Here is a 205276-nt window from a genome sequence, read left to right as displayed (position 1 = left end):
TTTCGGCGTGAACGGTTCGATTTTAAAATTTGTGGAACATGACTTATCGCCAAAATTCTATGTCATTAGCGATGAAGACTTCGTCTATACCCGTCCTCATTTGTTGAAGATCATCCTTAAAGACAGAACCTGCCACTGTTTTTTTACCCCTCAAGCCATTAGCGCAATCTGTGACATCAACCCACAATTACTTGTGGATCATCCTAAAATCACATTGTTTCATAATCATTTCAAAGTTTATGGCGAAGCTGCGCTTGAATTTGCAGATATCGTCAAAATGGCGCATAACGATCCGGAAATTATCACCGAAGACGGGCGAATCGGTTTTTCCCTAAATCCTAAAAAAGGGTTATTTACCGCCCATACGGTACCCTATTTTGCATTACAGATTGCCTATGGCCTGGGTTTTAGAGAAATCAATCTCATTGGCATGGATCTGAGTAGCCCCAATGGCGAAACGCGATTTTACGAACGAGGCGAAAAAGCCATGCCTTCGCATCTTGATCGGGATTACGTCAATACTATACTGCCTTCATTTAAAATTGTCGGCAAGCTTTGTAAACAAAATAAGCTTCACGTCTTTAATTTGTCACCGATTAGCCGTTTACCTGATAGCGTCATCCCTAAAAAAGACTTTAGCGACACAATTAAGGATCTTTAGCTCATCTATTCATCCATTGTTGTTCGTTTTTTTGCAGCTGCTTGATCATATTACCGCAAGCCACTCCGGCTGATGCAATTAGCCCTCTACGCCCATCTTTGAAACCGCCTTTAAGGATATATTGCTTAACAAAAGCCAACAAAGGATTAAGCAAAATCATATAAGACCGGCTGGGTTTCGGATCGTATTGCGCTGCTCGACGCCCTAGCCTTATGTAACTTTGCAGCATATCATCGAGATCCTGCCAGGAATCATGTTTGCAGGTTCCGTCCAAATGCTCGACCCGCCCCTCGACCATCACTTGGTCATGCCCTCCCAGCCCTTCAGGACCGACGCCCTTTACGGTTGCGACACCACCACGCACAACTCTTAATCGATGTTCGGGCTGAAACACATGATGCAACCATCCATCCAAAAACCACACTTTTCGATTGAATGTGAAACCATTTATTTGTGGATCGACGCTTTTCTCGAGCAACAATTTAATCGATTTCTGCAACTCGTCATCTAACGATTCATCGGAATCCAACACTAAAATCCAATCATAGTCTCGCCCTTGGTCTAAGCAGAACTGTCGCTGCTTTACCATTCCAGGCCAAGGCCTATGCATGACTTTAGCGCCAAAATTCTGACAAAATTCGACCGTACCGTCCGTAGACCCCGAATCGACAATAATGATATCTTCAGTAACCGGCGCAAGACTTTCCAAACACTCCTGAATCGTCCGCATATTGTCTTTAGTAGGAACCACGGCACACAGACGCGACGCCGCTGTTTGCTCATTCATATTTTTTCTCTTCAAATACCCGATTGATGACTTCTAGATGCGCATTTTTTTCCTGATCGGATGTCAAATGAGAGACGCTAGATGCAATTTGCTCAGCCTGGAACGTCTGTTGCAAAATATAATCCGCACATAGCTCAATAGCGTCTTCTTCAGCGACATCGTTCACGACCAGACCCGAATAGGGTTTCATTACCTCAATCGCACCATTGTTTCGTGTTGTAATCACCGGACACCCGCAAGCGAGTGCCTCCAGGCACGAATTGGAAAATGGATCATAACGGGTCAACAAAACCATCAGATCGGCCGCCTGATAATATTGGGCGACATCATCGACCAGCCCTTTAAACAATATATAGTCCTTCAGACCGCCAGCTTCGATCGCTTTATTGACATATCGACTGTCACCCTTGCCAACCACAACCAAATAAGCCCGACAACCTTGCCGATGCAACTTAGTTACGATGTCAACAGCATGATGCAAACCTTTGCGCTCAAAACCGGAGCCGGATAACAATAAAATTTTATCCGCCGTTATAGGCAAACCCAGCCACCTTCTTAGTTCAGCTTTATCGATTGACGATAACTTAAACACGGTTTCGTCGAAGCCATTATAAATAGTTACGATTTTATCTTGTACATGCGGATAAGTCTGGACGATGTGGGAACGTACTAAATTGGAATTAGCAATGATATAACGAGCGGACTCGAAGCTGTTTCTCTCAAGTTTAGGCGCCAACCAATGCCAAGGGTTGACCATCCAAGTTATGTTCGAACCGTAACGGCGTAATACATTCAGGCGATGAACGCCATCACCGGCACGGTAAATATCGCAATTAGGGCCATATTCGAGACTGTAAACGACGCTGTTCTGATGATATATCGGCAGTTGGTTGATATGCTGAGTGTACCACCATGAGCGCCACCAAGGCGGCCCGCTGCGCCCGGGTATCACTCGTCCATTGAATCGATTGCCGGCCCATAATCGATGTACCTCGAATTGGTCGCTGAAATTTTGCGCCAATCGCTCTGCAACTCTCTCCGCGCCGCCAAAACCGCTATTGCGTCTTACTATATAAAGCTGTTGCGACAATTGCTCACTGTTCGCCACCATCTCACGTCCGCAAGCCTGATTCTTGTTGTAGCTTGTAATACAAGCCCCGTTTCTCCATCAATTCCGCATGAGTTCCCTGCTCGATAATTCGGCCCTGATCCACCACAATGATCCGGTCCGCATTGACGATAGTTGATAACCGATGAGCGATCACCAATGTCGTTCTATCTTTCATGACATTTTCCAGCGCCGCCTGAATCCACTTCTCCGATTTAACATCCAACGCCGATGTCGCTTCGTCCAGAATCAAAATTGGCGCATTTTTGACCAAGGCTCTTGCCAGTGCCAAGCGTTGCTTTTGTCCTCCCGACAAGGTGATACCCTGTTCGCCGATATTAGTATCAAACCCTTCCGGCAATTTGTCTATGAACTCCAACGCATAGGCATCCTTAGCAGCTTGGATAATCTGTTCACGTGTCGCCGTCGCCAACTCTCCATAAGCAATGTTATTCGCGACGGTATCGTTGAACAACGTAATGCTCTGCGTCACCAAGGCGATCTGACTGCGTAGACTAGATAGCTCATACTCTCTGATGTCGACTCCATCCAGCAATATTTGTCCCTGTTCGTACTCGTAAAACCGAGTAAGCAGGTTTACGATAGAACTCTTACCGCCTCCAGACGGCCCAACCAAAGCCACCGTCTGTCCTGGTTCTACTTTAAAGCTAATATGATTTAACGCATTGCCTGCTTCCGAAGAATAGGCAAAACACAGGTCTTTAAATTCCAACGTCCCTCTAATTTTTTGGCACTGCTTTGTTCCCTCATTTTTTTCGGCGCGTTCATCCAAGATAATAAAAATACTCTCGGCGGCAACAATGCCCTTTTGTATGGCGCCATTAGCGTTACTTAATTGGCGTATCGGTCTTGGCAATAAAAATGCCGCAGTCAGGTATCCTACAAAACTGCCCGCACTGACATCATGCATAAAAAACAAGGCCAAATACATTAAACCCGCTAACGCAATCGACACTATAAATTGCATTAACGGACTATGAATCGCCATCGTTGTAGCCAACTTTAAGGATTGATTGCGATTGTTCTGACTGCTTGAATGAAAACGACCACGTTCATATTGCTGCCCGCCATAACTTCTGACGATGCGATGACCGTTCACCAATTCAGAAGTGACATGGGTCATGTCACCAATTGAATTTTGTATATTCTTGCCCAGGCGACGAAGTCGCCTGCTAACATAACCGACCATGACAGCAATAACAGGAGCAATCGCCAAAAAAACCAACGACAACATCCATTGCATATAAAAAAGGTAGGCGAGCAGACCGACAACCGTCAGGCCTTCACGCACAAACGTCCTGATTGCATCGGTGCATGCTTTAGTGACTTCACCGACATTATGCGTAATCCTTGAGATCATATAACCGCTGTTATTGTGATCGAAATATGCGGTCGGTAATTGCGTATATTGATTAAAGACTTCGCACCTAAGTGCATGAACAACGTTATTTGATACCTTTGCTAAAAAATAATTTCCGATATACGCTCCGATGCCCCTGACAAATACCAAACCGGTAAACAATAACGGCAAATACAGCATCTTCTTTCTATCGCCAGACTGCAATGTATCGATAATATGTTCGATTAACGCAGCAAATAAAGGTTGGGTGCTGGAATAGAATAAGAAACCAATAACACTGATAACGAACAACCTACGGTAAGGCTTAACATAACCGAGCAGCCGGCTATAAACAGCAATATGGGATTGTTTGTTATGATTATATTTTTTCATTTAAGTTAATTCAGTTATTAGAACCATTCATAATTTTAGCCTGCAGCTCTTTAACTTCCCTAGAGGCATTACCTTATGGTTGTGCTACCTAAGTAGTGACTACAACATTTTATTTTAATAGAAAGTAACAATGCAGATTTCACAAGGATCAAAATTTGTAGCCGCCATGGAAGTTGAAAATACCGATTCTGCAGAAGCTAAAACAAACTGTCGCAAACAAACTAATAAATCGATGCCCCTCTCATAAACTATTATGTTTGATGGTTACACTTGAATATTTAAATCGCCTGATGAATCACTTCGCCTCACTTTTAATTCATCTATGGAATTAAACCTGTTCGCCGCCACCAAAAAAGCCAATGGTAACCACAATGTCAAAACGATGTCGGGTGAAACATAAACAGGATACTTCCCATTAAAAAAAGCCGTTGACAACCCTAATATCAGCCAACTGGCCGATAATCGAGCCATTGATGAGTTAAACTGGGCTTTTAAAGCGGAACTGAATGCTTCAAAAACATAAATTAAGAACAAGGAAATACCTATTAAACCAGTTCCTCGTAAAATACTGACGATAAAATTATGTGCATGGACGTAGCTACCTACCTCCTGAACCACAACCGTCTGATCAGTACTATACCCCTTTCCTAAAATAAGTTTTTCTGGATAAATTTCATTGAGGGCACTTAACCAGATAGGAATTCTCACCGTATCACTGATACCTTTTGGGTTGAAATACAAATTAAATAGCATTCCAGTAACCAACAAAAGCAAAAATAATAATAGGCCAATCAACAGTTTCTTATAACCTTTTACCGGAACACTATGAAACAGATACAGCGCAGTGAATCCGACACAAAATGACAAAATAGCTCCTCTACTATGTAGTAACAAAATAGTGTAGAGGAGCGGACAAATGGACACTCCCCCCACGATTCTCAACCACCCTTGCTTATAAAACACTGCCCATAATGCGATCAACAAAGCAACCGCTAAAATCGACGCGGATCTGATAGTCTGAATCACGGGCCCATAATGCACTTCCATTTTGCTGAAAGTCCAATCGATTCCGAAATCAGATAAATGGAAACCTATTAAAAGAACTGTCCAACCAATTGCAAAAAGCATCACGGCCCCCATAATCGCGTCAAATCTAGCGATAAAAACTTCGGTAAACCGCAGTAAAAAAAACATTAAAAAAATCAACACTAACGATGACTTCAAAGCATAGAAAAAACTCCGCTCATCGCCCCATAAACAACTAAGAACGGTAATTACGAAAAACGCAACTAACTCTTTTTCCCTTCTAAAAATTTTGTAACATAACTTTTTAGCTTTAAAAATCGAAATCGCTGAAATAATCGCAACCGCATAAATCACGTCATTGCAAAAGCTTTTAGATGGTCCCAAATAAATGGATGCAAACAAAATACATGTTAGTAAAAACACCCAATTATTCTGTCGACTCAGGTCACTTAACCTGCTTCCAATCATGATTTTTCACCATCTTTATACTTTATTCAAAATACACCAATAATTTTTCAACATTGCGCTTAAAGTTACTATTATGTCCGACTATTCTCAACCTCCCTCGCTAACGCACCGGATACTATTTAAATGCACTTACACACCGATTCTGGACAATTTGGACTGCGCAAAATCTTAGCGCATCACTGGAAAAGTATTTCTATTTCAAGTGCTCACCTTGAGCCAAGGAATGCAATTTTTTCGCATCAACTTTCCTTTCAAACTAAGCCAAAAAGCATTGCATCAGTCGGTTTACAATGGTAAATGGTGGAGATAATGTATGCCACAGATCGATTGATGCCCTTAGGCCAGGAATGACCGAAATCGGACTGCGAAGTGGTTTTGATCGAGAAGATTGGCATGTAGCTAGATTGGTTGCTCGCAATCCTTGCCGCCGCCCTCCCGTTTTAACTCATTGAAATGATTAGATCGATTGCGAGTTTTGAAGGATACTTCGGAAGCAAAATCGCTGCTGAGCCGAACACCACATTGCTCTGGCAGGATACAAATTTCGCTAATCACTTAGCCCAACATTTGTTCATAAAGCTTGATAATTTTACCAGCATTTCTTTCCGTACTATAATTTTCTCTTACTATTTGTAGCATCTCCTTTCGATCATCCCCTATATTTTGCCAATTTGACAAAACGTATTCTAAGCTCGCAACTAACCCGCTAACTTCACAAGGCTCAAAGAGCAAATTAGGGTTCAATATTAATTTTTCCGCAACACCTGTTCTCGAAGAGACTACACACTTCCCTGCACAACAAGCTTCTAAAAGAGCCATACCAAAACTTTCACTTCGGCTTGGTTGAATTATCAAATCAAAATCTTGACAAGCTTCCCCTAAGTTATCAAAGAAAGGTACAAATTCTAAGTTAATTTTATCTTTAAAGCTCCGACATCGATTTTGATATTCAATTAGCTGATTACCCGAAGGCATTCCTGTAAAAACTATTTGTTTTACATCATTAAGACGATTTGATTCTTGCAAAAAATTGAGCGCCGACAAAAAATCAGACCAGCCTTTTCTCTTACTAGGATTGCCTAAAACTAACCAACGGCTTGGATAAACACTGCTTTTATTTGAAAATGGATAAATTTCATTTTCAAATACCCCATTATTAAAAACTTTTGCTTCTCTATCCCATACTAAAGAGTCATGCATAAATTGACTCACTGCGATACGTATATCGCACTCGCCACTTCTATACTTAATATAATCCTGCTCATTTACGTCAGGATCCCTGATAAACGCAACAGTTTTTGCCTTAGTAAAATGCTCCTTAAGCAAATGCAAAAATGGAGCCTCAAAATGATTATTACCCTGCAATATGTCCGGAACAAAATCAATTTTTTTTAATTCACGAATAACCTTAGAAAACCAGATTCTATTTCCAATCATTTTCCCATATAGAGATCTATAAGCTGGATAGCGAATCGAAATATAGCGTATTCCCAAAGATTTTACTTGATCCAAAAACCAACCTTGAGTTCCAGTGACAACTAAAACATTTTGCTTTCTAAAGACCTCAGAAGACAATAATCGTCTTAATGAATTTTGAGCGCCGGCTTTTCCGGCGTTTTTTTGCAAGATCAATATATTCATAAATAGTTACTTGATTACCCATAAGCTTCAGTCAATATCAGCAGATGACCAGGATACGAGGCGTTCGAACGGTTGCGATAATCAAACATGTCAGCAATTTTCCACTTGGATACGTCTATTAACGTACAGGTGTTTACCTTAGAAAATTACTTGGCTAGTCAACCATTTGTATGATTACTTGACGGTAGTAGCTCACCGTAAACATCAAGCATATATTGCATCATCGCGTCCATCGTACTATTAGTCATCGCATGCTCATAGGCATTATCGGCTAAGTTTTTTCTCAGCAATTCATTGTCCAGCAATTCACTTACCTTATCGGCCAAGTCTTGTGGATTTTCCGGCTCACATAATAGCCCTGTTGCGTTGTGACTTATCATCTCCGGCAATCCACCGACAGTCGTGGCAACTACATTCTTTTTCATTAGAAAACATTGTGAAACCAAGCGAGTTTGCGCTTCTGTCTTTATCGAAGCGATAACGACGACATCGGCAATTGCTAGATAATTTTCGATATCGGATTTATAGCCCAGAAATTTTATTTTATCCCTATGAACATAGTTGTTATCGCAGTACTCCAAAACAACCTTCTTGTATTGTTCCGTATCCCTTGTCGAATCACCTATTTGTAACAAAGTAACGTTGTCATGTTTTTCTAACAACTTACAGCCCATTTTGGCGAAATAGAGTTGACCTTTATCAGGTCTAATCATCCCTACATTAGCGATAATCCAATCATTTTCCGGAATATTCAGCTCTGATCTCACTCGGGCATTTTCTAGGGCATGTCTAAACCGTTTTTCATCCACCCCCGCAGGCGCAACAAATATCTTATTTTCTGCAGCAAACCCCAGCTGCATTATATCGTGCTTTATTTTGTTTGCCGTAGCCACTATCGCATCATTACCGTATTTCCATACCAATGATCTAAGAAAATCGTTTTTGATTCGAGTTGTCACATGCCGCGAACGAACAACCTTTATTCCCGTAAAAAGTCTGACGAACAGAGCATAAGTCGCATCGCGGTTACTATGCGCATCCAAAATATCGACTTCATTTTCTTTTAAAAATTTAATTAACTTTCTTATTTGCTTGAGATTAACTGAACCTCTGATTTCAAATTCATAACATGGCAATCCTCTTTTTTTCGCTTCAAGCAATATGGCTGACTGCTTCCTAGCGATAACGACGCTCTTATGACCGTTGTTGAGTAACCATTCCATTTGTTCAATTACTCTTAATTCTTGTCCGCCCCAATTAAGGCTACTCTCTATATGCGCGATAAACATCTACTTTCGATCTTGGTTTAGCATCGATACAACTGATTCGATCACAGTTTCAGGTTTGATCAGTTGCAAACATTCACTAATCATGCCGTCTCCGCAGCCTTTTAATTGACAAGGCCGGCAATGCACTTGTTCGGTAATAATGTTATGCCTAACCATCCAAGGTCCCCATACTTTATCAATCGTGGGTCCAAACAAGGCGACACACGGCGTATTTACCGCTGAGGCAATATGCATCGCTACCGAATCAAGTCCTAAGAAACAATCAGCCAATTCGATTAGCGCTCCGCATTCATTTAGCGATAACTGCCCGGATAAGTCGATAGCTGGAGAAGATACTTCTTTCATAATCATCCGTACATACTCAATTTCCAATTTTGCCGGGCCAGATATCAGGATGGGGCAATGACCTAAGTCATATAAATGATCGATTACCTTGGCAAAACCATGAGCATTCCAAGCTTTAAACATCCATCTCGATGTCGGATGGACTACAATAATTTTTTTCTCTTCAATTTGATATTCGCCGAGTATATGACGAGCCTTTTCTGTCGATAGAGTATTGGGAATAAACGTCAATCTTTTATTAGATGATAGAGTTTGAACGCCTAAGCGCCTAATTGCATCAAGATTTTTCTCAGCGGTATGACGATACCTTGGTGGAACACGATATATATGCGTAAAACTTTTTCGCCAAAACTTGCCTCTTCTATGAGGATAAGGCTGAGATACCGAATAAGCAGACCTCAGAAAACGCGTCAACCAAGCTCCGCGCCAACGATCTGTCAAATTTATGATTAAATCGTATTGTCGGGATCGTAATTGCCTCGCTAAGTTAATTTCGTGACGTAATTGGTATAATACACCCTGATTTTTCCATGTTCTATCAATCGTATGCATTTCCTGGAGGTACGGATTACCCTCTAAAACCACCTTAGTTTCTTGATAGATCAATACATCTATTTCTAAATGTGGAAATTGCTCTTTAAGTATACTGAACAACGGCGTGGTCAGAAGAACATCTCCTAAATGCTGCAATTTGATTACCAAGATTCGCTTTACAGTGGAAAATTCCACAGCATCCTTTATCGTATTTATTTCTATCACGGTTAATTATAAGTCCGTCGAGATATACTGTTCTCACATCAAAACTCGTTTCTTTGATGCCCCGTCCAACTTCTCCCGGAGAGCGAAGGTATTGAAATGCCAGATTTTAAAGCGCGATGATCAAATATAATATTTCATTGCTTGTTTGTCAGCGGGGCTAGCGCTAACTGATCAATCATTGATGTTAACTTTGATGTTTTTTTTAAAGCTTTGCCTTTTCAAATACTCCAGTCCTTTAAAAAACAAGGCCGCTCCATTTAATGCCACCGCATCGACCAAACAATACCAAGCCGCAACCCCACTAGGCGGATTACCCTGGGCTAGCCCGGAGGCTGGATCGACCTCGGCCCAGGCCCAGGTTCCGGCCGTGGTGCCAACCAATTCCAACCAACTGGTGATAAAAAAAGCCGCCAGATACACCATTGGTGAACGCCCCTTAAATAAGTACAGCAAAAACACACCATACAAAACGACACCGATCTCGTCTTTCCGTTCAGCCCCGGTGATGCCCCATAACGCCCAAGCTCCGCACAATAAAACGACAAATAACGCAATCACTCTCGCGTATTGTTGAAATAATCCAGAGCGCCCCAGCGCGACCGCTGTCAAATAAACCAATCCATGGCCGGCCGGAACATAAAATGGCAGGTTTTCGAAACGGTAAATATACCCCCGCATAAAGAGCGAAGCAAAATTTTCACCTAGCGTCGCAAATACCACGGCGACCAGAACTTGCACCCTGACGTATTTACATTCTCCCCACAAAAAAGCAAGCAAAAACGTCCAACCGCAAACCCCTAACACATATTGCATCTCAAGTGGTGCAAACGAATCGGTTATCAAGCAAATGGCCGTTGTAATAAAGGTGAACAGCGCAATAAAGTAATCTCTTTTGCGGTGTTCCGCCTGCACCCCAACTTCCGGAAAATGCGGCAATGAAAACATTTTCACCTCTTTCTTGTATGGCGTTGGTTAATTAAAAACTCCGCGTGTTAAATCAAACTAGCCGAGGCGTAAGCAACTACAGTATACCTCACGGCTTTCCCCAGCAATATTGCCACCACGGAAGTGGCTAATGACAATCTGAGCCAGCCTCCGGCAAAACACAGACCATCGCCAACGACCGGCAACCAGGAAAAAAGCAACGCCCATCCGCCCCATTTTTTGACCGTGTTTATTGATTTCCTTTTGTCATCGGACAACACTTTTTCCAACGGGTATTTTGTCGCCGCCCAACTACCTAACCACCAAGTAGTCAAAGCCCCCAACGTATTGCCGATCGTTGCCACAAGAATCAGCAATTGAAGCGGCTTATCGCCAATCGAAACCATGTAGGCTAAAACCGCTTCGGAACCGCCGGGCGCTATGGTCGACGATATGAATGCGCTGCCAAATAAACCCAATAGAGACAAAGACTCTTCATGCATGACTTTTTCCAATAAAAAAGCCCCCTGAAACCAGTCGTCTCAGAGGGCTTTTCTCGGCTCAACGTATTTATTTATCAGGTAGTTGTATGCTTTTTTTGGATAGGAACTTATTGATCACGCCACTTAACAGCTTAATAATCATGCCTATAGCTTGAGACAATAGCTCGAAAACGTAAGCCACTCCCTCGCCAAAGGTCATCCCTTTAAATTTTTTAGCTAATAAAGGAGCCAATACAAAACCTACCGCCAATCCGATAACCATGATACCGGAAACAAATGAACCATTCGTAGCACTACCATCTGTTCCCGGAACGATATCACTTCCAGCTGGCGTTGTCGCACCTGCCGGCGCCGTCGGAGTCAAGTCAGGGATACTCTGACTGTAGTCATCTTGAATGACATTGGCGGTAATACCTGGAATACTCGGTAAATCGCCGCTACCCTCGCCGATTTTTATCTGTGCTTTCATACCTTTTTCCATGTGCTGCGAAATATCGCAGTGCACGAGATAGGTTTTATCGCCAGGAGGGAAAATCAAGGTACCGGACACTTGGCCAGGCCCGGTGACTTCAAGATGGAACATACCCTTAGGATACATATATTTCGGCAATCCGTGCATCATCCATTGGTGCCTGATTTCATCATCATTAATAAAATGCACGGTCAATTTAGTACACGGTTCGAATTGCCACTCCTGAGTATCGAAGGCGAACATACGTCCAGGGAATTTTTCGGCATATTTATGACCGGCATGCACGGTAATCTCTTCGGTTGCGGCGATTTTATCGCAGCCTCCAGGTAGCTTATCGGTATTCTGCCCCATTACCATGGCACCGTCCATATCCATCAAATGGCCGTCACCGTGATCCATCATATTGGAGTGGTCCTGGAATTCCTTAGCATGAACGCCAGGAGCGACCAGCGTCATAACTAATGCAGCGATTGACAATATTTTAACCATTATCAATTCCCTCCTTTATTTGACGACATCATCGCCATGAGCTTTTCACGGTTAACCACCAACAAATAGGCTGCGATACCGAGAATCAAGCCGAATATAAAATTGCCGAAAGTATTACTGCCTCCCTTAGCAGCCTTTTCTTGGTAAAGCTGGCTTAAGGATTTCGGAGGTTCCTCGACGGCTATCGGCACGCCGGCAGGAGGAGCGACATATCCGGTTGCATCGGCTTCACCTAAGCTATTCCATGGATCGATATCTTGCCAAACCGGCAGTTTACGTTGTTGAAAAGCCTTGGTGAACAAATTTTCCGGACTTTCGCCTATACCCATCGGCATGCCTTCTTCGTTCAGGTATTTTTTATAGACGATCGCGCTGACATTACCGCCCGGATTCATGCCGTCGGTGGTAATCCCTTTTTCTCGATGATCGTGGAAAATCCAAATACCTTGGCCATAGCTATGTAAACCGTCGTCCTTGGTGCTAATTAATAAATCGTTACGTTGGGCCGGCGCTAGATTATAGACATCACGCATTATCTGTGCGCTAGGATTATGTTCGACACCATCATAATGCGTGATCGTACCTTTGTGGCCATGAGTATGCATAGCCAGCGTCTCGCCAGTACTGTTGAACATCCTTACTTTAATATTCTGGTTCGGTTCGGTCACAATCAACGATTCCCGCAAGGTATACGGGAAAGAGCGGCCATTCAGCGTGTGATAATCCTCGGTTGAATCGGTCATGTCATATTCACGATTCATTTTTTTCGCGATTAAACGAGGGTCGTTGTATTGCTGAATTATATTATGTAATTCCTTATCCATCGCATGATAGTGAAGGTCGTATTCACTGTCATACTTTTCCAAAATTGCTTTGGAAGGATGCCTAACCTCTCCACCGCCAACATTGAACGTTTGCACCCAGTTGTTCGGACGATTTTCTTCGACAATGAACATGCCGACCAAGCCCATCGCCAAATGCACGTGCGTCTGTACATGGCAGTGATAAACAAAAGTACCGGGCACTCTCGGTCTGATTTCGTAAGTTTTACTTTGTCCAGGTAGAACAAATTTGTCACTGGTTTGGGGCACGCCGTCGTTGCCTTCACCAGAGCTATCTACCCAAGGGTGATCGACCCCATGCAAATGGATCGTATGCGGGAAATAGTGGCTATTTTCCAGCTGAATCCAGACGATATCGCCCTGCTCGACCCTAATTGGCGGAGAAGGCGCACGCAACAACGGATTGGCATCGGTGCCTACAAAACTGTTAGTAGCCATACCGCGGGATTTAGGGGCAAACACCCACATGCCCGGCTGTATTCCTGGCGCAATATCGAAAGTCGGAACCAATCCGGCAAAATCCGGCGAATGGCCATTCAATTCGGTTACTTCCAACTTGATAATAATCAGATCAGGGTCACCATCCCCATCCATATCATTTTTTTTGGTAATTGCATCAGCGGCATAATAAGTCTTCATCAATGTTTCCATTGAGATGTTATTAGTGCCTTTTACCTCCGCGGCAATATCAGCAGGGTTATCGGGGCTACAGCGTAACGACTCCTGAATTTTCACACCCTCGATCGTGTGCGCTTCGCGCCACTCAGGATTATTCACATTACAGGGTGCTTCAACTTCTCCACGATCAATTTTTGCTGTTTTTGGCAAGCCAACCGCTGCCGATGCCATAACCGGCATCAGCAGCGCAGCCGCTCCCAAAAGAATACTTAGGGGATGTTTCTGCATTTTATTGTTACCTTGGTTGAATAAGGTGGTTAAGCGTCTTTAGCTTTTCCGATTAATTCATCGACTTTACGTTTGAAGCCTTCATTAGACAGATAGAAGACATACAGGGCAGCGAGAGCTATCAAGGCATACAATCCCATGCTACCGGAACTTACCGGTTGACCGGAACCCGCTTTGAATCCCATGTGAGCATCGAGTCTTTCGCCGTTATCCTGTAGTAACGTAATGTGGATCAGATATTTGCCCGCTTCAGTTATACCATTTGGCAGAGACAGAACGACCGTGCCTGAAGGATGTTTTGCCGCTTCTTGAAAAAATACGCGCTTGCCTTCGGGCTCTTTGGTGACTTCGAATTCTATCCTTCTATCGCGGTAACGAATATCTTGATAGTCGAATACCAATTGAGTCAGTGTATTCAAGTCTGGCAAATTGCCGCAGAATTCTTCGGCCGGATAAGCTTTAGGTTGATATGCAGTGTAATGCAACCAATGGCCTGGCTCTAATTCGAATTTACATTGGTCTGTATCGGTACCCGCAGCACCGCCGTGAGCCCACAGGGCTGATGAAAAAATCAATCCCAGAAGACCCAGGAAACCATTTCTTAAGATGTGTTTTTTGCTCATAATACCTTCCTGTGTTGATAGTAAATAAGTATATCTAGTTTTTCTTATTAGGCTCTGCCTTTTTAACACAGCCGCTGTTTTAAAGCAATTATCGTCCAAAAAAACCGCTATTCCGGCTAAACGACAATTAAAAAACAGCTACTTACTCTAGCACATCGCCCCAAGCAAAGAAAGGCAATCCTTGTTTTTCGAAGGGTTGAAAAGCCTCCCGATTATTTTTTTGTCATGAACAGATAACAATCATTATAATGATGCGGTGTTTCTTGAGCTTTCATCCTGTAGACTCCCTCAATTTCTTTTCATTTTGAATAATAAGAACATGTCTAAATTAACAAACTCTGTTGAATGGAATGCGATTGCGCAACATCAGCGTGATATCGCAGCCAGCTTCTCCATAAAAGAGGCTTTCAAAACTGACACGGACCGCTTCAGTAAATTTTCACAGGTTTTTAACGACATACTATTCGATTATTCCAAAAATCTAATCGACGAACACACACTCCCCCTCCTGCTTAAATTAACGGAGTTAGCCGGCCTCAAACAAAAAACGGAAGACATGTTCAATGGTGTCATGATCAACACCACCGAGAGACGCTCGGTATTACACACGGCCTTGCGCAACAGAGGAAGCAACCCAGTGCACGTCGATGGAAAAGACGTCATGCCGCAGATCAAACGGGAGCTGGAGAAGATGCGGATATTCTCCGAACAAGTGAGGTCCGGGGCATGGAAAGGCTATACCGGCAAAGCGATCACCGATATCGTAAATATCGGTATCGGCGGCTCTGACTTAGGCCCCAAGATGGTCTGTCACGCCTTGTCTCCGTATGCCCGGGATGACTTGAAAATCCATTTCGTTTCCAATGTCGACCAAGCCGATATAGTCGCTGCATTGAAAAAAATCGATCCCGAGACCACGCTTTTTTTAGTGGCGTCCAAGGTTTTCAATACCCAGGAAACCATGACCAACGCCAATTCGGCGCGGCGCTGGTTTTTGGAGAAAGTCAAAGACGAATCCGCCATCAAAAAACACTTTGCCGCCATTTCGACCCACCGCGAAAACGTCATTAAATTCGGCATCGACCCAAACAACATGTTTGAATTCTGGAACTGGGTCGGGGGCCGGTTTTCATTATGGTCCGCAGTCGGTTTATCTATCGCCCTTTATATAGGGATGGATAACTTCGAAGAACTGCTGCAAGGGGCCTTCGAAGCCGACATGCACTTTCGCCAGACTCCTTATGAAAACAATATCCCGGTCATCATGGCCTTGCTGGGAATCTGGTATAACAATTTTTTCTCGGCGGAATCCCATGCAATCCTGCCGTACGATCAATCGTTATTTTACTTTCCCGTTTATATGCAGCAAGGCGACATGGAAAGCAATGGCAAATCGATCGATTTTAATGGCGCCAAGGTCGATTACAGCACCGGTCCGATCATTTGGGGCCAACCCGGCACAAACGGACAACACGCTTTCTATCAATTGATGCACCAAGGCACAAAACTGGTCCCATGCGATTTTCTGGCGCCCGCGCAAAGCCAACATCCCCTGCCCGAACATCACGACATCCTCATTTCCAATTTCCTGGCACAACCGGAAGCGTTGATGAAGGGCAAAACCGAGGAGGAAGTCCGCCAAGATTTAAGCGCTGAAGACAACCAAGACCAAATACTGGTCGCTTCTAAAATCTTCCCCGGCAACAAACCCTCCAACTCCTTCCTTTTTAAAAAACTGACTCCAAAAACACTCGGAACCCTAATCGCCTTCTATGAACATAAAATTTTTGTTCAAGGCGTGATTTGGAACATAAATTCGTTCGATCAGATGGGGGTAGAATTGGGCAAGGTCTTGGCCAAGAAGATTCTGCCTGAACTAAAAGAAGATAAAGAGATCAATAGCCATGACAGCTCAACCAATGCCCTGATTAATTATTACAAGAAATTACGGTGACACATTGCCAGCAATTGTTAAAGCTCTCATAGGAAGTTTGTGCTTCATACTGTTAACCTCTTGCGACAATACAAAAACTCACCTAGGCTTTTCCAGACTGGAACAAATCAAACATGAAGGCGCCTTACACGTTTTAACCCGTCAGGCCCCGACAACTTATTACGAGGGCCCGGAAGGCTATACCGGCTTAGAATACGATCTAATCACGCTATTCGCCAACTATTTGGGCGTGGAAGCCCATTTCATCGTGCCAAACACCTTCGAGGGAATTCTGAAGCAAATTTCCTCAGGCCAAGCGGATATCGCCGCGGCCGGCCTGACCATCACCAAGGAACGCAAACATCGAATGCGTTTTGCCCCGGCTTACCAAACCATCACCGAGCAAATCATTTACCGATCGGGCAAAAAACGTCCGAAACGGATCCGCGACTTAAGCCATGGCATTATCGAAGTCGTTAAAGGGACCAGTCATGAAGCCACGCTAAAATCTCTGAAGAAAAAGCATCCGCAACTGGAGTGGAACGTTAACAGCGAACTCGACACCGACGGCCTGTTGTATTTGGTCAACGAAGGGCTGATCGATTACACGATCGCAGATTCGCAACAAGCCGCCGTAATCCGCAGTTTCTATCCCCGGCTGAATATCGCTTTCGACCTGACCGAGCCGCGCCAATTGGCTTGGGCTCTTCCCCCATCCAGAGACAATTCTCTGTATGATGAAGTGGTCAAGTTTTTCGACAAAATCAAAAAAGACAATACCTTACAAAACCTGCTGGAAAAACATTACGGCCATACCAACAATTTGAACTATGTCGGCAATTGTAAATTCCGCCAACATATCAAGGACCGTTTACCCGCTTATATTGAATTCTTCAGATCGGCGGCCGAAAAACATAATCTCGATTGGCGCCTGCTGGCAGCCATCGGCTATCAGGAATCCCATTGGAACGAAGAAGCCACGTCGCCAACCGGCGTCAAGGGAGTGATGATGCTCACTCACGGCACCGCCAAGCAATTGAAAATTAAAGACCGCACCGACCCACTGCAGAGCATTAACGGCGGCGCACTCTATTTCAAACAGCGCTTGAAAAAAATTCCCGCCCGTATCGCGGAACCTGACCGCACCTGGTTCGCCTTGGCCTCTTACAACGTGGGTTACGGCCATTTGGAGGACGCTAGAATCTTGACCCAACAACGCGGCGGAAATCCGGACAAATGGATGGATGTCAAGCATAGCCTGCCGTTATTGAGCAAGAAAAAATGGTATCAAAAGACCAAGCACGGCTACGCCAGAGGGCGCGAACCGGTACGCTATGTCGAAAACATCCGCAGCTATTACGACTTGCTGGTCTGGCTCAGCGAGGACGACCCGATCGAGAAAAACACCATGCATGCCAAAAGCAAGGAAGAAAACGGCGCGAATGCCGCTTTGAATATTGAAAGTCCGGCGCTATAGAGCAACCTTCATTTATTCTTATCGCATTTCAATTTCCGGCAAAGGCTTTGCCAGCATGGCAGATTTTTGCTCTGACCGCCAAGGAAGGCGGGAATGTAGAAAATGCAGAAGCGATTTTCTCACTTGCAAAATCTGCATTTCCACCATCCCTGGTGGTCAGATGCTGGCATAGAGCCTAAATGACTAATCCACGGCGTCCTTTGACGGGCATCTCGGCGCCGAATTTTGGTCTACGATAGGTATACTTCTTTTTTTACGGCGCGCTCGAAAAAAACTTGTCAGCAACTCCGAACACTCCTCTTCCAGAACGCCGCCCAACCATTCCACCCGATGGTTTAGAAACTCGGCATCGGCTAAACTCAGCGCATGACACACCGCACCGCGCTTTGGATCGAACGCCCCGAACACCAATCTCTGGATTCGCGCATGAACGATAGCCCCCATGCACATCACGCAGGGTTCCAGCGTTACATACAAAGTGCTATCGATCAAGCGGTAGTTCTCTCGCTTCCGTCCGGCTTCACGCAAGGCCATGATCTCGGCATGCGCGGAAGGGTCGTGGCTTTTTATCGGTAAATTCCAACCTTCCCCGATGCATTGATCATCCGCGACCAGAACCGCGCCGATCGGCACTTCACCTTGTTCCTCAGCCCGCTGCGCCAAACGAATCGCATGGCGCATCCAGGCTTCGTCGCCCAAGGTCATTCCCATTCAATAGTCGCCGGCGGCTTACCGGAAATATCGTAAGTCACCCGGGAAATACCATTGACCTCATTGATAATTCGGCGCGACACCAAGTCCAGGAAATCATACGGCAAATGTGCCCAGCGCGCCGTCATGAAATCGATGGTCTCGACCGCGCGCAAGGCAATTACATAATCATAGCGCCGCCCGTCGCCCATGACGCCGACCGATTTGACCGGCAAGAATACCGCGAAAGCCTGGCTCACCTTGTCATACAAATCATGCCGGTAAAGCTCTTCGATAAAAATCGCATCGGCCTGCCGCAACAAATCGGCATATTTCTTGTTCACCTCACCGAGAATGCGGACCCCCAAACCCGGCCCCGGGAAAGGATGACGGAAAATCATATCGGCGGGGAGCCCCAATTCCAGTCCCAGCTTTCTGACTTCATCCTTAAACAATTCCCGTAACGGCTCGACCAGTTTCAACGCCATATCTTCCGGCAGACCGCCGACATTATGATGCGACTTAATCAAATGCGCCTTACCGCTTTTCGAACCGGCCGACTCGATCACATCGGGATAAATCGTACCTTGCGCCAACCATTTGGCATCGATCAACTTGCCTGCTTCCTCGTCGAAAATTTCGACGAACAGATTACCGATGATTTTACGCTTGGCTTCCGGATCGGAAACACCTTTTAACGCTTCCAGGTAACGCTGTTCGGCATCCACCCGAATCACCTTGACCCCCATATGCTCGGCGAAAGTGGCCATTACCTGGTCGCCCTCGTGTAAACGCAACAAACCGGTGTCGACGAATACACAGGTCAACTGTTCGCCTATCGCCTTGTGCAGCAGCGCCGCCACCACGGATGAATCGACGCCGCCGGACAAACCCAGCACAACGTGGTCGTTGCCGACCTGTTCCCGCACCCCTTGAATGCTATCCTCGATAATATTATTGGCCGTCCACAGGGTCTCGCAGCCGCAAATATCGACGACAAAGCGCCGCAAAATACGTCCGCCTTGTTTGGTATGAGTCACTTCGGGATGGAACTGCAAACCATAAAAAGCCTTATCCTCGTTGGCGATACCGGCAATCGGCGCACCATCCGAGCTGGCGATCAGAATGAAACCTTGCGGCAATTCAACCACCCTGTCGCCATGGCTCATCCAAACATCCAACAACCCATAACCCTCTGGTGAAGTATGGTCTTCGATGTCATTCAACAACCGGGAATGCCCTCTGGCCCGAATTTGCGCATAGCCAAATTCACGATGAACGGAAGACTCCACCTTGCCGCCCATTTGTTCGGTCATGGTTTGCATGCCATAACAAATCCCCAGCACCGGCACACCAAAATCGAACACAACCTGGGGTGCCCGCGGCGTGCCGCCGCTGGTTACCGTTTCCGGCCCGCCGGACAAAATGATTCCTTTGGGATTAAACTGCTTGATTTCTTCGTCACTGCACTCGCAGGAATAAATCTCGCAATAAACGCCGATTTCCCGGATTCGCCGAGCAATAAGCTGCGTGTATTGCGAACCGAAATCCAAAATAAGAATTTTATGCGAATGAATATTGGTTGATTGCTGCTGATTCACGCTGGAACCTTTCAAATAAATCCGAAAATAAAATGGGGCTCCAAAGAGCCCCACCAACTTAACGCGTTTAGCCCCGTTACCTCAGGACAAACGATAATTAGGCGCTTCCTTGGTAATCGCGACGTCATGCACATGGCTCTCCCGCATGCCGGCGCCAGTGACTCGGACAAACTGCGCCTTTTCGTGCATTTTCACGATACTTTCACAACCGGTATAACCCATGCTGGCGCGAATGCCGCCCAGTAATTGATGAATGATAGCCAGTAGCGTGCCTTTATAAGGCACCCGGCCTTCGATGCCTTCCGGCACCAGCTTCTCAACGCTGTCGGCGTCTTCCTGGAAATAGCGGTCGCTGGAGCCCTGCTGCTGCGACATTGCGCCCAGAGATCCCATGCCGCGATAGGATTTATAGGAACGCCCTTGATAGAGTTCGACCTCACCCGGTGCTTCTTCCGTGCCGGCAAACAAGCCACCCATCATCACGCAGTGCGCCCCGGCAGCCAAGGCCTTCGCAACATCACCGGAGTAGCGGATACCGCCGTCCGCTATTAGCGGCACGCCCGATCCTTTCAATGCGTCCGCCACATTACTGACAGCCGTGATTTGCGGAACGCCGACGCCGGCAATGATACGCGTGGTGCAAATCGAGCCAGGCCCGATGCCGACCTTAACGCCGTCCGCGCCCGCTTCGACCAACGCTCTAGCCGCCTCTGCCGTCGCAATATTACCACCGATCACCTGGACGTCGGGATAATTTTGTTTCACCCAACGCACCCGATCCAAAACGCCTTGGGAGTGTCCATGTGCGGTATCGACGACGATCACATCGACGCCGGCCTTCACCAATTCATCGACTCGTTCCTCAGTACCGGGACCGGTTCCGACGGCTGCGCCCACTCTTAATCGTTCTTGATCATCCTTGCAAGCTTGCGGGTAATCTTTTGCTTTTTGAATGTCCTTGACGGTAATCATACCTCGCAAGTGGAAGTCGTCGTTGACAACCAAAATTTTCTCAATGCGGTGCTTATGCAATAACTCGATTGCTTGTTTCCGGTCATCCGATTCGTTAACGGTAATCAACCTCTCTTTAGGCGTCATAACCGACGTCACTTTTTCATCCAAGCGCGTCTCGAAACGTAAGTCGCGGCTGGTGACGATGCCGACCAATTCTTCGCCATCGACTACCGGCACCCCGGAAATGCTCTTGGCGCGAGTCAGCTCCATTACTTCCCTGACAGTCACGCCAGGAGAAACCGTGATCGGTTCTTTAATAACCCCGCTTTCGTATTTTTTAACCTTACGGACTTCCCGAGCCTGCTGCTTGGCCGTCATATTCTTATGAATAATGCCTATGCCGCCCTCCTGAGCCATCGCGATCGCCAAACGCGCTTCCGTTACTGTATCCATCGCGGCTGAAACAAGCGGAATATTCAATCGAATATTCCGGGTAAGTTGAGTTGTCAGTTCAACCTCACGCGGCAATACGGTCGAATGCGCAGGCACCAATAAAACATCGTCGAACGTGAGTGCTTCTTGTAATACTTGCATGACCACACCTAAATCAAGATTTAAAATAACCGAGCATTATAATACGAAAACAGAACTTATTTAAAATAATTCGAGCGTTATCATGGTGACGCTTCCAATTTATCAACTAAATTCCTAGCCAATTCCCGAATCATGCTATCCGGGTGGAACTCCGCTATTTCTTCGAGTTTACCAATCGCTCGAGGATCATCCGCCGCTTCCAAAACATCAATAGCCTCGACTACCACATTATTATCCGGGTCGTCCAAAACATCCATTAAAGACAAAACGACTTCAGGGTTTTCGACATATTCCTGCAGTCCGAGAACTGCTTCCAATCTAACTTCGGACATATCGCTGTGCAACGCGTCCAACAACGCAACCACCCCACCTTCTCGTCCGTCAATGCGAATTGCTTCTAACTCGTCAACTTGTCGTTCTGTGAACGACAAATCGGAGTTACTGAATTGCATTAAATCATCCGCATTATTCTCTTCCAAACCGGTTGACGTTGACATTTTAGGAACTACTACCGTATTTTTTTCTGCGGGCACCGGTTTATTTTCATTATTTTTATTTGTCGACTCGTCATTACCACTCTCACACGCGTTCAGCAACACTAAAAAAATTAGACAAATTCTTTTATTCAACATGATCTTATTCCGAAATCCCCATTTTGCTTGCATAATCCAATGCAATTTCACGAATCATTTGATCTGGATGTGATGCCCCGATATCGTTAAATTTATCTACGATTCGCTTATCCTTTACATCGGAAAGTGCTTCAATGACCTCTATCAGGACATCAGCATCTCGATCATCCAATGAACGAATCAGCGCTTCTCGAACTTCAGTGTTTACCACCATCTGCTTCAACTGAATGGCGGCCTCCCGCCTGATTTCTGGCTCGGGGTCGCTTAACGCCTCGATAAAAAACCCTACAGTATTTATTCGATCTAACTCCGCAATTGCAATAAGAAGGTCTGTTTTTGCATCTATATCCTCTGATTCGAAATAATCTTGCTGATATTCTTTGACCAACTGCTGAACATCAATAATGGATTCGGAGTTCGCTTTTTTGAAAGCGGAAACCAAATCTACATTAACTCTCTTAGCCGAAGTATGCCCTGCCTGAATCTTCTCTATCTCACTACCCTCTATTCGTGGTTCGTGAGGTCTTAAAGAGGAACAAGCCAGAACAAATATAAGACATAAATACAAATATGGTTTCTTCATAATATCCTGAAAAACAACGCACATTAAGAATCTTTAAATTATCTATTCAATAATATAAATATCGAGTGAATCTAAAAATTGTACTAAAGGACAATATACCGGGATGTAATTTTTGCAATAGAATATAATCGCAGTCTGGCAAAGGCAGACGAATTAGCTACATCCAATTTTTTTATTTAGTAGGAGTTTAGCAACATGGCAATAAATAAAATAACCTTGTCTCTTGTATCCATAGCCGTACTTGGATCAGGCGCAGCTTTCGCTAAGTCAAGATCTCATTGTCCTGTAACTTGGAAAGAGTTAGACAATGCACTCAAACAAGCCGTTGATACGTCCGGAGTTGCAACCAATACGAACGGCGGCTTTGGATTAAACATGTGGGCCACAGTCGTTAATACTGAAGGAAAAGTCTGCGCCGTCACTAAATCAGGCACAGAAATTAACGATCAATGGTTGGGTAGCCGTGTAATTTCTGCACAAAAAGCCAATACAGCCAATGCCTTTAGCTTGCAAAGCGGCGCAAATAATGCTCTCGACGGCTTAGCCTTATCCACTGCTAACTTATGGGCTGCAACCCAGCCAGGAGGTAGTTTATTCGGCTTGCAATTCAGCAACCCAGTAGACACTAAATGGGCATACCATGGTAATGCGAAGCGATTCGGCACTTTTAGAGACCCAATGAAGGGCAGAAGAGTGGGTGGTGTTAATGTTTTTGGCGGCGGTCTTGCGTTATATAACGATGAAGGAAAATTAGTTGGCGCAGTAGGCGTCAGTGGAGACTCATCTTGCGCCGATCACAACATCTCATGGCGAGTCAGAGACGCTTTAGGGCTTGACTATGTTCCCGCAGGCGTTGGCACTCCATCTGATAACATAATCTACGACGTGACTGTTGATCCCGCGACAGGACTAGGGGTAAGCGCAGGTGGTTTCGGTCATGTTGATTGCGGACATGGAGAAGCTGCGGCAAATGCGAAGATCGTTGCACAATGCCCAACCAATGATGGTGCTAATTCCGATACTTGCAACACTGACGCCCTAAGCCAACCTTAATAATCATCAAATTAGCACCCATCATGTTGTTGGGTGCTAATCCTTTAATTTCCTTTCTTCAATAAAAATAAAAATGCCGTTATATTCCTCAAACTTCGGCCGGTGCAAAAAAATCCCCAACGCCGCCATCGAGCTGAATATATATAAGGTGTTGTAATCGTCCCCGAGCACAAACATCACCAAGCCAAAAGCAGCAACTGTTCCGATCATCGCCTGAGTCACAATAATGGTTACTAAATAACGGCTTTTGGCCGACTTATCTCCGGGCATTGTTTGATTGAGCCTAAGCAGGATGTAACGGAGCAAACTGGTCACAGGAAATATCACAATTGCCAGAGCATACAGAATGGTTCTTATTAAAACGCGTTGCGAATCCGCAATATTAATCTGAATTTCCGAACCAAAATAATGGCACGCAAACAAATAACCACATAGAAATAAAACGAAGGCGATCACAACCATCCAATGCGGATTCAAATCCTTTTTAGAATATTCCCTCCTCCCGCTCATTGCTTGTCCTCACTCAAACTCGCCTTGTAGGCACGCATGATGACCAAAAACGCGAGAAAATCGTATGCCGCATGAATAATGACCGGCGTCAGCAAATTCCTCTCGGCACCGTAATCCAAGCTCAAGCCCAGATAAATGCCGACCAGTGTCGCCAGTATCGCGTATAAAGGCGTAACGGCATGCACCAAGCCAAAAATGATATTGCTGAACACTAGCCCGGCACTCCTCCCCCATCCTGCCTCGATCCAAGGCTGAACAACACCACGAAACAAGACTTCTTCAGACAAACCGGCGATCGCAGCCAAAATGAACAAATCGGCCCAGCCGTAACGGTGCATCGACGGCCCTAATGTCTCCAACAACAACTTTCTGACTTGTTGAACCGCCTCGATTTGCAAATTTTGCATTGCCACAAAAATCACGAACAACGGTAGTGTTCCAGCCACGCCATAAAACATCGCTTTTTCCGAGAAATGCAGATTCTCAAACGGATCGATATCTGCAATCCATCCCAGAACGACGGCTACAACAAGTAAAGATCCCTCGAAGTAACAAGCGGTCTTAAAGAAATTTTCCGAATCTAATGGTTTTTCGGCCATGGCGTTTTCAATCTGAATAATGGAGGTAAAACATTTTATGCAAAAAGCTTAAAATAAGCGGTCTGTGACAACATTAGGATCATCAATATGCAATGTTTTATCTATAAAAGCTTGAAGAAAGACGAACTTTATTTATATCTGAACAAAAAAGACGATTTTTCCGACATCCCGGAGCCCCTATTCAAAAGCCTAGGGCAACTGCAATTTGTCATGGAGCTGGAACTCACTCCCGACCGCAAACTTGCTCGGGAAGATGTTAACAAAGTAATCGCCAGCCTAAGCAACAAAGGCTTTTTCATACAATTGCCGCCAACCTTGGTACCGGAATCAATAACCCTCCAAAACAGCAAATTGCATTAAACGGGCGTTCCCCCCCCTCTTCACCGGCTGATGCATAAGGGCGTCCCGGGGACGAATGTTAATAAGCCAAATCTTAAGCCTTAGGCAATGTCACGCCTTTTTGCCCCTGATACTTTCCACCGCGATCTTTATAAGACGTTTCGCACACCTCGTCGCCGCCGAAAAACAACATCTGCGCTACGCCTTCATTAGCATAGATTTTCGCCGGCAGCGGCGTCGTATTGGAAAACTCCAACGTTACATGGCCTTCCCATTCAGGCTCCAACGGCGTGACATTGACGATAATTCCGCAACGCGCATAAGTCGACTTGCCGAGGCACACCGTCAACACATCGCGCGGAATACGGAAATATTCCACCGTACGCGCCAACGCGAAGGAATTGGGCGGTATAATACAAACATCGGACTTCACGTCGACAAAACTGTCTTCGGAGAAATCCTTGGGATCGACGATCGCGGAATTGATATTGGTAAAAATCTTGAATTCATCCGAACAGCGAACATCGTATCCGTAACTGGACGTCCCATACGAAATTACCCTTCCCTGCTCCGATTCCCGCACCTGTCCGGCGGCGAATGGTTCGATCATTCCATACTCTTCCGCCATCCGGCGTATCCATTTATCAGATTTAATGCTCATAGTCTGTTATCAAGAAAACGATAGATTGAAATACTTAGACGGGACCTGCCCGAACGCTAAAACGAATAAGATACCATAACGGTGATTTTATCTGCAGAAATTGATTTATAAAGAGAAATAGTACGACAGTGAATTGTCGTTGCGATTAAAAAAACTTGCTTTTTAAGACGACCGGTCACATAATTTAGCCATGCAACAACTTACGAACAAAGAGCAAAAACGCGAAAAGCTACTCGACCAAGGCGTGCAGATGCTGATGTCGCAGGGCTATCACGGCACCGGCCTGAAAGAAATCCTTGATACGGTCAAAATCCCCAAAGGATCATTTTATAACTATTTCGGCAGCAAGGAAGAATTTGCCGCCGAATCGGTCAGGCACTACATCGAACCTTTTATCCAGCGCCTGAACGCCCACTTGCTGAATTCGCAAGAAGATGGACTTGCTGCGCTAAGAAGTTACTATGCCGAATTAATCGACGAGGTAAAGCGAAGCGATTACAAAGGGGGCTGCCTGCTTGGCAATTTAATGGGGGAAATCGGCGATACCAGCGACATCTGCCGCAAAGCGTTAATACAAGCTATCGAGCGTTATAGCCATTTGCAGGAGAAAGCGTTGACTTGCGCGCAACAACAAGGCACCGTCCGCACCGATTACAGCGCCAAGAACATGGCAAATCTACTGTTTAACAATTGGCAGGGAGCACTGTTACGCATGAAAATCGAACGCTCGGTTGCCCCTTTACAGGAATGCGTGCAAATTCTATTGGACGATTTTTTTCTAACCAAATAGGACATGCTCCATGGTTCAAACTGAATCGTGGGGTTGCTGTATAGTTATATTATTCATTCTGTTTGGTTTGTTTTTAACGGCCGGAGCAAGACGACCGGTCACTTATTTCGGAGAACCGATATGCCCAAATACATCATCGAAAGACAAATACCCGGCGCAGGCCAATTGAGTAGCGAAGAGCTCCGGCAAATTTCGCAAAAATCCTGCTGCATCCTCAACGACATGGGACCTCAAATACAATGGCTGGAAAGCTTCGTCACCGACGACAAGGTTTACTGCATTTACATTGCTCCGAACGAACAAAGTATCCTGGAACATGCGCAACGCGGGGAATTTCCAGCCAATTCTATCGCTCAAATAAAAACCATTATCGATCCGACAACAGGAGAATAACACCATCCGACACTCATACACCTAAAAACCAACTAGAGGAAGGAACATGAATAAATCGAGTATAACTAAAATAAAGTTGCCACAGTTTTTCAAAGCCAGTTGCGTAAGCTTTGCCCTGTTGCTGACCGCGAACCAAGCGGCGGCCGACGAAACCTGCCAATCGCCTTATATGGCCAAAATAGTCGGCCAGGAAGACTTCGTCTATATCTGGACCCTTGGCATGGAAGGCATCGGCGACGAACAGGACAAGCTGGTCACCGTCGACGTCAATCCTAAGTCGCCCAGTTATGGCAAAGTCGTCAATACCTTGTCGGTCGGCGGGCGCAACGAAGCTCATCATTCCGGCTTCACCGACGACCGAAAATATTTGTGGGCGGGCGGACTGGACACCAACAAGATTTTTATCTTCGATGTGCATAGCGATCCCGGCAAACCTAAACTAACGAAAGTCATTACCGATTTCGTCAGTAAAAGCGGCGGCGTGGTTGGGCCGCATACCACCTACGCCCTACCCGGACGCATGATGATCACCGGCCTGTCCAATAACAAGGACCATGGCGGCCGCACCGGCTTGGTCGAATACAGCAACAGCGGCGACTATATCGCCACCCACTGGACTCCGACCGACAGCGATTTGCGCAGCGCGATCAAAACCGGCAACTATGCCGATGGCTACGGCTACGATGTCCGCGTATTGCCTCGCCGCAATGCGATGTTCACATCCTCCTTCACCGGTTGGACCAATTACATGATGGATTTCGGAAAGATGCTGAGTGATGCGGAAGCGATGAAACGTTTCGGCAATACCGTCGTGCAATGGGATCTACATGCGCGCAAACCGAAAAAAGTATTCGACGTCCCGGGAGCACCGCTGGAAATCCGTTGCGCCTGGGGAGCGAACCATAATTACTGCTTCACGACCACGGCATTGACTTCGAAGATCTGGCTGCTGTACGAAGACGAACAAGGCCAATGGCAAGCCAAAGACGTCGCCGATATCGGCGATCCCAGCAAGATTCCGTTACCGGTCGACATTTCCATCCAAAGCGACGACCAGATGCTCTGGGTCAATACCTTCATGGACGGCAAAACACGAGCCTTCGACATCTCCGATCCGTTCCATCCAAAGCAAGTGTTCGAACAAAAAATTGGCGCTCAGGTCAACATGGTATCCTCCAGCTGGGACGGTAAGCGCCTGTACTACACATCCTCGCTATTGGCCAACTGGGACAAAAAAGGCAAGGATAACGAGCAATATTTCAAATCGTTTGCTTGGGACGGCAAAAAGCTGACTCAGCAGTTCGCCATCGATTTCATCGAGGAAAAATTGGGCCGCCCTCATCAAATGCGGTTCGGCGCTTATTCCTTATATGCAGGGCAACAAAACGCCAAACCGTTGGATTTGTTAGCTGCGAGTCGATAAACAATCGAGTTGGGTTGCGAATGACTGTCTCGCCGAAGCAATCGTAACCCAACCGGGTTTGAGATCATCATGAAAAATTTATTCTCTCTTCTCCTGCCTGTTCTGCTCATTGGCCAGACTCTGTACGCAGACACACAGACTCTCGCTCCCGGATACGCCCCCCTGCAGTTCGAAGCGCCAACACCGGGAAGTTATACCTTGCCTGTTATAGGCCGGGCTGCAGACGGCACGGTGTTATCTAGCGACAATCAAAGCCAACAACTGCACGAACTCATGGGCGATAAAATCGTGCTGCTCAGCTTTATTTATTCAACCTGTAGCGATGTCAACGGCTGTCCTTTGGCAACTGCGGTGTTTCATAAAATAAAGCGCAGATTGCTGAAAGAACCGCAACTGGCAAAACAATTGCGACTATTGACGCTGAGCTTCAACCCCGAGCACGATACGCCGGAAGCCATGCGCCATTATGGTTCCGGACTTACCGATAAAACAGTAGATTGGCGTTTTTTGACCACGGCATCGGAACGGCAATTGCAACCGATCTTAGATAATTATCAACAGAGCATCCAAAAAATATATGACGAAAAAGGCAACTTTACCGGCACGTTTTCCCATATCCTGCGCGTCTATCTAATCGATAAAGACAAACAACTGCGCAATATTTACAGCGTATCTTTTCTACATGCCGACACGCTGATTAACGACGTAAAAACATTGTTGGCGGAAAACGGTAAAACATCCGTTGCGGCCCAACCAGAAAATATCGATCAGTTTCAAGCCGGCGACGACAAGCAACGCTACGACCAATCCGACTATCAAACCCACTCAATAGCGCTGACTCATCGCCGAGGCCAAGCTACCGATTTAATGAATTACTTCAATAATCCGCCGTTAGGATTGCCGGCACCCTTCTCCCCGGACGACAACCCAGTCACAGAGGAAAAAGTCGCGCTGGGCAGAAAACTGTTTTATGACCGCCGTTTATCGCTGAACAATACGTTTTCCTGCGCAATGTGCCATGTCCCGGAACAAGGCTTTAGCAGCAATGAAATCGCCACTGCGGTCGGCATCGAAGGCCGCAGCGTCAGGCGCAACAGCCCGACGCTTTACAACGTCGCCTACGCGCCGCTGCTATTCCACGATGGTCGTGAAAACACCCTGGAGCAACAGGTTTGGGGGCCATTGTTGGCGCATAACGAAATGGGTAATCCATCGATCGGCTATGTCATCGACAAAATCAAGGGATTACCGGACTACGCCGGTTTATTCGAAAACGTGTTCAACAAGGCGCCGACCATGGAAACGATCGGCCAGGCCATCGCCAGTTACGAACGCACGCTGAATTCGGCCGACTCGCCCTTCGACCGCTGGTTTTTCGGCAAACGGGAAAATGCCGTGAATGAATCGGCCAAACGCGGCTTCAAGCTGTTTTCAGGCAAAGCCGGTTGCAGCAGTTGTCATCGTATCGAGCGATCCCATGTCTTATTCAGCGACTATCAATTGCACAATACCGGCATCGGCTATCGCGAAGCGATGCTGAAACCGTCCGCCAAACAGAAGGTCCAATTAGCGCCGGGCGTTTTCATCGAGGTCGACAGCGATACGCTCGCAGCGGTGTCAGGCCCCAAACCAAACGACCTGGGACGTTACGAAATCACGCAAAACCCCAAGGATCGTTGGAAATACAAGACACCTACGCTGCGCAATATTGCGTTGACCGCGCCTTACATGCATAACGGCTCGCTGTCGACTCTGGAAGAGGTCGTCCGATTTTACAACCAAGGCGGCATCGCCAATGAAAACCTGGACCCATCAATCAAACCGTTGCATTTGACGGAAAACGACATCGGCGACCTAGTCGCATTCCTGCAATCCCTTACCGGGAGCAATGTCGATGAACTTGTTGCCGATGCTTATGCCGCACCGATCGGAGATCTTTGAGTATGAAAGTCAGGATTATGCTAAAAATAAATTCCCGCAGAGCGTTTCAATCTTTATTCCCACGCAAAGCGCGGAAATGGTAGAGCTGCTCCTGGAAGTTATTTACAGCCATACCCTTAAGTGCCATTATTCAATCATTCATCTATTATTAAGCTAAACTTTTTAGACTTTCATTATTTGCAAATACTGGAGATTTTATTATGAAAAAAATTGCAGGAATTTTGTTGGCTTCGTCGCTATTGGCCGGCTGTTCCATCGACCCGTATACCGGTGAGCAGAAAGTCGCCAATACCGGCTGGGGCGCGGGAACCGGCGCGGCGGTCGGCGCGGCCAGCGGCGCCCTGATCGGCGGCGATGCCAAAGGCGCCCTGATCGGCGCGGCGGCCGGCGCGGCCTTGGGTAGCGGCATCGGCTATTACATGGACCGTCAGGAAGCTCAGCTGCGCGCTCGTTTGGAAGGAACTGGCGTGCGGGTACAACGGCAAGGCGATAACCTCAAGCTGATCATGCCGGGCAATATCACCTTTGCCACCGACTCTTCGGATGTCAGCCCCAATTTTTATCCGGTCCTTGATTCGGTCGCGATGGTTCTCAACGAATTCGACAAAACCAGCATTGACGTTGCCGGTTTCACCGACTCCACAGGTAGCGACATGTACAATCAGGAGCTGTCCGAGCGACGCGCCAACAGCGTTGCGAGTTACTTGGTCCGTTCCGGGGTACGACACGGCCGCATTCAGGCCCGTGGCTTCGGCGAACGTTACCCGGTCGCATCGAATGACGACCCGATGGGACGCGCGCAAAACCGCCGCGTCGAAATCAGCATCCGTCCCAATTAATGTCCTAACGTAACTATCGCACAGGCGCTTACAATAAGCGCCTGTCACCAATTTTTTAAAACATCATCTTCAACGCCATAATAAACAGGATGGCGGAAAAATAACGCTTCAATTTTTGTGCGGGCAGTTTATGCGCAAGTTTTACCCCATATGGGGCCGTTAGCATGCTTAGCGCGGTGATGCCGATGAACGACGGCAAATAAACATAGCCGACACTCCCCATCGGCAGGGAAGTGTCTCCCCAGCCCAGCAAGGCATAACTGAAGGTTCCAGCGACGGCAATGGGCAAGCCGCAGGCGCTGGAAACAGCTACCGCATTTTTCATTTCCAACCGTTGTCCCAGCAAATAAGGAACGGTAATAGTCCCGCCACCGATGCCTAATAAACTCGACAACAGACCTATTACCCCCCCGGCGAAATAATCCAACCAGAATCCTTGTCGTTCCAAATTCAACACCGGTTTTCGCTGCAATGCCATATTAGTGCCGATAAACAGCAAATAGAGAATGAACAACCCGCGCAAGACGCCGCTACTGAGCAAATCGGCAAATAACGCCCCCATTACCGCGCCTACGATGATCCCCGGCACCAGGCGGAACACCCGTTGCCAGATCACGGCATGCTTACGTTGATGGGAAACAACCGTCACCGTGGCGGTTGGAATAATGGTCGCTAAGGAAGTCGCCACAGCCATGATCATGATCAAGTCGGGATCAAATCGATAGCCTTCAAATATCCAAGCCAATACCGGAACGATCAACAGACCGCCTCCCAGTCCGAACACCCCCGCCACGACTCCGGCGAACGCGCCCAAAACCAGGCTGAACAAAAAAATTTCCCACATGTCTTTTCTCTTCTGTCATATTATTCCTGCAACATCATGACTACTTTATACTACGCTGTTAGACAGTTGCAAAAACAAGCATTTCGGAGGCTATGAAAACATATTTAGTGGGCGGAGCGGTTCGCGATTATCTGTTAAACAGACCGGTCAAGGAAAAGGACTGGGTGGTCGTCGGCGAAACGCCCGAGTCGATGATCGCTCAGGGCTTCAAACCGGTCGGCAAGGATTTCCCGGTATTCCTGCATCCGCAATCCCATGACGAATACGCGCTGGCCCGCACCGAACGTAAAACGGCTCCCGGTTACAAGGGGTTCGCCGTTCACGCTTCTCCCGATGTCACCTTGGAAGAAGATTTGATCCGCCGCGATCTGACCATCAATGCCATGGCCATGGACGAGGATGGCGTCATCATCGACCCCTATCACGGCAGGCGCGATCTCGAGCAACGCATCTTCCGCCACATCTCTCCCGCCTTCAGCGAGGACCCGGTCAGGATTCTGCGCGTTGCCCGCTTCGCCGCTCGCTATGCCCATCTAGGCTTCACCTTAGCGCCGGAAACCCGCGACTTGATGGAGCTCATGGTGCGTAACGGCGAGGCCGAACACCTGGTCGCCGAGCGGGTCTGGGCCGAACTGCACAGAGCCCTGCTGGAGCCAACCCCTACCGCATTTTTTCGTACACTCAAGGAATGTATGGCGCTGGACTCGATCTTCCCCGAAATTGCGCGCCTGTTCGGCGTGCCGCAACCGGCGCAATACCACCCTGAAATCGATACCGGACTCCATACGATGATGGTCCTGGAGCAAGCCGCCCTGCTTTCCGACAAGGCCGAAGTGCGGCTAGCGGCCTTACTGCATGATTTGGGCAAAGGATTGACGCCAACCGAAGACTGGCCTTTCCACCATGCCCATGAAAAAAACGGTTTGCCGGTATTAGAACAGTTCTGCGAGCGGCTAAGAGTGCCCAAGCATTTCAAAACCTTAAGCCAACAGGTCATGCGTTACCACACGCACTGCCACCGCGTCACCGAACTACGCGCCAATACCTTGGTCGATGTGCTGCAGGCATTGAATGCATTCAAGCCCAAACATAATCTGGAGGATTTTTTACTGGCTTGCAAGGCCGATATGAGAGGTCGCAAGGGATTCGAGCATAAAGCCTATCCTCAGGCCAAGTATATGGCCGAGGCAGCTGCCGCAGCCGCCGCCGTTGATACGTCCGAGGCCGTAAAAAGCGGCTTGAAAGGAGCGCAAATTGGCGCGGCAATTAGAAACCTGCGCATTGCCGCGATCAAACGCTTTATTGCGCAACGGAAAACTAAATTGGAATAAAGGCGGTCGCCACCGCCTGAATCACATTCTTGATTTGTCTATGCGTTCTATCGGCCATGATTTGCGCCAGCATATCCTGGGCATTGATCATCTTGCCGAACAAACGTTCGAAGCTCAGATTGATATGTTCGCTATCGCCGGAACTCAACAAATACAGCTCTCCGCGACTATTTCGCTTGGTCCGTAACAACCATGACGCCAATTCGATATTGCGGGCGCTGTCGTAGAGCTTCTGGGCTTCCAGCATATTGTGCAAATAAAACGATCGATGGCCGTCATAGGAATCCAATACCATCGTCTCCAAACCGCCGACAAATGCCCTGACCCTGTCTCCCCGGTATGCTTCCTCGAATGCCAGACGGATACAATCGACACTTCGCTTACCCTCGATCTCCGGAAACGGATCTCCTGACAAAGCATCGACCGCGGCTTGCAAGGACTCGTAACCGCCTTTCTTCCATTCGGACGGATTACGCTTGTACAGCTTGACCGATAATTCCTTCAACGAATCGAGCACCTTCCGCTGATGGGTTTCCGATACCAGGTCGATGTCGTTTTTAACCACCGATGACATCTCAAAATCCCGTCCTTTGACATTTTTACTGGTTGAGCAAGCGCTGACTGAAACCATGACCAGGACGACCGCTATCGTCGGCAATGCGTTAAGGAACCGAATTTTCATTGGTATTTACTCTACAATGCATTGAAAAAAAACTACAACAAAATTATAGTTAAACTCCTTTATTTTAGTTAATGATTCAAGAAGAATGCCATCATTTGATATCGTATCCGAATTCGACTGTCATGAAGTCACCAACGCTGTCGATCAAGCCAACAGGGAAGTATCCACCCGTTTCGACTTTAAAGGGTCGAACGCGACCTTCGAGCAACAGGAAGACAGTATCGTCATGAAGGCAGAATCGGGCTTTCAGCTCCAGCAAATGCTGCCGATTCTGTATTCCAAAATGACCAAGCGCGGCATCGACATCGGCTGTTTGGAGAGCGGCGATCCGCAAACCAGCGGCAAAACCGCCCAGCAGAGCATTACGCTCAAGCAAGGACTGGACAGCACCCTCTCGAAAAAAATCGTCAAGTTGATTAAAGACAAGAAGATGAAAGTCCAGGCGGCCATTCAAGGCGATAAGGTGCGCGTCACCGGCAAAAAAAGAGACGATCTACAGCAAGTCATCCAAATGCTACGGGAAGAAGACCTCGGCCAGCCTTTGCAATTCAATAACTTTCGCGATTGAACGGCATGGGGCCGCTTAGGCCCCACTACTCCACTTGCCGGTATTTTTCCACAGATAATAGGCTGCGATCGCCATGGACAGCCAGACAGTCACCAACGGCCCCACCACGCCATCGTAGCTACTCACCAGATACAGATAATCCGACTGCTGGTTCGTGTCGAAAAAATCCTTGCTGACCTTGATTTGCCAAACCCAACCGGCATGGCAGCCAACGCAGATACCGAGGCTGTTTTCGAATTCCGTTCTGATGACGGCCAAAAACACGCCGACCACCCATAATGCCAGCAACGCGGACAGAATTTCCGGATTTACCCAATTGACGAATGCTTCACCCAGCAAACGAAAACCGCTGGTTATAGTCAATTCATCATAAGGAACATCGGTTTTGCTTTTCAGGAAATGCAGCGCGGCATAATAGAACGAACTGAGCAAAATGGCCGCCAGCAAATACATTTTGCGCCGAAAAGCCGCCAACAAGATGCCACGAAACAAAGGCTCTTCGACGAAAGAAATCAGCAACGCCAGCAACAAGGCGACCGTGATTTTTTTTATCCCTTTCATCACGGTCCACTCCCTGCCGACATCGAACACATGGATATCGAGACCGTACAAAACCAACAATACGGGCAACAAGGTCACGATACCGAGCAGCACTCCCAGCCCCATTTGCCGGATAAATTGCCTACGCGGCGCGAAACCCAAGTCCGACCAGGATAACTGCAACCATTTTCTTAGCGGAAAAATACTCAACACCAACAGTACTTGCGTTCCCTTGCTTATCACTTTGCGTAATTCAACCACGTCGCCCGTAAGCAGCAAGACAAAATATCCCAACACACAGGCCAGCGAAGCCAGTGCAACCAGCAGCAGCAAAGGCAGCAAGGAATAAGCCAGCTGTCTCATCGGATAAAATCTCCCCATAAAGTTTGTACCGCGGTCACGGCCGCCAGCACGGCCGTTTCGGTCCGCATGATGCGCGGCCCCATCCTTACCGGCTTAAACCCAGCGGCCTTGGCATCCTCTCGCTCTTGTTCTGTGAACCCGCCTTCCGGGCCGGACAACAGCGTCACGCAACCATTGCTGCCGGGTTGTAAATTCGCCAGTGACTGTTCTGCGTAAGGATCCAGGAATAATTTGAGGCCTTGTTGCGCCGGCGCCCAGGAAGCCAACGCCTCGATCCCGGGCATCTCCGCCAGAACGGTCCGTCCCGATTGTTCCGCCGCATGCCGGACGATATGCCGCCAATGCTGTAACCGCAGCCGTTTTTTTTCTTCATCCCTGAATTTGATCACGCACCGTTCAGTCAACAACGGCGTGATTCGCGCTACGCCCAATTCAACGGCTTTTTGCACGGCCCAATCCATGCGATCGCCGCGAGAAATACTCAAACCCAGCGAGACACTCAGACTGGACTCCACACTGCGATCGTTGTATTGCTCTACTTCGACGACCACCTCTTTTTTACTGACCAGCGCTAAACGGCCATAAAATTCACCGCCATGGCCGTTGAACAAAACGATTTGCTGTCCTTTTTTCAGGCGCAACACCGTGCGCACATAATGCGCTTCGTCATCGCTTAGATCGATCGATACACCTGGCGTCAATGCCTGGCTGACATGTAATCTGGAAACTCGCATAGGATAAAACTTAATGGATGCCTTCGACTCTTCTGCAATAAAAAAGGAGCACGAAGCTCCTTTTTTACAAGCCGAATGGCAATAATTGCATCAATAACGGTAATGATCCGGCTTATAAGGTCCTTCAACCGGGACGTTTAGATAATCAGACTGTTCCTGGGTCAGTTCTGTCAATTTCACACCCAGTTGCATCAAGTGGGAACGAGCCACCTTTTCATCCAGTATTTTCGGCAGTACATAGACCTTGTTTTCGTATTTATCGGCGTTATTCCACAGCTCGATCTGCGCCAACACCTGGTTACAGAAGGAGTTGGACATGACGAAGCTGGGATGGCCAGTAGCGCAGCCCAAATTGACCAAACGGCCTTCCGCCAGCACGATCAATCTCTTGCCGTCCGGGAAAATGACGTGATCGACCTGAGGCTTGATGTTTTCCCAAGCGTATTGGCGCAGTGCGGCGATCTCGATTTCGGAATCGAAGTGACCGATATTACAGACGATAGCCTGATCCTTCATCGCCTTCATGTGCTCGTGGGTGATGACCTTGCAGTTACCGGTCGCGGTCACGAAGATATTGGCGACAGGAGCCGCTTCATCCATCGTCACGACGCGGTAGCCCTCCATCGCCGCCTGCAAGGCGCAGATCGGATCGATTTCGGTAATCCAAACCGTCGCTCCCAGGCCACGCAAGGATTGCGCACAGCCTTTACCGACATCGCCATAACCGCAAACCACGGCGATCTTTCCGGCCACCATGACATCGGTGGCCCGCTTGATGCCGTCGACCAACGATTCACGACAACCATACAAATTGTCGAACTTGGATTTGGTCACGGAATCGTTGACATTGAACGCCGGCACTTTCAACGTACCTTTCTTGACCATATCGTACAAACGCAACACGCCGGTCGTCGTTTCTTCCGACAAACCTATGACGTCGCCCATCAATTCCGGAAATTTTTCGTGCATCATCAGCGTCAAGTCGCCGCCGTCGTCCAGAATCATATTCGGACGCCAACCATCGGGACCGAGGATGGTTTGTTCGATACACCATTCCGCTTCCGCTTCGGTTTCGCCTTTCCAGGCGAACACCGGAATACCGGCGGCCGCCATCGCCGCCGCGGCGTGATCCTGGGTGGAGAAAATATTGCAGGACGACCATCTGACTTCCGCGCCCAACGCCGTCAACGTTTCGATCAACACCGCCGTTTGAATGGTCATGTGCAAACAACCGGCAATGCGGGCGCCTTTCAGCGGTTGTTGCGCGCCGTATTCTTCACGCAACGCCATCAAACCCGGCATTTCCGTTTCGGCGATACTGATTTCCTTACGGCCCCATTCCGCCAGACTGATGTCGGCGACTTTATAATCTTCTACACTCATCTTTCTATCCTATCTTGTTACAGGCCGACCCAATCTTTGATGGCTTCGACTTTATCGGTTTTTTCCCAGCTAAAGGAAGCTTCGGTGCGGCCGAAATGACCGTAAGCCGCGGTCGGCCGATAAATCGGCTTCAACAGACCCAGCTGGGCGATCAAGCCTTTCGGTCTCAGATCGAAATGCTCTTTGATGATTTCCACCAGCTTGTCCTCGCCGACTTTGCCGGTACCGAACGTTTCGACACTGATCGAAGTCGGCTCGGCCACGCCGATCGCATAGGAAACCTGAATTTCGCAACGCTCCGCCAAACCGGCGGCGACGATATTTTTCGCCACATATCTAGCCATATATGCCGCCGAACGGTCCACTTTGGAAGGGTCCTTACCGGAGAACGCGCCCCCTCCGTGTCTGGCCATACCGCCGTAAGTATCGACGATGATTTTACGACCGGTCAAACCGCAGTCGCCGACCGGACCGCCGATAATAAATTGACCGGTGGGATTTATGAAGAATTTGGTATCGGCATGCAGCCATTCTTTCGGCAGAGTCGGCAAAATGATTTCATCCATCACCGCCTCTTCCAGCAATTTGCCGCCGATTTCCGGCGAATGCTGTGTCGACAGAACCACCGCGTCGATGGCGACCGGTTTGTTGTCTTCGTAACGGAACGTGATTTGGCTCTTGGCGTCGGGACGCAACCACGGCAACGTGCCGTTTTTACGAATTTGCGCCTGACGTTCGACCAATCTGTGCGAGTAAGTAATTGGAGCCGGCATGAACACATCGGTTTCGTTGGAGGCATAACCGAACATCAAGCCTTGGTCTCCAGCGCCCTGCTCATGATCTTCGCTGTCATCGACACCCATCGCGATATCGGGAGACTGCTTGCCAATTGCGTTCAATACCGCGCATGTTTTGCCGTCGAAACCGATCTCGCCATGATCGTAACCAATCTCGCAGACGACCTTGCGCACCAATTCCTCGGTATCGACCCAGGCTTCGGTAGTAATTTCGCCGGCCAAAATAACCATACCTGTCTTGACCATCGTCTCACAGGCCACGCGCGATTTCGGGTCTTGCGCCAACAATGCATCTACCACCGCATCGGAAACCTGGTCCGCGACTTTGTCCGGGTGTCCCTCGGAGACCGATTCCGATGTAAATATAAAATTATTACTCACTGTGATTTCCTCATGACTAAATCTAACAGATATGTAAAAGGCCGCATTCGCGGCCTTTTAAAAGTGGTGGGCCCTCCCAGGCTCGAACTGGGGACCTGCCGATTATGAGTCGGATGCTCTAACCAACTGAGCTAAAGGCCCTTATACTGACGAAATGACCTCGGCTGCGTCAATCATTATCAAGGAAACATCGCAATTGCTCGGATCGCGACGGATGCCTTAATTTTCTCAACGCCTTGGCCTCGATCTGACGGATCCGTTCCCGGGTCACATCAAATTGTTTGCCTACTTCTTCCAAGGTATGGTCGGTGTTCATGTTGATCCCGAAGCGCATACGCAATACCTTGGCTTCGCGCGCGGTCAATCCGGCCAAAACATTTTGCGTGGACTCGCGCAAGCCTGCGATTGTAGCAGATTCTACCGGAGATAACACCTTCGCATCCTCAATAAAATCGCCCAGATGGGAATCTTCGTCATCACCGATCGGCGTTTCCATCGAAATCGGCTCTTTGGCGATCTTCAATACCTTACGCACCTTATCTTCCGGCATATCCATACGTTCCGCCAATTCCTCGGGCGTCGCCTCCCGTCCCATTTCCTGGAGGATTTGGCGAGACACACGATTCAACTTATTAATGGTTTCGATCATGTGCACCGGAATGCGGATCGTTCTGGCTTGGTCTGCGATCGAACGGGTGATGGCCTGCCTGATCCACCAGGTGGCATAGGTGGAAAATTTATAGCCGCGGCGGTATTCGAATTTATCGACCGCCTTCATCAAGCCGATATTGCCCTCCTGAATCAAATCCAGAAACTGCAAACCGCGATTAGTGTATTTCTTAGCAATCGAAATCACCAGCCTCAGATTCGCCTCGATCATCTCTTTTTTCGCGCGACGCGCCTTGGCTTCGCCGATCGAAATGCGCCGGTTGATATCTTTCAGAGCGGCAATAGTCAAACCATATTTATCCTCAATCTCGGCCAGTTCGCTTTGCGCATTTCTGATGCCTTCTTCATGCTCCCGCAACACTTGCGCGTACTTATGCCCATCTCCAAGATATTGATCCAACCATTTGGAACTCGCTTCATTTTGCGTAAAGGAATTAATAAATTCCTTCTTCGACATTTTCGCCTTTTTGACGCAGATATCGAGAATAAATTTCTCTCTTTCTCTGATCATCGCAGTCACTATGGCCGCCGCATTGACCATTTTCTTCAGGTACTGCGGGGTCCATTTGAACTCGGCGAAACATTGCGCCATTTCGTCAAAAAGTTGCTCGGTCTTCTTATGGTCATAACCGTTCTTCCGGATCGATTCTTGGACTTGCTCGTAGACAGTCCTTAGCTTATCGACCTTCTCCTTAACCTCGTCATAATCCAACACCTTGCTATCGTCATCGTCGTCGCCCGAATCCGCGTCGTTATTAACATCCTCGGGTTCGGACAAGTCTGCGAAACCTGTCAGCATGTCATTCAATCTGACGCTGGAATCCTCTTCCAGAACTTCGTCAAAGGAACTTAAAAACGAGTCGATGATAAAACCCGAACGCGACAAACCCTCGATAATTTGCTGCTGTCCGTTCTCGATACGCTTGGCTATCTTTAGTTCCTCATCCCTCGTCAAAAGCTCCACCGAACCCATTTCCCGCATGTACATGCGCACCGGATCGGTGGTTCGGCCGAATTCGCTATCCACCGATGCCAAGGCGGCAACTTCCTCTACATCTTCATCGTCATCAGTACTGACTGCAGCATCCGAGCTAATCAAAGAATCGTCATCATCAGGCGCGACTTCATAAACCTGAATCCCCATATCATTAATCATGCCGATAATATCTTCGATCTGATCGGGATCGACGATATCGCTAGGCAAATGATCGTTTACCTCCGCATAAGTCAGGTACCCTTGATGTTTACCCTTAGCGATCAATTGTTTAAGTTGGGATTGCTGTTGTTCTTGATTCATTCTACACTCACAAAATACCTTCGGCAGCTAACGCTACCGAACAGGAAATTATAGCACCAAATCACAAATTTATTTAAGCGCTCTTATTGCTTAATAGTTTTAGCAACACTTCATTTTCCCCCGCCGTCAATCCTTCTTTAGTCTTTTTATCCCACAAATAGTCTATATAGTGTTCGCGCCCTTGTTTTTCAACCCGAGCAAACGCTCCTTCAAACTCCGCATTCTCGTCGAATTGAACGACGCCCTCGGGCTTGACTACCAAGTTCGCCAACACTCGCACTTCCTTTTCCCATTGCCTCCCTCTATAAAATTCGAGCAAAATAGCTGTATTGCCTGGCTGTTCGACCTCAATCGTGCGCAAAATATCCAATAACAGCTCTTTACCTGAAAACCGCAACAAATCCCAATCAGGTTGCAAATCCCCCAACACCTCGGCCAAACGGGGATTTTGCAACAGCAATGCAATAACCACCCTTAGCGGTGTCAATTTGAAACTTTCCCCCCGCTTTACCTTAGCCGCATTCGGGGTAAGTTTAGACTGATTCTGCAATTCATCCAGTCCACTTCCGCCCGACAATTCCCGTAAGCGAACAAACATCAAATCTTTGAAAAAGCCTTCTGGCATTTGCTCCAGGTAAGGCTTTGCTTCTTTTAACAAGCGCGCCTTAGCTTCTACGCTGTTCAACATCCGACCTTCCGTCAGATGCGCAAAGAAGTAATCCGACAAAGGCAGAGCCGCATCGATTCTCGCCGCAACACCGTCAACACCTTCCTCTCGAACTAGCGAATCCGGGTCCTGTCCTTGCGGCAACAACATGACCTTGACCTGTCGCCCATCGCGCAAGCTTGGAAAGGCCGCCTCCACCGCCCTCCAAGCAGCCTGTCTCCCGGCATTGTCGCCATCGAAACAAAGCACCACTTCGGAACTGAAACGAAATAACAGATCCAGATGACTTCTGGAGGTTGCGGTCCCCAAGGTCGCGACAGCGTAATCGATACCAAACTGCGCCAGAGCAATCACGTCCATATAGCCTTCGACCACCAGTATGCGCCGAGGCCGGCTGTTTTTTTCCAATAACTCATAAAGCCCGTAGACCTCGCGGCCCTTGGAAAATACCGCGGTTTCCGGTGAGTTGATATACTTGGGCAGCGAGTCATCCAAAACCCTGCCGCCGAAACCAATCACTCGCTTTCGTTTATCGCGAATCGGAAACATTAAACGGCCGCGAAACCGGTCATAGACCCTACCGGCATCATTACTGGCAAGCAGCCCGGCCTCCATCAACAGCTTCCGGTCAAACCGGCCCACCAAGGCATCCCAGCCTTCCGGTGCATACCCCAGAGCGTAATGCTTGGCGATTTCGCCACTTACCCCGCGTCCTTTCAAATAAGCCACCGCGATCTTGCAACCGCTCGCACGCAATTGTTCTTGATAAAAAGCGGCCACTCGAGCCAACAAGTCATAAATGGCTGATGCATTTTTACCGACAGCCTCGGCAGTATAAGCCCTGGTCTCTCGAGGCACCTCGATACCGACGAACGAAGCCAAATCCTCGACTGCCTCGACGAAATCAAGATGGTTGTAATCCATCAGAAAATTGATGGCATCACCACCCGCGCCACAACCAAAACAATGATAAAGTTGCTTTTTACGACTGACGGAAAAACTAGGCGTTTTTTCGTTGTGGAAAGGACAGCGGGCAACAAAATTGCTGCCGGACTTTTTTAAAGGAACATGCGAATCGATCAGGTCTACTATATCGACCCGCACCAGGAGATCTTTTATGAATTCACGAGGAATGCTGCCGGACATTACACCGGACAATCAAAGATTTAAGCGGATAACGCGGCCTTGATCTTGCCACTCACCACCGACATATCGGCACGGCCTTGCATTTGCGGCTTCAGCAATCCCATTACCTTGCCCATTTCTTTGATCGATTCGGCGCCGGATTCCGCTATGGCCTGCGCGACCATTGCATCGATTTCTTCATCGCTCAACGCTTGCGGCAGAAAATCTTCGATAACCGAAATTTCCTTCTCCTCCACACTCGCCAAATCATCACGACCGGCTTCGCGATATTGCCTGATCGACTCGCGGCGTTGTTTGCGCATCTTATCCATCACAGCAATCACGCCGTCGTTATCAAGCTCGACCCGCTCATCAATCTCGATCTGCTTGATCGCCGCCATGATCATGCGAATCACGCCCAATCTGCCTTTATCGCCCCCCTTCATGGAGGCCTTCATATCATCCTTGATACGGTCTTTTAATGATTCCATAGCGCGCAAACCAACAATTATACTTGGGGACGACCACGACGCAGATTCTTCAACGCATAACGCTCACGCGCCAATTTTTTCAGATGACGCTTGACCGCTGCGGCACCTTTGCGTTTACGTTCCGCCGTTGGTTTTTCATAAAATTCACGGCGACGAACTTCCGACAATACACCCGCTTTTTCGCACGCGCGCTTGAAACGACGAATTGCGATATCAAATGGTTCGTTTTCTTTTACTTTTACTGCTGGCATTATTAATAATCCGATTTATGTTAATATTTTTAAGTTCGTTGAGAGACAAACCCAACAGAGAACTCGCAATTATACCCGTCAAAATTATTTTATTCAAACTCAATGTACATTTTAGGTATCGAAACCTCCTGCGACGAAACCGGCGTCGCCGTCTATCATTCCGAGCGCGGCCTGATTGCTCATTCCTTATATAGCCAAGTGTTGATGCACAGCGAATACGGCGGCGTCGTGCCAGAACTGGCATCGCGCGACCATATCCGCAAACTGGTTCCGCTAATCAAGCAATGCTTGAGCGACGGCCAAGTCAAAACGACCGACATCGCCGGCATCGCCTACACCGCGGGCCCCGGCCTAATGGGCGCCCTGCTGGTCGGCGCCGCCACCGCCCGCAGTCTGGCCTGGACCTGGAGGGTTCCGGCGATTGCCGTACACCACATGGAAGGCCATCTTTTGGCGCCGATGCTGGAACCCAATCCGCCACGCTACCCGTTTGTCGCCCTGTTGATATCCGGCGGCCATACTATGCTGGTCCAAGTCGAAAACATCGGCCGCTATACCTTGCTCGGCGAATCACTAGACGATGCCGCCGGCGAAGCGTTCGATAAAACGGCAAAAATGCTGGAATTGGGCTATCCCGGCGGCCCGAAACTGGCCGAACTTGCCAAGCGCGGCAAGGAACGTTTCGATTTTCCGCGCCCCATGACCGACCGGCCAGGCTTGGATTTCAGTTTTAGCGGCTTGAAAACATTCACCCTTAATACCTTGAACAATACCGACAAAACCGATCAAGACAAGGCCGATATCGCTTATGCCTTCCAGAAGGCAACGGCCGAAACCCTGACCATCAAATGCAAACGCGCCATCCGGCAAACCGGCCTGAAAACGCTGGTTATCGCCGGCGGCGTCAGCGCCAACCAAGCGATCCGCGCCCATCTGCAAGAAATGGCGCGGCAACAAAAGGTGCAATTGTATTTTCCGAGACTGGATTTCTGCACCGACAACGGCGCGATGATTGCCTATGCCGGCTGCCAACGCCTGCTGGCCGGACAACAAGAAGACCTACAAATTTTCGCCCGGCCACGCTGGCCCATAGAAGAGTTGCTGAGCGTTTAACCCTGCTAAAACCAGTTAACGCTCTTCTCCCGCCAGCAAGCGTTGAATATTGGCGCGATGCCGCCACAACAAAATCGTCGAAATCAACACGAAGGTAATGACCAGGTTGGCATCGCCGACAATCAACCAAACATATACCGGCGTCAAGGTAGCGGCAATCAAAGCCGCCAACGAGGAAATACCGCCGATTTTATAGACGATGAACCAGGTGCCCGACACGACAATCCCCAACAGCCAGGTAACACCCAGCGTGACCCCGAACGACGTCGCCACCCCTTTGCCACCTTTAAAGCCAAAAAACAGCGGATACAAATGGCCTAAAAAAGCGGCGAACACGACACAGGACAATACCAAACTATCCGCCCCCATCGCCTTTGCCACCAATACGGGAACCAGCCCCTTCAAGGCATCGCCCAACAATGTGATCGCGGCCGCCTTTTTTCCGCCGATGCGCATAACATTGGTGGCGCCAGGATTTCCCGACCCTTGATTTCTCGGATCTTCCAGCCCCATCAACCGACAAACGATAATCGCGCTAGACACCGAACCAAACAAATAGGCCGCCGGCACAAGCAACCACTCAATCATATTCAATACCCTCCAAAAACTTGTCTCCCAGCGGCGTTTCCCCGATACTGGTAATTCTTTAACGCAATATAATAACCGGAAAACACCAATGGACATCATCTTTTTGGGCGGCCTCGAAATCGACACCGTCATCGGCATCTATGACTGGGAAAGAGAGATCAAACAAACCATTGTGCTGGACATCGAAATGGCCTACGATATCAGTAAAGCTGCGGAAACCGATGACATTGCCCACACCCTGGACTATAAAGCCGTGACCGAAAGAGTGGTCGAATTTGTCGAACAAAGCGAATTTTTTCTGGTCGAAAAATTGATTGAGGAAATTGCCGCCATGCTGCGGCAAGAATTCAACATCCCCTGGATCAGGATCGTGTTGAACAAAAAAGGGGCGATCACCCGAGCCAAGGATGTCGGCATCATTATCGAGCGAGGTGAAAAAAAGCCATGACGACGGGCTATATCAGTATCGGCAGCAATATCGATAAGGAACACAACATTCCCTCCAGCCTCGATGCACTGAACAAACATTTCGGCAAACTGGTCATATCCAGTATTTACGAAACTGAACCGGTCGGCTTCAGCGGCGAAAACTTTCATAACTTGGTGGTCAAGTTTGAATCGGCATTGGAAGCCAAACAAGTCGGCAAGATATTGCGCCAAATTGAACTGGACCATGGCCGCACCCGCGATTCACAAAAATTTTCCGCCCGCACCCTCGATCTTGACCTGATCCTTTACGGAGACCAGATTATCAACGAAGGCCGTCTGCGGGTACCGCGCGACGAAATCGAACGCTACGCCTTTGTCCTGGAACCCTTGGCCGAGATCGCCGGCGATCAATTGCACCCAATCACCGGAAAAAGTTATCGGCAAATGTGGGACGAATACGACAAAACCGGCTTGCACCAGAAAAAAATCGCTCCCGCCCGACAATCAGCAGAATAAGCTTCTGCCGCCGTCCACCGCCAGAATCTGCCCGGTCACGTAATCCGCTTCGTTGATCAAAAAACGCAACGCCCGGGCAATATCCATCGGCTCTCCGCAACGCCGCAGAGTCACCCGCTGCAAAATCTCGTCCTTCATTTCCTGGCCCATATCGTCTTCCGGCCACAATATCGCGCCCGGCGCGATGCCGTTGACTCTGACTTCCGGCCCCAACTCCTTGGCCAACGAACGGGTCATCGCCGCCAGGCCGGCCTTTGCAATACTGTAGACCGGGTAACTTTTGAGCCCTCTTTCGGCATGAATATCGATGATATTGACGACACAGCCCTGCCTTTGCCGCAGCGACGGCACTAATGCCTGCGCCAGGAAAAAAGGCGCTTTCAGGTTACTGCCCAGCAGCACCTCCCAATCCCGCTCGGCCACCTCCTCGATCTCGGTCGGATAAAAGGTCGACGCATTATTGACCAACACGTCGATACCACCCCATGCCGCCTTCGCCTGCTCGGCCAGCCCCCATAATTCATCCATGTTTATTAAATCGGCCTGGACGGCGATAGCCGAACCGGCCCGCCGTTGATTTAATTCGTCGCGAAGCGACTCCGCCTCAGCGATGGAGGATCTATAATGTAAACAAATATTAAAACCCTCGGCATGCAGCAGGCGCGCACAAGCCGCCCCTATTCTTCTGGCGGCGCCGGTAATCAGCACATTTTTAACCATGGGAGCCTCATGAAATCACTCGTTATCGTTGCCATTATCATGCTATTGGGCGGCTGCGAACAACAGCCCCGCTTGAACAAACTGCCGGATGACGCCGTCATCCTGGCATTCGGCGACAGCTTAACCTACGGCACCGGCGTCAATAAGGAACAAAGCTATCCGACAATCCTAAGCCAACTCACAGACCGGCAGGTGATTAACGCCGGCATCCCCGGAGAAATCAGCGGAGACGGCCTGACCCGACTACCCGAATTATTGGACGAATACCAACCCGAATTGTTAATCCTGATTCATGGCGGCAATGATTTCATCAGGCGCCTGCCGACCCAACAAACCGCCGACAATATCCGGCAAATGATCGCCGCAGCCCGGCAACGCAATATCGACGTGATATTGCTGGGCGTGCCGCAGCCGGGATTGCTGTTGATGAGCAGCGCGGAATTGTATGGGCGGATCAGCGATTCGCTACAAATCGCCAACGACCTGGAAACTCTGCCGGAAATTTTGGCCACTCCGTCGCTGAAATCGGACCTGGTCCACCCCAATGCCCAGGGTTACCGACTGTTGGCGGAGAATATTTCTTCGCTATTGCAGGAGCGCGGCGCGATTTAACCCACCGCCTCTTCGTCTTCGGACTTACGAACAAAAAAACGCGAGAACAGCAGACCGGATTCGAACAATAGCCAAATGGGCACCGCTAAGAGGGTTTGAGAAATCGCATCCGGGGGCGTCAGGAACATACCGACGATGAAGGCCCCGACGATTACATAGGGCCGTTTTTCGGCCAGGTTTTTGGGCGTCGTCAAACCGGTCCAAACCAGCAGAATCGTAAAAATGGGCACTTCGAACGCCAAGCCGAAGGCAAAAAACAACGTCAGGACAAAATCCAGATACTTGGCGATATCTGTCATCACCGCGACGCCGCTAGGCGCGGCCGCCGTCAAGAAACCGAACACCAACGGAAAAACGACAAAATAGGCGAAGGCGATGCCCAAATAAAACAAAAGCGTGCTGCCGACCAATAGCGGCAAAATCAAACGCTTTTCATGCCGATACAGGCCGGGCGCGACGAAAGCCCATAACTGGTAGAGTATCACCGGCATCGACGCAAAAACCGAGGCCACCAACGCCAACTTAAACGGCGTAAAAAAAGGCGAGGCAACATCGATCGCGATCATCGTGCTGTTTTCCGGCAGGAACCTGAGCAACGGTTCAGACAGGTAAGCGTAAATTTCATTAGCGAACGGCGCCGCCGCCAGAAAGACGACCAAAACGAACAACACGACGCGCAACAAACGGTTCCGCAATTCAACCAAATGACTGATAAAGGGCTGCTCCTCGCCCGGCTCTGCTTCGAATTGACTCATACCTAGCCAAGCCTTATCATCGAAATCTGTAAGATATTGATATATAATAAATAAATCATTTTATGGCACTACAAGCAAAGGAAAGCGGCATGATTTTTAATGTATATTAATCAATGGGTGAAGACTTATGGCACTACATTGAAAAGCTAGGCTAGTCTATTTTATTGTTTTCCCGCGTAATCGCGGAGGTCGAATGCTTCACGTCCTTGATCGCTTCCTCCCCCTCCTCAATTACCTTGTGAATTTCTTCCAGCGCAGACTGCTCCTTGAGGATCTGCCGCATTTCCTCGGCTTGCAGCTCTTCCTTGATCTCGGCTTTAACCGCCGCCACCATATTACGGGTCTTGCCTACCCAATACCCGGCGATGCGGGCCGCCTTGGGCAATCGCTCCGGCCCTATCACCAACAAACTGATCAAGCCGACCAGACAAAGCTCCCAAAAGCCGATATCGAACATAGCCGTTTACGCTTTATCCTTTTCCTTGGAAGTCACCTCGCCTTCCAAGGTTTCGCCTTCTTTGTCGGCAATGGTTTTATTGTCTTCGGAGCCTTCCTTGACCGCCGCTTTGAATCCTTTGATCGCGCCGCCCAAATCGGCACCGAGGTTTTTTAATCGCTTGGTGCCGAACAAGACGATGACAATCAACAATATGATTAATAACTGAGTTACACTAACGCCCATTTGAATCTCCCGGTTGTTATTTGTTACGTTGGGCCTTTTCCTCCAAACCCGACAAACCGAAGCGACGTTGCAATTCCCGCAATACGTCATCCGGACCCAAACCCTGATTCGCCAACATCACCATGCTGTGAAACCAGAGATCGGCCGTTTCGTAAATGATCTGGTCCTTATCGCCGCCTTTCGCCGCGATCACCGTTTCGGTGGCTTCCTCGCCCACTTTTTTCAAGATATGGTCCAACCCTTTCGCATAAAGGCTGGCGACATAGGATTTATCCGCCGATTCCTGTTTACGCTGCTCCAAGACTTGGGCCAGTTGCTGTAATATTTCGCTCATCTATCATCCTAATTTCATCGAACAGGTCGCACCCTTTTTACGATCGGTGCTACCGCCCATTGCCTGACACTATTATTTTAGCGTCGATCAGTCTAGGCATTATACATGACTTGCATTGAGACAGGATGAAGAGAAAATACCGGTCCGCTGCTATCGATGAAGACAACGAATCGACGATTTTGTTCATCGTTTGGCGGGCGGGAGCATCAAACGGTTAGAGAAGCAAGGACAGGGAGAAAATAGACGCTTGCGAGGCAATTCGACAGCAACGTCAAATCGCCTCGGTCTTGTATTTTGATCAAGTAATCACGTCAGGAGCGGTTCTGCCCGTGCGTTTTTTGACTTCGCTCAATTGTTCGGCGATATCGATCAAATCACTAAGCGCATCCTGAGCATCCTGATCGTGTTTACTGGCATCGGGTTCGTATTTTTCCAGATAGATTCTCAACGTGGCGCCGACCGTGCCGGTACCGGAGAGGCGGAAGACGATGCGCGAACCGTTGGTAAATCCGATGCGTAACCCCTGATTATGGCTGACGCTGTGGTCGACCGGATCGGTATAGCTGAATTCATCGGCATATTGCACGGTATAATCGCCGAACGACTGCTTGGCCAAACCGGCGAGTTGGCCGCGCAAATGATCGAAGATGCCATTGGCGATATCCGTTTCCACCGCTTCGTAATCATGGCGGCAATAAATGTCGCGACCGTATTTTTGCCAGTGCTCCTCAACGATGTCGGCAACCGATTGGCGTCTGCGGGCAATCATATTCAGCCAAAACAATACCGCCCATAAGCCGTCTTTTTCGCGCACGTGGTCGGAACCGGTGCCGAAGCTTTCTTCGCCGCACAAGGTAATCTGGCCGTCATCCAACAGATTACCGAAATATTTCCAACCGGTCGGCGTTTCGAAACAAGGCAACCCTTCGGCCTTGGCTACGCGGTCCACCGCCTGGCTAGTCGGCATGGAACGGGCGACGCCGCTGATGCCCTTGCGGTAAGCCGGGATCAGCCGGGCATTGGCCGCCATGATGGCCAAACTATCACTGGGCGTCACGAACACGTTTGCGCCCATGATCATATTGCGGTCGCCATCGCCATCGGACGCCGCGCCGAACGTCGGCGCCTGATCGGAAAACATGATTTCGGTCAGTTCCTTGGCATGCGCCATGTTAGGATCGGGGTGGCCGCCGCCGAAATCCTCCAACGGGGTAGCGTTAAACACCGAACCCGACGGCGCGCCTAAAACGTCTTCCAGAATATGTTTGGCGTAAGGGCCGGTAATGGCATGCATGGCATCGAAGCGCAACGTCAGATAACCCGAGCCGATGCTTTGCTTGAGCAAATCGAAATCGAAGATTTTCGCCATCAGTTCGGCGTAATCGGCCACCGGATCGATAATGGTGATTTTCAGACCGTCGACCTGCCGTTCACCGATCGTGTCGAGATCGATATCGTCGACTCGCGCAATCCGGTATTCGCCGATTGTCTTGGTATTTTCGAATAATGCGTTGGTGAATTTTTCCGGCGCCGGCCCGCCATTGCTGACATTGTATTTGATACCGAAGTCCTCGTTCGGCCCGCCCGGATTATGGCTGGCCGACAACACGATGCCGCCGAATGCCTCATATTTGCGGATGATATTGGAAGCCGCTGGGGTCGATAATAAGCCGCCTTGACCGATGATCAACTCGCCGAAACCGTTCGCGGCAACGATCTTGATAATGGTCTGAATCGCTTGGCGGTTGAAATAACGGCCATCGCCGCCCAGCACCAACGTCTTGCCTTGAATGTCGTCGAGTGAATTGAATATCGATTGAACGAAATTTTCCAGATAATTTTTTTGTTGAAAGACGGTGACTTTTTTTCTGAGACCGGAAGTGCCGGGTTTCTGGTCCTCATAGGGAGTGGTTTTTATTGTTTCTACTTGCATGCTCCATCCTAAATGCGACAATTAACGGTAGCTGTAAAGTACACCAAATTTTTAACGATTTGTAGAGTTTTATGTTGGGAAAAGGGTTGTTGGCGGGGATTTTATTAGGTGTTTTATTTTCATCGAACTCTTGGGCGGAGGACATTTGGATACTGGTGGACACGCAAAAATTACAGCTACAGGTCAAACAAGGAAATAAAACGCTAAAAGTTTTCGATAATATCGCCATCGGTCGCAATGGCTCCGGCTTCAAAACCCACGTCGGCGATGATGTTACGCCGTTAGGAAAATTCCGGATTGCCTGGATCAACAACAAGAGTCCTTATTACCGTTTTTTTGGCTTCAACTACCCTAACAGGCATAATGCCGAGGAAGGCCTGGCCTGGGGATTGATCACTCGCCCCACTTACGAAAAAATCCTGGCGGCGCATGAGTCGGGAAAGACGCCGCCGCAAAACACCGTATTAGGTGGACAAATCGGGATTCATGGGTTAGGCGAAGCGGATAAACAAATACATAAATTGATGAATTGGACCCATGGCTGCATCGCGTTGACGAATGAACAAATAGACCGCTTGAGCCGATACTTAAAGAAGGGAACGAGGGTGGAAATAAAATAATACTGGAAACTGTCCAAAAAACAGGGCAGAATTTAAGTGGGATTTAAACTTTGGTTTATATTATAAATTTCATTTCTGATAAAAATAAGGAAGATAACATGTTGAAAGCCGTAAAATTAGCAGCGATCTTCGCAGTGGCAGGCCTGATGACTGGTTGTGCCAGCACCTCCGATATCGACAACCTGCAATCGCAAATCGATACATTGAAATCACAAATTTCTTCCGCGTCATCCGATGCGGCCAGCGCGCAAGCTGCGGCTGCCGAAGCGGCGGCTAAAGCTGCGGCAGCGGAAGCGGCCGCTAACCGCGCAGCGCAATACGCCCAGGAGACCAACACTAAACTGGACCGTATGTTCAAAAAATCCATGATGAAATAAGCAAGAACCGCTTATTCCCGCAAAAGCCCGTTTGCAGCGATGCGGCGGGCTTTTTTTTATGGTTCGAATTCGAACTCCTCCGTCTCGAAGGGACGCTCGAAAATGGCGACCGGTATGCCATCGCTTTTTTCGAGAGCAGACCTGAGCTTGGCGCCATTCAGCACCGGAATTTTGCCGTTATTGGCTTGTTCGATTAAATCCAGCGCCGCCTCCAGCCTTTGTTCATAAGTGCGCGCGTCATCCTCCAGATCGGGATACACTTCAATGTACAGCGTATCGTTAAACCAACCGACTTTAATGGGTTGATTGACGATGTATACGGGTGTTTTCACCTTGATTTCCGGATAAAGTTTTTCGATATCTTCCGGATACATGCGGATGCAGCCGTGACTGACACGCATGCCGACGCCAAACGGCTTGTTGGTGCTGTGAATCAGATAACCGGGTATCGCCAGACGCAAGGCAAAAAGACCCAGCGGATTGTCCGGGCCGGCAGGATAAACATCCGGCAAAATCTCGCCATCGGCGGCATGTTCCTCCTTGATCGACTGCGGCGGAATCCATACCGGATTTTCGGTTTTGGCACTGATATACGTCTTACCCAAAGGGGTATTCCAATCGACCCGGCCGATACTGATCGGATGGGTCGTCACGGTCGCTGGCTGATTCTTGCTCGCTTTACGATAATAATACAAGCGGAATTCCGGCAAATTCAGTACTAGCCCCTCATGCGGCGTGTTCGGCAGTAACCGACTGGTCGGAATTCTGACTTGCGTTCCGGCCCCGGGCAGCCAGCGGTCGACACCGGGATTGGCCAGGATGATTTCATTTTGGCCGATATCATATTCCCGGGCGATATCCAACAGCGTGTCTTCTTGCTTGGCGGTGGCATAGGTGGCTTTATGTGGATAATCGCCAATCAGGCTATCTTCCGGGCGCTCGGGCATCGGCAAGGTAACCGCCCATAACGGCATCGCCATGCCGGCGAATGCCGCGCCATACAGAAATCCGCGAATTAAAGCTCTAGGCCTGAGGTACATATCTAATCAACGAGTCATTAAGTCTGATTTTCGCCCCCAAATAGTTCGACGAGACGAGGCAAAAAATTGGCCAACTCCATCGTCATGATGGAAAAATCGGCGTCGAAACGTTCGACGTCCGTCCCCGCATCGATATCAGCCACTTGGTCCTGTATCAAGTCGAGAAATTTCAAGCGTTTGACGGCCAGATGTTCGTCCAGCAAGAAGGACAAACGATCGGCCCAGTTAAGGGCCAGTTTAATCACCTGCTTGTCGTTGTCCAAATGATTTTTGATTTCCGGCAACGTCAGATCGTGACGTTTGCAACGCACGATCGCGCCTTCGTCGGACTGCGATCGCAATTCGCATTCGTCTTCGATACTAATGTCCCCCGGAGACGTTTGATTCATCAGCCAATCGGTCATGATGGCAACCGGATTTTCCGCCGTGTTCAATGGCACCACCGGCAGCGAGCCCAAACATTGCCGCAGCGTACTGAGCAGATCCTCGGCTTTTTTCGCCGCGGCCGCGTCGACCACGATCCAACCGCCCTTGGGGTCGATATAGGCATAGGTTTTACGGGAAAAGGCGAAAGCCTTGGGCAGTAATTCGAAAATCAATTCGTCCTTGATGCGGGTGCGTTCCTTCCTCGCCAACTTGCGCGCCTCCCGTTCTTCGATGTCGTCGATTTTTTCCTGCAGCATTTCATTGACGACGGCGGCGGGAACGACTTTTTCCTCTTTTTTCAGAGCGACCATGAAAAAACCGTTAGCGGCATGCACCAATTGTTCCGCCCCCTTTCCTAACGGCGCAGTCCAACCTAAACTGCTCTCGTCGTGGCTGCCGCACGGACGAAAGCGTTTTTCCTGCAGTTTTTCCTCGAACTCATCGACGGAAGTGGTGAAAGGTTCGGTAAAACGGTAGACGGCTAGATTTTTAAACCACATGAATGAATTGACTCTGCTGAAAAAAACTTGGCATTATCGCAAATTTGCATATAGGGTTGAATTGGTTTCTTGTGGAGATGAATGACGATTCAAAAATAAAAGGCTTCGCGCCGATCGCCGACGCCGGAGCGAAAATAGTGATATTGGGCTCCATGCCCAGTATCGCCTCATTACAAAAACAACAATATTACGGACACCGGCGCAATGCCTTCTGGCCGATCATGCTGGAGCTGTTTTCGGGACCGGGCGACGCCGATTACCGCCAGCGCCAACAACTATTACTGGCCAACCACGTCGCGCTCTGGGACGTGCTGCACAGTTGCCAGCGCAGCGGCAGCCTGGATTCCAATATCGCAGAAGAATCGATCAAAACCAACGATTTCATCGGCTTCTTTAAGCGTCATCCCGCCATCAAACAGGTTTTCTTTAACGGCGCGCTGGCGGAGAAAGTCTATAAGAAACAAGTATTGCCGATGCTGGGAGAGGAATTCGCCTATCTACAGTATCGCCGCCTGCCTTCTACCAGTCCGGCCCATGCCGCGATGAACCTGGCGCAGAAATGCGACGCTTGGCGGCTGATACTGCAATTTCTCTAAACCGCCCCGGCCTACAAAACCAGTTTAAAAAATGACATGTCAATTCTCACTCGTCAGCTTCGATATACACAAAATAGAAACTATCGGGCATTTTCTTTACCAAAAGCTAACAAAACAGGAAACAAATAACATAACAAATTGATTTTTATGAATTGTTTTATCCTGAATAATTATTAGCCAGTTTAACAAAACTGTAACAAAAACGGATATTAAGGCCCGCTTTGGACATCATATACACAGACTTATCCACAGCTTTTGTGGATAACGCTGCGCACTCGACTCTGTCGCTTCCGTCAATGCTCGAGATTACGCACGAAGGTGTAACTTCCCGATGCCTCCTTCATGCGATACAAGGTCGCCGGCCGCCCACCCTCCGAACGTTTTTCGCCGGTATCGATCAACAGCTTAGCCTGTTCGATGCGGCGGCGGAACGATTTTTTCTGCAACGGCTTGCCGATCAACACCTCATGCAGGTGTTGCAGTTCCGGCAGCGTGAATTTTCCCGGCAACGCATAGGCCGGGACGATCGAATACAACGCCTTTTGCTTCAGGCGTTCGCGGGCCTGGTGAATAATAACTTGATGATCGAAGGCCAAGTCCATATCGACGACCGTATCGATAGCGATCCAACGTGCATCGGACACCGTGGCGATATGCGTCGCGCAATCCTGATGGGCGATCAACGCCGTATAGCACACCGTCACCGACCAGCCGCGCTTGTCCCGTTCGGCATTGCCGAAGGTCCGCAACTGCTCCAGATAAGGCGGCTCGACGCCGGTTTTCTCCCGCAGCTTGCGCAGTACCGTATCTTCCAGCGTCATGTCCTGCGCCAAATCGACGAACCCGCCCGGCAACCCCCACTTGCCTAAATCCGGGTGATTCGAGCGCTGTACCAACAACACTTTCAGAGCTTCCTTATGGAAAGTAAACAGCACCGCATCGACGGTTAGCAGCGGGCTATCGAATTGGCGTTTGTCGTATGTCGCTAAAAATTCTTTTTCATCCATTGTTTCAGTCATGTATTTGTGGGATCGATTAAGGCGCTACCCCACCCTGCGGAAACACTAGCCTACCTTGCCCGAAGGGATGTGACAAACATTTTGTGACTTTTTGACACTTATAACTTGACATATTTATGTCTATAAGACACTATTTATTGATAAGTGACCTTTAGACACAAACAGGAGAAACATCATGCTAGGCATACAATATTTCAAGGCGGACTCCTCCACCTTCGTCATAAAGACAGTCGACGGCCGGGTGCGCAAACAAGGCAAGGGCCTGAGCTTTTTCTACAACTATGCCACCGCTTCGATCGCCGCGGTGCCGGTCAATGCCCAGGAAGCGCCATTCATCTTTAAGCTGCTGACGGCCGACTTTCAGGCGGTGACGGTGCAGGGCCAAATCACCTACCGAATCGCCGAACCGGAAAAGATGGCCGAGATGCTCAATTTCAATCTGAAAAACGACGGTCAGAGCTATGTCTCGGAAGATCCGTTGAAGCTTTCCGATCGAGTCATCCGCATCGTGCAAGCGATCGTGCAAAACAAGATACAAGCCACCGCCTTGCGCGAGGCATTGAAACAGGGCCAGTCCCTGGTATCGCTGATACGGCAGCGACTGACCGGGGAATCCCCGCTGACCGATCTGGGTATCGCCCTGCTCGACGTCTCGATTAGCGCCGTGCAACCAACGCCGGAAACGGCCCGCGCCTTGGAGGCGGAAGCTCGGGAAGCCATCTTGAAAGAAGCCGACGACGCCATCTACGATCGGCGTAAATCTGCGGTCGAGCAGGAACGCACGATCAAGGAGGCCGAACTGCAAACCGAACTGTCGGTGCAACAAAAGGAACAAGAAATCGAAGAATCGCGCATCCAAAACGAACGCACGATTCTGCGCGGCAAGGCCGAGACCGAACGCGAACGCCTGCAGGCCGAAATCGGCGCCGAAACCCAGCGCAAGGAACTGGTCGAATTAAACGCCGAAAACAGCCGCGAACAAGCCGATGCCGAAGCCTACGCGATTAGTGCCAGGATGAAAGCCTTCCGAGAATTGCCGGTGGAGAACCTGAAAGCGATGGCGCTGGCAAAAATGCAGCCCGAACAGTTGATGGCAATGGCCTTCGAAGCCTTGGCGCAGAATGCCGGTAAGATCGGCGAGTTGAACATCACTCCTGACTTGTTCGGACAAATGCTGAAAAAGGCGGGCCGGGCATGAACGGCAAAAACCAATACCGTTTTATTCTGGTGACCCGGCAAACGCGGTTGCAGGAGTTGATCGAACGCTTCAACACTTGGCCGCAGGCGCGATTTTACCTGGAACACAACCAGGTCGACGCTCGGGATTATCTGGTCGAACACGACCTGTATCAACGCCGCCTGCAGGAGGCCGAACGGATACTCAAAACATTGGGCCGTTTCCAGCAATTGGAGCGCCGCCTGTTGCCCCAGTATCAATTCGGCCCGTCCGATATCGTCGTCGTGATCGGCCAGGACGGGCTGGTCGCCAACACCTTAAAATACCTGTCCGGCCAACCGGTTATCGCGATCAACCCCGACCCCGAGCGCTGGGACGGCAAGCTGCTGCCGTTCGAAATCGGCGATCTGCAAAACGCTGTGACCCGTACGCTGACCGGCAAGGCCGATTGCAAAACCATCACCTTCGCCGAAGCCAAGACCAACGACGGCCAACGCATGCTGGCGGTCAACGACCTGTTCGTCGGCCCGAAAAGCCATAGCTCGGCCCGCTATAGCCTAAGTTGGAACGGCCGCCGGGAAAACCAATCCTCGTCGGGCATCATCATTTCGACCGGCTTCGGCTCCAGCGGCTGGTTCCAGTCCATCCTAGCCGGCGCCTACGGCGTGGCCGGAAGCATGCCCGACGAACTGAATAACGGCTTCGCCTGGCACGAACGCCGCCTGCAATTCACCGTCCGCGAACCATTCCCCAGCAAGACCACCGTCGTCGAACTGGTCTTCGGCGCGATCACCCCGGACACACCGTTAAAACTCGAATCGCAAATGCCGGAAAACGGCGTGATCTTCTCCGACGGCATCGAGTCCGATTACCTGGCTTTCAATTCCGGTACGGTGACGACGATTGGAGTGGCGGAGACTCAGGGGCAGTTGGTTTGTTGAATCCGCCACTTTTCTAACGTAAAAGATCCGGTTATGATTAGGTTTCACGTAATAGATAAATTAACCGATGGATATCAATTTATTAAGGCGAATTTACCGTTTTTTGAAATTTATTGCCTCCTTTACCTGGCAATAAACGGTACGTGATATACGCTTTGATACCGTATCACTAATAAGACCGCAGATGTGAAGTGGGCAATAGAAATTCAGAAAACTGGTCTTGAGAAGAGGAATCTTTCCGACCTGCTATTTGGTTTAGGATTCAAGCTGGTTGAAGGCATAGAATATCCGGCATTGGCTTCACCTGAAATTGATACGTGCTCAACTGCAGAGGCTGCATTTGAAAAAGCTAAAGCCGTGAGAGATGCGTTTAAAGGACCAACACAAATAGATCCCGATTTTGTGCTTGGATCAGTTATAGATTATTCCACAAACCCGCCGCGGCGTCATGCATTCCTAGAATTGGAGTCATGTATCATAACAACGGCTGTAGGTACACCCACAATATCAATTTCTCCGCCAAAAGGGCTTTCGTCTACCGAATTAGAGCAATGGAAAGCAGATCACGACGAGCGACAGTATCAAGCTGAATTAGAGCGCCAGCGTTCAAAACTTGAGCCAGCATATTTAAGTTTAAGAGCATCGAAGGTAATTAAGCTTCTAACTGTAAATAAACCGACTGCAGAAACTCTTTATAAGATATACGAGCTTGCAGAAGGGCACCCTAATAATAGAACCAATTTCCATCATCAGTTCGACATATCCCAAAATCAATTTAATCGTTTTAGAGACGCGGTACACAACCCTTCAGTTACTGGTGATTGGGCTCGACACGCATACCACGGCAAACCAAGAACCTCAAATCCAATGACAAAATGTGAGGCTGAAACTTTTATTCGAGAAATAGCCACCAAATGGCTACAGTCGTTTCGACGGCCGTAGAAACAAACGGTTAGTGAGTATATGGATATGATCAACAAACAATTCAGACTGACGTTCAAGCAAATTCACCATAAAAAAGTCCCTCCAGGAATGCGATTGCATCGATAACTAAGTGAGTGTTTTATTAATTCATGCGGCGGACCACGTTTCGCTTATGTGCCCTACCTCACTACAAGAGTATGATTGTGACTTATTTAATTTTATATTCAAGGCTCACACGCTTTAACACCGATCATATAAATCTCCTGAATCCGTGACTTAAGAAGTGATAATCTCTTCTATCCTAATGATTTAACAAGCTTAATCTGGGATAATGTCGTTATTTCTTCATTCACCCACTCAGTGAATCATGAAACGATTTATCCTGGAGCAGTCAGAAACTGAATTTTATACCAGCCATTCCGGATTAGCCTTAGTGGGCTTATGTTTGAATCAGTATGGCCAACTCAATCAAGTGCTGGATAAGGGTATTCCATTGCGCCACGGTATCGCTCATGCCGATATTATCAAAAGCATGATCGGGTCGCTTTGCCTGGGCAAGAGCGATTTCGAAGCGATTGAGAATTACCGCGACGACGACTATTTCAAAACCGCGCTGTCGATTCAACAAGTCCCCTCCAGCGCTCGCCTTAGACAACGGTTGGACGAACACGCCGAGGCACTATTGCCGCTCGTTTATCAGAGCAACATCGATTTTCTGGCCCACGCGCAAGTCCCGGTAACGCCGTTAGCCACTGGTCATGTGGCGCTGGATATCGATGTTTATCCGATGAACAACGAAAAAACGCGCAAGGAAGGCGTCTCCCGGACCTATAAAGGATTCGACGGCTATGCCCCCATCGCGCTTTATTTGGGCCAAGAAGGCTGGTGTCTTGGCAACGAACTGCGCGAAGGCAAGCAACATTGCCAATACGAATTCCTCTATTCCTTGGAGCGCGGACTGACTGCAGCCAAGCGTCTGACACCCTTGCCGTTACTTGTTCGCCTGGATAGCGGGCATGACGCTCTCGACAACCGAATTGTCTTACAGGAAGACGAGCAAGCCGAGTTCATCATCAAATGGAATCCCCGTAAACAGAATGCCGATGCTTGGCTAGCCTACGCCGAGCAACACGGACAATGGGACACACCACGTGAAGGCAAACGGGTGGCCTTATTTAGTGTCACGGAGGAACACACCCGAAACGGCCAAACCTATTCCTGTCGTCGCGTCATGCAAATCACCGAACGAACAACAACGGCTAAGGGACAACTCCTGCTGTTCCCTGAGATCGAGATGGAAGGCTGGTGGACAAGCCTAGCTTCTACCGAATATGACGACACATTGATCGTTCAACTGTATCGTGATCATGCCACCGCCGAGCAATTTCACAGCGAGTTTAAAACGGATCTGGACATCGAACGCTTGCCTTCGGGCAAATTCGCCACCAACGATGTCATCATGACCCTGAGCGCCTACAGCTACAATATCTTGCGCTGGATCGGCCTGATCGGCTTACTGGGGCAACAAAGCCCCATTCGGCATCCGGCCAAACGACGCCGCATCAGAACCGTCATTCAAGAACTCATGTATCTGGCCGCCCGTTTGATCCGTACCGGTCGCCGGTTAAAACTGCGCTTTTCCAACGCTTGCCCCGGCTTTATCGCGTTTGAATCGACCTACACAAAACTCGCCGCCGGTTAACCCTTCAACGTTTTCAGCTTCAAACCATCAGCGTGGCAACACCGCGTTTAATCTCTCTTTGCCCAAAAAACGCCATACCCCTATTATTTTCTCAAAACCTACGAAAAAAAGTTTCAATAATCCTCAGTTAAACTCGACTTTATTGATAGCGTTATAAAATCTCCGAATTTTGGAAAACTCAAGAATTAATTTCCCAACCAATAATTGAAGTCACTGATTCAGGAATCTATAAATTGAATACTATATGAAAAAAGATGAATTTACTTCAAAAGCATTAGAATTGATCAATTCCGATGCTTTTGATATTACAATTGACGAAAAGAAAAAAATCATATTTGAGCTATTCGAAAACAAATATAGCAAACTGAGCAACGAATTTTATTTTAACAATGAGTTCTTAGTTTATTATTCAACAGTAAAGTCAAAACGTCGATTTAAACCAGAATACAGTCCCGTTCGTTATTATTACTTATTCGATAACGATGAAATTGAGTGCTTATCTTGCAATTACTGTTATATCATAAGAACAAAAAGCAAAGATGGAAATGAACGTCAAATTCAACTGCATGACATGTTGCGAGATAATTTTGAGTTAAGAGCAAAAGACGAAATTGAAATATTACCAATACTAAACAACCACCCGCTCAAGCGGGTGGGTTCCAATAACGGACTGAAAGTCCGGATACGCGTCGACTAAACGACGCGTCTTAGTCGGGCTCCATCTTGAAATTATCGTTTGGATTAGGTTCAAAGTGATGCTCCAAATATTGCTTTATCATCTCATCAGTCATTTGCCCCACTGTGGCGCAAAAATAACCGCGGGCTCAAAAATGTCGACCCCAATATCGCTTTTTCAAGTGCGGGAACTCTTCGAACAGATAGCTCGAAGTTCGTCCCTTGATTCGCCTCATGATTTCGCTTGGGGCCATAGTCGGCGGCGCACTCACCAAAATGTGCACATGATCTTTGCTCACGACACCTTTGATAATCCGTATCTCAAAGGCTTCGCATGTCTGCCGCACCAAGTCTCTCACTCGTTCGGCTATTTCATCCTTCAGCACTTTATAACGATACTTCGTAACCCAAACAAAATGATACTCAATTTGGTAAACCGTATGGCTGCCGTATCTATAGTCCATCGCCACCTCCTTGGGCAAATTATCGCAGCTAAAGCTGACCGGCTAAAGCCGGTGGTTTAAACCTTATGATGGATAATTAATAATAGAATAAGACCGACACAAGGATTTCATTTACTCCTGAGAAACCTAACTGTCAACACAGAAAGAGAATTTATATGCATTGACAACTCCTTTATTCAGCTATACAAGAATAATATTACAAAAAATTATAATTTTTCTGAAAAAAACGTAAATTTCAAGAACCAACTAATAGTCATTTTATCTCAGAAAGGCAAATATATTAATGAACACCATTCACTTTTAGAATTTATTAAATACATTGGGCTTGAAATAATTAATAGAGGAAGTAAATCTATAACCATTAAAAATCCAACAACAGAGAAATCGATAAGATTAAGCTACAGCGAAATAAAAGAACTTATTGCTCGACAAAGCGTAGAGCCGTAGAGCCGTAGGGCGGATAAGCGAAGCGTCATCCGCCGCTTGAGATTCGTTATTCGTCCCTTTCCCCCATATTCAATCAATCCATATTAAAATCCATCCAATCAAGCAAGTAAATACCGTTATTAACCATCAGATGAAAACTTGAGTAAGGCCATTCCTTACTCATAATCGTAAGTGATTCGCAATAAATCCTTTTGCATCAAAGCTCATCCATGAGCACTGGATTCCGGCATTCCATGCCGGAATGATTGTTTCTATTGACCATCGAATTGCTGTCAGACACATATACTCCCAAAACCTCCTTTGCCAAATTCCTCGCTCGTGACGCTTAACTCTGCTTTTAGAGCGATATTCTGTTTTAGGGATCGATTTTGAAAACGCCTTTTTTATTGAACGCCACCGTCCAGAAAAATCATGGTCATCCTGTGGCAACGTCCATATGCATTGAATATGCTCGGGCAATACTACCCAAGCATCAACATGAAAAGGCCTATGTTTCTTCGTTATTCGAACGGCTTCCCTAGGTTTCTCAATGCGCTCAACAAGCAAGTGGGATTTACGTTTTAGCACATTGACCGTAAAAAAATTCGGTTCCTCCAGAAATGCGATTGCGTCGGTAGCTGGGCATATGCTCTGTTTTTTCATGCGGGGCGGATGGCGCTGCGCTTATCCCCTACTGCTCTGGGGCGTGGAATCACGTTTCAGTCGATTGATCGCAAACGCTCATTTTTTTTAATGCATTCAACTTTTAACGATCGGACCTTATCGTGAAAATTGAAATCCGCGAGGTTGTGAATATTTGCGTCGGCGTTGAAAATCAGCTCCGAATCCTCTTTTATGTCTTGCTCCGTGATACCCAGGGAACGCATCAATTGCGGATAATTGGCCATTTCAGTCAAGGTTAATTTGAAGTTAGGGTTTTCATAGACCGTGACTCGGGCTTGAGAGCCGACTTTGAGACTATCGATTTTCAAATCCCAATTTTCACCGTTCACAGACTGTAAATTAGCCAATTGATCCGGGCCTTGAATCAACAACTGCTTGCCATGATAGTTGGCATCCTCGTAAAACCTAGCCCAGCAATTATTTTCTTTCGCCTGAACTTGTCCCCCAAGGCCCAAAGTCAGAATGATCAATCCTTTTGCAACACCATCCACTTTACATTGAATTCGGTTCATCGTTATTCTCCTTCATTCAGTAATGAATGATATGGTTGTTTGCACAGCCCGTGGCTGTTGAAAATATTACATCGAAACAAGAAATTGTATGCTGTAGATCCTCTCTTAATATAAAACTCAAAGTGTAACATCACGCCTAAACCGCCGCAGCGATTTAGGCATGAACCCAAAAAACGGCTATCAAGGATTATCCGGATCGCAAGAGCCCGTTTTCACCCAGGCGCCGTAATCGCAGCGCAGCCTAACATCGCCGCTGCAAACTTGCTCGCCGTGTTTATAGCTTTTGCCGTTGAATAGGCAAACCGGTTCGCCCGGTTGCTGTTGTTTGATGACATCGGCGCGGTCATCGAATTCATCGATGATGGGCGAGGTTTCCCGTTCGGGGTCCGGCGCGCCGACGTGAGGTATATTGATTCGACTCATTCTTTTCTCCTTCTGGTTTGGTTCCACGTTGTAATACGTTAAAAATACTCTTTTCCGGGGCAGATCACAAAGCATTTAAAAATCGATGCGCTTCACGTTGTTCGGCGCATCCTACCCCACTTTGCTGAACTCAAACTCAACTCTATTCCTCCTGCATTGCCTCGAATCCGGACACGACATCCAGTAATTCCTCGGTGATCTGGTCCTGGCGTTGCTGGCGATAAAGCGCCGTCAGGTCTTCCTGCCGCTGCTGAATGTTCTTTTCCGCGACCTGCATCGACATAAGCCGGCTGGCGTGTTCGCCGGCCAGCGACTCGGCGCAGGCATTGAACAACAATCCGAACAAATGCTGCTTGATCAATGCGCGCAGCAACACCTCCCTGTTCAAGGTAAATTGCGGCAGGGACCGGGACGGCCAGGTCTTTTCGCGCCGATGTTCGCTGTCGCCTAAATCGACCGGCAATAATTGGCGCACTTCGGGGGGATAGCTGCCTCGTTGTCTGCGGGCATGATGAAATAACATGATTTGCTCGATGCCTTGTTGTTGCCACGTATCGATATGCAACAGGATTTTCTGCACTGTACCGGTGATATGGCCGACCGTCCCCGGCACCCAGAAGCAATCCTCGACCTCTTGCCCCATGCCTCGCAATGCGGCTTCCACCCGGCTGCCGACCGCCAGTATCCGGCGTTCTTGCTGCCGCCACTTGTCCAGTTCCTGCAGCGTGAAGCTGGCGATGCTTTCGTTATAGCGTCCGCACAAGCCGTGGTCGGAGCCGAACACGATCACGCCCAGCGTCTCAGAAACCTGTTTTCTGCCGTTGCTGACTAGTCCCGTCTGTTGCCGCAACAATGCCTGCAGCCCCAATTCGACCGAGCGATTATAGTGCTGCAGCGACTCCTGCGCCCGCTCGTATTGGCGGATGCTAACCGCGGCCAATACTTTCATCGTGCGCACGATTTCCTGCAAGTCGGTGGTGGTCGCCATATCGCGCTGCAGCGCTTCAAGCGTCTTCATGGCGATGATCCTCAAAAGATTCCAGCGCGGCATGGGCGAAGGCCAGCAAATGCTGTTTGTCTTCGGCCGAGAGCCGTTTGCCGGCCTCGATACGCCGCCTTTGTTCCGGAAAACGTTCGGCCAGCTCGGCGCATAACCGCAAGCCGGCCTTCTTGATCGAGACCAATGGCAACGGGTCAAATAAACCGGCATTGAGCGCCTGTAATGTCACGATCTGTTCGAATACGGTCAAGGGGCTACTTTCGTCTTGCTTCAACACTTCCCTGACCCGCCGCCCCCGCTCGATGCTTTGGCGGGTGGCATCGTCCAGGCGCGTACCGAAACGGGCGAAGGTTTCCAGCTCCTCGAATTGCGAATAGGCCAGCCGCAGTGGCCCGGAAATATCCAGATAGCCGGGCAACTGCGCCTTGCCGCCGACCCGGGACACCGACTTGCCGACATCGACCGCCGGCAGTTCGCCCTTTTGAAACAACACCGGCGACAGATACACCTGGCCGTCGGTGATCGAGATCAGGTTGGTCGGGATATAGGCGGACAGGTTCTGCGCCTGGGTTTCAATCACCGGCAACGCGGTCAGGCTGCCGCCGCCGTATTCGTCCTTCAGATGGGTGGCCCGCTCCAGCAGGCGCGAATGCAGGTAGAAGATGTCGCCGGGATAGGCTTCGCGGCCGGGCGGACGCCGCAGCAACAACGACAACTCGCGGTAGGCATGGGCATGACGGGTCAGGTCGTCGTAGACCACCAGCACGTCGCGGCCCTGCTGCATGAACCACTCGCCGATGCTGGCCGCCGCATAGGGCGCGATATACAGCAATCCGGGCGTGGTTTCGCCGGCCGCCACCAGCACCACCGTGTATTTGAGCGCATCGTGCTCGCGCAGACGCTGGATGGCCTTGGCCACCGCCGCGCCGCGCTGGCCGATCGCGCAATAAATGCAGACCATGTCCTTGTCGTGCTGGTTCAGGATCGTGTCGATCGCGATCGCGGTCTTGCCGGTCTGGCGGTCGCCCAGCAACAACTGGCGCTGGCCGCGGCCGATCGGGATCAACGCGTCGATGACCTTGATGCCGGTCTGCAAGGGCGCCGACACCGGCGCCCGTTCGATGATCGGCCTGGCCTCGCGTTCGATCGGCCAGCGTTCCTTCGCCGCGACGGGGCCGGTATTGTCCAGCGGTCGACCCAGCGCGTCGATGACCCGCCCCAACATCGCTTCGCCGACCGGCACGTCGATGACCCGGCCGCTGCGCTCGACCCGGCTGCCTGCGGTCAAGTCGCTTTCCTCACCCAACAACACCACGCCGATTTCGTTCGGGTCCAGGTTGAAGGCGATGCCCATGACGCCGTTCTCGAAGCGCAATAATTCCATCGCCTGGGTGTTCGGCAGGCCGCGCACGCGAGCGACGCCGGAACTGACCTGAATCAGCCGGCCGACTTCCCGTTCTTTCAACGCGAAACGAGATTGTTGCAGGACTCTGTCAATATGATCCTCGGCCTGGAGCACAGCCCGTTGAAATTGTCCGTTCATATTGTCTTGCCGGGAAGCTTGATCAATTCCGTTTCCAGTTCGCCCAGATAACGCTCTATGGTCCATTCCCAACTGCGTCCGCCTGCCTCCAGCGCGATCCCGCAAATCAGCGTGTCGCGTTGGATGAATATCAAACTGCAGTCGGGAACAAAATCGAGAAACCATTGCAGCAGTTTGCGCTTGGTCGCATCATCCGGCTGAAAACGGGTGATCAATGTGGCACCGTGCTGATGCAGTGTTTGCTTTATCTCGCTTTGCTCGGTTTGCGGCAACGCGGCGAGATGACCGAGAAATTGTTCGATGATGCGTTGTTCCACCGTTTGATCAGCCAACTGGGTCAAGATGTGATCGCTGAGCGCCAAGGCTTTGTCGGTCAACGCCGAGGCGATTTGCTCGTCGAGCTCCTGTTGTTGCTGGCGAATGTCGCTGTCGAACTGCGCCTTCTTGCGCTGAAGCTCTTCATTCAGTTGCTGCAGCAAGACGGTTTTCTCGTCTTCCGCCTCCTGTTTGGCCTGATCCAATGCAGCCTCTTTTTCGGCTTGCAGCTGTTGCAACTGCCGCTGGTATTGCTGTTGCAGGGCCTCGGCCTCGCCCATTTGTTCATGCGCCTGACGCAGACGACCGCTGATGCCCAGCTCGCGCCGCTCCATCGCGTTCATGATCGGGCGGAACAGCAGTTTTTTCAGCAACCAGACCAGAATCAGGAAATTGACGATCTGGGCGGCGACGGTAAACCAGTCTATAGCCATGCTCAGCCTCCGGCATGGGCGACCGCGTATTCCCAGAATGGATTGGCGAAAATCAGGATCATCGAGATGACCAAACAGTAGATCGCGGTCGATTCGACCATGGCCAGGCCGACGAACAAGGTGCGTGTGATCGTGTTGGCTTCGTCCGGCTGCTGCGCTATCGCCGCCAGGGCTTGCGCAAGCGCCCGTGCCTCACCAAAAGCGGGGCCGATGGAGCCGATCGCGATAGTAATGCCGGCGGTAAAGATCGACATCATGCCGATCAGGCTGAGTTCATTCATGTTTGTCTCCTGGAGTTTTATTCTTGGATTCCTTATCGTCATGGGGCGGGATGGCCGAGGCGATATAGACCATCGTCAGTACGGAAAAAATATAGGCCTGGATCGTGCCGGTCAGCAAGCCGAGGATCTGCATCAGTACCGGAAAGAAGAACGGCACGAAACTCAAGAATATCGCGCCGATCACGACGCCGCTCATGATGTTGCCGTACAAGCGGACCGCCAAGGCCAATGTACGGGTGAATTCGCCGATTATGTTGAACGGCAACATGAAAAAAGTGGGGCGGCAGTATTGTTTCAAATAATTCCACAAACCGATCTGGCTGATACCGTAGGCCGGCACCGCGACGAACACGCACAGCGCCAGCGCGGTTGTGGTCGAAAGGGAGCTGGTCGGCGGTATATAGCCGGGCACGATGGCCAACAGATTGGACAGCAGGATGAACAAAAACAGCGTCCCGATCAAGGGCAAATAACGCAGCGGCCGTTGCCGGCTGATTTCCCGGATCTGCAGATTGACGTGAAAAACGATTACTTCCAACAGATTCTGCATCTTCGTCAACGGCGGGTCGACAGCCAGACGCCGGGTTACGATATAGCTGACTAGCGCCAACAACGCCATGACGCCCCAAGTAAAGGCAAGCGTCGCATTGATCTTGATGATGCCGTATTGCCACAGGATGAGTTGGTCTGGATTCGTCAACATAAACTTCAGCCTCCGTTTTCCGCCCTGATATGACCTTTGATCCGCCGGCTCAGCAGCACGCGGACGATAATGAAGCCAGCCAGGCATATCAAGGTAGGCTGCCAGCCCTGCAATACGATCGGGTATAAAGCTATCGCCACCAACACATTGCGCAGCAGAAAACTGGCAATCATCAACAATGCCTGATGCTTGACGGTCGGCAGTCGCCTTACCGTTAGCCACAGCCCGCCGAAATAAAACCCGCCCAACAACAGGCCCCACATCAGCGCCACACCATAAAGCATCAGGTTTTCAGTCATCGCGGCTCTCCTCGCCTATCCAGCGCCAGGCATTCAAACACCCCAGCACGACGCCGACGAACATCAACGTCAATGTCCAGGAAATCTGGCTCGGCCAACGCTTGTCTATCCACACGCCCAGGGCGATGCCGGCCAACGTCGGAATCGCCACCGACCAGCCGACCAAGCCGAACATGCCCAACCCGAACCAGACGTTGTGCTTGCCGTCCCGGCGGGCCTTGAGCTTGCGTTTGGCTTGTTTGTCCACCGACTCGGTCAGCTCCGTTTCCGCCGGTTTTTGCTTCGATTTCGTCATCAATGTCCTTCCTGCATCTGGGTAAAGCGCCTGACCACGCCGGCCTCTAACCGTGCCAATGCGCTGCGGGCGGTGCGTTCGCTCTCGTCCAGCTGGCGGAAACGCCGCTCCACCGTGTCTTTCAGCGTCGCCAGGTCCTCGCCCCGGACCGCATTGTAGGCCGAAATCAACACCTCGTCCGCGCATTTGACCAGGATGCCTTCGTCGACCGCGACGAACACCTCGCGCCGCTCGGCGTCGATGTATTGCAAAATCCCCGGCGCCAACGCCGAGACGAAATCGACATGGCGAGGCTCCAGACAGAACGAGCCGTTTTGACCCTGCGCGATGACTTTGCGCACCGGTTCGTCAATCAGGATCTCGCTGGGCAGCAACAGTTTCAATCTCATCGTTCAACCTCGGCGATCGCGCCGATCATGTACAAACGCTGTTCCGGCGTGTCGGCGAACTCGTCGGCCAGGATTCGTTCGCAGCCGTCCAGGGTATCCTGCAGTCCGACCAATTGCCCCTTGCGGCCGGTGAAATGTTCGGTGGTCGCGAACGGCTGGGTCAAAAAACGCTCCAGCCGCCGCGCCCGATTCACCGTCGCGCGGTCGTTTTCGCTCAGTTCCTCCAAGCCCAGCATCGCGATGATGTCCTGCAGCTCGTCGTATTCGGCCAACACCCGGCGCACCTCGGTCGCGATCGCATAATGGCGTTCGCCGACCACGCTCGCATTCAGCATTTTCGAACGCGACGCCAACGGGTCGACGGCCGGATAGAAGCCCTGGCTGGCGCGCTTGCGCGACAACACGATCGAGGCGGACAAATGCCCGAACACATGCGCCGCGGCCGGATCGGTGAAGTCGTCGGCCGGTACGTAGACGGCCTGTATCGAGGTCATGCTGCCGCCGGCCGAATTGCTGATGCGCTCCTCCAGTTCCGCCAGTTCGGTCGCCAGCGTCGGCTGATAACCGACCCGGGACGGAATCCTGCCCATCAGGCCGGAGACCTCGGAGCCGGCCTGGATGAAGCGAAAAATATTATCGATCAACAGCAATACGTCGCGGCGGGTTTCGTCGCGGAAATATTCGGCCACCGACAACGCGGCGTGGCCGACCCGGAATCTTACGCCCGGCGGCTCGTTCATCTGGCCGAAGATGAGCACCGAATCCTTCAGCACATCGGCTTCGTCCATGGTGCGATACAGTTCTTCCGCCTCGCGGCAACGTTCACCGATGCCGCAGAACACGCTGACGCCACGATAATGGCCGACCATATTGTGAATCAATTCGGTGATTACGACGGTCTTGCCGACCCCGGCGCCACCGAACAAACCGGCCTTGCCGCCCCGTTCCAGCGGCGCCAACAGATCGATGATCTTGATGCCGGTCTCGAACACCTCGGAGGCGACGCTACGCTGACTCAGCTTCAGCGGCTCGCGGTGCAGCGGCCGGGTTGCAACGCCTTGCAACGGCGCCTTGCCGTCGATCGCCTCGCCGAACACGTTGATCATCCTACCCAGCACCGCGTCGCCGACCGGCACCGACAAACAATCTCCCGAATCGCTGACCGGCGCGCCACGCTCCAGGCCTTCGGTTGAATGAAAGGCGATGCAGCGCACGTCGTTTTCGTTCAAATAGGCCGCCACTTCCAGCACGACGTCCTGTTCGGTGCCGGCGCGCAACATTTGGTCGATGTCCGGCAGCCGGCCGGAAAAGCTGACATCGACCACGCTGCCCCTGACCGATTTCACCCGACCTGTGGCTGGTAGTGGATAATCTGCTGCTACTGCGGCCCGGACTTGCATCAGGTCCCTTCTCGCCAGGAAGAAAGGTATCTTTGCTGCTCCGCCGTCAGCCTATCGATAGCGATTCCCATCGCCGCCAGCTTCATCTTGGCGACTTGCCGATCCAATTCGGCCGGCACCGGATGCACGTTATTACCCAACTCCTTGCCATGAACCCATAGATAGACGATGCTCAAGGCCTGATTGGCGAAGCTCATGTCCATCACCGTGGCCGGATGGCCTTCCGCCGCGGCCAGGTTGACCAGCCGGCCCTCGGCCAGCAAACGGACCGTGCGCCCGTCCTTGAGCGTATACGCTTCGACGCTGGCACGCGGTCTGTGTTTGGCGACAGACATTTCTTCCAAAGCGGGAATGTTGATTTCCACGTTGAAATGACCGGAATTGGCGATCACGCAGCCGTCCTTGATGACGTCGAAATGGGGCCGGTCCAGTACATGCTTGTCGCCGGTCGCGGTGACGATGAAATCGGAACTGGCCGCCGCCTCGGTCAACGGCATCACGCGGAAACCATCCATCGCCGCTTCCAAGGCCCGCAGCGGTTCTACCTCGGTGACGATGACATGGGCGCCGTGGCCTTTGGCGCGCATCGCGATGCCTCGTCCGCACCAGCCGTATCCGACCACGGTAAAGGTCTTGCCCGCCAGCAGGATATTGGTCGCCCGGATCACGCCGTCCAGCGTGCTTTGACCGGTGCCGTAGCGGTTGTCGAACAGATGCTTGGTCATCGCGTCGTTGACGGCGATGACCGGAAAACGCAGCGCCTGATCCTTGGCCATCGCCCGCAGCCGGATCACCCCCGTGGTGGTTTCCTCGGTGCCGCCTATCATGTCGGGCAAGCATTCGCTACGGGTCTTGTGCAGTTCGCTGACCAGGTCGGCGCCGTCGTCCATCGTCAACTGCGGTTTGTGATCCAACGCCCGGCCGATATGGCGGTAATAAGTCTCGCCGTCCTCGCCGCGTATCGCGAAGGTCGGCACACGGTAATGCCGCACCAAGGCGGCCGCGACATCGTCCTGGGTGCTGAGCGGATTGCTGGCGCACAACACCAAATCGGCGCCGCCGGCGACCAACGTGCGGGCCAGGTTGGCGGTCTCGGTGGTGATATGCAAACAGCCGCTGATGCGCGCGCCGGCCAACGGCTTTTCCTTTGCGAAACGCTCTTGCAGTTGGCGCAGCACCGGCATTTCGCTCAAGGCCCAATCGACACGACCGCGCCCCTGGTCGGCCAGCGACAAATCCTTGATATCAAAATGTGTGTCGTTCATTGCTCTGCTCCTAGGCCCTAAAGTGACCAACCCGCTCACTTCCGTGTTCGCCGGTCAGCGGCACGAAACTGACGCCCAATATCGGTTTGCGTTTGATCTTACCGTCTTCTTGCTTTTCGACCACGATCAACTCCTGATAGCTATAGGGCAAGCCGACCGGAATCACCAGACGCGCCCCTGGCTTCAATTGCTGAATCAACGGCTGAGGTATTTCCGGCGCGGCGGCCGTGACGATGATGCCGTCATATGGAGAGTGTTCCGGCCAACCGTTGTAGCCGTCGCCAGTTGTCAATTCGATATTGGCATAACCTAGCTTGTCGAGTAATTTCCGCGCCCTATCGGTTAGCGTCGAGACAATTTCGACGCTGTAGACCTGCTTGACCAGACAAGACAAAATCGCGGTCTGATAGCCAGAGCCCGTGCCGATTTCCAAAATGCTGTCGCCGGGCCTGCTGTTCAGCAAATCGGTCATCAACGCGACGATATAAGGTTGAGAAATGGTCTGGCCCATGCCGATCGGCAGCGGGCCGTTGTCATAGGCGCGATATTGCAATTCGAGAGGAACGAATTCGTGCCTGGGCACCTTTTTCATCGCCGCCATGACGTGCTCGTCGAAGGCGTCTATACCGGTTTCGCGGCGGGTCAGCCGGACTTCCATCGCGATGTCCTGTAACATGCGCTGCACTTCGTTCATGGCCTACCTCCGCCGCTGCGTTTACAAACGATCCATATTCAATTCCAGCACAATGGCTGGCGTTTTTCAATCGGTTAATGTCGATGGGTTACGGCGGTCGCAAAACACGTTACTCATTTATGTTTTTTGCTGACGCGCCTAACCCATCCTACCTATTGGTTGTTTTTGGCGTATCATTTTTAATGACCCATCCGCCAAATTAGACATAGGAGCGGGATACGATGAAAGCGATGCAATTGAAAAACCTCTGCAACCTCAACGAGAATCCGACGCCGCTGGAATTGGTCGAGGTTCCCATGCCTGTACCCGACGAACACGAGGTCTTGATCAAGGTCTCGGCCTGCGGCGTCTGTCATACCGAACTGGACGAAATCGAGGGCCGCACGCCCCCGCCAGAGCTGCCGGTCATTCTGGGGCATCAGGTCGTCGGCCGTATCGAGGCCGTCGGCGATAAGGTCGATACCTTAAAACCCGGCGAGCGAGTCGGCGTCGCCTGGATCTTTTCCGCCTGCGGCGCATGCAAGTTCTGCTTGGCCGGCAACGAGAACCTGTGTGAACATTTCGCCGCGACCGGCCGCGACGCCAACGGCGGCTACGCCGAATATATGACCGTCGGCGAACAGTTCACCTATCCTATTCCCGACTTTTTCAACGACTATGAAGCCGCTCCGTTGTTGTGCGCCGGCGCGATCGGCTACCGCTCGCTGCGCCTAACCAATCTGAAGGACGGCCAACGCCTCGGCCTGACCGGTTTCGGCGCATCCGGACATCTGGTGCTGAAAATGGCGAAACAACGCTATCCCCACAGCGACATCTATGTATTCGCCAGAAACCCCGACGAACGGGAATTCGCCCTACAACTGGGCGCTGTTTGGGCCGGCGACAGCAAAGACTTCGCTCCGGACAAATTGGACGCAATCATCGACACGACGCCGGTCTGGGCGCCCGTGGTCGGGGCGCTGGCCAATCTCGACGCCGGCGGCCGCCTGGTGATCAACGCGATCCGCAAGGAAGCCGACCAGGAGGCCTTACTGAAACTCGACTATCCCGAACATGTCTGGCTGGAAAAGGAAATCAAAAGCGTCGCCAACATCACTCGCCGCGATGTGATCGAATTTCTCGATCTGGCCGTGGCCATGAAATTGCATCCCGAAGTTCAGTTGTTCGAACTGGAGCAGGCCAACCAGGCATTGATGGAATTGAAAAGCGGGAAGATACGTGGGGCGAAGGTGTTGAAGATGGGTTAAAGTCGACTTAAGGCCTTGATGTTATCGACTAATTAGACGTTTTCTTTCATTGACAGGGAATAAAACTAACAAATAGACTCTGCAGGAAAATATACCAATAAATTCGACAGACTTGTCTGTCTATATCACGTTATGAGGGTGAATTTCCTCAAATATTAGTTATGCCCTTAGTGTATGAACGAGAAACAATCACTAGAACGAGGCGCGATCGAGAAGTTTGCCAAAGCTTATTCACATGAATTCAAGCGCAACCTTCATTTCATGAATTTGCTCGAACCACCGATGCCCGACGGTATATGCCTTTTGGACAATAAACAAATTTATCTGGAGGTAAGCCATGTCTACGGCACTGAATCAGATGCAAAACAGCTTCTTGGACGCAAAGGACGGTCGGCACCGACCGAAGGAGACATATTGGCTTCTCGTATGATCCCATTGAACCACCGAATTATCGGACCGCTCAATCGTTTACTTCGGCAGAAGGCAGAGAAAGAGTATGAAGGCTCTCCTCTCCAGTGTGGTTATTGTTACGAAGTGCGACTCCTATTTGGGAGCGGGAAGACTTCGAAGATCATTTTGAGGAAATTGTCGTGCCGAACGGCCATCCCTTTGATGAAATTTGGATGTTGTGCGGGCCGCAAAGCGGTTTCGGGATTCTTCAACTGTATCCGGGATAACACCCATATCGATGTCCGTCGCCTCGTTACCTGGCATGCTATTTATCCCCGACAATATCGATGCGTCAATTTGGAGAAGTGTTCGGTATTTCCGCTACCGTCCCGATTATTGGCGCTGACACGTCGGGCAACGACAAGCGTTTTCCCGACCTTTTTCTCACTTTCTTAACTTAACTACGCGAGCTTATGGCTATCAAAAAAGTCTGTATTGTCGGAGCATCCGGAAAACTCGGTCAGTACATGGTTCAACATGCGCTCGATCGGCGTTATGACGTCGTCGGCGTCTGCCGGGAACGAAGCGTGGAAAAGCTCGACCGATTCAAAGACAAGATTTCCATCGTTCCGGGCGCCACGAATGACCGGGAGGTCATTAAACGAGCGGTCGAAGGTTGTGACGGCGTATTGACCGTCCTCGTTCCATGGGGCATCGATGATTATGCTTCCGGAACGGCGCAAGCCGTCCTCAATTACGCCAAGCCCGGTGCGCGGCTCGTTTTTTCCTGTGGTTGGCACATCACAATGGATGGTAAGGACACCTACTCCAAAACCTTTACCACCCTTCTCGCCATCGCGGGCAGGGTGGCCAAACGTCTCCGCTTCGTGGATATCGACAACCAGGTGGAGGCGCTGGTAAATGAAGAGCTTATTCACGAAGCGCCAGCCATTGTCGGCTGTCAAACATCTTCGGCACTCGCCTTCAATATCTCGGACCAGGAGCACAAATAATAATAGACCTTGTAGGTCGAGCATGCTTTTTATTCCCGACAATGCCGATGTTTCAATCGGGCGAACCGCTCGGTATTTTCGCTACTTTCCCGATTGTTGGCGCCAATTCGTCGGGCAACGAAAAGCGGTTGCCCGACCTACTTAAGAGAACGCTTGCTATGCACTACCGTCGCGCACAAACTCCCGGTGGCACGTACTTTTTCACCGTGGTGACGTTTCGACGACGGAAAATTCTTTGTACGCCGGACAATGTCGATTTATTACGTGCGGCCTTTCGAACCGTGAAATCGGCCCACCCTTTCAAGATCGATGCTTTTGTGCTGCTGCCCGATCATCTACATTGTATTTGGACGCTACCGCCGGGGGACAACAATTACCCGATGCGCTGGAACGCAATAAAAAATTATTTTACCCGCCGCTGTCCGGATGACTATAAATCACCCGTCTCCCCGGCCCAACGACGCAAAAGGGCGCAAACCGTTTGGCAACCACGCTACTGGGAACATCAAATTCGCGACGACCGGGATTTCGAAAAACATTGCGATTACATTCACTGGAATCCGGTCAAACATGGCCTGGCGCCACATCCCGGCGCATGGCCGCATTCGAGCTTTCATCGTTTCGTACGACTCGGAGTATATCCCTCGAATTGGACCGTAATCACTGAAACCGGAGGCGACGAGTCGTTTGGAGAATAGCGTAGGTCGGGCATGCTTTTTATGCCCGACAATACCGATGCTTCAATCGGGCGAAACGCTCGGTATTTCCGCTATTGTCCCGATTGTCGGCGCCAATTCGTCGGGCAACGAAAAGCGGTTGCCCGACCTGCTTGACTCTCTTGACAGCATTCCGTTCCTCGGCGCATCATCGGATAAAACAATTACGCGAGGAGGAAGAAGCAATGACCGTTGAATTGAACACCCAGCAGATCAACATCTTCAAGACCAAACTAAACGATCGCTTCATGGCCTTGCGGCGAGAAATCAGCGAGGAATTGCTCAACGCCGATCAAGCACAATTCGGCGACTTGGCCGGCAAAGTGTACGACACGGGCGACGCGGCGCTGGCCGACCTGCTGGTGGATACCGAACTGGCTTCGATCGACCGCCATATTCAAGAAATCCGCGACATCGACGCGGCCCTGATGCGCATCGCCGAAGGCAGCTACGGCGAATGCTGCGACTGTCATGAACCCATTGTCATCAAGCGCCTGCAAGCGTATCCCACCGCCCGCCGTTGTGTCGCCTGTCAGGACATCCATGACCGCACCTTCGCTCACGGAGAACAACCGACTTTATGATGGCCTAACACTAACAAGGCCAACCCGGCGTCATCCGCAGCAACAAAACGACTTGGCACATGGCAAAGAAAGAATTTAGAAAACGTATCGCCATCATGGGCGCGGCCGGTCGCGATTTTCACAACTTCAACATCGTCTATCGCGACGATGACGACTACGAGGTGGTCGCCTTCACCGCCGCGCAGATCCCGGATATCGCCGGCCGCCGTTATCCGCCGGCTTTGGCCGGTCCGCTTTATCCGGACGGCATTCCGATCGTCGAGGAAAGCGAATTACCCGACCTGTGCCGGGCAAGGCGGATCGATCAAGTCGTGTTCGCCTATAGCGACATCCTCCATGTCGAAGTCATGCATAAAGGATCGATCGTTTTGGCCTCCGGCGCCGACTTCGTCCTGCTGGGTCCGAATCGGACCATGCTGACGGCGAAAGTGCCGGTGATCGCCTGCTGCGCGGTACGCACCGGTTGCGGCAAATCGCCGACGACGCAATGGCTTTCCCATCTATTGAAACGACACGGCCTGCGTGTCGCGGTGATCCGCCACCCGATGCCTTACGGCGATCTGGAACGGCAAGCCGTGCAGCGCTTCGCGACCCGCGAGGACCTGGCCGACGCAGACTGCACTATCGAGGAACGGGAGGAATACGAACCGCATCTGCAACTGGGCAACATCGTCTATGCCGGTATCGATTACGCCAAGATCGTCGCCCTGGCGGAAAACGAGGCCGACGTGATTTTATGGGACGGCGGCAATAACGATTTCTCCTTCATCCGCCCCGACCTGCATATCGTGCTGGTCGACCCGCTGCGCCCCGACGACGAAGACACCCATCACCCCGGCGAAGCGGTATTGCGCATGGCCGATATCGTCTTGGTCAACAAGGTCAATTCCGCGTCGGAAGCCAACATTCAAAGCGCCACCGAGGCCGCCCGCCGCATCAATCCCACAGCGACGATCGTGCGCGGCGCGTCGCTGGTGCAATTGCATAATGGCGAATCCGTGAGGGGAAAACGGGTGCTGGTGGTCGAGGACGGCCCCACCATCACCCACGGAGGGATGCCTTATGGCGCCGGCTATGTCGCGGCCATTCAGGCCCAGGCGGGCGAGATCGTCGACCCTCGCCGGCACGCGGCCGATAAGATCGCCGAGGTTTACCGCACCTACCCGCATATCGGTAAGGTGTTGCCCGCAATGGGCTATCATGCCGAGCAATTACACGCCTTGCAGGAAACGATCAACCGGGCCGATGCCGATGCCGTCATCGTCGCGACCCCCTGCGATTTGGCATCCTTGATAGAGATCGACAAACCGGTGCTGCGTGTCGATTACCGCTTCGCCGAAGTTGGGGAACCTGCCTTGAGCAGCCTGATCGAGTCGTTCCTAACGGAAAGAAACTTGCGATAACGCTGGAGGGCGTAATGGCTAGGTTAAGCGCGATTCCATAACATTACCGATCCTTGTAGGTCGGGCATGCTTTTTATGCCCGACAAATTCGATGCTTTAATCGGACGACAGTTTCGGAATTTGCGAAATTGTCCGAATCATTGGCGCCAATATGTCGGGCAACGAAAAGCGGTTGCCCGACCTACTGGGGAGGTTGAGCGATAGCGAAGTCCAACATTTCTCGACGGTGTCCTCGTTGGGCTTCATTTCATTCAGCCCAACCTACAGATTTTAGTGGAATTGAAAAACGGCAAGATACCTGGATTTATGGTGCTGAGGATTGCTTGACTAAACAACCACCCGCTCAAGCGGGTGGGTTCCAATAACGGACTGAAAGTCCGGATACGCGTCGACTAAACGACGCGTCTTAGTCGGGCTCCATCTTGAAATTATCGTTTGGATTAGGTTCAAAGTGATGCTCCAAATATTGCTTTATCATCTCATCAGTCATTTGCCCCACTGTGGCGCAAAAATAACCGCGGGCTCAAAAATGTCGACCCCAATATCGCTTTTTCAAGTGCGGGAACTCTTCGAACAGATAGCTCGAAGTTCGTCCCTTGATTCGCCTCATGATTTCGCTTGGGGCCATAGTCGGCGGCGCACTCACCAAAATGTGCACATGATCTTTGCTCACGACACCTTTGATAATCCGTATCTCAAAGGCTTCGCATGTCTGCCGCACCAAGTCTCTCACTCGTTCGGCTATTTCATCCTTCAGCACTTTATAACGATACTTCGTAACCCAAACAAAATGATACTCAATTTGGTAAACCGTATGGCTGCCGTATCTATAGTCCATCGCCACCTCCTTGGGCAAATTATCGCAGCTAAAGCTGACCGGCTAAAGCCGGTGGTTTAAACCTTATGATGGATAATTAAGCGCGATTCCATCATGTTATCGATCCTCGTAGGTCGGGCATGCTTTTTATGCCCGACAAATTCGATGCTTCAATCGGATGACGGTTTCGGAATTTGCGAAATTGTCCCAATCATTTGGCAAAAGCAGCTCACTATCAACGGCTTTCCCAATACTCAATTTCCTCCGCATCCCTGCCTATCATTGTCCCTGCTTCGCCAATCAGAATTTTGCCCGCATCCTGTAACCTGCCGATGCCGGCGATGGCGCCGGTCTGCTCGACGAAGCGGCAGGCGGCCTCGACTTTCGGCCCCATCGAACCGGGGGCGAAGGAAAAGCGGCGCAAGGCTTCGGGCGAGATGCGTTTGATGGCTTTGCCTTGTTCGCAAGGCCAATCCGTATAAACGGCATCGACATCGGTCAACAGCAACAGCGCATCGGCTCGCAGTTCCCGCGCCAGCAGCGAGCTGGCCAGGTCCTTGTCGATGACCGCCTCGACGCCTTCCAGGCTTCCATCTTGCCGCCGCACGACCGGAATGCCTCCGCCACCGGCGCAGATCGTGACGACATGCTGCTGCAGCAGCAATTCTATGACGCCCAATTCCAGGATGCGTTGCGGTTTCGGGGACGGGACGACGCGGCGGCAATGCGGTCCGTCGCGGACGATGCTCCAGCCCCGCTCACGCACCAACTTGTCGGCCTGTTCCAGCGGATAAAACGGTCCGATCGGCTTGGTCGGATGCTCGAAACCGGCATCCTCGGCATCCACTTCGATCTGGGTCAGCAAGGTCGCGCACTGACGTTGCGGCGGCAACAAAGCGCTCAGCTCCTGCTCGATCAAATAGCCGACCATGCCCTCGGTTTCGGCATCGAGTATATCCAACGGATAGGCTTCGTCTTCTTTATAAGCAGCGCCCTGCAAGGCCAGCAAGCCGACCTGCGGGCCGTTGCCGTGAGTGATGATCAGGTCGTGTTCACGCGCCAACGGCTCGATGGCCTGCGCCGCGATGCGTACATTATGGCGTTGATTGGCGGCGCTCAATGCCTCGCCGCGGCGCAGCAGCGCATTGCCGCCCAAGGCGACGACGATTCGCATCTCAATCGCCCAGCGTCGCGACCAACACCGCCTTGATCGTATGCATGCGGTTGGCCGCCTGGTCGAACACGATCGAGGCCGGCGATTCGAACACCTCTTCGCTGACTTCGATACCGTCCAGGCCGAACTTCTGAAAGATTTCCTCGCCGACCTTGGTCTCCCGGTTGTGGAAAGCCGGCAGGCAATGCATGAATTTGACGTCGGCATTGCCCGTGGCTTGCATCAGCCGCCGATCAACCTGATAAGACCCCAGCAAGCGTATCCGTTCCGCCCAGACCGCCTCCGGTTCCCCCATCGACACCCAGACATCGGTATAGATGTAATCGACGCCTTTAACCGCGGCTTCCTTGTCGTCGCCGATCGACAAATGCGCGCCGCGGCGTTCGGCCAATTCCCGGCATTTGGCCAGCAAATCCGAGTTCGGCTGCAATTCGGCCGGCGCCGCCAGACGGAAGTCCATGCCTAAAATCGCCGCGCCCACCATCAGCGATGTCGCCATGTTGCCGCGGCCGTCGCCGATGAAGCAGAAGCCGATCTCGGCCAGCTCCTTTTCGCAATGTTCCTTCATTGTCAGCAAATCGGCCAACACCTGGGTCGGATGATACTGGTCGGTCAGACCGTTCCAGACCGGCACGCCGTGTTTTCCCAATTCTTCGACGGTCGCTTGATCGAAGCCGCGGTATTCGATGCCGTCAAACATGCGCGCCAATACCCGCGCGGTATCGCGCATCGACTCCTTGACGCCGATCTGCGAACCGGTCGGGCCGATATAAGTCACAAGGGCGCCCTGGTCGTGGGCCGCGACCTCGAAGGCGCTGCGGGTGCGGGTCGAATCCTTCTCGAAGATCAACACGATGTTCTTGCCCTTGAGCCTTTGTTGTTCGTTGCCTGCCGCCTTGTCCGCCTTCAACCGCGCGGCAAGATCGATCAGATAGGTAATTTCCTCGGCGCTGAAGTCGAGCAGTTTCAGAAAATTGCGTTTACGTAAGTTGAATGGCATGGCCGCCTCCCGTTTGGATTCTAATCACACTATCCGTGATAAGTTGAATCTAACAGCAAACGTTTGGATTGCCTAGAGGCTTGGTGCGCTTCACTGCGTTCAGCAGCACCCTACATGATTCATCGATCCGGTTGAAAGTCGCTTCATGGCCTTCATGATCTTCATAGTGATCAAAATCATTAATAACATTGCTGTTCGCGCCGGGGCGGCGCTCCTACACGACGATTCGCGGCGAGCGCTGGGAGATGGCGGTGACGATTTCGTAATTGATCGTGCCGAGTTTTGCCGCCAACTCGTCGGCGCCGATTTCCAGGCCGTTCTGCTCGCCGATGATGACCGCTTCGTCGCCGATGTTGACGGTTCCGCGTAGTTCGGTCACGTCGACCAGGCTCATGTCCATCGTGATGCGGCCGACCTGCGGGCATCGCTGGCCTCCGATCAGCAAGTCGACGTTATTGGACAGGCGACGGCTAAAACCGTCGCCGTAGCCGAGCGGAACCGTCGCGATCAACGACGGCTTGTCCGTGATAAATGTGCGGCCGTAACTGAGGCCGAAGTCAGAGGCAACCTCCTTCAGATACACGATCCGGGTTTTCCATTCCAACACCGGCTTCAGATGATTCACGGCGGGATTGAGGATGTCGTGGGAAGGGCGCAAGCCATAGATCGATATGCCCGGCCGGCACGCGTCGAAACCGGCCTTGGGCAGATCGAAGATCGCCGCGCTATTGGCCATGTGCCTGATCACCAGACTATCGCATTGCGTTTGAGCGAGGGCGTTATTGAAATTCTCGATTTGGCGATAAGAGAAAGCCTTGTCCTCCTCGTCGGCGCAGGCGAAATGGCTCATGATGCCGCGCAACCGCAACGACGGCCGAGCGCGGCAATGGGACACGAATTCGGGCAATTGTTCGGGCCTGATGCCGATCCGTCCCATGCCGGAATCGACCTTGATATGCACGGCGATGCGTTTGCCGCGGCGTTCGGCCTCTTCGGCCAACGCGTCGACCAATTCGTGCGTGCACAGCACCGGTTCGCAGCCGTACTTAACCAGGGCCGGAATATGTTCCGTCAGCATCGCCGACAGCACGATGAAGGTCGCGTCCACACCGGCATCGAGCAACGCCATCGCCTCGCCGACATCGGCGACGCAAAACGTCGTGTAACCGAGCCGGTAAAGATGACGGGCGATAATATCGGCGCCGTGGCCGTATGCATTGGCCTTGATACAGGGCCACAATTCCCGCCCGCCGGCCTGTTGCTGAAGCAGTCGCATGTTGTCGGCCAAACGGTCCAGATGCAGATAGACCTTGGTCAGGCGGCTAGGATCATCAGTTCTAGGCATATAGGACCCTGTCGTCGAACAATCGGCCCCGGACACAACGCTTTTCGACATAGGCCGACGTCATCGCCGCCAACAGCGCGGCGTAATTGAGATTGAAAGAAAGGATATCGCCGATCTCGATGCGGCCGGCCAGCGCCGATACGTCGAGGCCCAGATAATCGCTGGACGCGCCGATGACAGTCAACGCTTCCTGCGGCGTGATGCCTTCGACGGCGACATCCTGCCGGCCGACGTTGACCAGGGCGTGCAGGATGTTGCCATGATCGACAAAATGGGGATGGCCGCCGAAGGCGTCCTCGCAATGCTCGCCGGCGAATGCCGACGGCTTTCGCTTCAACTCGATCACTTCGGCTTGCAATATGAAGGCGTCCTGATAGGTATTCGGCCAGGGGCTTCGCTCGGTCGTTTCCCGCCCCAGCAAGATCGCCTCGCCGATGCGGGCGTGGTTGACGCGCTCCGGCATTCCTTCCTCAACCAGCAAATTCAGACCGCTGGAATTGATGCCCGAGATCCATGTGAGATCGATTTCGCAGGCCCGCTCGATTTCACCGGCCAGCTCGACCAACGACAGCATATTGGCATGAGTCGGCATCAGGCCGCCGAAACAGGCCAGGTTGGTGCCGATGCCTTGCAAGCGAATGCCGGGCAATGGCACCAAGGCCTTGGCACGCTCGACGGCGTGATCGGGCCAGACGCCTTCTCGCAAATCGCCCAGATCGATCATCAGGATCATGTCGTGAACCTTGCCGCGGCGCAACGCCGAGGCCGACAAGGCTTGCAACGTCTCGAGCTCGGAATTCAGACTGATATCGACGCAGTCGCTGACCTCGTCGACCCTCGACAACGCCGGCAGCCGCAGCAGCATGAAAGTCGTGTCTATGCCGGCCGCGCGCATGCGGCGGATATTCTCGATCCTGGAATCGGCCAGGCCGGCGACGCCGCCGCGCAGCATCGCCGCCGCTACCGCCGGATGACCGCAGACGACCTTGGTCACGCCGCTGACCCGGATTCCGTGCGCCGAACACAGCTCGACGATGACCCTGGCGTTATGTTCGATCTTGTCCAGGTCGATGTCGAGCAACGGATAAGCCATCGTTTAGGCGGCTTGTTCGCGCCAGCGGCGCACCATGAAACTGGCGACCTCGCGGCCGGTGGCGCCGTGGCCGAAGCCGGCATCCAGTCCGCATTCGCGCGCCAGCTTATCGTCGATGCGGGGGCCGCCGGCAATCAACAACACCTTGCCGGCTAAACCGCGCTCGCTGGCCTGACGGGCCAGATTGCGCATGTGCTGCTTATGGACATCGGCATGGGTGATCACGACCGAGATCAACACCGCGCCAACATCAGTCTCTTCGGCTTTATCCAGCACCTGTTCGATGGAGACCGACGAGCCCAGGTTATGGCAATGAAAACCATATTTTTCGATGCCGCCGTGCTTGATATCGAGGATCTCGTGCAGGCCGACGGTGTGCTCGTCCTCGCCCACCGTCGCCGCGACGATGTGGATGTCGCGCGGCCGCACCCATGCTTCGATCTCGTTATCCGTTAATGGCCGGATCTGGCTGTACGCCGGCAGCGCCTGCTTTTCGATATAGAGGTCGACCGTGCCCTTGATTTCGAACAGGCTGCCTTCGGCCGGATGCATGATGCGCTGGTTGATCACTTCCGGATTGTTCAGTCCCATGTGCAGGGCGAGCTCCAGCGCCGCCTGCTTGGCGGTATGCGGTTCGTCCGGGATGAACAAGGTCAGGCAGACGACGCCGTCGCCGTGCTTCTCGACCTCGGGACGCAGCAAGCCCTGCTCCCGTTCGGCCAGAGGCTGTTTGAGCCGCTGCAGCACGTTGTCTTCGTCGTCGACCTCGTCGATATAGCGAATCTTGGCGGGATCGCACAGCGTACAGCCGCCGTAATCGGCGCAGGGTTTGCCAGCCTTGTCGGCATAGCTGTTACGGCCGAAATGACTGCACACCGGCGCGCCGTAGTCGTCTTCGCGGGCAATGACGGTATTCGCGCAATCGCCGCCGTCGGGCTCGCGCACGATGCCGTCGCCCTTGCGCTCGGGATAATAACCGGAATCGACGAATTGCCCGGCCTCGACCGCCGTGTAATAGCCGCCGGCATCCAAGATTTCCTCAAGAAACAATAACGCTCTTTCCTTCAGCTCGCGCACCTGCTCCCGAAATGGTCCGTCCTGCTTGACTTCAAGCAGTTGGTCGAGGCCGTCCAGGCCCATCAGCGTCTGCCGGGCCGTATTGACGCCGGCAATGTTATTGTAATGCCAGGGGATGTTGCGGCCCTCGTCTGGCGTAATCGTGCTCTGAATATCGGTCTCGGTCAGCCGGGAGATCAGCGTGTCGAGCACATGCGACACCGTGGTTTCTTGGGTGTCCGCCTCCATGTAGCGGGTGTTCTGCTGGGCGCGGAACTTGTAACCTTCGAACAATTCCCGTAGCGCGACGGCATAGGGCAGGTCCAGGCGTAGCTTGGGCGCCGGCGGCGCTGTCGGCGGCACCGTCGACAGCGCGATCTGTCCGGCGTCCATGCCGGCTTCTATAGAATAGGCGGTGTTGACGGCATGCTGCACGAACAGCTCCGGCGTCACCTTCCACGCCTCCTTGGCGGTGGCGTTGGCGTTGTGCGCGCCGTCGAGCTGTAAAATGCCGGCATCGGCCATGATCTTTTTCGATTCGGCCGCGTCGACGAAGGAGCGGTGCATGTTGATGTCGCGGTACAACACGTTGTACTGCGGATCCTGGTGCGCGCCGTTGACGCCCTCCTCGGCGAACAGCACGGCGATCTCGGGGCCGGCGACGCCGCTGACGTAGGAATGGAAATTGATCGGCCGGCCGACCTCGTCCTCGATGGCGTCGAGCGCCTTGCGCGACGCCCGGATCTGCTTGCGCGAAATCGGAATGCCGCCGACGCCTTCCGGCGTGCCCTCGATCAGACCGTCGATATGGGACTGGCCGGTGGTGCGGATCACCATGATGTGGTCGGCGCCGTGCCAGGCCGCCATGCGCATGCGGCGCAAATCGTCCTCGAAGCGGCCGGAGGCGATTTCGGTGGTGATGATCAGGTCGCACTGGGGATCGATATCGGAAAAATATTCCGCGGCCGGCAGCGGCACCGAGTTTTTCAGATTTTCGGAACTGTCCTGGTAGACGAACGGGCCGATGCGTTGCTCGGGGACGTGCTTGCGCCAGACCCAGCCCTTGCGCCGCGGCCGGTAGTGTTCGAGGTCTTGCAGCACTTCGAGGATATCGAGTTTGTTGTCCGGGTCGAGTTTCATGGTTGCAACTCCCCCCAATAGTCGCCTTGCAACAGGGCTTCGCCGGCTTCCCGCACCGTCAAGTTGTTGCGCTTGGCCAACTGCAGCAGCAAATGTCCCGCGCCGTGGCCGAGTAAACCTTGTTCCTGCATGCCGTCGATCAGCTGCTTGGCCTCGGCGCTGGTGAAACCCATGCGCAATAGCACCGAGCGCTCGATGCCGGGGCTGGTGTGAGTGCGCGCTTCCTCGACCAGCGGCTCGACGATGCCCTGAACCAAGTGCCAAAAGCGGGCATGCAGCGCCTCGTCCGACAGCTCGCGCAAATGCTCGCGGCGGGTCTCGAAGTCATCGGGCCTGTCCAATGAACTCATCGCAGATCTCCTTTACGTTGGTGATATCCAACCGGGTCTCCTCGGCCAGAAAGGTGTAATCGGCTTCCGTCAGTTTAGCTTCTTTATCCTCAGATTGTAGGGCGTGCTGCAGATAGGAGCGCCGCACCCGCTGCAGGTCGACGTCGACGACATCCAGTTGCGCGGGAGTTTCGGGTATGACGATGCTTTGTCCGGGCTTCGACGTTTTGGGATCGCCGCGACTGATGGCTATGCCCATGCGCTTGGCCAGATTCAACTGGGCCAACGGATGCTTGCCGGCGCCGGTGTATTCGGTCTCCTGCACGACGACGATCCGGTCTTGCCGCAATTGCTGGGCAATAACGAAGGCCGCGGCCAGCGAGGTGTTGCCTGCCGGTCCACGCTCCAGGCCTTCCAGCTCGGCCAACGCCTGGGTAATGTAGAACACCTCGCCCTGGGTCACGGTCACGAAGCGGTTCATGTAACGCAAGGCCCTGGCCGCATTGCGCGGCACATCGGCCCTATCCGGCCAGGTCGTGAACGGCAGCGAAAAACCAGTGTGACCGGTCGTGAACGACTTGCGGTTGAAGTCGTGGTCGGAGGCCATGTGCAGGCCGGACAGATCGACGCTGGCGGCGATGACCTCGGTTTCGTTCGCGCCGACCTTGAGCAAGCCGCGCGCGGTGCCGGTCAGATTGCCGCCGCCGGCATGGGTCACGACCACCGCGTCGGGATAAACATGCTCTTGTTCGCGCACTTGCCGCGCCAGCTCGTAACCCAGTGTCTCAATGCCCTGGATCGAATAGGGCGTGTACAACGAGGCGTTGAAATAACCGGTCTCTTTCAATAACTTCAGAAACTGGTAGAACAGCTCCGGTCCGACCGACAGACGCATGACCTCGGCGCCGTAGGCTTCGCAGGCACGGGTCTTCTCCGCGATTTCCGGCTGGGCGATGCCCCGGCTGTCGAAGGCCTCCTGCACGATGATGCAGCGCAAGCCGGCCTTGGCCGCCTGCGACGCGATCGCCGCACCGTAGTTGCCGCTGGTCGCCGCGATCACGCCAGGGTAACCGCGCCGCTTGGCCTCGAACACCGACAGCGAGGCCCGCCTGTCCTTGAACGAGCCGGAAGGGTTGGCCGCCTCGTCCTTGACGAACAACCGCGCACCATATCCCGGTTTGGAAAACAGCCGCAAAAGCCGGGTCAAATTTTTTAATTCCACCAACGGCGTGTCGCCGACCGCGGTTCTTTGCTGCACTTGGCGGACGCGCTCCAGATCGTAACCGGTATCGGCCATAAGCGCTTCATAATCGAAGGCCAACACGCCGGTCGCGTATTTTCGATAATCGATGCCGACCGACTGACGCATGATCTCGTTACGCTGCGCCATGACGGCCTGATAACTAGTCATCGCTTATCTCCCGTTGCCCCAGCAAGGTGCGCAACTCCCGCCCTATCGTCGACAGTTCCGGAATCGGCGGGCCGAAGCCGTGCCGATAGGCCGGATTGACGTCAACCAACTTGCCGCGCAGACGACGGCCGGCCGCGGTGACGATCTCGGCTTCCCCGCCCAATTCGGCGGGTTCGCTCAAAAAACCCTTGACCCTCATCTCCAACGGGATGCGCGCGGTATCTTCCGGCACCTGCGGCGCCCGTTCTCCCGCTTCCAAAACGATGTCGTGAATCTCGACCCAGACGCCCGCTTCGATTCGCTCGCTCATGCCTGTTCTCCCGATGTAGCGTGCCTGAAACTCCGGAAACCGGCGCCGCCCGGCATCGCCGCCGGCACCGGCAGGTCGGCCATGCAATAGAGGCCGGGAGCGGCCTGCACAACTTGAGGAATCATGTTGACCGCCAAGGCCTGGGTGGCCAGCCCCCCGGGTATTTCGGGACTTCCCGCCAGGTTGATGTTCGGAGAACCTCTGATCTCGATACGATCGCCGGTTGCGACGCCTTCCAGTTGGGGAAGGATTTGTTGCGGATGAATCAACTGAATGACGGCTTTGCCATTTCGATAGGCTGTGGCTGTATGCAGGCAACCGGCCACCTGGCCGGGCTCGACCGTAACGAAAGGCGTTTGCCTGATCACTGTCGAGATTATGGGCTCGCGCGTTTGTTCGATCCGCTCCAGCTGCCAGCCCAGCGCGGCCGCGATCATTTGCAGCGATTGTTCGAAACCGACATGACCAACCACGTTGCCCTCATTGACTCCTCGTTCGAAATCCTGCGGCGTCAGGCCGACGCCTTGTTCCCGCAATACGGTAGGGCCGTACGGAGACAAATCGTTGACGCGCGTGGCCGTGATCTTCTCGACCTCGGCGCAGACGCCGGTCAGCGTGATGATCAATAAGTCCAGCACGAAACCGGGATTGACGCCGGTGCCTAGCAGCGAAACGCCGTGTTCGATGGCAAGCCGCTGTAATTGCACTGCCCTGACCGGAGAAGTCGCCGCAGGATAGGCCATTTCCTCGGCGATCGAAATAACGTCAACGCCGTGTTCAATCAGCATGGCCAGCTCCTGCCAAGCATCTTGCAGTGTCGAACAGGTTGCCTGGAACGCGATTTGCGGCCGTGTTTGCGCGAGTAATTCGGTTAGATCGGTGGTAATTGCGATGCCAAGCTCCCGATCCAAGCCAATCGCCATGCCTAAATCGAGGCCCTGGCGCTCGGTTCTTCTGGCATATACGCCGACCAGTTGTAGAGCCGGCTTTGTTAGAAGCAAGCGGGCGATGCCGGCCCCCATCTGCCCGGTCCCAAGCACCACAACTCGAATCGCATCGCCCATGCCATTACCCCACATTTTGCTTAACCGCTGCTTTAATCTTAAACGCTAAATCGTCAGTCAAGCAATCGGTGTTGCAACGAGCCGCAGTCAAATCGGCCAATTCAGTCTCTTGCGACTAATTACGGGACAATCCAGCTAATTTCGCCGTCCACTCTTCAGCCATAACCGCTCCCACGGCCCATCGGGTCCTGTGCCGCACTGTTTGGAAACCCAGCCATGACGGCGATAGAATCCGAGCGCCCGTTCATTGGCGCAGATGCACTTGAGCGACAACGGCCGTCCGTATTGCAATTCGCACATTCTAAGTAAAGCGGAGCCCTAACCCCGGCCCTGAAAGCGGGGACAAATATAGAGATGGTGGACAAATCCTTCCTTTTCCCAAACCGATACGAAACCGGCAATGTGTCCGCCAACTTCGGCGATATGGATGGCTTCGCCATGGGTCTGGCGGTTGAACTCGGCCAACCCGATCGGCACCCATTTAAAACACCCGGCCGACTGGCGCGCCGCGTTGAAGATTTCCACCAAGCGAAGTTTATCTTCTTCGGTAGGCAAACGAATGGTTGGGGCTTGGCCGGGTCGCAGCCTACGAATTAGTTGCTTGAACATGAATTCCGCTCCGCGTTTTTTCCTTGTTCTCAGACCGGGCACTATTTTTCCATCGAATAATAGACCAAAAACGCCTCATTGTTATGTGCGATTATGAAAGTTCTCGATGATCAGGGGATGCGATTGTTCGACAAACAGGTATCGGCGTCCTGCCAAGCGAATGACCGTACCTTCAACTGCCACTTTCATTATTGGTGTAATAAAATCTTCTTCATGATCGTGACAAAGAAAATGCCTCATTCAGCCTGCAAGCGCACCAACTCCTGCACCAGTTCGCGCAGTTTTTTCTGGATGATACGAGTGTTCTCCGGCCCCATCCTCAACATCTGTTTTTGCACCGGGCTGAGCGATTCCAGTTTTTTATCGGCGAAATGGTAACGCAAGGTCGGTTTAATCAGTGCCACGCGGCCTTCGACGACCGGCGCGGCGATCATTTCCGCGGCCGCTTTTTTGAACAGATCTTCCAGCTGATATTGTTGGGGATAGCCGAATTCTTCATAAGCTTGCTGCAATAACGGCCGCAATTTTCGGTAAGCCTCGATGGTTTTATCCACATTTAGCTCGGCAAAGGCTTTCGCCAGGCGGTCGTAGCGACGGTAGCTTTTTTCCGTCATATACCAGCCTTGGCCGTCTTGTTCGGCGATGAACGGCTTGGGCGGTTGCAGAAAGCTTATGTGTTTATATAAACGCTGTCCCTGGGAAAAGTCATTGATGACTTGCAGGTATTTTGGGATCAGTTCCGTTGTTTGCACTTGTCCGACGAAATCCGGCGACAACGCCAATACTTCCCGACGCACCAATTCGTCGCTCTGTTCCAACGGCGGCAGCGGTTCGGTCGATATTTCTTGCGCAGGTTCGGACTCCGCCAATGGTTCTTCCTCCGACGTTTCGTCATCGGTTAAGATTTGCTGATCACTTAACTCCGCCGGCTCGGACGACGGCAATGTCAATTCACTGACGACCTGTTCGTCCTGCCCATTGCCGACATAAATCCAAGCAACGACCGCGACGATTATGACAACTATACCGGCGGCCAGGATGGCCGGGGAAAGTTTAGGTTCCGCTTCATCATATCTTCCCATGTCGTATCTCCGCTGTAGTGAAATAACAGATAAAATTATGCGCCACAATAAGGCAAAAGAACACCGCCGGAAAGAAATTGGAGCGATCAGGCCGACGCGATCGCTCGGCATGTCTCGACCATGTCGCACACGCCCGCCTTGTACGACATGAAAATCGCTGTCATGACAACGGAAGTCCCAATACTCAGGAGCTTCCATATTTTATACGAAGAGAACAGCTAATGACTCGATTGTTAATAATTTCCCTTTTTGGCTCCATGCTTCAGCACGGGGGCATGGATAAGATTACATGGAGCTTTCCGGGACATTATTTTGTACTAATACCCTAACGGCTCATCACTTTTTCCAGCTCATCCTGGCTGATGTGGCGCACGTCTTCGCCCTTGACCATGTAAATGACGTGCTCGCAAATATTACAGGCATGATCGCCAATCCGTTCCAGCGCTCGCGCGGTCCACAGAATATCCAAGGTGCGGGTGATATGGCGGGGATCTTCCATCATGCGCGTGATCAACTGGCGCACGATGCTGGCATATTCGCGGTCGACTTTCTGGTCCTGGCTGGTAATGCTGGCGATGTCGTCGACGCTCAACCGGGCGAAGGAGTCCAACGCGCCGTTCAACATGTCCTTGACCATTTCCAGCAAGTGCTGAATTTCATGATATTGCTCATGATAATATTCGGTATTTTCCAGGCGAATCGTCATCTTGGCGATCCGAGCTGCCTCGTCGCCGATGCGTTCCAGGTCGGAAATCGATTTGATCGTGGCGATCAACATGCGCAGGTCGAACGCGGCAGGCTGCCGTTTCGCCAGAATTTCGGTGCATTCCTGGTCGATATCCATTTCCAGGTTATTGACCATCTCGTCCTGTTGTATCACCTTCTCGGCCAATTCCAAGTCGCAGTTCATGAAGGACTTGGCCGCCAGATCGATTTGCTGTTCCACCAGCCCGCCCATGGTCAGGACCTTATTGCGGATGTCTTCCATTTCCTCGTTGAACTTTCGGGAAATATGATGCCCTATTTTTTTGGTATCCATAGTCGCGCCCCCTTAGCCGTATCTGCCGGTAATGTAATCTTCTGTTTGTCTTTTCTTCGGGTTAGTGAACAATTCGCTGGTTTCGCCGAATTCGATCAATTCTCCCATGTACATGAATGCCGTGTAATCGGACACTCGCGCCGCCTGCTGCATATTATGCGTAACGATGACGATAGTGTATTGCTGTTTCAACTCATTGATCAATTCCTCGATCTTCAGTGTCGAGATCGGGTCCAAGGCCGAAGCCGGCTCATCGAGCAGAATCACTTCCGGCTCGATGGCGATGGCTCGCGCGATGACCAAGCGTTGCTGCTGGCCGCCCGACATGCCCAAGGCATTATCGTTCAAACGGTCCTTGACTTCGTCCCACAACGCGGCGCCGCGTAGCGAGCGTTCCACCGTTTCATCCAGCGTACGGCGGTCATTGATGCCTTGGATCCTGAGACCATAAGCGACGTTTTCGTATACCGATTTAGGAAAGGGATTCGGTTTCTGGAACACCATGCCCACGCGCCGGCGCAAATCGGCCACGTTGACCGATTTATCGTAGATATCCTCGCCGTCGAGCAGAATTTTTCCGTCGATCCTGACACCATCGACCAGGTCGTTCATCCGATTGATGCTGCGCAATAGCGTCGATTTACCGCAACCGCTTGGGCCGATATAGGCGGTCACCTTGCCGCGGGGAATATCCATATTGATGCCATGCAGCGCTTGTTTCTCACCGTAAAATAAATTCAGGTTCTGCACTTGCAAACAAGTTTCCACCGGTCCAGCTTGCCTCTTACCGCCACGGGTCAGTGAACTGATATCGAGTACGTGGGTACGAGTTTGTTCTGTCGTCATATTCATAGTCTCAAACTTCTAAAATTCGGTGAAGGATTACCCCTCCAGGGCACGGTATTTCTCCCGCAAATGGTTCCGGATGGCGATGGCAAACATGTTCAGGCCGATAATCACCAGGACCAGTAGTAACGAAGTCGCATAAACCAGGGGCCTGGCCGCCTCGACGTTGGGACTTTGAAAGCCCACATCGTAGATATGAAAGCCCAGATGCATGAATTTTCGGTCAAGATGCAAAAATGGGAAGTTGCCGTCCAGCGGTAAGGTCGGCGCCAGCTTGACGACCCCGACCAACATCAAAGGCGCCACTTCGCCGGCCGCGCGCGCCACCGCCAGGATCAAGCCGGTCATCATGGCCGGGCTGGCCATCGGCAACACCGTGCGCCACAGAGTTTCCGCCTTGGTCGCGCCCAGCGCCAGACTGCCCTCGCGTATCGATTTCGGAATGCGCGACAAGCCTTCTTCGGTGGAGACGATTACGACCGGCAGGGTCAGCAGGGCCAGCGTCAGCGACGCCCACATCAAGCCCGGGGTGCCGAATACCGGTGCCGGAGCGGCTTCGGGATAAAACAATTGGTCGATATTGCCGCCCAAGATGTAAACGAAAAACCCCAAGCCGAACACGCCGTATACGATCGACGGCACCCCGGCCAAGTTATTGACGGCAATACGTATGATCCGGGTCACGAAACCTTGCTTGGCGTACTCGCGCAGATACACCGCGGCAATGACCCCGAACGGCGTCACGAACACCGACATCAACAGCACCATCATGATGGTGCCGAAGATGGCCGGAAATATTCCGCCTTCGGTATTGGCCTCGCGCGGGTCGTCGCTAACGAATTCGCCGAATTTAACCAGATATTCGATGATTTTTTCGCCCAAACTCATCGCATTGGGGCGAATCAGGCGCACGACTTTTTCCAACGGTATTTCCAGACGGCGATCGTTGGCGGCGACCACTACCAGGCTATCGCGCCTGATTTGCCGGTTCAGTTCGCCGATCTTGCCTTGCAGTTCTTTGTATTGCCGGTCGAATTCGGCCCTTTGCTCGGCGAATTCCTGTTCGGACGTATCGTTCCACTCGCCCTTCAATTCCAGGCTGCGTTGTTTCAAGCGCAAGCGCTCCAGACCGTAGTTGATCGAGCCGATTTCATTTTTCTGCAAATGCTCGATTTCATCGTACAGAGCCAACGCCCTGTCGATCCTTGCCTGAACGACCGCATAGGCTCTTTCGCCCTCGGCGATAATGCGGCCGTTTTCCTTCAATGCCTGCAGGCGGCCGTAGAAATTACCCCATTCCCGTCTTTCGATGACGATCATCTCCTCGGGATACGCTTGCTGCTGGATATATTGACTTTGAATCCAGCGAAAATCCATGCCGGTCAAGTCCCGGTTTCCGGTCTTGATCAGGCGTTGTTCCAGATAATCGGCGTTATTCAAAATCCGATGTCCCGCCGCCTTGGCCTGGCTCGCCGTCATGATCGCGCTATCGACCACTTCGCCGACGATGACACTCTTCCCGCTTTGATCCTGGTAATGGTATTCGACGATATCGGCCGGCCAGAAATGGCCCAGTCCCCGAGAAGCGATCAACAGTAATAAGCCTACGACCAGAATCAGGCTGGTGCTGACCGCGGCAGCATTGAGCCATACCCATGGCGAACCGCTTTTAAACCATGTTTTAATCATAACGAACTGTATTTCCGACGCAGATTCTGGCGAATAATCTCAGCCAACGTGTTAACAACAAAAGTAAACATAAACAACACCAGGGCCGCCAGGAACAACACCCGGTAATGAGTACTATTGACTTCCGACTCCGGCATCTCGACGGCGATGTTGGCCGACAATGTGCGCATGCCCTGAAATATGCTCAAATCCATGACCGGCGTGTTGCCAGTCGCCATCAGCACGATCATCGTTTCGCCCACGGCGCGGCCCAATCCGATCATCACGGCGGAAAAAATCCCCGGACTGGCGGTCAGCAATACCACCTTGGTCATGGTTTGCCAGGGCGTCGCGCCTAGCGCCAGCGATCCGGTGGTCAAATGTTTCGGCACGCTGAAGATGGCGTCCTCGGCGATCGAGAATATAGTCGGGATCACCGCGAAGCCCATTGCCAAACCGACCACCAACGAGTTGCGTTGGTCGTAGCCGATGCCGAATTCGTTCTTCATCCATACCCGCATGTCGCCGCCGAAAAACAACGACTCGAAACCGGGGCTGACGATAAATGCCAGCCAGGCGCTGATCATGATAACCGGAATCAGCAAAGCCGCTTCCCAACCTTCCGGAATGGCATGCCGTACCTGTTTCGGAGCATGCTGCCAGAAAAAAGCGAAAACCATGACGCCGAGCGGCAGGATCATCAACATGGAAAAAATGCCGACCAAATGTTCCTCGACGAACGGCGCCAACCAAAGGCCGGCCAGGAAACCTAGAATCACGGTCGGCAACGCCTCCATGATTTCGATGCTGGGTTTGACCAATTGGCGCATGCGCGGCGCCATGAAATAAGCCGCATAAATCGCCCCCATCAACGACAACGGAATCGCGACCAACATGGCGTAGAAGGCCGCTTTCAACGTACCGAACACCAACGGCGTCAGACTCATTTTCGGCTCGAAGTCGTTGCTGGCCGACGACGACTGCCAGACATATTCGGGCTTAGGATAACTTTCATACCACACTTCCTGCCAGATCGACGCCCACGACACTTCGGGGTGTTCGTTCTCCACCGTCCAATGATGAATTCTGCCATCGGCCGACTGCAACAAAAAGGCATTGGCTCTGGGCGACAACGCCACTGCGACAGGTCGGGCCCGACTGATTTGTTTCTGAATCAGACGTCTTTCCGCCGTGGTATGGTAAATAGCGGCCAAGCCGTTAGTATCGGTTACCAGTAACCCCTTGCGGCGTTGTTCCGGGCTGATGGTTGCTATCGCCCGGTCGGATACCTTGAATGACCTGAATTTTTGCAGACTGATTCGGTTTTCCTCGTCACGCACCAAACTCCATTGCGACAATACGCCGCCGGAATCGCCGATTAACAAAGAAATTTCACCATTCAGAAATGCCAAGGCCGTAATGTGCTTGCCGGGTTCCAGCACATCCAACTTATGTTTGATTTGCGGATTTTGCTTGTTGCTGATATCGACATAGGTGATATCGCCATTTTTGCCGGCCAAATATAAATTGCGTTGTTCCTTATCGAGCAACAGAAAATCAATCGGGTCGGCAGCGATCTGAATTTCGGCATCGCTACGTTCCAGGGTTGCCTCATCCTCGAACAACGATTCCTCGCGGCTGAAACTGGTCAACAATAGTCGATCATCACCCGTTTTCGCCACGATGGTGCTTTCGTCTTCGCCGAAGCGTCCGGCCACAAGCATTACCGGACTGCCGTTTTCCGCCAGGACAATCGCCTCCCGCCCCAACGGATATTCCAAGCTCGGAGTAATCAAACGCTTGTTGTCGGGATACGTCACCTTGTAACGTTGTTTCGCCACTACGGCACTTCCGTCGGACAACCCATAAATAACAACGCCTTGATCATAAGTGCCATGGGCAAAGCTGGTGATTTTAGCGCCCTCGGGGATGGGCAATTTTTCCGTTTTAATCGGTTCGCCGCTATCGACTCGAAAAAATATTGCTGTCCCGTTATCGGTAAAACGCACGGCGATTTCGTTCTGCTCCTCCATTGCCAGGAACAGCGTTTTGCCTGAAGGCAATTCCGGCACGGCATAATCGCCAACCCCTTCGGCTTGCGCCGAAACAAATAACGGAAACACCACGTATAGCAAATAAAAGAAAATCAGAACGATGGCCACGATCACGCCCAAGCCGCCGGCCACGACACCATATTCGGCCAGTTTGTCTTTGAGCAAGCGCCATTTTTGATAGTAATTACTCACGCTCTGTATTGCGGTGCTATTTGTCGAATTACCTTCGGTCATAAGAAATATCGAAACACTTAAGAATGCAACATTATGTCAGCATAATGCCATTTGACAGAAAAGAATAAGCCGAGAATTGCCTTTGCAACCCTCGGCCCACTGTCTTGCCTGACCAACCTTCACTATTGAGGGGGAAGTAAAAGTGTGTCAATGCACCCCATCCCTTGGCAGGCATCCCTGCCTGAATTCCTTCATAGTCATCCTATAATCGGAATATTAAGTTTTATTTTATTAAAGTCAGGGCTTTGCTGACTACTTTCGCCGGCAATGGAATATAGCCGTCTTTTATGACCACTTGTTGACCGCTTTGCGACAATACCATTTTGACGAATTCCTGTTCCAATGGCGCCAATGGCTGATTGGGTTGTTTGTTGACGTAAATATAAAGGAAACGTGACAACGGATATTTTCCTGACACTGCATTCTCAGGCGTCGCTTCGACGAATTCACCGCCATGCTTGCCTGCCAGAGGAACGGCCTTAACGCCCGACGTTTTATAACCGATACCGGAATAACCGATGCCGTTCAGGGAAGACGTCACGGATTGAACGACAGAAGCGGAACCGGGTTGTTCGTTCACGTTATTCTTGTAATCACCTTTACACAGTGCTTTTTTCTTGAAATAACCGTAAGTACCCGAAACCGAATTTCGGCCGTATAACTGGATGGATTTTTCCGCCCAGGCGCCTTCCAGGCCAACTTGACCCCAGGTAGTGATATCGGTGTCGTTTCCGCATTTGCGGGTGGAAGAGAAAATCGCGTCGACTTGAGGGATTGACAAGCCTTTGATGGGATTTTCCTTGTTGACGTAAACCGCCAGCGCGTCGATCGCGACCGGAATAGCGGTTGGCTTATAACCGTATTTCTTTTCGAACGCATCGCGTTCTTTGTCTTTCATCTTGCGGCTCATAGGGCCCAGATTAGAAGTCCCTTCGGTCAAGGCCGGTGGCGCGGTGGAAGATCCGGCTGCTTGAATTTGAATGTTGACGTTAGGGTAGGTTCTTTTGAATTCTTCGGCCCATAAAGTCATCAAGTTGGCCAGAGTATCGGAACCGACACTGGACAAGTTACCGGAAATACCGCTGGCTTTCTCATAGGCGGGGACATCCGCATCCACGGTTTGTACGGCCGCCACGGAACCACTCAACAATGAGGCAGAGACAAAACCCAACCCCGTAGCTAATGACTTTAATTGGAAAGATAGTTTCATTTTTTTCTCAAATTTAGGTTTTAAGGTACAGCTATTGTGCCGATAAAGATTGACAATAATATGAAGTCAATATGACAACTTTATGACAGACTGGCTTTTTTTGTCTTCCAACCCACGATTTGACGCAATATTGTAAGCCCTTCGGTCACAATTCTGTAATATTTAACCTCGTATAATACTTTGTTTAATTGTGCCCGCTATAGGCTTTTTATTCAGTCGGAGAAACATTCCATGACCAAAAAATTTTCTTTGGGCCTGTCCGCCCTAAGCATCGCGCTATCCTGTCATTACTCATTTGCGGATGCGCCACACTACAATGTCAACGACTATTACCAGGTTCACCAGGAAGGCCGTATCTATGTATTCGATGATTTTAAAACCTATGCCGGCTTCATTAAAAACGGCGAAACCCCCTTCCGCCTGACTCGCATCGGTGCAGGTCCGAGCGGCGAAACATTAGTCTTCGGCCTTTCCGAACAGGATAAAACCATGCGTACGGGTCTGGGTTCGGTCGATTTATACGATGGCAAAACGGCGGGCATCGCCGAAGGCTTTTATGGCGAAGTCGTCAAAGACGGACGTATTTATGTGTTCGGCGACTGGAACGATCAAAAGGCTTTTTTAGCCGTCGGCGAAGCCCCTTTGCGTTACACTCAGATCGGCGCCGGCCCTAACGGCGAAACGGTAATTTATGTGCTGAACGAGCATAACAAGGAACAAAAACCAAGCGCCTTGATCGCGGAATTCAACCGCAAGCACGCGAACTGATCGCACCTCAGATTTGCTTACATGGAAGTAAGTATTATCCGCCACCCATTTTTCACCCCCTCTTTCCAAACCGCAACTTTATTGTTTTTATTCCAGGCTTTCATGCGTTGAGCACAGCGGCAATGTCACCTAATTGTTACTGAACAGTCAAAGTAACGTCATATTTTTCAAGCATAATTTGATTTCGCTATACAACACTACTTCACTAACTGAGGTGACATCATGAAAAAAACAATACTTACGGTTGCCATTACCGCAGCCATTTCTTCACCAGCTTTCGCTGACAAAAATGTAATCAAAGGCCCCTTCTCCTTTGACCCGCAATCCGCATCTGCTATAACCGGCAGCGAACCAGCTTGTGCGCCATTTGCACTGCCTGAAGGTTTTTCTCAAACCGTGATCAGCGATGAAACCGGCGCTTGTACTCCACTGGTTGAGCATGACGCTGTTCCCGGCGGAAATGACTGGAACGACATGAACACAGTGAATGAAACTGGAGCCCATGTCGGTCGTTATTTGTACCGCACTCAAGAAACAGGCAACGGGATGGGCGCCATCACCGCCATCGACCTGGAGACAGGCGAAGCTATGACCTATTTTGCTGACGATTTCGGCATTGACCCTGGTTTCAGCCGCATGGACGGAATTGAATGGACGCCATGGGGTACCATTCTTGCCGCCGAAGAAAATGGCGCAGGAGGCCGCCTTTTCGAATGCCAAGTCGACGGCTTAGACCTGCACTGCTTCGACCGCCCGGCAGTCGGCCGTATGTCCCACGAAGGCATCGCAGCCGCTAAAGACGGCAACATTTACGTCGGCGACGAACTTAACGGTGGTTCCATCTACAAATTCGTACCGGATCATTATGGCGATTTGTCTTCAGGTACCTTATATGCCCTGAATATCGTCCTACCGGGTGTAATCGATGGCACCGGCACAGGCGAATGGCTCGCATTGATCCCCGGCCAAAACAACGTAAGCACCGATCCCGCTGTTAACGCCCGTGCAGCGGCCGATGAAGCCGGTGCCACCGATTATCTTCGCCCTGAAGATGCCGAAATAGTTGGGCCCAACCTGTATTTCGCAACGACAACGGACAAACGCGTTCTTCGTATTCCAATGAATACCAACACGCCTGAAGTCACCGAATTCGTCGGCGTCAATATTGGTAACATCAATGATGAAAGCGTTGTATCTTCCTACGGTTTGAGAAGCCCGGACAATCTTGCTTCCGACATCAACGGCAATCTCTATATCGTCGAAGACAACAGCGGCAAAAGCGATATTTGGGCTGCGCCGACTACCGATAAAAACCAAGACGGCGTCGCCGACCAGGTCGTTTTATTCGGTACACTAACTACTCCAGGCGCTGAAGGCACAGGCATTTATTTTCCACGTACCATGCCAAAAACCATGTTTGTTAATGTTCAACATGCCAATGACGGCAATGACATGACCATCGCCATCAGCAAGGATCGCAACGGCCACAACGGTCATCACGATGAAGATTGAAGCTTGCGTCTTCAACGCTCTCCTGTAAGATAAGCAAGCTCTACCGCGGCCTTGGCCGCGGTTTTTTTGCCTGAGGCCATAGCTTCTCGCGGACTTCCTATCTACAGCTTTTATGGATTTTTGAGACGTTGCATCGTCAATCCGCATTGTTTTTTACTGCGGCGATAGGAAAGTAGAATTACACAGAATCCTGCATGCGGATTCACGCAATCATTAAGTGTTTCGGCGCTCAATCACCCCTTCTCAGAGTTCTCAGCGCCCGATCAAGGAACATGCGGCATTCCTTTGCCTTGAAATCTATCGCATGTCGCGATTGATTTTGCTCGTGCCCCCAGGCACTCACAAAAATGCCGATTTAATCAACATTTCTTTCACCAGCCTTATTGCCCCGAAATCCCGCCAAACAGAAAACCGCGGTTAAAAATGAGAAGGCGCTCGCCGGAACCGGAACCGCGCTGATCTGCCAACCGACATCCTGTAAACCAGCCAGATCGAGGTCGGTAAAATACTTCCTGGATCCTCTAATGATCGAAGGGGTCATCGCGGCCTTTTGATCTATACCATCGACCAGGCTTATCGTCCCGTCCTGCCAATGCGCTCCTCCAACCGATAAAGGAACATCGCTGCCATAAACCGAGTTCGTATTGTCCCCGGTAAAAACGCCTTCCGTCACTTGGTTATACCAGGAATCGGAAACCCCGAATCCCAGCAAATGAGACAATTCATGCAACGCAACCGAGAAAAAATCATTTTGTGGCCCGATGTTTTCGACAGTTCCAATATCGGAATCGAAATACCAGGCGCTATCCGTATCGAAAGTGATAGACCCTCCCCAGGGAGCAAAATCATAGGCCGTATCACCTGACACGGAGATTATCGTTCCATCCCCTTGTCCCCGCGATATGCTGGCATCGAAATACTGTTGGGTACCGCTGATACTATATCCTCCCGGGCCGCCCACGCCTAATGAAGAACCGCCTAAATCGCGGCCGCCGGCAAAAACGACCAGGGTATCCGCCGCCACATCGAAATCTTGTAGCTCGGTAGTACGTCCCGTACTTGGGTTCACAAATGTCGCGGTAAAACGATTGCTATTGGTTGATGCGATGGCGCCCAAACGATCGCTAATACGGCTTTCGAAATAAGAGGCGGCGCTATTCAAAACGCCCCGTTTCAACGGCGTGTCAAAAAAATGATTATTATCATAACTATAATCTAGTTGAAGCGTGATTGCGTCGGCCCTAATACTGGTCATGCCAATCACGCCGATAGTCATTAACTTGGTCAAGTTGATCATTGTTGCATTCCATCCTATTCAGAAAAGTCCTCAAAAACCTGCAACGAATAATTCAGATGCGGTTTGTTAAAAAATAGCCTCAAATTCAATGCAATAATAGACAAACTTAACTAACAAACAAGCTAATCCGCAAAAAACTATCGATATTTTAACCCCGCCTTGTCAGTGCGTGACAAGGCGGGGTTAAAAGACCTGCCAACAATCTCATGAGCGCATTTTTTAATTTATCAACATCACTCATGCTTGATCTTCAACACATCGACATTTTCCCAGACCTGTTCGGTAAAATCGGCATCGATCTTGGGCATGCCGTCCTCGATCCACCGGACGATCACCCGGGCTACATTGGGATAGGTAATGCGCACGGCATGGGGGTCATGCAGCCAGTCTTCGATGATTTTACTGTCCATCTCGTTCATGGTCTGGCCATAACCCAATTGCTGCAAGGCCGCGGCATTGGAAATCTGCTCCATCTGTGCATGTAAAGGCTTGGCCAGAATTTTTTTGCCTAATTGCAGCGATTCGCTGGCCAGTTCGAAACCGGCGTTACTGATAATCCCCATGCAATCGTACAAATCTCTTTGAAAACCGTCGCGGGACAACGGCTTGCAAACGATGTGCCGATATTTGCTGGCTACCGGCACCGGCGAATAAAGGTAAAATTCAAAATTCTCGAAGGGGCATAACTGCTTGATCACCTCGTTCTGGTCTTCGAACGGCAGATAAACGACAACCTTATTATGCTGAATTCCCTTCGGTAAATCGGGAGTTTCGATAATCGGCGGTAGCACCGGCTGGCCGAAGTGATGCCAATGCAAACCCACGCCGTGGCTGACCGGCGCGAAATACTTCATCACCAAGTCCGCCAAGGGGTCGGAACCGGTGCGCGGTATCGCATGCGCGAAAGCATATTGATGACCGATTCCCAGCACGGTTTTTTTCTGTGCTTTTCCGGCCCAGGCCGTGACCGGTTCGAAATCACTGATGACCAGATCGTAAGCCGATAAATCCAACGATTTGACATCCTGGATAAAACGGATCGGTTTCGATTGCAGCACGGTTTTCAGATAGGAGACCTGACCTTTGTCGGTATTGAAGGTCAATCCATCGCGATGTTGATAGCCATTGAACACCTCCATATCGAAAAACTTGTCCTGGGGCCGGCCGGTAAATTGAAAAGTGACCTCGCAGCCGGCGTCATACAGTTCCTTTGCCATCACGCGCGCGCGCGTGATATGACCGTTACCGGTCCCCTGCACTCCGTAAAATATTTTCATAGAACAATCAGATTGAGACTAAAAATTGCGACACCGACGCCCAACGCCATGCCAACCAGGGTATCGGTAGGGAAATGAACGCCCAGGACGACTCGGGAAAAACCAACCAGGGTCGCCCAAAGCATGAGCGGCGACAACAACGCGGGCATGAAAAATCCGACCAGCGTCGACATCATGAAGGCTGCCGAAGTATGGCCGGAAGGAAAACTGAATTGATCGGATGGCGTCACCAGGCTGTTATAACCTTTCAAAGCCGCCGGCGGCCGGTTGCGCTTGAAACCGTTTTTCAGCAGGAAATAAAGCGGCCTTTCCACCAGGAACGCAAACAATGCGGCCTGCAAAAAGAGACTGCGCCATCCTTCCGCTACCCAGATGAATGCTCCCAGCAAAACATATAAATGCCCGTCTCCGCTATGCGAGACATAACGGGCGAACCTTGCCAACTGACGGTAAACGCCGGCGTTGATCAGGCGGTTAAACATGAAAACGTCGTATTTATGGACGGCATTAATCAGCTTCATTTCGTTATCCTCATGAGGATCGGCTTTCCTCCCCGCTCAGTTGCCTATTTTTCTTCTTTAAATTCAGTGCCAAGGATAGGTCCGCACTGTGACAACAAGATGAAGTTTTTTTGAAATTTTTATGACAAACCGTTACTCCGGCAAGGAGGCTCTTTTGCGTCGGCGATAATCCCTGACCTTTTGCCAGGCATTGCGAGTATGATGGTTTTTATCCGACCAACGGATAACTTTCCGTTTCACTTTATCGGAAGCCTTGAACATGATCGCCATGCCGACGATCATGGTCGGCAAACCGAAGGGTACCGGCAGAGGAAACAGGATCATGCCGATTACGAAAATTATGGCGCCTAGCGTCATCAACAGCGACTTTTTCAGCATGGTCAAGCCGCGCTAGGCATTTTTGCGGCTTGTTCCTGGTTTGCGGCATCCAACAAGCGATAACTGTCTTCCAGCCAATGAATCACCGTCAATTGCCCTGCATCGTCCTCGACCAAGGCCGTGCAACTTTCCACCCAATCGCCGGTATTGCAGTAGATTTTGCCGAATTCCATTTGCGAAATATCGGCATGGTGAATATGGCCGCAGATCACGCCGTCCACTTTTTGCTTATGCGCTTCCAAACTCAGCACATGCTGATAATTATTCATGAATTGGACGGCATTTTTGACTTTATGTTTCAAATAGGCAGACAGCGACCAATATTTAAACCCCAGTAACCTGCGCAGGCTGTTGAACCAGCGGTTGACGACCAGCAGCAATTCATAGGCCTCGCCACCGATATAAGCCAAGCTACGATTATGGCAAACGATGCTGTCGTATTCGTCGCCGTGCATGACCAGAAAACGGCGCCCATCCGCGGTTGCGTGAATTGCATTGAGATGGACTTCGATGCCGTTGAACAGCATGCCGGCATGCTCTCTAAACGGCTCGTCATGATTGCCGGGAATGTAAATGACCCGCGTCCCTTGCCTGGCCTTGTCGATGACCCGCTGCACGATGTCGCTATGCAGGGTCGGCCAGTAAAAGCCGGATTTGACGTTCCAGCTCCACAAATCGATGATGTCGCCGACCAAATAAAGGGTTTCGCATTCCACATGATCGAGAAAATCACGCAGATATTCGGCTTTGCAACCCTTGGTGCCGAGGTGGGTATCGGAAATCCAGACGGACCGGTACTGAAGAGTCATCGTTTTTTCTCCACAATTTTTCATGGTGAGAAAAATAACAACTCTTTATGACATCAAGGTAACGGTTTAATGAAATTCGAATGACATTCTTGTGACGGCATGATGACAGCCGGGGAAGCGCTTCTGCAATGCCTATTGCTAAGGACAATAAACGGCTAGTATGGGAAGCATGTCAATTCTAGCGTTTGCGGAACAGCGTGTTACGCACCTTTAATGCAAGGATGAAGGAGGCCAACAGCAGGGTAATCGCGTTGGCGAAAATAATGGCTTTATCGGCAATCACCAATCCATAAACCAACCACAACAGAACGCCCAGCGTAAAGGCGCTGTACATGCTGAGCGATAACGATTCGGTGTCCCGGGTCTTGAGGGTCAGAATCGCCTGCGGCAAAAACGACAAGGTGGTCAAGGCCGCGGCGACATAGCCGATCAATTCAGGCGATATATTCATACTTTCGTGTTGTAAAAAACAGTGACTATTTACTTAAATTCATGCGCGCCGCGATAGCCCGAAGAAATCGGATAACGCCGGTCGCGGCCGAACGCCCTGGGCGTGATGCGGATGCCCGGCGGTGCCTGCCGGCGCTTGTATTCATTGCGGTCGACTAAAGAAAGGGCGCGATGCACGTCTTCCGGTTTGAAGCCGGCGTCGATAATCTCCTGCGACGACTTATCCTGCTCCACGTACATCTCCAGAATCGGGTCCAACACGGAATAGGGCGGTAAGGAATCCTCGTCGATCTGGTCCGGCGCCAATTCGGCCGAAGGTGGCCGGGTGATGACCCGTTCCGGAATCACCGGCGACAAGCTGTTGCGGTATCTAGCCAGTTTGTACACCAACAGTTTCGGAACATCCTTGATAGGCGCGAAACCACCGGCCATGTCGCCATATAACGTGGCGTAACCGACGCTCATTTCGCTTTTGTTACCGGTCGTCAGCAGCAGCTTGCCCTGTTTATTCGATAACGCCATCAAGACGATACCGCGGGAGCGGGCCTGGATGTTTTCTTCCGTGGTATCGCGTTCGGCGCCGGCAAAAATAGTGGCCAACATGCCGCCAAAGGCCTCGACCGCCGGTTCGATCGGGATAATATGGTGCTTGACGCCCAACGCTTTGGTTTCCTGCACCGCATCTTCGTTGCTCATGTCCTGGGTATAACGCGACGGCATCAACACCGCCTCGACCTTGTCCGCACCCAGGGCATCGACCGCGATCGCCAATACCAGCGCCGAGTCTATGCCTCCCGATAAACCCAGCAAGGCCCCGTCGAAACCGTTTTTCCTGACGTAATCCTTGACGCCCAGCACCAACGCCTTGTATTCGCTGGAGGTTTCCGCGTAAAGCGGAGCGCATTCGCCTTTCGCCGGCACGGTGCCGTCAAATTCGACCACGCTGACCTGTTCCTTGAATTCCGGGGCGCGAAACACAACTTCCCCCTGGGCATTCACGACAAACGACGCGCCATCGAAAACCAGTTCGTCCTGGCCGCCGATCTGGTTGACATACACCAGCGGCACAGCCGATGCCTTGGCCTGCCGACATACCACCGTTTCCCGTTCATTAATCTTGCCGGCATGAAAAGGCGAGGCATTCAGGGTCAGGATGATTTCCGCGCCGGATTGCCTGTTGACGGCGATGGTGTCATGGCGCCAAACATCCTCGCAGATGGTCAGTCCCAAAATACGGCCTTTGGCGGCAAACAGGCAAACCTGCTCCCCGGAGGAGAAATAACGGTGTTCGTCGAAAACACCATAATTAGGCAAGGCCTTCTTATGGTAGGTTCGCAGTATCCCGCCCTTACGCAGAACCATCGCGCTATTGTATAAACGGTCGCCTTCCTGTACCGGCAACCCCAGCACGATATCGATACCCGTTGCCGCTTCGGCGATGGCGTCCACCGCCTGCCGCGCATGGCGGATAAAATCCTTTCTAAACAATAGGTCTTCCGGCGGATAGCCGGTCACGCTCAATTCCGGGAAAACGATGATATCGGCTTTCAGTTCATCCCGGGCATGCTGGGCCGTCTCTATGATTTGCCGTTTGTTGGCTTGAATATCGCCAACCGTGGTATTGATCTGCGCCAGGGCTATTTTCAATGTCATCGATTTTTCAATGTTCAAGAAAGCGTATTTTCGCCTACAAATTTATAAATAATCCATCATCGCCTGGCCCAGATCGGCCGGCGAATCGACCACCTCGACACCGGCGGCTTGCAATGCCGCCACCTTGCCTTCCGCGGTGCCCTTGCCGCCGGTGACGATGGCGCCGGCATGGCCCATGCGCTTGCCGGGCGGCGCGGTGCGGCCGGTAATATAGGATACCACCGGTTTGGTGACATTGGCCTTGATGAAGTCGGCCGCTTCCTCTTCCTCGCTGCCGCCGATCTCGCCGACCATGATGATGCCGTGCGTTTGCTCGTCTTCCTGAAAGCGGCTCAGCACGTCGATAAAATTCATGCCGTGAATCGGATCGCCGCCGATACCGACGCAGGTGCTTTGTCCCAGACCTTGCGTGGTGGTTTGATGCACCGCTTCATAAGTCAGGGTGCCGGAACGGGAAACGATGCCGATCTTGCCCGGCATATGAATATGCCCCGGCATGATGCCGATCTTGCATTCGCCCGGCGTGATCACGCCGGGGCAGTTCGGCCCGACCAACAGCGAACCGGTCCCGGACATCGCCGCTTTCACCCGCAGCATGTGCAATACCGGAATGCCCTCGGTGATACAGACGATCAACTCAATGCCGGCATCCACCGCTTCCAGGATGGCATCCGCGGCGAAAAACGGCGGCACATAGATGACCGTGGCATTGGCGCCGGTTGCCTTGACCGCTTCCTGCACGGTGTCGAACACCGGCACGCCGAGGTGAGTTTGTCCGCCGCGACCGGGCGTTACGCCGCCGACCAATTGCGTGCCGTAATCCAACGTTTGTTGGGAATGGAATGTGCCTTGCTTACCTGTAAACCCTTGGCAGATCAATTTGGTTTGTTTGTTGACTAATATGCTCATGCCTTGCCTCCCGCCAATGCCACGACCTGTTCCGCCGCGTGATTCAAATCCTCCGCCGTCACCAACCCCAGTCCAGACTTATTCAACAATGCCAGGCCCTGCTCGGCATTGGTGCCTTCCAGGCGGACCACAACCGGCACAGTCAGGTCGATTTCTTTGACCGCCGCCAGAATGCCCTGGGCAATCACGTCGCACTGCACGATACCGCCGAAGATATTGACCAGCACCGCCTTAACGTTGGCGTCGGACAAAATCAACTTGAAGGCTTCCGCCACCTTCTCGGCATTGGTGCCGCCGCCTACATCGAGAAAATTGGCCGGCGCGCCGCCCTTGAATTTAACCAAATCCATCGTCGCCATCGCCAGCCCGGCGCCGTTCACCATACAGCCGATATTGCCCTCGAGCGTGACGTAATTGAGATCGAACTGTTTGGCCTTGCACTCCTTGGCGTCTTCCTGGCCTTCGTCCCTCAGCGCCAGAATTTCGGGATGGGCCGCCACCGCGTTGTCGTCGAAATTGATTTTGGCGTCCAGGGCCAGTATTTCACCGGCCTCGGTTTCCACCAGCGGATTGATTTCGATTTGACTAGCGTCCTTGGCCAGAAACAATTGATACATGCCTTGCATAATCTTGCCGACGTTTTTCGCCTGGTCGCCCTGCAAGCCGAGGGCCTTGGCGACCTGCCGGCATTGAAAAGGTTGCAGGTTTGCGGCCGGATGCACCCGGCTGCTGATAATTTGTTCCGGCGTTTCCCTGGCCACCGTTTCGATATCCATGCCGCCCGCGGCCGAGGCCACGAACATCACCCGCTCCGTGGCTCGATCAACCAATAGGCTCAGGTAAAACTCCCGTTTGATCGGGTTGGTTTGTTCGATCATGACGCTTTCCACCGGCAACCCTTCCGCGGTCGTCTGTATGGTCGCCAGGCGGGTTCCGAGCATTTGGTCGGCATGCTGCCTGACTTCGGCGGCATTGTTGGCAAAGCGCACGCCGCCGGCTTTCCCCCTGGCCCCCGCATGGATTTGCGCCTTCACCACCCAACCGTCACCGGCCAAGTCGGTGGCAACCTGTTCGGCCTGCAGCGCCGACGTGGCATGCCCGCCGTTCGGAACCGGTATGCCGAATTCCCGGAACAATTGTTTGGCCTGATATTCATGAATATTCATTAACTACTCCAGTTCGATACGTTTTCCGCACTCAAGCAAACACCGATTAAACCATTCAGCCCCAATACCCTCGAATTCACGAACAGGTTCTTGTCCCGCCTGGCATGCCTAAATCTCACCAATATTGAAGCGATGGTAAAAGTGCTATGATTGCCAGCTATTATTCTAGTTAAGCGTTGATAACACAAGATTCTTTATGGCGCCGGACCAACCCAACACCATTTACCCTTGTCCGTTTTCGAAAAATTACGGTATACCAGCTCAACAAGCCTGGCTACTATTGAAAATATTTTTCGTTTACCGCTTTATCGTCTCCAATTTATTCGTCATTCTTTATTTCAGTCCGTTCGGTCCCTCCGTGCTCGGCACCCAAGACCAGCAACTCTATGTCATCTCCGCGCTATTTTATTTGTTAATCACCCTGGTGTCGGCACCGTTCATTTTCTGGCGTTTGAGCAGTTATATCAGCCAAGCCCAGATTTTCATCTTCACCGACATCATCTTCATTACTCTGCTGATGCATGCCTGCGGCGGAGTCGACAGCGGTTTCGGCATTTTACTTGCCATCTCGATCGCGGCCGGCGGCTTGCTGATCGGCGGCCGTTGCGCCATGCTGTTTGCCGCACTGGCCAGCCTGGCGGTATTGGCCGAACAAATATATGTCATGCAGACCCATACCCTGCGCAGCGGCGCCTTTACCTATTCCGGCATGCTCGGCGCCTCGTTTTTTACCATCGCCTTTCTGTCCCACGTGATGGCGAAGCGCACGGAACAATCCGAACGCCTGGCCAGCGAACGCCAGTTGACTATATCCAGGCTGGAAGAACTGAACCGTTATATCATCCAACACCTGCAGAGCGGCATCATCATCAGCGACCAACAGCAACGAATCCAACTTTCCAACGAAGCGGTACGCAGGCTGCTCGGCCTGCCTGACGCCCCCCTCCGTTTAGATGAGATATCCGACCAATTATCCCAGGCCTTAAGCTTGTGGCAGGCCGACCCGACTCAGGATTTTGCCATCATCCAACTCGATAACGGCAATGAAATCCAAACCCGCTTTTCCTCGCTGAACCTGCACGAGGAAAAACTCAATATGATCCTGTTCGAGGATATCGACCTGTACAATCAACGCCTGCAACAAAACAAACTGGCCTCGCTGGGCCGGCTCACCGCCAGCATCGCCCACGAGATCCGCAATCCGCTCGGCGCCATCAGCCATGCCGGCCAATTATTATCGGAAGCCCCGCAATTGACCGAGGAAGACAAACGCCTGACCCAAATCATTCAAAACCACAGCCGCCGCGTCAATAGCATCATCGAAGACATTCTTAAATTATCCCGGCGCAATGCCTCGAAAAAAGAAAAAATTGCATTGGACCGGTGGCTGCCCGATTTCATCGACAATCTGATAGCGGAACAAGGTTATCGCCCCGACCGTTTCAACGTGGTGTTTATCAACCGCTCGTTACATGCCCTGATGGATAGCGGCCATTTGAAACAAATTCTTTATAATCTGTGTTCCAATGCGGTGAAATACGGTTGCCGGGAAGACGAAACCATTACCATCGAAGTGAAATTGGACAAGGACAAACCTTGCCTCGACGTCGTCGACCACGGCCCCGGCATCGCACCCGATATCCGCCAACATCTGTTCGAGCCTTTTTTCACCACCTCCAGCAACGGCACCGGTCTCGGGCTGTATATTTCCCGCGAACTGGCCGAACTCAACCAGGCCAAACTGAGCTATGCTTATATAGATAACAAAAGTCGATTCACGCTTTGCTTACCTAATGCAGATCACGCAGTTATTGAGATATGAATACCCCTGTCGCACTGGTCGTCGATGACGAACCCGATATCAGAGAATTATTGGAAATCACGCTTAGCAGAATGGACATCAAGGCCATCTGCGCGAAGGATATCGGCAGCGCCAAGGCATTGTTGAAGAAACACCAGTTCGACCTGTGCTTGACCGATATGCGCTTACCCGACGGCGACGGCCTTGATTTGGTCGAGTTCATCCAGTCGTCCGGCATGCGCCTTCCGTGTGCCGTAATCACCGCGCACGGCAGCATGGATACCGCCGTCAAGGCGATGAAAAAAGGCGCCTTCGATTTTTTATCCAAGCCGGTCGATCTGGCCACGCTGCGGCAACTGGTCAATAACGCCCTGCAAATCTCTCACTCCAACCGGCAAAAAAAGGACCGCAGAACCCGCCATATATTGCTGGGCGAATCGGAACCGATGCGTCGGATTCGCTCGAAAATCGAGAAGGTCGCGCGTAGTCAGGCGCCGGTTTATATCAGCGGCGAGTCGGGTTCCGGCAAGGAATTGGTCGCCCGCCTTATCCACCGGCAAAGCCCGAAAAGCGAGCACCCCTTCATTGCCGTCAACTGCGGCGCCATCCCGCATGAACTGATGGAAAGCGAGTTCTTCGGTCATAAGAAAGGCAGTTTTACCGGCGCGGTAACCGATAAAAAAGGTTTGTTCCAGGCGGCCGACGGCGGTACGCTATTTCTCGACGAAGTCGCCGACCTGCCTTTGTCGTTGCAAGTCAAGCTGCTGCGCGCCATTCAAGAAAAGAAAATCCGCCCCGTCGGCGAGCAGAACGAAATATCGGTCAACGTCAGAATCCTCAGCGCCACCCATAAGGATCTGGCCCAGATGGTCCAGGAAGGCAGTTTCCGCCAGGATTTGTATTACCGCCTCAACGTCATCGAACTCAATCTACCGCCGTTGAGGACCCGTGCGGAGGACATTCCGCAAATCACCGAATTCCTGCTGGCCAAGCTGGCCAACGCCAACAATCTGGAACTCCCACATCTTTCTGCGGAAGCCCTGAATGCCTTGAAACACTATGCCTTTCCCGGTAATGTACGCGAACTGGAAAACATTCTGGAACGAGCGCTGGCCCTGTACGACGGCAATATCATCGAACTGGAAGACCTGAACCTGCCCAGCGGCGGCGAGCTGCTCTCGGCGGAAGAATTCAACCCCGACAAACAATCGCTGGAAGAATACCTGGAAGACATCGAAAAGCAAGCCCTCACTACCGCCCTGGAAGAAAACCGCTGGAATAAGACCGCGGCCGCCAAACAGCTGGGCATGACCTTCCGTTCGTTGCGCTATCGCCTGAAAAAACTGGGCCTGGAATGATTATCGTCATGGGCCGCAGTTTTACCGAATAATACCGCAGAGGAGAAATAATGAACTACTGGCTAATGAAATCCGAGCCAAGCGAATTCAGCATCGACGACTTGTTCGAACGCCCCGGACAAACCGAACCTTGGGATGGCGTGCGTAACTATCAAGCCCGCAACATGATGCGAGACGATATGAAAATCGGCGACCAGGTTTTCTTTTACCACTCCAATTGCGAGGTTCCCGGCATCGTCGGCATTATGGAAGTGGTCAGGGAAGGGTATCCCGATTTCACCGCCTTCGACGAGGATGACAAGCACTTCGACCCGAAAAGCCATCCGGACAATCCCCGTTGGTTCATGGTGGATGTCAAATTCGTCAGAAAGCTCTCGCGCACGATCTCCCTGCAAGAACTGAAGGAAAAAGAGGAATTGGCCGAATTGGCCCTGGTTAGGCGCGGCAATCGGTTGTCGATCATGCCGGTAACCCAGCAACAATGGGAATTCATCCTGAGTCAGGAGTGACCGCTCGACTTCGATCCCGAAATTTATGACTTTTCCTCCGGTTATCTCGTTCTATACGGTTTAAGTGCTGGCTTAATGCCCTTTATTGCTGACATAATTTTCAGCGAAATCCGGCTTACATTTTCGCCGGAATTTGCCACAATTACACCATCGCCGATACGGGAGAAGGATTTTTAGGATTTATCAACAGGAAGTTGCCAAGGATGGAAAAATCATGCCGACCAAGCGAACAAGGCGATATTCAAGGCCCCTGGAATGGGAAATTCCAGGGGCTTTTTTATGTTTGAATAGGTTGATTAGACAGCCGCCCTGGAAGCCCTTTTGCGCTCGTTTTCGGTCAGCAGTTTTTTTCGCAAGCGGATCGATTCCGGCGTCACCTCGACCAATTCGTCATCGTCGATGAATTCCAGCGCCTGCTCCAATGTCATTTTCTGGATCCTGGTCAAAATCAGGTTTTCGTCGGAACCGGCCGCGCGAATGTTCGTCAGTTGCTTGGCTTTGGTCGGATTGACCACCAGATCGTTGGAACGGGAATGTATTCCGATCAACATGCCCTCATACACCTCATCGGCGTGCTCGATAAACAATTCGCCACGCTCCTGCAGATTGAACAGCGCATAGGCCAGGGCCTTGCCGTTGACCATCGATACCAACACACCCCGTTGCCGTGATCCGACCATGCCGGCTTTCATCGGCCCATAATGGTCGAACACATGGTAGAGCAGGCCGGAGCCGGATGTCGCGGTCATGAATTCGGTTTGAAAACCGATCAAACCGCGCGACGGCATCATGTATTCCAAACGCAGCCGCCCCTTGCCATCAGGCACCATATTCAATAAATCGCCTTTACGTTCGCCGATCTTTTCCATGATCGCACCCTGGTGCTGCTCTTCGACCTCGATCGTGACCAATTCGAACGGCTCGCATTTTTCGCCGTCGATTTCCCTGATGATCACTTCCGGCCGGGAAACGCCAAGTTCGAAACCCTTGCGGCGCATGTTTTCGATCAGAATCGACAAATGCAGCTCGCCGCGACCGGACACCTTGAATTTATCGGGATCATCGGTGTCTTCGACCCGCAAGGCGACGTTATGCTGCAATTCCTTATGCAGACGATCGCGGATCTGACGGGAAGTGACGAACTTGCCTTCCCGGCCGGCGAACGGCGACGTATTGACCTGAAAAGTCATGCTCACGGTAGGCTCGTCCACCGACAGGGGCGGCAGCGCCTCCACCGCCTCGGGATGACACAGCGTATCGGAAATCTGCAATTTGTCGATGCCGGTAAAGGCGATGATGTCGCCGGCACGGGCTTCGGGCACTTCGACCCGCTCCAGGCCATGGAAACCGAAAATCTGCAGCATGCGGCCGTTACGTTTCTCCCCCTCGCGATCGACGATCGTCAACGGCATATTGGTTTTAACCACGCCGCGCTTGATCCTGCCGATGCCGATTACGCCGACATAGGAGTTGTAATCCAGGCTGATGACCTGCATCTGGAACGGCCCGTCCAGGTCGACATCGGGAGGACTGACTTTTTCGACGATGGTCTCGAACAACGGCACCATGTCGCCGCCGGTGGCGTCGTCGGACAAACTGGCATAACCGTTCAGGGCCGAGGCGTAAACAATCGGGAAATCCAACTGTTCGTCGGTGGCGCCGAGACGGTCGAACAAATCGAAAGTCTGATCGATGACCCAGTCAGGCCGTGCTCCGGGCCGGTCGATTTTGTTGATCACGACGATCGGTTTCAAGCCCAGGGCGAACGCCTTCTGCGTTACGAAGCGTGTTTGCGGCATCGGGCCATCGACGGCATCGACCAAAAGCAGCACCGAATCGACCATCGAAAGCACTCGTTCCACTTCGCCGCCGAAATCGGCGTGGCCCGGCGTATCGACGATATTGATGTGATAGCCATTCCAATCGATCGCGGTATTTTTCGCCAGGATCGTGATTCCCCTTTCTTTTTCCAGGTCATTGGAGTCCATCACCCTCTCATCCACCTTTTCGTGCGAATCGAAGGTTCCCGATTGTTTCAATAATTGATCGACCAGCGTGGTCTTGCCATGGTCAACGTGCGCAATGATTGCAATGTTTCTGAGTTTTTCTATCACTTGATTTCAAAATAAAAGTTAAATGTGCTGAATTTAGCCGCTCGGACAATCAACTCTGTTCCCACGGCAAGCCATGGAAACGCCAGCCGCCCAGATTGCCGCGATGTTTGTTCTCGTCCAACGGCCCTTCGAATCCCTCGACGATGTTCACCAAATGCCGGTAACCTTCCGCTTCCAGGGCTTTGGCGGCATCGACCGAACGCTGTCCGCTCCGGCAGAGCAACAAAACCGGCGTCGCCTTATCCGGCACGCTTTGCTCGACTTGCTCGATGAAGGACTCGTTCAAATGCATCCCGGGAAACTCCTTCCAGGGTATATGCACCGCGCCGGGCGGATGTCCGACGAAGGAATGCTCGATCGCGGTTCTGACATCCACCATGACGGCGGAAGAGTTATCCTGCATTAACTGCCAGCATTGTTTTGGATTCAGGTTTTCTATCATAATTAGCCTCTTAGGAGTTGGTAACTATTAACCCAGCCTTGTCACTGAATGACAAAGCTGGGTTAACTTCCCGATTTCTTCTATCGTCATCGTTTCCATGCTCTAGCGTGAAAACGCATCCAGGGACGCTTCGCGCCCCACGCCGCGGAGCGACGCAGATGGGTCCCCACCCAGGAGCATGGGGACCAGAGATGCGGAAGCTATTTAATACTAATTCCTAATTTGTTTTTGCCCTACATATCCCGCTTCATTTCTTGCACCGCTCGCCAAATCGCCTACACGCGCATATTCACGGTAATAAACCACTGCCAAAGGTGCGAATAACTTCAGCAATTCGTTTCTTTGCAGGAGGAACCGGGGATTACTAGGGCCTTGAGGGGTTAGCTTGTCGACGGTGAAAGTCTGGTAAAACAACAATCCGCCGATTTTCAAACTGGCTATTATCGCATCACACAGCGTCCGGTCAAGAAAGCGCGAGACGACAATCACATCGAAGACGTTTTCCGGCAATGTATGGGGCCCTATATCGAAGGCCTTCGTGGCGATAGACAAGCCTTTCCGTTCGCTTTCCCGCTGCAATTGTTGCACAGCAACCGGAGAGATATCCCACGCCTGAACCCGCAGCCCTTGCTCCGCCAACAGCAGGGCATTGGCGCCCAAACCGCAAGCCAAATCCAAGGCGATTCCCTGCTTGGGCAGCAGAAAACTGTGTTCGCTCAGCACTGCCGCGGCCGGCGGTTGGATATCGCTGTGGCGATAATGACTGTCCCATTTTTCTCGGTCTACACTCATGGCGTCATGCCGGTTTGCCGGGGCAACCATTCCTGAATGAAATCGACGAAAGAGCGAACCTTAGCGGATAAGTATTTACGATGCGGATAGACGGCATGGATATCCAACGGAGCGATGGCGTAATCTTCCATGATCGGTACCAATTTTCCCTTTTCGATATCCCTGCCAACGATATATTTGGGCAGCATGACCAAGCCCAACCCGTTGACGGCCGCCATACGAATAGGGTCGCCCATGTTGGCTTGCATCCTCCCGGTCACGGTAATCTCTCTTTCTCCCAGAATGCCTTTGAAACGCCATTTGTTGCGCGGTGGTATCGCCCAGTTAATCAGGCAGCTGTGATCCTCCAGGTCTTCCGGATCTTGCGGCGTTCCGTGCTCTTTAAGGTAATCCGGCGATGCGCAGACCACTAATGACGAACTGGCCAATTTTCTTGCCACCAGACTGGTGTCGCTGATCGGTCCCAAATAGATGGCGATATCCACGCCTTCGTCGATCAAATCGACTTGACCGCCTTTCAACATCATTTCAACCGACAACTCCGGGTAACCTTTCAAATATTCGGTCAGCGCCGGTGCGATTTGGGTCGCGCCGATCACCGGCGGCGCGCTGATCTTCAATACTCCCCGGGGTTCGCGTTGCAGATGAGTGACGGCGGCCTCCATTTCCTCGACATCCAATAAAACTTGCTGGCAACGTTCCAAGTAGGATTGCCCGACTTCGGTAAGACTAATATTGCGTGTCGTGCGGTTAAACAAGCGGGTATTCAGTTCGCTTTCCAATTGCATGATGTGCTTGGTCGCCATCGCTCGAGAAATTCCCAGGTCCCGCGCCGCGCCGGCAAAACTTCCGGCTTTCGCGACTCGTACAAATACATTCATACTGGTTAATTTATCCACCGATCTGTCCTCATTAAGCTGCCTAACACAAAAACTATTGACATTTTAATTGTTTCTCAAATAAATACAATCAATTTATCGACAACCCTATTGTAAACTTTTATTTAGGCTGTATTATATGCAGCAACTTCGCAACAAACTGTTGCTTCTTTTTCACAGACAAAAGGTTGATCGCAGTAAATAAATGAAAGACATAAACAAAGATATTGTTCTCGGTTTAATGTTTATCTCAGGTATCTGGAGCTTTATTTCCGGCCTGTTTATTTTTTCGACCATTTCATTCGGGAGCGCCGCTATTTTCAGCAATATGGCCGCAAGAACCCGAATTAACAGCTAGTTTCAACGATTGTAACTACCTCCTTGGTGTTGAAATTAACAAGTGGAACCTCCTCATAACACTCCGCTTGCATCTCTGCCTCCCATGCGCAACGCATGGGAGGCTTTTTTTTGCCTACAGGGAATGTAGGCAAGGAGCGTGACCGGTTTTTGCTCTGACCGCCAAGGATGGCGGGAATGTCGAAAATGCAGGAGCAATTTTCTACCTGCAAAACCGGCATACTTCACATCCCTGTAATTAAGCAGGACGCGGAAGCTTTGCCTACAGGGATGACAGATTTTTGCTCTGACCACCAGGGGATGGTGGGAATGTTGAAAATGCAGGAGCAGTCACCGAAGATGCAGAAGTTTTCTCTCTAAAGGGAGAGTCGATGATTTATCTGCAGCAACGATTTTCTGCCCGTTAATCGCAAGATTATATGTTAAGTTACGAATTCACTCGCAGGAGGCCCGTCCTCGGGCCGATGGAATGCGCCAGGTATCCGAATCGCACCGGGATATTCTTCCTGCATCAATGCTCTTGCTGAAATTCCGGCACCAGTTTTTTTAGAATGGCCAGGACTTGTTGATTGTCGTTTTGCATGCATGCCTCCGATAACTTTTCGATTTGTGAGCACCAAAGCGTTTTATCGTATCGTCTGGCCTTGGCTAGATGAATTTTTTCGAAAGCGGTATCAAGCAGCTGTTCCTGATCATGAAAAAGTTCTTCGTATAATTTTTCGCCCGGGCGCAAACCGACATACTTAATTTCAATATCCACACCCGGTCTTTTACCGCTCAGCCTTATCATCTGTTCCGCCAAATAAGCGATCTTAATCGGCTTGCCCATATCCAGCACGAAGATCTCCCCGCCTTGGCCCACACTTTCCGCCTGCATGATCAACTGACAGGCTTCCGGAATGGTCATGAAATAACGGGTAATATCGGGATGAGTCACGGTAATCGGGCCGCCTGCCTTGATTTGCTCGCGAAACAAGGGAACGACGCTGCCCGCGGAATCCAAAACATTTCCGAAGCGCACCGTGGTAAATCTTGTCGAATTCTCCTGATCAAGATTCTGACACAGAATCTCCGCCGCTCTTTTGGTCGTCCCCATCACATTAGTCGGATTGACCGCCTTATCGGTGGAAATTAATACGAAACGCTGAACACCCGCCTTAATCGCAGTTTCAGCCACCACCTTGGTACCGAGCAAGTTGTTGTAAACCGCTTCCCTGGCCTGATTTTCCAGCAAAGGAACATGTTTATAGGCGGCAGCATGAAAAATCACGTCCGGCCGATGTTTTTCGATTACGTTTTGCACCAGCGGTTGAATGCTAACATTTCCCAAAACCGGTTCGAAATCTAACTCGGGAAACATCCTGTTTAATACCGCGTCGATTTTGTACAGTTTAAATTCGCAATGATCGAAAATCACCAGCTTAGCAGGGCGAATCCGAGCTAATTGCTTGCAAAGCTCTGAACCGATCGAACCTCCGCCGCCGGTCACCATAATCACCTTGCCTTGCAGATTCTGCCTGATAGGTTGCCAATCGAGCTTGACCGGATCACGCCCCAAAATATCTTCGATCGAGACGTTCCGCAAGCTTTCTATCGTCACTCTACCGCTCAACAATTCCCTGACTGACGGCAAGGTCTGAAAAGGAACCGAACACCTCTCACAAATTTCGACGATTGTGCGCATCTGTGTGTCATTAGCCGAAGGGATGGCGATCAAGATCGCTTCAATATCCCATTGTTTCACTAATTCAGGTATTTGCTCCACTCGTCCCGCCACGCGAATCCCGCGAATTTCCCGCCGAAACTTGTCTTTGGCATCGTCGGCAAAAACGACAGGAACATAATCGGCATGCCGGTTGCTCAACAAGTCCCTGACCAGCATTTCTCCGGCGGCGCCTGCGCCCACAATCAACGCCCGCTTACCGGTGCGGCCAACTAAAGCGCGCTCTTTCCAATAGCGATAGATAAATCGGGGTATACAAAGAAATAATAAAAGAAGAAAAACGAACAAGGGTATAACCGATCGCGGCACTCCCTCCAAGCGATTACACAAAAACAAAGTCGGCGCGATCAAAACAGCTCCGAAGCAAACCGCCTTGGCAATCCTAATCAGATCGGGCATCGACGAAAAACGCCACATTCCTCGATAAAGTCCGAACAACCAGAAAGTACACGTTTGTATGCCGATAATTAAAGGTAAAAACAACAGGGCATGATACCAATATTCATCCGGGATCGATTCCAAGTTAAATCGCAACCAATAAGCCCCAAACCAGGCTAATGGGATCATGCTTATGTCATGAATGAATATCGTGGTACGAGAGCGGAAATTTATTTTCACTGAGTCAACATCATAGAACCGGCTTTAAAGCGATAAGCCAAAACAATTAAAGGACAATAGGCAATCGACAATCCTAGCAGGCTGTAAACGGGATAATAAAAGATCAGGATAGCGATCGGCAGCAACCAAAACAGATTGATCAGCCACACCGCTACCAACACCGTTAAATGTCCATATCGTTTTGCGGCATTCTGGTAAGCATGGGAACAATGCGCTTGATACCAGCGCTGGCCGGTACTTATCCTATATAATAAAGTATAAGTCGAGTCGACAAAAAACGCGCCGAATAACACCATGCCTACATAGAGCATTCCGGGTTGATGCCATGCGGCCATCAACACCAACACCCCCAACAACAAGCCCAAAAATCCGCTGCCGACGTCACCCATGAATATTTTGGCCGGCGGCCAGTTCCAAACCATGAAACCTGCGCTGGCGGCAAGCAAACACACACTAATTTGCGCCAATTGCGCATCGCTTTGATAGAAAAAAAAAGCTAATGATCCGGATACGAAAACGGCCTCCGATGCCGCAATTCCATCGGTGCCGTCCATGAAATTGAACAAATTGAGCCACCAGACCAAAAACAGGGTGCCGATAAGATAACCCATCGTCCCCAAATCAAACTGAAACGCTCCCACAATTAGCGTAGGAAAGCCTTGTAACAATAACAACGCCGATAACGCGGCCAGAAAATGCACCAAAAAACGCCATCTGGCCCTGATCGGCGTATGGTCGTCTAAAAAACCGATGACAGCCACTGGCATGGCGGCCAACAAAATAACCAACGTAACAACATCGATTTGCGAACCGAGGAACATTGCAGCCACAGCTAAATAAAAAGCAATGACAATCGCCAAACCGCCACCCCTGGGAGTCGGCGTAACATGCGAGCTGCGCTGATTGGGGATGTCCAACACATTGCGCCGTAACGCATACTGACGAATCAGCGCCGTCAACAATATCGAAGCCGACAACACTGCAAAAAAATAAACGAACACAATCAACCCAGATAGCGAATAATTTCGGGAAGGGATTCTTTTAACGTATGCTGGGGGACAAACCCCAATTCTTGGGTAATTTTATCAGAAGAATACCAAGCCGAAGCCGTCAATTTTTGCAACGCATCGCTATCAATGGGAAACCTGCTACCGGTAACTCGCCCAAACAGGTCGCCAATCCCGGCGGCCGCCTGCAACACAAACATGGGAACAGAATGATTGCTTGCCGGCTTGTCCAACGCCTGCCTGATCCAGTCGTAAATTTGCCGAGTCGAATAGGGTTGACCGTCGGAAACAATATAAATTTGCCCCGCCGCCTTTGGATTCTCTGCCGCCAAAATCGCCGCCCGCACAACATCATCGACATGGACCATCGAGCGTTTGTTATGATTTTCCGGCAACGGCGGAAAAATACCCTTCTTGACCGCCTTGATCATGCGCGGCAGATTGCCTTTTTCGGAATTGCCATATACCATGCAGGGTCGAATGACGACTGGATGGGGAACGTATCCTCCTTGTAATACCAATTGTTCAGCCGCGTTTTTTGATTGTCCATAAGGAGTGTCCGCCAATTCAATCACATCTTCATCCATCGGCTGTTTTTCAATATCGCCTACAGCCTTCACACTGCTTATAAAAATAAATCTTTCAACACCAGCGCGTTGAGAAGCCTCCAACAATCTCCTTGTACCTTCCGTATTGATCTGAAAATATTCGTCTTTACACTGAGCAGTTTCAGTCAGCGCATGCGCTTTTCCAGCCAAATGAAAAACCGTATCGATATTTAAACACGGATTCCTGCCCCAAGAATTTGAGGTTAAATCCAAATGGATTGCTTCCTGCCACAAATCGTTGCTTTCTAAATTAAACTGTCGATGTAAACCCGCTGCAACAAAATACTTTTCTTCTGACAACCGCTTACATAAAACTTGACCAATGAAGCCTGAAGCGCCAGTCACCAAACACTTTTTCACTGCGTAACCCGCCAAACAGTTCGATTAACATAATCGGTGTAACTAAGTACTATTCTCACCACCTGCTTGGATACCGCATGCCCTTGATAATCCTTAACTGTTTGCTTCACTCTTTTATCACGGTGGTGTTGATTAGTAATTACTTTAATCGCATCAAAAACTCTTTCTGTTTTGAGCCCGCTCATAATAAGGACACCTTCATCCATACCCTCAGGTCGTTCATGAGTATTACGTATCGTGATGGCTGGCAGATTTAACAGCGATGCTTCTTCAGTAATCGTCCCGCTATCCGAAAGAACGCAAAACGCAGACATTTGCAGTTTTATGTAATCCAACAAACCAAATGGTTTAACAAAACGAATCAAAGGGTGTTCAATATTTTCTTTAAGTTCAATTAAACGTTTTCGCGTTCGAGGATGTGTAGAAACTATAACTGGATATTTATACTTTTCCGCAATTCCATGAAGAGTCGAAACTAGGTCTTTCAAGTTTTGCATAGTATCAACGTTTTCCTCACGATGTGCGCTAACTATAAAAAACTTATCTTGTTCGAGATTTTCTTTAATTAAAATATCGGAGTCTAAAATTTTAGGCATGTAATACTCTAAAACTTCATGCATGTGCGAACCCGTTTTAATTATCGTTTCGGGACGAATTCCTTCTGCTAATAAATAGCTCCGTGCATGTTCCGTCAAAACCATATTAATATCACTTAAGTGATCAACAACCTTTCTGTTCAACTCTTCTGGCACACGCTGATCAAAACAGCGATTACCCGCTTCCATATGGAATACCGGTATCTTCCGTCTTTTGGCCGCTATCACCGCCATACAGGTATTGGTATCGCCATAAAGTAACAACGCATCAGGCCGTGCGATCGCCAGGATGTCATCGACCTTGGCAATAACATCCGCGATGCTCTTGGCGGCAGTATCTCCAGAAACATCAAGAAAATGATCGGGTTTGCGTATCTCCAAATCATCAAAGAAAACTTGGTTCAACTCATAGTCATAGTTTTGCCCAGAGTGCACTAATACATGTTCAACTTGTCGATCCAACTCGGCAATGACACGGCTCATTTTAATCAGCTCAGGCCGGGTGCCGACCAGCGTCATCACCTTAATCATTAAGCACCTCCTGGATATAGCCCAGCTTCATCAGCAAGGCTTTCACCTCGGCAACCGTTAAACGCTCGGTATTATGCGAGGTGTAGTCATCGACCTCAGAAATATGTGTTTCACCCTCGACAAAATATTTCTTGTAATTCAAGTCGCGGTTATCGGCAGGAATACAGTAATAGCGCCCCATATCCTCTGCTTTGGCCATTTCTTCACGCGAGATCAGTGACTCATACAGTTTCTCACCATGCCGGGTACCAATGACCCTGATTTTACTATCACTATTAAACAATTCGCACAATGCCTGAGCCAGATCGGCAATCGTCGAGGCTGGCGCCTTTTGGACAAAAATATCTCCCTGATTTGCATGCTCAAATGCATGCAAAACCAGATCCACGGAATCCTCCAGCGACATCAAAAATCGGGTCATGTGAGGATCAGTGATGGTTAAAGGTTCTTTCGCCAGAATCTGATCAACAAACAAAGGGATAACTGAACCACGGGAAGCCATCACATTGCCGTAGCGGGTGCAGCAAACAACCGGACCACCTTCGGGTATTGATCGTGACTTGGCTACAACAACTTTTTCCGCCATGGCCTTGGAAATACCCATGGCATTGATGGGATAAACCGCCTTGTCGGTACTCAGCACGACCACCCGCTTCACTCCGTTTGTGATCGCTGCGTTAAGCACATTTTCCGTACCCAGCACATTGGTTTTCACCGCTTCCATCGGATAAAACTCACATGAAGGCACCTGCTTTAGAGCTGCCGCATGAAAAATATAATCCACACCGACCATCGCCTGAGAAATGCTGTCATAATCACGCACATCTCCGATATAGAACTTCACCTTGTCGTTGGCGAGCTCGATGCGCATATCTTCCTGTTTTTTCTCGTCGCGGCTAAAAATGCGTATTTCCCTTACATTCGTATCGAGAAACCGTTTCAACACCGTATGACCGAAAGATCCGGTTCCTCCGGTAATCATCAAAACTTTATCGTCAAACATATCCCTTACTATTCCTCAGCGTACCAAGCGCATGTTTTCAATCAACTCCGGCCAGTCGGGAGCTCGGTAACCTGTAGCTTGTTGAAACCGACTTGAATCCAAAGAGCGATCAATGACAACTCGATCCTCAGGTTGAATGATAATATCCTGGTCATAAATTTCTGCTACTAATTTTAGCAAATCGTATTTTGCAATCGGCCGCGCTGAAACATGAAACAAACCACTTAGAGATGGCTTCGGTAAAACCCAATCATGTATCACTTTTGCCAGTTCTACCGTAGGCAAGCCGGAAAATATGGCCTTAGTATATCCCTTCACTTCTTTTTTCTGGGACAAAAACCAGTCCACTAACCCATGATTCGAATTCAATTCGTGACCAATAATGGACGTGCGCAAGGTAATCACATGAGCGTAATCATGCAATTCCCCCATATACTTGGATTTGCCGTAAAGATCCTTTGCATCTGATTCATCCGCTTCGGTATACCGCCCCTTTTCTCCTGAGAATACGCAATCAGTACTCACATGAATCAATCTGGCGCCAACCAACAAACATAACTTTGCCAGGTGATGCGGCAACAAGGAATTAATCGGTAACACGGCTAAAGGATCATTAGCGTTTTCCAGCTGTTTAATCAGACCGACACAGTTAATTACCACATCCGGCCTGATTTGTGCAAAAACGTCTAACAATGCATCCTGATTCAGCGCATCAATGCCAGTAATTAACCGTGACTCTATTTGATTGGAAAATAAGCGCTTTGCGGCTGCGCTACGGACCGTCCCCCAGGTCTCATGGATGCCTTCCTTGACAAACAATTTCAGTACAGCATTACCCAGCATCCCCGATGCACCAAGAATCAAAACTCGCATCAGTTTTCTCTCTCTTTTTCAGTAATTCTTTGCTTTAATATCTCAATCAATTTTTTTGCCTGTCTGCCCATTTCAAAATGTTTGAGAAAATAGGCGTGTCCATTGTTGCCCATGGCTACTCGGTCCTTCTCAGGCATATGGTAAAGCGCTAAAATGGCGTCCGCCAACCCTTTGGCATCTTCCGCCGCACAGGTCAAGCCGGCGCCAGACTCCTCAATGACTCTGGCTCCCTCGCCATCCAGGGCGGCAACAATCGGCTTACCGGTAGCCAGATAATCCTGCACTTTGCTAGGAATGGTCAACGCAAATATCGGATCTTGTTTCAACGTGACCAGCAATACGGAAGCCTGCTTCATCATTGAGGGCATCATTTCTGCCGGGAATCGTCCAACTAAATGCAAATTATTCAAGTCATGTTTTTGCTTTTGCTGGGCGACCCAGTCAGACATACTGCCACTGCCCATCATAACGATATTGATTTGCGAATATATTTTTAGCAATTTTGCCGCATTAACAATCGTGCTCACCCCTTGTGCCGTGCCGATATTCCCGGCGAACAATACCGAAAAACCGTTTTGCAAGGTCTCTATAGACAACGCATCTATCGCCTGCGGAGCATAAAATGTATCTTCAACAGAATTGGGATAATACAGCACGGGCACATGTACAGGCGACAACTTGGCCACCGGAGCGACAAATGCCTGCGACTGCACCAGCAATAAATCGGTATGAGCGTAAGAAAATAGCACTAGCTTCTCAAGCAACTTTAGCAACAAAGCAGATTCGACATGGCCCGTCGCTTTTGCGCTCTGGGGCCACAAATCCTGCACCCACAGCACCACAGGGACACGCTTTAGCCAGCCCAGAAACGAAGCAGGAATAACTTGAAAAACTGGAGAAGGCGCATAGACAAAAATCACATCGATTTTTTGCTTGCGCAATACAAAAGGCGCAAATAACAATCCGGATACAACAAAAGAGAGATAGTTAAGTGCCAATCTCAATGCATTCTGCCGTCCTCGCGCCAATATTGGAATGCGGAAAATCGGAATCCCTTGCCACGTTTCTTTCTGGATACCCAAACCCTTGTAGCCGGAAAAAAAAAGACCTTCCGGATAATTGGGTTTTCCGGTCAGCACGCTGACCTCGTGTCCCTGAGCTTTTAAAGTGCGAGCCAAAGCATTGATACGAAAACTTTCTGGCCAGAAGTATTGGGTGAATATTAAAATACGGAAACTTCGGAAGATAGACATATCGACAAAAACAATGAATTATCTAGTACATTGGTGTGGTTTGGCTTCAAGACACCTTCCCGCTACTGTAAATAACGGCTTTTCTATACGTTTGCAAAAGTAAAGATGCGCTCGCATCTATTGAAAATAATCTTTCAGCCCAAGTCTTAGCTTGCATCCCTAATGTCTGTCTAAATGCAGCGTCTAACAGCAAGCGATCAATTGCATCGGCCAGCAAATAAGGATCCGGCTTTTGAATCGCTAAACCGGTAACTTTATGTATCAATGCATCCTCGACGGGGTTTTTGATTGCCACCACACTAGGTATACCAAATAATGCTGCCTCGAACACCGGCCGTCCGCAAGCATTCAGGTGAGATGGAAAACATAGCACATCCAATTGTGGGTAAAATTGTCTGATATCCTTGATAAACCCTGTAAATATAACTTGCTGTTCCATTCCGTTTTTTTTGACATATCGCTTAGCCTCCGTAAGCACATCTTCTGAAAAACCCAGTTCTTTATACACCCATTTTTTTAGACCTGTTGTTTGTCTGGCATTTTCTCCAGCCAGAATAAATTGAATATTGCGGTTTCTATCATTCAAAAGAATTCTGGCTGCGGCCAGAAATTCATATATGCCTTTGGAACGGTGTAAAACTCCCGCCATGCCTACCATCACTTTAGATGATTCCGCCTTGTCTTGCGTTGCAACAATCTGTCCAACATCGATGCCGTTATGAATCACAACAGATGGCAACCATTGCGGGATAGATGCTCTGACAGTCTCATCAATGCAGATCATCGCCGTTGCATATTTTCTCAATGCCCGAAATACCAATTTGGACCGAAGGCTACCAAACCCCGAGTATTGAAGAGATCTGACATGGAAGATCATCGGTAGTCTGAATACCCATCTCGCCAAAATGGCAGTGGGTAACAGAGTAATTTCATTGACATGAATCAAGTCAAATCGGCTTTGTGATTTTTTTGTATGTAAAAGCGCAAATAAAACCAGTGGGAGAAAAAACAATTCTCGCAATAAAATCAACCACCTAACATTACGGTAATAGCCGAATCTCGTATGATCAAACTGGGCCAATCCAGCAGCTTCAATAACATGCATCCCGGCATCCCGGAAAGCTTCAGCTGCACTGCCTGCAGGCGTGATTACGCAAGCTTCTAGAACACACTGTTTTTTTGCGGCAAGATACAATTCGATCAAGCTTTTTGATGCTCCGCCAAATGCGCCAGCTGGATGTATATATAAAACTCGCATTAATTACTTAAGCTGCAAGATATATTTTTTTTATTTCTCATATTGCTTGCTTCCCTTCCTCAATCAGACTACTGGTTATCTTTTCACCAGCCTTGCCATCACCATATACATTTTCAACCCAGTCTGGTTGATTACCGATAGCATTATCGAAATTAATTGCTTTCTGAATACGTTGCACATCCGCACCCACTAGTGTATTCCATCCGATCTCCACTAGTTCCAGCCATTCCGTCTCATCTCGAAGCGTAATGCAAGGCGTTTTGTGAAAATACGCTTCTTTTTGCACGCCGCCACTGTCTGTGGCAATTAAAACTGCATTTTTTTCCAACATCACCATATCCAGATAACCCACCGGATCGAGTATTTTGACGGACGCGGGAACAGTAATGGCAAACTCTTGCAGACGATTTCGGGTGCGCGGATGTAGCGGCATCACGATAGGCAAGTGACTTGCCGCCAAACCTTGCATAATGTTGTCTAACCGTTCTGGATCATCGACATTTTCCTGTCTGTGCAAAGTTGCCAAAACATATTTCTTTTTAGTCAAATCAAGCATTGCCAGAATCTGGCTGCATTGCTCCGCCATTCTGCCATAATAAAGAGCGGCATCGTACATAACATCACCGATGTTCTGCACTTTGCTTACACTAATTCCCTCGTTCGAGAGATTATTGACTGCGGTTTTCGTAGGGGTAAACAACCTGTCTGCGGCATGATCGGTGAGGATGCGGTTGATTTCTTCCGGCATTTTACGGTTAAAGCTGCGTAGCCCCGCCTCTACATGCGCTACCGAAATATGCAATTTTACAGCGGCCAACGCACCAGCCAATGTAGAGTCAGTATCGCCATATACTAGTAGCCAATCCGGTTTTTCCTGGAGCAACACCTGCTCTATTCCCTCGATCATACGCCCCGTATTTTGGCCGTGTGTGCCACCACCAATCCCCAGATTGTAGTTTGGATGTGGAATACCAAGCTCCTCAAAAAAAACTTGCGACATATTGGCGTCAAAGTGCTGCCCCGTGTGAACAATCACCTCTTGAACGGGTGTTGCATGCTCCCTGAATGCCCGAGAAACAACAGCCGCCTTTATAAACTGTGGTCGGGCGCCTATGACGGTACATATTTTCATCTTTATGATTGATTCAATTAGGTGATTAGTTAAATTTGCTGACTCAAAATACTCTGCACCGCATTAATCATCACCTTTCCTTGATTTTCGGCATTGATTTCTTTTGCGGATTGAAACGACGCTTGTTTGAACTTGGTGAGATTTTCTGTTGTTAACTTATTCAAGGCACTGGCTAAACGCTGTGGTTCAAATCCATCGGCCACTACACCTAAAGTGTGTCGATTCACCAATTCAGCCATTTCAGGTGATGGACCAATTGCAATCATTAGTGATGCCTGCATGAACTCAAAAAACTTATTGGGCAAAGCATGTTTATGATTGAAGTTTGCTGGGGGCAAGATATATATTCCAACATCATATCTATTAATTATTCTACAAATCTCCTCCATAGGCACTGGATCCAAGAAATTGATACGTTTATCAGAAGATGCTAGAGATCTTAATTGCGCGAGATAAGCTGGATCAGAGTTAGTCAACATGAAATCTAAAGTAAACCGATTATCAAGATGCTTCATCATGTCGATCATGGTTTCCAAATGTCTGGCACGTATGCATGCTCCGTGATGAATAAGTCGGATTTTGCGTTTATCCACCCGGGACGGAGCAAGGTTTTTGAACGATGGAGCACTATAAACTACCTTAGAAGATATCCCATATTGCCGTTGGTACTCATCTGCAATTCCTTGACATACCGTCGTCATGAAAGTGGCACGTTTGAGATACTTTTTACAAAGGAAGTGATTGTAACGACCGAGCGTCACACGCCACAACAAGCTCTCCTCGAATTCACGCGGCGAGTATTCGTGTGCATCGATAATAACAGGTATGTTGTGTTTGATTTTATACAATAGCGGTAATGCGGAAACATCATTAGCTATAAATAAGTCGTATCCATTCACATCCAACAAACTCGCTGCCTGTTGAACATATGGCAAATGCCAGTATCTTGCTTCAAACAAGCCCAATAAGAGCAGCAAACCCTGAAATAGTTTATTGAATTTTCCAGATTGGTAATTTTCCAATTGCATAAAACGGATATTTGCATCCGGTTTTTCCCCAAAACCAACTACACTTATATCAAACAAGGGTTCAAGCAGCCTGATTTGGCGCATCACGCGCGGATCACTGCGAATATGCGAAAATGAAACAATAAGGATTTTTTTCATCTACAACTGATCACTTAAGGAAGAAGAGTTGGTACCAGCGAATAAAGTTAATCCAACGCCAAACCTGCCAGCTAAAGGACTTTTTACCAGTCACGATAAAATTAAACTCTTCAATTAGTTTTTGCTGGTTGAGAAAAGGCAATTCGATATCGACACTTAACCATCCTCGCACCTCATTGGACATACTGATTAGCCAGCTTTTTTCAGGTGTTTCAAAGCCGATTTTATCGCGACGGTCTAAAATTTCATCGGGAACGATACCTCGCATCGCTGCGCGAAATACGCATTTGGTTTCACCTTCTTGCGATATTAAATAATGTTCAGGAAGGGACAATAAAAAATTTGCTAAATCTGGTGTTAAAAACGGAACTCGGCTCTCCACTGAAAAACGCATGGAGTTTCGATCACCATGCCTAAGCAACATTGGTAGGCCTTTTTGCGTCAAAGCAAATGCCAATTCTGCGGATACTCTGCGCCCAGCTTCATCTGATGGGTTATGCAACTTAGGATAACTAAGTGCCACGCCTTTTTCTCGAAGTATATTGGCATCAATCCAGTCGGGGCTCAAGCGGCTACCGTTTAATTGCCGCATAAAATCATACAGACTTCCTTCTACATATTCGCCCACAACGCGCTTGATTCCGCCAGTAACGTTCCTGCCGGGCCAATCAGACCAATTTTTCAGAAATACAAACGCATCATAAAACTGATGCCTGTCCAGTAGGCTTTTGATTCGCTTGCCCGGATAACCGTTATATCCGGCCAACAGCTCATCCGCCCCTTGCCCATCCAGCGTTACCGTCACGCCATGTGACTTAGCCAGTTTAAACACGCGATATTGCGCGTAAATGCTAGTACTTCCAAAAGGCTCGCCTTGCGCAATAATCATGTCATCAAGGTCTGCCGCTAATTCAGAAGGGCTTACCATGACTTTATACTCTACTGCGCCTACATGTTGATTGACCACATCCACCCATTTTTCTTCAGAAACCAGGCTGCCCTGGGCAATATAACTGAAAGTGTTGATGGGCAAATCGGGTTCGACATGCCGCATAGCACAGACCACAGCGGAAGAATCCACCCCCCCCGAAAGCGCGGCTCCTAATTCCACATCACTGCGCAAATGCAGGCGGATATTATTCAAAAACCGCTCGCGCAACTCCGCCGCAGCGTCAGCAAATGACAGTGATTTATTTTCGGCAATCTGAGGTTGCCACCATTGTATTGGTTCGGAAATCGTCCCGTTGGCAATATTCACTTCAATCAAGTGCGCAGGCAGCAAATGCTTAACCCCCGCCAAAAAACTGTGCTCTATGCTGTCGTAGTCGCCATGCACCAAGTAATCATAAGCACGCTGCCAATCCAGCTCTATCTTCTCTGATTTAAGTGCTCTGATAGCGGCTATTTCTGAGGCAAAAAGAAAGTTCCCGTTTTCTATGGTGTAATAAAAAGGTTTGATTCCAAAGGGGTCACGCACGCACGTAATCGTGCTTTTTTGCTTATCAAACACCGCAAAAGCAAACATACCAACGAGTTTTGTTAAGCAATCGCTCCCCCAGAATTGCCAAGCGGCAAGCAATACTTCCGTGTCCGAATCGGTATGAAAAACACAGCCCTGCCTTTTCAAATCATTACGCAATTCACGGTAATTATAAATTTCACCATTAAAGACAATGCTATAGCGTTGATCGTGCGAGTGCATCGGCTGATGTCCACCAAGCGAAAGATCAATAATGGATAGACGAGTGTGACCAAGACTCACAGTTCCGCCGTCAACAGGGTATGATTCGACACCTTGGTCATTGGGACCACGGCGGCGTAACGTCTTTAAGCCAGCCTGTATCAGCTCACTCTCTTTCCTTGCAGATTTTGACCAGTAAGCGCCGATCAGTCCACACATAACTCTAGCCTTTTGTTATTTTTGTTTGCTGTTATCAAAAGCTAACCGTCCTGTTAACATAAAAACAAATTTTTGCAATTCTGAAGTTTTTATGCACCCACTAAACACAATAAGCCATCCTCCAAGAAAAACAGTTAGTAATGATACTAATATCCGTGTCATGGGCTCGAGCTCTACAAAAGGAAACCCCCACGCAAATGCAGCAATCGAGCAAGCTATAGCTACAATTCTTGTCCATTGATAAGGAACGTAATATAGCTTTTGGCTATAAATCATATACACAGAAAAAACGCTCAAATATCCAATTAAAGTCGCTACAGCAGCCCCCAGGACTCCCATATAGGGGATTAACAACCAGTTAAGAAGACTATTAATAATAGCCCCTATCAAGTTAATCCATATTAAATAATGGCTTTTTTTGGCGATACCAATCCCTGCAGCAAAAAAGTACATTTGAGAAAGTAAAATACCTGGGACTAAAAACGGAACTAAAATAGAGGCAGCATAATATTCTGGCGTAGTTAGAACAATTAAAATATCCTGGGCAAATACAGACAACATAAGGAAAGCGAACAAGCAAAGCGCAACAAAAACCCTGAATATACGCGCCATTTGATTCGGTGTATCGGGGTTTTTGTAGTTGTTATATACCAGCGGTACAAATGCTGCCTGAAATCCGGCAATAAACAAGCCGACTATTGCAGCCAAGCGGAATCCAATACCATAGATTCCTACCTCATGAACAGATAGAAAATGGTTTATCATGATCCGATCAATATAACTACTGACTATGACTGCAATCCCTGATAATACTAGGGGAGAAGAAAAGATTAACATCTCCTTTAGCCTCATGAGGTCAAAGCAAAAACGAAAAGTATGGCGCAAGAACCAAAGCCCAATGACAGTACCCACTAAAGTACCGAATACCATGCCAAGTAACAGGCCTCTCAAGCCCCAAACCATTCCATACGTTAGGTAAACCGCCATGCCGGCTGTACAGAATGTCATAAACAGACTGACTATTGCATATTGTTTACTTCGCAACTCCCAGCGAAATTGATTCTGAATCAGATAAAAAATACCATTAGCCCAGATATATAAAACACCAATCTGAAATTCTCTTCGCAGACCTTCTTTCCCCATCACCATCTCAGATAGTGACTCAGAGAAATTCAAAGCTACTAGCGAAAATGTCGTATAGCATACTAGGGTGAACCAAAAGCCGGAGGAGGCATATGCAATTCGAATGTTATCGTTAGATTGTGTCCTGTAATAACGAGCAAGTCCTTGTGAAACCTCTAAAGCAACGGTTATATTCACAAAGCTGGCAAAAACCAGCAATAAGTCAAGCGCGCCATAATCCGCTGGAGTCAATACTCGCGTGTATAGTGGAATAAGAATAAAAGACAAGCCGCGACTGACGAAAGAAGGTATTGCATAAATGGCGCTATCTTTAAAAAAAGCTTTGAACATCAAGAAAAACAGCTATTGATAAAGTTCCATAATAGCTTCGTTGACTTTTTCATAATCAAAATGACGAGCAACAAATAGCTTACCTGCATGACCAATCCTTTTTCTTAAATTTTTATCCAGAATCAACTCGGCAATTTTTTCTTTAACTGTATCAATGCTAGCAATTACAATCGGGCAGTCTTCATAATGTTCTTTTTTTGCTGTTTCAATCAAGTAACAAACAACGGGCTTTCCAAACCCCATCGCTTCGACGGCTAGTGATCCAAACCCTCCAATTAGCAATTGATCTAGAACGATGTCGGCTTTTTTTAACTCGCCAATAGCCTGGGAGTGCTCCATGTTCATGACTTCAATATATTCGAAAACAAATCCCTCTTTTTTCAATTGTGAGATTGCATCACGAAAAAACCTGGTCCCTTTCACTACCGGAGATGACGGCATATGAACAATTCTGACAATATCCTTAGAGTCTGTTTTAGAATCACATTGATTTAATGTCTGTGCGGCATTGGCTGAAAAGCTCAAGTTATGAACCCATATATCTTTTACAATCTTTTTAGTCTCAACATACTTCGATACAGATGCATACAAATTTCTAGGCGCTATAATTTGATGGCACCATAAGCCGTGCCACCTAAGCATCAAGACCTTTTTCCAGTCGTGCTTTTCATCATCAAGAGTACCTTTTAACTCTTTATCGACCAGATACCAGTATGGATTTCGCTGTCTCTCTAGAAATATAAGTCGAGCTTCACTTCCACAGTAAGTCATGATGACCCTTTTACCCATTAACCTCAGCAATGGTAGATCCAATGATAAAGGCAACAAGGAAGAACCAAAATAAAAGTGGAACACATCAAACTGAAAAATCCACTTCATGGCACAACGCACTCTAGTAACAAATCTTTTTAATCTATCTTCCTTGCCACTAAATATAGCCTTATCATGATTTGCCATGAAAGAATTAGGCCGCCAAACCACGAACTGAGGGTCATGTCCTTGTTGGCGTTGATATCTCGCTAGATGTCCTCCGATTCCAGCGATATTAATTGGACCATGAAATATTCGCATCATGTTTTTGACCATATTAGGCTATAGATGAGTAGCAACAAGTTCATTTGTTTTTCTTAGCCTTCTAAGCCATTAATTTTCTAACAACAGATGTACACAAATTTCTCGTGAAGTACTTACTTAAGAGCTTAGAATATATTTCCAAATGCATATAGTAAATTTCAAAAGCTAACAGGCGACTTGAATGATGATTTAAGCAAAAAGTCATTGTAATGCTTTTCAATTTTCTCTATAGATTTTTCCGGCGAGTTAACTAAGTCCTCATATTTGATTGTTACATTCCTTTCTGGGTAGCTAGAAATACTAGCCTCAATTGCATTAAAAGTTTGATCATACTGCCAGCTCACTTGCTCTCTAGGTGAGCTATTCATGATCTCCTCCCACCCAGAGGGTCTAATACTCCACCATTTATTAATCGTCCCTAATCTTTGACTTCTGACTTTTAGTATCGAATCAACAACCTTATTTTTATCTCTCAAAATATGGACAATAAAAACCGATGTATATTTTAAAATATCATCTAAAACAAATGGCGCAATCATACATTTATAAACAACAGGCATTTTAAAGATCCCCGTAACTCCCTGTAATACATATTCCATATCCTTTAGTTTTTTTCTGAAAATCTCATGATCTATATCTTCATGATTATTATTATAGAATGGAAAATAGTTAGCCCAAAAGTATCCGAATTCATGGGGTTCATATATGAAATCAGTTACCCCATGGACACTTTTAAAATTATTAGCTCCAATTATAGACATTTCCGAACTAATTAAACGAGATTGCAACCATGCTCCCGTATATGGTGCTGAGTAAAACCTAGCCATCATATTCGATACATAACCAACACGCATTTTTGAAATCATATATTGATATAAAAACATTGACCCACTGCGTGGAACACCTGTAATCAAAATAGCTCCTGCTGGTATGTGTTCGACAGAATTGCACAACTTATACTCTATACCTGAGAGAGCAGCATTAAGTTCATCCAAGAGGACCTCATCATCGTTATTCACTTTATATTTTTCAATCCGATCTTTTGCATCCATGGATGAAATAAATCTAAAATGCGAACTCATAAAAAAATCCTTTAACTAATAATTCTAGTTCAATACAGAAAAGGGAACCGTGTAGAAGTATTGATAATTTTCCAATAAGCCTTCTTTAGACAAGCCCTGTATAATCTTGGTTTCCTGATAAAGATTCACGTGATAACGATACGGGTAATCAGTAGTACCCCAGCGTGATTTGAACTGATAAACCCCTTTCTGGGTCAACCAGGTCCCTCCCCAATTCCACCGCATTGCGCCACGTTCAACAATTGCATCTCGCATGGCAGTATAGATCAATAAACTTAATGGCTGCTGACTACGATAGCTCTCTAGTGTTGCCGGCGTGAAATATTCAACAATTCCTTTAAAGTAAAAAACCAACAAGGCTGAAACGATCACTCCATCTTTCTTTGCCGTATATATACGATAGTCGGCGTTATAGCTAAAGACCTCTTTAATAGCTTTAAAAACATCCCAGGGTTTGGCTATTCCACCAATAGCTTGGATATTTTCATTATGCAAAAAATATAATGCTTTTATCGACTCAATCGAACTGTCATGACTGACAGTAAATCCTGACTTTATTCCTTTTCGAATCATATTCCGCGTCTTCTGATGATATAACGCGAAAAGAGCCTCTTCCGCTTCCTGCTCATTATTTACTGAGGGTAAAGTTGTTATCTGCCCGATACGCTCATCAACAAAGTCAGGTGAATACATTTTGTTTCGTGTACGTTGGGGATCAATAGGGGATTCGATTATGGTTGAACAAATCGCATTCTGTTGTTTACACACATCATAAAATGCCTGTATTAATGATTCTCTAATTGCATCAGATGAACTAGGCTTGGCTATTACCCCTCCATGACTGCCATAAAAAGGAAGTGAATTCACCACTGTACCCAAAGGACCGTATTTCATGAAGAGTGGAAAAGCTGCCTTCAACTCATTATTCTCATAAGCTAGAAGATATAAGTCATCAGCATCTTTTAATATTCGACGCAGAAAGCTCCTATATTGGAGAGAGTAATTGAACATGGCTGCAGGAGTTTCATACAGCAATCGCTCATAATCAGATTCTGTGTTTTGGTTGAGTATCTTTATCTCAATGGTCATAATGGAATTTTCTTATCGCTTGGCAGATAGTCTCGGACTCTCTTTTACTCAAGGATGGATAAAACGGTATGGATGCAGTATTTGTAAAAATATCTACCGCTACAGGAAAATGCTGGTCACTCATTCCCATAGTCCTGTGTAATAACTCATCAACGCCACGCCTCACTTGAATTCCTTGCTCGAGGAAAAAAGATTGTATAACATCAAAAGGCCCCATGTTTCGTAAAGTAAACCGAAACAACATGTCCGAATCATCTGACGCCCCCATAGTTATTCCTTTTTCTGATGCAACCTTTGTAAATTGACTACGCAATCTCTGACGTCTTTCAAGGCTCTCATCATACCGACTAAGTTGAGCTAATCCCAAGGCAGCTTGTAAATCTGATAATGGCGCTATATGACGAGCATTGGGTGAAACATCACCGTCAGTCAAAATTCTCGCCATTTCCCCCCAATTGTGATTGTTAGTCACCAACATACCACCCTCGCCAGTTGTCAAGCATTTAGTAGCATGAAACGAGAGAATTCCAACATCCCCTAACGAACCAGCCATCTTCTCACTGACATGTAGACCAAATGCTTGACACGCATCTTCTATAACTAAAAGACCTAACGATTTCAATTGTTCTACATCACAAAGATGTCCGAAAATATGAACAGCAATTATAGCTTTAGTCTTTTGAGTGATATTTGGTTTTACCGTTTCAGATGTTATGACTCCGGAGTAATCAACATCACAAAATATAGGCTCAGCTCCCACAGACAGTACTGCTTCCAGCACACTACGACAAACATATGTTGGCAGTATTACTTCATCACCTCGTGTTATTTGCAGAGTTTTAAGAGCCAGAACGAGAGCAGCTGAGCCACTTGATTGTGCAACGGCATGATTAATATCGAGAAATTTACATACCTTTTCTTCAAACTGACTAACTTTTTCCCCATGAGCAATCATTCTTGAAGCCAGAATAGCATTCACCGACTTCCTATCATCAGAAGTAATCCACGGACGCGAATGCGGAATGATTGATTTAGTCATAGCCCCCCTTCAACCACTCTTCAACATTCAACAGAGACCAAATTAAGAGCCGTCTATTTTTTTCTCCACGTAGATGTTGCTCAATCAACGGTTTCAACGCTTGTCTATCAAGTACATCGTAGATTCTGGCCCGACCCTCCAGCAAGTTAGTCCGAACAAAGTCGATACTCTCGCCTTTGAACCAGCTCGCATCTGGAGAGGAAAAGCCTTGTTTTTCGGCTTGAGTGATTTCCGATGGAATATGGCGTTCCATCATATTGCGAAGAAGCTGCTTACCATCACGCGTTTTTTGAAAATATTTATTGGCTTTATTGCCTTGTTCGTTTTCATTCATCCGTAAGACTTCCGCCAAATTGTTCAGTTTCATGTTGACAGGACACTGTATGGCAAAATCAACCAAGTCGTTATCCATAAATGGGACACGATTCTCCAAACTATGAGCCATGCTGAGCTTATCTTCGACTACTAACAGCCCATGCAGAAATGTTTTCGCCTCAAAATAGAGCGAATGGTTAATGTAATCTTCTGGCCGATTGAGTTCATTCTCATGAGTCAGAAAAACATCACGGAATATATCCCGTGTCCAAACGTGTTTAACATCGCTCCAAACCGGAGCAAACACCTTGGATATAATTGTATTCGGGATTAAACGCTGCCAAAACACATAGTATTGGTCTATGTAATGCTCGAAATCCTGATTTACAACAGCACGATAGTATCGCCAGGGGTAGCCTCCAAAGAGTTCGTCGCCACCACTGCCTCCCAGCACTACTTTGACAAATTTACTTGCTAGTTTTGCTGCATAGTAGTTGGGGTAGCTCTGCCCCACACGCGGCTCTTCCAAATGCCATGCAAGGGCAGGTAGGCAACGCTCCATATCACCCGCCTTGAGTACCATTTCGTAATGCTCTGTCTTGAATCGTGCCGACATCGCCTCAGCTTTTGTACGTTCATCAAAGGCCAGTTCGATACCTGATGCCGAACTGAGATCAAAGCCGCAAGTAAAACTTTTGAGATTTGGAATTGACTGTGCAGCAATCGCAGTTATAGAACCAGAGTCCATGCCTCCACTGAGATAAGCCCCCAGCTCCACATCGCTAACCAACTGACGTTTGACAGCCTGACGAAACAGGCGGTCGAGTTCTTCGATATATTCTGACCTACTGGCTTGCTGCTCAGGCTCTCTGAAGCGATAGTCCCAATAGCGGATGACTTCGATTCTTGGCGCACTCTTCTTCAAATCCAGAGTCGCATAATGGCCGGCTGGCAGTATATGGATATCCTGTAATAGGGTTTGATCGGTAAAGATGTTCTGGAATGTAAAATACTCCAGCAAAGCTGGCTTGTTTAGCTGACGTCGAAAGCAGGGTTGTGCTGTTATCGCCTTTTGTTCCGAACCGAATGCTAAGCTGTTTCCTTGTTGCGCATAGTAAAGTGGTTTAATACCGTAACGATCCCGCGCCAGCATAAGGGTTCGTTCTTTTCGATCCCACAGAGCCAACGCGAACATACCGTTGAACTTGAGTAATGCCTCAGTGCCCCAATGCGCCAACGCATACAGCACTACTTCACTATCAGTCTGACTGTGAAACCAATAGCCTTCGGTCTCAAGTTCGGTGCGTAATTCACGATAGTTGTATATCTCGCCGTTATAACTGAATACATATCGATGATCGGCGCTAATCATCGGTTGATGCCCGGCAGGTGACAGGTCGATAATCGCCAGGCGACGATGCCCGATCCCAACATTACCTTCTATCCAATGTCCTTCTCCATCGGGACCGCGATGCGCAATGCTATCCGTCATCCTTTTCAGAATGACTGGTGAAACAGGCTCGCCGTTAAGATTGATCAGACCGCTGATCCCGCACATCAGCCTTTGTTCTCTCTGACTTTCTGAATAACGTAGTTTTGCTCCGCTTCCGTCATACCATGGAACAGTGGCAAGGAGATGCTGCAATCATTGGCGGCATAAGCATTGGGGAAATCGGCCGGTTGCAGATCATATTTTTTCCGATAATAACTGAGCATATGTACTGCATGTGTGGCGGGGCGGGTTGAAACTCCTACTTGCTGGAGATGATCCATCCACTCGTTGCGGGCTTGGTTTATACGAGGAATGGATTCCAGTGTGACCGGTTCAGGTTTAAACAAGCATGCGTAACTCTGGTAACCGTGTTCCAGTCCTGCAATTCTTGCTGTGGTTCTGAGCCACTCCAAATCGGCGAAAGCATCGTCATATATTCTTGCGAGGCGTTGACGCTCTTCGATAATTTGCTTGGCCCTGTTCATCTGTTGTGCCCCAAGCGCGCCTTGCAGATCAGTCATGCGCTGGTTATAGCCCGCATCTGGATGATCTGCGAGTAAATAAGGGCGAGCCCCCAGGTGCCGCTGTAGATCAGTCATTGCTGCGCCATGATCGCGCAAACGACGTAACTTTTCTGCCAAAGCATCATCCTGAGTGGTAATCATGCCGCCTTCACCGGTAGTAATCGCTTTTCTCGGATGAAAACTGAAACTTCCGGTATGACCCAACGTACCGACATGCTGGCCGTGATAACGGCTACCGAAACCACAGGCCGCATCTTCGATAACCCAAAGATTGTGTTTGCGTGCGATTTCATTGATCTGCTGCATATCCGCAGGCAGACCGAACAAATGTACCGGCAGGATCGCTCGCGTGCGCGGCGTGATCAACGCCTCAATTTTGTCGGGATCGATGTTAAAGGTGTCTAGGTCAATATCGCAGAACACGACCTTTCCGCCCAAATGTTCAACAACATTGGCGGTCGCTATCCATGTAAATGCTGGAACGATGGCTTCATCACCAGGACCAAAACCTAACGCTGCCAGTGACAGATGAAGCCCTGTCGTGCATGAAGTTACCGCAATCGAGTGTTTCGAACCCGTAAAAGCAGACCACTTTTCTTCAAATTCGCGGACCTTTGGGCCTTGTACTAACCATCCGCTTCGCAATGGTTCGAGAACACTCTGAATTTCGTCATCAGTGAGACTTGTACGAGCGATTGGAACATTCAGCTTCGTCGTAGCGCTCATTCAGTCAACCCCACTGCCTTGCGTCGTGCCTCAACCTCAGCTTTATGTTGAGCACGCCATTCGATAAGCTTTTTAAGACCTTCGCGCAACTCTAGTTTGGCAGTAAATTCAATTTCCGCACTGGCTTTCTTGGGGCAGCCAATCCTGTTTCGAACAAGAGTTGCTTGACTCCGCGGTGCATATTGAATCTCTTTTTCGCAACCCGTTAGCTCGATCAGCATCTCGGCCAACTCTTTAAGAGATGTTCGTTTACCCGTACCCACATTGTAAAAACTATCGGTCGCGTTTGATTTCATGGCGCATACATTGGCCCGCGCGCAATCTTCAACGGCCACAAAGTCGAATGCTTCGCTACCATCTCCCAAAATGGTCGGGCTTTCACCTCGGTCAATAGCATCCAACATCTTCATGATGACAGCGATATAAGCTCCATTATAATCCTGCCTCGGACCGTACACATTCATATAACGGAGACCAACAAAATCAAAGTGCTTGTCCGAACTTTTGTATCTATGATGCAAAGATCTACACATATGCTCACCAGCGATCTTCGTTGCCCCATAAAAATTCAAGTTATTATACGGATGGTCTTCAGTCATCGGCTCTTCAATCGCATCACCATATACCGATGCTGAAGACGAATAAACTAGACGCTTGACGCCATTGTTCATCACGGCCTCAAGTACATTAAACGTGCCTCCGACATTTACTTCAAAAGCTGAACGAGGGAAATCATGGCAATGCAGTAACCACAAGGCCGCGAAATGAAAAACACCATCGATGCCTTTCATTGCTTCATTAAGCAAATCTCTGTGTAATAATTCGCCGCCAAGAGGGAAAATATTAACGCGGGGGTCTTGCAATGCATTTGCCAAATTTTCAGCTCGCCCGCGTGTAAAATTGTCATAAATTCTGATTTCAGCAACATCTTCTTTAAGTAATTGATCAACAGTATGCGAACCGATAAGCCCCGCGCCGCCGATTACCAGAAGACGTTTCCCGTTTAAATTCATATTAATTTACCTTTTGATCAACAATATACTTTGCAAAACTCATTGAGCTAGTGAAAGCTGGCGAAATCGCATTAAGCACATGAGTACTGTTCTCACCATTCTCCACGACAAAATCCATGACCAGCTCATGTTTTTTCAAATCTAGCAACTGGGCACGAATGCCTACCTTATTACAGGGCAACAAATCCTCATCGCTCAATCCTGGCGTTAGCAATCGACCCGCCTCCGCAAATTTAGACTTAAAAAATCTCAATGCTTCTATGTGTGAAAACTCTCTAAAACCCTGCTTATTAAAAAAATACTGCTGCCCCAATCTAAATAGAATCGAGGTCCCTTCAACCAGATTTATCCCCTCTAATCTTTGATAATGTTCTCTTCCCAAAGCAGGTAGTGCGGTTGGTCCAAGATAGACCTGGCCATCAATTTTTTTTGTGTAGTGAACGCCCAAGAACGGGACATTAAGATCAGGCAAAGGATAAATCAGGCGATTACATACTACCTTCGATGCAGATGAAAGCCGATAGTAGATCCCTTTGAACGGTAGCAGCGTATAGCACTTACCAACATCGAAAGCATTCGCGACCTTATCGGCATATTGTCCTGCACTGTTGAACAACCAACCATATCTAAATTCGCCATGATTGGTATTAAGTGTTGCTCGTTCAACATCCACATCATTTATTTGCGTATCAAAAACGATATCGATACCCATGTTTTGTAACTCGGACGAGATGTGTTTGACGATTGTTCCTGGATCTACGACTGCTGTCTCGGGTACATACAAAGCTTTCCCGATTACCGAGCGTGCAGAAGGTTCTAGTTCATGCAATTGCCGTTGATCTATGATTTCAACTTTTGCACCGTTGGCTACAGCTCGTTGAAACAACAGTTCCAATTGCGGCCCGTGGTTATCTCTTACCGGTAGTATGACTTTGCCCAAACGCACAATAGGTAATTTGTTGGCATCGCAATAATCGGCCATCAGTTTGGCGCCTGAAGCACACATACGTGCTTTCAGGGAACCCTCTGGATAATATATTCCAGAATGAAGCACTCCACTATTGCGCCCACTTCCATGTCTTCCAACTTCAAGCTCTTTTTCGAGCATTAGAATTTTGGCTTCAGGCTCTCTTGAAAATAGTTCCCGAGCGATGGTCAGACCAACGATTCCAGCGCCAACTATGACATAATCATAATATTTCATTCGACCGAATTTACAGCCTTGAGTAAAGATGTCACCACTTGCTCCATGTGTACATCATCAAGATAAGGATGCATCGGTAAGCTCAGTACTCGTTCGGCCGCACATTCACTGTGCTCGAATCTATCAGGACAGGCTAGAGCTGGCTGACGATTTAAGGGAACAGGGTAATGCACTGCTGTTGGAATATTTGCTTTCTTCAGCAGTTCCTGAACCTTATCTCGCTTTTCCACTTGAATTGTGTATTGGGCAAACACACTAGAATTGTATTTTTCAACGAATGGAATTGTGATTTTGCTTCCTATTCCTGCAAGTACCGTCGAATAACGATCAGCAATTTCCTGGCGTTGCTTGACTTCCCAATCGAAATGTTCCAGTTTGACCAGCAAGATTGCCGCCTGCATGGTATCCAACCGGCCATTGATGCCAATACATACATGATGATAACGACGATCTTGACCATGAACACGGATTTCGCGCATGTTTTTGGCTAATTCGTCATCATCGGTAAAAAGAGCGCCACCATCACCATAAGCACCCAAAGGCTTGGATGGAAAAAAACTCGTAGAACCGATGGTGCTGAGACTGCAAGATCTGCGTCCCTTGTAGGTAGCGCCAAAAGATTGCGCTCCATCTTCAATGACAGGTAACCCATGTTTTTCACCAATCGCGTTGATAGCATCAAAGTCGGCGCACTGGCCATATAGACTCACAGGCATGATAGCCTTAGTTTTGGATGTGATTGCCGCTTCGATTTTCGACGGATCAATATTATAGGTCTTTGGGTCGATATCAACAAAGACGGGCGTGGCCCCCAATAAAGCAATCATTTCTCCGGTAGCAATGAAGGTAAAGGGAGTCGTAATAACCTCATCTCCTTGTCCAATACCCAATGCCATCATGGCGATTAACAAAGTATCGGTTCCACTGCTTCCGGCAATGCAATGCTTCACACCTACATAATCAGCAAGCTTTTCCTCGAGTTCGCGAACCTCCGGCCCCATTATGTACTGGCCGTGTTCTAAAACCTTATCTATGCGTGCTTTGATTTCATGCTCAAGAACACGATACTGGGATTTGAGGTCAATAAAGGGGATTGTTTGAGCCATCTATTTGCATCCTATACAAACACAGTTACCGTCGACTAGACGATAATTCTCTCCTGTTGCCGGACACTTCGCGTCGCCTTCTCCTTGCACAGGCAAGTTCAAGCGCTCACCATGTTTACTCATCCATCCAATTTGTCTCGCAGGCACTCCTACCATCAAGGCATAAGATTTAACATCTTTGTTAACTACCGATCCTGCACCAATAAACGCGTATTCACCAATAGTTACTCCACATACAATCGTGCAATTAGCGCCCAATGTTACGCCTTTCTTTACCAGAGTATCGCGGTATTCTTCTTTACGCGAAACTGCCGAGCGCGGATTGTAGACATTGGTAAATACCATGCTAGGACCGCAAAAAACGTCGTCTTCCAGCGTAACATTGTCGTAAACGGAAACATTATTTTGAATCTTGACGTTATTCCCTATCACAACCTTATTGCCGACGAAAACATTCTGCCCCAAAGAACAGTCTTTGCCGATTACTGCTCCTCCACAAACATGCGCCCAATGCCATATCCTTGATCCGGCACCTATTTGTGCACCTTCATCAACAATGGCTGTTTCGTGTTGTTGATATATCATTAATATTCCAATGGCAAATTGACCGTTTTACCGTCTCTTGCAGATAGATAGGCGGCGATCAAAACCTCCAGAGATTTCAAGCCTTCTCGACCGTCAGTTTCTGTTTCCGCCTGCCCACGGAGTACATCGATCACATTTTTGTAGTAGAGTGGATGCCCAAAGCCATACACCGAAGTCGTCTGATAATTTGCGTTCTTAATATCTTCGTCATACGGTTGTTGGTCATCGAATTCCCAATGTTGAATTTCATTAACCGCTAAGCCGCCCACTCTGACAGTTCCTTTCTCACCTAAAATTGTTATAGATCCTTCATAGTTCTTTGGATAGGTGAGCATTGTAACATTCATGGAACCCAAGGCACCATTACGCCACCGGATATTCATAATCCCAGTATCTTCTACTTCAATATCCCTGGCCAACGTTCCAATCATTGCCTGCACACTGGCAACCGGACCGATTAGCCAATCGATCAAGTCAACATAGTGACTAGCCTGATTCATTAATGCCCCGCCATCGAACTCCCAGGTTCCCCGCCATTTTCCCATGTCATAATAACTTTGCGGTCGAGTCCAAAATACGTTTATATTCACCATATATATACGGCCGAAACGCTTTTCGGTGACCGCTCGTTTAAGCAATTGTAACGTCGCATTTCGCCGATTCTGTTTGACCACAAAAAGCCTGACCCTTGCTTCATCGCAAGCCTTGACCATCCTTAACCCGTCATCCCATCGGGTAGCCATCGGTTTTTCTGTGACCACATGGATGCCCGCTTTTGCACACATTATTGCTTGTTCCGCATGGATTCCACTGGGAGTACAAAGCGAAACGACATCCAATTCTTCACGCTTCAGCATTTCTTCCAGGTTACTATAGGCATTAACACCATATTCTGATTTATGCCGATCCAGCATCTCCTTATCGGCATCACAAATCGCCACTAACTCCAGATCATCGACATGCTTTTCTATAGAACCGAAGTGATTTTTGGAAATTCTTCCACATCCCACTATACCAATTTTAATTTTTCTATTTTCTATAATTTTAAACACGAATATTTCAGTAATTTAATAATTGATTAACCGATAATGCGTATAAAAACAACGCATTTGCTAACTTGAATTCAAAATACACAATATACTAGTTTTTCCAACTAAAATTTTAAAAATAGAGAAAGCTGATTAGCCAAAAAACCTCTGAAAATTACAGTATTTTGGCGATAATTTTACAGCTATCACTCTTTTAAGCTTAAAACTGCTCTCCTTGTAATCTTGATTTTCTTGACAGCATGTATCCTCATTTCGAAATCTAGGAAAACAGTGTCATGTCTTGCAATTAAGCATTTTAATGTAACAACTTCGCAAGCTAAGTAGCCCGCTGGTTGCAGGTTTTCACATCCCTTGCAATTCATTTAAGCCCTTAGCCGCAAACTCAAACAGCGCGTTATATGCTCTATTTTTTATTACCGCTTTGATGATTTCCGGTTCGATATTCAGGTAATCGTGCACGAGAGCATTTCTCATGCCGATAATTTTGCGCCATTCGATTTCGTTAACACACTCTATACCTTGCTGGGAAAGCTTTGCAAAAGCGGAATAAGCATCGGCCGGCGCTGTTTTAAACAAGGCATAATTCCAGTGTTTTGCAATGCCGATGCAGACTTCTACTAACACCTGTAAAGTCCGTTCCGCGGCCCGATATTCATATCGATTCAAATCGCGCTGGTTGATAATATCAGTCAAACCTTGCAGCTCGCTTTGTAACTCGGCCAGATGCTCTCGCATCGAGAAAATATAGGTATCATCCATTCATGGCCTGCTGACGTTGGTAATGGTATAAGTAGTCTATTTCCCATTTCGACATGATGCGCTGTTGTTCTTGCAGTTGCCGGGATTTATTTTTACTCAATAATAATTCACCGCTTTGCAACACCGCCATCGCAATGGGGATAGATGTATTGTTGATGTCTAGAACACTTAATTGTCCCTCGGACAGGTTTAATGTATTTTGCCAGTCCAAAGCGAGCAGTTCAGGCCTGAGCCTGCGTTCAACGATATCGGGCTCCCAGGTTTTAAACGCTACGGCTAAATCGATATCGCTTTTTTCATGTGCGTTTCCTTTTGCCTGCGACCCATATAACCAAAGCAATTCGATATTGTCGTTTGCTTGCGCTAACTCAATTATCCGAGTTTTCAGTTGTTTAAAGTCCATAGATCAATGATTCTTCATAGATACTGAAAATGATACGCAAGCCATTATAGATGTTGAAATAAGTGTTGCTAAAAACATGTCGACATTTTCGGCTATCAATTTATATTTCAGCCTGTTAACAATAAAAAGTGCAGCCGATACGCTCAACCCCAACGATCAAAACTAAACAGTATTACATCCCGGTCCAATTTTACTGTTCCTCACCCGCGCTTAATGCTTCAATTGCCTGCTTTATAAAATCGAGCGCTTGCAGATAGTATCTTTCTGTAATAACGGACTTAACGATTTCCGGATCGACATCGAGATAATCATGTACCAACGTATTTCGCAACCCAACCAGTTTGCGCCAAGGAATATCGTCACTAATCAATCCCGCTTGCAGCAACACATTGAACGCTTTCATCGCCTCATTGCTGGGATGGCCCGTGACCTTTTTCGCCCAATGTTTTGCCGCACCAATTGTAGCTTCCAGCAAAACTTGAAGTATTCGTTCGGCGGCCAGTAGCTGAATGCGGCTAAGCGGCCCTTGTTGATATTGCTTTGCCAGGAGTTTTAGGTTGGCTTCACAATCGTCGGCGTGCTGCTTAAGCGAATAAAGGTAACTTTCTGAAATCGAACCGTTCATCTATGCCAACTTCTGATCATGCACATAATCAATTTCCCACATCGAATAGATTCGCGCTTCGGCTTTCATGCGTTTGTCAGGTTGCTTATCCACCAATAATTTACCTTGAGTCAAGACGCTCCAGGCAAGCGGTATCGAACAACTGCCAATATCGACGATTGACAGCTTATCGTCCGGCAAACCGCATTGTTGTTGCCATTCAAGCGCCAGTTCTTCCGGCCTCAAACGCCGCTCTAGCGCATTTGCACACCAATCGGCGAACAAGACCGCCAGGTCGTAGTCGCTTTCCGCATGTTCGTTTCCCAAGGCTCTTGAACCATACAGCCATAGCGCGGTAATGCACCTATCTTGTTGCGCTAGTTCTATAAGGTTAGCGGCCATATCATTCATGCTTAAGATCAATATAGTTATCAGGCTACAAAGTTTTGGTCTTTATAACCCCAGCTCCCTGGAGTAGCGATAGACATTACGCACCTTGCTCCGCTTCGATTTCAATTTTCAATTGTTCGATTTCCAGCTGTAGCTTTTCGTATTCCTGCACTTTCCGCTGAAGAAAACGGATTGTTACATTGGCTTTTTCTTCTAAACCTTTCGGTGTCAATATGTATATATAGACCAGCTTATTCTTGTTATTGCGAAAGTTACTGGCCTTGAGCAAACCTTTTTCCATCAATGCCTTAAGACAGAAATTGGTTTTACCGAGGCTGATACCGAGTTCGCGGGCAAGCTCGCGTTGGCTGATGTCCGGTTTAGCTTCGACCAGTTTTAATATTATGTAGCGATATTCGTCTGTCAGCATCGATGGACTGTTATTTATGACTTAACCTTATATTTGCAGTGCCATAAAATCTATTTTTCTTTAATTATCTGATACTTAAAAATATTATCCCGAAAGCTGCGTTAACGATAGACAATTAAGCAGAATCCTGGTATTTCCAAACATGCCAAAACTTTAAATCCGTATCCTTCAACGCTAACTCGATAAACCCTACACAAATTTAGCCTTGGGTAAAAACAACAGCCCATTATACTTTCGATACCAGCAACTTATACCTGACCGTTCACAAATTGAACGCACTGTAATGGATAATCAAAAATTTGTAAAGAAAACTGACAGTTTTGCCTGGATCGCTATGCTCAAGAATTAAGTTGAGGAGGAATAGGCTCTTGAAGAAAGTCCACGATGAACCGGTAGTGCTGTTGGCTGACCAGTTTCAAAACGATATCCATCTTGATGTTCATATAATCATGCACGATTTTATTACGCAGGCCTATGGCATTGTGCCACTCTTGAACCTCGGATGCTGCGATGAAGCGGTTTTGCGACAACAAAAGAAAAGTATCGTAAGCGGAGACCGGCACCGGCTGTTTAGAGGCTTTTAACAGATGTTTTCCTTTACCGATGGCGTTTTCAATCAAAAGTTGTAAGGCATGCAACACGCCATTCTGTTCCAAGGGAGTCAACGATTGACCGGCGCCCAGTTTTTGCGCCGCGTCATTCAATAACCCGCCTTGATAAGCAGCGATAGCTGCCGTTTCTTGCTGATACAGGTCAAGCCGCATGTTGGCGTTCCCATTCTAGATGCTCCAGCTCCGCCCAGGTGCGAGTGAGAAAATGGTGCCATGCCAGCGTATCCGTTTTAAGCGAAACTCCTTCCTCGGCAATCACGGCACGCATCGCCAACCGAGCGCTTGGCATGTCTATCAAGTCGATCCGACTATCGTCGACTTTCAATAACTGTGCAATCTGGTGCCGCAACCGCTCCGTCAGGCCTAATTGTTGTTCCGACGCAATTTCTCTGTGCCATTGAATGGCGATGTCCCAATCGCTGCCTTCATGACTGCTTCCAGTCGCGCGGCTGCCGATCAGCACGGCGATTTCCAATTGGACGTTTGCTTGGCATAGAGCGCGCAATGGTTCGATCTTGTCGTTATCCTGGTGGGACATTGCGTTATCGTTAGGCATATTTTTCATTGTTTGAGAATCTGCTGCTCAATGATTCAAATATATTGTCAGGATACGGTCTTAAATAACTTCCAGGCCCCCATCGTTCCCGCGCTCTGCCTGGGATGAAGTCTGAACCGCTGTGCGGTTCGGGACGCTGGAGCGTCCCTGGCCGGGTTCCCACGCGGAGCATGGGAACCATATCGGGAAGTTGTTTTTAGCGAAATCCTTAGCACTGAAATTCGTTATTTCACCCTCATCCTTCTCTCTGAAGAGGGTGTCGTAAAAGTCAAAACCGTTCCTTCTCCCTGCGGAGGGCGTCGTAAAACCCCAATTTCTTTGATTTACCACTGGAAACCGGCCGTATTTTCCACGGTCGGCGAAGTTGGCAAGTCAGTAGTGTAACTCAGCCAAATGTCGACCATTCGGTCAAACGAGCTCATAAACCGGCTAAGCCAATGATATAAAGCACGAAAAAGAGCTGCCACTAAGGCGCGGCTCAGATTGTAAGCCATGGCGTGCAAGGCGAACTCTACTTTGACACCCGCCAAACCTTTACGGCGAAAGCGATTCAAACCTTGGCGACCGCGTAGCTGACTGAAGACGGGCTCCACCATGGCCTGCCGCTGTCGATAGCGTTGCCGAGGTTCGGGCTGGTCCATTTTCAGGCGCAGGGCTTCTTTTTGTGTATCGCTGTCATAGCGTTTGAGGGTGCGACCACTCTCGCTACGCGTGCATTGGGATTTCAGCGGGCAGTCTGAACAGGCATCGCAGGCGTAGACGGTATAAGCGCGGCCACTTTTACCGCCTTTGCAGGTGTGACGGCGAGTCAAGCGTTGTTGCCCCGGACAGCGATAGGTGTCGTCGTCGGCCTGATAAATAAAGCGGCTTTTGGGGATTTGTTTGTTGGATTGTTTGTTCCAATCGTCTCCTTCACTTTGGCCTTCCGGACAAAGCAATTCGATGTTGTGTTGCTCAGCAGTATCCAAGACGCCATTGCTGAAATAGCCAGCATCGAACAGAGCTGTTTCGACGCCTCCCATAGCTTGGGCGCGATCCAGTAAGCCCGGCACCACCTCGGTTTCGCTGGAAGGATGAACGTCGCAAGCCACGATCACTCGATTGTCGTTCGCCAATACCGACGGTTTATAACTGCCGCGAAAGTCTTTGGAGTTCTTTTGCGGCTGTAATACCGCCTCCGGCTCGTTGCTTTGTACTTGGGTCTTGGCCGGATCTTTGCCTTTGGCGGCTTGTTTTTGCTGGCGAGACTTTAGCTCGGCTTGGGCTTGTTCCAATAGGTTCAACCGCTTGCTTGCCGCTGCATCGTCGGGTTTGGCTTGCGCGGCTTCCTGCGCTTGCGCCAAGGCTTGCTTGAGCGCTTCTTCCTTCATCAATTGAAACCGGGAGGACATGGCTTCGATCACGGTACCGTCGCCCGCCAACGTCGTCGTGCCTGAGCCTGTGACTTTCAAAGTACGACGCGCCAGTTGATCGAAAAATTCGGTCGTCAATGATTCGGCATGCTGATGGACGAAACGGCCAATGACTGAGTGATCCGGCATGATACCGCCACTTAGCCACCAACACCCCACATCGGCTCGAGCTAAACGCTCCAAGTCGCGCAGGCTGCTGATGCCTTGTAACAGGCCGTAGAGAATAATCCCCACCATCGCACGTGGCGCATACGGCGGACGCCCGCCGGGCCGATAACGGGCTTCGAACTCGGCGAAGGATAGCGATTGCAGGAAGGGGCGCAATTTCAACGGGATGGTTAAGCCGGCGTGCTCCAGATGTTCGCCGAGCGGTTTACCGTTGATCGATAAGCCGCGCGGGTCGGGCGCTTCAAAATGGGCCATCGGTTCGCTCGAGATCGATTGAGCGATCAACTCAGGTAACGGTTCAACCTCGCATTCATCGAATAGCGAATATTGCTTGGCGCTATACAATGTCCTGACGGGTCTAATGTTTACTTCGGCTGCCATTGATCTATTTCTAATAGGTTTGGATAGGGTTATTTTACCGTATGTAGCTGGTTGGGGGGCTTTTACGACAGCCTCCTGCGGGAGAAGGTTAGGATGGGGGCTTATAAAAAACAATTGGTAGCAACTTTTTATCCCCCTCTCCCCGACCCTCTCCCGCGAGGAGAGGGAGCTTTTACGACGCCTTCCCGATGAGGGTATCGCAAAAGGTAGGTTCAGCCGAACATGATGACACCTAACATTTTAATTTTTGTTAGGTTACGCTGCGCTAACCTAACCTACATTTTGGTTTTTGCGACAACCTTCCGATGGTGAAGAAATTCAGGCTCAAGGCGGCATTGCTACGTGCCGGGATTAACGCAAACCTTGTTGACAATACCCCGCGACACCATCAACTGGACCACCTCATCGACGCATTGATCCAACGATTTTTCGCCCGTCTTAACGACCAATTCCGGTCTTTCCGGGGCCTCGTAAGGGGAATCGATGCCGGTGAAGCTTGGAATTTCGCCGGCGCGGGCTTTTTTATACAGACCCTTCACGTCGCGCTGTTCGCAAATCTCGAGAGGGCAGTCGCAATAAATTTCCAGGAAATCGCCGTGCGGCATCAACTTCCGCGCGCCGTTGCGGTCTTCCTTGAATGGCGAAATAAAGGCGGTGAGCGTGATGACGCCCGCTTCGGACAGCAATTTCGCCAGCTCTCCGATTCTGCGGATATTTTCAACCCGGTCTTCGTCGCTAAATCCCAAGTCGCTGCATAAGCCGTGGCGCACGTTATCGCCATCGAGCACGAAGGTCGACACTCCCATTTTATGCAAGCGGTCTTCCACCGCATGCGCCAGCGTCGACTTGCCGGAACCGGACAGGCCGGTAAACCATAACACCGCGCTTTTATGTTGATGCAGTATTTCTCGGTCCTTTCGGGTCACGGTGGCATGGTGCCACACGGTATTTGTGCTTTTCCTCGTCATGATGGTTTATGTTCCCTTGCTTTATATTGATTTTCGAATGCCTGAACAAACCGCTCCAACTCCGTTTCCGGCAGATGGTTGATGCCGGCAGCCGCTTTGCGTCCGCCACCGGTTGCAAATGAAGAGCATAGTTCATCGGCGCCGGTCTTGTTAGTCAACGGCGCCCTGACGCTAACCAGAAAACCGCCCTGATGGTTATGGCTTAATACCGCATGCGCGCATTGCGGTTTCTGATTGGCTAGATGGTTGCCGAAAACGCCGCTGACGCGTTTGGCCCAATTTTCGTCGGGGAGGATATACACGGCAATGCGATCCGTCTGGTATCGCGGCTCGATGTTGCAAGCTTCGGCCATATCGGCTCGATATCCTTCCAGCAGTTTTCGATGGATCTCGCGATTCTCCCGCATGAAATCGAACGGCGTGGCGAAAGGGCTCAATTCACGGTACAACTGGTCGGGGGCGATATGCAAATCGGCAATGCTGGCGCCGTAACCATTGTAATTGATGCAAACGCCCAGTTCCCGCAATTGTTCGGTTTCTTGCTGAGAAAGCCCCATTTCGGCGGCAGACTTCATTGCGCTTTCATTCAAGTTATCGCCGAAGGCGGCCACCACCGCCCAGGCTTGATATCTGCCTTGCAGATAATTATTGACCAGCAAGCTGGTGCAGATTGAAGGATCGGTATCGATGAGGGTCGTCAAGCCTTCGTGTTGAGGAATGTCTCCGGGTTGATGATGGTCGACGTAAAATACTTTTGCGCCGCCTTGTAAAATCCTGTCGAGATGTCTCCTGTTTTTTGCCAGCGATATGTCCAACACCGTCACTTTATCGTTTGCTTGCGCGTCGACCCGCGCGAGCAATTCGATATCCCTCTTTACGCCGGTAATCAAGCGGGATTCGGCCGGCCTGGCCAGGCGAAGTTGTACCAATGCGCAGATTCCATCGGCATCGCCGTTGAAAACGTCTATATTCATAATATTCCCTGTTTTTTATACTGTTCGCACTTCAAAATTCGTTATTTACGAGCCCTCATCCAACCTTCTCCCGGACGGAAAAGATATCAATGTGCCGAATTTTGAAGTGCGGTGACTATAACCTTGCAAAGCTTCAATCGTAAACTAACATCTAGCTTATCGCCAATATTGCTAACGGACTTCATGCGGCTGCCCTTGAAAAACTGTATGATGTGGCCGAGCAAAGTCCGACAAATATACGACCCCCATCAATCACAAGGAGCGATGTCAATATGATTCCTGTTATTTTATCCGGCGGTTCCGGCACCCGCTTGTGGCCCTTGTCCCGCAGCCAACATCCGAAACAATTTCTACCGCTGGTTTCTCACAACACCATGTTGCAGGAAACCGTACTAAGACTGCATGGACTGGCGGACATGAAATCGCCGTTAGGAGTATGCAATGAGAACCACCGCTTCATGATGGCGGAACAATTACGCGAGATCGGTGCCCGGCCCGCCGCGATCATTCTGGAACCGGTGGGAAAAAATACGGCGCCGGCGGTGGCCCTAGCAGCATTGACCGCCGACTCTCCCGACGAAGTGTTATTGGTATTGCCGGCCGACCATGTCATCGCCAATGTTCCCGTTTTTCAGCAAGCCGTTGCCAAGGCTAATGACTTGGCACGCCAAGGCAACCTGGTGACATTCGGCATCGTCCCGACCGAACCGGAAACCGGTTACGGTTACATCAAGGCGGGAGAGGCCAACGGCGAAGGCAGTTTTGCCGTGGCCGCCTTTGTCGAAAAACCCGACTATCCGACCGCTGAAGCCTATGTTAAAAGCGGCGACTATTATTGGAATAGCGGCATGTTCGCCTTTACCGCCGGCCGTTACCTACAGGAATTGGAAAAGTTTCAACCGGACATTCTGGCCGCGTGTAAACAGGCGCTGTCCGGCGCGCAGCGCGATATCGATTTCGTCCGCCTGGATGGCGAGGCCTTTATGAAATGCCCCTCGGATTCCATCGATTACGCGGTGATGGAAAAAACCGAACAGGCCGTCGTCATCCCTCTTGACGCGAACTGGAACGATGTCGGCTCGTGGTCGGCGCTATGGGACGTCACCCCTAAGGACGAGCATGGCAACGCGATCAATGGCGATGTCATGACCCTGGACACCGAGGATTCCTTTCTGCATTCCGGCAGCAAACTGATCGCCACGGTCGGTGTCAACAACCTGATCGTGGTGGAAACCGACGATGCGGTGATGATTGCCGCCAAGGATCGGGTGCAAGATGTGAAAAAAATCGTCGACCAGTTGAAAGGAGCGAAACGCAGCGAAGCCGATATTCACAGCAAGGTCTACCGGCCTTGGGGTTATTATCATTTAATCGACAACGGCGAACGTTTCCAGGCCAAGCGTATCGTGGTCAAGCCCGGCGCCAAACTGTCGCTGCAAAAACATCACCATCGCGCGGAACATTGGATCGTGGTCAAGGGAACGGCCAAGGTCACCAAAGGCGATCAACAGCTATTGCTGACGGAAAACGAGTCCACCTACATCCCGCTCGGCGTGACCCATTGTTTGGAAAACCCGGGCGTGATCCCCCTCGAAATGGTTGAGGTGCAATCGGGCAGTTATCTGGGCGAGGACGATATCGTCCGTTTCCAGGACGATTACGGTAGAAAATAATCTTGAAACAAACAGAAGCCACGGACGACCGTGGCTTCCACTTTTCGTATCGTTGGTTTAGGATTTGGCTGAAAACAACTTCCCGATGGGGCTCCCGTTTTCTGTGCGGGAACGATAGGCCTGATACTGGAAGTTATTGTCGACAATATCCTTATTGGGTTTTTTCCTTTTGCTTTTTGGAGCCGGACGAAACATCCGAAACCAGAATATCCCCTTTATTCTTTTCGATCGTTTTCTCGCCAATTCCTTTCACTTTGGCCAAATCCATCGCCGTTGCGAACGGCCCCTTTTCCTTTCTGAATTTCACGATCGCTTCGGCTTTTTTCATGCCGACACCCGACAATGATTCGGAAATAGTCTTGGCGTCCGCACTATTGATATTGACGGGTTTGGCGAACACGTTAAACGAACAAAAAGCTAAAATGACGAGTAGATATTTCATTATGATAACTCCAAGAATACAACAAATTAAAAATTAGGAACGGACATTATCAACTCATAACGCCCGTTACTAGAGTTTATTATCATTCTTTATATTTTCAACCTCATTTGCTTTTTTTGTGAATTATTTCGGTAATCGAACGATCGATCGGACATTAATTATGGAAACCAAACGAATCCACCATTGATGACTTGCCCGAAATCCTGCCAAGGGTTATTGTTCTTCTAATTTATTTAACAAGCAGGCCTTTTTTCTTAGTGTATGTCCGAACAAAATTCAAAATGCCTAGTTCTGGTCGACGGCTCGTCTTTTCTATTTCGCGCCTATCATGCAATCCCGCCGCTAAGCAGCCCCGATGGGACGCCGACCAATGCTATCTACGGCGTTTCCAATATGCTGCGTAAATTGCAGGCGGACCACAGGACAGACTATTTCACGGTGGTATTCGACGCTCCCGGCAAAAACTTCCGCCACGAGCTTTATGCGGAGTACAAGGCGCATCGTCCGCCCATGCCCGACGATTTGAGAGTGCAAATCGAACCCCTGCAAAACCTGATTCGGACGATGGGCCTCCCCTTGATTATCGAACCGGACGTCGAGGCGGATGACGTCCTCGGCGCGCTGGCCCGAAAAGCCGAGGAAGCCGGCTTCGAGGTCATCATTTCCACCGGCGATAAGGATATGGCGCAACTGGTCAGCGAACATATCACGCTGGAAAACTCCATGTCCGAAACCCGGCTGGACGAGCGCGGGGTTGTGGAGAAGTTTGGCGTCAGGCCGGATCAGATCATCGATTATTTGGCGCTGATGGGAGACACGGTGGACAATATTCCCGGCGTCCCCAAGGTCGGACCGAAAACTGCGGCCAAGTGGCTTAACGAATACGGAACGCTCGACAACCTGATAGCCAATGCCGACAAGATCAAAGGCAAAATCGGCGATAACCTGCGCAACTGCCTCGAACAACTGCCGCTGTCGCGTGAATTAACAACAATCAAATGCGATCTTGCTCTGCCATATCGGCTCGAGGACCTCAAATGTACTCAACCGGACCTCGCCGAACTCAAACAACGACTGGCGGCATTCGGCTTCTCCTCGTGGCTGAAAATGCTGGAAGGGTCGGCCGAGGGGAACACTATGGAAGACGCGCAACCGACCGCCATCGGCACCGATTACCAAACCATCCTGACCAAGCAACAGTTTGCCGCCTGGCTGGAAAGACTGGAGCAAGCCGAACTGTTTGCTTTCGACACCGAGACCACCAGCCTCAATTACACGAATGCCGAAATCGTGGGCGTTTCCTTCGCCGTCGAAGCCGGGCAGGCGGCCTATTTGCCGCTGGCCCACGATTACCCCGACGTGCCGCAACAACTGGACAGAACGGACACGCTGAATCGCCTGAAACCGTTACTGGAAAATCCCGAAAAGGCCAAGTTGGGGCAGAATCTTAAGTACGACGCCAATGTACTGGCCAATCACGATATCGAGCTGCGCGGCATCGCACACGATACCATGCTCGAATCGTACGTTTGGAACAGTACCGCGACCAAGCACAATATGGACGACCTGGCCAAAGAATATCTCGGCCTGGAAACCATCCATTACGAGGATGTCGCCGGCAAGGGCGCCAAACAGATTCCGTTCCAGGAGGTCGCCCTGGAACAAGCCACCCCGTATGCCGCGGAAGACGCCGACATCACACTGCGCCTCCATCAAACTTTGAGTGCCAAACTGCGCCAGCATCCCAGTCTGGAACAACTGTATCGCGAAGTCGAAATACCGTTGGTGCCGGTGTTGTCGCGCATGGAGCGCAACGGCGTGTTGATCGACAACGCAATGCTGGCGCAGCAAAGCCTGGAACTGGCCAACCATATCGCCGCGATCGAACAGCATGCGCATGAACTGGCCGGGCAATCCTTCAATCTCGGTTCGCCGAAACAAATCCAGGAAATCCTCTACGACAAACTGCAATTGCCGGTACTGAAGAAAACCCCCAAGGGCCAACCGTCCACCAACGAATCGGTGTTGCAGGAATTGGCGGCGGATTATCCCCTACCCAAGCTGCTGCTCGATTTTCGCGGCATGAGCAAACTAAAGTCCACCTATACCGACAAGTTGCCGCAACAGATCAATCCCAGGACCGGCCGCGTGCATACCTCCTACCATCAGGCGGTCGCCGCCACCGGCCGGCTATCCTCGTCGGACCCCAATCTGCAGAACATTCCGGTGCGTAGCGCCGAAGGGCGTAAGATCCGCCAGGCCTTCATCGCGCCGCCGGGGTACAAGATGGTCGCGGCCGACTATTCGCAGATCGAACTGCGCATCATGGCGCATCTTTCCGGCGATAAAGGCCTGTTGCATGCCTTTTCCCATAATATCGACATCCACAGCGCCACCGCAGCGGAGGTGTTCGGCGTCGAGATCGACCAGGTCACGACCGACCTGAGGCGTTCGGCCAAGGCCATCAATTTCGGCTTGATCTACGGCATGTCGGCCTTCGGCCTAGGCCAGCAATTGGGCCTGAGCCGTAATCAGGCCCAATCCTATATCGACCTGTATTTCGAGCGCTATCCCGGCGTCAAGCATTACATGGACACGATTCGCGAGCAGGCCAAGCAACAAGGCTTTGTGGAAACCCTGTTCGGCCGCCGCCTGTATTTACCGGAAATCAATTCCCGTAACGCCGCGCGCCGGCAGTACGCCGAGCGCACCGCGATCAATGCGCCGATGCAGGGTACTGCGGCCGACATCATCAAACGCGCCATGATCGCCACCGACCGCTGGCTGCAACAGTCCGAAACGGATTGCAAAATGGTCATGCAAGTCCACGACGAATTGGTGTTCGAGGTCGCGGAAAACCAACTGTCCGATTGTATCGACCGCATCCGCGACTTGATGTGTTCCGCCGCCCAATTGGACGTCCCGCTGCTGGTCGATATCGGTACCGGAAACAACTGGGATGAAGCCCATTAATAACAGCACCATGGATAACGACGAACTGATCGCGCTGGTGGAAAAAATGCCGGCCTTCCCCAACAGCGTCCAGCGCATCATTCAGCTGACTTCGGACATCAATTCCTCCGGCAAGGAAATCGTCGAGGTCATCGAAAGCGACCCGGTCATGACGGTCAAGATCCTCAAGGTGATCAACTCGCCGTTTTACGGCCTGCCGAAAAAAATCAACTCGATTCAGCGCGCGGTGGTCTATATCGGCATGAACACGATCAAAAATCTGGCCTTGAGCGTGGCCAGCATCGGCGTGCTCAATCCGAAAAACAAGGCCGGTTTCAATACCCATGCGTTTTTACTGCATTCGTTGACCACCGCGGCGATTTGCAAAAAACTGGCCGAGAGACAGGGCGTGCCGCAAGCCGATTGCAGCGATTTTTTCGTCGCCGGCCTGCTCCATGATTTCGGCAAAGTGGTGTTTGCCGAGTTCAAAGCGGAAGACTTCAGGAAAGCGCTGCAAAAAAGCGCCGCAGAACAGATTTCCCTGCATCGATGCGAATCTGAATGCATCGGAATGGACCACAGCCAAGCCGGCGCCTTGCTGGCGGAAAAATGGGCCTTCGACCAGTTGTTGGTCGACGCCATCAACCATCATCACGCGTCTAATCCTCACCATTTGCTCACGCAATGCCTGTTCGCCGCCAACCAAATCAGTAAAAAAATGGAATTCGGCCATTCCGGCAATTCCATCGTCGAGGAATTCCCTCCCGCCGTCGACAGCCTGTTCGGCATGGGGCTGAACGAATTAATTGAGTCCTGGGAGGATTTGACTACACTTAGATCGGAAGCTTTATCATTTATTTCCGGAACGTGAAATTTTTTCTCAGCATACGCGACATACTCCCTGGATCTCATTACCCGCTACCCTGCTGGCCTTATCGCTTTCGACACGCGGGCAATCCCGGGCCATTAGTCGACTTAAGTTTTACCCCAAAGAAAAATAAAGGCCTCGTCCTGCATTGGACTGTCTTGTCAGAGACGCAGGGATTGTTCCCTTTTATCGCCCGCAAACCCGGCAAAGATCCACAATGAAAGTAACATTTCGCGGCGTCAGAGGCTCCATTCCCACCCCCGGCCCCTCTACCTTAAAATACGGCGGCAATACCACCTGCATCGAAATCAGAACCGCCGTGGACGACCTGATCATTCTCGATGCCGGAACCGGCATTCATGCGCTGGCGCAACGGCTCGACCCCAAACTGCCCATCCAAGCCCATATTTTCATCACCCATACCCATTGGGATCACATTCAGGGCTTGCCTTTTTTTACCCCGATTTTCCGTCCCGGCAATCAAATCGATATCTATGGCGGCCTCGACCCGGTCACCGGCGAGGGCATAGAGCGCTGCATGAAAGTGCAGCTACAATACAGTTTCTTCCCGATTCGCGAAGCGGAACTGAAAACCAAACTGAGCTATCATACGCTGTTGCCCGGCAAGACCGTCACTGCCGGCACGGCCAGCATTACGCCGACGATACTCAATCACCCGGTGCTGAATTTCGGTTATCGGGTGGAATGCGACGGCCATTCGCTATTTTTTACCGGCGACTACGAACCGCCCTACAACATTTACCAGCCGGACGAACCCGACCATAACGAATACCAAAGCCATGTCGATGCCAAACTGGCGGAGGTTGCCGCCGCGATGGCGAACGTCGATGCCCTGATCGTCGACTCTTCCTATACCGATCAAGAATATCTTAGTAAACGGGGCTGGGGGCACGGCACCTACCGCTCGGCCCTAACCATGGCGGCGCAGGCGAATGCCGCCAAATTGTTTTTCACTCACCACGAACCTGGCCGGACCGACCAGGAACTGGACCGGTTATTTCAGCAACTCCGGGAGGAAAACCACGACGCCCCGTTTCAGATCGAAATGGCCCGGGAAGGCGTCGAATATACCTTCTGACCCTTCTTATTCGAGTCAAGGAACGAATCGGGACAATGATTGGGCAATATCGCGGCTCAAGCGATTCAAACAGTCATTCAAGGCGGCGACCATGCGGCGATAATCCGTTTTAGAGGCCTCGGCGCGATAAGATACTTGCCGGTTCCACAATAACTGGCCGTGTTTTTTAACTCGCCATTGCGCCACCAGTTTGGCTTGCCCTTTCGGGTCGATATGAAACTCGAGGATATCGACGCGCAACCGCAAGGCCGCTTGTTTCGCATCAAGCGAAGAGCGACTCGACCATACATCTGCCGGAACCAACAGCGTTAAATTTTGCGCCAATACCCGCGTGATATTAACATCCAGCGCTTCCGCCCAACGGTTGAATTCGCTCAACTGATAGGCATTTGGGGCCGTTGCCGTAACGATCTGGGGCCTGTCGAGATATTCCGGTACCTTGACCGGATGCAGCGCGACGGACAAACGCGCCTGCTTGCCAGAAGACGCCCGATTGTCCCCCGCAATCGGTTCCAATAAATAAAAGTTCGATGGCGGCGACGTCGCTCCGCCGACACAGCCGGCCATTGCCAGGCTCAGGGTAAGCGGCAACAGTCTTGTGGCGATTCGTTTTACCTTCATACCTTCTCCCAAGTCTTATTCTTCCTTGCCGGATAACAAGGCTTCCGGATGGCGCTGCAAATAGTCGCTCAAATCCCTGATCGATCGCGTGGCCCGTTGCAATGACCGCAACGTATCGTTTAAGGCGGAATCGGGGCCCACCGTAGCGCCAAAATTTTCCATCGATTGTTGCGTTGTCTGCAAAGCGCTATTGGCCGTCGTCACCGCTTGTTCGACCGCTACCAATAACGGCTTGATCTCGCGGTTAACATTGACAACCAAATCATTGGTGTTATTTAACGTCCGGTCGGTATTCCTGAGCAACCGGTCCAAATTGGCATTCAGGGTTTTGAGGGTTTGATCCATGCCCGCCAGCGTATTTTTCAACATAGCGCTGGATTCCTTGACGTCCACGGACGTCAATAATGTTTTCACCGCCCTTAAGCTTTCGCTGAGATCCTTGATCATTTGTTCCAGCGGCAGATCGCGAATTTTCTCGATCACCTCTTCGGCGACGTTACGGATCTCATCGGTGGTCGTGGGCACTCCCGGCAGTTCCGGCAAATTATGGTAATTCAATCCGGCGTAAACCGGGGCCTTGTCCGGATAAAGATCGAAATCGACATACAACAAGCCGGTCAATAGACTCTGTATTTCCAGGCGGGCCCTAAATCCCGATGAGACTAAATTGTCCCGATATTTGCCGATATCGGACAGGATATGGAGATCCGGTCCCGCCAGGTTGTTCGGATCGATATCGATGACGACCGGTTTGTAGATCTTGGCGGATTTCGGATCGAGCAATAAGGAAATATCGGTCACCTCGCCAATCTTGACGCCCTGCATTTTCACCGGCGCGCCTATTTCCAAACCATTGAGCGAGGAATCGAAAAACACCACGTAACGCAATTTATCGGCATTGAACAAGCTGCCGCCGCCGAAAACAAACATTCCGGCAACCAACAATACCAATGCGCCGAGGGTAAAACTGCCTATCGCCAGAGGACTAACGGGCTTACTCATAAACCATACCTATCTTGTGACGGCTTATGACTATCATGTCCTTTACCCCGGGTCAAAAATTCAATGATTTTGGCGTTTTTCGATTCCCTCAATAGCGTTTGCGGATGCCCGGTAGCCAGCATGGTTTTCGATTCGGCATCGAGAAAAACCGAGTTGGTACCGATGGCGAAAATACTGTCGAGTTCATGGGTGATGACGACGATCGTCGTCTTCAACGTTTGGCTGAGATTGATAATCAAATCGTCCAACATTTTGGCGCTGAGCGGGTCCAACCCGGCGGAAGGTTCATCAAAAAACAGGATTTCCGGATCCAACGCCATCGCCCTGGCCAAACCGGCGCGCTTTTGCATTCCCCCGCTCAGTTCGGACGGATAAAAATCCTCGAACCCCGCTAAGCCCACCAGGGCCAATTTATATGCGACTATGTCGGCGATTTCGACCTTACTTAGCTCGCTGAATTCGGTCAACGGCAAGGCCACGTTTTCGGCCAGCGTCATCGAGCTGAACAAGGCCCCGCTCTGATACGATACGCCGAGACGCTGCAAAATCCTCACTCGCTCGGCATCGCCGGACCGCCAGAAGCTTTGGCCGTCATAAAAGACATCGCCCTGCGCCGGGCTTTTCAGGCCGATCAGATGTTTCAACAAGGTACTTTTGCCGCAACCGCTCCCCCCCATGACGATGAACACATCACCACGATCAATGGTGAAATTCAAATCTTTCTGCACCAGGAAATCACCATAGGTCATGGTCAAATGTTGCACGGTGATATGGGGTGTTTTCATATCTCGAGCTGATTGCACAATAATGTGATCACCGAATCGGCCACGACAATATATACGATACTGTCGACCACCGCCTTCGTGGTCGCGTCACCGACGGCGGATGCACTACGGCCGCTTTGCAATCCGCGTATGCAGCCAGCCGTCGCAATCAGTACCGCGAACACCACGCTTTTCGATAAGCCGATGATAAAATCGGTCAGATCGACCGCCCGTCCTGTCTCGTTATAATACTGCACCAACGACACATCGAAAACGCTGACCGTCACCAATGCCCCACCCAACATGCCGATCAAATCGGCGTACAGACACAATAACGGCATCATCACAATCAACGCCAACATGCGCGGCATGATCAAGAACTCCATCGGAGAAATTCCCATGGTTTTCAAGGCATCGATTTCGTCGTTGACGTTCATCGCCCCCAACTGGGCGGCATAGGCGGCCCCGGTGCGTCCGGTGACGATTACCGCAGTCATCAACGCGCCCATTTCCCGTACCGTTCCCAACCCCACCAGATCGGCAATATAGATTTGCGCGCCGAACATGGCCAATTGCACGGCGCCGACAAAAGCCAGAATCATACCCACCAGCAAGCTGATCAAGGAGACAATGCCCAATGCGGACGGGCCGGCCTCTTGAATGCACAACCACAAATCGACACCGCGAAATCTCGCCTTACCCCGCAACAGGGCATAAACAGCCAACACCATATTGCCGACGAAAATCAGCAATTCGCGAGCATCGGTAATCGCACTTAATAAGCGGTTACCAATTGTTGCGATCAATACCAGGCGCTGCTTAGGCTTGGCTGTCTTTGTCTGGGGCGCCGCCCTGGCCAATTTCAGCAATCCCTGAATGCCGGCTGGAAGCTGGCTGGAATCGACCTTGATTTTCCTGGCTTGACAAAAAACGATGATCTTCAACAGATAAGTCGGCAGTCGGCTGTCCCATTGCCGCAGATCGTCTGCTTGCAACAGCATCCGTCGTGGCGTCCGTTTGTCCAATTCGGCCAATAATCGATCAACCGGCTCGACCTGCGCACCCTGCACCCAACTGCCGCTAAAGCGAATGGCCAAAGTTTCGGCATCGATGTCACTGAAGCCGACATCGCCCGTTAAACCTCGCTTCTTTGCCGCTCCGTTTTTCATCATCGAATGCCCACTAAAAAACCCTAATCTTAATGTCGGATGTCACCAGTTCAGCCATTTTCCAACGTTCAAAACTAAAATCCAAACCATTCATCCAGGACTTGATGAATGTCATCGATGCCGGATTTTTTCAATGCGGAAAACAATTGTAAGGTAATTACGATGCTGGCCTCGCTCAACTCCCGCTGCACCTTCAGCAACGTGTTTTTGGCCGCGCCGTATTTCAATTTATCCGCCTTGGTCAACAAAATATGCAGCGGCAATCCGCTATGTTCGCACCATTGCACCATTTGCCAATCGAATTCCGTCAGCGGATGGCGCACGTCCATGACTAGGACGATGCCACACAGGGCTTTGCGCTCGTGCAGATAGGTTTCCATCATTTTCTGCCATTTTTGCTTCATCGCCACGGGAACCTTGGCATAACCGTAACCGGGCAAATCGACGAATTTTCGCTCGGCGTCGATTTCAAAAAAATTCAGCAATTGTGTGCGGCCGGGTGTCTTACTGATCCGGGCCAGCGAATTTTGTCCGGTCAAGGCATTGATGGCGCTGGATTTCCCGGCATTGGAGCGGCCGGCAAAAGCGATTTCCAGCCCCTCGTCCGCGGGCGCATTTGCGAGATTCGTCGCGCTGGCGACAAAGCGGGCCCGGTGATAAATTGGATTCATCGTGTTCTCGCGTCGAAAAAGTAAATAGAGTAGAATCTAGCCCATTATAACGTCTGGCGCCTGTTAACGGCTGCCTTAATATTGACTACTCATTCCTAAAAAAAGGGGAAGCCGATGATCAAACAACTGCTGACTGTTTCACTCTCTCTGGCATTAACAGGCGCCGTTTCCTTAGCCCATGCCGAGGGCAATGCCAAACAAGGCGAGAATCTAGCTGCCTCATGCGCGGGCTGCCATGGCGAAGACGGTAACAGCATGGTTTCCACCTTTCCCAAATTGGCCGGCCAGCATGAGTCTTATATAGTCAATCAACTGCAAGCCTTCAAAGACGGCAAACGCAATGCGCCGATGATGGCGCCGCTGGCGATGGGTTTGAGCAAAACCGATATGGAAAACTTAGCCGCTTATTACGCCGAGCAAAAAATCGGCGCCAACCAACCGCCGGTGATGGAGCTGGATGAGGACGAAGACGACCTCGACGAAGCGGAACTGGAAGCGGCGAAACAACAGAAACAGGAAGAGCTTGACGGGCTGATGGCCCTGGGTGGCGACTTATACCGTAACGGCGATTTGGAACGCGAAGTTTCCGCCTGTATCGCCTGTCACGGCCCTTACGGAGAAGGCAACAAACCGGCCGCGTTTCCGGCCTTGCGCTCACAACATGCCGATTATCTGATCAAATCGTTGAGCGATTATAAAAAGGGCGTCCGTCAAAACAATCCCGATAATATGATGCACATGATCGCCAAGAAAATGACCGACAAGGAAATTAAAGCAGTGTCCTACCATATTTCGATGATGAAATAATGCCTTCACGCCCTGGCGCATTTGTCGCCAGGGAAACACCACATATAGGAGGTTTTTTTTCGGCCTCATCAAGCTCAGGCTCTCCAATCAGCGCAATGCAAGTTCTGCTTTTAATTTCATTCAGCAAAGCGTAACTTTTTCTGCATACAATATTCCTCCCTGGAAGCCAACGTTCTATTCATCATTTATCGGCAGCCAAGCTATCCTTAGATTACAATTTGAAATAGTTGCGCCAATGCAATAATGTTTGCGTTTAATTTAGCTCTACCAGCGAAACAATACTAACTACTGTACTCTAAGAATTTATGGAGAACTAATACATGCTAAAAAAATCACTGTTGTTGCTTTTATTCACTTTTTCGGCCTGGGCCGCTGCCCAACCTTTGGGCTATGAAAAAATCACGCCGCCCCAACCGACCCAGAACCCCGACAAGGTCGAAGTGATCGAATTTTTCTGGTACGGCTGCCCGCATTGTTACAGTTTCGAGCCGAGCCTGTCGGAATGGCTGAAAAACAAACCGGACAATGTCGAGTTCATCCGCCAGCCTGCCGCTTTCAGCAAACTTTGGGCCGACCACGCCAAGGCATATTTCACCGCCGAGGCGCTCGGCGTCGTCGATAAAGTCCATGCCGACATGTTCGATGCCATTCAAAACAAAAAACAGGCCTTGCGTAGCGAAGATGACTTGGCTAAGTTCTTCGTCGCTCATGGCGTCGATGAAACCGAATTCCGCAACGCCTATAATTCTTTCCTGGTCGACGCCAAGGTACGCCAGGCACAGGCCATGCCGGCCCGTTACGGTATCACCGGCGTTCCCGCGCTTATCATCAACGGCAAATACAAAACCAATGGCCCACTGGCAAAGTCGCAAAGCAATATGATCAAAATTATGAATGAATTGATCGCGCAGGAATCGAAGCTATAAATTGCCGCATTTTCCGTACAGGTGTTGCGCTAGCGTGACACCTGTCTGTCTCCCGCCATTCGCTTGCTTCGAAACAATCCGCCACATCCCGTCTCATGAATTTATTCCAGAGCAATAAAAACACGAGCAAATGGGAGAAGAAATATTTTTCCCTGCTCGACGAGCACGACGCCCAGGCCAAAGTCTATCAGGAAAACGAAGCGCTGCTGTGTAAAACCATCTCCCGGCTTGCCCTTGCCGCGACCGGTTTTCATAAAGAGCTCGATCCTTATTTAGCGCGCATGCGCCAGCAATTAAAAAACGGCCTAAACAGCGACGACCTGAAGCGGGAACTGGAGAATTTTTCCAATGCGCTGATGACTTTCGACGAATCGTCATTGGAAGAAGAAAAATATAATCCGGCATTGCTGATCGAATTTCTGATCCGGCAATATCCAAACAGGCAAACCGAACTGGAACGGCTTTACCATCTTTACCAGGACAAACGCAATGTCGATTTGCAGGATTTGCTGTCGGCTTTGCAAGCAATGATGGACGAGGAACGATCCGTGGTATCGGAAATCCATCAACCGAGCCTGGACGACAAGGCGATCAGAGCACAGTTGATGCGACTACTGGAAAGCACCGAAATCCCGGAAGCATTCGTCGAACAGGCGGAGCAACTGAAAATCCGCTTGCAAAACGTCTCCGAGGACTTACCCTCCATTCTTGATACCGGTTTTACCCTCATGCTTGCCATGAAAAAGCAGTACCAGCTGGAACAACAGGCCATGGCGCAGTTTCTGAGCAACTTGACCGAACAATTAGGCGATATCGGACAGCATGCCACCGGCATGGCGAAAACCGACGATACCCAAGGGGAAAGGAAGAATTTACTGGACCAGTCTTTTTCATCCCAAATCAACGAACTGCGCCAGGCTTCCAAACAAGCCGAACAACTGGAACCCTTGCAGCAATTGCTCAGCTCTCGTCTGGACCAAATCATGGAACAACTTCAGGCACAGCAGCAACAAGAACAATTGGAACACAATAGGCAACGTTTGACTCTGCAACAACTGGCATTAAAAATCCAACGTCTTGAGACCGAATCCCGGGAGCGAACAAACAAATTAACCCAGGCCCGGGAACGAGCCTACCATGATGCGCTGACCGGTCTTCCCAACCGCCTGGCTTACGATGAAAAGTTGACCCTGGAACTGCAACGGCGACAGCGTCGCCATTCACCCTTAAGCCTGGTGATCTGGGATATCGATTTATTCGCCAAAATCAACGAGTCCTTCGGCCAGAAAGCCGGCGACAATACCTTGAAAATCATTGCCCGCCTATTGGCGCAAAACTGCCGGGGAACCGACGTTCTTTCCCGCTTCGGCGGTGATGAGTTCATCATGCTATTACCCGATACTGATGTCCAGTCCGCACAGAGCATTAGCGAAAAACTACGCCGGTTGATCAAGACGACCGGATTCAATTCCAGCGGCAAAAAAATTGCCATTACCCTTTCTTGTGGTATTACAGAATTTGACGACAAGGACACCGGCGATAGCGCATTCAGCAGGGCAAGACAGGCGTTACGCCAAGCCAAAAAGCTTGGCCGCAATCGTTGCATTGTCGGATAATACTTCACCCTAATGTGTAAAATTTTTACTATATTGTTCGCATTGAAAATTCGGTTCTTTGGGTGCCCCCTCGTCCAGTCTCTGCCAGCGGGTAAAGGTATTGAGGGGGAGACCCAATTTTGATGTGTGACGACTATAACAACGAGGTCAATCTTGAAAAACGTCGATGATAGGCTGCTGTACAGGCTGATTGTCCAGTTCTTGATCTTTTCCCAGGGTCAAAAACCGGAACTCGATCCCTATATCGACACGATCAGAAAAAAACTGAAACAAGGAAGTAGCATCACGACGCTTAATGGCGACCTATTGAAATTGTCGAAAGCCATCGACGAAATTTTTACCCAAAATGGTAAAAACCATTCCGTGTCAACCTCCTGCACATCCAAGGAGCATTGCATCAAACGCCTGGAAGAACTGTTGACCGGCATTGACATACCGGTCAAATTTCGACCGCATTGCAAAAGGGTACTGTCGCAGACGAGTCAGGACATGGATGACAATGCATTTGCCGGTTTGCTCGATTCCGCCGTGACCTTGATTATCGACATTAATAAACATGTGCAGGGCGAACAACGCAAAACCGAAGTATTTCTGGAAGACATATCCAAACAATTGGGCCAATTGGATCAACAAACCCGGATGGCCAGCGAATCGAACCTCGCCTCCCATTCCGACCGCGCCTCTTTCAATGCAGCCATTCATTCGGAAATCGACAATATTAAAATCAGCGCCTCCAGCGCCCACGAACTCAATGCCCTGCAAAAAAATATCACTCTGCATTTACAGGAATTGACGAACAAATTGCAAGCCTACAAGCAAGATGAGGATATACGTTTGCGCGATTCGCAGAGACAGTTGCAGGAAATGTCTCATAAACTGCAGAATCTGGAAGAGGAGGCCAATACGCTACGCCACAACCTGAAACGGGCCCATGCGCAGGCTTTTCTCGATTCATTGACCGGCCTGCCCAATCGCCTCGCTTATAACGAGAAAATCGACATGGATTGCAAATTTTGGAAGCGTTACCGTACTCCGACCAGCCTGCTCATTTGGGATATCGACCATTTCAAACAGGTCAACGATGTTTATGGCCACAAGGCCGGCGACAAAACGCTGGCACTGGTTGCACAATTATTACAAAGCAATTGCCGGGAAACCGATTTCATCGCTCGCTACGGTGGCGAGGAATTCGTCATGCTGTTGCACAATGTCAGCGCCAAACAATCCCTGGTAACCGCGGAAAAGATTCGCCGCCTAGTCGCTCATTCCGATTTCCACTATCATGGCGAAAGAGTCCACGTCACTATGTCCTGCGGAATCAGCGAATTTCTTGATGGCGATACAGGCCATGAACAAGCCTTTGAACGGGCCGACCAGGCGCTGTATCAATCCAAGGAAAATGGCCGTAATCGCTGCACCGTATTCCAAGGCGACTAGATCACCACATCAAATCATCGGGGATTTTATAATCCGCATATTCATCTTCCGTAGATGAATCCGAGTCGGCACCAAATAAAACAACCACAGCATCGTCGGCGCAAGCCCCGATTCTCTCGGCGACATCGGCACTCACTACCTCGTATTGCTGTTCCAGCCGGACAATCGCCAGCTTTCCGGCAATGACCTTGTCGCGCATCTCCTTGTTCAGGTAAATCGTTTTGACTTTATCCCGGTCGTTAAAATGATAAGCGATGCCGTCTTCGCCGCTTTCCTGAGGCAAGCGATTCTTTTCCACCAATTGCCTGACTTGATTGGCAATCTGTTGTTGCTCCGCCAGTTGCTGGCGCTGTTCATTCAGTTGCTTATCCTTCGCGGCCTGTTCGGCTTTCTTTTCCTGTAACGCTTGCTTCGTCTCGTCAATGAACTCGAGTTTATTATTACGCTTTTTTTTATTCTGTTTTCGTTTTTCGGCGCGAGCTTGTTTGGCCTTGTTCTCACTGACTAAGCCCGCATTCAACAACTGATCCTGAAGCGATTGATTTTTCATTGTTAACGTCTTGAATAGTTTACCGGTTAGATATGTTTTAGTTTATTCATGGATCTACGATCACTTTGCTAACAATTCCATTGTATAGTCAAATTGTTGCAGAAGAATGGATATTAGGCCTATTTAAGATAATTTGAGAATAATTTTAACTTTTTTAATAGATCAAAGAAGAATCATTCCTCTTTTAGACTGACGGCAAATTACCGCAAGGAATAAGCTTAAACTATCACTTTATATTATGGCATTTTTGCTAATAATCTTACCTTGAAAAGCAAATTGTTTATTCTATTTGATCGATAGTTAAATATATTGTTCTTTCATGTCTGGACTCGAATATCCATAGTTCTCATCAACATCTATCCAGTACGCCCTTAAGCCATTATTTTGCAGCCATTCTTTACCCTCTTCCTCTTTTAACATTGCAATTGTAGAGATACTTCCTGCAACAAGACAATAATCAGCAATGGCAGTTACTGAAGCTAGTCCATTGACAGGCCAACCGGTTTTTGGATTCAGGATATGATTGAAATAACGATTATCAATATTGATACATCGTTCATAATCGCCACTGCTACATATCCCTCCTTGTGTCAACTCAACTCGCTGAATATAATTTGTTTTATCACGAGGATGACGAATACCGATCAGCCAAGGATGGCCACTAGGATGAGGACCGATAATACGTATATCTCCCCCTAGATTGATCAAACCATGCCCAATATCACCCTCTAAACATTTTGTTGCGCATTGATCGGCCGCATATTCTTTCACAATACCACCAAAATCTAATTCCATACCTTCGCATTGGAAAGACAACTCGGGAGATCGCCAACTCACTTTATCCCATCCTACGTGAGTCAATAACTCATCTACATCCTCTTTTTTAGGTAATACTCTTGACTTGAAATCCCAGGCTTTACGTAAAATGCCAGAAGTTATGTCAAACAAACCATCGCTGTAATTGAAACAAGTATCAGCATAATCCAGTAAAGCAGATGTTTCTTGATCAACCTCAATAATCCCTCCAACATTAGCTATCCGATTAATATCTTCCATTATATTTTGTTTTAGATAGCGAGAATAACGTTGTTCTAAACGAATGACAGAATCAATAGCAATCTGCGCAATTTCTCGAGCATGTCGTCTGTTACTCGCGTAAAGCTTCAATTCACAATTAGATCCCATGGCACTGAATGAAAATTCATAACATTCCATTATAATCACCTCTATAACTCCACAACACATAGAAGATCGGCTTGCAGTCGATCATTACCACAAAGCCCAGAATTCTACTTTAAGATAGCGCATCAACCTTCTGCTCAACAACTCCAGCACGGTTCTGTCGCCGCAATAGATCTTGGCATACCCCGTCATTTCCGGCTTCAACAGCAAGTCCTCATTCGCAATCTCCGTACTCACCCGTACGACCTTACGCGCCAGCCCGCTGACATCGTCCATCGCGGTCGGCGCAATAGCGGTGACTTCACCCCGAAACGATCTGTCCGGATAAGCGCGCGCCTTCAAAACCACCGGTTGGCCGATGCGAATCTCCCCGATCTCCTTTTCCGGAATCAGCATTTCGACTTTCGCGCTGTCATAGCGATACACTTCGAGGATTAGGTCGCCTTTCTTCACCAATTGACCCATTTTTTCCCGTATTTTCGGCGTCGTGACGACGCCATCGATCAGACTGACGACAGCAACCCTCTGCAAATCGTTTTGCAAATATTGCCGCTGAATTTGCAAGGCATTGATCACCGCCTCGATCGATTCGATTTCCTCCGGCCTGTTGCCGGCCAGCAATTTCGTTAAATCCGCCTCGGCCTGTTGCACTTCATTTTTCGCCACCGCCAGTTCCTTGCCAATATCGGCATGTTGATAGGCCTGCACCATTCGCAGTTCGGCCTCGGCTTCCTTCAGTTCATTTTGCTTGGTGATGACTTCTTCCTGAACCTGTTCCAGCGTGATCTGCGGAATGACCTGCTTATCGGACAAAGCCTCGATACGCTGCAGTTTCTTTTCCGCGAATTTCAATTGCTCCTGGGCCTTGGTAATCGCTCTTCTCACCTTGGTGACATGGCGAGCATGAATTTGCTCGGCCTCCTGGTCGGCTTTCAACGCATGTTTATAACGGGTTTTTGCCGTCTCTACCTTGCTACGCGCCAGGGCAATTTCTCCTGAGTGGCGCCGGACGTCAACATCTTCAATTGCGCCTCATGTTCGCGGATTTCTGCCTCGATTTTATGCAGTTGCATCAGGTAGTCGCGATCGGACAAATGAACTAGCAAATCGCCTTTATGTACCAAATCGCCTTCTTTGACATGAATTTCATCGATAATGGCCTCGATTTCGGCGCGTATATCGGCGTTATGGAGCGGTTGGATTTCGAATTCGCCGGAGACCGTCAGTTCAACCTTCAGCAACGAAACGAGAACGATAACCCCTAAGGGAACACCGAATTTAATCCACTTTTTGCCGTCGAATGTTCCGTTTCCGTTATTTTTAAATTGAGAGCTGATCCAGAACCCCAACTGTTGTAATTTTTTCCAAAAAATAACCATGATAATGCCGATGAAAATGATAAAACCCGTCCCCTGAAATTGTTCGATTAAGAAAGTCGCCAACAACGAGGCGAGATAACCTAAGATCAATAACGAAAACGAACCAGCCAGTATGCCGTACGCGAGGTAGATAATTTTTTCCCGTTGGGAAACGTGCAATTCGGGAGTATTGCGGAACAATGCTTTAAACCTATAGCCCAAATATTGCAGCGCTTTCGATCGCAGATTGGGAATATCCAGATAATCGCTGAGCATGTAATAACCGTCCAGCTTGATAAAGGGATTGAAGTTCAGCAGGATTCTGACGCCCGATGAACCGATCATGATCAATGCCAGATAATGAACCAGGGTTTCCTCGGCAAACAGACGCCAACAGAATACCGCCAAGGCCCACAACAATAATTCGCAATAGGCGCCGGCGAAAGCGACCCACAGCCGTCTGGATTTTTGCGGGAACAGCCAGGCATCACTGATATTGCAAAAAAATGCCGGCATGAAATAAATCAATAGAAAGCCAATCTCTCGTACCTGACCGCCGAAATATTTACACGCGAGGCCATGGGAACATTCATGCAATATGGCGGTGACAACCAATACCAAACCCAAGGCCCAAAAATTTTCCATGGCCAGTTGATTGCTAATATCCCTTTGTATTTCTTCCTGATTACTGAAGGCGACAAGGCAGGCCGAAATAAAAAATGCGGTAGAGAGAAAAATAAATGTAGGGGTAAAGAGAAAGCCTAATTTACCGGCCAGATAGGCTAAAAGACGATCCGGATTAACAAAATTTACCCTTAGATGAAACCATGTGCCTTTGATGGCTCTTGGTGCCGGTGCACTATTCCGTAAAATTTCGCTTTGCTGCCAGAGCAAGCCGCGCTGTTGCAGACTTGAAACGAATGTTGACAAAGCTTGTTCTGATAAGGTGCTTTCGAATCGTTCTCCTACTTTTTTACAAATATCAGTAGGGCAACTCGCTCCCTTCAATTGCTCGATAATGAAATATTCGACCTCGCCGAATCGGTAAAACTTTCCTGTTTCTGGAATTTTGATAACGTAATACCTTTGACCACCCGTTTGTTGAGGGCTTATGATCAAGTCATCCCTTAATCTAGGTAGTTTTTCCGACATTCATCACCTAGGTTCAGCCCTTTTCAACAATGATTTTAATAAGGCTTGGTTTCTGTTGACATTTTAGTGGAGGCGAAATACTTATTAAAAACGACGCCTTTTAAAGTCAAATCCTATACATTACAAGTCATTGGCGCTTTTGAAAAAGGAACGCAAAAACGCGTTGAAAACAAATTTCCATGTAAAGAGATTTCCTTAGTTAAGGACCTTACCTTTGTAATTAACAAAGGTAAGGCTTTTTTCAAACAAACAGAAGTAATGCTTCCTGAATTTTGAATATGATTACAAAACTTCATGTCCAGGTGTGCTGATTCTCCAGCCACCTTCTATGTCATCCGCTAACGGCCCAAGACGCCCATGAACATCGGCTTGGGGATGTACTTCTGGTTGTACACCGTTTTCATAAGCTGGTTCAGCAGGAGTAATGATTAAATGCGGCGCAATACGTTCTTCCAAATCTTCAATTTTCAAAGTCAGTTCTTGGTTTTTTTTCATTGTTTGTCCTCTGGATTGTACAGTTTTCTGCCCTCGTTAATTCAACGGCAGATGCCATTGAGCTTTTTGGCTCACGTAAATAAACGCAGGTTATATGCCAGAGTTCCATATTGCGGGAGATAAATTGCACCAAAAACCATAAGAACTTGAAGTTAAATAATAATCATTATTACTTATTAATTGTTTAATAATACACTGACTTAATAACACGAGCGGAATAGGCATGCTCCATTATTAAACTATGTTATTTAACAATACTAAACAACCACCCGCTCAAGCGGGTGGGTTCCAATAACGGACTGAAAGTCCGGATACGCGTCGACTAAACGACGCGTCTTAGTCGGGCTCCATCTTGAAATTATCGTTTGGATTAGGTTCAAAGTGATGCTCCAAATATTGCTTTATCATCTCATCAGTCATTTGCCCCACTGTGGCGCAAAAATAACCGCGGGCTCAAAAATGTCGACCCCAATATCGCTTTTTCAAGTGCGGGAACTCTTCGAACAGATAGCTCGAAGTTCGTCCCTTGATTCGCCTCATGATTTCGCTTGGGGCCATAGTCGGCGGCGCACTCACCAAAATGTGCACATGATCTTTGCTCACGACACCTTTGATAATCCGTATCTCAAAGGCTTCGCATGTCTGCCGCACCAAGTCTCTCACTCGTTCGGCTATTTCATCCTTCAGCACTTTATAACGATACTTCGTAACCCAAACAAAATGATACTCAATTTGGTAAACCGTATGGCTGCCGTATCTATAGTCCATCGCCACCTCCTTGGGCAAATTATCGCAGCTAAAGCTGACCGGCTAAAGCCGGTGGTTTAAACCTTATGATGGATAATTAATTACGCTATATCCCGCATTTTGCCATTCTTTTCTTACGCCAAAGGCAGAAAATTATAATTTTTATGTGGCTTTAAGCTTTCATATCAATAACATAAAGTCTTTTAAACTTTCTCCGTCCGACAAAGCAACTGGGTATTTTTTTTGCTTACACATTTATATTAATAAAAATAATTATCATTATTAAACTTGATAAATATAATAAAATTATGATAAACAAATACTCGATCTGTTTCCTTTTGCTCTTTTATTCGACAACAGTTTTCGCCGCCCAAAAGGGCGACATCGCTCCGGATTGCTCTGCGCATTATATAGATGGAAAAAAGACGTTAGATCTTGCCGAACACCAAAACAAAGTAATCTATGTGGATTTTTGGGCGTCCTGGTGCCCTCCCTGTAAACAGTCCTTCCCCAACCTCAATCGCTTACACAATGAGTTAAAAACTCAAGGATTCGAAGTCATCGCGATCAATCTCGATGAAAATAAAAACGACGCCATCGAGTTTTTGCAAAACAATCCCGTCGATTTTTCGGTCGCCTATGACGGCGAAGGAAAATGTCCCGAGGCTTTTAAGGTCATGGGGATGCCGGCATCCTATATCATCGATAAGAAAGGCATCGTCAGGGAAGTTCGCCTCGGCTTCGATGAAGATGAATTGCAGGAAATCAAGACAACCGTTTTAACCTTATTAAATGAATAAATGGCGTGGGGTAATTATGTCTGGATATGCCTGGGCATATCGATACTGTTGAGCGCTTGCTCGCCAGCCATTAAGCCTTGGGAACGCGGCACACTCGCGAAACCGCATATGGCGCTGCAGCCAAACGCCATCGAAGCCTCGCTGCGCCGCCATATGCAACTCAGCAAGGAGGCTTCTTCCGGAGGCCATAGCGCCGGGGGAGGTGGTTGTGGCTGCAACTAAAAACGATGCGCTTCAAGCCTTAACTGCCGCGGCGCTCGCTTTACCGGGCTTGTTTCCAAGCGCCGATGCCGCAGCAGCCAACAAACCGACGGCCGATTTCCAATACGGTCATTACCAGGAAAGCGACGACCGCATTTCGGTCGATATTTATCAAGGCATGGCAACACTGCCGGTGAACAAGTCTCTGCAACTCCAAGCCGGCTGGGTCGTCGACTCGTTTTCCGGAGCGACACCGGTATTGACCATGCCGGCCTCGGTGGCGCAAGCCATAACCGGCGCCTCCGGCATCAGCGGCGTGGACGGCAGTAAAATTGCTGCCGCCGGAGAGCAAGCGATACAAGTGATGACCGGCGCTTCCACCCGGGAAACTCGCTACGGCGTCGATCTCGGATTCAGCTATAAACACGATAACCTGACCCTGAGCGCCTCAGGCAACCGCTCGGAAGAACCGGATTATTTGTCGCATGGTTATCATGTAGGCGCGGACTGGGATTTCAACCATAAGCTGTCGACTCTATCTTTAGGTTTCGGCCAGAATTTCGACCGGATAGAGCCGACCACGCGACCGCTCGGCGAAGACAAAACCGACAACCATTTCCAACTCGGCTTCACCCAGGTGCTCGACAGGCAGTCATTGTTCAGGATCAGCGGCAACTACAGCCACAGCAGCGGCTATCTGTCCAATCCCTACAAAAAGGTCTTTATTCAGGGATTGGCAAGCGATAGCGAGCTGCAAGGCGGTGGTTTCGACAATGTCTTTTACGAAAAACGGCCGGATAAACGCGACCAATGGTCGCTCTCGCTGGGTTATATCCATTATTTTTCCGCCTTGGAGTCGGCGTTACATTTGGATTATCGCTATTTCACCGATAGCTGGGATATTGACTCTCATACCTTCGAGGCGGTCTATCATCAACCGTTGGCTAAAGGGTGGATGTTGATTCCGCGCCTGCGCTATTATTCGCAAAACTCCGCCCGGTTTTATCAGGATTTCTACTCAACGCCGCGAGCGGACGGCAATTATTCCAGCGATTATCGCCTGGCCGGTTTCGGCACCTTTAGCGGCGGCCTCAAACTCAGCCGGGAATGGCAACAAGCGGGCAAGTTGACCGAAAGCCTCAAACTGGAGGCCGGTTTCGAATACAGCGCCCATGCCGCCGGGCTGCAACTCGGCGGCCAAACCGCTTCGGATATTACGGACTTCGACTACGTACTGTTCAGCGGTGCGATCAAGATTAAATTCTAACCGCCGCTGATGGTCTCGGCTGTCGCCTGCGCAATGCCTCGATCCTGGCGATGCGCTTGTCCATGTTCGGATGGCTGGACAAATAATCGAACTTTGCCTCGGTATTATGACTGCCTTCCAGCAACGTCAACATGCGAACAAATTGCCTTACGTCGATGTGTCGCGACCGCAGCAACTCGACCGCGAATCCGTCGGCCTCCAGCTCGAATTGGCGGGAATAACGGCTTTCCACCAGGATGGTCGGCAGGGTCACGGACAACGACGACAGCGAGGTGATATCGCCCAGTAGCCCGGCCATGAACAGAGCGGTCAGCGAATCCTGCAATACCGAGCGTAAACCGTGCCGATATTCGACGTGTCCCATTTCATGGGCCAATACCGCCAATATCTGCTCGTCATTTTCCGCCAGTTCCACCAAGGCATCGGTGACTACGATGATCCCACCCGGCAATGCCAATGCGTTGGCACCCATTTGCCGGCTGGCGCGAAACAACAGACGATAGTGATAACCGGCTTTCGAATAAGCGGCCAATTGCCGAAATTTTTTACGCAACTGTGCTTGCCTGGCCGCATCAAGCGACGACGGAACAAACAGCCACTGATCCAATGACGCCAAGCCCTGTTCCCCCATGTCGCGTTCCATATCGCGGGGAACGCCGCTGGCCGTCCATTGGGCCGCCAGCGGCACGCCATATTCGATACCACCCCAGATAAACAAGACGCTGACGACAATCGCCAAAAACACATAGCGCCAGTGCCGTTCCATTCGATGCAACAGAGCCTGCAACCGGTGCTGCCCGAACTCACGGCAGACTCGGTCGAGCGTATCGTTGTCTTCGGTCTCCAGTTTGCCGCCATCGGACAGGAAAATATTCCGCCGGGTATCGCCCAGCCTGTCCGCTATCCTCAGCCGATCCATCCGGGTTGCCAACGACAACGTTGCCCCTTCTATCCGCACTTCGCCGGAACGATGAAAAGTAATGACCACCGGAATCCGCGCCGAGGAACGGCCGTCGTAATAATAGCCTTCAATAGTGATCACAGGCCGATATCGATATCCAGCAAATCGCCCAGCTCTTCGCCCATCGCTCCAGCTTTTTCCTCCTCGGCGGCGAGGAATTCATTCAGATCGCCGTCGCTTACCATTGATAAGCGGGAAACCCGGTATCTCGCCGTGCGAACCATCGCCCAGGGAACCAATAGTCCCAGGGAGAAAATAATGGCCAAGGTATTGGAAAAATACAACCAGCACATGGCTGCCGGCTGCAGACTGCTTTCCAAGCGGATATGTTGCAGCCGGGTGTGATTGAAAACCAGATTCGCCATCGCCGTGTAAATATAACCGTAGACGATCATAAAAAACGGAATGAACAACAAAGCCGACAGCATCGGCAGCACCATCATCGTCGGATGGTCCCGCACCGGTAACAACAAGGTCAGGACATAATTCAGTCCCGCTGCCAACAGCAAAATCAACAAGGCCACGACCGTGGTTTTGACATAAATACGATAAAACTGCCCGGCCGTGGCGGACATCGCGAAATGTGCGGTGCCATAATCGGTGTTGGCGATAACGAATTTTTTCCGTTCCTTGGCGAAATAGGGATAGGCCAGGCCAAAGGTAAACGCCACCAAAATCGGCAGGCCGATAAATGTCCATAAGGCCGATAAATATTCTCCGCGAAAATGAAAGCGGATATTGCGGTAGGCCGAGTTATAACAATTAAATTGCAAGGCCTTGACGATGATCCAGGGCAACAACGGCACGAACAGCAACAATAGCCCTCCTTGCACTAGCGGAGAAAGCAAGCCGGAAAAGGAATAAAGCAAAATGATGGCGAACGCCAACAACCGTCCTTTCAGGATCTTTACCGGATCGGCCAGGTAATCGAACGGTGTATTCAGCACCAGAGTATTGCCGTAAAAATATCGCCGGGTTCTGACCTTGGCCCAGGCCGAATAGACCCCCAACGTCACGATAGACAACATTATATTGACGATCCAGATTTTGAAAAACTCGCTTGCCTTGCCGTGAAACTCGAAGGACTGCGTTACGTTCGGCATCGGTTTCTCCTTATAGGTGCATGAATGACGCGTTTTTTCGATAGGCTAGGCGATAAAAAACAACCGAACCCATTGCTATGATAGTCAAAATTGCCTCTTTACGGCTAAACTTTGCTGAATACCACCCTGATGTAGTTAAATAACCGCAATTTTCAGCAACTTTGAACTGGCGCGAACGACTAATGCATCTACTCGAAAATATCTTGGCCCAGAACAAACTATGGGCAACGAATATGGTCAAGGACGACAGCGAGTTTTTTTCCCGGCTGGTCAATCAACAAACGCCGCAATATTTGTGGATCGGCTGCGCCGATAGCCGTGTTTCTGCCAATCAGATTTGCGGCTTGTTGCCGGGTGAAATTTTTGTCCACCGCAACATCGCCAACCTGGTCCATTACACCGATGTCAACTGCCTGTCGGTGGTGCAATATGCGATCGAAGTCTTGCGGGTAAAACACATCATCGTTTGCGGCCATTATGGTTGCGGCGGCGTGATCGCGGCGATGCAGAACCGGGAATTGGGTCTGATCGATCACTGGCTGCGTAACCTGAAAGACTTGTATTTACAGAACAAAGAACAAATAGACGGTATCGAAGACCAGGTCGCGAAAATCAATTTCATGTGCGAACAGAACGTCAGGCAGCAGGTCACCAATCTCTGCCACACTACATTCGTGCAAAATGCCTGGAAAAACGGCCAGAACCTGACCGTTCACGGTTGGATCTATGACATCAAGGACGGCCACATCAGAGATCTTAACGCCTGCTACGACCAAGTAGAACAAGTCCCTGAAATTTATCGGATTAAAGATTAAAATAGTCGTTTTATCCTTATACTCCATGACTATAGCACCCCAAACAGCGGACCTAGCCGCGATACAAACGGCCGTCGAAATCCTACGAAAAGGCGGGTTGGTCGCTTTCCCGACCGAAACGGTCTACGGACTAGGCGCCGATGCCAGTAATCCGGAGGCAGTCAAAAAAATATTCAGGGCCAAGAAGCGTCCGGCCGATCACCCGCTGATCGTGCATATCGGCCGCCCCGAACAGTTGAGCGACTGGGCGCAAGACATTCCACAAGCCGCTAGGGAATTGGCGGCGAAATTCTGGCCGGGGCCACTAGCGATGGTGCTGCGCAAACAACCTAACGTTCCGCTGGCCGTCACCGGCGGCCAGCAAACGGTCGCTCTACGCATACCCGATAACCCGGTCGCCTTAAGTTTATTGAACGCTTTTGCAGGAGGAATCGCAGCGCCGTCGGCCAACCTTTATAACCATGTCAGCCCGACGCTGGCCGAACACGTCGTCAGCGAATTGGGCGATGCGGTCGATATGGTTTTGGACGGCGGCGCCTGCAGTGTTGGCCTGGAATCGACCATCGTCGACCTGACCGGCACACAACCGGCTTTATTAAGACCGGGCCATATCACTCCACGGCAATTGGAAGAAGTCTTGCAATGTCCGGTCAGAGTACCGCAACGGACCACAACGCGGGCGCCGGGCATGCTGGAAATACATTACGCCCCTAAGACTAAGGCACGGCTATGCGCCGCGGAACAATTGGCCGAGGAAATCGTGCAATTACAAAAGCAGCGGAAACGCATCGGCATTTTGTCCCACCGCTTTGGTGCCGGCGCCGCTGCCGATGTCTTCGTCCTGCGATTGCCTGACGAGGCCGATGAATATGGTCATGCTCTGTACGCGGCCCTGCGCCAATTGGACAACATGAAACTGGACATCATATTAATCGAACAACCGCCCGATGACGACAACTGGCTAGCGGTCAACGACCGTTTACGCAAGGCCACCGCGGCAGGCACGTTGATCGGCTAATCCGCACGAAACGCCGGCGATTATCCAGACTATTTCGGCGAAAGCCCGGAAAATCAAGGCATCGCGTTGCACCCTGCACGATAAAGCTGCTGTGACTCAACCCACGATTATGCAAACATTAACCACCGAGCAACTCCTGAATCTGGACCGCCAGCATATCTGGCATCCCTATACTTCGATACCGGCCAGACATCCGCTTTATCCAGTGGAATCCGCCAGCGGCGTCAAATTGACTTTGGCCGACGGCCGCGAATTGATCGACGGCATGGCTTCCTGGTGGTCGGCGATCCACGGCTATAACGAGCCGCGCCTGAATGCGGCCGCGCACCGGCAAATCGATATCCTGCCGCATGTAATGTTCGGCGGGCTGACTCATAGCCCGGCCGTCGAGCTGGTCGAGCGGCTGCTCGCCATCACTCCCGAAGCGTTGAACCGGGTCTTTCTCTGTGACTCGGGTTCGGTCAGCGTCGAAGTCGCCCTGAAAATGGCGATCCAGTATTGGCAGGCGCAAGGCAAAACCGCGAAGAGCCGCTTTCTCGCCCTACGCGGCGGCTATCACGGCGATACCTTCGGCGCCATGTCGGTATGCGACCCGGTCAACGGCATGCATCATTTATTCAGCGAAGTACTGCCGCAGAATTTTTTCGCCCCTCGCCCGCAAAGCCGATTCGGCGGGGACTGGGTGGCCGACGATATTAATGCCGCGGAAACCATCATCGCCGAACATGCCGGGCAAATCGCCGCGGTCATACTGGAGCCGATCGTCCAGGGTGCCGGCGGCATGTGGTTTTATCATCCGAACTATCTGAGCGAGATGCGAAAGTTGTGCGACCGCTATCAGGTCCTGCTGATCGCCGACGAAATCGCCACCGGCTTCGGCCGCAGCGGCCGCCTGTTCGCTTGCGAACACGCCGGAATCGTTCCCGACATCCTCTGCCTCGGCAAGGCGCTGACCGGAGGCTATCTGACCCTGGCGGCAACTCTAACGACAGAAAACATCGCCGAAACCATCTCCGCCGGGGAGGCCGGCTGTTTCATGCACGGCCCGACCTTCATGGGAAATCCCTTGGCCTGCAGCGTCGCCGCCGCCAGCATAGACCTATTGCTGGATTCGGACTGGCAAGCCAATATCGTTCGAATCGAACAGCGACTCACAACCGGGCTGGCACCGTGTCGAAACTTACCCGGCGTCGCCGATGTCAGAGTGTTGGGTGCGATAGGCGTCGTCGAGATGCGCGAGGCCGTCGATGTTCCTCAACTGCAGGAAAAGCTGATCGAACACGGCGTGTGGCTGCGGCCGTTCGGCCGCTTGGTATATACGATGCCGCCTTACATCATAACCGACGAGCAGTTGAACGCCCTGACAACGGCCGTTTATCGTTCGCTGGCCGGATAATACTTTGCGCTTTCGATGTTTCACCATAAAGCCAATACCCGTTTCCGTTAATGAAAACCCTGCTAATTAAAATCGTCCGTCTTTACCAACTATTGATTTCGCCGCTATTGCCGCCGGCTTGCCGCTATCACCCGACTTGCTCCCACTATGCGATCGAGGCATTGCAGGTTCACGGCCCCGTTTACGGCGCCTGGCTGACGTTGAAACGCCTGCTGCGCTGCCAGCCCTGGGGTGGTCATGGCTATGATCCGGTGCCCCCCAAAAAAATGGCCGGTAAAACCCGCGATCGGCGCCATTGACCACGTCTCTCCGCCACAGTGAAGACTAATTCACCAGATAGCTTTGAGGCATGCCGATATGGAAACCCTGGGCGAAATTGACCCCCATCCCCTGCAACAGCGTGAAAATTTCTTCGGACTCGACGAACTCGCCGATAATCAAGATATCGAGCTCCTGACATAAACGCGACAAGTTACGCACCAGGGCGCGGTCGATCTTTGAATTGGGCAAGTTGCGGATGAAAGCGCCGTCGATTTTGACGAATTCGAAATGCAGTTCGCGCAGATAATGGAAGGAATTATAACCGCTGCCGAAATCGTCCAACGCGAAAGAGAAGCCTTTCTTGCGCAAATTGGCCAGAAATTTGCCCATATTGGTCATGTCCCCGATGGCATCGCGTTCCAGAATCTCGAATACGATACTGCTGGGCGGCACCCCCAATTGATTGCACAACTCCTCGGCATAGCCGAGAATCCCCCGGCCCTGAATTTCTTGTGCCGATAAATTAATGAACAGGCGTTTCGCCTCGCCTTGGTTGTCGATGATCCGCTTGTTGGCTTCGATGACCTTGCGCACCATGATCCGGTCCAGGTTTCGACCCAACCCATATTTTTCGATGGTTTCGATGAACCGGCCGGCCGTAGTGGCCGAACCATCTTTTTCGATCAGACGGGCGACCGACTCATAGGCATAAATCTCGCCGGTCTTGCAGTCTACTATCGGTTGAAAATAGGGATTGATGCGCTCTTCGTTCAACGCACAGCGCAAGTCCTCGACTAGCAGACGGTTCTCGCGCACGATTTTGGTCAAGTGCGCGGCACTATTGAATTCGCATACCTCGTTTTTGCCAAGGTCTTTCGCGCGGTACAAAGCGACATCGACCCCCGACATCAACTCCTGGACATTTTGCACATCCTGAGGATAGCTGATGATGCCGATCGACGTGGTGATATGAAACGGCTTGCCCTCGGGACTCATAAACGAGAGTTGCTGCAGATGCGCGCGAATCTTCTCGGCCGCCACTTTCGCTCCGCTCGCAGGGGTTTCCGGCAGAATGATGGCGAATTCATCGCCGCCCATGCGTGTCGCGATATCCCCCTTGCGCATGAACTGACAAATCGACTCGGCAATCTTTTTCAGGACCTCATCGCCCAACGGATGCCCGTAGGAATCGTTGATATCCTTAAAATCGTCCAGATCTAGCAATAAAATCGAGAAAGCATGTTGGTGCCGTTCGGAGCGGCCGATCTCGTATTCCAGCATATCGTTGAAATAACGGCGATTATGAATACCGGTCAAGGGATCGTGTATCGAATAGTATTCCAGCTCCGACATGGTTCGGTTCAAGACCTTGCTCGAGCCGACCACCATCACCATGACCGAAAGCAGGGAGCGGATGATGCTTTGTTCCTGGACCGAGAATTCGTTCGTGGTTGCAAAAGCGATGCCCAACAAGCCGGCAAACCCCGGCTCGTGTTCGGGCACCGAGACAGTAAGGATCTTGACCTCCTCCAGCGAGCGATAGCTGGAATTCGCCTTGATCAGGAACTCCTCTATATCCAGCGGCGCATCGGCGGGCAAGTTAAGCTGGCGCAAGGTTTCCTGATACAGATGGTCGCGAACGCTCTGTCTTGCCTCATCGGAAAATTCGCCCATATAGTAACAGTATAATGACAAGCCGCGTTCTTCGGCGAAAGCAATGAAAAAGAAATTAAACGGAAAAATCGCATGAAAGCCGGTCAAAATTTCCTGAACAAACTGCTGCCATTGCGACACTTTTTCATGCGATAGAATGATTTTTTCCAGCACCTGACTTTGCTTCTCCAGCAAATCTTTTTCAATTAAGATCGAGGATAGCAATCGGATGGTCGAATTGAACTCGTCAATGACCTCCTTCAGGTATTTGCCATTCTTATACCATTGCCGCTGCCGCTCATCGACCAGCGAATCGAAGGCTAAATCCAGATGACGGCAACGCTCCATCGCCCGCTGCAATACATCGGCTAGCTCCGGATCCTCGGCCTTTTTTATCGACTCGGCAAAGTCATTTAAGATTTCACCATGAACCCGCTTAACCAGCATGCTGATGGTGGCGGCAAAAGAACGCGTGCGATTTTGGCTTTCCAGCATCGTGGAAAGCTGCATCATCAACTGCACTCTCAGCTTATCGAGATAATGTGGCTGCTGGAACACGCCGGAAGTATTGAAGCCGTTCATGCCTGCTCCCATAGGAAATGTCCGCTACGCGTCATTAAATCGACGCCGCATTCAAGCCTGCGAAACCATTCCAGAAAATCTTGCACCGCGCGCCCCCGATAAACTGGTCCGTGTTGCGGTGCCAGCATCTTGATCTCCAGTTCCGATACAGCTTCCACCCACATTCTCGCCGCCTTGTTGCACACCATGTAGCGGCGATGGAAGCCCTCGATATAAGGCATGTGGGCTTCGAAATCGTCGACAAATTCATATTCGATATCGGACGGCAGCATCGCCGCGCCGATATCACCTGTGAACAAAATTTTCGCGATCGGGTCGTAGGTATTGATCTGGCCTTCCGAATGCAAAAAATGGGCGGGTAACAGCCGCAGGGAAAAATCCTCGCTGATGTCACACCGCATGCCGGCATCCGGTACGCCGACAAATTTTTTCATATCGGCAATGCCGTAATGCGGCAAGAACCGCAACCAGATATTCGAAACATAAACCGGAGCATGGGTTATTTCCAACCAAGTCGATATGCCACCAACGATATCAGGGTCCTGATGGGACAGAACGATGGCAGCGATATTGTCGGTATCGACATAACGGACCAATTCGGCCAACACGCTGGGCATGACGCCAAAACCGCCTGGATCGAGCAACACCCCTTTTTCGCCGTGCATGACCAGATATTGGTTCGACCGCACCCCCTCTTCCTCGCCGGGTTCGCTTTCGTTCAGTAAAATAAATTTATGTTGTTGCGAATCAAACAAGATAATATTGCGCATAAATTCTCCCGTATTCTTATGTGCCATCCAGCGCTAGCGATGAGGCAAGTTTTATCATATGTACACGCAACAGACTTCGCTTGGCTTCATTCCCGAACCACCTATCGTAAGGGGTTGATCATGGCGCCGGTATTCACTGGCGAGCGAACGCTTGCTAATTCACCCAACAATTGGGGAAAGGCTTCCACACCGCTTAGTTTCGTATCGATATCAAACTGCGTTGTTAAAAAACCTTACATTTTCATTCTTATCGACTAGCCGGCACAATGAATCGACCTGAATAATGTGATTAACATCACGCTATTGATGAACTTAAATACTTACACCAATAATCTAAATATTACGTATAAGTAAGATAATACTTACAAATAATCCCGGGTAACGCTTGTCTCCACTTTAGTCTTGTTGAGGCTCTCGCTCGCAATCTCTGTCGATACGGCTTCCTCGCATGATATTATGCACACACTAATTGTCTTAAGTTTGCTTAACGGCAACAGTATCGCGAGCGCCAATGAGGATCGACAACGACCCACATAACCTACTGATTTTATAAGAATACTCAACAAGGCCTTAAAATTATACAATTTAACAAATCGGTAATAAAAACCGATACTAAGCATCATTGCTCAGGGTTAATCCACAAAGTTATCCACAGTTTTTGTGGATAACTAAAAATGTTCCAATCAATAGCGAGACTTAGCGCTATATTTTCATATACATCCCAATATTCATGGCTAAGTTGGCTGTTGCCTCGAAGCAAATCTGTAAAATCGCCGTGCCGATGCCGCTCTATCGGCTGTTCGATTATCTGCTGCCCGATTCCATCGATCCGGCTAGTTTGCAAATAGGCATCCGCGTCAGTGTGCCGTTCGGCAAACAAAAAAAGACCGGTGTGCTGCTCGAAGTCTGTCAAGACAGCGAAGTGCAAACGAACCGGTTGAAAACGATCGGCAAAATCCTCGACCGGCAATCATTGCTGTCACAGCCCGACTTGCAATTGCTGTTCTGGGCCAGCCGTTATTACCACCACCCGCTTGGCGAAGTGTTAGCCGCGGCCTTTCCGGTGGCTCTGCGTAAGGGCAAGGATGCGGTTATTCAACAGGAGAAGGCCTATGTGCTCAGTCCCAAGGGCAAATTGCTTAAACCCGAACAGCTGAAACGGGCGCCGAAGCAACAGGCGATGCTGGCGCTGTTTCAACAATCTCCCGGCCCGCTTGACAGCGCGACGTTAAAGGAGTGGAACGATAACTGGCGCGGCACGCTGAAAGGCTTGCTGGACAAGAAACTGATCATGCTGGCTCAGGACAACGAGATGATTGACACGCCCGTGTGCCGGCAAGCGCCATTGACCGCCAATGCCCAGCAACAACAAGCCATCGATCGCATCCGTTCGACACTGGGACAATTTTCCGTGTTTCTGCTCGAAGGCGTCACCGGCAGCGGTAAAACCGAAGTCTATATGCAGGTAATCGAACAGGTTTTGCAGCAAAACCGCCAGATACTGGTGCTACTGCCGGAAATTACGCTGACGCCGCAACTAGAGCAACGCTTCCTGCAACGCTTCGCCGTCCCCATCGTCTCCAGCCATTCCAAATTGACCGATAATCAACGCCTGAATGCCTGGCTCATGATGCAACAAGGGAAGGGAGGCATCATGCTCGGCACCCGTTCCGCGTTATTCACGCCGATGGCGAGGCCGGGCTTGATCGTTCTCGACGAAGAACACGATAGTTCCTTCAAGCAACAGGAGGGGTTTCGCTTTTCCGCCCGCGATGTCGCCGTGGTCAGGGCCAGAAACCTGGGTATTCCGATCGTGCTGGGTTCGGCGACGCCGTCGCTGGAAAGCCTGTATAACGTCAGCCAGCAACGTTACCATTTGCTGCACTTGCCGGAACGAGCGGGCAATGCGATCAAGCCCCGCTTTCAGATGCTCGACATCCGCAATAAGAAAATTCAGGACGGTCTGTCGGAATCGTTGGTCGCCGAAATCAACAAGACCCTGGCGAAACAGGAACAAGTGCTGCTGTTCCTGAACCGGCGCGGCTATGCCCCGGTGCAGATGTGCCATAGCTGCGGCTATGTCTCGCGCTGCCGGCGCTGCGATGCCAACCTGGTAATCCATTACGACGAGAATCGCCTGCGTTGCCATCACTGCGGCAGCGAGCAAGGCCTGATCAGGCAATGTCCCGTCTGCCAAAGCGGCGAACTGCGCGCCATCGGTCTCGGCACCGAACGCATCGAGAAAACCCTGGCGGAATTATTCCCCGGCAAAACAGTCGTGCGCCTCGACCGCGATACCACGCAACGCAAGGGAACGTTGGAAGACTATCTGCAACGAATCAACCGGGGGCAGGCCGACATCATTGTCGGCACGCAGATGCTGGCGAAAGGCCATCATTTCCCCAACGTCACGCTGGTCGCGCTGCTCGATGTCGACAGCGGCTTATTCAGCATCGATTTTCACAGCGCGGAAAAACTGGCGCAGATGATCGTACAGGTAGCCGGGCGCGCCGGGCGCGCGGAAAAAGAGGGCAGGGTGATCCTGCAAACCCGCCAACCCGACCATCCGTTGCTGACTACATTATTGCGCGAGGGCTACCGGGCTTTCGCTCGCAGCGCGCTGGCGGAACGGCACATGGCCGCGCTGCCGCCTTACAGCCATCAGGCATTGCTGCGAGTACAGGCGCCCAACGCGCAAGCGCCGCAACAATTCCTGCTGGCCGTGGTGGAATGTTTGAAGGTACTAAACAACGGCAAGACCCTGGTTTTGGGACCAGTTGCGGCGCCGATGGCCAGACGGGCCGGTCAATTTCGTTTTCAATTGTTATTGCAAAGCGTCCAACGCAAGGAGCTGCACAACCTACTGGATAGACTGTTACCGGAAATCGAGCAAATCCCGGAAAGAAAAAAAGTCCGCTGGTCGCTGGATGTCGACCCGGTCGATCTTTATTAGTCTTACATTTTCATGGATAATACGCGGTTATTTTGTTTAAACCCTCCATTCTTTAATAGCAATGAAACAAAAGCTGGAAGGCCTGCTCGAACAGGCGCTTGAAGTCCTTAAATCCGACAACCTCATCGATAAAGAAATAGCGCCCAACATTATCATCGAAAGAGCCCGCGACGCCCAGCACGGAGATTTCGCCAGCAATCTGGCGCTGATGCTGGCCAAGGCGGCCAAATCAAACCCCAGGCAATTGGCGGAAAAAATCGTCGCCGCCATTCCGAGCGATCCCGCGATCAACAAAATAGAGATCGCCGGCCCCGGTTTCATTAACTTTTTCATCAATGCCGACGCCCAATTCGAGATCGTCAAACAAATCCACGAAGCCGGCCGCGAATTCGGTTTAAGCAAGGCCGGCTCCGGTAAAAAGGTGCAGGTGGAATTCGTTTCCGCCAACCCGACCGGACCGTTGCATGTCGGCCACGGTCGCGGCGCGGCATACGGTTCTGCGGTCGCCGACCTGTTGGAGGCGGCCGGGTTCGAGGTGGCGCGCGAATATTACGTCAACGACGCCGGCCGGCAAATGGACATTCTGGCGACCAGCATCTGGCTGCGTTATTTGGAGGAATGCGGCGAAATCGTTCCCTTTCCCAGCAACGGCTATCGCGGCGAATATATCCGGGAAATCGCCTTCAATCTGCATAAAAGCAGCGAAAACGAATACCGCCATCCGGCCGAACTGGTGATGGAAGACATTCCGCCCGACGAAGCCCAAGGCGGCGATAAGGAAAAACACATCGACGCCCTAATCGAGCGCGCCAAGACCCTGCTGGGCCCGACCCAATACCGGGACGTGTTCCAGGCCGGGCTGAACGAGATCCTGGATGATATCAAGGACGATCTGGAAGAGTTCGGCGTCACCTATCAACACTGGTTTTCCGAACGCCTGCTGATGGAGGACGGCTCGATCAAGGAAGCCTTGCAAAGACTGCAAGACGGCGGCCACCTTTATAAAAAAGACGGCGCCGTCTGGTTCGCTTCCAGCAAGCTGGGCGACGAAAAGGACCGCGTGGTCGTGCGCGACAACGGCCAGACCACCTATTTCGCGTCCGATATCGCCTACCATATGAACAAGCTGGATCGCGGTTTCGATGAAATCATCAACATCTGGGGCGCCGATCACCACGGTTACATTCCTCGGGTTCGGGCGGCGATGCAGGCACTGGGTGCCGACGAATCGAAACTGAAAGTGCTGTTGGTGCAGTTCGCCGTATTGTATCGCGGCGAGGAAAAAGTGCAGATGTCGACCCGCTCCGGCGAATTCATTACCCTGCGCCAACTGCGCAACGAAGTCGGTAAGGACGCGGCGCGGTTTTTCTACGTCATGCGTAAATCTGAGCAACACATGGATTTCGACCTAAAGCTGGCCACGTCGAGGACCAACGAAAACCCGGTATATTACGTGCAATACGCCCATGCCAGGGTGTGTAGCGTATTCCGCCAACTCGACGAGAAGGGCTGGAACCGCAACCATTTGCTGGGCATGGAAAATCTGTGGCAATTGACCGAGGAGCACGAATCGGCGCTGATTACCACGCTGTCCAAATATCCGGAAATACTAGAACGTTCGGCCATCCAACACGAGCCCCATCAGTTGACCCATTATCTGCGCGAACTGGCCAACCAGTTCCATACCTATTACAACGCCCATCAATTTTTGGTCGAGGAGGCCGCCCTGCGCGACGCCCGTCTGAACCTGATCGATGCGGTCAGACAAGTGTTGGCTAACGGACTGCATTTGCTCAAGATCACCGCACCCGAAGCAATGTAATGGCTAGAGATTACAAACATCGAGCACAGCCGAAAAAAACAGCCGCCAAAAAAACCGGCGTCGCCTGGTGGAAATGGCTGCTGGTCATTATCCTGATCGGCCTGTTCGTGTTTTTCCTGAACTATCTCCGCGACTCGGTTCCCGCGGATAAACAGGCTTCGGTGAAGATGACCAAGAAAACACTGGCTACGCCTAAAGCGGAGAAAAAACCTCCTAAACCGAAGCATCAAGACAAAAAGCCCGAGGAACCCCGTTACGACTTCTACACCATTTTGCCGGAAGCGGAAGTCGTCGTGCCCGACTACGAAATCAAGACCCGCGCCCGCGAGGAGCGAGTCGGCAAGGCCAAACCCACCCACTACATGATTCAGGCCGGTTCGTTCCGGGAGTTCGCCGAGGCCGACAAACTACGGGCAAGATTGGCTCTGATGGGCATCGAATCGCGGGTCGAAAAAGCCAGGGTCGGCAATGTCGTCTGGAACCGGGTCAAGATGGGGCCTTTTACCCATTCGTCCAGCGTCACCAGCATCAAGGAACGTTTGCGACAAAACGGCATCGACGTGATCGTAACGGAACAGGAAGGCTGATTGATCTTTTCCTTTTCGCTACCTAGCGCAGGGATCTAGTCAGGTTAGTTTCAAGGTAGCCACAAAAATGGAACAACAAGGCAAAAAGTCTTTTATTTTTGCAAATAACCTGTATAATGACCGCTCTTTAGGTCGGGTGCTTAGCTCAGCTGGGAGAGCATCGCCCTTACAAGGCGAGGGTCGCAGGTTCGATCCCTGCAGCACCCACCATTTCGACTTCCCATACAGTCCGAGATAGTCCGCAAACCAGCGTCAATGCTGGTTTTTTGTGCCTTCCTTTTTGACAGCTGCAGGCTAGAAACCATTTCCTTCTTCGTCAGCTCTGTTTTGTTAACTTGCTCAAAGATTAGTCAGTTCGTACTTTTGCAAAACAGGCTCTTGTACTATCTTCATTAGTGCCGAAAGGCAATTAATATTTCATGACCTTAACCCATGCCCTGCTTGCATCCTCACGCAGGGCATGACTAAACATCACAACAACTCAGGGTAGGCGTTTGACTATATCTCCTAAATAAATGACGGGGAATCCCATAGCCGCCGGTGTAATGGACTATCCATTCATTAGTTCGAGTAACAAAGCGTTCGCGACCGCTAATAGCATCAAAATACTTGGTCAATCAACTTTAACAACGCTTGGCTATTCGAAAACATCACTACCGCATAACTTATGGATGTCCTACTCACCCAATCCCAATTCTGTTCAGCCACTAAGCTAACGCCTGTTTGCCCCGTGCCTTGCTCAGTTTCTTTGCAAAGACCGGTCAGTACTTCGCAGTGTCCTTAGGTCTCTTTCGGTATCGGCGCAGGGCGAAATAGCAGTAACAAAACGATGCGCCGGGTCTGTCAAGATTGGCGTTTTCTTGTGCGAGATAGATCAATACCGCTTTCAAATAACTAATTCTTCGCCTGCAAACAGCCGACACTGAAGCGGTTTACGCGCTTGCCCAGCTTCAAGGCGGTCAGTTCGCCGCCCCATAAACAGCCGGTGTCGATGGCATAGCAATTATGGCTTTCGTGATAGCCCAGCGTGGACCAGTGGCCGAAGATGATTTTCATATCGGCGCTTTTACGGCCGGGCACGGCGAACCAAGGCAGCAGGTGTTCCGGTTGCGATCCCAGCGGCCCCTTCTGGCTGAAATCCAATTTACCGTCTAAATCGCAATATCGCATGCGGGTGAAGCAGTTGACGGTGAAGCGGGCCTGTTCGAACGGGTTCAGCCGTTCGGACCACTGCGAAGGCTTGTCGCCATACATGGACCGGAAAAAATCCATGTAACCGGGTCCTTGCAGCAATGTCTCGACTTGCCTGGCCATTTTTTCGGTCATGGCGAAGTCCCATTGCGGCGGCAATCCGGCATGGACCAGGCAAAAATCGCCGTCGTGATGAAATAAGGGGCGGTGTCTAAGCCAATGCAGCAGTTCGTCACGGTCCGGCGCTTCCAGAATCGGCGTGAGCGAATCTTTTTTACCGGCTTTGCGCTGCTTCAAGGCCGTGGCCAGCAAATGCAAATCATGGTTCCCCAACACCGTAACCGCCGTTTCGCCGAGCGATTTAACGAAGCGCAAGGTTTCCAGCGATTTCGGCCCGCGGTTAACCAAGTCACCGGCAAACCAAAGACGGTCGCTGTTTTCGTCGAATTCGACGACATCCAATAATTTTAACAACTCGTCGTAACAGCCCTGGATGTCGCCTATGGCATAAATCGACATTAGTGCAATGTCCTGGGGATAGATAAAGTGAACTTGGGAACGAGAGCTTTGAAGTTTTCACCCTCGTCGGAAATCATCGAATATTTACCCTGCATGACCCCCACCGGTGTTTCGATCATCGCGCCACTGGTGTAGCGAAAGGATTCGCCCGGCTTCAAGTAAGGCTGTTCTCCGATAACGCCTTCGCCGGTGACTTCCTGGATTTTGCCGTTGGCGTCGGTGATCAACCAATGCCGGGTCAACAACGTGGCCGGAACGGTGCCGACATTGGTGATCGTGATGGTATAGGCGAACACATAACGGTCGTCTTCGGGCGAGGATTGTGCTTCAATGTATTGGGGTTTGGCTTCGACTATAATTTTATTTTTTTCGCTCATCGAGTCATGGTGTACAGTGTTTACACACTAAAATGCCGATTTTTGGAAGTTTTTCGACCTGGAAAGGACATTTTATGTGCGATGTAGTTAACAAATTTTGCGGCTATTTCATCGTAACTGACACCTAAACGCAAGCAACTATTCCATGTCACTGAAAACATTGCCTTTATTGATTCTGCTAGCTCATGTCTCCCTGGCAATGGCAGAGGATGGCAACGATTTATTCGCCGCCGCCCTGGCCGGCAAACCCGAACGCCTGGCGTCGCTGCTGGCGCAAGGAGTCGATGTCAATGCCACCACCGCCGGCGGCAGAACCGCATTGATGGCGGCCAGTTTTAACGGCAATGTCCGGGCCGTCAAGGTATTACTCGGCTACGGCGCCGATGTCAATGTGGCCGACAACTCCGGCACGACCGCGTTGATGGACGCCCTGGTATTCGGCGATACGGAAATCGTCACATTATTACTTGCCGCCGGCGCCGATATCAATGCCTTCGATAAACAAAACGTGACCGTGCTGGCGCGGGCGAAAAAAAATTCTCATCCTCACATCGTACAGATGTTGGAACAGGCCGGCGCCAAGGAAGAAGCGGCACCGGCCGCTCCCGAAACCGTCGATGCGGCGAAGCAAGCCGGACCAGCACCAGATAAGCAACAGGAAACTTCAACCAATGACCAATAAGGAACACCCCCTGCATATACATATTCTCGGCATCTGCGGCACTTTCATGGGCGGCCTGGCGGTAATCGCCCGGCAAATGGGTTACCAAGTCAGCGGTTCCGATCAGAATGTCTATCCGCCGATGAGCACTCAGTTGGAGCAACAAGGTATCGAACTTATGCAGGGTTATAATCCGGAAAACCTGGATGGCAACCCGGACCTGGTCGTCATCGGCAACGCACTATCGCGCGGAAATCCCGAGGTCGAGGCGGTATTGAACCAAGGCCTGCCTTATGTTTCCGGCCCGCAATGGTTGGCCGAGCATGTGCTGCAAAACCGCTGGGTGTTGGGTGTTGCCGGCACCCACGGCAAAACGACCACCACTGGCATGCTCAGCTGGATACTGGAGTATCAAGGTTTCAAACCGGGCTTTCTGATCGGCGGTATTCCCTTGAACTTCGGCATTTCCGCCAGGTTGGGCGAATCCGACTTCTTCGTCATCGAAGCGGATGAGTACGATTCGGCTTTTTTCGACAAACGCTCCAAGTTTATTCATTACCGCCCCCGAACAGCGATTTTAAACAACTTGGAGTTCGACCATGCCGACATTTTTCCCGACCTGGAGGCGATCAAAACACAGTTCCACCACCTGATCCGCACCATACCCGGCGAAGGCTTGATCATCACGCCGCAACAGGATAACACTATCGCCGACGTCTTGAACAAGGGCTGCTGGACGCCGGTACAGAAAACAGCTGTCGATAGCGACGCCCTTTGGCGGGCCGATTTGCTCAACGCCGACGGCAGCCAATTTTCGGTATTGTTCGAAAACCGACCGCAGGGAACGGTAAGCTGGCCTTTGACCGGCGAACATAATGTCTATAACGCCCTGTCCGCCATCGCTGCGGCCAGACATATCGGCATCCTGCCGGCGGACGCCATCGCCGCGCTGAAACAGTTTAAGAACGTCAAGCGGCGCATGGAAGTGATCGCCGAAATCGACGGCATGACCCTGTACGACGATTTTGCCCACCATCCGACCGCGATCAAAACGACGCTGGACGGCTTGCGCAAACGAGTCGGCCAGGAAAAAATCATCGCCGTCGTCGAGCCCCGTTCCAACACCATGCGCATGGGCATCCATACGCAATCGCTGGCGCAATCGTTGACGCAAGCCGATCTCGCGCTCATTTATCAACCGGAGAATCTGGGTTGGGATTTAAGTTTATTGCGGCAGTATGCCGACAATATCGAAATATGCACGACTCTCGAAGCCATCATCGCCCGGCTTAAATCGGAAAAAAAGGCCGGCGTCCATGCTCTATTGATGAGCAACGGCGGTTTCGGCGGCATTTATCAACGCTTGAAAAATGAACTCTAGCGGAACATAGTTGAATATCTCATACGGAACGGTAACTGTTTGATTGAATAGAAAAAGGCAAGGCGGCTAAATAATTGATTCTATAACGGCTACAATTAAGAAATTGTCCGTTGCCCTGGGGAAATAGCCATGCGTCTTCCATGCCTACTGTTTTTGTTGTCGCTGTGTCTTGGTAGCGTTCTGCACGCCGCGCCATTAACCGTCGAACAAGTGCCCGAGCCCTTGAAACCGTGGACCGGCTGGGTGTTGCAGGATGAAAAAGACTACCAATGCCCTTTTTTCCATAATAATTTTCAACAAAAACACTGTAGTTGGCCCGGCCGTTTACAATTGGAAATCGACGACCAGCAAGGTCATTTCGACAGCGGCTGGCACGTTTATCGGCAAGACTGGATCACCTTGCCGGGCAACGATAAGCACTGGCCCCAGAATGTAAAGGCTAACGACAAGCCGGTGGCGGTCATGAAACGTCACGGCAAACCGGTCCTGAGGCTCGAGCCCGGCGAATATCGAATCACCGGGCAATTCTTCTGGGACCGTATTCCCGACAATCTGGCGATACCTGGGGAAACCGGCTTGCTCAGTCTGACGGTGAACGGCAAAATCATTTCTTTCCCCTCGCTGAAAAAAGGGGCCGTGTGGCTGAAGGACAGCGATACCGGCCGAAAAAAGCCGGAAAGCGTGCAAAACCGGTTGGATTTACAGGTTTTCAGGGAAGTTTTCGATGGCGTGCCGCTACAATTGATCACTTATCTGGAATTGGAAGTCTCCGGCGAACAGCGAGAAATCAAGCTATCCCATGCCCTGCTAAAATCCTTTATCCCGATTGCCCTGAACAGCCCCTTGCCGGCCCGGCTCGAAGGCGACGGCAGTTTGTTGCTGCAAGTCAGGCCTGGACGCTGGCATGTCGAACTCAATGCCCGCCATCCCGAACCGCTGACAAAACTCACCTTCGCGGTGAACGATGCCGGCTGGCCGGAAGCGGAAATCTGGGTTTTCCAGGCGCAACCCCATCTTCGCTTGGTCGAAATCGAAAACTTGACCGCCATCGACCCCAGCCAAACCAATTTGCCTGGACAATGGCGGAATTTACCCGCTTACCGGGTCAACCAGGGCGACAGCATGGTTTTCAAGGTGATCCGCCGCGGCGACCCGGAACCGGAGCCGAATCAGCTCAGCTTGTTTCGCACGCTGTGGCTGGATTTCGACGGCGGCGGCTATAGCGTCGAAGACAAAATCAACGGCAAGATGACCAGCGGCTGGCGCCTGAATGCGCGACCCGACATGCAACTCGGTCAAGTACAGATGAATGGCCAGAATCAATTGATTACCCGTTTGCAAGATTCCGAGCAGGAGGGTATCGAGGTCCGCAAGGGCGCCTTGCAAATCAAGGCCGACAGTCGTCTCACCGGCAGAATCGGGCAGCTCAATGCGGTGGGTTGGCAACAGGATTTCCAGCAGGTCAGGGCCGAATTGAACCTGCCGCCGGGTTGGCGCTTGTTGGCGGCCGGCGGCGTCGACAACGACCCGAATAGTTGGATTTCCCGCTGGACCTTGCTAGACCTGTTCCTGGTATTGATTGCCGCATTAGCAATCAGTCGCCTGTGGAATCTTTATTGGGGCCTGTTCGCGCTGTTCTCCCTGGCATTGATCTGGCATGAACCCGATGCGCCGCGTTTCGTCTGGTTGAATATTCTGGCCGCCGTGGCATTGCTTAGAGTATTGCCGGCCGGGCGCATGCACCATTTCATCAAATGGTACCGCAATATCAGTTGGCTGGCTCTGCTGCTGATTGCGATTCCCTTCATGGTCGACCAGGTCAGGGTCGGGTTGTATCCGCAGTTGGAGAAACAATGGTTGCCCATCTCGCCGCAACCCACGCTGCTGTCCGTGACCGATACGGCGCAGGAAGTCGCCGAAACGGCCGCCGACAGTATCAGAATGGCCGGCAAGTCCGCGTCCGTGGCGCGCAAGTCTTACGCGCCGCAAGCCCTGCGCGAGCAAGAAAAAGCCGTGGAGTTCGACCGCATCGATCCGGACGCCAAGTTGCAGACCGGTCCTGGGCTGCCGCAATGGCAATGGCATAAAATCCAGTTGTCCTGGAACGGGCGGGTCGACCGGTCGCAGCAACTGGAATTATGGCTGTTGCCGCCTGCAGTCACGATGTTGCTGAACTTTGTCCGAGTGGCCTTGTTGCTGCTATTAAGCTTGTTGATGTTTGGCATGCTGAATAACCAATTGAAACTTTCCATGCCGACCTTGAGCCTGCTATTGCTCGCCACGTTGGTTGGCTTGCCAGAGAAACCGGCTTATGCGGGATTTCCCAGCGAGCAAATGCTGAACGAATTGAAAAGCCGGTTACTGCAAGCGCCCGATTGCGTGCCGTCGTGTGCGCAAATAGCGGATATGCTTATCGACATCGAAGAACAAACGATGAGCATCCGTCTGCAGGTTCATGCCGAGGCAGATAGCGCGGTGCCGTTACCGGCGCAATACGAACAATGGTATCCGGCCCGCGTGAAGGTCGATGGCGAGCAAGCGCAGGCATTGATGCAACACGGCGACGGCAAGTTGTGGCTGAGCCTGCCGCAAGGCCGGCATGAGGTGGAAATGCAGGGCCTGAATCCGTTAAATCATCAATTTACCTTGCCATTGCCCTTGAAACCGCACCGGGTCGAACTGGAGAGCAAAGGCTGGAGCGTGGAAGGCCTGCACGAAAACGGCCAAACGGCCGACCAATTGCAGTTCACGCGCATACAAAACAAACAACACAAGGAATTGACCGCTTTACAGCCCAGCATACTGCCGCCGTTTATCCGCATCGAAAGAACGTTGCGCTTGGGATTGGACTGGCGCATCGACACCCGGGTCATACGCGTGGAACAAAGCGAAGCGCCGGTCGTGCTTGAATATCCGCTATTGCCGGGCGAGTCCGTAACTAGCGCCAATATACGAGTCAAGGACCGGCGCGTCTTGGTCAACATGCCGGCCGGGCAGGGGACCCTGTCCTGGCAATCGGCGTTGGAAAAATCGGAGCGGATCGAACTGCAAGCGGCAAGCAATGAACTTTGGACCGAGGTGTGGCGCGCCGATGTCAGTCCCATCTGGCATCTCGAGACTTCCGGCATCGCCGTGGTCCATCATCAGGACCGGGGCCGCTGGCTACCCGAATGGCGGCCCTGGCCAGGCGAAAAGGTCGGCCTGCTCATCACCCGCCCTGAAGCCGTCGCCGGCGAGACGCTGACCATCGACAAAACCGAGCTGCAAATCAAACCCGGTAAACGTTCTCAGGAGGCGCAACTGCAACTGCATGTCAGAAGCTCGAAAGGAACGCAACATAACGTCGAATTACCCGGCGATGCCGTGTTGCAGTCGGTGATGATCAACGCTATCACCCAACCGATTCGGCAACAGGGAAGAATCGTCACGTTACCCATTCAGCCGGGAACCCAGCAAATCACACTCAAATGGCATGAAAACAAGGAACAGGAAAATTGGCTGACGACACCGAAGGTCAATCTGAATCTCGGCAGCGTCAACAGTCATATTCGCGTCATCGTGGGGCACGACCGCTGGGTGCTGTTTACGTTCGGACCCAAATTCGGACCGGCCGCCTTGATCTGGGGCGTGTTGATCGTACTCGCTTTGCTCTCGTTCGGCCTGGGCAAGGTCCGTTGGACGCCGTTAAAACATTGGCAATGGTTTTTGCTGTTGGTCGGCCTTAGCCAGATTCCGGTCGCGGCCGGCTTGCTGGTCGTATTCTGGCTGATGGCTCTCGGCATCAGAAAGGAAAAACCGCTGCAGAATCCGGGTAATTTCAATTTCATGCAGGTAACGCTGGCCGGACTCAGCCTGATCGCCCTATTACTTCTATTTTATGCCGTGCAACAAGGTTTGTTGGGCTCCCCCGACATGCAGATTGCCGGCAACCAGTCCACGGCGTTCAATTTGAATTGGTATCAGGACCGCAATGCCTCGACGTTGCCGACCGCCACCGTAGTTTCGGCCCCCTTGTTCGTCTATCGCATCTTGATGCTGCTGTGGTCGTTATGGCTCGCCGTGTCCCTGCTCGACTGGTTGAAATGGGGCTGGCAATGTTTCTCCAGCGGCGGATTATGGAAAAAGCGGGAAGAAAAAAAGCAAGAGACGAATTAAAAAACTCCGGATGAAAGACCAATGACCGAATCTTATGCCGTGTGCCGCTAACGCCAGACAAGCAAACGGCGTTAGCGGCGCTCGACAAGTTACCGGTGCTTTTCCTCGACCATGGCGTCGATATAATTCATGACGTCGGCGCTGGCGTCCTCCGTCTGTTGCATACAGGAAAGAATATTGTCGAGCAAATCGGGATTTTCCTGCCAGTTTTGCCGGGATACGGCGTAGGCTTGCTGAGTGTACTGATGTACATCGGCGTGCGGCGCGGCCAGCTTGGCATAGGCCACGGTATGACGAAAAGCCTCATAGCCGGTGCCGCTGTCGTACCATTGCCCCAGACGGCAGTGATGACAGTCGACCATGATAGCCTCATGTTGGGGACAATCGTCCGGATTCTCGATTGCGATATAGGCGTTTTGCTTGTAAACGATATGATCCAGCTTGGTCAACAAAGCAAAACATTTGTCCGTGGCATAGGAAATATAGCCGATCGAATCCTGGGCCGATTCCGACAAACCGGAAAACTGATGGCGGAATGAATTGACCTGCTCCATTACCTCCTGAGACAAATTTGCCGAATTTTCCGCTTCCTGGTGCATCTGCTCGACCCGTTGATTGAAGGATGTCAACGTCTTGGAGACTTCCAACGCGGCATCTTTGGTATGTTCCGACAAATTCTTCACTTCGTCGGCCACGACGGCGAAACCGCGGCCATGCTCGCCGGCCCGAGCCGCCTCGATGGAGGCATTCAATGCCAGCAAATTGGTCTGATCGGCAATGCCGGTTATCATCGACAAGGATTCGGTGACTTTCTTGCTGTCGTTGATCAACGCCGTGATGACATCCGTCACGCCATGAATATTGTCGTTGATGTTGGTCAACGAACTACCGATCTCTTCGACCGTCGACAGGCTCGCTTCCGCGTTCTCGCCGGTTTCGGTCGCGATCTCCTCGACCTTGCGCATTTGTTCGGTGATGTTGAGCAAATCGTCTTGGTTGGATTTAAGGTTATCCAATAAATTCCTGGTATTCAGATTATGCAGACCGGCGGACAAGCGGTTTTTGGTCATATTCATTTCATTTTCATTCATGTGTTGCAGCGCGATATTGATGTTAAGGGCCGAGGTCTTTAATAGCCCCGGAAAACCGTCTGCCAAGGCATAACGATCATGGTTGCCTTTTGCCGCCTGGCTGAAACAGGTATTGATTTCCTTAAAATAGGATTCCATGATATCGAGCATCTCATTCAATTCCCATGCCACCTTGCCGACTTCGCCCATGCCCCTGGTGCGCGTGATCCGGTGATAAAGCTCGCCTTGATTGGTGCGCAGCAATACCTTTTGCAGTTGATCCAACACCAGTAGATATTGTGTCATTTGCCGTTTTATTAAAATCGCGATGACCGGCAATGGAACCGTTAACAGCAAAACTACCCAGGAAAATCCGTAGAAAAAAGTGCAATAGCCGAATACGGCCAAGCTGAACAGGACAATAGCGCTAACGGCGTATGTGACTTTGTCGCTCAGGAATGGAATGTTGGCGTTGGAATTTTTCATATCACATCATTCGGTTTATACAGATCCAGCACGAGATTGTTATAGCTCTTGGCGCCACTTTGCTGGACGACATCGAACAAATAAGCCAGGGACTTGTCAGGCGCCTCCTTAGCCGAACTGCGTTTTTCTATCGCCAGCATCTCCCGGTAAACCGGAATCAATACATCCAACGCCGATTGAGGCGGCTTGCGTCTTACCGAGTAATAGCCTTGCAATTTGCCTTGCTTGTCGTAATCGGGAGTAATGTTGGCGAACACCCAGTAAAAGCCGCCGTCGGCACAGAGATTTTTGGCAAAACCGAAAAATTCATCGCCGGATTTCAATGTATCCCACATGAAGCGAAAAACGCCACGCGGCATTTCGGGATGTCGAATGATATTGTGTTGCACACCCAACAGCTCGTGTTCCGGGTAACCGGCTATGTTCATAAAAATGCGGTTGGCATAAGTGATGCGGCCAGTGGGGTCGGTTTTCGAAACGATAAAGTCCTCGTCGCCAAGCCGCTTTTCGTTATTGTTCGGCGTAATCTTGGGTTTCATGCATGATTACCTTTTATAGTTAAATTCCATCCAAATACGCTGCTATCCGCATAGTCATGTACCGTGCCCATATATCGCCGGCATCAATAGGAAAACAAACCGGATAGCAAATACTAACGTTGTACTTTTGTAGGAAATTATAGACATTAACTTAAGTTATCGACCGGGACCAAACGAACTTGATAGCTCTTTGATAACCGTAATAGACACAGGAGGAGCTAATAATTATTTGTTCGATCGGAATTCGGCCGAAATTGGCGAATTCCGATATTTGATAATCAGGGTATTAGGCGGGGTGAGATACCACCCGCCTAGAGGCATCCATTATTGAAAAAAGTTAATCTTTTGACTGGCCTCAATCGACCACATAGTGACCACGATGTCGCATGCAGTTGATATAAGCCCTTTTATATTGATCTTCCGACTGAAACCCCTGCTTGGCGCCGCCGCCTATGCCGCCGGCGGCCGCGCCATAAGCGGCGCCCGTGCCGGCATCGCCGGAAATGGCGCCGATCGCCGCACCCGTGGCCGCACCGAGCGCACCGCCCACCAGCGCGCCCTTGCCCGTTTCCGTGGCCAGGCCGCCGGCCGCCTGTCTGGCCAGTTGCTGGCATTCGGCCATGTCCTGTTGCAAGCGGTAAGCGTTGGGATCGCCATAGGGATCGACCGTCGGAGTCCAACCGGTTTGGCTGGCGCAACCGGTCAATAACAAGCCTGCCGCCATTATCTTGATCGAATTTGTTTTCTTCATCGCTTAAAACCCAGTTCGAAAAAACACTAATAAATGTAGACGAAATAGAGTGAATATTCCGTGAATGGTTGCTACAGCTCGCGAAAAATCCGCATAGGGGATTTTCTAACCACTTCACGCACGCCCCAATAACCGGCCAACGCAATAAAAAGCCCGCCACTCAGCAAAGTAACTGCCCATTGCAACACGTCCGGACGATAATCGAGGTGCAGCACGAAATGATATAAAGACAGCAACAATCCTTCCGACATGACGATGGACAACATTGCGGAGATTAGGCCCAACGCGGCAAACTCCAGCAAATGGGCCTTGCGCAATAAGCGGCGGTTGGCGCCCAAGGTGCGCATCAAGGCACCTTCATAAATCCGGTTGTCCAACGTCGAGTAAATGGCCGCGAACAGCACGGTAAAGCCGGCCGCCAGCGCGAAATACAACAGAAAATTGACCGCCTCGGTCAACTGGGCCAATATACTCTTAAACTGTTTCAGGATCAGGTCGACCTCGAGTATCGTCGTGCCGGGATGGTTCTTCACCAACGTATTCAGGTAATTCTTCTTTTCCTCGGGCAAATAGAAGCTGGTGATGTAGGTGCTGGCAAAGCCGTCCAGCGTGCCGGGCGAAAAAATCATATAGAAATTGGGCTTCATCGTATCCCATTGCACCTCCCTGATGCTGCTGACCGTCGCGGTCATTTGGCGGCTGCCGATCGTGAAGGTCAGTTGGTCGCCCATGCCGACCTTGAGGCTTTTCGCCAGCTTGGCTTCGATCGATACCAGGCCGGTTTTGACCGAGTCCCACCATTGCCCTGCGATCAGTTTGTTCTCCTCGGGCATGGTTTCCGCCCAGGTCAGGCTCAGATCGCGATGCGTGGCGCGTTCGCCTTCAGACTCCTTGGAAACGATCCGTTGCACGGCGACGCCGTTGATCTTGACCAATCTGCCGCGCACGACCGGATAAAAACGGCTGCCGTCGATATTCTGTTCCTCCAATTCCCGCTTCAGCGCGTCTTTCTGTTCGGGAAAAATATTCAAGGCAAAATGATTGGGGGCATTGTCCGGTAATTGCCGTTGCCAGTCGTTGAGCAAGTCGGTGCGCACGGTCAGACTCAATATCATCGCCACCAAGGTGATACTGAAAGCCAAGACTTGGTTGGTGGTCGAGCGGGCATGGCGAATCAGGTTTTGCAGTCCGAAACGCCAGCTTAATCTCAGCTTGGGCAACAAGCGGCGCAGCTGCACCAGTACGGCATAGACCAATAATCCCAACAACAAAGTCGCGAGCAAACCGCCGCCGATGATCGTGGCGGTCATTTTCAAATCCTCGGTGTAACGCCAGATCAATACCGCGATCAGCAACAACGCCAAGCCATAGACCAGCCAGGCGCTGGCTGGCAAGGGTTGCAGGTCGCGGCGCAAAACGCGCAGCGGCGGAACGTTTTTCAGCCTCAGCAAGGGGGGCAGGGCAAAACCGAACAGAATCGCCAACCCGGTCATGAAACCGAAAATGACGGCAAAAAATCCGGGAGCGGCGACTTGCGCGGGTAATAAGTTGCGGAGTAAATGAAACAGGACTTCCTGGGCCAGCCAGCCGAGGCCGCAAGCGATGACGCTGGCGACGATGCCCAGTAGCAGAAACTGACACAGATACAACCACAGCACTTCGTGCTGTTTGCAACCCAGGCAACGCAGAATGGCGGTCGCATCGAAATGACGTTCGCTGTAACGGCGCGTGGTCATGGCGATGGCGACCCCGGCAATGACGATGACGACGATACTGGACAGTCCCAGATAACGCTCGGCCCTGCTCAACGCATTGCCCAGCTCCGGGCGGTCCTCGTGTATGTCCATTAGCCGTTGCGACGGATTCAACAGCGGTTTGAGCCAGCGGTTATATTCCAGCAACGCGGGCGCGGCGCCGCTAAACTGAAAGAAATAATGCACGTGACTGCCGGGCTGAATGACGCGGGTCGCCGCCAAGTCGGCGGCGTTGATCATGACCCGGGGCGACAGGCTGTACAGGTCACCTCGCTTATCCGGTTCGTAGGTGACGATTCGTTCGATGGTCAGTCGTTTTTCGCCCACCGTCAGAGGGTCGCCCAGCTGCAGTTTCAAGGCCGACAACACGCGTTTTTCCACCCAAGCCTTGCCGGGAGACGGCCCTTGGTGACGAATCGTTTCCGTCATGTAGTCGTCGGTGATGGTTTTCAAGTAGCCCCTAAGCGGATAACTGTCGGTTACGGCCTTGACGCCGGCCAACAGCATTTCGTCGTTCTCGATCAAAACGCTGGAGAACTCCGCCGTATTGGCTTCCCTTAAATTCAGTTCGCGCGCTTTTTTTAGCCAATGTTCAGGGATTGGCCGCGGGCTGGTAACGACCAAATCGGCGGCGAGAAATTCGGCGGCTTGGTTCGTCATCGTCCGATGCAAACGATCGGCAAACAGGCTGATCGCCGTCGAACTGGTCACCGCGATGATCAGGGCCAGCAACAATATGCCTAACTCGCCGGAGCGGGCGTCGCGCCACAATAAACGCAGGGCCAAATGCATCCTGTTCATAACAGCCGTCCCGCTTCCAACCTGACGGTACTTTGGCAACGTTCGGCCAGCGCGTTATCGTGCGTGACCAACACCAGCGTCGTGCTTTTTTCCTGGTTCAGTTGAAACAGCAGGTCGATGATTTTCGCACCGGTCCTGCTGTCCAGATTGCCGGTCGGCTCGTCGGCGAACAAGATCGCCGGTTCGGTGACGAAGGCGCGCGCCAGGGCCACCCGTTGTTGCTCGCCGCCGGACAATTGCTTCGGCGTGTGTGATAAGCGTTCGCTCAAACCGACTCGATCGAGCAATGCCTTGGCTTTGTCCCGGGCCCGGGCGTCGCCGGCCAATTCCAACGGCAACATGACGTTTTCCAGCGCCGTCAACCCCGGCAACAGTTGAAACGACTGGAATACGAAACCGATCAGCTGATTGCGGATCTCGGCCCGGCCGTCCTCGTCCATCGTGGTCAGTTCCCGACCGTCCAACAGGATGCTGCCGGTGCTGGGCGTGTCTAACCCCGCCAGCAAACTCAACAAGGTCGACTTGCCGGAGCCGGAGGCGCCGAGGATAGCCAGACTGTCGCCGGGTTTGATTGTCAGGTCGACAGATGACAAGATATGCAACGGGCCATCGACGGTGGTAACGGTCTTGCCCAGGTTTTCGGTTTTAATGATTGCTTGCTCGGATGAAATATTGGACATGTTCAGAATATTAATAGCGTCAATGCTTTGTTTATTTTCGGCCACGCTGGCGGCTAAATCAATTGTCGTGCTGGGAGATAGTATTAGTGCCGGTTACGGCATGGAAGTTCAACAGGGCTGGGTGGCGTTGCTGCAACAGCGCCTGGATCGACATGACAGCAGTTACAATGTATTCAACGAAAGTATCAGCGGCGATACCACGGCCGGCGGGCTGGCGCGTATCGATCGCGCGCTGACTCAATACAAGCCGTCGGTGTTGATACTGGAATTGGGGGCCAACGATGGCCTGCGCGGCCTATCGCCGAAGATCATGAAAGCGAATCTGGCCCAGATCATCAAGCGCGCCCAAGACGTCGGTAGTCATGTTCTGTTATTGAGCATGCGCATTCCGCCAAACTACGGTAAACGTTATACCGAAATGTTTTATAATGTCTATCCGCAACTGGCCGAAGAAATGAAAGTCACCTATGTTCCTTTCATTCTGCAGGACGTGGCGCTGGTCCGGGAGCTGATGCAGCGTGACGGTCTGCATCCGAACCACAAGGCCCAAGCCATGATCGCCGACAAGGTCTGGCAATATCTGCAACCTTTATTATGACGGCCGTAGGACCAGCCTGGACACGCATCGAAGTCGAATATCAATTGACAGAATACAGCTATTTACCGTATTATCCGGTGTCTTTTTTATCGGTTTTCTCGTAATTTAATTCAATCAGGCTGTAAGCAAATGAAAAGAACTTATCAACCAAGCAAAATCAAACGTGCCAGAACTCATGGTTTTCGCGCCAGAATGGCGACCAAAGGTGGCCGCAAGGTGATTAACGCGCGCAGAGCGAAAGGCCGCGCTTCACTGTCGGTTTAATTGTCGGCGGAAAAACACAGTTTTCCCGTACAGCTAAGGTTACGGACGCCGGCTGATTATAAAAAAGTCTTTGCCAACCCAGCCAGGTCGACGGATAAATTTTTTACTCTGCTGGCCATCAGGAACGATCTCGATCATCCCCGCCTGGGCCTGGCGATTGCAAAAAAAAATATAAAAAAGGCAGTCACAAGGAACCTGATCAAAAGAACTGCCAGGGAAAGCTTTCGGTTACGGCAACAAAAATTAATCAATATTGATATTGTTGTATTAGCGCGTAGGGACGCAGCCGATGCGCCCCCGGCTGTTTTGAGAAAGTCATTGGAAAGGCATTGGCTTAAACTGGTAAATCGATGCGATTCCTACTCATAACCCGCACATGGATTTATAAACGCTTTATAAATCGTCGGCCCGAAAAGAACTCCACCGCTTTTCGGGCCTTTCTACGTTATGGCTTAGAAGCGATTCCGCTTCCCGCAGCCGGCAAAGATTCTTACATCACTCTCCTGCGACTG

General features: G+C 50.3%; 200 protein-coding genes, 2 tRNA genes and 3 pseudogenes (1 of these 205 cut by a window edge). 63 read left to right on the top strand and 142 right to left on the bottom strand.

Translation table 11 applies throughout. The features are described 5' to 3' along the window. Positions 1 to 661, top strand: the 3' portion of a protein-coding gene (locus EP25_RS0114490; protein WP_084191048.1) for a 6-hydroxymethylpterin diphosphokinase MptE-like protein. It extends 278 nt beyond the left edge of the window; only the last 661 of its 939 coding nucleotides appear in the window; its start codon lies off the left edge, out of view; its stop codon occupies positions 659 to 661. Position 662: 1 nt separating this feature from the next. Here the strand turns inward: EP25_RS0114490 and EP25_RS0114485 are convergent, their stop codons facing one another. From EP25_RS0114485 to EP25_RS0114425, 12 genes are all read right to left on the bottom strand, one after another. Next, positions 663 to 1448, bottom strand: coding sequence for a glycosyltransferase family 2 protein (locus EP25_RS0114485; protein ID WP_031434558.1), 786 nt, complete (start codon positions 1446 to 1448; stop codon positions 663 to 665). Continuing rightward, positions 1441 to 2538, bottom strand: coding sequence for a glycosyltransferase family 4 protein (locus EP25_RS22560; RefSeq protein ID WP_160172738.1), 1098 nt, complete (start codon positions 2536 to 2538; stop codon positions 1441 to 1443). Before EP25_RS22560 ends, EP25_RS0114485 begins: the two co-directional genes overlap by 8 nt. A gap of 22 nt (positions 2539 to 2560) precedes the next feature. Continuing rightward, positions 2561 to 4309 carry a lipid A export permease/ATP-binding protein MsbA gene (gene msbA / locus EP25_RS0114475; protein WP_031434556.1) on the bottom strand — a complete coding sequence of 583 codons (1749 nt, stop codon included), beginning with the start codon at positions 4307 to 4309 and terminating at the stop codon, positions 2561 to 2563. Between the two features lie 264 nt (positions 4310 to 4573). Further along, positions 4574 to 5803, bottom strand: coding sequence for an O-antigen ligase family protein (locus EP25_RS0114470; protein ID WP_152555652.1), 1230 nt, complete (start codon positions 5801 to 5803; stop codon positions 4574 to 4576). A gap of 555 nt (positions 5804 to 6358) precedes the next feature. Further along, entirely contained in the window at positions 6359 to 7444 is a 1086-nt protein-coding gene (locus EP25_RS0114460; protein ID WP_031434554.1) for a glycosyltransferase family 4 protein, read from the bottom strand. 158 nt (positions 7445 to 7602) lie between these two features. Continuing rightward, positions 7603 to 8733, bottom strand: a complete 1131-nt coding sequence (locus EP25_RS0114455; protein ID WP_031434553.1) for a glycosyltransferase family 4 protein — start codon at positions 8731 to 8733, stop codon at positions 7603 to 7605. Continuing rightward, the gene (gene rfaQ / locus EP25_RS0114450; protein ID WP_051906712.1) at positions 8734 to 9837 is read right to left on the bottom strand and encodes a putative lipopolysaccharide heptosyltransferase III; all 1104 of its coding nucleotides are present in this window, start codon (positions 9835 to 9837) and stop codon (positions 8734 to 8736) included. 171 nt (positions 9838 to 10008) lie between these two features. After that, positions 10009 to 10782, bottom strand: coding sequence for a hypothetical protein (locus EP25_RS0114445; RefSeq protein ID WP_031434551.1), 774 nt, complete (start codon positions 10780 to 10782; stop codon positions 10009 to 10011). Between the two features lie 47 nt (positions 10783 to 10829). Continuing rightward, a complete protein-coding gene (locus EP25_RS0114440) occupies positions 10830 to 11264 on the bottom strand; it encodes a YqaA family protein (RefSeq protein WP_031434550.1) in 435 nt (144 codons plus the stop codon). Positions 11265 to 11331: 67 nt separating this feature from the next. Next, positions 11332 to 12225 (bottom strand): cupredoxin domain-containing protein, encoded by an 894-nt coding sequence (locus EP25_RS0114435; RefSeq protein WP_031434549.1) that lies wholly within the window; start codon positions 12223 to 12225, stop codon positions 11332 to 11334. 2 nt (positions 12226 to 12227) lie between these two features. Further along, complete coding sequence (locus EP25_RS0114430; RefSeq protein ID WP_031434548.1) at positions 12228 to 13973, bottom strand: multicopper oxidase domain-containing protein; 1746 nt, start codon at positions 13971 to 13973, stop codon at positions 12228 to 12230. Positions 13974 to 14002: 29 nt separating this feature from the next. Further along, complete coding sequence (locus EP25_RS0114425) at positions 14003 to 14596, bottom strand: hypothetical protein (protein WP_031434547.1); 594 nt, start codon at positions 14594 to 14596, stop codon at positions 14003 to 14005. A gap of 319 nt (positions 14597 to 14915) precedes the next feature. Here EP25_RS0114425 and pgi point away from each other — a divergent pair, with 319 nt between their 5' ends. Continuing rightward, complete coding sequence (gene pgi / locus EP25_RS0114420; RefSeq protein ID WP_031434546.1) at positions 14916 to 16550, top strand: glucose-6-phosphate isomerase; 1635 nt, start codon at positions 14916 to 14918, stop codon at positions 16548 to 16550. A 37-nt stretch (positions 16551 to 16587) separates the two neighbouring features. Continuing rightward, complete coding sequence (gene mltF, locus EP25_RS0114415) at positions 16588 to 18006, top strand: membrane-bound lytic murein transglycosylase MltF (RefSeq protein ID WP_235185910.1); 1419 nt, start codon at positions 16588 to 16590, stop codon at positions 18004 to 18006. Between the two features lie 183 nt (positions 18007 to 18189). Here the strand turns inward: mltF and tadA are convergent, their stop codons facing one another. The 5 genes from tadA to EP25_RS0114390 form a co-directional block, all read right to left on the bottom strand. After that, complete coding sequence (gene tadA, locus EP25_RS0114410) at positions 18190 to 18717, bottom strand: tRNA adenosine(34) deaminase TadA (protein WP_200875038.1); 528 nt, start codon at positions 18715 to 18717, stop codon at positions 18190 to 18192. Continuing rightward, a complete protein-coding gene (gene guaA / locus EP25_RS0114405) occupies positions 18708 to 20297 on the bottom strand; it encodes a glutamine-hydrolyzing GMP synthase (protein WP_031434543.1) in 1590 nt (529 codons plus the stop codon). The genes tadA and guaA overlap by 10 nt, the downstream gene beginning before the upstream one ends. Positions 20298 to 20378: 81 nt before the next feature. Further along, positions 20379 to 21845, bottom strand: a complete 1467-nt coding sequence (gene guaB / locus EP25_RS0114400) for an IMP dehydrogenase (protein ID WP_031434542.1) — start codon at positions 21843 to 21845, stop codon at positions 20379 to 20381. Between the two features lie 80 nt (positions 21846 to 21925). After that, positions 21926 to 22477, bottom strand: coding sequence for a HEAT repeat domain-containing protein (locus EP25_RS0114395; protein ID WP_160172736.1), 552 nt, complete (start codon positions 22475 to 22477; stop codon positions 21926 to 21928). A gap of 4 nt (positions 22478 to 22481) precedes the next feature. Continuing rightward, positions 22482 to 23060 (bottom strand): HEAT repeat domain-containing protein, encoded by a 579-nt coding sequence (locus EP25_RS0114390; protein WP_160172735.1) that lies wholly within the window; start codon positions 23058 to 23060, stop codon positions 22482 to 22484. 195 nt (positions 23061 to 23255) lie between these two features. On the opposite strand from EP25_RS0114390, the gene EP25_RS0114385 reads away from it, so the two are divergent. Next, entirely contained in the window at positions 23256 to 24113 is an 858-nt protein-coding gene (locus EP25_RS0114385; protein ID WP_084191046.1) for a heme-binding protein, read from the top strand. A 36-nt stretch (positions 24114 to 24149) separates the two neighbouring features. Here the strand turns inward: EP25_RS0114385 and EP25_RS0114380 are convergent, their stop codons facing one another. Further along, complete coding sequence (locus EP25_RS0114380; protein WP_031434538.1) at positions 24150 to 24623, bottom strand: hypothetical protein; 474 nt, start codon at positions 24621 to 24623, stop codon at positions 24150 to 24152. Then, a complete protein-coding gene (locus tag EP25_RS0114375) occupies positions 24620 to 25222 on the bottom strand; it encodes a CPBP family intramembrane glutamic endopeptidase (RefSeq protein ID WP_031434537.1) in 603 nt (200 codons plus the stop codon). Before EP25_RS0114375 ends, EP25_RS0114380 begins: the two co-directional genes overlap by 4 nt. A gap of 87 nt (positions 25223 to 25309) precedes the next feature. On the opposite strand from EP25_RS0114375, the gene EP25_RS0114370 reads away from it, so the two are divergent. Further along, complete coding sequence (locus EP25_RS0114370) at positions 25310 to 25582, top strand: YcgL domain-containing protein (protein WP_031434536.1); 273 nt, start codon at positions 25310 to 25312, stop codon at positions 25580 to 25582. A 73-nt stretch (positions 25583 to 25655) separates the two neighbouring features. Here the strand turns inward: EP25_RS0114370 and dcd are convergent, their stop codons facing one another. Next, complete coding sequence (dcd, locus tag EP25_RS0114365; protein ID WP_031434535.1) at positions 25656 to 26222, bottom strand: dCTP deaminase; 567 nt, start codon at positions 26220 to 26222, stop codon at positions 25656 to 25658. A gap of 190 nt (positions 26223 to 26412) precedes the next feature. Here dcd and EP25_RS0114360 point away from each other — a divergent pair, with 190 nt between their 5' ends. From EP25_RS0114360 to EP25_RS0114340, 5 genes are all read left to right on the top strand, one after another. Continuing rightward, the gene (locus EP25_RS0114360) at positions 26413 to 27012 is read left to right on the top strand and encodes a TetR/AcrR family transcriptional regulator (RefSeq protein ID WP_031434534.1); all 600 of its coding nucleotides are present in this window, start codon (positions 26413 to 26415) and stop codon (positions 27010 to 27012) included. Positions 27013 to 27132: 120 nt separating this feature from the next. Further along, positions 27133 to 27405 (top strand): DUF4242 domain-containing protein, encoded by a 273-nt coding sequence (locus tag EP25_RS0114355; protein WP_031434533.1) that lies wholly within the window; start codon positions 27133 to 27135, stop codon positions 27403 to 27405. A gap of 46 nt (positions 27406 to 27451) precedes the next feature. Further along, a complete protein-coding gene (gene mtoX / locus EP25_RS0114350; protein ID WP_036300647.1) occupies positions 27452 to 28828 on the top strand; it encodes a methanethiol oxidase in 1377 nt (458 codons plus the stop codon). Between the two features lie 69 nt (positions 28829 to 28897). Further along, positions 28898 to 30769, top strand: coding sequence for a cytochrome c peroxidase (locus EP25_RS0114345; RefSeq protein WP_031434531.1), 1872 nt, complete (start codon positions 28898 to 28900; stop codon positions 30767 to 30769). A gap of 200 nt (positions 30770 to 30969) precedes the next feature. Continuing rightward, complete coding sequence (locus tag EP25_RS0114340) at positions 30970 to 31608, top strand: OmpA family protein (RefSeq protein WP_031434530.1); 639 nt, start codon at positions 30970 to 30972, stop codon at positions 31606 to 31608. Between the two features lie 55 nt (positions 31609 to 31663). Here the strand turns inward: EP25_RS0114340 and EP25_RS0114335 are convergent, their stop codons facing one another. Then, entirely contained in the window at positions 31664 to 32452 is a 789-nt protein-coding gene (locus EP25_RS0114335; protein ID WP_031434529.1) for a sulfite exporter TauE/SafE family protein, read from the bottom strand. A 92-nt stretch (positions 32453 to 32544) separates the two neighbouring features. Between EP25_RS0114335 and EP25_RS0114330 the strand changes: the two genes are divergently transcribed. Beyond that, positions 32545 to 33783, top strand: coding sequence for a multifunctional CCA addition/repair protein (locus tag EP25_RS0114330; protein WP_031434528.1), 1239 nt, complete (start codon positions 32545 to 32547; stop codon positions 33781 to 33783). Here the strand turns inward: EP25_RS0114330 and EP25_RS0114325 are convergent. Beyond that, on the bottom strand, positions 33770 to 34465 hold the full coding sequence (locus EP25_RS0114325; RefSeq protein WP_031434527.1) for a hypothetical protein: 696 nt from the start codon (positions 34463 to 34465) through the stop codon (positions 33770 to 33772). The genes EP25_RS0114330 and EP25_RS0114325 overlap by 14 nt on opposite strands. An 85-nt stretch (positions 34466 to 34550) precedes the next feature. On the opposite strand from EP25_RS0114325, the gene EP25_RS0114320 reads away from it, so the two are divergent. Further along, the gene (locus tag EP25_RS0114320) at positions 34551 to 35033 is read left to right on the top strand and encodes a YajQ family cyclic di-GMP-binding protein (RefSeq protein ID WP_031434526.1); all 483 of its coding nucleotides are present in this window, start codon (positions 34551 to 34553) and stop codon (positions 35031 to 35033) included. A 15-nt stretch (positions 35034 to 35048) separates the two neighbouring features. On the opposite strand, the gene EP25_RS0114315 is transcribed toward EP25_RS0114320, so the two are convergent. From EP25_RS0114315 to rpsU, 9 genes are all read right to left on the bottom strand, one after another. Next, positions 35049 to 35936, bottom strand: a complete 888-nt coding sequence (locus tag EP25_RS0114315; protein ID WP_031434525.1) for a CPBP family intramembrane glutamic endopeptidase — start codon at positions 35934 to 35936, stop codon at positions 35049 to 35051. Then, entirely contained in the window at positions 35933 to 36670 is a 738-nt protein-coding gene (locus EP25_RS0114310) for a 16S rRNA (uracil(1498)-N(3))-methyltransferase (protein ID WP_031434524.1), read from the bottom strand. The genes EP25_RS0114315 and EP25_RS0114310 overlap by 4 nt, the downstream gene beginning before the upstream one ends. 90 nt (positions 36671 to 36760) lie before the next feature. After that, the gene (gene ahcY / locus EP25_RS0114305; RefSeq protein WP_031434523.1) at positions 36761 to 38053 is read right to left on the bottom strand and encodes an adenosylhomocysteinase; all 1293 of its coding nucleotides are present in this window, start codon (positions 38051 to 38053) and stop codon (positions 36761 to 36763) included. A 17-nt stretch (positions 38054 to 38070) separates the two neighbouring features. Then, on the bottom strand, positions 38071 to 39231 hold the full coding sequence (gene metK, locus EP25_RS0114300) for a methionine adenosyltransferase (protein ID WP_031434522.1): 1161 nt from the start codon (positions 39229 to 39231) through the stop codon (positions 38071 to 38073). A 64-nt stretch (positions 39232 to 39295) separates the two neighbouring features. After that, positions 39296 to 39372, bottom strand: a tRNA-Ile gene (locus tag EP25_RS0114295). A 28-nt stretch (positions 39373 to 39400) separates the two neighbouring features. Beyond that, a complete protein-coding gene (rpoD, locus tag EP25_RS0114290; protein WP_031434521.1) occupies positions 39401 to 41197 on the bottom strand; it encodes an RNA polymerase sigma factor RpoD in 1797 nt (598 codons plus the stop codon). A gap of 73 nt (positions 41198 to 41270) precedes the next feature. Next, positions 41271 to 43010: a DNA primase gene (gene dnaG, locus EP25_RS0114285; protein ID WP_031434520.1), complete on the bottom strand. Its 1740-nt coding sequence runs from the start codon at positions 43008 to 43010 to the stop codon at positions 41271 to 41273. Between the two features lie 20 nt (positions 43011 to 43030). Further along, positions 43031 to 43480: a GatB/YqeY domain-containing protein gene (locus tag EP25_RS0114280; RefSeq protein ID WP_031434519.1), complete on the bottom strand. Its 450-nt coding sequence runs from the start codon at positions 43478 to 43480 to the stop codon at positions 43031 to 43033. Between the two features lie 17 nt (positions 43481 to 43497). Next, positions 43498 to 43731 carry a 30S ribosomal protein S21 gene (gene rpsU, locus EP25_RS0114275; protein ID WP_031434518.1) on the bottom strand — a complete coding sequence of 78 codons (234 nt, stop codon included), beginning with the start codon at positions 43729 to 43731 and terminating at the stop codon, positions 43498 to 43500. A 102-nt stretch (positions 43732 to 43833) separates the two neighbouring features. Between rpsU and tsaD the strand changes: the two genes are divergently transcribed. Further along, positions 43834 to 44844 carry a tRNA (adenosine(37)-N6)-threonylcarbamoyltransferase complex transferase subunit TsaD gene (tsaD, locus tag EP25_RS0114270; protein WP_031434517.1) on the top strand — a complete coding sequence of 337 codons (1011 nt, stop codon included), beginning with the start codon at positions 43834 to 43836 and terminating at the stop codon, positions 44842 to 44844. A 15-nt stretch (positions 44845 to 44859) separates the two neighbouring features. Here the strand turns inward: tsaD and plsY are convergent, their stop codons facing one another. Beyond that, positions 44860 to 45432, bottom strand: coding sequence for a glycerol-3-phosphate 1-O-acyltransferase PlsY (plsY, locus tag EP25_RS0114265; RefSeq protein ID WP_031434516.1), 573 nt, complete (start codon positions 45430 to 45432; stop codon positions 44860 to 44862). Between the two features lie 88 nt (positions 45433 to 45520). Here plsY and folB point away from each other — a divergent pair, with 88 nt between their 5' ends. Beyond that, the gene (gene folB, locus EP25_RS0114260; protein ID WP_031434515.1) at positions 45521 to 45880 is read left to right on the top strand and encodes a dihydroneopterin aldolase; all 360 of its coding nucleotides are present in this window, start codon (positions 45521 to 45523) and stop codon (positions 45878 to 45880) included. Continuing rightward, positions 45877 to 46377 carry a 2-amino-4-hydroxy-6-hydroxymethyldihydropteridine diphosphokinase gene (gene folK, locus EP25_RS0114255; protein WP_031434514.1) on the top strand — a complete coding sequence of 167 codons (501 nt, stop codon included), beginning with the start codon at positions 45877 to 45879 and terminating at the stop codon, positions 46375 to 46377. The genes folB and folK overlap by 4 nt, the downstream gene beginning before the upstream one ends. Here folK and EP25_RS0114250 read toward each other — a convergent pair. Further along, the gene (locus EP25_RS0114250; protein ID WP_031434513.1) at positions 46366 to 47097 is read right to left on the bottom strand and encodes a pteridine reductase; all 732 of its coding nucleotides are present in this window, start codon (positions 47095 to 47097) and stop codon (positions 46366 to 46368) included. The two genes, folK and EP25_RS0114250, sit on opposite strands and share 12 nt — an antisense overlap. Before the next feature lie 9 nt (positions 47098 to 47106). Here EP25_RS0114250 and EP25_RS0114245 point away from each other — a divergent pair, with 9 nt between their 5' ends. Further along, positions 47107 to 47709, top strand: coding sequence for a GDSL-type esterase/lipase family protein (locus EP25_RS0114245; RefSeq protein WP_031434512.1), 603 nt, complete (start codon positions 47107 to 47109; stop codon positions 47707 to 47709). Here EP25_RS0114245 and tatC read toward each other — a convergent pair. From tatC to EP25_RS0114220, 5 genes are all read right to left on the bottom strand, one after another. Beyond that, entirely contained in the window at positions 47706 to 48464 is a 759-nt protein-coding gene (gene tatC, locus EP25_RS0114240; RefSeq protein WP_031434511.1) for a twin-arginine translocase subunit TatC, read from the bottom strand. The genes EP25_RS0114245 and tatC overlap by 4 nt on opposite strands. Before the next feature lie 151 nt (positions 48465 to 48615). Further along, on the bottom strand, positions 48616 to 48921 hold the full coding sequence (gene tatB, locus EP25_RS0114235; RefSeq protein ID WP_031434510.1) for a Sec-independent protein translocase protein TatB: 306 nt from the start codon (positions 48919 to 48921) through the stop codon (positions 48616 to 48618). Between the two features lie 6 nt (positions 48922 to 48927). Continuing rightward, the gene (gene tatA, locus EP25_RS0114230; protein ID WP_031434509.1) at positions 48928 to 49146 is read right to left on the bottom strand and encodes a twin-arginine translocase TatA/TatE family subunit; all 219 of its coding nucleotides are present in this window, start codon (positions 49144 to 49146) and stop codon (positions 48928 to 48930) included. Between the two features lie 16 nt (positions 49147 to 49162). After that, positions 49163 to 49480 (bottom strand): phosphoribosyl-ATP diphosphatase, encoded by a 318-nt coding sequence (locus tag EP25_RS0114225; protein ID WP_031434508.1) that lies wholly within the window; start codon positions 49478 to 49480, stop codon positions 49163 to 49165. Positions 49481 to 49778: 298 nt separating this feature from the next. Then, positions 49779 to 51413 carry an alpha-D-glucose phosphate-specific phosphoglucomutase gene (locus EP25_RS0114220; protein WP_031434507.1) on the bottom strand — a complete coding sequence of 545 codons (1635 nt, stop codon included), beginning with the start codon at positions 51411 to 51413 and terminating at the stop codon, positions 49779 to 49781. Between the two features lie 71 nt (positions 51414 to 51484). Between EP25_RS0114220 and EP25_RS0114215 the strand changes: the two genes are divergently transcribed. Beyond that, positions 51485 to 52033, top strand: coding sequence for a L,D-transpeptidase family protein (locus EP25_RS0114215; protein ID WP_031434506.1), 549 nt, complete (start codon positions 51485 to 51487; stop codon positions 52031 to 52033). Between the two features lie 98 nt (positions 52034 to 52131). Continuing rightward, on the top strand, positions 52132 to 52410 hold the full coding sequence (locus EP25_RS0114210; RefSeq protein ID WP_031434505.1) for an Lpp/OprI family alanine-zipper lipoprotein: 279 nt from the start codon (positions 52132 to 52134) through the stop codon (positions 52408 to 52410). Between the two features lie 56 nt (positions 52411 to 52466). Here EP25_RS0114210 and EP25_RS0114205 read toward each other — a convergent pair whose 3' ends face one another. Both EP25_RS0114205 and rdgC read right to left on the bottom strand, forming a co-directional pair. Beyond that, entirely contained in the window at positions 52467 to 53384 is a 918-nt protein-coding gene (locus EP25_RS0114205; protein ID WP_235185909.1) for a L,D-transpeptidase family protein, read from the bottom strand. 83 nt (positions 53385 to 53467) lie between these two features. Beyond that, positions 53468 to 54376: a recombination-associated protein RdgC gene (gene rdgC, locus EP25_RS0114200; protein ID WP_031434503.1), complete on the bottom strand. Its 909-nt coding sequence runs from the start codon at positions 54374 to 54376 to the stop codon at positions 53468 to 53470. 77 nt (positions 54377 to 54453) lie between these two features. Between rdgC and EP25_RS0114190 the strand changes: the two genes are divergently transcribed. Continuing rightward, the gene (locus tag EP25_RS0114190; RefSeq protein WP_031434502.1) at positions 54454 to 54972 is read left to right on the top strand and encodes a DNA-deoxyinosine glycosylase; all 519 of its coding nucleotides are present in this window, start codon (positions 54454 to 54456) and stop codon (positions 54970 to 54972) included. 293 nt (positions 54973 to 55265) lie between these two features. Here EP25_RS0114190 and EP25_RS0114185 read toward each other — a convergent pair whose 3' ends face one another. Beyond that, a complete protein-coding gene (locus tag EP25_RS0114185) occupies positions 55266 to 55979 on the bottom strand; it encodes an NUDIX hydrolase (protein ID WP_031434501.1) in 714 nt (237 codons plus the stop codon). Between the two features lie 187 nt (positions 55980 to 56166). On the opposite strand from EP25_RS0114185, the gene EP25_RS0114180 reads away from it, so the two are divergent. The 5 genes from EP25_RS0114180 (at position 56167) to EP25_RS0114160 (ending at position 61432) form a co-directional block, all read left to right on the top strand. Continuing rightward, the gene (locus EP25_RS0114180; RefSeq protein ID WP_031434500.1) at positions 56167 to 57189 is read left to right on the top strand and encodes an SPFH domain-containing protein; all 1023 of its coding nucleotides are present in this window, start codon (positions 56167 to 56169) and stop codon (positions 57187 to 57189) included. Next, entirely contained in the window at positions 57186 to 58109 is a 924-nt protein-coding gene (locus EP25_RS0114175; protein WP_031434499.1) for a diacylglycerol kinase catalytic domain-containing protein, read from the top strand. The genes EP25_RS0114180 and EP25_RS0114175 overlap by 4 nt, the downstream gene beginning before the upstream one ends. Before the next feature lie 186 nt (positions 58110 to 58295). Beyond that, a complete protein-coding gene (locus EP25_RS0114170) occupies positions 58296 to 59051 on the top strand; it encodes a hypothetical protein (protein WP_031434498.1) in 756 nt (251 codons plus the stop codon). A gap of 349 nt (positions 59052 to 59400) precedes the next feature. Further along, positions 59401 to 60735, top strand: a complete 1335-nt coding sequence (locus tag EP25_RS0114165; RefSeq protein ID WP_031432119.1) for an IS1380 family transposase — start codon at positions 59401 to 59403, stop codon at positions 60733 to 60735. Positions 60736 to 60979: 244 nt separating this feature from the next. Further along, complete coding sequence (locus tag EP25_RS0114160; RefSeq protein ID WP_031434497.1) at positions 60980 to 61432, top strand: hypothetical protein; 453 nt, start codon at positions 60980 to 60982, stop codon at positions 61430 to 61432. Positions 61433 to 61442: 10 nt separating this feature from the next. Here the strand turns inward: EP25_RS0114160 and tnpA (EP25_RS0114150) are convergent. The 15 genes and pseudogenes from tnpA (EP25_RS0114150) to EP25_RS0114075 form a co-directional block, all read right to left on the bottom strand. After that, positions 61443 to 61874, bottom strand: a pseudogene (tnpA, locus tag EP25_RS0114150) (IS200/IS605 family transposase). A 606-nt stretch (positions 61875 to 62480) separates the two neighbouring features. After that, positions 62481 to 62963, bottom strand: coding sequence for an REP-associated tyrosine transposase (locus EP25_RS22040; RefSeq protein WP_051906705.1), 483 nt, complete (start codon positions 62961 to 62963; stop codon positions 62481 to 62483). 56 nt (positions 62964 to 63019) lie between these two features. Next, positions 63020 to 63496 (bottom strand): beta/gamma crystallin domain-containing protein, encoded by a 477-nt coding sequence (locus tag EP25_RS0114135; RefSeq protein ID WP_051906703.1) that lies wholly within the window; start codon positions 63494 to 63496, stop codon positions 63020 to 63022. Between the two features lie 180 nt (positions 63497 to 63676). After that, positions 63677 to 63919 (bottom strand): hypothetical protein, encoded by a 243-nt coding sequence (locus EP25_RS0114130; RefSeq protein WP_031434495.1) that lies wholly within the window; start codon positions 63917 to 63919, stop codon positions 63677 to 63679. Between the two features lie 142 nt (positions 63920 to 64061). Continuing rightward, complete coding sequence (locus tag EP25_RS0114125) at positions 64062 to 64937, bottom strand: F0F1 ATP synthase subunit gamma (RefSeq protein WP_031434494.1); 876 nt, start codon at positions 64935 to 64937, stop codon at positions 64062 to 64064. Beyond that, positions 64924 to 66462: an alternate F1F0 ATPase, F1 subunit alpha gene (locus EP25_RS0114120; protein WP_051906701.1), complete on the bottom strand. Its 1539-nt coding sequence runs from the start codon at positions 66460 to 66462 to the stop codon at positions 64924 to 64926. The genes EP25_RS0114125 and EP25_RS0114120 overlap by 14 nt, the downstream gene beginning before the upstream one ends. Then, a complete protein-coding gene (locus EP25_RS0114115; RefSeq protein WP_031434492.1) occupies positions 66459 to 67211 on the bottom strand; it encodes a F0F1 ATP synthase subunit B family protein in 753 nt (250 codons plus the stop codon). Before EP25_RS0114115 ends, EP25_RS0114120 begins: the two co-directional genes overlap by 4 nt. Positions 67212 to 67213: 2 nt before the next feature. Further along, positions 67214 to 67492 carry a F0F1 ATP synthase subunit C gene (locus EP25_RS0114110; RefSeq protein ID WP_031434491.1) on the bottom strand — a complete coding sequence of 93 codons (279 nt, stop codon included), beginning with the start codon at positions 67490 to 67492 and terminating at the stop codon, positions 67214 to 67216. After that, the gene (locus EP25_RS0114105; protein ID WP_031434490.1) at positions 67485 to 68195 is read right to left on the bottom strand and encodes a F0F1 ATP synthase subunit A; all 711 of its coding nucleotides are present in this window, start codon (positions 68193 to 68195) and stop codon (positions 67485 to 67487) included. Before EP25_RS0114105 ends, EP25_RS0114110 begins: the two co-directional genes overlap by 8 nt. Positions 68196 to 68200: 5 nt before the next feature. Continuing rightward, positions 68201 to 68494 carry an ATP synthase subunit I gene (locus EP25_RS0114100; RefSeq protein WP_031434489.1) on the bottom strand — a complete coding sequence of 98 codons (294 nt, stop codon included), beginning with the start codon at positions 68492 to 68494 and terminating at the stop codon, positions 68201 to 68203. Then, on the bottom strand, positions 68487 to 68789 hold the full coding sequence (locus EP25_RS0114095; protein WP_051906699.1) for an AtpZ/AtpI family protein: 303 nt from the start codon (positions 68787 to 68789) through the stop codon (positions 68487 to 68489). The genes EP25_RS0114100 and EP25_RS0114095 overlap by 8 nt, the downstream gene beginning before the upstream one ends. Then, entirely contained in the window at positions 68789 to 69178 is a 390-nt protein-coding gene (locus tag EP25_RS0114090; RefSeq protein WP_031434487.1) for a F0F1 ATP synthase subunit epsilon, read from the bottom strand. The genes EP25_RS0114095 and EP25_RS0114090 overlap by 1 nt, the downstream gene beginning before the upstream one ends. Further along, positions 69175 to 70578 carry a F0F1 ATP synthase subunit beta gene (gene atpD, locus EP25_RS0114085; RefSeq protein ID WP_051906697.1) on the bottom strand — a complete coding sequence of 468 codons (1404 nt, stop codon included), beginning with the start codon at positions 70576 to 70578 and terminating at the stop codon, positions 69175 to 69177. The genes EP25_RS0114090 and atpD overlap by 4 nt, the downstream gene beginning before the upstream one ends. Then, a complete protein-coding gene (gene ahcY / locus EP25_RS0114080; RefSeq protein ID WP_031434485.1) occupies positions 70578 to 71843 on the bottom strand; it encodes an adenosylhomocysteinase in 1266 nt (421 codons plus the stop codon). The genes atpD and ahcY (EP25_RS0114080) overlap by 1 nt, the downstream gene beginning before the upstream one ends. 10 nt (positions 71844 to 71853) lie before the next feature. Beyond that, complete coding sequence (locus EP25_RS0114075) at positions 71854 to 72537, bottom strand: protein-L-isoaspartate(D-aspartate) O-methyltransferase (RefSeq protein WP_031434484.1); 684 nt, start codon at positions 72535 to 72537, stop codon at positions 71854 to 71856. 221 nt (positions 72538 to 72758) lie between these two features. Here EP25_RS0114075 and EP25_RS0114070 point away from each other — a divergent pair, with 221 nt between their 5' ends. From EP25_RS0114070 to EP25_RS0114040, 7 genes are all read left to right on the top strand, one after another. Beyond that, positions 72759 to 73784, top strand: coding sequence for a zinc-dependent alcohol dehydrogenase family protein (locus EP25_RS0114070; protein ID WP_031434483.1), 1026 nt, complete (start codon positions 72759 to 72761; stop codon positions 73782 to 73784). A 174-nt stretch (positions 73785 to 73958) separates the two neighbouring features. Continuing rightward, positions 73959 to 74630 carry a hypothetical protein gene (locus EP25_RS0114065; protein ID WP_031434482.1) on the top strand — a complete coding sequence of 224 codons (672 nt, stop codon included), beginning with the start codon at positions 73959 to 73961 and terminating at the stop codon, positions 74628 to 74630. A gap of 17 nt (positions 74631 to 74647) precedes the next feature. Next, the gene (locus tag EP25_RS0114060) at positions 74648 to 75187 is read left to right on the top strand and encodes an NAD(P)H-binding protein (RefSeq protein WP_031434481.1); all 540 of its coding nucleotides are present in this window, start codon (positions 74648 to 74650) and stop codon (positions 75185 to 75187) included. Between the two features lie 158 nt (positions 75188 to 75345). After that, complete coding sequence (locus tag EP25_RS0114055; RefSeq protein WP_031434480.1) at positions 75346 to 75885, top strand: REP-associated tyrosine transposase; 540 nt, start codon at positions 75346 to 75348, stop codon at positions 75883 to 75885. A 37-nt stretch (positions 75886 to 75922) separates the two neighbouring features. After that, entirely contained in the window at positions 75923 to 76099 is a 177-nt protein-coding gene (locus EP25_RS23490; RefSeq protein WP_160172734.1) for a hypothetical protein, read from the top strand. Next, positions 76089 to 76487 (top strand): TraR/DksA family transcriptional regulator, encoded by a 399-nt coding sequence (locus tag EP25_RS0114045; protein WP_031434479.1) that lies wholly within the window; start codon positions 76089 to 76091, stop codon positions 76485 to 76487. Before EP25_RS23490 ends, EP25_RS0114045 begins: the two co-directional genes overlap by 11 nt. 59 nt (positions 76488 to 76546) lie before the next feature. Next, a complete protein-coding gene (locus tag EP25_RS0114040) occupies positions 76547 to 77890 on the top strand; it encodes a cyclic 2,3-diphosphoglycerate synthase (RefSeq protein ID WP_031434478.1) in 1344 nt (447 codons plus the stop codon). Between the two features lie 406 nt (positions 77891 to 78296). On the opposite strand, the pseudogene tnpA (EP25_RS0114030) reads toward EP25_RS0114040, so the two are convergent. The 17 genes and pseudogenes from tnpA (EP25_RS0114030) to EP25_RS0113945 all read right to left on the bottom strand — a co-directional run bounded on the left by tnpA (EP25_RS0114030) (position 78297) and on the right by EP25_RS0113945 (position 97371). Then, positions 78297 to 78728: pseudogene (gene tnpA, locus EP25_RS0114030) on the bottom strand (IS200/IS605 family transposase). A gap of 214 nt (positions 78729 to 78942) precedes the next feature. Continuing rightward, positions 78943 to 79881 carry a carbamate kinase gene (gene arcC / locus EP25_RS0114025; RefSeq protein ID WP_031434477.1) on the bottom strand — a complete coding sequence of 313 codons (939 nt, stop codon included), beginning with the start codon at positions 79879 to 79881 and terminating at the stop codon, positions 78943 to 78945. A 1-nt stretch (position 79882) separates the two neighbouring features. Then, positions 79883 to 80881 carry an ornithine carbamoyltransferase gene (argF, locus tag EP25_RS0114020; protein WP_031434476.1) on the bottom strand — a complete coding sequence of 333 codons (999 nt, stop codon included), beginning with the start codon at positions 80879 to 80881 and terminating at the stop codon, positions 79883 to 79885. A 214-nt stretch (positions 80882 to 81095) separates the two neighbouring features. Next, positions 81096 to 82226 carry an alanine racemase gene (alr, locus tag EP25_RS0114015; RefSeq protein WP_051906695.1) on the bottom strand — a complete coding sequence of 377 codons (1131 nt, stop codon included), beginning with the start codon at positions 82224 to 82226 and terminating at the stop codon, positions 81096 to 81098. Next, complete coding sequence (locus tag EP25_RS0114010) at positions 82219 to 83319, bottom strand: alanine/ornithine racemase family PLP-dependent enzyme (protein ID WP_036300621.1); 1101 nt, start codon at positions 83317 to 83319, stop codon at positions 82219 to 82221. Before EP25_RS0114010 ends, alr begins: the two co-directional genes overlap by 8 nt. A 3-nt stretch (positions 83320 to 83322) precedes the next feature. Next, on the bottom strand, positions 83323 to 85515 hold the full coding sequence (gene oraE / locus EP25_RS0114005) for a D-ornithine 4,5-aminomutase subunit OraE (protein WP_031434473.1): 2193 nt from the start codon (positions 85513 to 85515) through the stop codon (positions 83323 to 83325). Then, the gene (locus EP25_RS0114000) at positions 85512 to 85865 is read right to left on the bottom strand and encodes an ornithine aminomutase subunit alpha (RefSeq protein ID WP_031434472.1); all 354 of its coding nucleotides are present in this window, start codon (positions 85863 to 85865) and stop codon (positions 85512 to 85514) included. Before EP25_RS0114000 ends, oraE begins: the two co-directional genes overlap by 4 nt. Continuing rightward, complete coding sequence (gene ortB, locus EP25_RS0113995; RefSeq protein ID WP_031434471.1) at positions 85840 to 87255, bottom strand: 2-amino-4-oxopentanoate thiolase subunit OrtB; 1416 nt, start codon at positions 87253 to 87255, stop codon at positions 85840 to 85842. The genes EP25_RS0114000 and ortB overlap by 26 nt, the downstream gene beginning before the upstream one ends. After that, positions 87248 to 87565: a 2-amino-4-oxopentanoate thiolase subunit OrtA gene (gene ortA / locus EP25_RS0113990; protein ID WP_031434470.1), complete on the bottom strand. Its 318-nt coding sequence runs from the start codon at positions 87563 to 87565 to the stop codon at positions 87248 to 87250. Before ortA ends, ortB begins: the two co-directional genes overlap by 8 nt. Next, on the bottom strand, positions 87562 to 88629 hold the full coding sequence (gene ord, locus EP25_RS0113985; protein WP_051907021.1) for a 2,4-diaminopentanoate dehydrogenase: 1068 nt from the start codon (positions 88627 to 88629) through the stop codon (positions 87562 to 87564). Before ord ends, ortA begins: the two co-directional genes overlap by 4 nt. A 318-nt stretch (positions 88630 to 88947) precedes the next feature. Then, positions 88948 to 89238, bottom strand: coding sequence for a GNAT family N-acetyltransferase (locus tag EP25_RS22035; protein ID WP_152555650.1), 291 nt, complete (start codon positions 89236 to 89238; stop codon positions 88948 to 88950). A gap of 236 nt (positions 89239 to 89474) precedes the next feature. After that, entirely contained in the window at positions 89475 to 90320 is an 846-nt protein-coding gene (locus EP25_RS22030; RefSeq protein ID WP_036300619.1) for a DUF3014 domain-containing protein, read from the bottom strand. Between the two features lie 325 nt (positions 90321 to 90645). Next, positions 90646 to 91359 (bottom strand): phosphate signaling complex protein PhoU, encoded by a 714-nt coding sequence (gene phoU, locus EP25_RS0113965; protein WP_031434467.1) that lies wholly within the window; start codon positions 91357 to 91359, stop codon positions 90646 to 90648. 12 nt (positions 91360 to 91371) lie between these two features. Further along, entirely contained in the window at positions 91372 to 92205 is an 834-nt protein-coding gene (gene pstB / locus EP25_RS0113960; RefSeq protein ID WP_031434466.1) for a phosphate ABC transporter ATP-binding protein PstB, read from the bottom strand. A 36-nt stretch (positions 92206 to 92241) separates the two neighbouring features. Then, positions 92242 to 93894 carry a phosphate ABC transporter permease PstA gene (pstA, locus tag EP25_RS0113955; RefSeq protein WP_031434465.1) on the bottom strand — a complete coding sequence of 551 codons (1653 nt, stop codon included), beginning with the start codon at positions 93892 to 93894 and terminating at the stop codon, positions 92242 to 92244. Beyond that, entirely contained in the window at positions 93891 to 96161 is a 2271-nt protein-coding gene (locus EP25_RS0113950; protein WP_031434464.1) for an ABC transporter permease subunit, read from the bottom strand. The genes pstA and EP25_RS0113950 overlap by 4 nt, the downstream gene beginning before the upstream one ends. Before the next feature lie 223 nt (positions 96162 to 96384). Continuing rightward, entirely contained in the window at positions 96385 to 97371 is a 987-nt protein-coding gene (locus EP25_RS0113945; RefSeq protein WP_031434463.1) for a PstS family phosphate ABC transporter substrate-binding protein, read from the bottom strand. A 231-nt stretch (positions 97372 to 97602) separates the two neighbouring features. Between EP25_RS0113945 and EP25_RS0113940 the strand changes: the two genes are divergently transcribed. Then, positions 97603 to 98139, top strand: a complete 537-nt coding sequence (locus EP25_RS0113940) for a hypothetical protein (RefSeq protein WP_036300617.1) — start codon at positions 97603 to 97605, stop codon at positions 98137 to 98139. 222 nt (positions 98140 to 98361) lie between these two features. Then, positions 98362 to 99651 (top strand): alkaline phosphatase PhoX, encoded by a 1290-nt coding sequence (locus EP25_RS0113935; RefSeq protein ID WP_036300603.1) that lies wholly within the window; start codon positions 98362 to 98364, stop codon positions 99649 to 99651. Between the two features lie 355 nt (positions 99652 to 100006). On the opposite strand, the gene EP25_RS0113930 is transcribed toward EP25_RS0113935, so the two are convergent. The 9 genes from EP25_RS0113930 to sucC form a co-directional block, all read right to left on the bottom strand. Beyond that, positions 100007 to 100948 carry a matrixin family metalloprotease gene (locus tag EP25_RS0113930; protein ID WP_051906688.1) on the bottom strand — a complete coding sequence of 314 codons (942 nt, stop codon included), beginning with the start codon at positions 100946 to 100948 and terminating at the stop codon, positions 100007 to 100009. Between the two features lie 233 nt (positions 100949 to 101181). Beyond that, complete coding sequence (locus EP25_RS0113925) at positions 101182 to 102225, bottom strand: MJ1255/VC2487 family glycosyltransferase (RefSeq protein WP_031434459.1); 1044 nt, start codon at positions 102223 to 102225, stop codon at positions 101182 to 101184. After that, on the bottom strand, positions 102222 to 102746 hold the full coding sequence (locus EP25_RS0113920) for a phosphatase PAP2 family protein (protein ID WP_031434458.1): 525 nt from the start codon (positions 102744 to 102746) through the stop codon (positions 102222 to 102224). Before EP25_RS0113920 ends, EP25_RS0113925 begins: the two co-directional genes overlap by 4 nt. A 132-nt stretch (positions 102747 to 102878) precedes the next feature. Beyond that, entirely contained in the window at positions 102879 to 103124 is a 246-nt protein-coding gene (locus EP25_RS22025) for a hypothetical protein (protein WP_036300597.1), read from the bottom strand. A gap of 2 nt (positions 103125 to 103126) precedes the next feature. Beyond that, positions 103127 to 103933: a UDP-2,3-diacylglucosamine diphosphatase gene (locus EP25_RS0113910; RefSeq protein WP_031434457.1), complete on the bottom strand. Its 807-nt coding sequence runs from the start codon at positions 103931 to 103933 to the stop codon at positions 103127 to 103129. A gap of 178 nt (positions 103934 to 104111) precedes the next feature. Continuing rightward, positions 104112 to 104384 carry a SemiSWEET transporter gene (locus EP25_RS0113905; protein ID WP_031434456.1) on the bottom strand — a complete coding sequence of 91 codons (273 nt, stop codon included), beginning with the start codon at positions 104382 to 104384 and terminating at the stop codon, positions 104112 to 104114. A gap of 29 nt (positions 104385 to 104413) precedes the next feature. After that, the gene (locus EP25_RS0113900; protein WP_031434455.1) at positions 104414 to 106036 is read right to left on the bottom strand and encodes an NAD+ synthase; all 1623 of its coding nucleotides are present in this window, start codon (positions 106034 to 106036) and stop codon (positions 104414 to 104416) included. Between the two features lie 42 nt (positions 106037 to 106078). Beyond that, positions 106079 to 106945: a succinate--CoA ligase subunit alpha gene (sucD, locus tag EP25_RS0113895; RefSeq protein WP_031434454.1), complete on the bottom strand. Its 867-nt coding sequence runs from the start codon at positions 106943 to 106945 to the stop codon at positions 106079 to 106081. After that, positions 106942 to 108111, bottom strand: a complete 1170-nt coding sequence (gene sucC / locus EP25_RS0113890; protein ID WP_031434453.1) for an ADP-forming succinate--CoA ligase subunit beta — start codon at positions 108109 to 108111, stop codon at positions 106942 to 106944. Before sucC ends, sucD begins: the two co-directional genes overlap by 4 nt. Positions 108112 to 108307: 196 nt before the next feature. Between sucC and EP25_RS0113885 the strand changes: the two genes are divergently transcribed. From EP25_RS0113885 to EP25_RS0113875, 3 genes are read left to right on the top strand one after another with little or no spacing between them, the layout of a single operon-like run. Beyond that, positions 108308 to 109933 (top strand): sensor histidine kinase, encoded by a 1626-nt coding sequence (locus tag EP25_RS0113885; RefSeq protein ID WP_031434452.1) that lies wholly within the window; start codon positions 108308 to 108310, stop codon positions 109931 to 109933. Then, entirely contained in the window at positions 109930 to 111270 is a 1341-nt protein-coding gene (locus tag EP25_RS0113880; protein ID WP_031434451.1) for a sigma-54-dependent transcriptional regulator, read from the top strand. Before EP25_RS0113885 ends, EP25_RS0113880 begins: the two co-directional genes overlap by 4 nt. A gap of 50 nt (positions 111271 to 111320) precedes the next feature. Continuing rightward, complete coding sequence (locus tag EP25_RS0113875) at positions 111321 to 111779, top strand: EVE domain-containing protein (RefSeq protein ID WP_031434450.1); 459 nt, start codon at positions 111321 to 111323, stop codon at positions 111777 to 111779. 296 nt (positions 111780 to 112075) lie between these two features. Here EP25_RS0113875 and typA read toward each other — a convergent pair whose 3' ends face one another. The 4 genes from typA to EP25_RS0113855 all read right to left on the bottom strand — a co-directional run bounded on the left by typA (position 112076) and on the right by EP25_RS0113855 (position 116026). Continuing rightward, on the bottom strand, positions 112076 to 113893 hold the full coding sequence (gene typA / locus EP25_RS0113870) for a translational GTPase TypA (protein ID WP_031434449.1): 1818 nt from the start codon (positions 113891 to 113893) through the stop codon (positions 112076 to 112078). Positions 113894 to 113942: 49 nt separating this feature from the next. Further along, on the bottom strand, positions 113943 to 114335 hold the full coding sequence (locus EP25_RS0113865; RefSeq protein ID WP_031434448.1) for a rhodanese-like domain-containing protein: 393 nt from the start codon (positions 114333 to 114335) through the stop codon (positions 113943 to 113945). Between the two features lie 210 nt (positions 114336 to 114545). Next, positions 114546 to 115127, bottom strand: a complete 582-nt coding sequence (locus tag EP25_RS0113860; protein ID WP_031434447.1) for a methyltransferase domain-containing protein — start codon at positions 115125 to 115127, stop codon at positions 114546 to 114548. Next, positions 115124 to 116026, bottom strand: a complete 903-nt coding sequence (locus EP25_RS0113855; protein ID WP_031434446.1) for a LysR family transcriptional regulator — start codon at positions 116024 to 116026, stop codon at positions 115124 to 115126. The genes EP25_RS0113860 and EP25_RS0113855 overlap by 4 nt, the downstream gene beginning before the upstream one ends. A 513-nt stretch (positions 116027 to 116539) precedes the next feature. Between EP25_RS0113855 and EP25_RS0113845 the strand changes: the two genes are divergently transcribed. Then, positions 116540 to 116722: a hypothetical protein gene (locus EP25_RS0113845; RefSeq protein WP_152555649.1), complete on the top strand. Its 183-nt coding sequence runs from the start codon at positions 116540 to 116542 to the stop codon at positions 116720 to 116722. A gap of 151 nt (positions 116723 to 116873) precedes the next feature. Here EP25_RS0113845 and EP25_RS0113840 read toward each other — a convergent pair whose 3' ends face one another. From EP25_RS0113840 to EP25_RS0113675, 33 genes are all read right to left on the bottom strand, one after another. Beyond that, entirely contained in the window at positions 116874 to 118652 is a 1779-nt protein-coding gene (locus EP25_RS0113840) for a polysaccharide biosynthesis protein (RefSeq protein WP_084191043.1), read from the bottom strand. A 47-nt stretch (positions 118653 to 118699) separates the two neighbouring features. Continuing rightward, the gene (locus EP25_RS0113835) at positions 118700 to 119683 is read right to left on the bottom strand and encodes an MraY family glycosyltransferase (RefSeq protein WP_235186001.1); all 984 of its coding nucleotides are present in this window, start codon (positions 119681 to 119683) and stop codon (positions 118700 to 118702) included. A 23-nt stretch (positions 119684 to 119706) separates the two neighbouring features. Next, the gene (locus EP25_RS0113830) at positions 119707 to 120678 is read right to left on the bottom strand and encodes an NAD-dependent epimerase/dehydratase family protein (RefSeq protein WP_031434442.1); all 972 of its coding nucleotides are present in this window, start codon (positions 120676 to 120678) and stop codon (positions 119707 to 119709) included. Beyond that, on the bottom strand, positions 120675 to 121805 hold the full coding sequence (gene wecB / locus EP25_RS0113825) for a non-hydrolyzing UDP-N-acetylglucosamine 2-epimerase (RefSeq protein ID WP_031434441.1): 1131 nt from the start codon (positions 121803 to 121805) through the stop codon (positions 120675 to 120677). The genes EP25_RS0113830 and wecB (EP25_RS0113825) overlap by 4 nt, the downstream gene beginning before the upstream one ends. Continuing rightward, a complete protein-coding gene (locus EP25_RS0113820) occupies positions 121798 to 122808 on the bottom strand; it encodes a polysaccharide biosynthesis protein (RefSeq protein WP_031434440.1) in 1011 nt (336 codons plus the stop codon). The genes wecB (EP25_RS0113825) and EP25_RS0113820 overlap by 8 nt, the downstream gene beginning before the upstream one ends. A 15-nt stretch (positions 122809 to 122823) precedes the next feature. Beyond that, positions 122824 to 123681 carry a dTDP-4-dehydrorhamnose reductase family protein gene (locus EP25_RS0113815; RefSeq protein ID WP_031434439.1) on the bottom strand — a complete coding sequence of 286 codons (858 nt, stop codon included), beginning with the start codon at positions 123679 to 123681 and terminating at the stop codon, positions 122824 to 122826. Further along, positions 123681 to 124934 (bottom strand): glycosyltransferase family 4 protein, encoded by a 1254-nt coding sequence (locus EP25_RS0113810; protein ID WP_031434438.1) that lies wholly within the window; start codon positions 124932 to 124934, stop codon positions 123681 to 123683. Before EP25_RS0113810 ends, EP25_RS0113815 begins: the two co-directional genes overlap by 1 nt. Positions 124935 to 124980: 46 nt before the next feature. Further along, the gene (locus tag EP25_RS0113805) at positions 124981 to 126192 is read right to left on the bottom strand and encodes a glycosyltransferase family 4 protein (RefSeq protein WP_031434437.1); all 1212 of its coding nucleotides are present in this window, start codon (positions 126190 to 126192) and stop codon (positions 124981 to 124983) included. A 37-nt stretch (positions 126193 to 126229) separates the two neighbouring features. Next, positions 126230 to 127324, bottom strand: coding sequence for a non-hydrolyzing UDP-N-acetylglucosamine 2-epimerase (gene wecB, locus EP25_RS0113800; protein WP_031434436.1), 1095 nt, complete (start codon positions 127322 to 127324; stop codon positions 126230 to 126232). Positions 127325 to 127353: 29 nt separating this feature from the next. Then, complete coding sequence (locus EP25_RS0113795; protein ID WP_084191042.1) at positions 127354 to 128490, bottom strand: glycosyltransferase; 1137 nt, start codon at positions 128488 to 128490, stop codon at positions 127354 to 127356. A gap of 10 nt (positions 128491 to 128500) precedes the next feature. Then, on the bottom strand, positions 128501 to 130390 hold the full coding sequence (asnB, locus tag EP25_RS0113790; protein WP_031434434.1) for an asparagine synthase (glutamine-hydrolyzing): 1890 nt from the start codon (positions 130388 to 130390) through the stop codon (positions 128501 to 128503). A 15-nt stretch (positions 130391 to 130405) separates the two neighbouring features. Beyond that, positions 130406 to 131863 carry an oligosaccharide flippase family protein gene (locus EP25_RS0113785; protein WP_051906684.1) on the bottom strand — a complete coding sequence of 486 codons (1458 nt, stop codon included), beginning with the start codon at positions 131861 to 131863 and terminating at the stop codon, positions 130406 to 130408. Positions 131864 to 131875: 12 nt separating this feature from the next. Then, the gene (locus tag EP25_RS0113780; protein ID WP_152555648.1) at positions 131876 to 132820 is read right to left on the bottom strand and encodes a glycosyltransferase; all 945 of its coding nucleotides are present in this window, start codon (positions 132818 to 132820) and stop codon (positions 131876 to 131878) included. A gap of 275 nt (positions 132821 to 133095) precedes the next feature. Then, on the bottom strand, positions 133096 to 133989 hold the full coding sequence (locus EP25_RS0113775; RefSeq protein ID WP_031434431.1) for a sulfotransferase: 894 nt from the start codon (positions 133987 to 133989) through the stop codon (positions 133096 to 133098). Between the two features lie 54 nt (positions 133990 to 134043). Then, complete coding sequence (locus EP25_RS0113770; RefSeq protein WP_031434430.1) at positions 134044 to 135108, bottom strand: GNAT family N-acetyltransferase; 1065 nt, start codon at positions 135106 to 135108, stop codon at positions 134044 to 134046. Continuing rightward, on the bottom strand, positions 135098 to 136147 hold the full coding sequence (locus EP25_RS0113765) for a DegT/DnrJ/EryC1/StrS family aminotransferase (RefSeq protein WP_031434429.1): 1050 nt from the start codon (positions 136145 to 136147) through the stop codon (positions 135098 to 135100). Before EP25_RS0113765 ends, EP25_RS0113770 begins: the two co-directional genes overlap by 11 nt. Next, positions 136140 to 138020, bottom strand: coding sequence for an asparagine synthase (glutamine-hydrolyzing) (gene asnB / locus EP25_RS0113760; RefSeq protein WP_031434428.1), 1881 nt, complete (start codon positions 138018 to 138020; stop codon positions 136140 to 136142). Before asnB (EP25_RS0113760) ends, EP25_RS0113765 begins: the two co-directional genes overlap by 8 nt. After that, positions 138020 to 139204 carry a DegT/DnrJ/EryC1/StrS family aminotransferase gene (locus tag EP25_RS0113755; protein WP_031434427.1) on the bottom strand — a complete coding sequence of 395 codons (1185 nt, stop codon included), beginning with the start codon at positions 139202 to 139204 and terminating at the stop codon, positions 138020 to 138022. The genes asnB (EP25_RS0113760) and EP25_RS0113755 overlap by 1 nt, the downstream gene beginning before the upstream one ends. Then, the gene (locus EP25_RS0113750) at positions 139201 to 140217 is read right to left on the bottom strand and encodes an NAD-dependent epimerase/dehydratase family protein (RefSeq protein WP_031434426.1); all 1017 of its coding nucleotides are present in this window, start codon (positions 140215 to 140217) and stop codon (positions 139201 to 139203) included. Before EP25_RS0113750 ends, EP25_RS0113755 begins: the two co-directional genes overlap by 4 nt. A 1-nt stretch (position 140218) precedes the next feature. Further along, positions 140219 to 141421 (bottom strand): L-2-hydroxyglutarate oxidase, encoded by a 1203-nt coding sequence (lhgO, locus tag EP25_RS0113745; RefSeq protein WP_031434425.1) that lies wholly within the window; start codon positions 141419 to 141421, stop codon positions 140219 to 140221. Continuing rightward, positions 141418 to 142527 carry a DegT/DnrJ/EryC1/StrS family aminotransferase gene (locus EP25_RS0113740; protein WP_036300595.1) on the bottom strand — a complete coding sequence of 370 codons (1110 nt, stop codon included), beginning with the start codon at positions 142525 to 142527 and terminating at the stop codon, positions 141418 to 141420. The genes lhgO and EP25_RS0113740 overlap by 4 nt, the downstream gene beginning before the upstream one ends. After that, complete coding sequence (locus EP25_RS0113735; RefSeq protein ID WP_031434423.1) at positions 142528 to 143112, bottom strand: acyltransferase; 585 nt, start codon at positions 143110 to 143112, stop codon at positions 142528 to 142530. Then, positions 143112 to 144164, bottom strand: coding sequence for a Gfo/Idh/MocA family protein (locus tag EP25_RS0113730; RefSeq protein WP_031434422.1), 1053 nt, complete (start codon positions 144162 to 144164; stop codon positions 143112 to 143114). Before EP25_RS0113730 ends, EP25_RS0113735 begins: the two co-directional genes overlap by 1 nt. 339 nt (positions 144165 to 144503) lie before the next feature. Further along, entirely contained in the window at positions 144504 to 144896 is a 393-nt protein-coding gene (hepT, locus tag EP25_RS0113725; RefSeq protein ID WP_327036949.1) for a type VII toxin-antitoxin system HepT family RNase toxin, read from the bottom strand. A 16-nt stretch (positions 144897 to 144912) separates the two neighbouring features. After that, positions 144913 to 145323, bottom strand: a complete 411-nt coding sequence (gene mntA, locus EP25_RS0113720) for a type VII toxin-antitoxin system MntA family adenylyltransferase antitoxin (protein WP_031434420.1) — start codon at positions 145321 to 145323, stop codon at positions 144913 to 144915. 190 nt (positions 145324 to 145513) lie between these two features. Continuing rightward, entirely contained in the window at positions 145514 to 145948 is a 435-nt protein-coding gene (hepT, locus tag EP25_RS0113715; RefSeq protein ID WP_031434419.1) for a type VII toxin-antitoxin system HepT family RNase toxin, read from the bottom strand. Continuing rightward, positions 145949 to 146329, bottom strand: coding sequence for a type VII toxin-antitoxin system MntA family adenylyltransferase antitoxin (gene mntA / locus EP25_RS0113710; RefSeq protein ID WP_235185908.1), 381 nt, complete (start codon positions 146327 to 146329; stop codon positions 145949 to 145951). A gap of 85 nt (positions 146330 to 146414) precedes the next feature. Beyond that, positions 146415 to 146747 carry a MarR family EPS-associated transcriptional regulator gene (locus EP25_RS0113705; protein ID WP_031434417.1) on the bottom strand — a complete coding sequence of 111 codons (333 nt, stop codon included), beginning with the start codon at positions 146745 to 146747 and terminating at the stop codon, positions 146415 to 146417. Between the two features lie 338 nt (positions 146748 to 147085). Continuing rightward, complete coding sequence (gene hepT / locus EP25_RS0113700) at positions 147086 to 147451, bottom strand: type VII toxin-antitoxin system HepT family RNase toxin (RefSeq protein ID WP_200875035.1); 366 nt, start codon at positions 147449 to 147451, stop codon at positions 147086 to 147088. A gap of 49 nt (positions 147452 to 147500) precedes the next feature. Then, positions 147501 to 147923 (bottom strand): type VII toxin-antitoxin system MntA family adenylyltransferase antitoxin, encoded by a 423-nt coding sequence (gene mntA / locus EP25_RS0113695; RefSeq protein ID WP_200875034.1) that lies wholly within the window; start codon positions 147921 to 147923, stop codon positions 147501 to 147503. 314 nt (positions 147924 to 148237) lie between these two features. Then, a complete protein-coding gene (locus EP25_RS0113685; protein ID WP_051906340.1) occupies positions 148238 to 149875 on the bottom strand; it encodes an IS1182 family transposase in 1638 nt (545 codons plus the stop codon). Between the two features lie 338 nt (positions 149876 to 150213). Next, entirely contained in the window at positions 150214 to 150843 is a 630-nt protein-coding gene (gene cysC, locus EP25_RS0113680; protein ID WP_031434413.1) for an adenylyl-sulfate kinase, read from the bottom strand. Then, entirely contained in the window at positions 150840 to 151817 is a 978-nt protein-coding gene (locus tag EP25_RS0113675; RefSeq protein WP_031434412.1) for an acetyltransferase, read from the bottom strand. The genes cysC and EP25_RS0113675 overlap by 4 nt, the downstream gene beginning before the upstream one ends. 272 nt (positions 151818 to 152089) lie before the next feature. Here EP25_RS0113675 and EP25_RS0113670 point away from each other — a divergent pair, with 272 nt between their 5' ends. Continuing rightward, a complete protein-coding gene (locus EP25_RS0113670) occupies positions 152090 to 153490 on the top strand; it encodes a mannose-1-phosphate guanylyltransferase/mannose-6-phosphate isomerase (protein WP_031434411.1) in 1401 nt (466 codons plus the stop codon). A gap of 151 nt (positions 153491 to 153641) precedes the next feature. Here EP25_RS0113670 and EP25_RS0113665 read toward each other — a convergent pair whose 3' ends face one another. Then, the gene (locus EP25_RS0113665; RefSeq protein ID WP_031434410.1) at positions 153642 to 153932 is read right to left on the bottom strand and encodes a ComEA family DNA-binding protein; all 291 of its coding nucleotides are present in this window, start codon (positions 153930 to 153932) and stop codon (positions 153642 to 153644) included. A gap of 261 nt (positions 153933 to 154193) precedes the next feature. Here EP25_RS0113665 and polA point away from each other — a divergent pair, with 261 nt between their 5' ends. From polA to EP25_RS0113650, 3 genes are all read left to right on the top strand, one after another. Next, the gene (gene polA / locus EP25_RS0113660; protein ID WP_031434409.1) at positions 154194 to 156905 is read left to right on the top strand and encodes a DNA polymerase I; all 2712 of its coding nucleotides are present in this window, start codon (positions 154194 to 154196) and stop codon (positions 156903 to 156905) included. Continuing rightward, positions 156892 to 157755, top strand: coding sequence for an HDOD domain-containing protein (locus EP25_RS0113655; RefSeq protein ID WP_031434408.1), 864 nt, complete (start codon positions 156892 to 156894; stop codon positions 157753 to 157755). Before polA ends, EP25_RS0113655 begins: the two co-directional genes overlap by 14 nt. Before the next feature lie 214 nt (positions 157756 to 157969). Further along, complete coding sequence (locus EP25_RS0113650; protein WP_031434407.1) at positions 157970 to 158851, top strand: MBL fold metallo-hydrolase; 882 nt, start codon at positions 157970 to 157972, stop codon at positions 158849 to 158851. A 15-nt stretch (positions 158852 to 158866) separates the two neighbouring features. Here EP25_RS0113650 and EP25_RS0113645 read toward each other — a convergent pair whose 3' ends face one another. The 5 genes from EP25_RS0113645 to yihA all read right to left on the bottom strand — a co-directional run bounded on the left by EP25_RS0113645 (position 158867) and on the right by yihA (position 163078). Then, the gene (locus EP25_RS0113645) at positions 158867 to 159472 is read right to left on the bottom strand and encodes a PqiC family protein (RefSeq protein WP_031434406.1); all 606 of its coding nucleotides are present in this window, start codon (positions 159470 to 159472) and stop codon (positions 158867 to 158869) included. Between the two features lie 15 nt (positions 159473 to 159487). Continuing rightward, the gene (locus EP25_RS0113640; RefSeq protein WP_031434405.1) at positions 159488 to 160474 is read right to left on the bottom strand and encodes an MlaD family protein; all 987 of its coding nucleotides are present in this window, start codon (positions 160472 to 160474) and stop codon (positions 159488 to 159490) included. Next, the gene (locus EP25_RS0113635) at positions 160471 to 161259 is read right to left on the bottom strand and encodes an ABC transporter ATP-binding protein (protein WP_031434404.1); all 789 of its coding nucleotides are present in this window, start codon (positions 161257 to 161259) and stop codon (positions 160471 to 160473) included. Before EP25_RS0113635 ends, EP25_RS0113640 begins: the two co-directional genes overlap by 4 nt. Beyond that, positions 161256 to 162410 carry an MlaE family ABC transporter permease gene (locus EP25_RS0113630; RefSeq protein ID WP_036300588.1) on the bottom strand — a complete coding sequence of 385 codons (1155 nt, stop codon included), beginning with the start codon at positions 162408 to 162410 and terminating at the stop codon, positions 161256 to 161258. Before EP25_RS0113630 ends, EP25_RS0113635 begins: the two co-directional genes overlap by 4 nt. 71 nt (positions 162411 to 162481) lie before the next feature. Continuing rightward, positions 162482 to 163078: a ribosome biogenesis GTP-binding protein YihA/YsxC gene (gene yihA / locus EP25_RS0113625; protein WP_031434402.1), complete on the bottom strand. Its 597-nt coding sequence runs from the start codon at positions 163076 to 163078 to the stop codon at positions 162482 to 162484. Positions 163079 to 163192: 114 nt separating this feature from the next. On the opposite strand from yihA, the gene EP25_RS0113620 reads away from it, so the two are divergent. The 4 genes from EP25_RS0113620 (at position 163193) to EP25_RS0113605 (ending at position 167864) form a co-directional block, all read left to right on the top strand. Then, positions 163193 to 163885: a c-type cytochrome gene (locus EP25_RS0113620; protein ID WP_031434401.1), complete on the top strand. Its 693-nt coding sequence runs from the start codon at positions 163193 to 163195 to the stop codon at positions 163883 to 163885. A gap of 320 nt (positions 163886 to 164205) precedes the next feature. Then, a complete protein-coding gene (locus tag EP25_RS0113615) occupies positions 164206 to 164811 on the top strand; it encodes a thiol:disulfide interchange protein DsbA/DsbL (protein WP_031434400.1) in 606 nt (201 codons plus the stop codon). A gap of 95 nt (positions 164812 to 164906) precedes the next feature. After that, positions 164907 to 166427: a GGDEF domain-containing protein gene (locus EP25_RS0113610; RefSeq protein WP_031434399.1), complete on the top strand. Its 1521-nt coding sequence runs from the start codon at positions 164907 to 164909 to the stop codon at positions 166425 to 166427. Positions 166428 to 166580: 153 nt separating this feature from the next. After that, positions 166581 to 167864: a GGDEF domain-containing protein gene (locus tag EP25_RS0113605; RefSeq protein WP_084191040.1), complete on the top strand. Its 1284-nt coding sequence runs from the start codon at positions 166581 to 166583 to the stop codon at positions 167862 to 167864. A gap of 1 nt (position 167865) precedes the next feature. Here EP25_RS0113605 and EP25_RS0113600 read toward each other — a convergent pair whose 3' ends face one another. From EP25_RS0113600 to EP25_RS0113585, 4 genes are all read right to left on the bottom strand, one after another. Next, entirely contained in the window at positions 167866 to 168414 is a 549-nt protein-coding gene (locus EP25_RS0113600; protein ID WP_031434397.1) for a DUF2058 domain-containing protein, read from the bottom strand. Between the two features lie 300 nt (positions 168415 to 168714). Next, entirely contained in the window at positions 168715 to 169629 is a 915-nt protein-coding gene (locus EP25_RS0113595) for an FAD:protein FMN transferase (protein ID WP_200875033.1), read from the bottom strand. Between the two features lie 54 nt (positions 169630 to 169683). Beyond that, a complete protein-coding gene (locus EP25_RS0113590) occupies positions 169684 to 170532 on the bottom strand; it encodes an HlyD family secretion protein (RefSeq protein ID WP_031434395.1) in 849 nt (282 codons plus the stop codon). Between the two features lie 29 nt (positions 170533 to 170561). Then, positions 170562 to 171599 (bottom strand): biotin/lipoyl-binding protein, encoded by a 1038-nt coding sequence (locus EP25_RS0113585; RefSeq protein WP_160172733.1) that lies wholly within the window; start codon positions 171597 to 171599, stop codon positions 170562 to 170564. A 552-nt stretch (positions 171600 to 172151) separates the two neighbouring features. Between EP25_RS0113585 and EP25_RS0113580 the strand changes: the two genes are divergently transcribed. Then, positions 172152 to 172382: a hypothetical protein gene (locus EP25_RS0113580; RefSeq protein WP_152555647.1), complete on the top strand. Its 231-nt coding sequence runs from the start codon at positions 172152 to 172154 to the stop codon at positions 172380 to 172382. Positions 172383 to 172388: 6 nt separating this feature from the next. Here EP25_RS0113580 and EP25_RS0113575 read toward each other — a convergent pair whose 3' ends face one another. Both EP25_RS0113575 and tnpA (EP25_RS0113565) read right to left on the bottom strand, forming a co-directional pair. After that, positions 172389 to 172601 (bottom strand): hypothetical protein, encoded by a 213-nt coding sequence (locus EP25_RS0113575; protein ID WP_031434392.1) that lies wholly within the window; start codon positions 172599 to 172601, stop codon positions 172389 to 172391. Between the two features lie 336 nt (positions 172602 to 172937). Beyond that, positions 172938 to 173369 (bottom strand): annotated as a pseudogene (tnpA, locus tag EP25_RS0113565) (IS200/IS605 family transposase). A gap of 287 nt (positions 173370 to 173656) precedes the next feature. Here tnpA (EP25_RS0113565) and EP25_RS0113560 point away from each other — a divergent pair. From EP25_RS0113560 to EP25_RS0113550, 3 genes are read left to right on the top strand one after another with little or no spacing between them, the layout of a single operon-like run. Next, positions 173657 to 174148: a TlpA family protein disulfide reductase gene (locus tag EP25_RS0113560; protein WP_031434391.1), complete on the top strand. Its 492-nt coding sequence runs from the start codon at positions 173657 to 173659 to the stop codon at positions 174146 to 174148. Continuing rightward, positions 174149 to 174370 carry a DUF4266 domain-containing protein gene (locus EP25_RS0113555; RefSeq protein WP_031434390.1) on the top strand — a complete coding sequence of 74 codons (222 nt, stop codon included), beginning with the start codon at positions 174149 to 174151 and terminating at the stop codon, positions 174368 to 174370. Beyond that, positions 174357 to 175616 (top strand): DUF3570 domain-containing protein, encoded by a 1260-nt coding sequence (locus tag EP25_RS0113550; RefSeq protein WP_031434389.1) that lies wholly within the window; start codon positions 174357 to 174359, stop codon positions 175614 to 175616. Before EP25_RS0113555 ends, EP25_RS0113550 begins: the two co-directional genes overlap by 14 nt. On the opposite strand, the gene EP25_RS0113545 is transcribed toward EP25_RS0113550, so the two are convergent. Both EP25_RS0113545 and EP25_RS0113540 read right to left on the bottom strand, forming a co-directional pair. Further along, complete coding sequence (locus tag EP25_RS0113545; RefSeq protein WP_051906682.1) at positions 175606 to 176658, bottom strand: M48 family metallopeptidase; 1053 nt, start codon at positions 176656 to 176658, stop codon at positions 175606 to 175608. The two genes, EP25_RS0113550 and EP25_RS0113545, sit on opposite strands and share 11 nt — an antisense overlap. Further along, on the bottom strand, positions 176655 to 177680 hold the full coding sequence (locus EP25_RS0113540) for a YjgN family protein (protein WP_036300586.1): 1026 nt from the start codon (positions 177678 to 177680) through the stop codon (positions 176655 to 176657). The genes EP25_RS0113545 and EP25_RS0113540 overlap by 4 nt, the downstream gene beginning before the upstream one ends. Positions 177681 to 177862: 182 nt before the next feature. Here EP25_RS0113540 and can point away from each other — a divergent pair, with 182 nt between their 5' ends. The 4 genes from can to yidD all read left to right on the top strand — a co-directional run bounded on the left by can (position 177863) and on the right by yidD (position 181208). Beyond that, entirely contained in the window at positions 177863 to 178495 is a 633-nt protein-coding gene (can, locus tag EP25_RS0113535) for a carbonate dehydratase (RefSeq protein ID WP_031434386.1), read from the top strand. A gap of 25 nt (positions 178496 to 178520) precedes the next feature. After that, positions 178521 to 179513 (top strand): L-threonylcarbamoyladenylate synthase, encoded by a 993-nt coding sequence (locus EP25_RS0113530; protein WP_031434385.1) that lies wholly within the window; start codon positions 178521 to 178523, stop codon positions 179511 to 179513. Positions 179514 to 179622: 109 nt separating this feature from the next. Next, positions 179623 to 180909, top strand: coding sequence for an adenosylmethionine--8-amino-7-oxononanoate transaminase (gene bioA / locus EP25_RS0113525; RefSeq protein ID WP_031434384.1), 1287 nt, complete (start codon positions 179623 to 179625; stop codon positions 180907 to 180909). Between the two features lie 50 nt (positions 180910 to 180959). Further along, complete coding sequence (gene yidD, locus EP25_RS0113520) at positions 180960 to 181208, top strand: membrane protein insertion efficiency factor YidD (protein WP_031434383.1); 249 nt, start codon at positions 180960 to 180962, stop codon at positions 181206 to 181208. Between the two features lie 25 nt (positions 181209 to 181233). Here the strand turns inward: yidD and EP25_RS0113515 are convergent, their stop codons facing one another. Both EP25_RS0113515 and EP25_RS0113510 read right to left on the bottom strand, forming a co-directional pair. After that, positions 181234 to 183405, bottom strand: coding sequence for a putative bifunctional diguanylate cyclase/phosphodiesterase (locus EP25_RS0113515; RefSeq protein ID WP_051906680.1), 2172 nt, complete (start codon positions 183403 to 183405; stop codon positions 181234 to 181236). Beyond that, complete coding sequence (locus tag EP25_RS0113510) at positions 183402 to 184175, bottom strand: oxygen-binding di-iron domain-containing protein (RefSeq protein ID WP_031434381.1); 774 nt, start codon at positions 184173 to 184175, stop codon at positions 183402 to 183404. The genes EP25_RS0113515 and EP25_RS0113510 overlap by 4 nt, the downstream gene beginning before the upstream one ends. Positions 184176 to 184905: 730 nt before the next feature. Between EP25_RS0113510 and EP25_RS0113500 the strand changes: the two genes are divergently transcribed. The 4 genes from EP25_RS0113500 (at position 184906) to EP25_RS0113485 (ending at position 189747) form a co-directional block, all read left to right on the top strand. After that, complete coding sequence (locus EP25_RS0113500) at positions 184906 to 187128, top strand: primosomal protein N' (RefSeq protein ID WP_031434379.1); 2223 nt, start codon at positions 184906 to 184908, stop codon at positions 187126 to 187128. Between the two features lie 61 nt (positions 187129 to 187189). Continuing rightward, complete coding sequence (argS, locus tag EP25_RS0113495; RefSeq protein ID WP_031434378.1) at positions 187190 to 188950, top strand: arginine--tRNA ligase; 1761 nt, start codon at positions 187190 to 187192, stop codon at positions 188948 to 188950. Next, positions 188950 to 189537: an SPOR domain-containing protein gene (locus EP25_RS0113490; RefSeq protein WP_031434377.1), complete on the top strand. Its 588-nt coding sequence runs from the start codon at positions 188950 to 188952 to the stop codon at positions 189535 to 189537. Before argS ends, EP25_RS0113490 begins: the two co-directional genes overlap by 1 nt. 134 nt (positions 189538 to 189671) lie before the next feature. Beyond that, positions 189672 to 189747: transfer RNA gene (locus EP25_RS0113485), tRNA-Val, on the top strand. Positions 189748 to 190431: 684 nt separating this feature from the next. On the opposite strand, the gene EP25_RS0113480 is transcribed toward EP25_RS0113485, so the two are convergent. Both EP25_RS0113480 and apaG read right to left on the bottom strand, forming a co-directional pair. Continuing rightward, entirely contained in the window at positions 190432 to 191247 is an 816-nt protein-coding gene (locus tag EP25_RS0113480) for a symmetrical bis(5'-nucleosyl)-tetraphosphatase (protein WP_031434376.1), read from the bottom strand. Then, positions 191247 to 191624 carry a Co2+/Mg2+ efflux protein ApaG gene (gene apaG, locus EP25_RS0113475; protein ID WP_031434375.1) on the bottom strand — a complete coding sequence of 126 codons (378 nt, stop codon included), beginning with the start codon at positions 191622 to 191624 and terminating at the stop codon, positions 191247 to 191249. The genes EP25_RS0113480 and apaG overlap by 1 nt, the downstream gene beginning before the upstream one ends. Before the next feature lie 145 nt (positions 191625 to 191769). Between apaG and EP25_RS0113470 the strand changes: the two genes are divergently transcribed. The 3 genes from EP25_RS0113470 (at position 191770) to EP25_RS0113460 (ending at position 197821) form a co-directional block, all read left to right on the top strand. Then, entirely contained in the window at positions 191770 to 192306 is a 537-nt protein-coding gene (locus EP25_RS0113470) for an ankyrin repeat domain-containing protein (protein ID WP_031434374.1), read from the top strand. A gap of 10 nt (positions 192307 to 192316) precedes the next feature. Next, entirely contained in the window at positions 192317 to 193666 is a 1350-nt protein-coding gene (gene mpl, locus EP25_RS0113465; protein ID WP_031434373.1) for a UDP-N-acetylmuramate:L-alanyl-gamma-D-glutamyl-meso-diaminopimelate ligase, read from the top strand. A gap of 129 nt (positions 193667 to 193795) precedes the next feature. Next, complete coding sequence (locus EP25_RS0113460; protein WP_031434372.1) at positions 193796 to 197821, top strand: hypothetical protein; 4026 nt, start codon at positions 193796 to 193798, stop codon at positions 197819 to 197821. A gap of 89 nt (positions 197822 to 197910) precedes the next feature. Here EP25_RS0113460 and EP25_RS0113455 read toward each other — a convergent pair whose 3' ends face one another. The 5 genes from EP25_RS0113455 to EP25_RS0113435 form a co-directional block, all read right to left on the bottom strand. Then, positions 197911 to 199377 (bottom strand): methyl-accepting chemotaxis protein, encoded by a 1467-nt coding sequence (locus tag EP25_RS0113455; RefSeq protein WP_031434371.1) that lies wholly within the window; start codon positions 199375 to 199377, stop codon positions 197911 to 197913. After that, a complete protein-coding gene (locus EP25_RS0113450; protein ID WP_031434370.1) occupies positions 199374 to 199916 on the bottom strand; it encodes a PAS domain-containing protein in 543 nt (180 codons plus the stop codon). The genes EP25_RS0113455 and EP25_RS0113450 overlap by 4 nt, the downstream gene beginning before the upstream one ends. Before the next feature lie 355 nt (positions 199917 to 200271). Further along, complete coding sequence (locus EP25_RS0113445; RefSeq protein ID WP_031434369.1) at positions 200272 to 200667, bottom strand: glycine zipper family protein; 396 nt, start codon at positions 200665 to 200667, stop codon at positions 200272 to 200274. A gap of 71 nt (positions 200668 to 200738) precedes the next feature. Further along, a complete protein-coding gene (locus tag EP25_RS0113440) occupies positions 200739 to 203222 on the bottom strand; it encodes an ABC transporter permease (protein WP_031434368.1) in 2484 nt (827 codons plus the stop codon). Beyond that, positions 203219 to 203902 (bottom strand): ABC transporter ATP-binding protein, encoded by a 684-nt coding sequence (locus EP25_RS0113435; protein ID WP_031434367.1) that lies wholly within the window; start codon positions 203900 to 203902, stop codon positions 203219 to 203221. The genes EP25_RS0113440 and EP25_RS0113435 overlap by 4 nt, the downstream gene beginning before the upstream one ends. A gap of 22 nt (positions 203903 to 203924) precedes the next feature. On the opposite strand from EP25_RS0113435, the gene EP25_RS0113430 reads away from it, so the two are divergent. From EP25_RS0113430 to rnpA, 3 genes are all read left to right on the top strand, one after another. After that, positions 203925 to 204500: an arylesterase gene (locus tag EP25_RS0113430; RefSeq protein ID WP_235185907.1), complete on the top strand. Its 576-nt coding sequence runs from the start codon at positions 203925 to 203927 to the stop codon at positions 204498 to 204500. A 129-nt stretch (positions 204501 to 204629) separates the two neighbouring features. Then, positions 204630 to 204764 carry a 50S ribosomal protein L34 gene (gene rpmH / locus EP25_RS0113420; RefSeq protein WP_031434365.1) on the top strand — a complete coding sequence of 45 codons (135 nt, stop codon included), beginning with the start codon at positions 204630 to 204632 and terminating at the stop codon, positions 204762 to 204764. Beyond that, positions 204765 to 205133 carry a ribonuclease P protein component gene (rnpA, locus tag EP25_RS0113415; protein ID WP_031434364.1) on the top strand — a complete coding sequence of 123 codons (369 nt, stop codon included), beginning with the start codon at positions 204765 to 204767 and terminating at the stop codon, positions 205131 to 205133. Positions 205134 to 205276: the final 143 nt, after the last annotated feature.

The organism is Methylomarinum vadi (assembly GCF_000733935.1).
Classification (GTDB): Bacteria; Pseudomonadota; Gammaproteobacteria; order Methylococcales; family Methylomonadaceae; genus Methylomarinum; species Methylomarinum vadi.
This window is presented reverse-complemented; position numbering and strand designations above follow the sequence as displayed.

Bases quoted from the DNA above. Each gene is read 5' to 3' on its own strand.
- sucD (WP_031434454.1), bottom strand. From the start codon at position 106,945: ATGAGCATATTAGTCAACAAACAAACCAAATTGATCTGCCAAGGGTTT.
- EP25_RS0113435 (WP_031434367.1), bottom strand. From the start codon at position 203,902: ATGTCCAATATTTCATCCGAGCAAGCAATCATTAAAACCGAAAACCTG.
- EP25_RS0113805 (WP_031434437.1), bottom strand. From the start codon at position 126,192: ATGCGAGTTTTATATATACATCCAGCTGGCGCATTTGGCGGAGCATCA.
- EP25_RS0113530 (WP_031434385.1), top strand. From the start codon at position 178,521: ATGACTATAGCACCCCAAACAGCGGACCTAGCCGCGATACAAACGGCC.
- ortA (WP_031434470.1), bottom strand. From the start codon at position 87,565: ATGAGCGAGCGAATCGAAGCGGGCGTCTGGGTCGAGATTCACGACATC.
- EP25_RS0114100 (WP_031434489.1), bottom strand. From the start codon at position 68,494: ATGACTGAAAACCTGATGCTTTATGGTGTGGCGCTGATGTGGGGCCTG.
- EP25_RS0113765 (WP_031434429.1), bottom strand. From the start codon at position 136,147: ATGACTAAATCAATCATTCCGCATTCGCGTCCGTGGATTACTTCTGAT.
- EP25_RS0114460 (WP_031434554.1), bottom strand. From the start codon at position 7,444: ATGAATATATTGATCTTGCAAAAAAACGCCGGAAAAGCCGGCGCTCAA.
- EP25_RS0114280 (WP_031434519.1), bottom strand. From the start codon at position 43,480: ATGGAATCATTAAAAGACCGTATCAAGGATGATATGAAGGCCTCCATG.
- EP25_RS22025 (WP_036300597.1), bottom strand. From the start codon at position 103,124: ATGCTGAAAAAGTCGCTGTTGATGACGCTAGGCGCCATAATTTTCGTA.
- EP25_RS0113430 (WP_235185907.1), top strand. From the start codon at position 203,925: ATGCTTTGTTTATTTTCGGCCACGCTGGCGGCTAAATCAATTGTCGTG.
- mtoX (WP_036300647.1), top strand. From the start codon at position 27,452: ATGAATAAATCGAGTATAACTAAAATAAAGTTGCCACAGTTTTTCAAA.
- EP25_RS0113645 (WP_031434406.1), bottom strand. From the start codon at position 159,472: ATGAAGGTAAAACGAATCGCCACAAGACTGTTGCCGCTTACCCTGAGC.
- EP25_RS22035 (WP_152555650.1), bottom strand. From the start codon at position 89,238: ATGTTCAAGCAACTAATTCGTAGGCTGCGACCCGGCCAAGCCCCAACC.
- EP25_RS0114435 (WP_031434549.1), bottom strand. From the start codon at position 12,225: ATGGTTAAAATATTGTCAATCGCTGCATTAGTTATGACGCTGGTCGCT.
- folB (WP_031434515.1), top strand. From the start codon at position 45,521: ATGGACATCATCTTTTTGGGCGGCCTCGAAATCGACACCGTCATCGGC.
- EP25_RS0113670 (WP_031434411.1), top strand. From the start codon at position 152,090: ATGATTCCTGTTATTTTATCCGGCGGTTCCGGCACCCGCTTGTGGCCC.
- EP25_RS0113620 (WP_031434401.1), top strand. From the start codon at position 163,193: ATGATCAAACAACTGCTGACTGTTTCACTCTCTCTGGCATTAACAGGC.
- EP25_RS0114045 (WP_031434479.1), top strand. From the start codon at position 76,089: ATGACCGTTGAATTGAACACCCAGCAGATCAACATCTTCAAGACCAAA.
- EP25_RS0114165 (WP_031432119.1), top strand. From the start codon at position 59,401: ATGAAACGATTTATCCTGGAGCAGTCAGAAACTGAATTTTATACCAGC.
- msbA (WP_031434556.1), bottom strand. From the start codon at position 4,309: ATGAAAAAATATAATCATAACAAACAATCCCATATTGCTGTTTATAGC.
- EP25_RS0114095 (WP_051906699.1), bottom strand. From the start codon at position 68,789: ATGACGAAATCGAAGCAAAAACCGGCGGAAACGGAGCTGACCGAGTCG.
- EP25_RS0113820 (WP_031434440.1), bottom strand. From the start codon at position 122,808: ATGTTTGACGATAAAGTTTTGATGATTACCGGAGGAACCGGATCTTTC.
- EP25_RS0113655 (WP_031434408.1), top strand. From the start codon at position 156,892: ATGAAGCCCATTAATAACAGCACCATGGATAACGACGAACTGATCGCG.
- EP25_RS0113735 (WP_031434423.1), bottom strand. From the start codon at position 143,112: ATGATATATCAACAACACGAAACAGCCATTGTTGATGAAGGTGCACAA.
- EP25_RS0113795 (WP_084191042.1), bottom strand. From the start codon at position 128,490: ATGAAAAAAATCCTTATTGTTTCATTTTCGCATATTCGCAGTGATCCG.
- EP25_RS0113630 (WP_036300588.1), bottom strand. From the start codon at position 162,410: ATGATGAAAAACGGAGCGGCAAAGAAGCGAGGTTTAACGGGCGATGTC.
- folK (WP_031434514.1), top strand. From the start codon at position 45,877: ATGACGACGGGCTATATCAGTATCGGCAGCAATATCGATAAGGAACAC.
- EP25_RS0113560 (WP_031434391.1), top strand. From the start codon at position 173,657: ATGATAAACAAATACTCGATCTGTTTCCTTTTGCTCTTTTATTCGACA.
- yihA (WP_031434402.1), bottom strand. From the start codon at position 163,078: ATGAATCCAATTTATCACCGGGCCCGCTTTGTCGCCAGCGCGACGAAT.
- EP25_RS0113615 (WP_031434400.1), top strand. From the start codon at position 164,206: ATGCTAAAAAAATCACTGTTGTTGCTTTTATTCACTTTTTCGGCCTGG.
- EP25_RS0114380 (WP_031434538.1), bottom strand. From the start codon at position 24,623: ATGAGCGGGAGGAGGGAATATTCTAAAAAGGATTTGAATCCGCATTGG.
- polA (WP_031434409.1), top strand. From the start codon at position 154,194: ATGTCCGAACAAAATTCAAAATGCCTAGTTCTGGTCGACGGCTCGTCT.
- EP25_RS0113775 (WP_031434431.1), bottom strand. From the start codon at position 133,989: ATGGATGCAAAAGATCGGATTGAAAAATATAAAGTGAATAACGATGAT.
- EP25_RS0114395 (WP_160172736.1), bottom strand. From the start codon at position 22,477: ATGTTGAATAAAAGAATTTGTCTAATTTTTTTAGTGTTGCTGAACGCG.
- EP25_RS0114440 (WP_031434550.1), bottom strand. From the start codon at position 11,264: ATGCATGAAGAGTCTTTGTCTCTATTGGGTTTATTTGGCAGCGCATTC.
- EP25_RS0113610 (WP_031434399.1), top strand. From the start codon at position 164,907: ATGAATTTATTCCAGAGCAATAAAAACACGAGCAAATGGGAGAAGAAA.
- EP25_RS0114320 (WP_031434526.1), top strand. From the start codon at position 34,551: ATGCCATCATTTGATATCGTATCCGAATTCGACTGTCATGAAGTCACC.
- dnaG (WP_031434520.1), bottom strand. From the start codon at position 43,010: ATGTCCGGCAGCATTCCTCGTGAATTCATAAAAGATCTCCTGGTGCGG.
- oraE (WP_031434473.1), bottom strand. From the start codon at position 85,515: ATGAAACTCGACCCGGACAACAAACTCGATATCCTCGAAGTGCTGCAA.
- hepT (WP_327036949.1), bottom strand. From the start codon at position 144,896: ATGCGAGAGCATCTGGCCGAGTTACAAAGCGAGCTGCAAGGTTTGACT.
- EP25_RS0113875 (WP_031434450.1), top strand. From the start codon at position 111,321: ATGAACTACTGGCTAATGAAATCCGAGCCAAGCGAATTCAGCATCGAC.
- EP25_RS0113885 (WP_031434452.1), top strand. From the start codon at position 108,308: ATGGCGCCGGACCAACCCAACACCATTTACCCTTGTCCGTTTTCGAAA.
- EP25_RS0113500 (WP_031434379.1), top strand. From the start codon at position 184,906: ATGGCTAAGTTGGCTGTTGCCTCGAAGCAAATCTGTAAAATCGCCGTG.
- apaG (WP_031434375.1), bottom strand. From the start codon at position 191,624: ATGAGCGAAAAAAATAAAATTATAGTCGAAGCCAAACCCCAATACATT.
- rpsU (WP_031434518.1), bottom strand. From the start codon at position 43,731: ATGCCAGCAGTAAAAGTAAAAGAAAACGAACCATTTGATATCGCAATT.
- arcC (WP_031434477.1), bottom strand. From the start codon at position 79,881: ATGCGAATCGTCGTCGCCTTGGGCGGCAATGCGCTGCTGCGCCGCGGC.
- EP25_RS0113905 (WP_031434456.1), bottom strand. From the start codon at position 104,384: ATGAATATATCGCCTGAATTGATCGGCTATGTCGCCGCGGCCTTGACC.
- plsY (WP_031434516.1), bottom strand. From the start codon at position 45,432: ATGATTGAGTGGTTGCTTGTGCCGGCGGCCTATTTGTTTGGTTCGGTG.
- EP25_RS0113740 (WP_036300595.1), bottom strand. From the start codon at position 142,527: ATGGCTCAAACAATCCCCTTTATTGACCTCAAATCCCAGTATCGTGTT.
- EP25_RS0113860 (WP_031434447.1), bottom strand. From the start codon at position 115,127: ATGAGTGTAGACCGAGAAAAATGGGACAGTCATTATCGCCACAGCGAT.
- EP25_RS0114065 (WP_031434482.1), top strand. From the start codon at position 73,959: ATGAACGAGAAACAATCACTAGAACGAGGCGCGATCGAGAAGTTTGCC.
- EP25_RS0114430 (WP_031434548.1), bottom strand. From the start codon at position 13,973: ATGCAGAAACATCCCCTAAGTATTCTTTTGGGAGCGGCTGCGCTGCTG.
- EP25_RS0114120 (WP_051906701.1), bottom strand. From the start codon at position 66,462: ATGAACGGACAATTTCAACGGGCTGTGCTCCAGGCCGAGGATCATATT.
- EP25_RS0113440 (WP_031434368.1), bottom strand. From the start codon at position 203,222: ATGAACAGGATGCATTTGGCCCTGCGTTTATTGTGGCGCGACGCCCGC.
- EP25_RS0113555 (WP_031434390.1), top strand. From the start codon at position 174,149: ATGGCGTGGGGTAATTATGTCTGGATATGCCTGGGCATATCGATACTG.
- rdgC (WP_031434503.1), bottom strand. From the start codon at position 54,376: ATGTGGTTTAAAAATCTAGCCGTCTACCGTTTTACCGAACCTTTCACC.
- EP25_RS0113705 (WP_031434417.1), bottom strand. From the start codon at position 146,747: ATGCTGACAGACGAATATCGCTACATAATATTAAAACTGGTCGAAGCT.
- EP25_RS0114390 (WP_160172735.1), bottom strand. From the start codon at position 23,060: ATGAAGAAACCATATTTGTATTTATGTCTTATATTTGTTCTGGCTTGT.
- tatB (WP_031434510.1), bottom strand. From the start codon at position 48,921: ATGTTCGATATCGGCTTTTGGGAGCTTTGTCTGGTCGGCTTGATCAGT.
- EP25_RS0113945 (WP_031434463.1), bottom strand. From the start codon at position 97,371: ATGAAACTATCTTTCCAATTAAAGTCATTAGCTACGGGGTTGGGTTTT.
- EP25_RS22030 (WP_036300619.1), bottom strand. From the start codon at position 90,320: ATGGGAAGATATGATGAAGCGGAACCTAAACTTTCCCCGGCCATCCTG.
- cysC (WP_031434413.1), bottom strand. From the start codon at position 150,843: ATGACGAGGAAAAGCACAAATACCGTGTGGCACCATGCCACCGTGACC.
- mntA (WP_235185908.1), bottom strand. From the start codon at position 146,329: ATGGCCGCTAACCTTATAGAACTAGCGCAACAAGATAGGTGCATTACC.
- EP25_RS0114135 (WP_051906703.1), bottom strand. From the start codon at position 63,496: ATGAACCGAATTCAATGTAAAGTGGATGGTGTTGCAAAAGGATTGATC.
- EP25_RS0113635 (WP_031434404.1), bottom strand. From the start codon at position 161,259: ATGAAAACACCCCATATCACCGTGCAACATTTGACCATGACCTATGGT.
- EP25_RS0113840 (WP_084191043.1), bottom strand. From the start codon at position 118,652: ATGATCCCATTAGCCTGGTTTGGGGCTTATTGGTTGCGATTTAACTTG.
- mntA (WP_031434420.1), bottom strand. From the start codon at position 145,323: ATGGACTTTAAACAACTGAAAACTCGGATAATTGAGTTAGCGCAAGCA.
- tadA (WP_200875038.1), bottom strand. From the start codon at position 18,717: ATGGGAATGACCTTGGGCGACGAAGCCTGGATGCGCCATGCGATTCGT.
- EP25_RS0114445 (WP_031434551.1), bottom strand. From the start codon at position 10,782: ATGTTTTCATTGCCGCATTTTCCGGAAGTTGGGGTGCAGGCGGAACAC.
- EP25_RS0114310 (WP_031434524.1), bottom strand. From the start codon at position 36,670: ATGCGAGTTTCCAGATTACATGTCAGCCAGGCATTGACGCCAGGTGTA.
- EP25_RS0113510 (WP_031434381.1), bottom strand. From the start codon at position 184,175: ATGCGCAATATTATCTTGTTTGATTCGCAACAACATAAATTTATTTTA.
- yidD (WP_031434383.1), top strand. From the start codon at position 180,960: ATGAAAACCCTGCTAATTAAAATCGTCCGTCTTTACCAACTATTGATT.
- EP25_RS0114055 (WP_031434480.1), top strand. From the start codon at position 75,346: ATGCACTACCGTCGCGCACAAACTCCCGGTGGCACGTACTTTTTCACC.
- mntA (WP_200875034.1), bottom strand. From the start codon at position 147,923: ATGAAAAATATGCCTAACGATAACGCAATGTCCCACCAGGATAACGAC.
- EP25_RS0113455 (WP_031434371.1), bottom strand. From the start codon at position 199,377: ATGAAAAATTCCAACGCCAACATTCCATTCCTGAGCGACAAAGTCACA.
- EP25_RS0114210 (WP_031434505.1), top strand. From the start codon at position 52,132: ATGTTGAAAGCCGTAAAATTAGCAGCGATCTTCGCAGTGGCAGGCCTG.
- EP25_RS0113490 (WP_031434377.1), top strand. From the start codon at position 188,950: ATGGCTAGAGATTACAAACATCGAGCACAGCCGAAAAAAACAGCCGCC.
- EP25_RS23490 (WP_160172734.1), top strand. From the start codon at position 75,923: ATGCTTCAATCGGGCGAAACGCTCGGTATTTCCGCTATTGTCCCGATT.
- EP25_RS0113880 (WP_031434451.1), top strand. From the start codon at position 109,930: ATGAATACCCCTGTCGCACTGGTCGTCGATGACGAACCCGATATCAGA.
- EP25_RS0114250 (WP_031434513.1), bottom strand. From the start codon at position 47,097: ATGGTTAAAAATGTGCTGATTACCGGCGCCGCCAGAAGAATAGGGGCG.
- EP25_RS0113470 (WP_031434374.1), top strand. From the start codon at position 191,770: ATGTCACTGAAAACATTGCCTTTATTGATTCTGCTAGCTCATGTCTCC.
- phoU (WP_031434467.1), bottom strand. From the start codon at position 91,359: ATGGATACCAAAAAAATAGGGCATCATATTTCCCGAAAGTTCAACGAG.
- lhgO (WP_031434425.1), bottom strand. From the start codon at position 141,421: ATGAAATATTATGATTATGTCATAGTTGGCGCTGGAATCGTTGGTCTG.
- EP25_RS0114425 (WP_031434547.1), bottom strand. From the start codon at position 14,596: ATGAGCAAAAAACACATCTTAAGAAATGGTTTCCTGGGTCTTCTGGGA.
- argS (WP_031434378.1), top strand. From the start codon at position 187,190: ATGAAACAAAAGCTGGAAGGCCTGCTCGAACAGGCGCTTGAAGTCCTT.
- EP25_RS0114360 (WP_031434534.1), top strand. From the start codon at position 26,413: ATGCAACAACTTACGAACAAAGAGCAAAAACGCGAAAAGCTACTCGAC.
- EP25_RS0114485 (WP_031434558.1), bottom strand. From the start codon at position 1,448: ATGAATGAGCAAACAGCGGCGTCGCGTCTGTGTGCCGTGGTTCCTACT.
- EP25_RS0113910 (WP_031434457.1), bottom strand. From the start codon at position 103,933: ATGACTCTTCAGTACCGGTCCGTCTGGATTTCCGATACCCACCTCGGC.
- tatA (WP_031434509.1), bottom strand. From the start codon at position 49,146: ATGGGCGTTAGTGTAACTCAGTTATTAATCATATTGTTGATTGTCATC.
- EP25_RS0114110 (WP_031434491.1), bottom strand. From the start codon at position 67,492: ATGAATGAACTCAGCCTGATCGGCATGATGTCGATCTTTACCGCCGGC.
- wecB (WP_031434441.1), bottom strand. From the start codon at position 121,805: ATGATTAAGGTGATGACGCTGGTCGGCACCCGGCCTGAGCTGATTAAA.
- EP25_RS0113815 (WP_031434439.1), bottom strand. From the start codon at position 123,681: ATGCGAGTTTTGATTCTTGGTGCATCGGGGATGCTGGGTAATGCTGTA.
- EP25_RS0113585 (WP_160172733.1), bottom strand. From the start codon at position 171,599: ATGGAAAATTTTTGGGCCTTGGGTTTGGTATTGGTTGTCACCGCCATA.
- pstA (WP_031434465.1), bottom strand. From the start codon at position 93,894: ATGATTAAAACATGGTTTAAAAGCGGTTCGCCATGGGTATGGCTCAAT.
- EP25_RS0113900 (WP_031434455.1), bottom strand. From the start codon at position 106,036: ATGACATTGAAAATAGCCCTGGCGCAGATCAATACCACGGTTGGCGAT.
- tsaD (WP_031434517.1), top strand. From the start codon at position 43,834: ATGTACATTTTAGGTATCGAAACCTCCTGCGACGAAACCGGCGTCGCC.
- alr (WP_051906695.1), bottom strand. From the start codon at position 82,226: ATGCCTAGAACTGATGATCCTAGCCGCCTGACCAAGGTCTATCTGCAT.
- EP25_RS0113930 (WP_051906688.1), bottom strand. From the start codon at position 100,948: ATGATCAACTTGACCAAGTTAATGACTATCGGCGTGATTGGCATGACC.
- wecB (WP_031434436.1), bottom strand. From the start codon at position 127,324: ATGAAAATATGTACCGTCATAGGCGCCCGACCACAGTTTATAAAGGCG.
- ortB (WP_031434471.1), bottom strand. From the start codon at position 87,255: ATGACTAGTTATCAGGCCGTCATGGCGCAGCGTAACGAGATCATGCGT.
- EP25_RS0114370 (WP_031434536.1), top strand. From the start codon at position 25,310: ATGCAATGTTTTATCTATAAAAGCTTGAAGAAAGACGAACTTTATTTA.
- EP25_RS0114340 (WP_031434530.1), top strand. From the start codon at position 30,970: ATGAAAAAAATTGCAGGAATTTTGTTGGCTTCGTCGCTATTGGCCGGC.
- EP25_RS0114040 (WP_031434478.1), top strand. From the start codon at position 76,547: ATGGCAAAGAAAGAATTTAGAAAACGTATCGCCATCATGGGCGCGGCC.
- EP25_RS0114010 (WP_036300621.1), bottom strand. From the start codon at position 83,319: ATGGCTTATCCGTTGCTCGACATCGACCTGGACAAGATCGAACATAAC.
- EP25_RS0114075 (WP_031434484.1), bottom strand. From the start codon at position 72,537: ATGAACGAAGTGCAGCGCATGTTACAGGACATCGCGATGGAAGTCCGG.
- EP25_RS0113950 (WP_031434464.1), bottom strand. From the start codon at position 96,161: ATGACCGAAGGTAATTCGACAAATAGCACCGCAATACAGAGCGTGAGT.
- EP25_RS22040 (WP_051906705.1), bottom strand. From the start codon at position 62,963: ATGAAAAAACAGAGCATATGCCCAGCTACCGACGCAATCGCATTTCTG.
- EP25_RS0114325 (WP_031434527.1), bottom strand. From the start codon at position 34,465: ATGAAAATTCGGTTCCTTAACGCATTGCCGACGATAGCGGTCGTCCTG.
- EP25_RS0113780 (WP_152555648.1), bottom strand. From the start codon at position 132,820: ATGGCAAATCATGATAAGGCTATATTTAGTGGCAAGGAAGATAGATTA.
- EP25_RS0114375 (WP_031434537.1), bottom strand. From the start codon at position 25,222: ATGGCCGAAAAACCATTAGATTCGGAAAATTTCTTTAAGACCGCTTGT.
- EP25_RS0114345 (WP_031434531.1), top strand. From the start codon at position 28,898: ATGAAAAATTTATTCTCTCTTCTCCTGCCTGTTCTGCTCATTGGCCAG.
- EP25_RS0114385 (WP_084191046.1), top strand. From the start codon at position 23,256: ATGGCAATAAATAAAATAACCTTGTCTCTTGTATCCATAGCCGTACTT.
- EP25_RS0113685 (WP_051906340.1), bottom strand. From the start codon at position 149,875: ATGGCAGCCGAAGTAAACATTAGACCCGTCAGGACATTGTATAGCGCC.
- EP25_RS0114060 (WP_031434481.1), top strand. From the start codon at position 74,648: ATGGCTATCAAAAAAGTCTGTATTGTCGGAGCATCCGGAAAACTCGGT.
- EP25_RS0113920 (WP_031434458.1), bottom strand. From the start codon at position 102,746: ATGAAGCTGATTAATGCCGTCCATAAATACGACGTTTTCATGTTTAAC.
- EP25_RS0114245 (WP_031434512.1), top strand. From the start codon at position 47,107: ATGAAATCACTCGTTATCGTTGCCATTATCATGCTATTGGGCGGCTGC.
- EP25_RS0114160 (WP_031434497.1), top strand. From the start codon at position 60,980: ATGAAAAAAGATGAATTTACTTCAAAAGCATTAGAATTGATCAATTCC.
- rpmH (WP_031434365.1), top strand. From the start codon at position 204,630: ATGAAAAGAACTTATCAACCAAGCAAAATCAAACGTGCCAGAACTCAT.
- EP25_RS0113785 (WP_051906684.1), bottom strand. From the start codon at position 131,863: ATGTTCAAAGCTTTTTTTAAAGATAGCGCCATTTATGCAATACCTTCT.
- tatC (WP_031434511.1), bottom strand. From the start codon at position 48,464: ATGAGTCAATTCGAAGCAGAGCCGGGCGAGGAGCAGCCCTTTATCAGT.
- EP25_RS0113515 (WP_051906680.1), bottom strand. From the start codon at position 183,405: ATGAACGGCTTCAATACTTCCGGCGTGTTCCAGCAGCCACATTATCTC.
- EP25_RS0114185 (WP_031434501.1), bottom strand. From the start codon at position 55,979: ATGGATGAAAAAGAATTTTTAGCGACATACGACAAACGCCAATTCGAT.
- EP25_RS0113595 (WP_200875033.1), bottom strand. From the start codon at position 169,629: ATGGAATGTTATGAATTTTCATTCAGTGCCATGGGATCTAATTGTGAA.
- EP25_RS0114355 (WP_031434533.1), top strand. From the start codon at position 27,133: ATGCCCAAATACATCATCGAAAGACAAATACCCGGCGCAGGCCAATTG.
- EP25_RS0114220 (WP_031434507.1), bottom strand. From the start codon at position 51,413: ATGCAAGTAGAAACAATAAAAACCACTCCCTATGAGGACCAGAAACCC.
- sucC (WP_031434453.1), bottom strand. From the start codon at position 108,111: ATGAATATTCATGAATATCAGGCCAAACAATTGTTCCGGGAATTCGGC.
- dcd (WP_031434535.1), bottom strand. From the start codon at position 26,222: ATGAGCATTAAATCTGATAAATGGATACGCCGGATGGCGGAAGAGTAT.
- EP25_RS0114070 (WP_031434483.1), top strand. From the start codon at position 72,759: ATGAAAGCGATGCAATTGAAAAACCTCTGCAACCTCAACGAGAATCCG.
- EP25_RS0113925 (WP_031434459.1), bottom strand. From the start codon at position 102,225: ATGAAAATATTTTACGGAGTGCAGGGGACCGGTAACGGTCATATCACG.
- EP25_RS0113675 (WP_031434412.1), bottom strand. From the start codon at position 151,817: ATGAATATAGACGTTTTCAACGGCGATGCCGATGGAATCTGCGCATTG.
- EP25_RS0114330 (WP_031434528.1), top strand. From the start codon at position 32,545: ATGAAAACATATTTAGTGGGCGGAGCGGTTCGCGATTATCTGTTAAAC.
- EP25_RS0113450 (WP_031434370.1), bottom strand. From the start codon at position 199,916: ATGAAACCCAAGATTACGCCGAACAATAACGAAAAGCGGCTTGGCGAC.
- EP25_RS0113665 (WP_031434410.1), bottom strand. From the start codon at position 153,932: ATGAAATATCTACTCGTCATTTTAGCTTTTTGTTCGTTTAACGTGTTC.
- EP25_RS0113480 (WP_031434376.1), bottom strand. From the start codon at position 191,247: ATGTCGATTTATGCCATAGGCGACATCCAGGGCTGTTACGACGAGTTG.
- argF (WP_031434476.1), bottom strand. From the start codon at position 80,881: ATGCCATTCAACTTACGTAAACGCAATTTTCTGAAACTGCTCGACTTC.
- pgi (WP_031434546.1), top strand. From the start codon at position 14,916: ATGTCTAAATTAACAAACTCTGTTGAATGGAATGCGATTGCGCAACAT.
- EP25_RS0114225 (WP_031434508.1), bottom strand. From the start codon at position 49,480: ATGAGCGAAATATTACAGCAACTGGCCCAAGTCTTGGAGCAGCGTAAA.
- EP25_RS0114190 (WP_031434502.1), top strand. From the start codon at position 54,454: ATGAATGACGATTCAAAAATAAAAGGCTTCGCGCCGATCGCCGACGCC.
- EP25_RS0114115 (WP_031434492.1), bottom strand. From the start codon at position 67,211: ATGGCTATAGACTGGTTTACCGTCGCCGCCCAGATCGTCAATTTCCTG.
- EP25_RS0113640 (WP_031434405.1), bottom strand. From the start codon at position 160,474: ATGAGTAAGCCCGTTAGTCCTCTGGCGATAGGCAGTTTTACCCTCGGC.
- EP25_RS0114130 (WP_031434495.1), bottom strand. From the start codon at position 63,919: ATGAGTCGAATCAATATACCTCACGTCGGCGCGCCGGACCCCGAACGG.
- EP25_RS0114175 (WP_031434499.1), top strand. From the start codon at position 57,186: ATGAACGGCAAAAACCAATACCGTTTTATTCTGGTGACCCGGCAAACG.
- rpoD (WP_031434521.1), bottom strand. From the start codon at position 41,197: ATGAATCAAGAACAACAGCAATCCCAACTTAAACAATTGATCGCTAAG.
- EP25_RS0114335 (WP_031434529.1), bottom strand. From the start codon at position 32,452: ATGTGGGAAATTTTTTTGTTCAGCCTGGTTTTGGGCGCGTTCGCCGGA.
- EP25_RS0114000 (WP_031434472.1), bottom strand. From the start codon at position 85,865: ATGAGTTCATTGGACAGGCCCGATGACTTCGAGACCCGCCGCGAGCAT.
- EP25_RS0113650 (WP_031434407.1), top strand. From the start codon at position 157,970: ATGAAAGTAACATTTCGCGGCGTCAGAGGCTCCATTCCCACCCCCGGC.
- EP25_RS0113540 (WP_036300586.1), bottom strand. From the start codon at position 177,680: ATGCCGAACGTAACGCAGTCCTTCGAGTTTCACGGCAAGGCAAGCGAG.
- EP25_RS0113445 (WP_031434369.1), bottom strand. From the start codon at position 200,667: ATGAAGAAAACAAATTCGATCAAGATAATGGCGGCAGGCTTGTTATTG.
- EP25_RS0114315 (WP_031434525.1), bottom strand. From the start codon at position 35,936: ATGAGACAGCTGGCTTATTCCTTGCTGCCTTTGCTGCTGCTGGTTGCA.
- EP25_RS0114470 (WP_152555652.1), bottom strand. From the start codon at position 5,803: ATGATTGGAAGCAGGTTAAGTGACCTGAGTCGACAGAATAATTGGGTG.
- ord (WP_051907021.1), bottom strand. From the start codon at position 88,629: ATGGGCGATGCGATTCGAGTTGTGGTGCTTGGGACCGGGCAGATGGGG.
- bioA (WP_031434384.1), top strand. From the start codon at position 179,623: ATGCAAACATTAACCACCGAGCAACTCCTGAATCTGGACCGCCAGCAT.
- hepT (WP_031434419.1), bottom strand. From the start codon at position 145,948: ATGAACGGTTCGATTTCAGAAAGTTACCTTTATTCGCTTAAGCAGCAC.
- ahcY (WP_031434523.1), bottom strand. From the start codon at position 38,053: ATGAGTGTAGAAGATTATAAAGTCGCCGACATCAGTCTGGCGGAATGG.
- EP25_RS0114125 (WP_031434494.1), bottom strand. From the start codon at position 64,937: ATGAAGACGCTTGAAGCGCTGCAGCGCGATATGGCGACCACCACCGAC.
- asnB (WP_031434428.1), bottom strand. From the start codon at position 138,020: ATGTGCGGGATCAGCGGTCTGATCAATCTTAACGGCGAGCCTGTTTCA.
- EP25_RS0113845 (WP_152555649.1), top strand. From the start codon at position 116,540: ATGTCGAAAATGCAGGAGCAATTTTCTACCTGCAAAACCGGCATACTT.
- EP25_RS0113600 (WP_031434397.1), bottom strand. From the start codon at position 168,414: ATGAAAAATCAATCGCTTCAGGATCAGTTGTTGAATGCGGGCTTAGTC.
- pstB (WP_031434466.1), bottom strand. From the start codon at position 92,205: ATGACGACAGAACAAACTCGTACCCACGTACTCGATATCAGTTCACTG.
- EP25_RS0113750 (WP_031434426.1), bottom strand. From the start codon at position 140,217: ATGAATTTAAACGGGAAACGTCTTCTGGTAATCGGCGGCGCGGGGCTT.
- EP25_RS0114090 (WP_031434487.1), bottom strand. From the start codon at position 69,178: ATGAGATTGAAACTGTTGCTGCCCAGCGAGATCCTGATTGACGAACCG.
- EP25_RS0113810 (WP_031434438.1), bottom strand. From the start codon at position 124,934: ATGTCTATCTTCCGAAGTTTCCGTATTTTAATATTCACCCAATACTTC.
- EP25_RS0113460 (WP_031434372.1), top strand. From the start codon at position 193,796: ATGCGTCTTCCATGCCTACTGTTTTTGTTGTCGCTGTGTCTTGGTAGC.
- ahcY (WP_031434485.1), bottom strand. From the start codon at position 71,843: ATGAACGACACACATTTTGATATCAAGGATTTGTCGCTGGCCGACCAG.
- EP25_RS0113755 (WP_031434427.1), bottom strand. From the start codon at position 139,204: ATGAGCGCTACGACGAAGCTGAATGTTCCAATCGCTCGTACAAGTCTC.
- EP25_RS0113770 (WP_031434430.1), bottom strand. From the start codon at position 135,108: ATGACCATTGAGATAAAGATACTCAACCAAAACACAGAATCTGATTAT.
- EP25_RS0113575 (WP_031434392.1), bottom strand. From the start codon at position 172,601: ATGAAAAAAAACCAAGAACTGACTTTGAAAATTGAAGATTTGGAAGAA.
- EP25_RS0113940 (WP_036300617.1), top strand. From the start codon at position 97,603: ATGACCAAAAAATTTTCTTTGGGCCTGTCCGCCCTAAGCATCGCGCTA.
- EP25_RS0114105 (WP_031434490.1), bottom strand. From the start codon at position 68,195: ATGTTGACGAATCCAGACCAACTCATCCTGTGGCAATACGGCATCATC.
- guaB (WP_031434542.1), bottom strand. From the start codon at position 21,845: ATGCAAGTATTACAAGAAGCACTCACGTTCGACGATGTTTTATTGGTG.
- EP25_RS0114180 (WP_031434500.1), top strand. From the start codon at position 56,167: ATGCTAGGCATACAATATTTCAAGGCGGACTCCTCCACCTTCGTCATA.
- can (WP_031434386.1), top strand. From the start codon at position 177,863: ATGCATCTACTCGAAAATATCTTGGCCCAGAACAAACTATGGGCAACG.
- EP25_RS0114205 (WP_235185909.1), bottom strand. From the start codon at position 53,384: ATGCCGTTATGGGCGGTTACCTTGCCGATGCCCGAGCGCCCGGAAGAT.
- atpD (WP_051906697.1), bottom strand. From the start codon at position 70,578: ATGCAAGTCCGGGCCGCAGTAGCAGCAGATTATCCACTACCAGCCACA.
- EP25_RS0114215 (WP_031434506.1), top strand. From the start codon at position 51,485: ATGTTGGGAAAAGGGTTGTTGGCGGGGATTTTATTAGGTGTTTTATTT.
- EP25_RS0113865 (WP_031434448.1), bottom strand. From the start codon at position 114,335: ATGATAGAAAACCTGAATCCAAAACAATGCTGGCAGTTAATGCAGGAT.
- EP25_RS0114455 (WP_031434553.1), bottom strand. From the start codon at position 8,733: ATGTTTATCGCGCATATAGAGAGTAGCCTTAATTGGGGCGGACAAGAA.
- EP25_RS0113935 (WP_036300603.1), top strand. From the start codon at position 98,362: ATGAAAAAAACAATACTTACGGTTGCCATTACCGCAGCCATTTCTTCA.
- asnB (WP_031434434.1), bottom strand. From the start codon at position 130,390: ATGTGTGGACTGATCGGCGCTTACTGGTCAAAATCTGCAAGGAAAGAG.